Source organism: Bacillus cereus group sp. RP43 (assembly GCF_040459645.1).
Taxonomy (GTDB): Bacteria; Bacillota; Bacilli; order Bacillales; family Bacillaceae_G; genus Bacillus_A; species Bacillus_A mycoides_C.
In genome coordinates, this window is sequence record NZ_JARVHQ010000001.1 from 230687 (window position 1) to 461372 (window position 230686).

Below are 230686 nucleotides of genomic sequence, written 5' to 3' on the forward strand. Positions count from 1 at the left end.
CGTAATGAAGGGTTCTAAAATTGGCATCTATAGACGGTTTATAAAAAGGTCAATGGATTTTATACTGTCTTTAATTGCTATTATAATGCTTAGCCCAGTATTCCTTATAGTTGCTTTTCTTGTAAAAACAAAATTGGGTAGTCCGGTATTATTTAAACAAGAGCGACCTGGATTAAATGGGACTATTTTCAAAATGTATAAATTTAGAACAATGACAGATGAAAAAAATGAAAATGGTGAGCTGTTACCCGATAGTGTAAGACTTACTAACTTCGGTAAATTTTTACGTTCGACATCACTTGATGAATTACCAGGGCTTTTTAATATTTTTAAAGGTGATATGTCAATTATAGGACCTAGACCTTTATTAGTTCAATATTTACCGTTATATAATGAGCATCAAAAAAGACGCCATAAAGTTCGACCAGGATTATCAGGGTTAGCACAAGTTAATGGTCGGAATGCTATTAGTTGGGAAGAGAAATTTAATTACGATGTAGAGTATGTAGATAATGTAAGTTTCACTACAGATTGGAAGATTATCCTTTTAACAATTAAGAAGGTTTTTATTAGAGAAGGAATTAATTCAGAAACTGCTGCTACAATGGAACCGTTTAAAGGGAATGAAAAAGGGAGTATAAAGTTATGAAAGAAAAACTCCTTATAATAGGGGCTAGTGGCCACGGAAAAGTCATAGCTGATATCGCGCTGAAAATGAAAAAATGGAAGGGTATTGCTTTTTTAGATGATAATGAAAGTGAAAAATCCTCAATGGGAATAGAAATAATTGATAAATCAGCAAGTATCTCAAAGTATGTAGATGATTACGATTTTTTTGTTGGAATTGGTAATAATGTCATACGAGAGAAGGTTCAGAGGCGACTTGAGGCTGAAGGGGCGAGTATTCCGGTATTAATTCATCCAAGTGCGATTATTGGAGAACAAGTTTATTTAGAAGAGGGAACTGTAGTTATGGCAGGCGCTGTTATTAACTGTTGTACCAAAATTGGAAAAGGATGCATTATTAATACTGCTTCTACAATAGATCATGACAATATAATTGAGGATTACGTTCATATATCACCAGGCGCACATTTAGCCGGCACAGTCAAGGTTGGATCGGGCACCTGGCTAGCTATTGGGAGTGTAGTAATCAATAACATTAATATTACTAACGAATGTAAAATCGGTGCAGGAGCTGTAGTAATCAGAGATATAGCTGAAATTGGAACTTATGTAGGGGTTCCAGCAAAAAGAATAGACGAATAGAAATTTTAAGGGAGAAGATAAATGGAATTGTTATACAAATATCTATTTTATATCAGTGGATTTATAATAGTTTGGGCGATGGTGGGTTATCCTATATCTTTAAAAATAATTGGGAATTTATATAAGAACCGAAAGCTTGAAAAAAATTATTCTCATCAGCCAACGGTAACCGTGATGGTGGTTGCTCATAATGAAGAAAAAGTAATTTTAGATAAGCTTCACAATATTTTGGAGTTAGATTATCCTAAAGATAAAATTGAATTCTTGATAGCGTCTGATAATAGTACAGACAAAACAAATGAAATCGTTAGAGAGTTTATTAAGGAACATCAAGATAGAAAAATACGAATTTATGAAGTGAAAGCTCGAAAAGGAAAAACAAATGCACAAAATGAAGCTCAAAAAACGGTGGAAACAGAGTATTTAGTTATGACCGATGCAAATTCTATGATGGATAAAAAATCTATCATAGAGCTTATGGCTGCATTCACCTCAGAAGAAATTGCATACGTTTCAGGAAGGCTAATGATTGTTAATCAAGAATCTAGCGATGTAAGTAATGCTGAAGCTAGTTACTGGGATAGCGATATGGTAATGCGTGAAATTGAAGGAAGAATGCAAACCATAACAGCTGGTAATGGAGCTTTATATGCATGTAGGACCGGGGATTATTATGACTTTAATCCGATACAATGCCATGATAGTGCCATGCCACCATTGTATGCATTGCAAGGTAAAAGAGCGATTGCGAATCATGATGCAATTGCTTATGAAAAAGCTGGTGAGGTTATTGAAGATGAATTTGGTCGTAAAGTAAGGATGAATCGAATTATTCTAAAGCATATTTTACCAGATGTAAGGATGCTTAATGTATTTAAGTATAAGTGGTTTTCATATTTTTATTTTGGACATAGGACATGCAGGTACCTGTTATGGATCGCACATTTTATGGTACTAATATCTAATGTATTACTAGTACCGATATCATGGTTTTATTTAATGACATTTATTGGACAAGTGCTATTTTATTTAATGGCACTAGCAAAAGTAATAACTAAGACAAACAATAAGTATGTAACATTAATTTATTATTATTGTGTCACAATCATTGCACAATGGGTTGGTGTCTACAATATATTGACTGGAAAAGCAAAACCGTTTTGGGAGAAAGCTGAGAGTACAAGGTAGATAAAGTTTTTAAGTTTAGTGTATATGTTTTTGAAAGAAAGGGATTGTTTTATTTATCGAGTTTAGGGTGTGAAAATATGTGTGTTCAGGTATTAATTTCGACAATGAATAGATCAAATCCTATTGATTTGTTTGAAAAGATGAATATATCATCGAATGCAGTAATGGTAAATCAGTGTGGATATGAAAAGCAAGAAGTCTTATTTTTACAAAACCATAAATTAACTTATGTATGTAGTGAAGATATAGGGCTAAGTAAAAGTCGTAACAAAGCAATATTTAATTCAAATGATGACGGTATTGTTTTATTATCAGACGATGATTTGGTATATGTGGATAATTACAGTGAATTAATCCAAAAGACATTTGATGAAAATCCAGATTATGACATTATTAGATTTCAGGTCGAAGGAATTAATAAACCATTCAAAATGTATAAAAACAAAAGTGCAAAATTAGGATATTTAAGTTCTTTAAAAACGTCTTCTGTCGAAATTGCATTTAGAATTAAAAAAATTAAAGAAGCAAACATTCAATTTAATGAACAATTCGGTGCGGGTTCTGTTTATAGGATGGGAGAAGAAAATATATTTTTATATGAATGTTTAAGTAAGGGATTAAAAATTAAATACGAACCTATTAAGATTGCCGATTTATATATCGGTGAATCTTCTTGGTTTAAAGGGTTTAATAAAAAATATTTTCACGATCGTGGTGCAATATTTAGTGCGCTATCCAAAAGATGGGCAGGGGTACTTATATTACAATTTGCGTTTAGACATTATAAAAAATATAAATCTAACATGACTTTACTTCAGGCGATTAGAGCAATGTTTAACGGTCATCAAGAGTATAAAAAAACATTGGGAGAGAAATAATTTGAGGTTATTATTTGTAGGAGATCTTATTGGTAACACTGGTCCAGCAAATGTCAATAAAGCACTAAAGAAAAATTTACCTAGTAGTACTATATTCTTAGAGAAAAATTCGATAATTAGTAAAATTTTGGAACTTGTCATTAAAATAAAAAAAGTAGATGCGGTTCTCTTTTCTGGGATGTCTAAAATAAATATTATAGGATTTAGGATTGCTAAATTGTTAGGGGTTAAATCTGCTTATTTAATGCATGGTTGTCGTAGCATAGAAGGAAAAATTAACGGGAATTATAGTCAAAATGATGTTGATATTGAAAATAAGGTACTAGAATTAGCGCCCGTAATCATTTGTGTTTCTGAAAATTTCATGTATTGGATGAAAGAAAATTATCCTCAATACAAAGAAAAATTAACCTATGTAAATAATGGAGTCGATTGGGGACAACTTACTACAGTTAGAGAAGGGAATATAAGAAGAGAAGAAAGAACTTTAATGGCAGTTGGAGGAGGGGTACCATTAAAAAATATCAAATCAATTTGTAAAGCAATTGATTTGATTAATCAAAAAGATGGGATGAATCTTCAGCTTATTGTTATAGGAAATGTGGGGAAGGACCTGGAAGAAATTCTTTCGTTTCCTTTTGTTCAATATTATCAAAAGGTGCCGCATGATAAAATGCCATTTTATTACCAAAGAGCAAAGTTATTTGTACAGAATAGTAGCTTTGAAACTTTTGGACTTGCTCCTATTGAAGCTCTTATTAATGGCTGTGATTTACTTATGTCACAAGAAACTGGAGCTAAGTCAATAATTTCAACATTAGAGCCCAATGATCTTATATGTAATAATCAGGATGTTATTGAAATTTCAAAAAAGATTGAATTTTTCCTCAGTAGTGCTAATAATAAACGGTTAGTTAAGGGTATAAATAGAGAAAAAACATCTACGAACTTCGCAGCTAATCGAATAATGGATATACTAAAAATTTAGAGTGGGTATAAATTATGAATATAAAGAAAAATAGTAAAGGAAGTTGGATTAGCGATAGTGAAAGAAGATATCGTATGATGCTAAATATAGTTACCACATCATATGCCTTCATTTTTTTCACGATTTTTTTACTTACTTGGTATAAGATAAGTTTTTTTAATATGTTTAGTGGTATTAGTTTTATTTTATTTTTAGCAAATATAGTATTATTAGCTATTCATTTACCTTTAGTAATATCAAAACAAATAAATTTATTTATTTTTAATGTAATCTTGTTAATTTTAATGTTACTAAACTCTATATTTTCAAACTCTAATTTAGGAAGCAGTATGGTTTTATTTAATTTAGTAATAATGATGACGATATTTAGATTTTTTAATTTAAATGGAAAAAATCTAAAAATAATTTCTATTGTAATGCTTATTTATTTTTTGTTTTACTGTTTTTTACAAGAAGAATTATTTAATACAAATAGTAAAGGATATATAGTTTTATTAACTTATATCTATTCAGCTTTTTATTTAAGTACTTTAAAGTGGAGTAAGATAATTGTTCCAATAGTTACTTTTGTTGCTTTTTATTCTATTCAGCTAACAGATAGTAGGGGGGCACTGCTTGGATTAATATTATTTATTTTATTGGCTTATGTTATTCCTTCTAGAATATGGGGAAAGAAAGGGTTTTTAGTTATATTAAATACTTTACTGACTCTAGGTTCTATTGTTTTTGTATATATTTATATTAATCTGTGGGAAAATCGATTTAATATTAGTTTAGAGTTCTTTGATAAGCCCCTTTTTACAGGAAGAGAAGCGATTTGGACTGAACTATTTTATAGTTTTAAAGAACATCCCATTGTAGGACTAGGTTCGAATTATGATATAGTTTCCTATGGAAACCTAAACATTCATAATTCAATGTTTAATATTTTAGTTATATATGGGATACCTGTGTTTTTTATGGTAATGCTATTGATTTGTAAGAGTATAATAAATTTATCTAATGAGATAGTTAATAACAATATTTCTAGAATAGCCATATCAGGTTTTTATGGTGTGTTAATAGTAGGATTTTTTGAGACAAATTTAATTTGGGCAAGTAATATATTTCCGGCGCTATTTTTAATTGCTATAGCATATTCGACTCGCGAAAGTTATTAGGCGTTTATAGGTATTCTTGCATTTATAATAATGAATTGTGAAAATTATGTTTTGACTTTTAAAATCTATAGATAGACTTTATAAAAGTGTCCTATATATTTAGAGGGCACTTTTTATTAATCGTTTTTAAGGTTAATAATTAAAGTTTATTTACAGGTGTTTAAATTTAAAAGGTTGATATAAGGACTGATAGCATAAATGAATTATTTAAAACAATTTATAAGGACATCAGGGGTATTTTTTATTGGAAATACGCTTACTAAGTTAATAGGCATTTTCCTATTGCCATTATATACCTCTAGAATAAATCCTGAATCTTTTGGTTATTACGATTTAACCATCTCTTTAATAAATTTAGTAATTCCAATTCTATTCTTTCAAGTGTGGGATGGAATATTTCGCTTTACCTTTGATCATGAAAAGATAACGGACAAATATGCTGTAATTTCAAATGGAATTACAATTCAAATTTTTGGAGCATTTTTATATAGTATCACTTTTTTTGTTGTAATTAATGCTATTGATTATAGTATCCAATACAAATATTTAATCTTTATTCAGGGAGTGCTATTTGCTTTTCAGTATTATTATAATTTTGTGGCTAGAAGTTTTTCGAAGAATACTTTATTAGTAGCGACAGGTTTATTAAACAGTATTATTAGTATTTTAATTAATATAATTTTAATTGTAATTTATGATATGGGAATTGAGGCACTGTATATTTCATATATTGCTGGAACTCTAATTCAAATTATAATAATAGAAGTAAAAGTTAAAATAATAAGTAATTTTAAAGTAAGTACAGTATCTCTTCCTTTAATAAAGAAACTAATGCTTTTTTCTTTACCACTCTGTTTAACCACAATATCATATTGGCTTTTAAGTGGACTAATTAGACTTGTAATTAGTAATAAGTTAGGTATGTATGAAAACGGATTATATGGGATTACTAATCGTTTATCTAGCGTAATGGTGTTGGTTGTTAATTCTTTTCAATTAGCATGGTATGAAATGTCATATTCTATGGGAAAAGAAGAAAATAAAAAGAGTTATTATGGAAAAAGTTTGAACTATATATTAAAAGTTATTTTGTATATTGGTTCAATCTCGCTAATTATTATTAAACTTATATTTCCATATATGATTGCAGAACAGTATCATGAGGCACTGAATATTATTCCTATTACATTTATAGGGGTATTAATTAATTCATATGCAAGTTTTGCGAGTACTTTATTCTTAGCAGAGAAGGAATCAAGTAAATTGTTAATGCCTACTTTAATTAGTGCGGTGGTTAATGTACTTGGCTTATTTTTATTAACTAATACTTTTGGATTAGTAGGTGCAACACTTTCTCTTACAGTAGCCTTCTTTATTAATGGATTAATAATTACAATCAAACTAAAGAAGCAGTACAATATTAGTCTTAAAGCCTCGGTGCTTTATGGGGGAGTAGCTACTTTAATCATTTCTACTTTTGTGTTTTATTATTTCAAAGGAGTATACTTAATTCTTTTTATATTAATTTTAGCAGCGATCTTAATTTATGTTTTTAAAGATATTTTGATAACTATAGTAAAATTATTAAAATCCAATAGATAAAATGAAATACTAGTGAATTATAAAAATTCACTTTCTATCTAGAGTTTTTATAGTAATTTGTTATATGAAAATTGAGATTAGAGAGGAAAGAAGATGAAATATACTATTTTTACTCCAACCTATAATAGGGCAAATGAGTTAGGGGTTTTATATGACTCCTTAAAGAAACAATCATTCCGGGATTTTGAATGGTTAATTATTGATGATGGATCAACTGATAAGACAGAACAAAAAGTTGATGGTTTTATAAAAGAAGATAATATATCTATTAGATATATTAGACAAAATAATGGAGGAAAGCATCGGGCTTTTAATAAGGCAATTGAAGAATCTAAAGGAGAGTTTATGGTCTGTGTAGATTCAGATGATTTTTTAAAGGAGTATGCCCTTGAGAAGATTGATAAATACTCTAAAATAAATAATAAAGTAATGGCAATATGTTTCTTGTGTGTAGATTTACAAGAAAATATTATAGGAAGTAGTTTTCCTAAGAGTGATTCAATATTTAATTTAATTGACCTAATTTATAAGTATAGGATGAGAGGGGATAAACTTTGGGTATTTAAACACGACATACTAAAAAACTATAGGTTTCCTGAGTATAATGGGGAAAAATTTGTTACAGAAGGAGTACTTACACTTCAAATGTCACTCCAGTATGATGTTTTAGTTGTGAATGAGGTATTACAAGTTTGTGAGTATCAAAATGGCGGATTGACTTCTATTGGTAATAATCAATTGTTCAAAAAAAATTCTAAAGGTGCGAAAGCATATTATAAATTATTACTACAAATAGCTCCTAATTATAAATATAAATTATTCTATTTATATAATTACATATTATATAGCATTTATGGGAGAAAAATATGATAAAACAGGTTAAGTTATTAGTCAAATTCATGTTTTTGAAATATAAACATAAATCAGCTAGTATTAATTCTTTTCAGGTAAACCGCAATCTTAAAATATCTAAGGGTGCTAGAATAAATAAGGGTGTAATAATTGGTGAGAATGTTGCTATAGGCGAATACTCATATATAAATAATAATTCTATAGTATTTAATTCGGATATCGGGAAGTTTTGTTCTATAAGCTATAATTGCATGATAGGTTTACCTAATCACCCTGTTAAAAATATTAGCACGTCACCATTTATATATTCTAATAGTAATATTCTTAATATTCCAGGGAGTTTTGAGGATTTAAATACTCAAACGATAATTGGTAATGACGTTTGGGTGGGTGCCAGCGCAATCATAATGCGAGGTGTATCAATAGGAAATGGTGCAATTATAGGAGCTGGATCAGTTGTAACTAAGAACATTCCGCCTTATGCTATTGCAGTAGGTAATCCAGCTAAAGTTATTAAAATGAGATTTGAGAAAAATCATGTAGAGTTTCTAGAAGAAATGAAGTATTGGGATAAGTACGATACTCAAAAAAAGAGACTTGCTCATTTGGTGTTAAAAAGAGAGAAATGGATAGAAGATGTGAAGTGATATTTTTAAATTATTACTTTAAGGTGAATTAAGGATAGGTTTTAAAAGAATAAATCAGCTGGATATTAAGAAGTAAGGGTGTGTTTCGAATAAATGAAAATTACAATAGCTGGAACAGGATATGTTGGTTTATCTAATGCAATTTTATTAGCTCAACATAATGAAGTAATAGCACTTGATATTATTGAAGAAAAAGTGGATATGATTAATAATAGAAAGTCCCCTATTATAGATACTGAAATTGAAGAATTTCTAGCAACAAGAGAACTTAATTTAATAGCTACTACCGATAATTATAAGGCATTTAAGGATGCAGAATATGTGATTATTGCAACACCGACGAATTATGATCCAGATAAAAATTATTTTAATACAAGAACTGTTGAAGCTGTAATTGCTAATGTTTTATCTATCAACCCAGAGGCTATAATGGTAGTAAAATCAACAGTTCCAGTAGGTTATGTAGAGAAAATAAAGGAGAAATTTGAAACGGATAATATTATTTTCTCACCAGAATTTTTAAGAGAAGGTAAAGCTTTATATGATAACCTATATCCGTCTCGTATAATTGTAGGTGAAAAATCTGATAGAGCAAAAGTATTTGCTGAACTATTAGTTCAAGGTGCAGTTAAAAAAGATATATCAGTATTATTTACAAATTCGACTGAAGCTGAAGCTATTAAATTATTTGCCAATACATACTTAGCTATGAGGGTAGCCTTTTTTAATGAACTAGATTCGTATGCAGAAGTACGAGAACTGGATACAAAACAAATTATTGATGGAGTTGGATTGGATCCAAGAATTGGTGAGCATTATAATAACCCATCTTTTGGCTATGGTGGCTATTGTTTACCTAAAGATACAAAACAATTATTGGCAAATTATGCAGACGTTCCTAATAATATAATGACAGCAATTGTGGATGCAAATAGAACGAGAAAAGATCACATTGCAGAAATGATTATAAAGAGAAATCCTAAAATTGTTGGTATTTATAGGTTAACTATGAAAATGGATTCAGATAATTTTAGACAATCAGCTATTCAAGGAGTTATGAAGCGCATTAAAGCAAAAGGGATTGAAGTTGTTGTATATGAACCATCTCTCTGTGAAGAGACATTTTATAATTCAAAAGTAATTACTAATTTTGAAGAATTTAAAAAAATCAGTGATGTGGTTGTGGCTAATAGGTTAACCAGTGAATTATATGATATAGAAGATAAGGTTTATACAAGAGACTTATTTAGTAGAGATTAAAAGGTATATGTGATTTTAATTATACATTAAAAATAAGATCGGAATTTATAGGTAGATAAGGATCCATTAAAAATGAGATAACATTTTTATGTGTTACCTCGTTTTTAAATTTCTAAATTATATTTTTGAGGAATCGACCTAAACCATTTGTTAAAGGAATGTAGGTAATATAGCTGTATTTGGGAAAATATATATGATGAATTAATATAGTGATGGTGGAAGTTGACTAGTTAAAGAAAATAAGATACTTTAATTGAAGAATTATATTCCTAGAAAATCTATTAAGAATGGTTGAAGGAAGAAGGGTATATTAATGAAAAAGAAAATCCTATTTTGGATATTAGGAATCATAGGAGTATTAATTATAGGTGGAGGAGTCTACGCTTATAATATATATTCTTCTGTTTCAAAAACATTAGATGAGGTTCATAAGCCATTAAAACGTGATGAAAATAATAAACAAGAAGAAAAAATTAATAAATCTGAGCCTGTTTCTATCTTATTATTAGGAGCGGATGAACGCGGTGAAGACAAAGGCCGTTCAGATTCTTTAATGGTCATCACGTTAAATCCTAAAAATAATTCAATGAAGACTGTAAGCATTCCTCGTGATACATATACAGAAATCGTTGGAAAAGGGAAAAGCGATAAAATCAACCATGCTTATGCATTTGGTGGCGTAGATATGTCTGTAGCGACAGTAGAAAAGTTCTTAAATATTCCTATCAATTACTATGTTGAAGTCAACATGGAAGGTTTTAAAGATATTGTTGATGCGGTCGGTGGCGTGGATGTTAATAATGATTTAGAATTCACGCAAGATAATCATCATTTTGCCAAAGGTAATATACATTTAACAGGTGATGAGGCTTTAGCATATACGCGTATGCGAAAAGCAGACCCACGCGGTGACTTCGGTCGTCAAATGCGTCAACGTCAAGTAATGCAAGCTGTTATTAAGAAAGGCGCAAGCTTCTCTTCTTTATCAAGTTATGGTGATGTGTTAACAGCGATTCAAAAGAATGTAAAAACAAACTTAACGCAAGATCAAATGTTTGATATGCAAAAAAATTATAAAAATTGTCTGCAGAACAGTGAAGATATTCAAATCCCAGGTGACGGTCACAAAGCCGCTGATGGTATTTGGTACTACTATGTTCCAGATGCAGCAAAACAAGATTTAACGAATAAGTTAAGAGCACACCTTGAAGTGACTAAGTAATATGTATTGAACCCAACTCCTTTGGAAGGAGTTGGGTTTATTTTTGCGTAGGTTTATATTAGTATTATATATTGTGAGATTAATAGATGAGGTGAATCGATGAATAAGAAAGCAGTACTTGTCCTATTTATTTTTGTATTGTTTATTGCTTCGGTTGTGAGCGGTAAACTATATTGGAATAAGAAGATTGCGAATGCAACGGGACAGACAAGTGAAGTAACGAAAACAAAGGCTGAAGTGAAAGATAGCGGAGCGAAGAAGGAAGAGAAAAAAGAAGAGAAAAAAGAAGAGAAAAAACAAGATGCAAAGTCATCTTTTAATGAAGCATACGCAAAGAACTTGCCAAATGCAGTGAAAGAGAAGTTAAAGAAAGCTGCTCAGGATAAAAAGGCAGTAAATCTTGTTATTGTTGGTGATGAAGCTTCTTCATCTGAAAAAGATGCTTGGGTAGCTAAGTTCACTGCTAATTTAGAGGCTTCTTACGGTAAAGGTTTATGGAATGTGACGGTAAAGGAATATAAGGGTGAAAGTACAGAGGAGTTAATCGCGAATAAACGTGATAAAGAGATTGCGAAAGACAATCCAGATGTAATTTTATTTGAACCACCATTTATTACTGATAACGGGAAAACTGGTAATGGAAATTCTGTAGCAAATACACAGAAGTTTGTTCAAGCACTTTCTACTAGTGCAAAAGGCGCTACAATTATGATTCAACCATCAAACCCGGTGTATGGTGCGAAGAATTATCCGAAAGCGATTGAAGCATTAAAACAATTTGCGACGCAAAATGGTTATACATATGTTGATCATTGGGGAGCATGGCCTGATGCAACAACGAAAGCAATTTTACCGTACTTACAAACAGAGTTCGGTTTCCCAAGTGCTAAGGGACATGAAGTTTGGGCACAATATGTAACGGATTATTTTGTGGCTAAATAATAAATGGGAGAGGGTATCGTCGACAAAATATGTTCGACAATACCCTCTCTTTTTTTGTCTTATTTTTGCTATACTAAACTGTACTATAATACAGGATGGAAGGAGGAGAATGATGAAAATACTTGTAGTAGATGATGAATCGAGTATTCGTAATTTGATTCGGATGCAGTTAGAGATGGAAGGGTATGAAGTATTGACGGCGGCTGATGGGAGAGAAGCTTTAGAGAGATGGAATGAGCAGCCGGATGTACTTATTTTAGATGTGATGCTTCCTGATACGGATGGGTACGAGTTATTACGTTTATTCAGGGAGAAGGAGCGTGATATTCCGGTGCTTATGCTGACAGCGAAGAGTCAGATGAATGATAAGTTACTCGGTCTTCAGCTTGGAGCTGATGATTATGTGACGAAGCCTTTTAATTATGCGGAGCTCATTCTTCGTGTGAAAAATATGAGTCGGCGTGTGAAGAAGGCGGAAGTAACTGTAAGTCATGAAGTAATTCGCGCAGGTGACTTACTGATTTGTCCTAAAGAACGAAAGCTTCATGTGAGTGGGCAGGAGATTCAGTTAACGTACCGAGAGTTTAATTTATGTCAGTTGTTTGTTTCGAATCCGCAGCGTGTGTTCATGAGGGATGAGCTACTTGAGAAGGTATGGGGGTTTGAGTATATCGGAAATACGAGAGCGGTTGATATTATGGTGCAAAGGCTTCGAAAGAAACTAGGGAATAGTGGGGAGTATATTAAGACAATTTATGGTGTGGGGTATAAGCTTGATTGCTAAAAGGTGATGATATGTCTTTAAAACGAAATATGGTGTTTGGAATAGTTGGATTGTTGATTCCAATTCTTGTTCTTTTGTATGCGGTTGTTTATATTGCATTGGAGAAGAATGTGTATCATAATGCAGCGGATTCCTTAGAAAAGTTAAGTGTGGAAGCACAAATTTATACGATGAATTATTTAGAGAAGGAAGCAGAAGTGGAGACGCTAGGTCCTAATTCGCTTTTAATTGCTTCGTATTTAGCGAAGCGAATGGATGTCCGGGTGCAGATGATTGGGAAGAATGGAGATGTTGTTGCAGATACACAAAAAGGGGCATTACTTCATCGGAATATCGATATTGAGAGTTCTTTGAAGGGAAAGAAATCTTATGTTTTCGAGGAGGGAGATCCAGCTCCAATTCTTTTGTTTTCAAGCCCGGTTTATTATGGAAACGATGTCATCGGAAGTATTCGTTTTATAAATGAGTTAACGGATGAGAAGGAAGTTTTAACAAATGTAAGTTGGACGTTTTTAATGACTTCTCTTTGTTTAGTAGCTGCTGGTATTTTCTTTGCGATTCGTTTGGCGAAGTCTCTTCATAAACCAATTGATCAGTTAAGGCAAATGGCGCATCGGCTTGCGAATGGGGATTATGAAAGTAAGATTGAGCTGAATGAGTATGTGGAGATTGCGCAGCTTTCAGCGTCCTTTAATGCGATGGCTGATGGGATTGAACTGCATATTAAGCAGTTGAAGGAAGAGAAAGAGAAACAGAAAGATTTCTTGGACCGTATTACGCATGAGCTGAAAACACCGCTTACGGCAATTATCGGTTATGTGGATTTAATTCCGAAGTTACAATCGAAGGAAGATGTGCAGGAGAGCCTTCGTTATGTGTCTGTAGAAAGTGAGCGTCTATTATCACTTGTAGAGGAATTACTTAAGTCTTCAAAGTACGGGAAGAGTACGTTTGAAGTGTCGCCTACAGTCGTGAATATTAAAGAATTGGCAGAAGAAGCAATTTCGATTGTGAAACTTAGATTGCAGCAGTTTGAAATTGAAGTTATGAATGAGTTAACGGAAGTACACGTCGTTGCGGATTTTGATAAGACGAAGCAAATTTTCTTGAATGTGCTTGATAATGCGATTAAATATAGTGATGCTACGCAAGTTCGTATGAATGTAATTATAAATGAGCAGGAAGCAAAGGTTTTTGTTCATGATGATGGTATTGGTATGGATGAAGGTGTGCTTGCAGAATGGAATGAGTCTCCGGAAGGTAAGGTGCTTCCTTCTAGTTACGGTAATGGCTATGGCTTATACATTTGTCAGGAGATTATGAAGAAGCAAGGCGGAAGTATGCGAATTGAGAGTAGTGAAGAGATGGGAACTACAATATGTATTACATTTTTACTTCCGAGACGGATGGAAGACATAAAAAACTTGAAAGCGGTTAAATGATACATTTATGAAACAATTATGCGGTATTTTCGAAACAACGTTTTTTTATCTTGGAGGTAGGCAGAAATGAAAAGGCTATCATTTCAAATTCTTATGTTTGTCTTTTGTATGATCGTTTCTCTTATTTTGTTTTATGTTATTGAGAAGCAAATATATAATCGAATCACAATTGTGGATGACAAACAAGCCGTTTTACAAAGAGTGAATGAATCCCTTCCTACTGAAGTGAAAGTAAGGCATGAGAAGTGGGGAGAAATTGTTGTAACGGATGAAGTTCGTTTGCATACGATTGTTTCATTCTTTGACCGAATTCGAATAGAGCCGAGAGAAGCTAAGAATCAAGAACAAGTATTTACTGGAGAAGTAACGTACTTGAATGGACATAAACGTACTTTTGCAGTAGGTGACTTGTTCCAGTATGAGGCGAACGTATACGGGAAGAATGGTACGGATCCGATGATCTCAGCATTGCAAACGTATTTGTTAAGTCTGTATTATACACCAGAGCGCATTAGTAATTTCTTTGCAGAGGCAAAGGAAGTTGTAGTGAGGCAAGGGGATGTAATACGTACTATAGATCTTACGCACATACTTGATTCTATTCGATACGCAAAGCAAATTACAGATTACGGCGAAATTCAGAAATTATTACAATCACAGAGTGAACCAATTGCTTATATTACCGCTTATAAAACAGGTAAGCGTGTAAAGAATGAGCGAGAGGATATTCTAACTATTTCTGTGTATCCATCGTACTTTGTTGTGCAATATCTCGGTGATAATAACGGGAATGTCATGTATATGAAGGGCTCCCTAGCAGAGTTATTTGTAAAGGAGAGTGTGTCATGAGAAAGATAGCCTTTTTCTTCTTTTTGCTAGTAATCGGAGGAGCGATGTCTAGTTGCTCTCGAGATACAACCTCTATTAAATATAATAAAAGTGGTCTCCCTATTTTGGATGATCGTCATCTCGTTGCGTATGTAGCAGCCCGCGAGGAAGTTGGTGAAGCTTTGCTTTCGTCATTTTGTAAACAACGCGGGTGTACATATGAATTTATTCGCCTATCGACAGAAGAACTTCTTCGGAGAGTTGAAGAGGAAGCTGGAAATCCGAAGGCGGATATTATTATTGGCGGTACAGTAGATGCGCATCAAATGATGAAGCAAAAGAACCTTTCTATTCCAGTTATGAGCCAGCATGCGAATCGTATTTCAAAGACTGTTAAAGATAAAGATGGTTATTGGTACGGTTATGAAGTGGAGAAACTGGCAATTGCAATTAATAAAGAGCGGTGGAATGAAGAAATAGCGCCGCTCGGTCTTCCATATCCATCAAGGTGGCAAGATTTATTAGATCCGGTATATACCGGTAAGATTGCAATGCCTGATCCAAATGTTTCCGGCACAGCATATACTTTGTTTCAATCACTTATTGATACTTTAGGTGAAGAAGAAGCGAAAGAGTATGTTAAGAATCTGGCAAGGCAAGTTGGTGAAGTAACGGTGAATGGTTATATGCCTGCAGAACTGGTTGCGAGCGGTGAATATATGATAGGCATCAATTTTGCGGGAGATCAGAGAATGCTTCAGAAACAAGGCTTTCCTATTTTAAGTAACGAACCTGAGCAAACAGGTTTGTCTGTCAATGCGATTTCAAAACTAAAACGTGCACCGAGTGGTATTATTGCGGATTTATTTATTGATTATTGCTTATCAGAAGAAGCGGGTCACATTTTAGAAAAAGTTTCGTTTGGCGTACCAACGATGTTTGCGAAGAATGAGAAAGAAATAGAAGGACAGCCGGTTAGAAGGACGAACCAAAATATATCAAATAGTGGAATAATCGAGATATGGAATAGACAGCGTCTCTCTCAAAAGTGAGAAAAGGAGACGAGAGTATATGTTTAAATGGCTTAAGCCAGCACCTGCAATTGAGAGATTACCAGCGGATATGATCGCTAAAGTATATACATTACTGCGTATTCGTGTACTAATTGGAATTTCAGTTGGGTATGCTGCTTATTATTTAGTTCGTAGTAACTTTACGTTATCAAGTACGTATTTAGTGCAAGAATATGGTTTTAGTACAGCTCAAATTGGACTACTAGGTTCGGTAATGGCAATCGTTTATGGATTTAGTAAGTTCTTTATGGGGAATTTATCAGATAAAGCTTTTGCCCAGCGCTTTATCGCAGTCGGATTATTCTTATCAGGGCTTGTAAATATTTGTTTCGGGTTTGCATCTTCATTTGGAATGATTGTTACATTACTTGTCCTGAACGGTATTGTACAAGGTATGGGAGCACCGCCTTGTAGTATCGTTATGACGAAATGGTTCTCGAAGAAAGAACGTGGTACGAAAACAGGTATTTGGAATATTTCACATAACGTTGGCGGAATGCTTGTGCCACCCCTTGTCGGAATTGGTGTAGGTATTTTCGGTGAAAATCATTGGCAAGGCGGCGTGTTTATTTTCCCAGCGATTATCGCAATGGTAATTTCAGTTCTTGTTTGGATTAATGCGAAGGATACACCAGAATCTGAAGGTCTTCCTCCAATTGATGAGTATCGTAATGACTATGAAAATCTTGAAAAAGCAGATAATGCTAACAAGATGTCACCAAAAGAAATTTTAATGAAATATGTAGTGAAAAATAAGTTCGTTTGGTACTTATGTATTGCAAATGCATTTGTTTATTTAATTCGTTTCGGTGTTATTAACTGGGTTCCACTTTATTTAACGACGGTTAAAGGTTTTTCAAAAGCAGAAGCACATGCTGCATACGCGATTTTTGAAGGTATGGCAATCCCAAGTTCATTAATCGTTGGTCTTTTAAGTGATAAGTTATTTAAAGGAAAACGTATGCCATTATGTATTATGAGTATGGCCGGAGTTGTTGTTGGTACGGTTGTATATTGGCAAGCATCTAGCGTACTTGTTGTAAGTATTGCAGTTTCTATTATCGGTTGTTTAATTTACGTACCACAATTCTTAATCGGTTTAAGCGCTATGGAATTAGTACCGAAATTTGCAGTAGGTACGACAGTTGGTATGTGTGGTCTGTTCGGCTATGTAGGAGGAAGTCTTGTAGCGAACGCAGCAATTGGTATTATTGTTGATCGTTCTGGTTGGGATGGTTGTTTCATCTTACTACTAGCAGGCGGTATTTTATCAACAGTATTCTTATTTATCGTTCAGCGTGGACATGAGAGAAAAGGTCCTAAAGTGGCATAATAGTTTGTATAAAAAAGCGATCCAATTATTATTTTGGATCGCTTTTTTTATATAAGGTAATCTTTCCTTAAAACTATCTTAAAAGATAGGATGTCATATTTCTAATCATTGGTATTTTTGTTACAATATAAATGATTGTGTAAAACTTTGTAAAATGAGTGTAACAATGTAAGTGGAACTCTTATTTTCAGAAAGTTTTATATAATTAAATATCTATTAAACTATAAGATATAAAAAGGAGCGAGAATATGTTACCAAATACGGTTCGTACTCCAAACAAGAAGAAGAAATGGATTATTATCGGAGTTATTGCACTAATTGTTATTGTTGCAGCAGTTAATATTTTTGTTATGCAAGGTAAGAAGAAAGGTACAGCGACGAATGAGGCTGTGAGCTTTGAGAAAGTGACAGAGCGTAAGCTTAATAATACGAAGTTAATTTCGGGTCAGGTGAAGCCAGGGAATATTGAAAGTTTTTATGCAGATCCGACTAAAGGAAAAGTGAAAGATATCGCAGTGAAAGAAGGACAAGAGGTAGAGAAGGGAACGAAATTATTCTCTTATGATAATGAAGAAATTAATCTTCAAATGAAGCAAGCTGAGCTTGATCAGAAGATGGCTGATATGCGTTATGATCAAGGGAAAAAGAAGATTGATTCATTGAAGAAAGAAATTAAAAAAGTGAAAGATAGCGGGGCTGGGAAAGAAGTAACAGATCCGATGGAAGAGCAAGTAAGTGAGTTAGAAATGGCACAAAAGACAACTGACCTTGAGAAAGAAAAAGGGAAGTTACAAAAAGAAGAGTTAAATAAAAAGCAGAAGGAACTTACGATTTATAGTAACTTTACGGGTGTTGTACAAAAGTTAGACAAAGATGCGGCACAAAGTTCATCTCAGGCATTAGGTGGTCAAGGGAAAGCATTCTTGCAAGTTGCTTCTAAAGATCCGTTCCAAGTTCAAGGGACTTTAACAGAGCTTCAAAAATCACAAATTCAAAAAGATCAAACGTTCACTGTAACTGCGAAAGCAAATAATAAGAAGAAGTGGACAGGTAAGATTACGGAAGTAAGTGAATTCCCAACGAGTGCAGAGATGGCTCAAGCTGCTGGTGAAGGAACTCAAAATATGTCTCAGTATACATATAAAGCAAGTCTTGATAGCCAAGATGGTTTATCTCCAGGTTATCACGTTTCTCTGCAAGTGAATTTAGAGAATAAGACGATGATTGCTGTTCCAACTAAGAGCATTGTAGAAAAAGGCGAAGATGCATTTGTTTATATCGAAGAAAAAGGAAAACTTCGTAAACAAAATGTGAAAAAGGGTGCTACTGATGGAGACTGGACAGAGATTGTTGAAGGCGCAACAGTGGGGCAAAAGGTGGTTAAAAATCCTTCCGACAACGTGTATGACGGAATGGAAGTGAAAGAGAAATGATTACGTTAAATAATATTTCTAAAACGTATTATCAAGGGAAGTTGGCAGTGCCGATCTTACATGGTATTAGTTTAACGATTCAAAACGGTGAGTTCATTTCGATTATGGGACCGTCTGGTTCAGGTAAATCAACGCTTATGAATATTATCGGTTGTTTAGATCGTCCAACAGAGGGCGAATATATGTTGAATGATGTGAATATCTTAACAGCAGACGAGTCAAAACTAGCTTTAATTCGTAATGAATATATCGGCTTTGTATTCCAGCACTTTAATTTATTACCGCGTCTTTCCGCAGTGGAAAACGTTGAACTTCCGCTCATCTATGGCGGGGTGAAGAAAGCAGAGCGTCGTCAAAGAGCTCTTGAAGCGCTGGGGAAAGTTGGATTATCAGATAGAGTACACCATTTACCTAGTGAGTTATCAGGTGGACAGAAGCAACGTGTAGCGATTGCGAGATCAATTGCAAATAACCCAACGTTTATTATGGCCGATGAGCCGACAGGTGCTCTTGATACGAAGTCTGGTGCACAAGTTATGGACATTTTCACGAAGCTAAATGCAGAAGGTACGACAATCGTTATGGTTACGCATGAAGAGGAAGTAGCTGCTTATTCTTCCCGTCGCATTGTATTGCGAGATGGGAAAATTACAGAAGATAGAAGGTGTGCGGTATGAGCTTACTAGATAGTATGAAAATTGCCCTATCTTCTATTTTAGCTCATAAACTACGCTCAGCTCTGACGATGCTTGGGATTATTATTGGTGTAGGCTCTATTATTACCGTCGTTGCGATTGGACAAGGCGGGGAAGCTGCACTGAAATCTCAATTTGTTGGGTCAGGTAATCAAACGGTTCCGATTCATTATAGTGCTGATATGAATGATCCTTTTGGTATGGCGATGGTAGAAGCACCGAAGATAACTGAAGAAGATATTTTTGAAATTAAAAAAATTCCAGAAATCGCACATGTTGTAACAACAAATTCAAGTATGGAACCACTTGATATTGAAGATAAAATAGAAATGGTGAGTATTACTGGATTAGATAGTGAGTACTTTGCAGTAAATAAAGTAAAGTTATTAAAGGGACGTTCTTTACAAGAATCAGATGTGGATCAAGGTAATAACGTTGTCATGATTAGTAAACAAATGGAAGAAAAGGTGTTTAAGGATGCCAATCCAGTCGGTAAAATTATTGAAATGAAAGGTCAACCGATGCAAATTATTGGTGTCTATAAATCAGATAACGAGTTTATGGGAATGGGACCATCAGAAGCACTAGTTCCAATTTCATTATGGCCGACATTGTATGGAAAAGATGAAATTCAAAATATTTCTGTTCAAGCAAAAAATGTAGATAATCTAGAAAAAGCGGGTAAAAAAGCTGCAGATGTCTTAAACAGTCGTAAACCGAGTGATGCAACTGGTAAATACGAAGTTATGAATTTAAAAGAACTTCAAGAAGGTATTTCAAAAATGACAGGTATTATGACGATGATCATCGGCGGTATCGCTGGTATTTCACTAGTCGTTGGTGGTATCGGTGTAATGAACATCATGCTCGTATCTGTAACAGAGCGTACACGTGAAATTGGGGTGCGTAAGGCACTTGGAGCAACACGTAGTAAAATTTTATTACAGTTTTTAATTGAAGCAGTTATGTTAACTCTTCTAGGTGGTTTAATCGGAATTGGTCTTGGGTATGGCGGGGCATATATCGTTTCCACATTTGCGAAGTGGCCACCGCTCGTTTCATGGGAAGTTGTCGTTGGGGGCGTACTGTTCTCTATGACACTAGGTATTATTTTCGGATTAATTCCAGCGAACAAAGCTGCTAAGTTAGATCCGATTGAAGCACTGCGTTATGAGTAGATTATTAGTGTAGTAGAGAGCTTCTCTACTATACATTACCGTTCTAGTGGGCGGTTCGTATCCTCTTGCATGAGGATGTGAACCGCCCGTTAGAACGGGTTATATAAATAGAAGGAGGCGTTATGATGGAAGCGAATTTGAATACGCAAAAAGTTGGTGGAGAGAAGCCGTCATTATTTGGAATGATTACATCTCCTGGTGTACAGTTTGAGAGAATGAAGACTAGTAATGCGGTTTGGGGTGCGTTTTGGTTACTTGTTTTATTAGCGGGGATTGTAGGAGGACTTGCTTCTTATGTGTACTCCCTAACCCCTGAGGCGATTAAGATGAATAAGGATTTGGGTATTAGCGTTACACCTATAATGTCGTTTGGTACGGGTGCAGTATTTGGTGCTATTGGTATGGCGATAGGTTTCTTTATTAGTGCAGCGGTGTATAAAGTATTAATGATGTTAATGAGCAATGATACTTCTTATAAAAAGTTATTAACGATTAGTGTGTACTCAAGCATTATTTCATTACTTGGTTTATTAATAAATACAGTTTTAGCACTTGTTTTAGGTGGATCAGGGCAAGAAATGTACACTGGTTTAGGTCCGATTTTCGCTTCAAGTGGTGGTGTTGCAAAAGGTATTGCAAATAATATTGAAGTGTTCACAATTTGGGGATTTGTTATTACATGGTTAGGTCTTCAAATTACAGCTGGTTTAAGTAAAAAGAAAGCAACAATTCTTATGGTTGTCTTCTTTATCTTAACTATTGGATTTGGTGCGGTAAAAGGAATGTTCCAATAATAGTGATGTTTTACGTCACTAGAAAGAAATGCAGCAATTATTTTTATAATTGCTGCATTTTTTTGTAAGAAGGGATAAATATGCTTAAGAAATTTTCAGCAAATGTTTTGTTTATGTTAGTCGTAGCATTGTTAGCTGTAGAATATATATCGAATAAGAATCCTTATATATTTGTTGGTGTTACAAGCTGTATTTTAGCTACTGGTTTATATGCGATCGATAGATTTTTTAAAAGCATAGCTAAAGAGTAATGTAGTTTGCAAATATATAAACAAAAGGTTTCCTCTAATGTATAGGAGGAACTTTTTTATTTTTACCCCTATTTCAAATACCCCAAGTAGAATTTCAAATACTGCCTAGTGTAATTTCAAATTACACTAGGCAGTATTTGAAATTACCCACAATGAAATTTCCTTTCTCATTTTATATTGTAGAGGTACCGCGGAATACTGAAGAGGTATACCTTTTAGAAACGGGCACTGTGTGAAGCCAGCGACTTTTGCAGATACGGTTGTTTTGTATGAAGGTATGATTGTAAATCAAATAAAGAGGTTAAATATTTACCAAGATTATGAAGAGTATTATCAATGTGGTCTAATTGGTCTTTGGCATGCTTATGAAAGGTATGAGGAGGAGAAAGGTAGTTTCCCTGCTTATGCGGTTGTAACGGTACGTGGTTATATATTGGAAAGATTGAAGAAAGAATGCGTAGTGCAAGAGAGGTATGTATGCACCGACGAGTATGAGGAACGATTTGAGTGTGAAGATGCGGGAACGAGGGCGAAGGACTTTATGAGTGTGTTAGATGAGAGGGAGAAGCATATCATTTCAGAGCGATTTTTTACAGGGAAAAATATGGGGGAGATAGCGTCTGAAATGGGGATGACGTACTATCAAGTGAGATGGATGTATCGACAAGCGCTTGAGAAAATGCGAGATAGTGTAAGGGGATAAGAATAATAAGTAGAATGGAAGGCAAGGAAATATTGCGTTCCATTCTACTTATTTTAAGGCAGTAAATGTGGCAAGAGGTTTTTTGAGTGTAGTGAATCTTTCATGTTCATTCGGGATAATACATGTCCAGCTTTCAAAAATTGTTGCTGTAACTTATGAGGACTTATTAGTATTGTTACGGTAGTTCCATTTGAAAAATGAATGATAGATTTTTTAATGTTCTTAAAAAATTCTATCTCCTCTATATGGTTATAGAACAACCAAATGCAGTTTGGAGAAGAAGGAGATTCTGTTGGGAAAGCGCAAATATATTCTCTATGACTAATCGGAATTGGAACATTTTGTTTGAGCTTAAAGTTTATTTGGACTGCATGACGTCTACCTTGATAAGTAGAATGAACATGTGTTAGACAAGATTTCTTTATGAGTTGAATAGCTGTTTGGCAAGAGTACAGAAGGTTTCCGCTACTGTCGATCATTTTTGTCCGGTAATAAGGGTGTTTGCAAGGTTCAAGCATCATTGTAGAACTAGAAATAAAAATATCATTTTCATCATTCATGATTCTAAATCCTCCCTTATGAAAATTATTATTCTGAATATAATTATATACGAATTATGTAAATTTATTATTAATCTTCTGTTGTGTATTGTAAATTTTTAATGTTCGTTTACAATCAATAGATGATAGTCTTTCTAATTTGCATCGCTTGTACATATATATGAAAATAGAAAAGAGTAGGCGGTGATATAGCATGAAGAAAAAATATATTATTATGGCTCTAGCTGTTGTTCTCTTAGTTTATTTAGCAAACAGTAATCCGGGTAAGGGAGAATATACGGATTGGGCAGCAAAACAATTTATGAAGCGTAATGATGTGAGTAAGAAGCTAGAAGAGGTTGAGAAAGAAAACAAAGAGGGTATACTTGGCGACTTAGCATCGGCGGGAAAGAAATTGGCAAATAAGTATGTTGAACCACAAGTTGGATTATTAATCGACCATTATACAAAGCGAAATGATTATATTTTCTTCTCAACATATACGACAGAGTTTGATTTAGGCGGAGAGAATTATAAGTATGTTTGTGTTGGTTTTTCAAACATCTTTATTCCAATTGAAATGCCGAAGAAAAAAGACGAATCTGCAAAATAATGCAGATTCGTCTTTTTGATTTACGGAGTGATCTGAACTTCAGATACATTTTTTTCTATGAGGCGCGCCCCTTTTTTACGAGTATTTTCACCAATTGATGAAAATACAGATGAAGAAAGAATGGTATCCATTACTTGATTTACGACTAGTTCATTTACTGGTGTAATGGGATTATCGATAGAAAAGACAACTGTTTTTCCATCTTCTTTCACGAAAATCAACTCTAGTACTTGCATGCTTTATTCCCTCCTTTTTATTTATCCCGCTATTTGCGGGCAGTAAGACTCCCACCTCAAAATTCGGCTGGAGCAAAGAAGTTAGGGGGAAGCCCTGCTGTCCGTAAACGCCCGATTGGTGAAGGCTAATAATCAGTGGGGGATGAACAAAACCCCCACTGATTAAAGTTTCACTCTACAGGTTAGAAAGATCTGACGTGCTTACGAGTTGTACAGTGTGAAGTGATAATTGTTGTAGTGAAGCAAGAGAACGTGCTACTTCATGCACTTTTCCTAAATCTGCATTTGTTTTCACACGTTTGAATTGCTTGTTCTTAAAAACTGTTTTACCGTTTTTGTCTAATCCTACGTTTAATACAAGGCGTAAAGTTAAATCCATTACGATTGTTTCAACTGCCATGTTTATCACCCCCTTTCACTTTATAAATAGGATGTAAATGTCATGTTTTGGCGTGAAATTTTTTCTTTTTTTTGGTACTCTTAAAAGACTAAGAGAGGGGTTTTCGGAAGAATGAATCGTAAATGGTTATTTTGGATTCCTGTATTACTATGGATGGGGATTATTTTCTATTCTTCAGCTCAGCCATATAAAAAACAGGATATGCGCTCGGATATTGAGCAATATATAAATGTTGAATTTGTGAAAGAGCATTTTTCATGGGTATCTATCGATTATGGCGGAGGTACACCTGTTAGTATCGCAAATAAAGGTGTAGGTGGATTTGTTGAGTTTTTCCTTCGTAAAGGTGCTCATTTTATGGTGTTCTTTATGCTTGGTTCATTGACGTATTATGCTTTTCATCGATCGGGTTATTCGAGAAAAAGGTGCTTTGTATACGCCCTCCTTTTCGTTGCGGGGTATGCAACATTGGATGAGATTCATCAATGGTTTACGGGAGACCGTACACCGATGTGGCAAGATTCATTGCTTGATACGTGCGGCGGGTTAACAGGAATTATAATAAGCAATTGGTTTTGGCATAGAAAAAGGAGCTAATCTCAGTTAGAGATTTGCTCCTTTTTCATTTATCACGCTATTTGTGGGAATAGAAACATCCACCTTATACGCCAAGTAATTCTCTTAGTTCATCGGTTGATAGTTCGGTCATCCAGCTATCGCTTGTAATGACGGCATTATTTAATGATTGTTTTCGTTCTAACATTTCATCAATTTTCTCTTCAAGTGTTCCCGTTGTAATCATTTTATGAACGTGAACGAAGCGTTTTTGACCGATGCGATAAGCACGGTCTGTTGCTTGGTTTTCTACAGCTGGATTCCACCAACGGTCATAGTGAATGACATGGTTGGCAGCAGTTAAGTTCAATCCTGTTCCGCCAGCCTTTAACGATAAGATGAAGATGTCATACGTTCCGTTTTGGAACTGCTCGATCATCTTGTCACGTTCTTTCTTCGGTACACTACCATTTAAGAAGAGGACACGCTGACCGAAATTTTCTTCTAGCATACTTTTTAGCATGTTCCCCATGCCAATGTATTGAGTGAAGATTAAGCAACTTTCATTTTGGTCTTTTATATTTTGGATGAGCTCCATTACCGTTTTTGTTTTCATAGAGCGCTCGACGATGTTTTGAGGTTCTTCTTCTTTCAAATAAAGTGCTGGATGATTACAAATTTGTTTTAGCTTGTTCAGCATCAATAGTATAAAGCCGCGGCGCTCAATTCCGCTTAATCCTTCTACATTTTGTAATGTATCTTGAACAAGTTGTTCATATAAGGAAGCTTGTTCTCCAGTTAGTGGACAATAGGCTTTCTGTTCTTGTTTATCTGGTAAGTTTAATGCGACTGTTTGGTCTTTCTTCGTACGACGCAGTAAAAACGGCGAGATAAATCGTTGAACTTGCTGGATTTTTCCTTCATCGCGGTCCTTTTCGATCGGTGTGACGAAGCGGCGCTGGAATTGTCCTAAGCTTCCGAGATATCCATGATTGATAAAGTCGAAAATAGACCAAAGCTCAGCAAGTCGGTTTTCCATCGGTGTACCGGTCAAAGCAATTTTATGATTTGCTTGCAAGTTTCTTACTGCTTTCGACTGTTTCGTATGTGGGTTTTTTATATTTTGTGCTTCGTCTAAAATAACAGCGTCCCAGCATAACGTACTAAGTTCTTCTTCATCAAGCTGAGCTAATGCATAAGAAGTTAGTATAACATCTGCGGATTGAAGAAAATCTTTAAATGACTCATCCTTAGCTCGGTTACTTCCATAATGTAATTGAACACGTAAACTTGGTGCGAAACGCTCAAATTCTTTTTGCCAATTTCCAAGAACTGATGTCGGCGCCACAATTAATGCAGGACCTGTTTGGAGATTGTTTTCTTTAGCGTATAGTAAGTAAGTTATCGTTTGAATACTTTTTCCGAGTCCCATATCATCGGCTAATAATGCCCCAAATCCAAGCTTTCGTAAGTATAGCAGCCATTCAATCCCATGTTGTTGATACGGGCGGAGTGTTGCTTGTAGCGAAGATGGTACATCTACTTTTGGAATATCTCCAATGTGCAGAAGTTTTTGGAAAAGCTCTTCATAATATCCATCTAGTTCGATTTCAATATCGGTAAACGGACTATCGTCTTCTACAATTTCTGTTTCCGCCGTATTAGATAAATGTTGCTGCAACACGTCTTTCATTTCTAGTCCATATTTATCTGCACGGTGCATTAGTTTTTTTACTTCTTCAATAAAGGCAGGATCAAGTCTCATCCATTGGCCATTTAAATTGAAAAGACGTTTGTTCTGCTCAACGAGTTCGAAAAATTCGCTTTCTGATAAATCAATTCCGTCCGTTGAAATGCGCCAGTCGAAATTAACGAGCGTATTCATGCCGAAGAAAGACTGTGTTTGTGCTGTACTTTGCTTCAGCTGAACGCGTAACCTCGGTTTTGTTGCTTTTAAATTTTGCCACCATGATGGTAGTAAAATTGTAATGCCTGCTGCGAGTAATTCATTACTTGCTTCGGTTAAGAAGTTCCAAGCTTCCGTTTCAAAGAGTTCTTCTCGGAACTTGTCGTCCTCTTTTAGCCACGGTACGAGTTTACTGAATCCCTCTTGTGTTTCAAGAATACGTTCTTCGTAATCGTGCCATCGTTTTGGCAAGGAATCGATGCTTTCATATACATATATGCGATGCGCACCACGTTTTGGTGTAACGATTGTTTCAAGCTTCCACATTTCAAAGTTTTCTTGCGGTTCTTGTAGTCTTAGGCCGACTGTAAATGGAAGATCATCTTCAATGTAACCAATTTTTCGAAGCCAATCTTCTTCATGTAGTGCTGCTTCCAATTGCCTTTTCGTAAAGTCGTAATGTTCATATAGCCTCTTTGCATCTTCCCATCCGTCATTTGAGCGAGCATCTTGCAAAATACTTTCGTTCACAGCGGCAGAGAAAAGAGATGCTAACATGTTATCTTCAATTGAGGTATTCTGAACTTTCCAAGATGGCTGCTGAGACCAATGCTTCATGTCAGGTGTGAAACTGCCGCTGACGAAAGCGTCCCATAATTCACTTGCGTCCTTTGTAAGCGCCGTAATAGGACCGTTCATTTGCATATTTGCAAATGAATTCATTGGTTTATTTGCGATGTATTCAAATGCCTGGGCATTCGTTAACATAACGCCTTGTTTTCCCTCATATGTTGCTTCTTTTAAAAACGTTCCATAGAAGGAAGTAGAGTGCCATGCGAATGCGTTTTTTTTCCAAGTTGCTACGGGTAAGAGCGTACCGCTATCATCTTCTCCCCAAAGGAACCAACCTTGACTAACGTGCTGGAGCCTAATTGTTACTTCAGTTTGTATGATCATCGATTAATTTTCCTCTCCGTAATTCTTCTTGTAGTGCACGCAGACGTGAATATAAGTTAGCGATATGAATAATGAAAGCATCCCATTCATCAGTTCGCTTTAGTCGTTTATAAAGCATACGTAATTTCTTTAAGTAACGAACGGCACGTTTATATGATTTGCGATTTCGCTCTTCAATTGCTTCAATTGCGGCATGGTGATAAAGAGGAAGTGCTGCTTCGGGCGCTTCTTTTTCAATATCTTTCAATGGTTCTTTCAAAAGTTCGATTACTTCAGATCCATATAAGAGCTGAAGTTCCGTCCATGCATGGTATTGTTTCTTCGCTAGTACGTATTGTTCATAGTTCGTGAAACTATACGGTAATAGTTCTTGCAAAATCATTTCTAATCCCGCTTGTTCATTCGTATGCGTTGCATATGTCTCATACATCATCACAAATAATCGAACGATATCTTGTATGAAGACGGTATTCTCTTGTTCGGTTATCGTTTCCTTTACTTGTTTATAAGTAAAGGAAAGCCAGCTTTTAGCACGGTCCCATTGCATCGCACTTAATAACTCTTCTAACCAATAGAAGTAAAGGCTCACAACAGAAGCAGGCTGTTTTTTTAGTAATTCCATTGCCGATAAGTCTTCATTATTTAAAAAGAGCAGATGAGAAGATGCTAATGCTTTGGAAAGTGGATTCATTTTAGTATCGATTCGTTTTTCTTCTTCTTGTAGCTGCTCTTCTGTTCTTAACAGTTCACCCCATACGTGACGATAAATGAAGAATCGCTCTTGTGTATAGGCATCGGTAGAGAAGAATACTTCATGTATGAGCCGCGCTGTTTCTTGTAAAATCGGTTTGGATTCTTCTGGAATCGCCTCTGTTTTTAGGTCTCTAACGGTAGATTCAACTTTATCAACGAATAGGCGAACGACGTTAACTGGTTGGTGATAAGAATATAGTTTGTTTGCTTCAAACTCTTGAATTTCTTCTAATAATTTTTGAAAGCAATAAAGTGCCGCGTGCAACTTAAATAATTCATGAATAGCAACGATGCGCGGAGCTTTCCGTTCTAATTTTGTATAGAAGTCTGTAAAAAGACTCATAAGAAAATACATTTGTTTATAAGTGAGCCGCGCTTGTTCTTTTTTAAATGATTCATATTCATTTTCAAAGTATGTTTGCCAACTTTTATAATCCATTTCTTCAAAAGCTGATGATTGCAATACTTGTCGTGCAGTTCGAATAGGAGGAAGAGAAGGTTTTGTATTATTTTTGAATAAAGTTAATACATCTCCTACTTGCCCAAAACTAGAAGCTGCAGATAGTAACACAGCAAGCATATGCTCACATTGCGTTGGCGCGAAGCAATCGCAATAGCTTTCAGCGACAGTACGAATCGGGATGTGAACGCTATATACACTGCCTCCAGCATCTACAGTTCCGGATAGCGTATAGCCATCAAAGTCAACGTTATAGACAACACCACTACGATATAGGTGCCGAGCTGTAGCGACATGCTCCTGATCAGCAACTTGCTGTGGATCAAGCCCTTGAACGAACTCATTCGCAATCATCATAATTTCATCTTTCGTAATTGAGTGTTGCAGCATAATATTCCTCCGTACACAGATTTCTTTCCTTTACCATTATAAACAAAAAATGCTCAAAACAGAAAAAATGAAATTCTAATTACACAATTAGAAAATCATGGTAATATATATAATGTTAATTTTATATATTACTATATGTTTATAGGGAGAGAATCGACTTGTCAGATTTACAGACGAAATTAGGTAGTGGAATGAATAAATTACAAGAGGGAATAGAACAAGGAAAGCAGAAGTTGCAAATTGCACAAGAAATTGCTCAGTTGAAAAAAGGAATGCAAGTGCAAATGCAGAAAAAAGCAGAAGTTTTATTAGAGCTTGGACAACAGGTATATGTTCAACTAAGAGGAAACGGAGTAAATGAAGCGAGTTTAAAAGAAGTGATTGCTCCAATTCAAGAGTTTGATGTTGCTATTTATCAAGCAAGAAAACGAATAGTTGAATTGCAAAAACAACAAGGCGAGAAAGCTACTTGTGAATGTGGTGGGTCTTTATCAATAAATGATAAGTTCTGTGGTTCATGTGGAAATCCTAACCCGATGTTAGCGGTAGAAAGTAATAGTGAGAAGGAAAATTGTATTACATGTAATGAGTATATTGATAAAAACTCTACTTACTGCCCGGTTTGTGGAATTAAGCAAAGTGGAGAGTGAATAAGATGTATTGTCGCACGTGCGGAAAACAACATGGTGAAGAAGTGAATTATTGTCCTAATGAAGGAAGTATGGAGATTGCGGGGGCAGTAGATACAGTAACGTTAGAGCAAGATACTGCTAAATATTGCAGAGGTTGCGGTAATGAAAATGCTCAGCAAAATGTATATTGTCAAAAGTGTGGACATTCTTTATTTATTGTTAAGAAAAAAGAACAACTTGTAAAATTACCTACGATGGATAGTGCTCCTAAAGTTGCATTTACAGCAGATAAAGCAACTTTAAAAACAGGTTTAATTGGTGGGGCTATTGCAAGTGTTCTCATGTTAGTTGCTGGTTGGATTGGAAGTTTATTATTTGCTTCTATATTAAGTGAGATGTTTAGCAATCTTACGAAAGAACTGGAAATGCTACCAAGCTTTTATACAAGCGCAACTTCTACGCTATTAAATTATCATTTGCTTGGTTTTACAGCCGGTGATGATAGTGGATTGATGTTATCTTTATCTTGGCATACTCCATTTGTTTTATTATTAATTGTTCCATTCATTATTTTAGCTGGTACAGGAATATGGTTAGGGAAACAACGTGTTGCGAAGACGATTAAGGATCAAATCTTTGTAGCAGCAATAGTCGGTATTATATATGGAATCTTTTTACTTATTATAAGTTTTGCAGCATCACAATCTTTTACAATTCCATTCTCAGATGCAGGTAAGATAACAGTTGGTTATTCTGCTGTAAAGAGCTTCCTAAGTGGTTTTGTATGTGGAACGTTATTCACTTTAGTAGGATTTATTGTTCATACAAGCAAAAACAATATGGCACCAGCGTTTCAAGAGTTAATGCCATACGGGGCATCTATTTATTATGGGATTTCAGCTATGATAAAAGGACTTTTAGTGACAGCGGTAGTAACGTGTATTTTAGCTATGGCGTTAGTAAGTAACGAAGACAATATTGAACCGTTAAAAGACATGAAAGCTTCAAAAACGCAGGCTGCATTATTAGCATTAGAATTAACACCTCAATTATGGAGTATGGCTCATTTTTCTCCGTTAGAAATATCAAGTCCAGCATTTGATCATGAATTTAAAGGAATTAGTAAGAAATCATCTGATAACAAAATGGCCTTTTCATTCGTATCAGGCATTTCTGTAAATGGGATTGGGATGAAGGATATAATGATTGCACAAGGAGGAACACAGGAAGATATTGCTGAGGTTAATGAAGTAAATAGCAACTTCCATTATGGTCTATTATTACTTGTGATCCCGTTATTCTTTATGTTTAGAGCAGGTAGGAAATTAGCAGGATTACCGACTACTAATATGTACATTACACTAGCGGTATGCAGCGGCTCTTACACAATTATGATGATTGTAATGAACATAATTTCTAAGTTCCAAATTGATGTGTCTGGAAATGTAATGAATGTATTCGGAGCGAGCGGTACTGTATTATCTATGCAAAATTCATTGGTATATTTAACTTTGTTTAGTTTTATTGTGACATACGTAGCGGCATTGGCCGGAATGAAATTAGCGAAAAAGTAGGGGGAGAGCATATTGAAGTTTTGTGGAACTTGTAAATATCAGGTTGCAGATCATTTGAACTTTTGTCCTGATTGCGGAAGTAAGGTAGAAGAAGTTGCTGATCAAATAGCTTCTTCTCATTCAGAAATGCGGAGAGAAACAAAGCCAGGGAAAAGTAAGAAAAACATGTTTTTACTCATAGGTTTTGTCATTGTTTTTGCTATTTTGTTTGGCGCATATAAATTCGGTGCAAGCAAGTTTTCGAAGGAAAAGCAAGTAAATGCAATGATCGAGGCATTCCAAAATAAAAATGTTAATGCAATCGATGAGATTTTGAAAGTAGACGATCCAACCTTAAAGGTTAAGACAGAAGATATTAAGGCGTATATCCGTTATTTAAAAGAAAATCCTTCTTATAATAAAGAACTGTTATCATATTTGCAAAGAGAGACAGTAGATCAAAAGTTAGCAAGTGATAAAGCATCTTTTAAAGACGGGAAAATTATAGAAGACGGGAAAGAGTGGTTCTTGTATCCGAAGTATAAGTTCAGCATGAAATCGTATTACATGAATGTTAGCACAACTGCAAAGAATGCTGAAATATATGTGAATGATAAAAAAGAAACAGAGCTTTCTAGTGATAAAACTTCGAAAGAATTAGGTCCATACTTCCCGGGTGCTTATGTTGTAAAGGCAAAGGCGAAGACGGAACTTGCTGAATTAGAGACAGAAAAAGAAGTGGACTTAGCAGATGAAAAGAATGGGACAGTAGAAGTGAATTTATCACTTGAAGGAAATTATGTAACCATTTCATCTGATGAAAACGATGCAACTGTATTTGTTAATGGCAAGAAACGCGGAAAGTTAAATTACGGAAGTTATAAACTTGGTCCTGTACCGACGGATGAAACGGTAGAAGTACATTTAGAGAAAAACGCTGAATTTGGTGTGATGAAATCTGAAAGTATTAAAGTAGGAGATCAAAGTACATATTACTTAAAGTTCCCAAAAGAAGCTTCTAGTTCAGCAGTTGGAGATTTTGTACAAAATCATATTTATAATAACGTACGTGCAATTGCATTAAACGATTTTAGTTTAATTGAAAATGATTATGATAAGAGCGGAAAATCGTATAAGGAAGACCGTGATTACTTGCAATATCTACACAAAAAAGGAATTACAGAAGATTTATTGACAATGAATATTCGCAATGTAGAACGTCAAAGTGCGACGAAATATAAAGTAACGACATATGAAGAATATCATATTCGTTATGGTGATGGGTCTGTAAAGTTCAAGAGCTTTAATAATGACCATATCGTTACTGTTAATGGAAATGGAAAGATATTGTACCATTCTCTTGGAGCGAATAATACGCTGAAATCAGAGGAAGTATCTGGTCCGACTCGTTAATATAAGAAAGAGGCTGTTCAATTTTGAACAGCCTCTTTTTTAGGTAGCACGGCTATTTTCAATCTTTTCCTGCGAATCGATATTTCATGTCGCACCGTTGATATATTGCGAGTTACGATAGATATATTCGAAAAATCGTTGATATAATTTCCTTTACTAATGTCCAATAAGGAAAACTAGAAAAGGATGTCACCTAGTTGAACTTTTTTGCTAGGTGACATCCTTTTTTTGTAATTAGAAGCGCGCTTCCTTTAATATCGCTTGTACATATGGATCATTTAATATTTGTTCTATGAGCGGTAGCATTCCTTGCTCGAATGGAATATCAATAGGGAATGGCTTTGGAGAGCCTGGTTTTATTCCGTATTGTACGAGTTTATAATGTGTATTTTTTTCAGACTTGAGCACAATTAATTTATAGCGATTGTCATCGTTTGTAAGTGAAAAATCAATTGAAGTAGCGTCATATGTCACTTCATCTTTATATATGTACGGTTTTGGTGTACCAATCCAATCTACTTTTGCTTGTAAATTCATGGGCGTAGCCTCCTTATATGTATTATATAAAAAATAAAAGCCAGCTCTCAACAAAGAGAACCGGCTTTAGCAGTCATTGATTATTTTAAAATTTTCACTTTAACAGTTTTGCGTCCCCATTTGTTAGCAGCGCTATCTGATCCAAGTAGAATGTCGATACGGTTACCTTTAATTGCACCGCCAGTATCACCAGCGATTGCTTCTCCATAACCTTCTACCCATACTTTAGATCCTAATGGGATTACTTTCGGGTCAACAGCGATCATTTTCATGTTTGGGTTCGCTGTTAGGTCATGACCCATTGCAGTTAATACACGGCCGCCGTATGTGCCACCGTTTTCGCTCGGATGAGCTGTATATGCTGTAGCTACAACTGTTAACTCACGACCACCAGATGGTTCGCTAGTTTCAGCAGCTTTCACAGCAGGCTTAGCAGCTGTTTTTACTGGTGCAGGTGCTTGAGCCTTAGCTGGTGCTTGAGCTTTAGCAGGAGCAGGCGTTTCTTGTTTCTCAATAACAGGTGCTGTACCTGTTAAGAAAGGAACATGAACATAAGCCGTTTTCCCGTTATATTCAAATTGTAACCACTCATTTTGTACTTGGTTCGTTGTTTCGATCATATCGTCTTTCTTAAGCGTTCCAAGAATTTCTGAGTTTGTGTTCGCTTCAGCACGTACATTTAATACGTTAGCTGTTACATAGTAAGAGTTCTTTGTAAACTCTGCACTTACGAATGCGTCTTTACCATCTAATTTGATTTGTGACCATCCGTTTTCTGTATTTAGAACATCTAATTTATGACCATTCTGTAATTTACCGACAACTTTTGATTCAGTAGTAGGGTTTTCTCGTACGTTTAGTACGTCTGTTTTTACAACAGTTTCTGCATTAGCAGATGCGGTGAAAATCCCAAGACCAAAAACTGCTGCTGTTGCTATTCCAATTAATTTTTTCATGATAGCCTCCATTGCGTTTGTTTTCGTGTCCTCATTATAGCAACAGATTTTTTCGGATTTTGGGAAAACACACAATTACAAACCATTCGTAATAAGTCGTTAACACTTCGTAACATAGTAGGAAATGAAGGAAAGTGTTTTTCACTCCGTATTTTTAGTAGGTTTATAGTTATAGTCAAAATTTTTAATACAACATGTTTTTTTCAATGAAGCTAAAAATGTTACAAGGGCGTTACATAATGATTACCATACGACTACATTCCTTGAGTATTTTACCGTTTTATGGGTAAAATAGTTATATAAACATAAACATCTCGTTTGTGAAGTTATAAACACGCGCTATATACTAGCAAAAAACCGCATAATTGTTACAAGAAGAAAGGGTTGCAAAGAATAAATCTGCCCTTTTTTAAAACTGTAACACATCCTTTTTTGGGAAAATCTCTTCCCATCCGCATTTTTCTCACACAATTTGACAGTAGTATTCCAATCTTGTAGCTCTTGCAGAGTGAAAAGGTTGTACGGAAGGTAAGGCTGTCCATAAGAACTCTAATTGGTGAAGGCAAACTTGAGAGAGCCGAAAGAAAATCACCGCAAAACTATGGTTTTTTATCCGATTTAACACATCGGAATTTATGATATTTACAAGAAATGAAACATACGAAGGGGGATTTGATGAGGAAACTGACGAAAACATTTATTGTCTCATTAACATTATGCATTGCATTTACACTTTGGGGGATTATTCCCGAATCTATTATTGGAAAAGGTAGCTTAGGAAATGTAACGACTGCAATTCAAGCTGCGTTAGTTAGTAAGTTTGGATGGTTCTATATTATTTCCGTTTCTATTTTCTTAGGAATTGCTATTTTCTTAATTGTTTCTAAGTACGGTTCGATTCGTTTAGGTAAAGATGATGATGAACCTGATTATAGTTATATGACATGGTTTGCTATGTTATTTAGTGCCGGTATGGGAATCGGTTTGGTTTTCTGGGGCGTTGCAGAACCGTTGAATCATTTATACACACCTCCGTTTGGAGAGGGTGCCACTGAAGAGAGTGCACGTCTTGCGCTTCGTTTTTCATTTTTCCATTGGGGATTACATCCGTGGGGATTATATGCACTTGTAGCATTATGTATTGCATATTTTACATTTAGAAAAGGAAGAGCAAGTACAATTAGTGCGGCAGTTGGTCCGCTATTTAAAGGCGGTGAACATGGCCGTGTTGCACATATGTTTGATGTTCTAGCTGTATTTGCAACAGTATTTGGTGTAGCGACATCATTAGGACTTGGAGCAAAACAAATTGCGGGTGGTGTTAGTTATTTAACATCCATTCCAAACTCATTATCGACACAGCTAGTAATTATCGGAATTGTAACTGTTCTTTATATGCTATCTGCACAAACGGGACTCGATAAAGGAATTAAATATTTAAGTAATGCGAATATTATTTTAGCGTTTGCACTTATGATAATTGTATTATTTGCAGGTCCAACAAACTTTATTATGAATTATTTCACTTCAACAATCGGATCATACATTCAAGAATTGCCAAGTATGAGTTTCCGTTTAAGTCCATTAAATGAAGGCGGAAATCAGTGGATTCAGTCATGGACAATTTTCTACTGGGCATGGTGGATTGCATGGTCACCATTCGTAGGTACATTTATTGCTCGTGTATCACGCGGGCGTACAATTCGTGAATTTGTTATTGGTGTGTTACTCGTACCGACAGTAATTGGTGCGCTTTGGTTCTCTGTTTTCGGAGGAACGGGTATTCATATGGAATTGTTCGACGGGGCGAATATATATGGCCAAATTAAAGAAATGGGCACAGAAGTAGGATTGTTTGCTATGTTAGACCAAATGGGTAGTATGGGACCGGCTTTATGTGTGTTAGCTATTTTACTTATTTCAACATTCTTTATTACATCGGCAGACTCTGCCACGTTTGTTCTAGCGATGTTAACGACACATGGTAGCTTAAACCCACCAAATCGCATTAAAATGGTTTGGGGTATTGTTCTAGCAGCGTTAGCTTCGATCTTATTGTATGTCGGTGGATTAGAGGCGCTGCAAACTGCGTCGATTATTGCGGCATTCCCATTTGTATTTGTTATTTTCTTTATGATTGCAGCACTATTTAAAGAGTTGCAAAAAGAAGGACGTATGAAGCAACATAAATAATAGAAGGAAAGGGGCTGATTTTATGTCAGCTTCTTTTTTTATTCAAATATCAGGAAAATTATGGATAGCTGTAGTTTGAAAAGGAAAATCGATATAGTTCGACAATATCTGATACTTTACACATTATATTCATATTTTTGACAAAAATATGTCGGAAATGTGTTGTCACTTTTATGTATATGTGCTATATTATTTCCTGTAAGCGATTTCAAACAGTTTTAAAGCGCATTCAAGGGGGACAACTAGAATAATGAAACGTTACGAAAGAAAGTGGAAGCATATTTGTTTGAAACGTGTGGCACATCGAAATGTCCAAGAAAGCACGGAACCAAAGACTGAAACTCGTAAAGAGCATAAAGAGAAGCAATTGGTTCTACAAAAATAGCAATCACTTTTTCGTATATAAATGAAGGTCGATCGTTCGTTGGGGGATGGACGTGAAATAACTTTCAGCTAAGGGGTATTGTCTGATATATAGTATTACGGTAAAAAATAAGCACAGAGCATACGGCGCTCTGTGCTTATTTTTTAATGAAATCTATTTTTCTTTCTTAAATCGTACTGTTTTATCCCAACCAATTACTTGTTTCTTGCTCTTTGCACGTAAGTAAAGAATGAGACTGCGAATAAATAAATACGTAAAGAGCTGTGCGTACGTAAAGTACATAATGACGCTTATGAAAATATTGGTCGGTGTAAAGGTTCGTTCGACGCTCTGGGCACTAAATAATTGAGAAACATATGTAATATATGCGACATACCACATAAATAGTAATGGAATACTATATTGAATTTGGAATATCCCGAGCAGTCCAATTACAAACCAAACGTTTGAAATGATTAGGAATAGCCAAAATACGACATACACTAAAACTTGTTGTAAGGAGTGTACGAGAAGTTTTCCTTTAAAGAAGCTTAACGAAGAAAACATTTTTTCTAAAATGTATAAGTTTCCTTGAAGCCAACGTGTACGCTGTTTAATAAGAATTTTTAAATGCTCAGGTTCTTGTTCCCATGTAATCGATTCCGGGACGATTGGTAAGAGATAGCCCTTTTGGGTAATTCTTAATGTTAATTCGGCATCCTCTGCAATTGCATAAGGATCATAGCCGCCAAGCTCTTCTAATGCGGAACGACGAAGAAGCATGTTTGTTCCAGTCAGTGAACCTGTTTGGAATAATAGCCAGCGTCCAGATTGCATAAGGAGCTGGAAAATCTGAAATTCTAATGAAATCATTCGTGTGAGCCAATTTCTTTTCTCATTTACTGTACGAACGTGTCCAACTGCTCCAACGGCATCCTCGGTTGTTTCAGCATGTTCTACGAGCATTCGCAGTGCATGTGGTTCAGGTTGATTATCTGCATCGTAAACACAGAAATATTCGCCATCCGAAATGCTAAGGCCGTAGTTTAATACACGCGATTTTCCTTTCGGTTCGCCAGGTGGTACACGAATGTGATGAATATGAGCATAAGCTTTGTCGAAATCATCGCCAATTTCAGGTGTTTCATCTTGAGAATTATCGTTTAATAAATAAACGTTTAGTTTGCCTGGGTATTCAATCTTTGCCATTGCTTCTAATGTATCTTTAATAACAACCCCTTCATTATGGGCAGGTATTAAAATATCTACACTTGGATAATGTTCTAACGTACGATCTTTTCGTTTACTATTTCGATGAATTAAGCCCGCAATTGTTAAGAAAGAGTAATAAACGAGTAAACCAGAGAATAGAAAGGCGGTAAAAATCAATACATATTTAATTGAAAATGTGATGCTGATCCAGAAAACAAGTACACAAAACAAAATAAATAAAAGAAGCATAACGAGTGTCATCATAATGTGATATGTCCCTTTGCATTGATTTGTTCTCGTTTTATTTTAATATCTTGAATTGCTTCAGCAGCAAGCCATTGCTCCATTTTTGGATGTAGACGGTTCATTACAATGTCAGCACCGGCTTCATTTGTATTTTGTAATAAAATGACTAATGTGTTGCTGTCATATTCAGCAGCAAGGTCAAAGTCAGCTCTGACTGTATCAACTAATAATGAAGCTACACGATCCATGACACTTTCCTTCGTATATTTACTAAAGGAAGTGAAATCAAAGAAAATGATAATGCCTGTTTCATTACGACGATTCATCGCAGTTGTTAATAATGCTTGTCGTCTTTCGAATTCTTGTCTTGTTAATAATTTTGATTCTCCAATGTATTGCTCAAGCACTCTCACTCGTTCAGTTAACTCTTTATTTTTAAGGATAACCTTTTTTAATAGATGGGTTGAAATATAAACAATGAAGAAGTTAGCTGCCATCAAGAAGTGGGTAATAATATATTCCCATTGATCTGATGTACTCCATAAGTGAAGCCACGCCTGATAAAATAAATAGAATACTGAAATGATTGTTCCCAGTATGAAGAAAATAAATGCTGTTTTATCAGCTAAAAATAGGAATAGTACATTTATGATGACATATATAATTGTAAAAATGAGCGCGTGCTCATATTTCGTCACATGTACAGTAGTAAAATAAAATAAAATTTGTAAAATCCACATAGAGAGGATTTTGTAGGACTTATCTTTCACGAAACTTTCCTCCTTACAGATAATTCGTGCTGGATATTTGTAGTATGCACAATTATTAAGAAATGGACCATGTAGCTAGAAGTCTTTTTGGGGCGAGATACATCAAGTAGTATCTCTCTTGTGCAAGAAAAAATAAACAGACATACTAATTATTGTAACATAGCGTCTATACATCTATACATAAAGTATTTAATATATATAAAAATTATATTTATAATATATAAAAAAAAGCCTCCTTTTTAAAAAGGAGGCTTTCATGAATTTATAGGAACATCATACCTGCGACTGCTGCGTTTAAGAAGTTCGCTAGTGTACCAGCGATAACTGCTTTAATCCCTAATTGTGCAATTTGTTTACGGCGAGTAGGAGCTAACGTTCCAGTTACACCTAATTGAATTGCAATAGAAGAGAAGTTTGCGAATCCACAGATTGCGAATGTTAAAATCAGGTTTGTTTTTGCAGAGAACTCTGCCATATGTGGTCCTAAGTTTGCATATGCAACGAATTCGTTGATTGCAAGTTTTTGACCAATAAAGCTTGCTGCCTGTATAGCTTCCCCTGGAGAAACCCCGATTAAGATTGCAAATGGTGATAATAAGTAACCGAAGATTAAATCAAGGCTAAGTTTAATATGGAACAGAGAGCCAATTAATCCTAATAGACCATTTAATAAAGCTATTAATGCGATGAAAGCCATTAACATTGCAGCTACGTTAATAACAAGTTGCATACCTTCAGATGCACCACGTGCAGCTGCATCGATAACGTTTGCATCTTCACGTTCTGTAGAAAGTTCAACGTTATTATCTACTTTTTCTGTTTCTGGCATAATTAATTTCGCAATTAATAAACTTGATGGAGCTGCCATAATTGCTGCTGCTAATAAGTGTTCTAACGGAATACCCATTGCTGCATAGCCGACAAGAACTGATCCGGCAACAGCCGTCATACCACTTACCATAATAGTGAAGAACTCACTATTTGTTAACCGTGCTAAGTAAGGTTTGATTAAGATTGGTGCCTCAGTTTGTCCTAAAAATACAGTTGTTACTGAGTTTAAACTTTCTGCTTTAGAAGTTCCAAGAAGTTTACTTAATGCACCACCAACGACACTAACAAATTTCTGCATAATACCGAAATGATATAAGATAGCTACTAATGAACTAATAAATACAATTGGAAGTAGTGCTTGAATAAAGAAGACAAATCCCCAAGGGCCTTTTGCGTTGACTAAATCCCCAGCAACGAACTTAATTCCCTCGTAAGAAAAATTAATTAATCCTTGAACACCATCAGCAGCGTATTTTAAAACTGCTTTTCCGGCATCCCATCGTAATACGATAAATGAAAATGACATTTGTAATGCTAGCGCGATTAAAATTGTGCGCCAATTAATAGCTTTGCGGTTGGAAGATAGTAAAAAGGCAATTGCTAATACTCCAATTACGCCGCCAATTCCCCATAAAACATTCATGCAGTGTATGCTCCTTCCTCATAGTAAAAAAGTGTATAAACCAGTTGTCTATACTTTTGCGAATATAACATCTTAAGTAACTTATCATAATGGACATCGGAGGTCAAACGTCTAACGAAAAGTTTAAATAAAAAGAAAATTCTTTGAAAAAACACATATAAAATGAATAGACATGAAATAGGTTATGTTTTTTGTTGAAATATATTCATTATGATAACGTTTTGGACAATTTTTATAGAATATAGTGTATGAAATAGGAGAATGAACGCATAATTTTTTCGTAGAGAGAATGAAAGGGGATTGCTATATCGAGTCCTTTAAAAAGAGCCTTCTAGTAAACTAGAAGGCTCTGAAACTATAACTTAAGGTGCTTTCGTATATCCTAAGAAATGGCTCTTCCAATAAGAGTTATTTAATGAAGCAATTGCTACACCTTTATCTCCAGATTGGATAAATGATCCCCCACCAAGGTAGATACCCATGTGAGAAGGACCTTTTTTATAAGTGTCTTTGAAATAAATTAAGTCACCTGGTTGTGGATTTGAAGTTTGTGATAAGCTACTCCAATATCCCGCAACACTTTGACGGCTAATGTTATGACCAAATTTCTTAAATACGTGGTAGATGTAACCACTGCAGTCCACGCCGTTAGCAGAAGTACCGCCCCAAACGTATGGTACACCTTGCATAGATTTCGCGTATGCAAGTAGAGAAGAACTGTCACCGCTATTATTAGTGTTATTGTTATTGTTGTTATTATTTTGATTGTTATTTTGGTTGTCGTTAGGCTTATTATCTACTGCGCCACCAACTGGTGTTTTAGATAGGAAACGTGTTCCGATGTAACCAGTTTGACCGTTGTAGTTAATTTTGCTCCATCCAGAGTTTTCAGAGATTACTTGAACCTTCTGTCCTTGTGGAAGTGCGCCTATGATTCTATAATTTGTACCTTCGCCGCTACGTACATTTAGTGCAGAAGCATTAATGTAGTAGTCGCCAATTGCACCTTGATCAGGCTGTTTCGGTTGTTCAGGAGTAGCCGTGCCACCTTTAACGAATTTTACAAATTCGCTACTAACATAGCCTGTTTTTCCTTGGTAGTTTACTTTAAACCAGCCGTTTTCAGATCCAACTACGTTTAATGTTGTACCATTTAACACGCCGCCAATTACACTATGGTAAGCAGCAGGGCCTGTACGAACACGTAGAGATGTTGCGTTAACAACGTAAGTACCACCAGTTTGAACAGTTACATTATTATTTTGCTCTTGGTTGTTACCTTGAGTAACGTTTTCGTTAGAGCCGCCTTTTGTTACGTAGTCTTTGCTTAAGTAAGCTGTTTGTCCTGCGTAATTGATTTTGAACCAATCTTGAACTTCGCCTACAACTTGTACTACTTGTCCTTGTTTAACAGAACCTACAGTTGGATGAGAAGTGCTAGGACCTGTACGAACGCGAAGGGAAGATACATTTACTGTATAGTTTCCGCTTGCTGGTTGAACAGTTGCTTCATTGTTACTATTGTTGTTATTGCTTGTAGAGCCAGTATTTGAAGAAGCTCCTGATACAAATTGGCTACTAACATAACCAGTTTGTCCGTTATGGTTGATTTTCACCCAACCATTTTCTTCTCCAATTACGTTTAAAGTTTGTCCTTCATATACACGTCCTGAAACAGAACTAGAAGTGTTAGGAGCTGTACGTACACGTAATACATCAGCAGTAACTTTATTGTTTCCGCCTGTACTTACAGTGTTATTTGTTTTTGCACCATTTTTTGATACAAATTCGCCACTAACATAGCCTGTTTTTCCATTATGGTTAATTTTGAACCAACCATTTTCTTCTCCAATTACGTTTAATGATTGACCATTATAAACGCGAGAGATGACGTCGTGAGAAGTACTTGATCCTGCACGAACATGTAGTACGCTAGTATTCACCGTATATGATGAATTGTTTGATGCGGAAGCTTGGACAGTTTGTGTAGCAGCTTTTTGTGTATTTTGTTCCGGGGCAGCTTGAACACTATCAAGTGTAGGTGCTGCTCCTCCTGCTACAGACACTGCCGCAAGACCGGCAAGGTATTTTTTCATAATTTGTCGATTCCTTTCTGTCTGTAATGTAGTGAAGAAATATTTACCAACTGTTAAAAATTCTAAAGAGCATGTCGATTACTGTCAAGACTTATGCGGTAATCTGAATATGACAAAAAGATTACAAGAAAAAATCAAGGCATAAATTCACACCTTGATTTCCATTTAAATACATATATTTGACGTGGAAAATGAGAAGATTATTCGTATTTAGGAAGATGTGCTGTTGGATTTTAAAAGGCTTTGAGAAAATGACCTTTGTAGTAATTTGGTGATAGGGCCAACTTGACCATCTTGAATCGCAGTTCCATCGAGATGGGTCATCGGTAAAATTTCAATAGTCGTTCCCGTAAAGAAACATTCATCTGCTTGATAAACATCGCGAACGCTGAAAAGCTCTTCTTGTACAGGAAGTTGAAGAGTGTTAGCTAAAGAAAGGACGTACTGACGAATAATGCCGTTTAAAATAAGGTGATTGGCTGGATGCGTATACAGTGTTCCGTTTTTTATGAGAAAAAAGTTAGAGTGGCTACCTTCAGTTACAATACCATTTCGTACGAGAAGTGCTTCTTTACAACCTTTGCGTTCAGCTTTCGTATAAGCTAATACATTTGGTAATAAATTTAGCGATTTAATATCACAGCGAAGCCAGCGTGTATCAGGTTCTGATATAGCACGTACACCATACTCAATCCATAAAGCCGGTCTTTCTTTTTTTGATATATAAGCATAGATTGTTGGGGATGTGTCATATGAGAATGCATGTGAACGAGCTTGTACACCACGAGATACTTGTAAATAAATCGTTCCATCTTCGTGGAAATTATTACTTTCAATTAGTTTGTAGAGTAATATGATCAGTTCTGCTTTTGAGAAAGGGAGTGATAATTCTATTTCATCCATGGAGCGATATAATCTTGTTAAGTGTGGATCTAATAAGTGAAAGTTTCCGTTATAGAGGCGAATAACTTCATAGACACCATCTCCAAATTGTAAGCCTCTTTCTTCAAGTTCTATGTACGCGCGATGTTTTGTTGTATCAATAACTGCATCATTCCATAGTACAAATCTTTCGTATGCCAATTTTCGTCCCATCCTTTCTTTAGTACATGAATAAAAAGCACTCTAGTTATTTTTATGTAAGTAATTCTCTGCATATGGCGTATATGTATTTGTAAATCATAGAGAAGTAGTGGTGATTTACAGCATTTTGTATATACAAATTCGAAAATGAGAAATAAGAATCCTGCTTTTTGAAAAAAAAAAGCAACATTCGTATGGAATGCTGCACAAGGAGGGTAGCTATCTTTCATAGGGACATCGTCTTTAAAGGTTTCATTTATGCAAACAAAACACTTGGAAAGACAATTATAAGAAAGTTGAAAACAAATGCGCATATTTCTCTAAGGGATCTTATTAAAGATGAGAGATAAGAAATATGTGGAACCTTGTTTACATATTTTATTATAAAGATGTTTCGTTAATGTGGTGTAAATATTAGGTGAAGGTTATGTAATTTTAAAGTTAATGTATAGAAGAATTTGTAGAGAGGAAAATAAAAAAGAGGCTGAGATTACTCAGCGCTCTTCTTTTCTTCTTTAATAGCCGTTTTTACCTCGCCAGTTTTGACCTTATTGCTTTCAGAGAAGCGAAGTAAGTCGCCTTCAATAATTTTGTCTGACATATTTAGCTCGTTTTGTGCACGATCAATAAGTGGTTGAGCTTCTTCTTTCGGTAATTGTACAACTTCACCTGTGTTACGATCGTAGAATGTACTGTTTGTGTACATGTACTTATCTGTAATGAAGCTACCGTCACGAAGAACAACGAATCCTTTATTGTCTGGTGAGAATACGTCATGACCGAATTGAATTTGATTCGTAGAATCTACACCAAGTAAGTTTAGAATTGTTGGTTTAATGTCAATTTCACCAGTTGGTTTTGAAATTGTTTTACCTTCTTTTTGACCTGGAACGTGAATAAACATCGGTGTTTTTTGTAAGTTCATATGGTCAAATGTAGTAATTTCTTCTTTTCCTAAGAACTGTGCCATTGCACGGTTATGGTTTTCAGAAATACCATAATGGTCACCGTAGAATACGATAACAGAGTTGTCATAAATACCTTCTGCTTTTAGACGCTCAATAAAGTGTTTCATTGCTTCGTCTAAGTAGCGAGCTGTTACCATATAGCGGTCGAATACACCATCACCAGAGTTGTACGGCTCGATCAATTTCGTACTGTCATCATAAGTGAATGGGTAATGGTTTGTTAAAGTAAGGAAGCGAGTATAGAACGGTTGCTTCACCTGTTTTAACATATCGATAGATTGATCAAAGTATTCGATATCTTTTAGTCCCCAGTTTAATTTTGTTTCTGGCGTAATCTTGTAGTCAAGCTCGTTGTAGTAACGATCATAACCAAGTGCCGGATACATAATATTACGGTTCCAGAATGTTGCGTTGTTTGCGTGGAATACTGATGTGTTATACCCTTGCTGACGCAAAATTTCTGGAGTTGCTGTATATTCGTTATTACCGTGTGTGAAGAATACAGCACCGCGGTCTAGTGGATATAATGAAGTATCTACTAAGAATTCAGCATCAGATGTTTTTCCTTGCCCAGTTTGATGGAAGAAGTTATCGAAGTAATAACTTTCTTTCGCAAATTGGTTTAAGAATGGTGTAACTTCTTGTCCGTTAACTGTCGCACCAATTAAGAATGTTTGTAATGATTCAAGAGAGACAACAATTACGTTTTTCCCTTTTGCAGTACCGAACATATTTGGATCTGGTTTACTTTGTGTTGTTTTCACATAGTTTTCTGCTTCCTGTAATTTACTACTATCCGCAAATGCTTTTTGTGAACTTGATTTTGCTTGTAAGCCAAGATCGTATGCTTGGTGTACATATAATCCTAAGTTTTTAACAAGCATAACGCGGTCGAATGAACGTGTTAATAGTTCTGGACGCTCAGCTTCTGCAAATCCTAGGTTTACGAAGAAAATAGCAATTGTTGACACGAAGTATAGGGAACGCATCGGACGTGCTACACGCTCTGTCGGTGCAAAGTTTTTCTTCTTCTTCAATAGAACGAAGAATACGATAATATCAGCAAATGCAAGGATGATTTTGTAGTTAAATAATTCTTTCACACTAGAACCTAAACTTCCGAAATTAGACGTTTGTCCTAATACTGGTAAAGTAACGAAGTCATTGTAGAATCCGTAGAACATTACGTTACCAACAAGAATGAACGTTAAGATAAAGTTAATTCCTAGTGCTATATAGTTACGTTTTTTCCCTTTTGCAAATAATGCAAGACCCACAAACAGTAATGATGCTGCTAATGGACTAATGAATAAAATGAATTCTTGCATGAAAGATTCAAGTTTTAAATCGAAGCTAGTGCGTGTAATGATGTAGGTTTTTAGCCATACGGCCAAAGCTACGAATAAAGTGAAACGCACATTTTGAAATTGTGATTTCATGGTTTCTTTCATTCATTTCCACCCTTTCTCTATCAGGCTTGGTCGATTTTGGAGCGAAAAATGTTAAAATAAAAAATACATAGTTTTCTTGGCCATAAGTAGAGTTTCTATATTCACCCATATACGACTTTAACTATGCATACCCTTTTTGGTTTCTTGTGCTGCTCATAAGCATAACGTCATTTCTGTATTATACAACAAAATTCATTTCTGAGAAACACTATAACATTTTACATTTTTTGTATGTGATTTGTCACTACCAGAGAAAACTTTATCATTCGTTTATATGTCCGTCAACTAGAAAATATAACAAAGATAGAGCAGAATGTTAAGTGAAAGTGAAAATTTTCATAGTTGAGAAATAAGAAATGGAGATGTGTAATGGGTTGTCTAGAAACCTATTATATGAAGGAAAGTGTATGAAAATTAACGAACACTTGTTCTTTTTAATTTTGTTTGTTACAATAAATGTTCGTTGATAGATTATGTGTAATTTTGATGAACTTTTACTGGTAATATATTGTAGCTTATTTCTTTTGAAAAATAGGGGGGCTTTTACATGAAACAAAAATTTTCAGTTGAAGCGTTTTGGAAAAAAGTAAAACATGTTGCAAAGCAAGCAGGGCAGTCAGTCATTTATGCAAGTTTATTACTGTTTTACGTTTTGCAAAGACCTGATGTTCCAAAACGAGTGAAAATTATTGTAATTGGAGCACTTGCTTATTTTATTGCACCGATTGATGCCATCCCAGATTTTATTGCTGGAGTTGGTTATACGGATGATTTAGGGGCATTAATGGCCGCACTAATACAGGCGTCGTTATATGTCAATGAAGATGTGAAAGATAAGGCACGAGTGAAGTTGGCAGAATGGTTTGGTTCGGATATAGACACATCATTTATCGATCAGAAATTAGATCAATAGGTGAGAACTGTCATAGAGTGACAGGGCGAACGTAAGCGAGGAAGTGCATTATGCCATCAGGAAGAACGCATACGAAAATAAACTTAATATCCCTTCCGGTTGTTTTGTTTCTGCTCTTTTCGTATGGATTAACAAACTTTGATTTTTTATTAACTTTTGCAATTGGATTTTTAGTAGGTACTTCATTTTTAACACCGGATTTAGATACGTACAGTAATGCGTATAATAAATGGGGATTCCTCCGCATTTTTTGGTATCCATATAGGAGCGTAATGCCCCATCGTTCCTTCTTCACACATACGATTATAATTGGTGATATTATTCGTATTGCATACATGTTAATCGTGTTTTCTCCGTTTTTATTCCTATTAAATGTAATAGCACTCGATGGGAATTTAATAGAAATTGCGAAGAAACACGAGGTTGAAATTGTAACGTTTGTAATGGGAATTATTGTGGCGAGTACGCTCCACATTATAGCGGATAAAGCGAATACGCGCCGAAAGAAAATGATGAGAAAAAAGAAGAAACGCAGAAGATAAAGAGAAGGCTCTTATTGCCTGTACATAGCGGGAAAAGGACACTTGCAAATTGCAAGTGTCCTTTTTTAATCAAACGTTTGTTTAAAAGAAAGATTAAGCTTTCAGTACTTTAATACCTTTCACGATGTTCCAAATGAAGTAGTATAAGCTAACGATTCCGCAAATACATAAGACAATCATTGCACCGATTCCAAGTGTTACGTCTGGTTGATCAGATCCGATGCCCATAATTCCTAAAATAACTAATCCAATAAATGTTGCGATACTTGGAATAATGTGTGTCCATAGAGCACGTTTTGCATGTGGTTTTGTTTCAGAATCGCCCACAATCCACACGATAATAGGGAATAAGATAGGGGCAAATAGTACACTAAAGTACGATAAAGCAGCTAATATTTTGTTTCCATTCATATATATCACCTCATAAATAATGTCCGTTGTTATACTATTATTATGCAGTAATTTCTGCAAGCTTACTATCGATGAACATTACAAGAACGTGACGTTTTTGTAAGATTTTTTGTTAAATGATAAAATTTTCAAAAAAATCTTTTTTAATGGAAAATGATATGATAAAGTATAAAAGAAGTTATTGAAAACGTTTTCTCAAACGTTTTTTATTTTTAGACTAAAAGGTATGATGACCTGATAGTCTATTGATGAGGTTATTCTATTTAAAAGGGGATTCTTTAGGGGGAGAGAACAATGAACACATGGACACAAGTTTATGATCCGTTCGGTAATATTTGGATTTCGGCAGCAGTTGCACTTATTCCAATCATCTTTTTTTTCTTAGCTTTAGCAGTTTTCCGCATGAAGGGGTATGTGGCAGGATTTATTACAGTTGTACTTACAATTTTAGTAGCGTTATTTGCTTATAAAATGCCGTTTACGATGGCGATGGCAGCAACCGGGTACGGTTTCTTATATGGATTATGGCCAATTGCTTGGATTATCATTATGTCGGTATTTTTATATAAAATCTCCGTGAAAACAGGTCAATTTGATGTCATTCGTGCATCTGTATTATCTATTACAAACGATCATCGTTTACTCGTTATTTTAATCGGATTTTCATTCGGGGCATTTTTAGAAGGGGCAGCAGGATTTGGTGCACCGGTAGCGATTACGGCAGCGCTTCTTGCAGGTCTTGGGCTAAATCCCTTATATGCAGCAGGTCTTTGTTTAATCGCAAATACTGCACCAGTAGCGTTCGGAGCGATGGGGATTCCGATTACAGTTGCCGGACAAGTAACAGGCATTGATCCACATAAAATTGGACAAATGGCTGGGCATCAATTACCGTTCTTATCTTTATTTGTTCCGTTCTTTATCGTATTTTTAATGGATGGTTTTAAAGGAGTAAGACAAACGTGGCCTGCTTTATTTGTAGCGGGTAGTTCATTTGCAATTACACAGTTTATTACAGCGACGTTTTTAGGACCAGAACTTCCTGATATTACGTCAGCACTTGTAAGTTTAGTAAGTTTATCGTTATTCTTAAAAGTTTGGCAGCCGAAAGAAATTTATCAGTCTAAACAAGCGAATAGTGAAGTGGCGGCAACGACGACGGCGACATCTATGCCGAAACTAACGGTAGGAAAAGTAGTAAAAGCATGGTCTCCGTTCATTATTTTAACTGTGATGGTAGTCATTTGGAGCCAAAGTTTCTTTAAAGCATTATTCGCTCCAGGTGGTGCTTTAGAAAGTCTCGTATTTAAATTTGAAGTTCCAGGTTTGCACAATTTAGTAATGAAAGCAGAGCCAATTGTAAATAAACCAACACCTTATGAAGCAATCCTGAAATTAGATATTTTATCAGCGACTGGAACAGCAATTTTAATTGCTTGTATCATTTCTATCTTTATTTTGAAAATGAGTGCAAAAGATGCGGTAGCAACATTTAAAGAAACGTTAAACGAACTAAAAATGCCAATTCTATCTATTGGATTCGTATTAGGATTCGCATTTATCGCAAACTATTCTGGTCTATCTTCTACATTAGCGTTAGCACTAGCAGGAACTGGAGGACTATTCCCGTTCTTCTCACCATTCTTAGGCTGGATTGGCGTATTTTTAACAGGATCAGATACGTCAGCGAACGCACTGTTCTCGAATTTACAAGCAATTACAGCGCAGCAAGTCGGTGTATCTGAAGTGCTTCTCGTTGCAGCAAATACAACTGGCGGTGTAACAGGTAAAATGATTTCTCCGCAATCGATTGCGATTGCTTGTGCGGCAGTTGGACTTGCTGGGAAAGAGTCAGATTTGTTCCGCTTTACATTAAAGCATAGTTTATTCTTCGTTACTATTGTTGGGATTATGACTTATGTGCAGGCTTATTATTTAACGTGGATGATTCCGTAAACGAAAAAGAAATAACCTTTGCATTTTTCAGATTATCGTGTATGATGGGAAAGTATTGAAAATTAAATCAGTGATAAACTAGGGGTGCCTAACGTATGCGTAGGCTGAGAGAGAAGCGTGTGAACTTCTTAACCCTTTGGACCTGATCTGGCTCGTACCAGCGTAGGGAAGTTAACGGCTTTACATAATTATGTCTTTATGAGCCAGGTCCTTATTTTTTTATGGACCTGGCTCTTTTTATTTTGGCATACGCTGGCCATATCTCGTCCTTGTCACGTACAGGGGGGCAACAAAGGTTATGAAACAGTCTGTTTCAGCTGAGCAAATTGAATTGAAATCGAGTTTACCAGGAAGTAAGAAAGTGTATGTGGATGGGCCACGTGAAGGTATGAAAGTGCCGATGCGTGAGATTGAACAAAGCGATACAAATGGTGTTCCAAACTCGCCCATTCGTGTATACGATACGAGTGGTCCTTATACAGATCCTGAGTATAAAGTGGAGCTGGAAAAGGGGATTCCAACGCCGCGCCACTCTTGGACTGTGGGGCGTGGTGATGTAGAAGGATACGAAGGGCGCGAAGTAAGACCAGAGGATGACGGTGTGAAAGTGGCTTCAAAACATACACCTGTTTTCCCGCAAATGGATCGCAAGCCGCTTAGAGCGAAGCAAGGTGCAAATGTTACGCAAATGCATTATGCGCGTAATGGCATTATTACGTCTGAGATGGAATATGTCGCGATTCGTGAAGGGGTAGAGCCTGAATTTGTTCGTAAGGAGATTGCAGAAGGTCGTGCGATTTTGCCGGCGAACATTAACCATCCTGAAGCGGAACCGATGATAATTGGACGTAATTTTCATGTAAAGGTAAATGCAAATATCGGAAACTCTGCTGTATCGTCTTCTATTGCAGAAGAAGTAGAGAAGATGACGTGGGCGACTCGCTGGGGTGCAGATACGATTATGGATTTATCTACAGGTAAAAACATTCATACAACACGTGAGTGGATTATTCGTAATGCTCCGGTACCAGTTGGAACTGTGCCAATTTATCAAGCGCTTGAAAAAGTAAACGGAATTGCAGAGGATTTAACGTGGGAAGTGTACCGTGATACGTTAATTGAGCAAGCGGAGCAAGGCGTTGATTACTTCACGATTCACGCTGGTGTATTACTTCGTTACATTCCAATTACTGCAAAGCGTATGACAGGTATTGTTTCGCGCGGTGGTTCGATTATGGCGCAGTGGTGTTTATTCCATCATAAAGAAAACTTCCTATATACTCATTTTGAAGAGATTTGTGAAATTATGAAGCAGTACGATGTTTCGTTCTCTCTTGGAGATGGATTACGTCCAGGTTCTATTGCAGATGCAAATGACGAAGCTCAGTTTTCTGAGCTTGAAACACTTGGTGAATTAACAAAAATCGCTTGGAAACATGATGTGCAAGTTATGATTGAAGGACCTGGGCATGTACCGATGCATTTAATTAAAGAAAATATGGAGAAAGAACTTGATATTTGTCAGGGCGCGCCGTTTTATACCCTTGGGCCGTTAACGACAGATATTGCACCAGGTTATGATCATATTACTTCAGCGATTGGTGCTGCGATGATCGGCTGGTTTGGAACGGCGATGCTTTGTTATGTAACTCCGAAAGAACATTTAGGTTTACCGAACAAAGATGATGTTCGCGAAGGGGTTATTACGTACAAAATCGCTGCGCATGCAGCCGATCTTGCGAAAGGGCATAAAACGGCTCATCAGCGTGATGATGCACTTTCAAAAGCACGATTTGAATTCCGCTGGCGCGATCAATTTAATTTATCTTTAGACCCTGAGCGCGCGATGGAGTATCATGATGAAACATTGCCAGCAGAAGGCGCGAAAACAGCTCATTTCTGTTCGATGTGTGGACCAAAGTTTTGTAGTATGAGAATTTCGCATGATATTCGTGAATATGCGAAAGAAAATGATTTAGAAACGACAGAAGCAATTGAAAAAGGAATGAAAGAGAAAGCGGTAGAATTTAAAGAAACTGGTAGTCACTTATATCAATAATACGTTACACCTCTTTACTTGATTGATCACACTGTACCTAACTTAAATATAGAAGAAGCCCCCTTTGCTAAGACGGTAGCAAAGGGGGCTTCTGTTGTCTATAAGGAGAAGAATAAGTGTACCCAGTAGTATAAGAGGAATAATGTGACGACTGTTGTGAGTGGGATTACGATGAGAGATACACTTAAATAATCTTTCCATTTCACTTTAATTTTGTTTTGTCTTAGTATATACATCCAAATGAGGGAAGCTAGCGTACCAATTGGTAACAATAGTGAACCGATGTCACTACCAATGATATTTGCGAGATAGATAGTTTTTAATGTGACTGGATCTAGTCCCATTTCTGTTAACGTAATGGTACCGATCATAAGTGCAGGGTGATTATTGAAGATGTTAGAGAGGATAGATACAAGTCCGCCCATCGCAAAGCTTGCATAGAGTAGATGCTGATTTACAACTGGCTCGAGCCAATTTACAAGTGCTGCTGTTAATCCTGCGTTGTGAAGCCCGTAAATAATTACATACATAGAGAAAGCGAAAATTAAAATGTGCCACGGTGTCTTTTTCAAAATATCGACTGGGTTTGTTCGTAAGTAGTACCATCTCCAGATGAGAAGAACGAGTGAACCGAGTACAGCAACAATTTCAATTGGGATCGATAAGAAGGATGCAACGAATAGAAGACAGCGCATAAGGAAGACGAAGCCTAATACTTTTAACATGAATTTTGTACGTTTTTGTTTCGTATCAACAGAATTTTTTCCTTTTAACGGATGGAAGTTTTTCGTGAAAAAAATCTCTTCAATATCATATGAAGAAACAGGTAGTCTTTTTGGAAGTTTTTTCTTTAAAATTGTATACATGAGCCATGACATAAACAGTAGTCCTAGTGTTGCAGGTACAAACATCATAGCTGTGTGCATATAAAGAGTCATATTAACAATATTTAATGCGATTAAGTTTACGATATTACTTACACCGATTGGTGCACTAGATGCAGTGGCGATTAAAGCACCGCTTAATAAATAAGGGATTTGTTGATGAGGTTTTAATTGAAGGTTTTTCAGAAGTAAAATCAAAATCGGTGTTGTAATTAAAATACTACCGTCGTTATTGAATAAAAGAGTCATAAGAAAACATAATAATTGAATATACCAGTATAAACGGCGACCGGAGCCCTTTGCTAAATTTGCAAGTTTTGCTGCGGACCAGTGGAAGAAGCCGAAGCTTTCTAATATAACCGCCATAACGATGGTCGCTAATATTGTTATAGAGGCACCGCCGATTTTACTTATAATGTCCATGACGTCTGGCTTTGATACAAGTCCAGTAATGAGGATAATGCCAGCGCCGACTGCTGCCGGCCATGCCTCATTTAAGCCACGGGGTCGCCAAAAGACAACAATCATTGTTAAGAAGAATACAATAATAGTAATCCATATTTCAATGCTCATATTTAACCTACCTTTCTATTTCCCTTGAACAAATGTAGCTTGTCTCAAGTTTATATTGCTAGTATATTCAGCAGAAAATAAGAAGAACTAGGCATATAATGGAATGGCGTGAATATGTGTTCTTTGAGCTATAGGACAAGTATCAGTGGTAGGTGTAATAACTATTAGGAGAGACGTCTAATAAATGAGGGGCATTCTATGTACGAATGCCCCTCATTTAGCCCGCTATTTGTGGGCAGTAAGACACCCACCTCAAAACTCGGCTGGAGCAAAGAAGTTAGGTGGGAGCCTTACTGCCCGTAAACGCCCGATTAGTGAAGGCTAATAATCAGTGGGGGATGAAAAAACAAACTGATTAAAGTTTCACTTTATTATTTTTCCTTTAAAAAAGTTCGATCCTTCAAGAATAAATTCCAGAAGAAAATGAATCCGGGTAATAAAATTGCAATCCCGATTGCGTAAAGAATAAGAAGTGCATAGAATGTTTCGACCGTCGTAAAGCTTGTAAATACAGTTACGTCCGGATAAATGATATACGGTAAATGGGCGACGCCGTAAGCGTAGCTTGCAAATGCATATTGAGCGACGACAGCTAAAACTGCAATGCGAGGAAAACCTAGTGTGCTGTACTTCTTATTTGTCCACCAAAGGGAGGAATATCCGATAACAAATAAAATGATAGAGACTGTAAACCATGGGAATTGCTTTATTAGTCCTTGCATAAGCCAGTGTGTTTCAGGGTCCATTACAACGAGAGCAATAATAGCAGTCACGAGCGTTGCAGGACCAAGTATGATGGCATTTCTTCTATAAATTCGGTACGTATCTTCAGAACCTTGTTCCCTAGCAAAATCAGCAAGAAAGAGAGATGATAGAAATAGTTCCGAAGTTAGTCCAAAGAGCATATAACAATAAATAACGGGACTAGAAAGAAGTTTTCCGTAAAGGAGCACTTCTTTTCCTTCAGACATCGTAATATAGGCACCTTCTGTAACGGGCAGAACGGTAATTAATAGAGCTGGGATTAAGAGCCCAGTAATTCCTGAAATAATCCGAAGAAGGTGTTGGTACTTTGGCAGGGAGTAAGCAAATACCATAAATGTACTACGAATCGCAACGAGTACTAAAATTAACATAACTGGTACAAACATAACTGTTGCAAGGGTAAAGGCCGCTTTTGGAAAGAAACCGAGAAAAGCAACAACGACAAAGACAAGAAACGTATTTGTTACTTCCCAAGTTGGTGATAGGTACCGATTAGCAAGCTTGGCAGCAAGCGTCGGGTGTTTAGCATATACCATGCCCCAAAAACCAGCTCCAAAATCAATAGACCCTAGTATGCTATATACGAAAATAAGAGCCCATAAGATGATGATTGCAATGCTTTCCTCATGCACGAGAATCGCCTCCTTCGTGATGTAAATCATTCTTTAACGGATGTTTCTTAAAGAATGTCCGTAGTACAAAGACTGTTAAAATACCGAGTCCAATATATAAAATGATGAATAAAACAAATAAAGGACCGACGAAATCAGCACGTGTGGAAGCATCTACCGTGCGTTGCATGCCATAAATTGTCCATGGCTGACGACCACTACAACTAAAAATCCATCCGAATTCAATACCGAGCAACATAACGGGGCCACAGGCGGCAGCTCCCCAAAGAAGCCACTTCGGTAACTCTACTCCTTTTTTTCGGTAAACAAAGTACCAATATAAGAGGGCAATAGCTGCAACTGCAAAGGTAAAGGCAGCGGTGCCGACCATTAAGTTGAACAGTGTATGTGTGTAAAATGGTGGCCATGTTTCTTGTGGAAATTCCTTTAGACCTTTTACAACGGTGTTAGGGTCTAGTCCCACTAATAAGCTAAGCATATTAGGAATTTCCAGTGCATAGTTTAGTTCAAGTGTGTTAGGATCCACAACCCCGCCAATCGATAAAGGAGCGTGTGATGTCGTTTCAAACAAAGCTTCAGCAGATGCTAGTTTTTCAGGTGAATGTTTATGTAAGGCAATAGCAGATTCGTGTCCTGAAAGCCACATCGTAGCACCTGTGATAAATGTAACGACAAGCCCTAACAGTAATCCCTTTTTATGGTAAGCAATTTCATGTGTACTTAAATTTTTCTTTAATAATTTAAATCCAGCGATAGAAGCGATAACAGCTGCTCCGGTTGTATAGGCTGTAATAACGACGTGGAATGCACTTGTGCCAAAGCTCGGATTAAAGAAAGCTTTCCACGGATCAACGTTAAAAACTGAGCCATCTGGACCCATTGAAAAGCCCGCAGGTGTATTCATCCATGTATTTGCTGATGTAATAAGCACGGCGGATGCAGTGGCACCAATCATAACGAAAAATAGCGAGATTAATCTCATAACTGGAGGTAGTTTATCAGCCGCATATACATAAATAGACATGAATAAAGCCTCTAAAAAGAAGGCGAAAATCTCAATTTGAAATGGAACGGAAATAACTTGTCCAACAATTTTGGCGAAACCAGGCCAAAGAAGTGAAATTTGTACACCAACAATTGTTCCAGTTGGAATTGCTACACCGAGAAGGATAGCAAAAGCCTTTGTCCATCTTTTTGCCATAATGGCATAGTCAGAATCTTTCTTCCAGTGATACAATATTTCACTTATAAAAATCATTAAAGAAAGTCCGACTCCAAGCGTTGCAAAGATGATGTGGAATGCCAATGAAGAACCAAAAAATGCCCTTGCTAATGTTACGGTATCCATATGTATACTCCTCTTCTTTTTTGCCATTATTTTCTGATTGAATTGGAAGATTTATTCAAAAAACTGCCAAAAATATATATGTATTTAAAAAAGGGAACATGGTAATGTTGTTTTTAAATATTCTAAAAAGAAAGAAATTTTTATTGGGTAATATTTTGTTTGTTTTTTATGGAGGAATATTTTATAATCTTCTATGCGAACATAAGTTCCATCTCGGCGTGTTACGTTTGTGAAATGAAGAAGTTTATGTGAAATGGAGAGGGTGTCTTATGTATCCTGAAGTCATTAAAAAGATGGCATTTTCAAAAGAGCATAGAGATTTATTATTAAAGTTATATAATAAAGAAATTACGCGTCGTGAATATGATCGACTTGTGGAATCGCTATATAGACCTTCTAAAGAGGCTTGCGAAGGATAAGGTGGGAGAGACAATCTAAAGGATTGTCTTTTTTATATTTGCGTATGTTCTGGTAAAATTAAGGTTAGCCTTAAAAGGAGGTGAAAAGCTTGCGAAAACGTTTATATATAGGGATTGGGGTTATTCTTTTAATCGCTTTAGGTGGAGTTGTATTTTGGTCAGCTTTACAAGGAAATCGCACCGAGCATTTTATTTTAAGGCATATGATAAATGAAAATGGAACACTTGCAACGTATCGCTTAGAGGATACAAAGGCAGGTAAGGGTGAAGCGAAGGGCCGTGAAGCTTTATCAGAATCTGCAGGGTTATGGCTACAATATACACTTGATAAAGATGATCAAGCTTTATTTGATGAACAAGTGAAGGTTATTCAAAATAACTTTGTACACAAGGACCACATCGTTTTATGGAAAATCTCTGAAAAGGGAGAAATGCAGTCAGCTACTAATGCACTTATCGATGATCTTCGTATTATAGAACAATTATATCGTGCTTATGAAATATATAAGGAAGATCGCTATAAAAACCTTGCAGATCAATTGAGTGATTCTGTACTTCGTTATAATAAAAAAGGTAATTATTACGTTGATTATTACGATGCAGATGCAGGGAAACAAAATAACTTTGCAACAACATCTTACATAAATCCGCATGCATTCTCTTATATGAAAAAGTATGGAAAAATTTCTGCACAGCAGTATCAGGAAGTTGTTCAGTTTTTAGCGGATTATCCGAGAAACGACTGGGCATTCCCGAAAGAGTATAAAGAAGATGGTACATTTACGTACGATAAAGAAGTGAATCTTATTGATCAATCATACGTTGCTTATCATCGCAGTTTAGGCGGTCTTTCATCAGACGCTTATTTGGAATTCATAAAGAAGAAATTTCGCGAAGACGGAAAGTTATACGGACGTTATAACTTAGAAACGGGAAAACAAGCTGTGAACTATGAATCACCAGCATCTTACGGATTAACAATTTTGTACGTACTACAAACAGGTGATACAAAGTTTGCAAAGGAATTGTATGAGCGGATGACTACTTTCCGAAATGATAATGTATTTAGTAGATATTATGGTGGATATGTAACAGGTGAGAATAATAATACACATATTTTCGATAACGTACTACCGCTTTTGGCTGAAATGGAATTGGAGAAGAGTAAGAAGTAAAAGGTGCCACGCTATGGGTATGGCACCTTTTATTTGTGTCGTTATTTGTTGATAAATAGATATTCCTTGTCGAAACGTCGATATATTTGAAGTTATGATTGATATATTTGAAAAAACGTCGATATAATTTCATGTACTAATATTGGAGAAGTAATCAATCACGAATTCACGAAATTGCTGGGCAGTTTTTGATAAGTAACGTTTCTTCGACCAACTTAAGCCAATGGTTCGCTCGCAATTAGGTTCAATAATACGTAACTTATTTGGTGCTAAAGTAGAGTTTTTTAATAAAGTTAAGCTTGGAACAAATGCAACGCCGAGACCTTGCTTAATGAGGTCGCTAATCACGGTTGGTTCATCTACTTCAAAAGCGATATGCGGAGTGAAACCAGCTTCTTTACAAAATTCATCTGTTAAGTGCCGAAATCCGTACCCAGTGTTCATACTAATGAACGGTTCGTCTTTTACTTCATGTAGATGAATACTTTCGCGGTTTGATAACCGATGGCCTGAAGGAACGACTAAGAAAATTTCTTCTGTAATAAGTGGTTCCCAAACTATTTCCTCTCCTTCAATTGGCACAGATGAGATACAAAAGTCGATTTCCATATTATCTAGTTGTCTTTTCATAGAAGGAGTAGATGCGAGAAATTGCTGGAATCGAACATTAGGATGTTCTAGTAAAAAAGAACCGAGTAGTTCTGGTAATATTCTCGGAATAGAAACGGCAAGTGTAATAGAGCCTTGTTGTAATTCAGCTAAATCTTTAATTTCTCGTTCTCCTTCACTTAATTCATGAAAAATACGTTCTACTCGTTTTAAAAATACTTTCCCGAAGGAGTTTAATATAATCTGTCGACCTTGGCGATCAAATAATGGAACGCCTAAGTCCTTTTCTAGTCTAGCAATTGTTTTGCTGAGTGAAGGCTGCGCGATATGCAATTCTTCAGCTGCTTTTGTCATATGTTCTAATCGTGCAACTACTTGGAAATATTTTAATTGAAGAAGTTCCATCATAAATCTCCTTTTCATAGACCAGAAGGAATGGATTGATAATTAAAGATGTATTATACAGTATGGAAAGTGACGTGTATAGTAAATCTGTTAAACCAGTCGAAGGTTGTTAAATTAGAAGAAGGAGCATGTTTCATGAAGGGGATTCAACTTATATTTAAAGATTGGAAGGCAATGTGGCACCATAAACATGGACGTATCGCTTTAATTTTCTTATTAATCGTTCCTTTAATTTATTCAGGGTTCTTTTTAGCTGGATATTGGGATCCATATGGAAGGTTAGATAAATTACCTGTTGCAGTTGTTAATTTAGATAAGGGTGCTGTAATGGATGAAAAAACAATTCGTGCAGGAGACGATTTTGTTAAAAATTTAAAAGAAAATAAGGAACTAGCTTTCCATTTCGTATCAGAAAAAAATGCAGATGAAGGGCTAAAAGAAGATAAATATTATATGGTTGTTACGATTCCAGAGGATTTCTCCAAAAGGGTAAGTACACTAATGGATGAGAAACCAGAGCCGGCACAGTTGCAGTACAAAGTAAATCCAGGTAAAAACTTTGTAGCAGCTCAAATTGGAACGACAGCTGTTGAAAATATGAAAACGAAAATCTCAAATAGCATTACGAAATCTTATACAGAAGGTGTCTTTTCAAAGTTTCAAGATTTGGCACAAGGGTTGAGTGATGCAAGTAACGGTGCTGGGAAGTTACATGAAGGAACGACGGATGCAAAAAATGGGGCGAATCAGCTTGCAGATGGTATTAATCGTTTAAGTGACGGGACAGTGAAGTTGAAAGAAGGAAGTGGTAAGCTTGCCTCTAGCCAATCGGCGTTAACAGGGGGAGCAAATGAGCTTAGTCAGGGAGCGACATCACTTCATAATGGTATGGAGCTGCTAGCACAGGGTGAGAAGTCTTTACAATCAGGAGTTAATGAATTAAGTGCTGGCACGAATGAATGGGTGAGTGGAAGTGAGAAACTTGCTGAGGGACAAGCAAAAGTAGATAATGCAGCCAATAGTGTAAAACAACAATTAGAAGAGTACGTGAAGAATCATCCAGAAGCACAGCAAGACCCTGAGTTACAGAAAATCATTGCTACTTCTAACGGATTGGCTAAAGTAACAAATACATTAAACGCTAGCCAACAACAATTGACGCAATTTGCGAAGAAAATAGCAGATGGTCAACATAAGATCGAAGAAGGCATGAATACATTCGGAGTTAAGTTAAATGAAGCTACTGCTGGAACGAAAAAGATAGCAGATGGTACTTCGAATTTAGCTGATGGATTTACAAAGTGGGGAAATGGATTTACATCCTTACAAGAAGGTGTAAATCAGCTTGCAAGTGGTGGAACGGAGCTAAATAACGGTGCTGAGAAGTTAACGAACGGACTTGTTAAACTTGAAGATGGTGCGAAAGAACTTTCCACGAAATTGGGAGAGGGCGCAGAGAAGATAGCGGATGTTCGCAATGATGATGCACGCAATACGATGTTCTCAGAGCCAGTTCAATTAGTGAAATCGACAGTTTCTGACGTGCCTAATTACGGTTCAGGAATTGCGCCATATTTCTTATCCCTTGCATTTTATGTTGGTGGAATTATGGCATCAAATATTTTACCTCTTGGACGTAGACAAAATATGAAGGTAAGCGGGACGGTACATTTTATCAATAAGTTAGGATTAGTATATTTAATTGGACTCATTCAAGCACTACTTGTAGATGTGGTTGTGTTAGGAGTTATGAAATTAGAAGTTGCAAGTGTATCACTCTTTGTTTTATCAAGTATTGTCATTTCCTTTACATTCATGACGTTTATTCTTATGTTAGTAACGGTATTCGGCATTGTTGGGAAGTTCGCAGCGGTAACGCTTCTCGTTCTTCAATTAGCGACGAGCGGAGGTACTTTCCCAGGAGAGTTAAATATAGCGGTGCTTAGCAAAATTGGGCAGTTTCTCCCAATGTCGCATTCTCTTAGAGGATTACAAGATGTTATTTCTTTAGGGGATTGGTCTCAATTACGAATACAAATTTTAATTTTATTATGCTATCTCGTTATCGCTGGTGGAATCACATGGGTTACGAGTCATATACAGCATAAGGAAACGAATGCAGAGCAAGTTTTATAATATAAAGAAGCTATCCGGATAAAAGGTTTTATTACGACCTTTTCGGATAGCTTTTTCTTATTTCTTTTCCATAACTGCAAAGTAATTATTTTCATTATCAGCAAAATTGAATGCTCTACCAGTAGGTAAATCTACAACTTGTCCAACTATAACATTTTTCTCAGAAAGATTTTTATAAAGCTGATCTAAGTTATTAGAGAAGAACATAAGTGAAGGGGTATTTAAGTTTAATTCAGGTTGCATCTTCGCGATTAACGCTTTATCGTGAAGGACGATGCTTGTTCCCCCTTCTTTCGTTGGCGCAATTTCAATCCAGCGAAATCCTTGTCCGTTATTTTCTTCCGCAACGATTTGGAATCCTACTGTTTCTGTCCAAAATTGTACTGATTCATCTTGATTATTTACATATAACATAATTTGTCCGATTTGATTAATCATAGGTGTCTCCTGCTTTCTTTTCTTATATAGGTATTATTATATCAAAGATATGGTTTGAATACTTTTTCATGATTCTTTCGAATGGCAATCTTGGCCCATTTCATATTTGTCGTAGGAGAAGGCCCTGTAATCCAAGTATGAAATGGTAGTATGCTGCAAATGACCATTGCTGAAATAGAGATTGTGGCCGTTAGTATAAATAATAATAGGCTATATACTATTGTGTTTTCTTGCAATGTGAATAAAGAAAGAAACTTTGTACATAGTTGTAAGAAGAAAAAGTGTGCTAAATAAGCACCATACGTGTAATTCCCGATAAATCGTAAAGCTTTATATAAGAAACCGCGTCGCTGTACAATTGTAATAGATAGCACGTATAGTATGATAATTTCGCATACGATATATAGAAACATAGATGGTTTTAAATAAGTAGAAACAGTTAAATGAATAGAGTTCACGCCGTAAAAACTAAATAACTCATAATTGATGAATAAAAATAAGATGAAAAATAGTATTGTTATAAGCGGAATATGTTTCATGACGAATAAACGCCAAGTTTTTAATGCTACAGCAGCAATTCCCCCCATAACGAAATAGAATGAATAGAAGAAGAAAGAACGATCTGTGTAATGTAAAATAGTTGAACTAGTCAATTTCTCTCCATTAAAAATGTAGTGAGAAGAGTACCACATTAAGAAGAAATATAGACAAGCGAAAATGGTCATATATTTATATATGTCTTTTTTATTTTCTGTTCGTTTTTGAAACCAATAAAATAGTGTGCATAGTAACGGGAACAATAAGTGAATTTGGAACATCATAATAACGTACCAAAGATGAGGTGCAGCCGTTCCGAGTAATAAACTTTTTATTCCGCTTTGTAATGTAATAAGATCGTTTGTTGTTAATAAGTAAAGAATAGACCAAACGAAATAAGGAATGAGTAAGTGTGTGGCTTTTTCAGAAATATATTCTTTGTATACTAATTGCTTTGTGTAGTGACGAATTAAATGAAATCCAACGATAAATATGAATGCAGGTGCTGAAAATTTTGCAAGATTAAATAGCATGCCCATAATGAGGGATTGCTCGAGTAAGACATTTCCTTGATTCATTGTATATAATAAGGAACTTTGCAAAACGACAGCAAGAAATGCAATGCTTTGCAAAACTTTAAATTCTGGTGCGCTTTGTGTCATTGTGTCCATCTCCTTTTCCATACATGATTATAGTACGGAGAAAGGATGAAAGGTGTGGAATATTTGTGAAGATTTTAACAAATTTGTGGCGGGATGGGATTATATTAACGGTTTTGCTAATATATCTATCACAACTTTAAATATATCAACGATTTTTCCGATATATCTATCACAAATTCAAATATATCAACGGTTTTTCCGGTATATCTATCACAAATTCAAATATATCAACGATTTTTCCAATACATCGATTCACTGACAAATGACAACAAAAAGAGGATGCTCAAAACGAGCATCCTCTTTCTATCTATTAAGCAAATTTATTTTTGATCCAGTTCTTACCTTCTACAAGGCGAGCTGTCATTACGGCACAAGCATTATCTGCTGTTACGTTTAACATCGTTGCAGGTGGATCAATGATTGTACTAATTGCTGCGATAATTGGCAATGCTTCTGGTGGGAATCCGTATAGAGAAACGATTAACATTTCACCAATCATACCACCGCCTGGAATAGCACCCATTACGGTTCCTACTAATAGAGAAACGACAAGTGCGATTGCTAATGTTTTTGGTCCTTCAAATTCCATGTTGAAAATACCGAATAAGAAAGCAATCTTTAATACGCCGCCTAAAACCGATCCGTCTTTATGAAGTGTAGAACCAAGAAGGACAACTGTTTCACGAATGTCTGAAGAAATACCCATTTTCTTCGTTGCTTCTAAGTTCGCAGGAATACTTGCGGCACTACTACAAGTTGCAAGTGATGTAACTGTAGGAGAGACCATGTTTTTCCAAAATATTTGAACACCTTGTTTGCGACCTGCAAGGTAAGCATAGAACGTGAAGAATACAAAGAAGTAAATAAGTGAAGCTGGATAGTATACCATTGCCGCTCGGAAGTAAGTTCCAAGAAGTTGTGGTCCGAATTCACCAACTAATGCTGCGAAGTAAGCAGCAAGTCCGATTGGAGCGTAGTACATAATGAAAGATACGACTTTCATTGAAATTTCTGCACCAGCTTGTAGGAATGTAGCGAATGGCTTTCCTTTTTCACCAACTGCTGAAGTTGCAATCCCCATTAAGATAGAGAAGAAAATAAGAGCTAACATATTTTCACGAGATAGTAACTTTGAGAAGTCAGATACTGTTAGAATACCAACGATTTGATCAGCAACGCTAACAGCTTTTTCAGCTTTATCGGGCTGTGTTAATTCTAATACAACACCTTGTGCTGGCGGGAATACTTTCACGATGATAATCATAAAAATAGCAGCTAAAATACTCGTAAATAAGAAAGTCCCAGCCATACTAGACATAATTTTACCGAAACGTTTTAATCCATCCATATTAGCAATAGATGACGCGATGCTAAAGAACACAAGAGGTACAACAATCGTAAACATTAAGTTTAAGAAAATGTCACCAAGCGGCTTTAAAGCAACTGCATCGGCACCCATGAAATAACCAATGAAACCACCAATTAGGATAGAAGATAATAAAATAAGTGGAAAGCGATATGCCTTCATAAATATACCCTCCTATCGATTATAAAAAAATCATACTGAATCATTATAGCGAGTTAGAGTTCTATTTACTAGAAAAATACGGATAGATGGAATAGCGTGAAAACCGAGAAATTTTTGTTTTTGAGCTCGGCATACAGTTAGAAATCTAGACATATATATTTGTAACCTAGTGGTGGCAAGGGATGTACCATAACTTAGGTTTAGAAAAAGAGGGAGGGAAACAGGATGAATATTTTGCTTTGCTGTGCAGCGGGAATGTCTTCCAGTTTGATAGTTACAAAAATGGAGAAAGCGGCACAGGCAAGGGGGATAGAGGTGAAGATTTGGGCTGTATCAGGTTCAGAAGTGCGAGATCATATCGACGATGCAGATGTACTTTTACTTGGACCGCAAGTACGTTATTTATTACCGAAAATGAAAGAATTATGTAAGGCGAAAGGAATACCTGTTGATGTCATTCAATCCATCCATTACGGGCTTTGTAATGGAGAAGCTATCTTACAAGCAGCTTTGTCAATGAAACCATGAGGAGAGTGGGATAGATGATAAAGTTTTTAGAGAAATATGTGATGCCAGTGGCCGGGAAGGTTGCAGAGCAGAGACATTTGCAAGCGATTCGTGATGGAATTATTTTGACGATGCCTTTCTTGATTATTGGATCTTTCTTTCTGATTATTAGTGCTTTACCCATACCAGGGTATAATGATTTTATGGCAGGATTGTTTGGGGAGAGTTGGCAAAAAGCTTTGGGGTATCCAGTTAGCGCAACATTTAATATAATGTCTTTAATAGCCACTTTTGGAATCGCTTACAGACTTGGGGGATACTATAAGGTCGATGCATTAGCAGCAGGGGCGTTATCACTTGTGACATTCTTACTTGCAACTCCGTTTCAAGTTGCATATATAATACCAAGTACGAAGGAAAGTGTACTTGTAGAAGGGGCTATACCAGCTGTGTTAATGGGAAGCCAAGGGTTATTCGTTGCGATGATTATAGCACTTATATCTACTGAACTTTATAGATTTATTGTACAAAAAAAGCTGATTATAAAAATGCCAGAAACGGTACCACCAGCCGTAACACGTTCATTTGCAGCACTCGTTCCAGGGTTTATTGTTGTAACTGTTATTTGGATCTTACGCTTAATGATAGAAAATACTTCTTTCGGCAGCATCCATAATATTGTGGGAAAAATTTTACAAGAACCACTTAGTGCACTTGGTGCCAGTCTGTGGGGCGCGGTAATAGCCGTTATTATTGTCCATGTACTTTGGGCGTGTGGAATTCATGGTGCTGCAATTGTTGGTGGTGTAATGAGCCCAATTTGGTTGTCCTTAATGGACCAAAACCGAATCGCTTTTCAGGCTGGGCAAGATGTACCGAATACGATTACTGCACAGTTCTTTGACTTATGGATTTATATGGGCGGTTCTGGTGCAACACTTGCTTTAGTTGTAGGAATGTTATTATTTGCGCGAAGTCAGCAATTGAAAAGTTTAGGACGATTGTCGATTGCACCTGGTATTTTTAATATTAATGAAATGGTGACTTTCGGAATGCCGATTGTAATGAACCCACTTTTACTTATTCCATTTATATTGGTGCCAGTCGTATTAACGGTTGTTTCTTACTTTGCGATGGAATGGGGATGGGTTGCACGTCCGAGCGGAGCTGCTGTACCCTGGACGACACCTATTCTTTTTAGTGGATATTTAGGTTCGGGCGGGAAAATTTCAGGTGTTATTTTGCAGCTCGTTAACTTTGCACTGGCATTCTTCATTTATTTACCGTTCTTAAAAATATGGGATAAACAAAAATTGGCGGAAGAAAAGGGGGAGTAAAGAACTAAAATGGATACGATAGAGACGAAAGCTTTTCATTTAATCTTGCATGGAGGAAATGCGAGAAGTTGTTCAATGGAAGCAATTGATTGTGCTAAGCGCGGTGAATTTAAGGAAGCGGAATCTAAACTACAAGAAGCGTTAAATGAATTGCAAGAAGCGCACCGTTTACAAACAGAGCTCATACAGAAAGAGGCTGGCGGGGAAAAGACAGAAGTTACCCTGCTGATGGTACATGCGCAAGATCATTTAATGAACGCAATTACAGTGAAGGAATTGGCGAGTGAGTTTGTAGAATTATATAGGAAGATGTCAGTAGCTGAATGAACCTTGCTTATGCAAGGTTTTTTTCATGTTTTTAAAAGAGACAGTTATGACGAAACAAAGACCACTTACGCATGATTGTATGTGTTATTTCCAGGTTTATGTGAAAATGAAAGTGTAAAGGGAGCTTCATTATATGGTTTATGCTGACTTTATATTGGAAACGGAAAATAGCAAAATTAAATCATTAATTCAGATGAATAGAATATGTATGTGTGCTTACCATCAGTGGAGTGTTATAAATTCCACTGATGGTATTTTTATATTAACGAGCCTCCTTCTTCATGGGTAAATGGGGATGATAATTAATCGATAGTAACAAATTCTCCTACACCACGAATTAATTTTTTTATATGCATACGTTCTGGTTTTAGTACGCTTATTATAGAATCAATGGCTTTTTGAGGATCAACAGATGTGCCGCAAGTATAACAATCAATTGCTGCAAATTCCTTTTCAGGATAAGTGTGAATAGAGAGATGGCTTTCTGATAATAAAATTAATACCGTAACTCCATATGGGTGGAATTCCTTATTACTTACATTTAAAACGTGGGCACCAGAGCGATTCGCAGCGGCAACTAAATGATGTTCTAAAAAATGAATATCATTTAATAGAGAAAAATCTACGCCCCATAAATCTACTATTATATGACGCCCAAACGTAGAATATTCCATATACTTTCCCTTCCTTGTCAAAATATTATTAGAACATCATTTCTTGTTGATAGCAATGATGTAGAGTAAGGTCCGATTCTGAATTTAAAACGGCATTATTGCGGTGCTCTAAATGTTCTTCTTTAAATTGAAATAAAGGAGCAAGAAGAGAAGGTAATGTTCGAGGAACTGGTACTACATATAATTGTTCAATTTGATCAAGTACATAGGTAGAGTTAGCGGCAATATGAAATCCCCAGTCAGTTCCGAAAGAAGGAACAATTGTATGATAGCTTTTTACAATTAATCCGGCATGTTCAATTGTGTTACCGATACCCCAATATACAAGAGGTGCATCAGCAGGTGAATTAGATTGGCAGACAAATGCGCCATCCTCTGTTAGGAACGTAGCTATACGAGCAAAAATTTCACTTGTATATAAAGTGCTTAATAACTCTGTCGCTGGATCCGGAAAATCAATAATAATTACATCGTATAAAGAGGAAGGAGATTTCAGAAACTCTTTTGCGTCACATACATGTACATTTGCACGATCATCAAAAAATGCCTGTTGGTTTAAAGAAACTAATTCTGGAACATTGCGAGCCATCTTAATCATTTCTTCGTCTAAGTCCACGAGGTCTACATGGATAACCGTTTCATATTTTAAAACCTCTCTTAAAGCAAGACCATCGCCACCGCCTAATATGAGAACACGCTTTGGATCTATTACCTTTGACATAATCGGATGAACTAGTGCTTCATGATAGATTTGCTCATCGACGGAACTAAATTGTAGCTGCTTATCCAAATATAGACGGATATCACTTACTTGTAGCAAGTTAATATTTTGATAATTGCTTTTTTCTTCAAATAAACTTGTATGTTCGCCAGCTTGTATTTCTTTTAGTGAAATTTCATCCCATACATCTAAGCTGTGCGAATCTGTTGGTACTATTATTACATTTTCCGATTGTACTTGCTTGTCGTCTTCGTCCTGTTTATCCGGTTTGTCTTGCTTATCGTGTTTGTCTTGCTTATCGTGTTTATCTTGCTTGTCTTGTTTATCTTGCTTGTCTTGTTTATCTTGCTTGTCTTGTTTATCTTGCTTGTCTTGTTTATCTTGCTTGTCTTGTTTATCTTGCTTGTCTTGTTTATCTTGCTTGTCTTGTTTATCTTGCTTGTCTTGTTTATCTTGCTTATCTTGCTTATCTTGTTTATCTTGCTTGTCTTGTTTATCTTGCTTGTCTTGTTTATCTGGTTTACCTGGTTTACCTGGTTTGTCTTGTTTATCTTGCTTGTCTTGCTTGTCTTGTTTATCTTGCTTGTCTTGCTTGTCTTGTTTATCTTGCTTGTCTTGTTTATCTGGTTTACCTGGTTTGTCTTGTTTATCTTGCTTGTCTTGTTTATCTGGTTTACCTGGTTTGTCTTGTTTATCTTGCTTGTCTTGTTTATCTGGTTTACCTGGTTTGTCTTGTTTATCTTGCTTGTCTTGTTTATCTTGCTTGTCTTGTTTATCTTGCTTGTCTTGTTTATCTTGCTTGTCTTGTTTATCTTGTTTATCTTGCTTGTCTTGTTTATCTTGCTTGTCTTGTTTATCTTGCTTATCTTGCTTGTCTTGTTTATCTTGCTTGTCTTGTTTATCTTGTTTATCTTGCTCGTCTTGTGTGTCTTGCGTATCTTCAGTGTCCTGTTTGTCTAGTTTATAGGTGTTTGAATCTAATTCAGAACCTTCTTCATGTTTATACCATTTATTTTGAAACTGTATTCTATAAATCTTCATTCTATTCTTTTTTCTATGCTTTGGCATTGGAATCCCCTTTCGAAATACTTTATTTTATTCTATTCTATGTAATTTAATAGAGTTTGACTGGACAATAGTTAGACGAGTGTCTTGAATAGGTATTTGTTTTTGATTTGAGTCGAAATATTATATTTTTCGTTATTATATTTTCACGCTTTAAAAAAATTAGTGTTTTTTTGTTTTGAATACAACTAGACAACTAAACACTAATCTATTTTCATACAGTTATGTGTTAAAAGCGTGTTGTTTTATAACACACTGTGTGTTTTTTGGGTAACACACTGATTGAAAGCGTTAACACACAAAGAAAACAGTCGAAAAAGTGCTAATTTTAGTGGTTTTAAAAAGTTGGCACGATAATTGCATTAATAAATAGCGTAAAGAAAAATAAAAAACATAAATTTTTATACCACACAAGGGGGATTTATAAATGAATATTTTATTATGTTGTTCAGCAGGGATGTCTACAAGTTTACTAGTTACAAAAATGGAAGCGGCCGCAAAAGCTCGTGGTCTAGAAGGTAAGATTTGGGCTGTATCTGGGGATGCAGTAAAAAACAATATCGATCAAGCAGATGTACTATTATTAGGACCGCAAGTTCGTTACATGCTTTCTTCAATGAAAACGCTTGCTGATGAGAGAAACGTTGGAATCGATGTTATTAATCCAATGCACTACGGCATGATGAATGGAGAAGCAGTTTTAGATCACGCATTAACACTTAAAAAATAATTAGGGGGGAAGCGAAATGCAAAAGTTTATTGCATTTATGGAGAAATATATTGTTCCTGTCGCTGGTAAAATCGGATCGCAACGTCACTTAGCTGCGATCCGTGACGGATTTATTGCAGTTATGCCACTTATTTTAGTTGGTGCACTGGCATCACTAATTAATGGTTTTCCGTCTGAAGCTTTCCAAGATTTCATGAAAGGTTTGTTTGGTGAAACGTGGAAACAAGTCGGCGGTGGAATGTGGACTGGTTCTTTCGCGATTCTAGCACTAATCATAGCATTTACAACAAGTTATAACTTAGCAAAATCTTACGGCGTTGATGGTTTGTCAGCAGGTATTATTTCATTTGGTGCGTTAATTATTCTTACGCCAACAACACCGAAAGAAGGCGGATTGAACTTAGCTTGGACAGGTGCACAAGGGTTATTTGTAGCAATTATCGTGGCACTCCTTGTTACTGAAGTATTCCGTTTCTTTGTACAAAGAAACATTACTTTTAAAATGCCTGATGGAGTACCACCAGCAGTTTTAAGATCTTTCGCAGCTATAGTTCCAGCATTTGTTATCTTAACAGTAGTTGCAGGTATTCAATTAGCAGTGAAATTAGCTGGTACAAGTGTTCATGAATTTATCTTTAATACGATTCAATCACCACTACAAAGTTTAGCAGGGACATTACCAAGTGCAATTGTCATTGTACTCCTTGTTCATCTTCTTTGGTTCTTCGGCTTACATGGTCCAAATATCGTTGGTGGTATTATTGAGCCATTATATTTACCGGCATTAGAGAAAAACATGAAGTTATTCCAAGGTGGTACATCTGCATTTGATGTTCCAAACATTATTACAAAACCATTCTTTGATACTTTCGTATATCTTGGTGGTTCTGGTGCAACATTAGCATTCTTAGTAGTGGTATTACTTGTAGCAAAAAGTGCACAGTTACGCGGTGTATCTCGCTTATCAATTGGACCAGGTGCATTCAATATTAATGAACCGGTAATATTTGGTACACCAATTATTTTAAATCCAGTGTTATTCTTACCGTTTATCATAACACCAATTGTATTAGTAATTACTTCTTATACAGCTATATCTATTGGCTGGGTACCAAAAACAGTTGCGATGATCCCATGGGCAACACCACCAATTATTAGTGGTTATCTTGTAACAGGTGGACATCTTTCAGGTGCAATTCTACAGTTATTCAACTTTGTAATTGCGATGGTAATCTATTATCCATTCGTTGTATTATGTGACCGTTCAGTTGTTCGTACTGAAAAAGAAGCAGCGCAAGGAAACAACAACTCTGTACCTATGTAACATAGAGATTGTTCTCACAGACAACGGTGTCTGTGAGAACAATTACCTTTATATCATGTTCAAAAAGATGAAAAACATCTATATGAACACTAAACTATCATTAATAAATTCATACTTTAATAGACATGTTCAAACTGAAGGGGTATTTAAATCGGTTGAACCTTATAGAGAGGGCGGTAATTATGATGACTACAGCAGAACAAATTCCATTCCAATTGATTTTAAATAGTGGTAACGCACGAAGCTTTGCGATGGAGGCACTTCAATTTGCCAAACAGGGGAAAATGGCAGAAGCAGATGAAGCGATGGTAAAGGCGAAAGAAGCGATTAATGAAGCGCATCATTTCCAAACAGAGCTCATACAATCAGAAGCAAGAGGAGAAAAAACAGAGATTAGTGTTCTTTTAATTCACGCACAAGATCATTTAATGAATGCGATTACAGTGAAAGAATTAGCAGCAGAGTTTATTGATCTTTATAAAAAGCTTGAAGCGAAAGGGGAATAAAGCATGACTGGAATTAAAATTGCTACAATCGGCGGTGGATCGAGTTATACACCAGAGTTAATTGAAGGATTTATTAAACGTTATGATGAGCTTCCTGTTCGTGAAATTTGGTTAGTAGATATTGAGGCAGGAAAAGAAAAGTTAGAAATCGTTGGTAACTTAGCGAAACGTATGGTGAAAAAATCAGGTTTACCAATTGAGATACATTTAACACTTGATCGCCGTGAGGCATTAAAAGATGCTGACTTCGTAACAACACAACTTCGTGTTGGTTTATTAGAAGCACGTGCAAAAGATGAAGCAATCCCGTTAAAATATGATGTAATCGGTCAGGAAACAAATGGTCCTGGTGGTTTATTCAAAGCGTTGAGAACGATTCCTGTTATTCTAGATATTTGTAAAGACATGGAAGAGCTCTGTCCAAATGCATGGTTAATTAACTTTGCAAATCCAGCTGGTATGGTAACAGAGGCTGTCCTTCGTTATACAAATATTCAAAGAGTAGTTGGTCTATGTAACGTTCCAATCGGAATTCGTATGGGTCTTGCAAGATTACTTGAAGTAGATGCGAGTCGTGTTCATGTTGATTTCGCAGGTTTAAATCATATGGTATACGGACTAGATGTATATTTAGATGGCGTAAGTGTAATGGACCGTGTGTTAGAGCTTGTAACAGATCCAGAAAAGCAAATTACGATGGAAAATATCGCAGCGCTTAACTGGGAGCCAGACTTTATTCGCGGTCTTCGCGCTATTCCGTGTCCATACCATCGTTACTACTATAAAACACGTGAAATGTTAGAAGAAGAGAAAGAAGCTTCGATTGAAAAAGGTACACGTGCAGAGGTAGTAAAACAATTAGAAGATGATTTATTCGAGTTATATAAAGACCCGAATTTAGATATTAAGCCACCACAATTAGAAAAACGCGGCGGAGCTTATTATAGTGACGCAGCATGTAGCTTAATTACGTCTATTTACAATAATAAAGGTGATATCCAGCCTGTTAATACACGAAACAACGGGACAATTGCAAGCTTGCCACATGATTCGGCTGTTGAAGTGAACTGTATTATTACGAAAGAAGGTCCAAAACCAATTGCGGTTGGAGACTTACCGGTACCAGTTCGCGGTTTAGTACAGCAAATTAAATCATTTGAGCGCACAACAATTGAAGCTGCTATTACAGGGGATTATCATAAGGCGCTGCTTGCTATGACAATTAATCCACTTGTACCATCAGATAAAGTTGCAAAACAAATTTTAGATGAAATGTTGGAAGCACATAAAGAACATCTTCCACAATTCTTTAAGAAGATAGAGAAATAAAGCGGCGCTATTTAGCCCGCTTTTTTTAATTCTAGTAGGAGGTATTGCGATGATTAAGCTAATTGTAAATGCAGATGATTTCGGTCTTACGGAAGGTACGAATTACGGAATTATTGATGGACATAAAAACGGGCTTGTAAATTCAACGACGATGATGATGAATATGCCAGGGACAGAGCATGCCGTACGCTTAGCGAAAGAGTATAAAACGTTAGGGATAGGAGTTCATCTCGTATTAACGGCAGGAGAACCACTTTTAAAGGATGTACCATCACTTGTGAGTAGCGATGGATTGTTTCATAAACAAAGTGTTGTATGGGAAGGAAATATAAATCCAGAAGAGGTAGAAAAAGAATGGATTGCTCAAATTGAGAAGTTTTTGTCTTACGGTTTAACACCAACTCATTTAGATAGTCATCATCATGTACATGGGTTACCACTTTTACATGACGTTCTTGAGAGATTAGCAGGTAAATATAATGTTCCAATTCGTCGTTGTGAGGAAGATCGAGCAGTGCGCCCATTTTCTGATGCGTTTTACAGTGATTTTTACGCTGACGGTGTAACGGAAGATTACTTTGTGAAGTTAAAGGGAAGAGTGCAGGACGAGCAAACGGTAGAAATTATGGTTCATCCAGCTTATATTGACCCAGAGCTTGTGAAGCGTTCTTCTTACGTAATGGATCGCGTGAAAGAGTTGCGTATTTTAACGGAGAGCACGTTGCCAGAGGGAATGGAGCTTGTGAAGTTTTAATAAGAAAACGACGGCTGAATAGGGCCGTCGTTTTTTGTGCTTACAAAATGGATAGAACATATCCGCCGAAGGCTCCGATTATAACGATAACCCAAGGTGGTGTTTTCCAAAAAGCGAGTAAGCAAAATAGGAGAGAAGCAAAAACGAAATCTATAGAATTCATAATTGTACTCGTCCAAATTGGATCATAAAAAGCTGCAAGTAAAATGCCGACAACGGCTGCGTTTACTCCAAGTAATGCACCTTGTATGTAAGATACTCTCCTTACACTGTCCCAAAATGGTAAAACGCCAACAACGAGCAGGAAGGCAGGAAGAAAGATAGCGATCGTTGCAACAACTGCTCCGGCGGTTCCATTTAGCACTGCTCCTATATAAGAAGCGAATGTAAATAGTGGCCCTGGCACTGCTTGTGTTAATCCGTATCCAGCAAGAAATTGTTCTTTTGTCATCATCCCGTTTTGTACAAACTCACTTTCAAGAAGAGGAAGTACGACATGTCCTCCTCCGAATACAAGTGCACCAGAGCGATAGAAGCTGTCAAATAAAGATATAAAATAAGAGTACGGTCGTAACATTGGTAGCAGTATTAATAGCCCGAAGAATAAGACGAGACAAGACATAGCTACCATTTTTGAAATAGGTACGTCTATTTTATTTGCTTGGCTAATTGGCTGACCGCGATATAAAAACCAACCAATAAAGCCAGATACTATAATGAGAATGACTTGTGTCCAGCTACTTGGCCATAATAGGGCGATTGCGGCAGTTACAATCGCGATTGTTGCACGGTTTCGATCCGGTGTTAACTTTTGAGCCATTCCCCATATTGCATGAGCGACAATTGCGACCGCTACAAGTTTCAGTCCATGAATCCAGCCTGTACTTCCAAGTTCGAACTGGTTCAGGAAGGAAGCGAAAAAGACTAAAACGAGCACAGACGGGAGAGTGAATCCAATCCATGAAATAATGGCTCCTAATAATCCGCCGCGTAATAAGCCAATTCCCATCCCGACTTGGCTGCTAGCAGGGCCAGGAAGGAATTGACATAGGGCTACTAAGTCCCCGTAACTTCGTTCATCCATCCATTTTCTTTTTTGCACGTATTCGTGGTGGAAATAACCAAGATGAGCGACAGGGCCTCCAAACGAAGTAAGTCCTAATTTAAATGATACGAGAAAAATCTCCATTAATAATCGAAAAGAGTAGTTGTTAATCTTCAAAAGAACCTCCTAGAATGTTTTTCTAAGTGGATTATACAAGAGGCAGTAAAGTGAATGAAATGATTTCTATGTAAAGATTTTGTGAATCTTTTAGTTGTAATTAAAAATTGAAAAAGTCATAAATCATTATGTCTAAACCATAAAGTAGTAGAAGTAGTGCTGGGAAATTTATATGAGGAGAATGCCCGTATGACAACACATTTCTTTGCTAGGTTAACAGGGAAGAGGGAAGTACCTCCTGTAAATACAGAAGCTTACGGTGTAACAGAGCTCATTTTTAGTGAAGATTTAAAGAAGTTGCAATATCGGGTCATATTAAAAAACATAAAAAAAATTACGTCATGCCAAATTCATTTAGGAAAAGCGAATCAAATTGGTCCAGTTGTTTTAAGTTTGTTTGGTCCGTTAGAGCAAGGAATTAGTGTGAATGAAGGAGTCGTTACTGGTGTAGCTAAAGTGGAGGATTTTGAAGGGCCTTTACAGGGGAGAGCATTTGACAGCTTGTTTCAAGAGATGATGCAAGCCAATGTATATGTAAATGTTTATACGAAATCTAATAAAAAAGGAGAAATAAGGGGGAGAATAAGGGAAGTAAAGAAGTAAGAGAAAAGGCTGTCCAAAAAGCATTTTGGAACAGCCTTTTCTAATTATATAGAGTGCTACTATTGTTAATTATTTTCGGTAAATCAATATATTTTAAAAATCGCTAATATAATTTCATTTACTACGTACTTAGGGTACTACTCGAAAATATCACCTAGTTTAATTTTTTACAGGTTGGTTTTTGATGAAGAAGTCCATTACATAGAATACTTCGTCATCTGGTATTTGTATTTCAAATGTATTTTCGATAGGTTGCAGTGCTTTTTTAACTTTCATATACATCCAGTACTCATCTTGTCTTCGTTTCTCTTTATCAGGATGAGGGAGGAGACTTTCGCCTTTTTGAAGACGGTCAACCATGCAGCTCATATGCAAAATCACACCCATTAAACTGTCGGGAGTTAGCTGTAAAGAAATCAATTCTTGAATTGTATTTAATGCATAACGAATTGTTTTAATAAGTAATGCCCCATCGTTACGCTGCATTTGTTGTTCAAGAATATCTGCCATTTTTGCATATGTTTCTTCATACGTAATCAATTCTTGAATTGGCTGAATTGCTGTGTAGTTTACAATGTCTTGGAAATGATATGTTAAGCAAGGTACTTGTACATCGAAATTCGTGACGATACAAATGATGTTACGCTCTTTCTTAATGTTCTCAATCATTTTCGTTAAATCTTTTTCGTGAACGATGCTAATCGGAATAATTTCAATTAAGTCTTTATCAAAGCGTAAATAGTTCTCCAACATTTTTTGAATTGCTAAAGCACTTCCTTCACCAGTTAAACAAGCTGTTAAAATCACGGATTTCATTGGCGACAGTGGCTTTTTCTTTTCTTCCTGTACGTTTAAATAGAACGGCGTTAAGTTCTTCACTGTTTCGTATAGTGCATCTAATGAATAGCCAAGCTGAGCTTTTCGAGCTGCTTCTAGTGCGTGTGGCGTGCTCGTCATTGAAAGAACACGGACAGGGATTTTGAATTCAGTTTCTAATATATCACCAATATAAGCGAGAGATCCCATATCAACAAGTAAGAGAAGCCCGTTTACATTTTGAAGTGTTTTCATATACACTTTAACACGCTCTAAGAAGTCTTTTGGTGATTCATGCAAGGGCATATCGATACCAGTTACTTCATCGATACCGAGAAGTTCGTTTGAGACGTTTGCCATTTCTGTTGCGATGCCATTACCGTGAGCTAATATTAATACTTTTACTTCTGTTTGTGAGGAGGGAATTGGATCAACAACGAAGAACATTGTTAAAAACCCAGCTTCATCAATAGGCATTGTTATTTGTAATTCTTCTTCTAATAGCTGAATACATTGCATAGCTACGGAAAAAGCTTCTTTATACTTCGTACGAATTTGATTTAATTGTGGGTGGTGAATTTGTTTCCCGCCCTGCAAACGTTGTAGAGTTGTCTGTACATGTAAACTTAAGGCGAGAAACACTTTTTCATCGAAAGTTTTAGATAAATATTTTTCAGCTAATTCCGCAATTTTTTCACACACGGAAACAATATTACGATCCACAATTTTAAAAACATTTTCATGACTTGTTTTTTTAGATATTTGGTTAAAGTATTGGACGAAAAAGCTTTGAATATCATTTTCTATTAGTAATTCTAATTCTTCCTCTTCAATGCCGCGTGCTTGAAGTTCTTCGTATTTATAATCAATATAATCGTAAATAGAAGAGCGACTTCCTTCGGGTTCTACTGTATGCTTACTCCAACCTTCATCAACTGTAAATACAAATGTTTCATTTGGTATTTGATATAGATGACGGCTCTTTCTTTCAATAAATAATCCTTCTTTCATATACCAAGGTAAATCTGTACTTGAAACATAGACAGAATCACGTTTCTTTGTTACGAAATCAGAATAAGCTTTCGCACAGGCAATTTGTACGTCCGTTTTCAATTGACCGATGTTATTTGGACAATTGTAAAAGACGAAAGCACGCATTGTATTTGGACTAACATGAATCTCTTTCCTTAGACGAATTGCTTCATTTGTGAAAAATAGCTGTAGTAAAGCAAACCGTTCTTTATGTGTTCGCTCACGAAGTGGTGGAAGCGTAACGGTCATCGGAATACGTCTTGTAAATGTTTTTAATAAAAATGAGTTTGGTTCTTCGGTTGTTGCAGTAATAATCAACACTCGTGCCTTACGTTCATTTTCCGTTTCTCCAAGGCGGCGGTATACTCCGCGATCAATAAATGTGAAGAGCATCTCTTGTCCTTCTGGAGGAAGGCGATGTACTTCATCTAAGAAAAGGATTCCTTCATGTGCTTTTTCAATTAAACCTTTTTGATCACTGGCACCTGTGTAAGCTCCTTTTTTTATCCCAAATAACTGTCCAAGTAGTAGTTGTGGATTGTTTGCATAATCAGCACAGTTAAAGACGATGAAAGGTGCATCTTTTGGAAGTTGTTCCACTTCAATTGCGTATTCGTGCATTAAAGAAGCGAACATTGATTTTCCGACCCCTGTTTCTCCAAGTAGTAAAGTATGCATACCGTTTGGAGGATAGAGAATCGAAGCTTTTGCTTTTTCAATTGCAATTTTTAGGCTTGTATTTTCAATAGCAAATGTATCTAATGAAGTGCCCTTTGTTGAATGCGTTTCCAATGAAGTGTTTGTTTCTATATAAAAACGGACAGGGCGTGTACTCGTTTTTAATAAACGATTATCTTTCACAAGCTTGTTTAAATCGCTACTAACATTTGCACGGTCTAACTGTAGAAGTGTAGCGAGTTCTGATGCTGTTACACCTTCTGTATAATTCCCTTTTTGTATTGCGTTAAAAATGAGATTTATTCGTTTCATTTCTATTCACCTCGAAACTTCATCACTATTTAAAATTTTACACAAAAATGGGAAGTGTGGGAAGAGAAAAATAAAACAGCTTTAGTACATAGGCACTAAAGCTGTTACAATCTTGTGTCTTTCCAAAAATTCACTTCGAGATGGGAAGATGGATTGTAGGGAAGTAGTTTATATCCTTGTGAGTGCAAATAATCAATTACTTTTGGGAGTATTTGCACTGTGACACTAGAATCATGCATTAAAATAACCTCTACTTGTTCATCGCTTTGATTTCGTACTCTTTCTAGTATTGCGGAAGGATTATCATAGCTTTTCCAGTCATATGTATCAATTGTCCAATCCCACATTTTATACTGGGCAGATACGAGTGCATCACGGTAATTCTTTTTTAAGTAAGGCATGCTACCGTATGGGACACGAACGAGATGTGTATTTAAATGTGTAACTTGCTGGACAATGTTTTGGGTTTGCTCCATTTCTGCAATTAAAACAGATGGATCGCCAGTATAAAGACGTTTTACATCATGTGACATACTATGGAGACCGATATAATGTCCATCTTTAATTAATCGCTCCATCGTTTTTTTATAATGTGGCACCTTTCCGCCAATAACGAAGAAAGTTGCTTTTCCGTTCTTCTCTTTTAAAATATTTAAAATTTGTGGTGTGTATTTATTTGGTCCGTCATCAAATGTTAAGTACGCAATTTTTTGTGTAGGAGAGGTAGTTTGAGTGCTTTGGTAATCTTCTGCTTGAATGTCTGTAGTTGCTTTTGTATTCGATGATGCGTACATAGTAATAGATAAAAATAAAATTATACATTGAAGTAATCGCTTGATCATAACATTCACCCTCAGTTTGACAATCAAGATGTAAAAATGAAAATTTGATACTTTTTTCGTTATACGTATATCTTTCTCCAATAGAGGCACTCTCAAACAATCTATATTTTGGAAATGGGGAATAAGGATTAAAAAATAAAAAATAGCATCCTCTTATGAAAAGAGGATGCTATTTGAATATTTCATAATAGTAAAGGCTATACTACAATTAGTCTTCGCGTTTTTTGACTTTTTTATAGAAGGAAATAATTGGTTTGTAACGTTCGTGTACAAGACCGATTACTTCAGCAATGATTTCTGTAAAGAAGATTAAAACGAAAAGAAGAATAATCGATAACCATAATGTCGCACTAGTGAAAATGATTGCATTTACACTAAAGAATATACCAAATGCGTAAATAATTAGTACCGTTTTACGATGAGAGAATCCCATTGCAAGTAAACGGTGATGTAAATGCGACTTATCTGGTGCTGAAATAGGCTTTTTATTTACGATACGGCGGATAATTGCAAACGTCGTATCAAATATAGGTACACCTAAAATAATAATTGGAACGATAAAGCTGAATAACGTTACGCTTTTGTATAATCCAAGTAACGATATAACAGAAATACAGTATCCTAAAAATAGTGCCCCTGTATCTCCCATGAAGATTTTTGCTGGATGGAAGTTGTAGAATAAAAATCCAATTGTACTTGCTAATGTAATCAGTGCTAGAGGTAATATAATAGCTGCTCCAGTACCCCATGGGCTAGTGAAGGCCATATATGCTAGCGTTGCAAGTACGATAGATGAAATCCCTGCGGATAATCCATCTAATCCATCAATTAAGTTGATGGCATTTGTAATACCGACAATCCAAAATACTGTAATTGGATAAGCAAGCCATCCGAGTTCAGTATCTCCAAGGATTGGAATATATAATACTTGCACTAATAATCCACTTTTGACAATCATGATGGCAACTAATAGTTGTCCACCGAATTTTACCTTCGCAGATAGTTCGTACATATCATCTAAAATCCCGATGATAACAATGATGATAGCACCTAAAGTTATCGATAGCATTCTTTGTTCGTATAATCCACCGACAACAAATCCTACAGCTACACCAATGAAAATTGCTAACCCGCCAAGACGAGGCATAATTTTTTGGTGTACTTTACGTGCGTTTGGCTTATCTGTTGCTCCTATTTTGAAAGCTAATTTAATAACTAAAGGAGTAACGACGAGTACAGTGATGAAAGATGCCAAAATGGCATAAATCACTTGTGAGTCCATTAATACCCCACCCTTTATAGTTTAACGTAATTTTTTTAATCGTATTTATCTGAAAATTATGATGTTTATTTACAGGCTCATAACATATGGTATCACAAAAAGATTAGAATTCAATCTTTTTTTCTTTTGGCTGTAAAGGGGGGCGAATAGAATATATGACAATTGGATACGGAATGTTGTGTCCTTTGAGAAGGTTGATCTCATATTGTGGCTTGTAATATGACATTGTACCTCCCTCTCATATAGCGATGACTTTTGTTTCAGTATTATAAGTGTTGCACGTAAAAATGAGTAAGTTCCGTGTTAAAATGTGGGAATTTACATTTTGTATATATTGCATCATTTAACTTTACAAAATCTTAAAAAATAATAAAAAAACAATTCATATAATAAAGAAGTGAAAGAGTTTTCTCATTCTTAGTGTGAGAGGGGGAAGCACAGGGGGAGTTCTATGTATTCGTATATTTTCTTATGTATATTCCTGTGCGAAAGGAAAATGAAAATTACGATAATAGGTACCGGATATGTTGGATTGATTACGGGAGTAGGATTGGCGAGATTAGGACATTTAGTCACATGTTTTGATATAAATAGTGGGAAAATTGAACGGATTAAACAAGGGGAGTTACCTATTTATGAATGTGGATTAAATGAATTAATAAATGAAGCATACGAAAATAATCATTTAACTTTTACAGCAAGTAAATCAAAGGCATTTAATGATGTAGAGTTTATATTTATTGCAGTTGGAACGCCATCTTCATTAGATGGAACAGCAGATTTAACGTATATTCGTAGTGCTTGTGATGATATTGGAACATATGTGAATAACGATATTATTGTTGTTACGAAAAGTACGGTTCCTGTAGGGACAAATGATGTAATGAGAAAATGGATTGAGGAGAAACTACAAGGTAGACATGAATTATATATTGTATCGAATCCAGAATTTTTAAGGGAAGGTTCTGGTATTTATGATTTTTTTCATGGTGATCGTATCGTAATCGGATCATGTAGTGAAGAAGCGGCAAGGAAAGTAGAGAATTTGTACAGCAAATTAAGCTTAGAAACGTATATTACAGATATTCGAAGTGCTGAGATGATTAAATATGCATCTAATGCTTTTTTAGCCACGAAGATTAGTTTTATTAATGAAATTTCTAATATATGTGAGCAAGTGGGGGCAGATATAGTAGATGTAGCTACAGGGATGGGAATGGATAAGAGAATTGGTGCATCTTTTTTAAATGCAGGCATCGGATATGGAGGATCTTGTTTTCCAAAAGATACGAAAGCACTTGTGCAAATTGCAGGGAATGTTTCTCATGATTTTCGCTTGTTGAAAGCAGTCATTGAAGTGAATAATAAACAACAGTTGTTGTTAGTTGAAAAAGCGAAGAAAATTATAGATATGAAGAAGAAGCGAATTGCGGTTCTTGGTGCAGCATTCAAACCGAATACTGACGATATTAGGGAAGCACCATCTCTTATTATAATAGAAGAATTAATTAATATAGGTGCGGATGTGGTTGTATATGACCCGCAAGCCATTCAGAATGTAAGAGGTTTATTTGGAAATACGATACGATACGCTGAGTGTATAGATGAATCGATTAGAGAGGCGCATGCAGTTTTTATCGTAACAGAATGGGAATCAATTCGAAATTATCCGCTAGAAAAGTATGCACAGCTTATGAGGGAACCTATTCTATTTGATGGGAGAAATTGTTATACTAATGAGGATGCCGAGGAGCATGGATTAAATTATTACTCAGTTGGGCGAAAAGACGTCTGTAATAGTAATGTTTCTCAGGTGCGTTAAAAAGTGTATTTTCACATGCATATTTTTATATGCGATAATAGAAGTTTTAACTAGTGAAAGAAAAGAGGCAATGAAATGACTGAACGTTTAAAAGTAATGACAATTTTCGGGACACGACCAGAAGCAATTAAAATGGCACCTCTTGTATTAGAGTTGCAAAAGCACCCAGAAAAGATTGAATCAATTGTGACTGTAACAGCACAACACCGTCAAATGTTAGATCAAGTATTAAATATCTTTGGAATTACGCCAGATTTCGATTTGAATATCATGAAAGATCGTCAAACGTTAATCGATATTACAACACGTGGTTTAGAAGGTTTAGATAAAGTAATGAAAGAAGCGAAGCCTGATATCGTACTTGTGCATGGTGATACAACGACGACATTTATTGCAAGCTTAGCTGCTTTCTATAATCAAATTCCAGTAGGACATGTTGAAGCAGGACTTCGTACATGGGATAAGTATTCTCCATATCCAGAAGAGATGAATCGCCAACTAACAGGTGTAATGGCGGATCTTCATTTCTCACCTACAACAAAATCAGCGACGAACTTACAAAAAGAAAATAAAGATGAGTCACGCATTTTCGTAACAGGAAATACAGCGATCGATGCACTGAAGACGACTGTAAAAGAAACTTATAGCCATCCGGTGTTAGAGAAACTTGGAAATGATCGTCTTGTACTTATGACAGCACATCGTCGTGAAAACTTAGGAGAACCAATGCGCAATATGTTCCGTGCAATTAAGCGTCTTGTTGATAAGCACGAAGATGTACAAGTTGTATACCCTGTTCATATGAACCCTGTTGTTCGCGAAATAGCGAATGATATTTTAGGTGAGCATGGCCGCATTCATTTAATTGAGCCGCTAGATGTAATCGATTTCCATAACGTTGCAGCTCGTTCATACTTAATGTTAACTGATTCTGGTGGTGTACAAGAGGAAGCACCATCACTAGGTGTGCCAGTTCTTGTCCTTCGTGACACGACGGAACGCCCAGAAGGTATCGAAGCAGGTACGCTGAAATTAGCAGGAACAGATGAAGAGACAATCTTTGGTCTTGCTGATGAGTTGTTATCTGATAAAGAAGCTCATGATAAGATGACGAAAGCATCTAACCCTTACGGCGATGGTCGTGCATCAGAGCGTATTGTAGAAGCGATTTTACAACACTTTAACAAGTAGGGGGAAACTTTAATAAATGGGGTTTTCATCTTCCGTTTATTATTGGCCCGCAACAATTGCGGGAAATAAAAAGAGCCAAATCGTATACGATTTGGCTCTTTTTTTATTCATGATTCCTCATAATCCACTCTGCATGAGCATTTGTAGAAGGGGGAGGAGGAGGTGGTGTTTTGTTCTCACTCGGTTCCTTCTTTGCTTTTGCACTGGAGTTAGAATTTGCATCGGAATTTGTATTCTCATTTTTCGTAGTCTCTGTTGGGGCTTGTTCTTTTTCCCCTATTTCTTTTTCAATTTCCTTACGTACCGTCTCTACACTGATTGGATCCGGAAGGAAGTAATAAATACCACCTATTTTTTTGTCTTCTCCTTCAATCTTTAACGTTTGTATGGTAGAAGGATCAAATCCAGAGATTTTATTGTAAAGAGCAAGTCCGTCTGAAATAGGAATGTCGGTTTTTATATATTTTCCAACGACATTTGTTAAATCCTTAATTTTAAATACAGTAGAGGCGGAATTTAATTTTTGAGCAACAGCGGCTAGTAATTGTCTTTGTCTAGCGGCCCGACCATAATCGCCGTTTGGATCCTGCTTTCGCATACGGACGTAAGCGAGTGCTTCTTCACCGTTTAAGTTTTGCTGTCCCTGCTTAAATTGGATTTTTTTGTAGTAATCCACGTCAGAACGTTCCCAAAAATCGAAAGGGACATCAACGGTAACACCGCCAACAGCATCAACGATACCTTTAAAGCCTTGGAAATCGATTTTAATATAATGGTCTACAGGAACTTTTAGAAAACCTTCGACAGTTTTGATTGCCATTTTTTCTCCACCGTAAGCATGCGCAGCGTTAATTTTGTCTTCTTTGTTCTTTCCAACGATTGGAACGCGAGTATCACGAGGAATACTCATAAGCGAAACCTTTTGAGTTTTCGGATTGACTGTCGCAAACATTAGTGAATCTGTACGACCATTTTGACCGTCTGTTGCATAATCCTCTATCCCCATAATGAGGATTGTAAAAGGTTCCTTTGTAATTTCTACATCTTCGGCTCTTAAATCCGATTTTTCACGGTTAAATCCACTGTACATCCCCATGAGAGAAGTGTAGGAATTTAACATATAAAGTCCTACGCTACCAAATAAAAATGCGAAAATAAGAAAGAAGAAAAGTTTTCTTCTACGTTTCTTTTTTATTCTGCTATTTTGGAGATGATAATAACGTTCTTCCATATATAATCTCCTTATTCATTTGTAGGGAATTAATTCACTACATTAATCTTTAAAGGCGATAAGTTAGCTATTCTTAGATAACGTCTTGTTCTAAGTACAACATATCCCCTTCTTTAATTGTACATTTCCCGTTTGTTAATTCAATCATCCAATTTGTGAATGGTTGTTTTTTGTCCTCTTCTACATACGTATGAAATGTGACATTTTCTAGGTAATGTATATCTTTAATGGCATATTCTGAATTGCGTAATTCATTTTCGACTTTGCCAAGTAAAGTGTAATCAATTTCTGTTTGCATAACGCGCATTAGTTTTCGCTCAACAACGCCTACATGGTTAAGACCTTCACTTGTACACTTTCCATATGCACGAATTAATCCGCCAGCACCAAGTTTAATGCCGCCAAAATAGCGCGTAACGACGACGACAGTATCTTTTAGACCTCGTTTTTTTAATACTTCTAACATAGGTACACCAGCTGTGCCGCTCGGTTCACCATCATCGTTCGCTTTTTGAATTTGATCTTGTTCACCGATTAAATATGCGGAACAATTATGTGTTGCATTCCAATGCTGTTTTTTTATTTTTTGTATAAATGCTTGAGCTTCCTCTTCCGTTGTGGCGCGACTCACATAGCAAATGAATCTTGATTTTTGAATGACAATTTCATGCTCGCCGTAGCCTTTTATTGTTAAATATTGTAATAACAATGGTATACGCCCCTATCTTTCAAACTAACTAGTACTTTACATTTTAAAAGCGAGCGTTTTTATATTCAAACATTTTTTACAAATATGTTGAAATTTTTGGTGAGTATTTTATCTTTTTGTTGTAATTTGTCGAGCGGGTGATTGTAGTTTCAACCGGCATTTTTATGTATGGATGCACCTTTTCTAGTTTTCGTGTAAAATTAGGGGATAAAAATTTTTTATAAGGCAGGTACGAAAATGAAAACAGCTATTGTTACTGATAGTACAGCATATATACCGAAGCATATTCGTGACGAACTAAATATATATATGATTTCATTAAACGTTGTGTTTGGAACGGAATCTTATCAAGAAGAAGCTGAAATTTCAGCAAATGATTTTTATGTAAAAGTACGTGAACAGGAAGAACTTCCGAAAACTTCGCAGCCGGCGATTGGAAAGTTTTTAGAGTTATATGAGAAATTATCTAAAGAATATGATGCAGTTATTAGTATTCATCTTTCAAGTGGAATTAGTGGTACATATCAAACAGCAACGACAGCTGGCCAGATGGTAGATGGTATTGATGTATATACGTATGACTCTGAAATCAGTTGTGAAGTACAAGGGTTTTTCGTACGTGAAGGTGCGAAATTAGCAAGTGAAGGGAAGGCACCAGAAGAGATTATCGCTCGCTTTGATGAAATGAAGCAAACGATGGATGCTTATTTTGTAGTGGATGACTTACATCATTTACAGCGCGGTGGAAGATTAAATAGCGCGCAAGCTTTCATCGGTAGTTTGTTACAAGTCAAACCAGTATTATACTTTAGAGATAAAGTAATTATTCCATTCGAAAAAATTCGTACGCGTAAAAAAGCGTTAAAGCGTATCGTTGAAATCTTTGATGAGCAGGCCAATAAAGGTGTGCCTATGGAAGCTGTTATTATTCATGCGAATCGTGAAGAGGAAGCTAATGAATGGAAACAAGAATTAGAAGAAAGATACCCTCATGTTACAATTCGCACGAGTTATTTCGGAGCTGTAATTGGGACGCATTTAGGTGAAGGTGCGCTTGGTTTAGGTTGGTATACGAAGTGATAAAGATATAAAAGCTCTCTTACTTGAAGAGGGTTTTTTTACGGATATTTTACGGGGATTTGACAAGTTAATATTTGGAAATGGTAAAATGTACGTAAAATTAAATAATGAGGAAAGTTTTATTACTTACTTTTTACAAGAAACTATCTTATAATAGAAGAGAGGTGAAACATATGGAGCATAATTCTTGTTTATGTCCAAAGTTTGAGTCAGCTTTTACAATGCTTAGTAAGAAATGGACTGGCTTAATTATTAAATCTTTACTTGAAGAGCCGAAACGTTTCAGAGAAATCGCAGATATTATACCGAATATGAGCGATCGTATGTTGTCAGAACGTTTAAAGGAATTAGAAGGTGAAGGTATTGTAGTTCGTAATGTTTACCCAGAAGTACCAGTTAGAATCGAGTACGGTTTAACTGATAAAGGGAAAGCGTTGGAAAGTGTTATGGATGAGGTCCAAAATTGGGCTGAGAAATGGATGAAGTAACGTTTCTATCTTATTCATATTGGATTATTTTCAAAACGTAAGGGATTCCCTTACGTTTTTTTCAACTCTGTAAAAAACGGCGTAAGGCTCTTAAAATTCTACATATATATACAAATTTAGATATACTTTGCTATAGAGATAAATGTAATATTACATTTATTTTACAAAACCGTAACATTAGCAAAAAAACTCCCGAATTATGGTATAAATTTTAATAGGTTATATACGGAAAATGAAAAAAGAAAGCGGTGTAAAAGATAAAATGAAAAAGCTAAAAATGGCATCTTGCGCATTAGTTGCAGGGTTAATGTTTTCAGGGCTAACACCAAATGTATTTGCAGAAGATAAAATTTCTGACGTGAAATCACAAATTAACACACAAAATGATACTTTACATAAACAACAACAAGAACGTGATGAACTACAAAAACAAATGAATGACTTAAACAAAACAATCCAAGGTTTGGATAAGTCTGTTCAAGAGAACGCTTCAAAACTTGATGAAACAACAAAAAAAGTTGCTGATACTGAGCAATTAATCGAAAATAAAAATAAAGATATTGCAGAACTACAAACAAAGATTGCAAAACGTGAAGAGTTATTAAGAAAACGTTTAGTTGCACTACAAGAACAACCGAACACGAACATTGTAACAGAAGTTCTTGTAAACTCTAAAAACGTTGCAGATTTAGTTGATCGTTTAGCTTCTGTGTCTAAAATTATGGAATCTGACGAAGATATCATGAAAACACAACAAGAAGATCAAGTGAACGTGAAAAAAGATGTTGAGACAGTAAAAGAAAAACAAAAAGAATTAAAAGAAGCACAATCTCAAATTGAAACTGCTAAGAAAGAACTTGACGCTGAAAAAGAGAAAAAAGCAACAGCGGTAAACGATTTAAGCGGTAAAATGGATACAGTTGTAACTACAATGACAAGTACGGAAGGTCAATTGAAAGAGCTTGAACAACAGGCATTAAAATTACAACAAATCGCTGAAAAAGAAGCGCAAGAAAAAGCTGCACAAGAAGCTGCTGCTCAAAAACAAGCAGAGCAAGCTGCTAAAGAAGCACAAGTTCAACAAGCTGCACCAGCGCAAGCGCCTGTACAGCAAGCTGCTCCAACAAACAATGCTGGACAAGCTCAAAAAGAAGAGCCTAAAAAAGAAGAGAAAAAGCCAGCACCAACACCAAAGCCAGCACCAGCGCCAGCATCAAATGCGGGTGGCGTAATTGGTAAAGCACAGCAATACTTAGGTATGCCTTATGTTTGGGGAAGTGCATCTCCATCAAACGGTGGTTTTGACTGTAGTGGATTCATTTCATACGTATTTGGTGTAGGTCGTCAAGACGTTGCGGGTTACTGGAACTCAGTTTCTAAAGTAAGTAGCCCACAACCTGGAGATTTAGTATTCTTCCAAGGTACTTATAAAGCAGGTCCATCTCATATCGGTATTTACGTTGGTAACGACCAAATGATTCATGCTGGTGATAAAGGGATTGCTTACTCTAGCTTAAGCAGTAGCTACAACCAAAAACATTTCTTAGGATACGGTAGATTCTAGAATTTATAATTGAATAAAAAACGTGTATAAAGTCGATAGCTTACTATTTTATAAGTAGGTTATCGGCTTTTTTGAGTTTTTACGAGATAAAGAGAAGGATTTATAGTAGTGCTGGAGGTGGTTATTGATGATGTTAGCTGGTAGACAGTTACTGTTAGAAGAACTTTCTTCAGATTTGCAGGGTAAATTGGATCATTTGAAAAGGAATCGAGACGTCGTTTGTGTACAAGGGGTAATTAAGAAATATTCAAAATATATGTGCCAGCGCTGCGGAAATATGGAGCAGCGGCTATTTGCATCATTTCTATGTAAAAGATGCAATAAAGTATGTACGTATTGCCGGAAATGTATAACGATGGGCAGGGTAAGTGAATGTGCTGTACTTGTTCGTGGGATTACTGAAATAAGCGGAGAAAATTATTTGAATCCGTTACAGTGGGAAGGTGTTTTGTCTGCTGGTCAGGAGTTAGCTGCGCAAAGTGTCGTTGACGCTGTTAAGCAGAAAGAATCCTTTTTTATTTGGGCGGTGTGCGGGGCTGGAAAAACAGAAATGTTGTTTCGCGGAATTGCAGAGGCACTACAAAAGGGAGAGAGAGTTTGTATTGCAACGCCGAGAACGGACGTTGTACTTGAATTAGCACCGAGATTACAAGAAGTGTTTCCAAATATAAATGTAGCTGCTTTATATGGAGGGAGTTTAGACCTAGAAAAAGATGCGGCGTTAATCGTTGCAACTACACATCAATTGTTACGTTATTATAGGGCGTTCCATGTCATGATTGTAGATGAGATAGATGCTTTTCCATATCATGTGGATAAGATGTTACATTATGCAGTAAATGAAGCGATGAAGGAGGAGGCAGCACGTATTTATTTAACTGCAACTCCAGATGAAAAGTGGAAGCGTAAATTGCGGAATGGTAAGCAAAAAGGGGTTATTATTTCAGGACGTTATCATCGTCATCCATTGCCAGTCCCGATATTTCGGTGGTGCGGAAATTGGAAAAAGGGTCTTATGCGTAAAAAAATTCCTCGTGCTTTATTACAATGGTTAAATATGTACTTATCTAAACAATACCCCATTTTTCTATTTGTTCCTCATGTGCGATATGTAGAAGAAATTAGCCAGTTATTAAAATTATTAAATAATCAAATTGATGGTGTGCATGCAGAAGATCCGGCGAGAAAAGAGAAGGTAACAGCTTTCAGAAAAGGAGAAATCCCTTTATTAGTTACAACGACGATTTTGGAACGAGGAGTAACTGTGAAAAATTTACAAGTGGCAGTTTTAGGAGCTGAGGAAGAAATATTTTCAGAAAGTGCCCTCGTTCAAATTGCAGGGCGTGCTGGCAGAAGCTCTGATGAACCGCATGGAGATGTCATCTATTTTCATTATGGAAAGACAGAGGCGATGGTGCGTGCGAAAAAACATATTCAAAGTATGAATAAAAATGCTAAAGAACAAGGATTGATAGATTGATGCATTGTCTATTTTGTGATGAATATATTTCATATGCAATTAGTTGGTACACTTTTTTTGTTAAGCTTCATAAAAAGTATATATGTGATAGATGTGAACAAAAACTTTCCTATATTATAGGAGATATTTGCAAGGAGTGTGGTCGGCCTTTAGAACTTGTACCAGCTGAATATAAAAACGGGGATATTTGTATGGATTGCATAAGGTGGACGAACGAGCAGAGGTTTCCGTCTCTTATAAATCGTTCGTTGTATGTGTATGATGAAGGGATGAAAGAAATATTAGCACAGTTTAAATTTCGAGGAGATGCTGAATTAGTACATATTTTTCATCAGCCTTTTCGGAGTCTTTTTCAAAAATATTTTGCGAATGTTTCAGCTATCATTCCGGTCCCTCTTAGTGAAGAGCGAGAATACGAGCGTGGTTTTAACCAAGCTGAGTTACTAGCTTCTTGTTTGCCTATCAAAATGTTTTGTACATCATTAAGAAGAATCGAAACAGAAAAACAAAGTAAGAAGAAACGTAAAGAAAGGATATCGGGAGTTAATCCTTTTTATTTTCAGAGAGAAGAGAAGTTTCATGAACAACATGTTTTAATCGTGGATGATGTGTATACGACAGGAATTACTGTTAGGCAAATTGGAAGCCTTTTGTACGATCGAGGAGCGAGAGAAGTTTCTTGTTTGACGCTTTGTAGAGGTTAATATGTGAATGTCGAAAGGAATAATAAAAAGACGACAAATCTTCTTTGACTAACAGTCTTGTCATTCGTTATAGTCAGAATATGGGGCGAATGCCCTGATTTTAAGAGTGAAGGGAATGGAATGAACATGCAAGGACGAGTAAAATGGTTCAATGCAGAAAAGGGATTTGGGTTTATTGAGCGTGAAGATGGTGACGATGTGTTTGTTCATTTTTCTGCTATTCAACAAGATGGGTATAAGTCGTTAGAAGAAGGTCAACAAGTGGAGTTTGATATTGTTGATGGAGCACGTGGACCACAAGCAGCTAATGTTGTGAAACTGTAAAAATTAAGTTTTTGGAAAAGATAGAGCTGTATTTTTAGCAGCATTATATAGATGGCGAAAGCTCTTGCTCGTAACAAGGGCTTTTTTGTTGTGGTGAAGTTGTCAAAAAGTTGTTTCTTTTCTGTAACCAATTGTCCACAGTTACATTCGTTATTCACGATGTTAATAGGATAAAATAAAGATAGAAACGATGCATCTTTTCATTTCAACAAAAAACGATAAAAAAATCGCAATTCCACTAATTTTTTTAAAAAAATTAGAAGGAGTTTTTAAGCCAATGTCGAAATTATAGTACATAGGCTTGAAAGGAGGAATTCATCTATGAAATTCAACATTCGTGGTGAAAATATTGAAGTAACTCCAGCATTAAAGGAATATGTAGAGAAAAAACTAAGTAAATTAGAGCGTTATTTTGATACATTCCCAGAGATTAAGGTTAATTTAAAAGTATACTCTGACAAGCAACGTATCGAGGTAACAATTCCATTTACAGATTTATTACTTCGTGCAGAAGAAACTAATAGCGATATGTACGCTGCCATCGATTTAGTAGTTGATAAAATTGAGCGACAAATTCGTAAACATAAAACAAAAGTAAATCGTAAGTTACGTGAGAAAGGTTCTGTGAAAACTAACTTTATCCTTCCGGAAGCAGTAGCTGTTCTGGATGCGGTAGAAGAGGATGAATTAGAACTTGTACGTACAAAACGATTCGATTTAAAACCGATGGACGTTGAAGAAGCGATCTTACAAATGGATATGCTAGGACATAGTTTCTTCGTCTTCACAAATGCTGATACAAATGAAACTAATGTTGTATATGGCCGTAAAGACGGGAAATATGGTTTAATCGAAACAAAATAATCATTCAAAAGCGCAGCCGAAATGGCTGCGCTTTTTTTATCCCGCTATTTGTGAGCAGTAAAACTCCCACCTCAAAATTCGGCTGGAGCAAAGAAGTTAGGTGGGACCCCTGCTGCCCGTAAACGCCCGATTGGTGAAGGCTAATAATCAGTGGGGGATGAACAAAACCCCCACTGATTAAAGTTTCACTTTATATGTTTTTGCCTTCCTATCTTGTAATATTGATATAAATTTAAATGGCTTATTTGTAATGAAATTTAGAAGTCATGTTTTGTCACGGTCAATTGTATTACTATTCCAAAAGGATCTCGCACAATGGCATAACCTGGGCTGAAGGAGTTTTTTTCAAAAGGTGTTAAAATATAAACCTCATCATGTTGAATTAGATTGTGATAGAGTGCTTCAATGGTTTGGAAATCTTTAGATTGAATGCATAATGATGAGCTATTACTTAATTGCCAAGGGCGTGTGGAATCCACTGCCTGTTCTGCAATCATAATTTTATTAGTACCAATTTGTAAAACGGAATGGGTAATATAATGTTCTTGGCTTTCTTTATACGTGAAATTCGGATCTATTTCTTTCATTTCTTTATAGTTCTTTTTAAATAAAACTTTTGCGCCTAAATACTGTTCGTAAAATACAATTGCTTTAGCACCTTGCCCATTTAATGATAAAAAAGGGATTACTTCAAAGTTCATTGTATTGCCTCCTTCATATATGTTTACACTTATTACTATACAAATATAAGGTGCCACGCATTGGCACCTATAGGGGGATTTATGAAAAAAGTTGAACGTTTAAATCAGATGCTACGTTTTATTAATCAAAAACAAATATTCACATTGAAAGATTTAATGGATGAATTTCAAATTTCAAAAAGGACAGCTTTACGTGACATTGCATCATTAGAGGAAATGGGTGTACCTCTTTTTGCAGAGTATGGTCGGTATGGAGGGTATCGTTTAATAAAAACGATGACATTACCACCTATTTCATTTACAAATCATGAAGTTTTTGCACTTTATTTTGCGATGCAAGCACTAAGTAGTTTTGTAAGTATTCCCTTTCAAATCTCATTTCGTTCCATTAATAAGAAATTTTTAGATAGTGTTTCGTCAAAACAGCGCGGTCAAATTGAAAACTTGCAAAAAAGAGTTTCCTTTTTTCATTTGGAACAAGCACATGAATGTGGTTATCTAGAAGAGATTTTGTTAGCTGCTGTTCAAAATAGGGCTTTAACTATAAACTATGTAACGCCGAAACAAACGACAATGCGCCGTATTCAGCCGATTTCGATTTATGCAATGAAAGGTTATTGGTATTGCCAGGCTTACGATTTAGATAAAGCGGCTTATCGAGTGTTTCGCTGTGATCGTATTAGGTCGTTAGAAATGGTAGATGCTCAGGATAGTCTGGATTTGGAAAATATAAATATACATAACGCACATAGTCTTTGGAGGGCAACTGAACAAGCTATTCAATTTAAATGCTCAATTACTGCGAGGGGGATAGAGATATTCAAGCAACAACAATATCCTTCGATGAAATTATGGGAAGAATGTGAAGATACATATTTAATAGGAACTTATGAGCCTGCTGAAATCAACTTTATCATCTCATATCTAGCTAGTTTTGGTAAAACTATAAAAATAATTGAGCCATCTTCTTTAAAAGAAAATTTGAAAGAATACTACTTAGATTTAATACGAAATTTGTAATGTGAATTTGAAATATTAGTTTGTTGGAACAAATTAAATAAAAAACTTTTTCTGAATCTACGGCTCGACATTTGGACGATTGTTGTCATAGTTATAAGACAAGTGTTACAATTATCATTAGGTTTATACATTTTAGTTTTTTAAATTAGGAGAAAAATTGGCATAACATAAATTTGATTTTTATAACGACTGATTGTAAAGAGAAAAAGAAAGCAATCGGAAGTTTTATTTTAATAAAAGAGGAGCGTATTTCCTATGATCGGTATTTTAAAAAAGGTATTTGATGTCAACCAACGCCAAATTAAACGTATGCAGAAGACAGTGGAGCAAATTGATGCATTAGAATCATCTATTAAGCCGCTAACTGATGAACAATTAAAAGGAAAGACGATTGAATTTAAAGAACGTCTAACAAAAGGTGAAACAGTAGATGATCTACTTCCTGAAGCTTTTGCGGTTGTTCGTGAAGCAGCAACTCGTGTTCTTGGAATGCGTCCATATGGCGTACAGCTAATGGGTGGTATCGCCTTACATGAAGGAAATATCTCTGAGATGAAAACAGGTGAAGGTAAAACGTTAACATCTACTTTACCTGTATATTTAAACGCATTAACAGGAAAAGGTGTTCACGTTGTTACAGTCAATGAATACTTAGCGCAACGTGATGCGAGCGAAATGGGACAACTTCATGAGTTCCTTGGCTTAACTGTAGGGATTAACTTAAATAGTATGTCACGTGAAGAGAAACAAGAGGCTTATGCGGCTGATATTACGTATAGCACAAATAACGAGCTTGGATTCGATTACTTACGTGACAACATGGTGTTATATAGAGAGCAGTGCGTTCAGCGTCCACTTAATTTTGCTATCATCGATGAAGTCGATTCTATTTTAGTCGATGAAGCACGTACGCCGCTTATTATTTCGGGACAAGCTCAAAAATCAGCAGAGCTATATATGTTTGCAAATGCATTCGTTCGTACATTAGAAAATGAAAAAGAATATTCATTTGATGTGAAAACGAAAAATGTAATGTTAACAGAAGATGGTATTACGAAAGCTGAGAAAGCTTTCCATATCGATAACTTATTCGATTTAAAACATGTAGCACTTCTTCACCATATTAATCAGGCGCTTCGTGCACACGTTGTTATGCACCTTGATACAGATTATGTTGTACAAGAAGGCGAAATCGTAATTGTAGACCAATTCACTGGTCGTCTTATGAAAGGTCGTCGCTATAGCGAAGGTTTACACCAAGCTATTGAAGCAAAAGAAGGCGTAGAAATTCAAAATGAAAGTATGACACTTGCAACAATTACGTTCCAGAACTACTTCCGTATGTACGAAAAGTTATCTGGTATGACTGGTACAGCGAAAACGGAAGAAGAAGAATTCCGTAGTATTTACAATATGAATGTTATCGTAATTCCAACGAATAAAGATATTATTCGTGATGACCGTGCAGATTTAATCTTCAAATCAATGGAAGGTAAATTCAATGCAGTTGTGGAGGATATTGTAAATCGTCATAAGCAAGGGCAACCTATTCTTGTTGGTACAGTTGCAATTGAAACGTCAGAGCTTATTTCAAAAATGTTAACACGTAAAGGTGTACGTCATAATATCTTAAACGCAAAAAACCATGCGCGTGAAGCAGATATCATTGCAGAAGCTGGTATGAAAGGCGCTGTAACAATTGCGACGAATATGGCAGGTCGTGGTACGGATATTAAGTTAGGCGAGGACATTAAAAACGTTGGCCTAGCAGTTATCGGTACAGAGCGTCACGAAAGCCGTCGTATTGATAATCAGTTACGTGGTCGTGCTGGTCGTCAAGGAGACCCTGGTGTAACACAGTTCTACTTATCAATGGAAGATGAACTAATGCGCCGTTTCGGTTCTGACAATATGAAAGCGATGATGGATCGTCTTGGTATGGATGATTCACAGCCAATCGAAAGTAAAATGGTTTCTCGTGCTGTAGAATCTGCACAAAAACGTGTAGAAGGAAATAACTATGATGCACGTAAACAGCTATTGCAATATGATGATGTACTTCGTCAACAACGTGAAGTAATTTATAAACAGCGTCAAGAGGTAATGGATTCAGAGAACTTACGCAGCATTATTGAAGGTATGATGAAATCTACGATAGAACGTGCTGTTGCACTTCATACGCAAGAAGAAATCGAAGAAGATTGGAACATTAAAGGTCTTGTCGATTACTTAAATACAAACCTTCTTGAAGAAGGGGATGTAAAAGAAGAAGAGTTACGTCGCCTTGCTCCAGAAGAAATGAGCGAATCAATCATCGAGAAATTATTAGAGCGTTATAACGCAAGAGAAAAACTTCTACCTGAAGAGCAGACACGTGAATTCGAAAAGGTTGTTGTATTCCGTGTTGTAGATACGAAATGGACAGATCATATCGATGCAATGGATCACCTTCGTGAAGGTATTCATTTACGTGCTTACGGACAAATCGATCCACTTCGTGAATACCAAATGGAAGGATTCGCAATGTTCGAATCGATGATCGCTTCTATTGAAGAGGAAATCTCTCGTTACATTATGAAAGCTGAAATTGAGCAAAACTTAGAGCGTCAAGAAGTTGTTCAAGGTGAAGCTGTTCATCCATCAAGCGATGGCGAAGACGCGAAGAAAAAACCGGTTGTAAAAGGTGACCAAATGGGACGCAACGATTTATGTAAATGCGGTAGTGGCAAGAAATATAAAAATTGTTGTGGCATTGGGCAATAATAGGAAACTGTAGTTTAGACTGCTTTGCAAATTTTTACATCAAAAATGTATGATAAAAAGGATTAAACTCTCTCCGTAATAAGCGGAGAGAGTTTCCCTTGTTTTCATATGAAAGTAACAGCAATTACATAGAGGTGAAGGAAATGGAATTAGTAGAAATTAGGCAAGAATTAGAAAAAATGGCTAAGAGATTAGCGGCTTTTAGGGGGTCTCTTTGACCTTCCTACTAAGGAAAAACAAATTGCAGAATTAGAAGAAAAGATGATGGGCGCAGGATTTTGGGATGACCAACAAGGCGCACAAACTGTAATTAATGAAGCGAATGCGCTGAAAGATATGGTTGGAAGGTTCCGTCAGTTAGATGAGACGTTCGAGAACTTAGAAATGACGCATGAACTACTTAAAGAAGAGTATGATGAAGATTTACATGAGGAATTAGAATCTGAAGTGAAAACTTTAATTCAAGAAATGAATGAGTACGAGCTGCAGTTACTATTAAGCGACCCTTATGATAAAAATAACGCTATTTTAGAATTGCACCCAGGTGCAGGTGGAACAGAGTCACAAGACTGGGGTTCTATGTTATTACGTATGTACACACGCTGGGCTGAAAAACGTGGATTTAAAGTAGAAACGGTTGACTACTTACCGGGCGATGAAGCTGGTATTAAGAGTGTTACATTATTAATTAAAGGTCATAACGCTTACGGTTACTTGAAAGCGGAGAAAGGTGTACATCGTCTTGTACGTATTTCACCGTTCGATTCTTCAGGTCGTCGTCATACATCGTTCGTATCTTGTGAAGTTGTACCTGAATTCAATGATGAAGTTGAAATTGAAGTGCGTACAGAAGATTTGAAAATAGATACGTATCGTGCAAGTGGTGCAGGCGGACAGCACGTTAATACGACAGATTCAGCAGTTCGTATAACGCATCTACCAACAAACACGGTTGTAACATGTCAGTCAGAGCGTTCTCAAATTAAAAACCGTGAACATGCGATGAAAATGCTGAAAGCGAAATTATATCAAAAGAAATTAGAAGAACAACAAGCACAATTAGATGAGATTCGCGGAGAGCAAAAAGAAATTGGATGGGGCAGCCAAATCCGTTCTTACGTATTCCACCCGTATTCTCTTGTGAAAGACCATCGTACAAATACAGAAGTTGGTAACGTACAAGCAGTTATGGATGGGGAAATTAATCCGTTTATTGATGCGTATTTACGTTCTCGTATTTAATAAGAGAAAAAGCCAACAGAATTGTTGGCACATGTTGAGGTACAAGAGGATATAAAGAGGCTTATCTTATTTATATTGATGAAATAAAGAGGAAGAGAAGTTGGAGGCAACAACTTCTCTTTTTGATGAGATTATATGTAGAATACAATGCCGTATATTGTTTTGTAAAAAGTAGAGAATAGTAAAACAGAGCAGTAATAGAGTAGGGCTTTATATAGGGATTCTCAGTTTTGGTTTGGAGAAAAAGGCTCTTTATAGAACTTTTTAAGGTGTTCACAGAATTGAAACAATTTATGAAAGCTTATTTTATTAGGCTTCTCACTATATTTGTAAAAAATATGAAATATACCTTAGTTTTTCTATATAAAGATAATGCTTATAATGAATATTGAATGTGTTATGAAAACTATTGCCTAGTTATGAATGAAAAGAATATCAACAATGGGGAGCGATAGAAGTGAAAAAGAAATTGTTGGCTATTACGCTGGGGACATCAGTCGTTTTTGCTTTAGGAGCATGTGGAAATAAAGAAGAGACTAAGTCTTCAAATCAATCTGCAAGCACAGATAGTGCAGAACAAATTTTCCAAAAAAGTTGTGCAGGTTGTCACGCGAAAGATTTATCAGGAGCAACTGGACCTGATTTAAGAAAAGTAGGCGGTAAGTATGACGCTGCAGATATCGAAGAAATTATTAAAAAAGGTCGCGGCTCAATGTCACCTGGACTTATTCAAGGTGAGGACGCAAAAAAAGTAGCTGAATGGTTAGCGGAGCATAAATAAGAAACGTAATTAATAAACGAGCTGATTGTATAACTTGACCGAAAAGTACTTCGAGTTAAGTAATTACATGAGCTCGTTTACCTTTTCTTGGTATGTAACATAACTGTAACAAAATTGTATCCGAATTGGAAACCGATTGATGTTACAATGGGGTTTGTAGAATTTTGATGAAATATATTACATAGAGTAGCGTTGCTAATAAAAAGCATGTATGGAAGCTACCTTCAACAAGAATGGTCGAGCGAAAATAAAGGTTTTTCTTTTATTTTCAAATGTGCAGAAAAGTATTTCGAAAAAAATCATTAAGTATTGGGTGATAAATAATGATAAAAATGACGAATGTTTATAAGGAGTACCCAAATGGTATGAAAGCCATTGCTGGTCTCACAGTTAACATTAAACAAGGTGAATTCGTATACGTAGTTGGACCGAGTGGAGCCGGAAAATCTACATTTATTAAAATGATGTATCGTGAAGAGAAGCCATCTACAGGATCAATTAATGTAAATGGACTTGTAATTGAAACATTAGCAGAAAGAGATGTTCCATATTTCCGTCGTCAATTAGGCGTAATTTTCCAAGATTTTAAATTACTACCTAAATTAACGGTATATGAGAATGTTGCGTTTGCTTTAGAAGTAATTGAAGAAGAACCAGATGCGATTCGTGAACGTGTTACAGAAGTGTTAGGTCTTGTAGGTCTAGATGATCGTGCAGATGCACTTCCAAGCGAACTTTCAGGCGGAGAGCAACAACGTGTGGCGATTGCAAGAGCGATTGTAAATAGACCAAAGGTTGTAATTGCTGATGAGCCAACAGGTAACTTAGATATTGAAACAGCGCTTGATATTATGAATATTTTTAAACGTATTAATGAGCGTGGTACAACGATTGTTATGGCGACACATAACGCAGATATCGTAAATACAATTCGTCATCGTGTAATTGCAATTGAAGGCGGAAAAATTGTTCGAGACGAGATTGAGGGAGGATACGGATATGAAGGCTAAAACCCTTAGTCGACATTTGCGAGAAGGTGTGAAAAATCTATCCCGTAACGGATGGATGACATTTGCTTCTGTAAGTGCAGTAACAGTTACATTATTACTTGTAGGTGTCTTTTTGGCAGCGATTATGAATATGAACCATTTTGCGACGAAGGTAGAGCAAGATGTAGAAATTCGTGTGCATATTGATCCAGCAGCAAAAGAAGCTGATCAAAAGAAATTAGAAGAAGATATGAGTAAAATTGCGAAAGTAGATTCTATTAAATATTCTTCTAAAGAAGAAGAGTTGAAACGTTTAATTAAAAGCTTAGGCGATAGTGGAAAAACGTTCGAGTTATTTGAGCAAGATAACCCACTGAAAGATGTATTCGTTGTAAAGGCGAAAGAACCAACAGATACGGCAACAATTGCGAAAAAGATTGAGAAAATGCAGTTTGTAAGTAATGTTCAATACGGTAAAGGTCAAGTTGAAAAATTATTTGATACTGTAAAAACTGGTCGTAACATCGGGATTGCGTTAATTGCTGGTCTTCTATTCACAGCGATGTTCTTAATCTCTAACACAATTAAAATTACAATTTATGCTCGTAGTACTGAGATTGAAATTATGAAACTTGTTGGTGCAACAAACTGGTTTATTCGTTGGCCGTTCTTGTTAGAGGGATTATTCCTAGGAGTATTAGGATCAATTATTCCAATTGGCCTAATCTTAGTTATATATAATTCATTGCAAGGTGTGTTTAATGAAAAACTTGGCGGAACAATTTTCGAGCTTCTACCATACAACCCGTTCGTATTCCAATTAGCTGGTTTATTAGTGTTAATCGGTGCATTAATCGGTATGTGGGGAAGTGTAATGTCAATTCGTCGCTTCTTAAAAGTATAAAAAGTTGCAAACATAATTCGTACAAGCTTATCATATAGTAGAAATAGGTAAAGGCATCACACATCGTGTGATGCCTTTTGCTACACCACCTGTGTGTTCTGGAAAGGGGAATTCCGCATTGAAACGTAGAGTTGCAATTATTGGAATGGTTGTTGCATTTTTAATTGGTGCTGGCGGGATGTTTGGTGGTATGTACTGGTTTGGGATAAACCCAGCGTATGTAACGCAAACAGTATCGAATGGTAATGCTGGCACAGCGCAAGGAAATTTGGCAAAGATTAATGAGGCGTATGCACTAATTGATTCACGTTATGTGGAAGACGTGAAAGACGACAAGTTAGTCGAAGGTGCGATACAAGGAATGTTGTCTACGCTGAAGGACCCTTATTCCACGTATATGGATAAAGAAACGGCAAAACAGTTTAGTCAGTCACTGGATCCTGAACTTGAAGGGATTGGAGCTGAAGTGAACAAGACGGACGGTAAGCTTATTATCGTATCGCCAATTAAAGGTTCACCAGCAGAAAAGATAGGAATTAAACCGAATGACCAAATTTTATCTGTAGATGGAAATAGTGTGAAAGATTTATCACGTGAAGAAGCAGTATTAAAAATTCGTGGTAAAAAAGGAACGACTGTTGCAATTGAAATTAAGCGCGCAGGAGTGGCTGATCCGATAGAATTTAAAATTAAGCGTGAAAAGATTCCGATCTTCACTGTATTTAGTTCCGTAAAGCAAGAGAGCGGAAAAGATATCGGTTATATGCAAATTACTTCTTTCGCTGAAAATACTGCAAAAGAATTTAAGGATCAGTTAAAAGAGTTAGAGAAGAAACATATAGCAGGCTTAGTTATTGATGTACGTGGTAATCCTGGTGGCTATTTAAATAGTGTAGAAGAAATACTAGGAGACATCATGACAGATAAAAAGCCAATGCTACAAGTAGAACAGCGAAATGGTGAGAAGAAGAAATTCTCTACGGAACTGAAAGAAAGAAAGTCATATCCAATTTCAGTATTAATTGATAATGGAAGTGCTTCTGCTTCAGAAATTTTAGCGGGTGCGCTGAAAGAGGGAGAAGGATACGATTTAATTGGTGAAAAAACGTTTGGTAAAGGTACTGTCCAACAAGCTGTTCCGTTTAAAGATGGCAGCAACATTAAATTAACAATGTTTAAATGGTTAACACCAGATGGCAATTGGATTCATAAAAAAGGAATCGCGCCAACTGTAGAAGTGAAGCAACCAGATTATTATCATGCGACACCAATTCAAATTGAAAAGACACTTTCATACAATTCAAATGATGTACAAGTAAAACATGCGCAAGAAATGCTTAAGAGCTTAGGATATGTACCAGGACGTGAAGATGGATACTTTAGCAAAGAGACAGAATCAGCACTAAAAGCATTCCAAAATGCGAATGAGATGGAAGCAACAGGACAACTCGATAAAAAGACAGCTGAAGCGATTCAAACTAAAATCATTGAAAAAATCCGTTCTGGAGAAAATGATTTACAATTACAGACGGCATTGAAATTAATAGCGAAATAAGAAAGAATACAGGCACTTTGATGCCTGTATTTTTTATGTGTTAAACAAACATTTCTTTAGTTATGATAAGATAAAAAGAAAAAATGATATAAATGGTGGTGAATGAATTCGTGGAGGCATGGCTTTTTGAAATACTACGAGCAGTTGGACGTTTTTTCTTACACCCTGCTGTCTATGTATTTTTAATTAGTAGTATCTTCGTTGGATACTTACGTATATTACGAGAACGAAAAGATTTTTCTTTTAAAGTATATGATATTTGGTTTGAACTGCGAACTTCTCTATTTGCAGGTATTGGGTATGGATTAATCGTATCTATTATTACGATTGGGCTTGGGCTTGTTGTTTCAAAAGCGAGTTTATGGACAATTTTACTTTGGACGTTATTATTTGGATTAACTGCTATGTATCGATATTTATCTGCAGCTTATACTTTCGGAATCGCTATTGCACTCGTGTTATTATCTTCTAAGATGCCAGTTGCCTTCTTACAGCTTGGAGAAGGTGAAGAGGGTACAATTGTATCCCTTGCTATTTTACTAGGCGTTATGCTCGTTGTAGAGGGATTATTAATCTCTAAAAATGCGGTTCGTTATTCTACGCCGAAAATTAACAAAAGTAAGCGCGGGTTACGAATTGGACTACATGAATCAAATCGTTTATGGCTTGTACCAGTATTTATTCTTATACCAGGAGATGCGGTGACAGGATTTATTTCTTGGTGGCCTGTCGTTTCAATAGGTTCGACTACATACTCTTTATTCCTCGTACCATTTTTAATTGGATTTATGAGAAAGGTTAGAAGTTATGAGCCGACGGAAGCTTTATTATTTACAGGAAGACGTGTCTATGGATTAGCGGGGCTCGTACTCATTTTAGGTATCGCAAGTTACTGGTGGCACGTACTCGCAATTATTGCGATGGGAGTCGCAATGCTTGGACGCTTTACAATCTCGATGCAAGAGAAAATTGCAGACGAGAAAAGACCAGCATACTTTGCCGCACGTAATGATGGACTTGTTGTGTTAGATACAATTCCTAATACAATTGGGGCAGAGATGAATTTAAAGCCTGGAGAAGTTATTACGAAAGTAAATGGGGTCATTCCAAGAAGTACCGAAGAGTTTTATGGCGCGCTTCAAACGAAGACGACAGGGGCGTTTTGTAAATTAGAAGTAGTAGATACAAATGGTGAGCTTCGTCTTGCTCAAACAGCATTATACGCCGGGGGACATCATGAATTAGGTGTTGTGTTTGTCCTGCAAGAACATGAGTGGGATTCAGAAGCTATATAAAATAAAATGGAACCTTCATCAAACACAGATGAAGGTTTTTTTAGTTTCATAGACGGATAACTTGAATAATTATTTGATAATGGTTATCATTTAGGGAGTCTTTTAATTTGGAAAAGGGAGGGAAAATATGCTACGTAAATTTTTTTCTTACTATAAACCGTATAAAGGTTTATTCATACTTGATTTTTCCTGTGCAGTTATCGCAGGCTTACTCGAACTTGGTTTCCCGCTTATCGTAAATCAATTTATTGATAAGTTATTACCAGGGCAAAACTGGACGCTTATTTTATGGGCTTGTTTCGGTTTGTTCGTAGTTTACGTATTAAATGCAGGTTTGCAATATGTCGTTACATATTGGGGACATATGCTTGGTATTAACATTGAAACAGATATGAGGCAGAAATTATTTGATCACATTCAAAAGCTATCATTCAGATTTTTTGATAATAATAAAACAGGTCATTTAATTTCACGTCTTACAAACGATTTAATGGAAATTGGGGAAATTGCTCACCACGGACCAGAAGATTTATTCATTGCCATTATGACTTTAGTCGGAGCATTTTCATTTATGATGATGATTAACTGGAAGTTAGCACTTCTAACATTCTTCGTAATCCCGTTCTTATTATGGTTGGCGCTTTACTTCAATAAAAAAATGACAGGTACGTTTAGACGTTTATTTTCAGACGTTGCTGATTTCAATGCATGTATTGAGAACAATGTTGGTGGTATCCGCGTTGTACAAGCATTCGGAAATGAAAAGTTTGAGAAAGAGCAATTTGCTGTAAACAATGCTCGTTTCCGTACAACAAAATTAATGGCGTATAAAATTATGGCGTTAAACTCATCGATTAGTTATATGCTGATGCGTCTTGTAACACTCTTTGTATTAATATGTGGTACATGGTTCGTTCTGCAAGGTGAATTAACGTACGGTGGATTTATTGGGTTCGTTTTGTTAACGAATATTTTCTTCCGACCAATTGAAAAAATTAATGCGGTTATTGAAAGTTATCCGAAAGGAATCGCTGGTTTTAAAAGATATGTAGAACTTCTGGAAACAGATCCGGATATTGTAGATTCTAAAGATGCAATCGAAGTAAAACATGTACACGGTGATATTCAATACAATAACATTACGTTCGGATATGAAAATAAAGAGCCGATTTTAAAAGATATTAGTTTGAAAATACATGCAGGTGAAACAGTTGCTTTCGTTGGACCATCAGGGGCAGGGAAAACAACACTATGTAGTTTATTACCACGTTTTTATGAACACTCATCTGGATCGATTCAAATTGATGGCATTGATACGAAAGAGATGACGTTATCATCACTTCGTAAGCAAATCGGAATTGTGCAGCAAGATGTTTTCTTATTCTCAGGAACAATTCGTGAAAATATCGCTTACGGAAACTTAAAAGCTTCAGAATCTGAAATTTGGCAGGCGGTAAAACGTGCCCAGTTGGAGGACTTAATTTACTCGCAACCAGACGGTTTAGATACAGTTATTGGTGAGCGTGGTGTGAAACTTTCAGGAGGACAAAAGCAGCGCTTAGCAATTGCCCGTATGTTCTTGAAAAACCCACCAATTTTAATTTTAGATGAAGCAACTTCTGCGCTAGATACAGAGACAGAACTTGCTATCCAAAAATCACTTGCTGAACTATCTGTCGGCCGTACAACATTAGTTATCGCTCACAGGCTTGCAACTATTAAAAATGCAGATCGTATCGTCGTTGTAAATAAAGAGGGTATTGCAGAACAAGGTTCACATGATGAATTAATTGAGCGAGGCGGAGGATACAGCAGGTTATACGAAGCTCAGTTTAGTTCATAAATATAATTTCTGCTGAATTAGTGCACCATAAGTAAGTGGAAATCTTATATGGGAGGCTATAAAGCATGATTGTAACAACAACGTCTACAATTCAAGGAAAAGAAATTATTGAGTATATCGATATCGTGAATGGAGAAGCGATTATGGGTGCGAATATCGTTCGTGACCTTTTTGCCTCTGTCCGTGACGTTGTCGGCGGTCGTGCTGGCGCTTATGAAAGCAAGTTAAAAGAAGCGCGCGACATTGCAATGGAAGAGATGAAAACTCTCGCAAGACAAAAAAATGCGAATGCCATTGTTGGTATCGACGTGGACTACGAAGTAGTTCGCGAAGGGATGCTAATGGTTGCAGTAAGTGGGACTGCTGTCCGTATATAAAGTGAAACTTTAATTAGTGGGGGTTTTGTTCATCCCTCACTGATTATTAGCCTTCACCAATCGGGCGTTTACTGCCCACAAATAGCGGGATAAAGGGAAAAGCCGTGCTGATGCACGGCTTTTTTGTTGTTATTGTATTTAATATTATAGGTAGGGCGATATTTTATGTCGAAGCCACGATATTTCTTGGGAAATGTGGAAGGTCCCGTCGATATATAGGGAAGACATTAGAGCACTTCTTTACACTGCTGAATTTGAACTAATAATTTTTCATATTCTTTTTCAAGAAATGTGATGTCATTGTGATGATTGGGTATAGAAATCCGGCTGATGACTTCTGTTAATTTTGTTTGTAATCGCAATAATTCTTGTTCAGTAACGTTTACAGAAGCTTGGGTGGTTCTTTTTGTATATTGCTCGTAATTGCCATGGAATATTTTTGGTTTGCTCTCATCTACTTGTAGAATATGGTCTGCAACAGAACGAATAAAGGCACGGTCATGGCTAATGAAAAGTATAGTGCCAGGATACTCTTGTAACATGCTTTCTAATTCTTCCTGTGTTGTTAAATCTAAATAGTTCGTCGGCTCGTCGAGTAGCAGCATATTATAATTCCCTAAAAATACTTTTGCGAGTGCAACCTTCATTCGTTCTCCACCACTTAAGACGTGTACGGGTTTATGAACATCTTCACGGCGGAAAAGGAGCCTTGCAAGTATTGTTCGAACGAACGATTCAGTATAGTTCGTTTCTTCTAGAACATTTTCTAAAATTGTTTTATCTGTGTTTAAAATAGATAATGTTTGTTCAAAGTATCCGATTTTACAACTCTTTGAAAGTTGGATACCACGTTCATTTGCAAGAATCATGTTGAACAAAGTTGTTTTTCCACTTCCATTTGCTCCTACAATAGCAAGCTTTGCACCAGGGGCGATTGTCCCGTTCATATTTTTAAATAGTGTGCGGTCGCATATTTTCTTCGTTGTGTTATTAAACTGAACAATCGCTTTACTATGAATGGGTGTATGATATTGCAGATCAAACTGAGCTTGAGAAAAATCTTTCGGTTTTTCTTTCTTTTCCAATTTTTCAAGACGTGTCTCTAACGCTTTCGCTGCTTTGCTAACATTTTCTTGACCGTGTGCACCACTTAATTTATAAAGTTTAGATTCAGATGAACTGAACCGCGTTGGGACTTTTGTCATGCTAGAAGCACGTTGCTTTCTTTGTAAAATTGATTGCTCTAAACGATTTTTTTCGTTTATATATTGCTCATATTCCGCTTGTTTTTGTATTCGCTCACGTTCTTTTTGTTTTCGATAGTTTGAATAATTCCCTTTATATTCTTGAATAGTACCATCTTCAATTTCGATGATTTTGGTACATATGGCATTTAGGAAATCGCGATCATGTGATATTAAAACTAGTGCACCTTTATAAGATAAAAGTGCCTTTTCTAATTGCTCTGTACCGAGCATATCTAAGTGACTTGTTGGTTCATCAGCAAATAGAATGCCTGCATCTTGTTCGAGGGCATGGGCAATCTTTAGGCGCATTCGTTCCCCGCCGCTCATTGAGTCAGCAACGTTTGAAATACTCCATTTTCCTTTTGCAAGAGAAGAAGCGGTGTCCGGTAGTGCCTCGCTAAGCTGAGGAATGATGGAGACAGAACTATGATGAGTTACTGTGCCTTGGTCAGCCTCTATTTCTTTACTTAATATTTGTAATAACGTAGATTTTCCAGCTCCGTTGACTCCAACAATTCCTATACGATCGTTTGCTTGAATTTCCAGTGATGGTAACGTAAATAGGGTGCGATCACCAAAGCTCTTTTCAATATTACGTGCGAATAAAATGGTCATAAAAAAACCTCCCTAGTTTCACTAGAGAGGATAAACGTCGCCCTTGAATGTAAAAATCGTACATAAATAAACGATTTTTCACATGATCGTATCGAAAGAAAGTATCGACAAATGGACAGACTAATCCTCTGCTAGTTTTCATCATTTTTGTTCACTATTTGTGATGGATGAAATAAATAAGAGAATTAGAACTTCATTGGTCAAAGTACCTTCCTTTCATAATATTATTTTCATTGTATGCGCATACAAATGGATTTGTCAAACTTATTTCTGTGTGCTATTTTTGAATTTATTATTATACAATTGTGCTTTTGACAGCGCCTCAGCATCGTTCTTGATTTCATCCAATCCATTCGCATCCCCAATAATATACCCTTCAAATGATGAACCAACAAAATCAAAGATATATTGGAACTGGGCGATAAGCGGCAATGCTTTCAGTTTTGGACTGTCTCCGCCAACGATGACAACGTACATTTTTTTACCTTTCATTTTCTCTTTGAAATGAAGAGATGTATCACGCAAGCTTTGTGACCAGCGATCAACGAAGTTCTTCATGTGGCCGCTCATTCCGTACCAGTATAGTGGCGTAGCAAAGATAATCGTGTCGTGCTCTAGCATACGCTCAATTAACTGCCCATAGTCATCATTTACAGATTGAAATCCTTCTGCATCATGACGTTGGTCTGTAATAGGATAAATGGTATGGTCACGCAAGTAAATTTGTTCTGCTTTCATTCCATCAATCATCATATAGGTTAAGGCTTCCGTATTCCCATTTTGTCTTGAACTGCCGTGTATGACAAACATGTAATCATTCCTTTTCTTTTGTTTGTTTTAGGAGTGAAACGTGTTTTTGCAAATTCGCTTGAATGTTGGAAAGTAATGAGATTTGCCTTGTTACTTCATTGAGTTTGTCTTCGTAAAGCGCAAGGATACTACTGCACGGATTTTCGTACAGGTGTGGCTCGATTTCAAGGCAGCGCAGCATCCTTGTTGTCTCTTCTAAATTTAGGCCGAGCTGTAAATACATTTGGATAAGCTCTACTTTTTTAATGGCACTTTTATCGAAATCACGATAGCCGTTTGTGAGGCGATTTGAAGGGAGCAATCCCTTTTCTTCATAATGTCTTAGTGCTCTTTCGCTAACCCCAGTTTCTTTTGATAACTCTCCAATTCGCACTGCATTTCACTCCTTTTACATGTATTGTAAACCTTCACACTAATGTGAAGGTCAACTCTGTTTTTTCGCAAAAGAATCCACATGATTTAAGAACACTTGAATAGCTTTAGATGGAATAAAATATTTGCCGCGCACGATGGAGAATGGGCGGATTAGTTGTTCATTTGGAACTTCGACGTGGAATAGCTCTTTTGCAAGTAGCTCTTTCCGCACAGTCCAGTCTGAAAGGATAGCGATGCCGAGCCCGGCAGCGACGGCTTCCTTTACACTTTGAATACTGCTGAATGTAAAGAAGCGTTTCATTTTCAAATGATGTTGGTGTATAAAGCGATCGCTATAGGCACGTGTGCCAGAACCGCTTTCCCTTAATACCCAGACTTGATCTTGCAATGTATTTTCGTTAATTCCCTCGATATGGAGCAATGGATGATTTGGAGGGACGACGAGCTTCATTTCATCTTGCATAAACGTTTCAACATCTACGTCAGCGTATACGACTTGGCCTTCCACTAAGCCGATATCAATTTGATTAGAGCGGAGGCTTTGCAAAACTTCTTCCGTATTGGAGATAAAGGTATGAACCTCGACGTGTGTATTTTCATTGGCAAAGCGCGCAAGTATTTTCGGAAGTAAGTATTCGCCAATTGTAAAGCTAGCGCCAATGCGGAGCGTCCCTGTTACAACGTTATGTAGTTCATTAATTTCTTGTTTGGCATCTTCGTAAAGAGAGAGCATTTGCTTTGCGTGTATGTATAATATGTTTCCTGCTTCTGTAACTTGGACGTGCTTTGGGGAGCGCTGAATGAGTGTAGTTCCAAATTCATTTTCCAGGTTGCGAATGTGCATGCTTACACCGGGTTGTGAAAGGTTTAAAAGTTCTGCTGCACGAGAGAAATGTTTTTGTTCAACGACAGTCACAAAGATTTTCAAAATGTCGACGTTCATTTGTTAGGCCCCTTTATTTTTGCTTTTATTTTATCATAAGTATTTCTGATGATAGAGATTCAATATTGATATTAAACTTATTATAAAAATTCTCTTATAATGTAACTAGAAAGAACATGCATGTTCCAATACGATTATTGGGGTGGTACAAAGTGGAACAAACACTTGTTATACAAAAGAAGAAGGGCTTTGGATTTTCGCAAGGTATTGGGATTACGTTATTAATCGCAATCGCCGCGAAATATTTAGCAGAGCTTCCATTTTTAAATATTATGGGACAATTAGTAATCGCTATTCTAATCGGGATGGTTTGGCGCGCAGCAATCGGGATTCCTCAAGAAGCGATAGCGGGAACGAACTTTGCGAGTAAGAAGTTGCTTCGCTTCGGGATCATTTTACTTGGAATGCGATTAAATCTTGTTGATATTGCAAAGGCGGGGCCGAAAGTATTGGTCATCGCAGCGGTTGTTATTACATTTACCATTTTTGTTGTATATGGACTAACGAAAGTATTTAAAGTAGAAAAGAAACTTGGGATTTTAACAGCATGCGGGACGGCAATTTGCGGTGCGGCAGCGGTTGTGGCAATTGCACCGCAAGTGAAAGCGAAAGATGAAGAAACGGCAGTTGGGGCAGCGATTATTGCAATTTTAGGTACAATATTTACACTTATTTATACATTATTATATCCAGTGCTTGGCTTATCTCCGTACGGTTACGGTGTATTCTCGGGAGCGACGCTGCATGAAATTGCTCACGTAATTGCGGCTGCGGCGCCAGGCGGTAGCACCGCTGTAGACATCGCAGTTATTGTGAAATTAACGCGCGTAGCGATGCTTGTGCCAGTAGCGATTTTAATTGGATTATGGTTTGGTAAGAGCGAGGGAAGCAAGGAAAAAAGATCGTGGCGCGACCTTCCAATTCCTTGGTTCATCTTCGGATTTTTAGCAATGAGTGCGGTGCATTCGCTTGGGATTATCCCAGAAGTTGTTGCCGGATATATTGTAGTAATTGCGTACATGCTTATTGCAATGGCGATGGCAGGGCTAGGTTTAAATGTAGAGTTTAAAACGTTCCGCAAATTAGGAAGTAGGGCATTTGTGGCAGGATTAATTGGCTCGGTTTGCCTTTCGGTACTTGGGTACGTTCTTGTATATGCATTGGGATTTATGTAGTAGCAAAGAGGCATCTTGTAGATGTCTCTTTTTTTACCTTTTTTTGTAAAGATATCTTTACTTGTATTTGGAAAATATTTATAATTAAAGTAAAGATATCTTTACTTTCGAAGGTGGAGCCTATGGGTGTGAAAAATAAAATTAAAGAATTACGAAAACAACATCATATAACGCAAATTGAAATGGCAAAGGCGATGCAGGTGACGCGTCAGACGATCGTGGCGATTGAGAACCATCACTACAACCCGAGTCTAGAGTTATCCCTAAAAATCGCCAAATATTTTGGAATGAAGGTAGAGGAAATATTTACGTTGGAGTAAGGGGAGAGAAAATGAACGATACTAAAAAGTTGTATATCGCTACTGTCTTAGGATTATGTGGAGGGGACGTTTTAGTTCGTATTTGTCCTTCTCATTGTTTACATTGGTGCGAGCAAAGTCGTAGGCAGAGATGTCATACCTACGCCAGAAATATTCATTGTATGTAGTTTCTTATTTGCTGGTAGTCTCATCGTAGGAGTTATGGTGGGAAAACGAGCATAGCGATAGGAGGAATGAAAAATGCAAGACGAGTTTGAGAGATTTCAGTCGGATAAAGCGTTTAAATATTTAGGGGTATTTTTAGTAATTAGTTTAGCGATATGGAGTTTGTATAATTTAATTGTTTACAGAAGTGCTGGTATGCCATTTGTTTTATTTGTACTAGGGCAGTTTGTTTATTTCTTTGTGAACTATTGGCCGAAATGGAAATATAGAAATAGTAAAGAGGCTGATCGTGTATGAGTATGGTATCGACGAGTGTGTTAGCAACAAGAAATAATAGATAGAAAAAGGGGAACTGGGATGGGATTACCGGTGTTATGTGTCGCTACAGCTATATTTGCGCTTCTTTGGGGAATGCAAAACTTTTCTCGTAATCCAGTGCCGAGTATTTGTATTATGATTGGTACTGTAGGTTTATCATATTATTTATTACTATCAGCGCATTACCATAAAACAGCAACGAGTGTTGTTGTTGGAGCGCTTATTTTATCTTGTGGACGTGCTGTGCAAAAGGGGTTATTTCCATAAAAGCTGTTTATACAAAAGGTATAAACAGCTTTTTGTATTTTTTTTACAAACTACTTGAAAGTTACGTTACGTCACCTTTTATAATGAAGGAGAAGAGGTGATGGAGTTGATTTCAATTCAAGAACTAACGAGGGAAACAGGGGTTACAGTAAGGACGTTACGTTATTATGATCAAATCGATTTATTAAAGCCGAGTGGGAAAACTGATGGAGGACATCGGTTATATAGTGAGAGAGATGTTGTTCGTTTGCAGCAAATTTTATTTTTAAAAGAAATGGGTTTTTCATTAAAAGAGATTACGAATATGTTAGTAAAAGGTGAGATTAATTCAAAAGACTCGCTTGAAAAACAACTTAGATTTGTACAGGAAGAACAAAAGAAATTCAATCGAATGGAGCGTGTTTTACAAGCCGTTGTGTATTCGGTAGATGTGGAGGGAGAACTGGATTGGAAAGTTATGTTTGAACTCATTCAGCTTTCGAAACAGTCTCCTCGTATACGTGAAATATTCCAAAATGAATTGTTTTCAAAGGAAGAGCAAGATTTACTTCATAATTTGCCAAATATGAGTGAGGAAGATCCGAATGTGTTAGAGTGGGTAGATTTATTAAAGCAATTAAGTAATTTTATGAAAGACGGTAAGGAAGCATCGTGTGATGAAGTACAAGAGGCAACGAAGAAATTAATGCAGAAGTGTTTAGAGATGGCTAATGGTGATGAAGCATTTTTAGATAAATTGTGGGAAGTAAGAAAGTCAAAAGAAGATTCACAGAAAATGAGTATGTATCCAATTGAGGAAGAGCTTCTAGTATATATGGATGAGGCTTTTCGTATATATGATGAAAGGGAGAGGAATAAATGAGTATACTCGCGGAATATCGATGGTATTTTTTAATTGGGGCAGAGATTGTATTTTGGTTATCAGCTATCGGATTCTTTTTACTAAGGTATGGATTTCGCTTGAAAAAGGCGAGTTTTATTATGGGGATTGTGCTACTCGTAAATGAAGTGTTTATTTTAACTTTAGGAGTAGTGGACTACTATCAAACAGGGAAGTTCTCTAATTTTCAAATCATTACTGTAATTATATTATTGTATGCTGTGTTTTACGGGAAAAAGGATTTGAAGAAGCTAGATATATATGTACAAAAATTAGTTGCGAAGTGGCGGAATGAACCGGCGCCTATTATCGAAGAACCACTTGAAGTAACAGGGATGGCGCATGCGAAGCAGGAAATAAAAAATTGGGTTTTACATCTTATTTTGTTTGTTGCGGTTCATATATTCTTTTTCTTCATGTATGGGCTTATTCCAGTAGAACAGTGGGGAAATTGGTTAGAGTCAGGAATCGTTTTAAATAAAACAGCAAGCCGTGTAAGCCAAGTATGGGCTATTGTTCTTTTAGCGGATACTGCGATTTCATTTTCATATGTTATTTTTCCGAAGAAGGAGAAAGGAAATAAGAAGCTACTTTCATAGAGGAAAGTAGCTTTTTCTAGTATACCAATAGTTTGTATAGGAGAGGATAATAATAGGAAAAAAAACAGGTTTTATATGCTTATTTCTCCTTAGTTTAGTAGCATGTTCACAACCTAACAGTGCAATTGATAAGAAGAATGATGTCGTTGCAAAGGGGGCAGAAATTTCTAATCTAGATAAATTCGAGAAGTTCGTTTGGAATGTGGAACAAGGGAAAGTTGATAAAATAAGAATTGTACAGTATACACATGAAGGTGACCCGATTTTTCAAATGTTAGAGCATAGTGGGACAGATATACTTCATGTGTTAGACAATAGGCAAGATCAATTTGCTGGTAATCATACAGGTATATATGAAGATAGTTGTAAAAGGATTGTTAAAGAGCAATGTGAATTAGAAACGGCATATAGGTTAATAGATTGTACGAATGAAAATGGGCGCAATGGATATGACTTATTATATGTACTTAAAAAATAGAGTTAGTAGAGGAAGGGAGTATTTATTCCTTCCTTTTTTATGTATATATTGTCGAAAGTTTTACCGAATATCTGTTCGTTTTTTTAGGTTTTTTATGGTCATTCGTGGTAAAATAATAATACAGATTTTTATGAGGAGGTCGGTTTTTAGTTGGAACATCCATTTGAAATTATCTCAGAATATTCCCCGCAAGGCGATCAGCCGGGAGCGATAGAGAAGCTTGTAGAGGGAATTAATAGTGGAAAGAAAAAGCAAGTGTTGCTTGGAGCGACAGGAACGGGTAAGACATTTACGATTTCAAATGTCATTAAAGAGGTGCAGAAGCCAACACTTGTAATGGCTCATAATAAAACGTTAGCAGGACAGTTATATAGTGAGCTGAAAGATTTCTTTCCTAACAATTCTGTGGAGTATTTTGTTAGTTATTACGATTATTATCAGCCGGAAGCGTACGTACCACATACGGATACGTTTATTGAAAAAGATGCGCAAATTAACGATGAAATTGATAAATTACGCCATTCGGCAACGTCTTCCTTATTTGAACGAGATGATGTTATTATCGTTGCGAGTGTGTCGTGCATATACGGTTTAGGTTCTCCGGAAGAATACCGTGAGTTAGTTGTTTCACTTCGAGTCGGTATGGAAAAGGACCGCAATCAATTGCTTCGTGAACTTGTTGATGTACAGTATGGCCGTAATGATATTGATTTCAAGCGTGGTACATTCCGTGTGCGCGGAGATGTAGTTGAAATCTTCCCCGCATCACTTGACGAGCATTGTATTCGAATTGAATTTTTCGGGGATGAAATAGATCGTATTCGAGAAGTAAATGCATTAACGGGTGAAGTATTAGCAGAACGTGATCATGTAGCAATCTTCCCGGCATCTCACTTCGTTACACGTGAAGAAAAGCTGAAGGTCGCTATTGAAAATATTGAAAAAGAATTAGAAGAGCGTTTAATAGAATTAAATGATAACGGTAAATTGTTAGAAGCGCAGCGCATAGAACAACGTACACGCTATGATTTAGAAATGATGCGCGAGATGGGTTTTTGTTCAGGGATTGAAAACTATTCCCGTCATTTAACACTTCGTCCAGCAGGTTCAACGCCGTATACGCTTTTAGATTATTTTCCAGAGGATTTCTTAATTGTTATGGATGAGTCGCATGTATCAGTTCCGCAAGTAAGAGCGATGTATAACGGGGACCAAGCACGTAAGCAAGTGCTTGTTGATCATGGATTCCGTCTGCCATCAGCTTTAGATAATAGACCGCTCACGTTTGATGAGTTTGAAGAGAAAACGAATCAAGTTATTTACGTTTCGGCAACGCCAGGACCGTACGAGTTAGAGCAGTCACCGGAAGTAGTAGAACAAATTATTCGTCCAACAGGGCTTTTAGATCCACCAATTGATATACGACCAATTGAAGGACAAATAGATGATTTATTAGGAGAAATCCATGACCGGATTGCGAAAAATGAACGTGTATTAATTACGACTTTAACGAAGAAAATGTCAGAGGATTTAACGGACTATTTAAAAGATGTAGGAATTAAAGTGAACTATCTTCACTCTGAAATTAAAACGTTAGAACGTATTGAAATTATCCGTGATCTTCGCCTTGGTAAATTTGATGTACTTGTCGGTATTAACTTATTACGAGAAGGATTAGATATTCCAGAAGTATCACTTGTAGCTATTTTAGATGCTGATAAGGAAGGGTTCCTACGTTCAGAGCGTTCATTAATTCAAACAATTGGTCGTGCGGCGCGTAATGCAAACGGCCGCGTTATTATGTACGCAGATCGCATAACGAGATCAATGGGAATTGCAATTGAAGAAACACAGCGTCGTCGTAGTATACAAGAAGCTTACAATGAAAAGCATGGTATTACGCCGAAAACGATTCAAAAAGGAGTACGTGACGTTATTCGTGCGACAACAGCAGCTGAGGATACGGAAACATATGAAGCAACACCAGCTAAGAAGATGACGAAAAAAGAGCGTGAAAATACAATTGCGAAGATGGAAGCAGAGATGAAAGAAGCAGCAAAGGCGTTAGATTTCGAGCGTGCAGCTGAATTAAGAGATTTACTATTAGAATTAAAAGCGGAAGGGTGAAAAGAGTGAGTAAAGATTTTATTGTTGTAAAAGGTGCTAGAGCGCATAATTTAAAAAATATTGACGTAACCATTCCGAGAAATCAGCTTGTTGTTGTGACGGGATTGTCTGGTTCAGGGAAATCATCGTTAGCATTCGATACGATTTATGCAGAAGGGCAGCGTAGATACGTGGAATCTTTATCCGCGTATGCACGCCAGTTTTTAGGGCAAATGGATAAGCCGGATGTTGATACGATTGAAGGTTTGTCTCCGGCGATTTCAATTGATCAAAAAACGACCAGTCGTAATCCTCGTTCAACGGTTGGAACGGTAACAGAGATTTATGATTATTTACGTTTATTATTCGCGCGAATTGGTACGCCGATTTGTCCGAATCATGGAATTGAAATTACATCACAAACAGTGGAACAAATGGTAGACCGTGTTCTTGAATATCCTGAACGCACGAAATTGCAAGTGCTAGCGCCTATGGTGTCAGGGCGTAAAGGTACGCATGTGAAAGTATTAGAAGATATTAAGAAGCAAGGTTATGTTCGTGTGCGCGTTGATGGAGAGATGCTGGATGTATCTGAAGAGATTACTTTAGAAAAAAATAAGAAGCATTCAATTGAAGTTGTTATTGACCGTATTGTTGTGAAAGAAGGAATTGCAAGCCGACTTGCAGATTCACTGGAAAGTGCTTTAAAGCTTGGTGGGGGCCGAGTTTTAATTGATGTAATGGGAGAGGAAGAACTTCTATTTAGTGAACATCATGCTTGTCCACATTGTGGTTTTTCAATCGGAGAATTAGAGCCGCGTATGTTCTCGTTCAATAGTCCGTTCGGCGCGTGTCCTTCTTGTGATGGACTTGGCTCGAAGCTCGAGGTAGATTTAGAACTTGTTATTCCGAACTGGGATGTATCATTAAATGAACATGCGATTGCTCCTTGGGAACCGACAAGTTCACAATATTACCCGCAATTATTAAAATCTGTGTGTAATCATTACGGCATCGATATGGATATATCGGTGAAAGATATACCGAAGGATTTATTTGATAAAGTGTTGTACGGAAGCGGGGAAGAGAAGGTTTATTTCCGCTATGTGAATGAATTTGGTCAAGTAAAGGAAAATGAGATTTTATTTGAAGGTGTTATTCCGAATATCGAGCGTCGTTATCGTGAGACGAGTTCTGATTATGTTCGTGAGCAAATGGAGAAATATATGGCAGAGCAAGCTTGTCCAAAGTGTAAAGGTGGACGCTTAAAGCCTGAGAGTTTAGCTGTTTTCGTTGGTGATAAAACGATTGCCGATGTAACGAAATATTCTGTTCAAGAAGTACAGGAATTCTTCTCGAATGTTGAGCTAACTGAGAAACAACAAAAAATTGCTCATTTAATTTTAAGAGAAATTCAGGAGCGCGTTGGGTTCTTAGTGAACGTCGGTTTAGATTATTTAACGTTAAGTCGTGCTGCAGGAACTTTATCGGGTGGTGAGGCGCAGCGTATTCGTTTAGCGACACAAATTGGTTCTCGTCTTACTGGTGTACTTTACATTCTTGATGAGCCTTCTATCGGTTTACATCAGCGTGATAATGATCGTCTTATTCGCACATTGCAGGAAATGCGTGATTTAGGAAATACGTTAATCGTTGTTGAGCATGATGAAGATACGATGATGGCTGCTGATTATTTACTTGATATCGGACCTGGTGCAGGTATTCATGGTGGTCAAGTTGTATCAGCAGGTACACCAGCTGAAGTGATGCAAGACGAGAATTCATTAACAGGGAAATACCTAAGCGGTAAAGAGTTTATTCCGGTACCACTTGAAAGACGTAAAGGTGACGGACGTAAAGTAGAGATTATCGGTGCGAAAGAAAATAACTTAAAGAATGCGAAAATGTCATTCCCTCTAGGTACATTTGTAGCGGTAACGGGCGTATCTGGTTCTGGAAAAAGTACGATGATTAATGAAGTGCTATACAAATCGTTAGCTCAAAAGTTATATAAGGCGAAAGCGAAGCCAGGGTCTCATAAAGAAATTAAAGGTCTTGAGCAGTTAGATAAAGTTATTGATATTGATCAATCACCAATCGGGCGTACACCACGTTCAAATCCAGCAACATATACAGGTGTATTCGATGATATTCGTGATGTATTTGCGCAAACGAATGAAGCGAAAGTGCGTGGATATCAAAAAGGACGTTTCAGCTTTAACGTAAAAGGCGGCCGTTGTGAAGCGTGTCGTGGTGATGGGATTATTAAAATTGAAATGCATTTCTTACCAGACGTGTATGTTCCGTGTGAAGTTTGTCACGGTAAACGTTACAACCGTGAAACGTTAGAAGTGAAATATAAAGATAAGAATATTTCTGAAGTGTTAGGGATGACCATTGAAGATGGGGTAGAGTTCTTTGCTAATATCCCGAAAATTAAGCGTAAACTTCAAACACTTGTAGATGTAGGGCTTGGTTATATGAAATTAGGACAACCAGCTACGACGTTATCAGGTGGTGAGGCGCAGCGTGTGAAATTAGCTTCTGAATTACATCGTCGTTCTACAGGGCGTACGTTATACATTTTAGATGAGCCAACGACTGGCCTACATGCACATGATATTGCACGTCTTCTAGAAGTGTTGCAACGTCTTGTTGAAAGCGGCGAGACAGTTCTTGTTATTGAACATAATTTAGATGTTATTAAAACAGCTGACTATATCGTTGACCTTGGACCGGAAGGCGGAGACAAAGGTGGACAAATCGTTGCTTCCGGAACGCCAGAACAAGTAGTGAAAGAAGAACGCTCGTATACAGGTAAGTATTTAAAAGAGATTTTAGATCGTGATAAAGCAAGAATGAAAGAGAAAATAAAAGAAGTAGAGTTATCACAATAAGTTGTTAATAAAAACCGAGTGGGAATTACACTCGGTTTTTATTTCACTAAGGAAAACTGGTAAGATTGTTAGTAGGTATACAAGTATAAAGAATAGAATAAATTGGTATAAGTGTTTGCATGTTACTTGCGTTTATTATCTATTAGCGTATGATGAAATATATATGTTAAAAGGATGTGTAAGGAAATGAGATGGATTGTATCACTTCTTGTAAATAGCGTTGTGTTAATCGCTGTATCCGGACTTTTAAAAGGGGTTGCACCAGACGCATTTTACATAGCAAATATACAAACTGCAATTATTGCGAGTATTATATTGGCGATTTTAAACGTATTTGTAAAGCCGCTTTTAATTTTAATTACGCTACCGATTACTCTTGTAACTTTCGGTTTCTTCTTAATTGTTATTAATGCGATTACGTTAAAGATGACGGATTCATTATTAGGGGACGCCTTTAATATATCTGGATTTGGTGTAGCGATTGTTGCGGCAATTTGTATTTCGATTTTTAATATGATAATTGAAAAAGTAATTGTTGAACCATTACATGAAAAAAAGAGAAAATGACAAAAAGAAAAACATTTCATGATTCATATGAAATGTTTTTTTCTATTTATTAGAAACCGTGTTTCTTGTTTCCAGAAAAAAATGGTACAATATCCGGTAGAATGGAATTTTACATCAAATGAGACTGAACCCGCAGCGGAGTGGAGGTTTATACATATGCCGAAAGTAAGGACAAAAGATTTAATTGAACAATTTCAATTGGAGTTAGTAAGTGGTGAAGAAGGGATTCATCGTCCGATTGATACGAGCGATTTATCACGACCTGGAATTGAAATGGCAGGATTTTTTACATATTATCCAGCTGATCGTGTGCAGCTTCTTGGAAAAACGGAGCTTACGTTCTTTGATACGTTAACGACAGAGCAAAAGCAAGAGAGAATGAAAGCGCTTTGTACTGAAGAGACGCCTTGTATTATTGTAACTCGTAATCAAGATGTACCGGATGAGTTATTACAAGCATCACGTGAATCAGGCGTGCCTTTATTACGTTCTGCTCAAACGACGACGAGATTATCAAGTCGTTTAACAAACTATTTAGAAGGTAAGTTAGCGCCAACAACAGCTGTTCATGGTGTGTTAGTAGATATTTATGGTGTTGGTGTTTTAATTACAGGTCAAAGTGGTGTCGGGAAAAGTGAGACAGCACTTGAACTTGTAAAGCGTGGTCACCGCCTTGTTGCGGATGATAGCGTAGAAATTCGTCAAGAAGATGAAGACACATTAGTAGGAAGCTCACCTGATTTAATTGAGCACTTATTAGAAATTCGTGGTCTAGGTATCATTAACGTAATGACGTTATTTGGTGCAGGGGCAGTACGAAATTATAAACGTATTACGCTTGTTATTAATCTTGAAATTTGGGATCAAAAGAAAAATTATGATCGCTTAGGTCTTGATGAAGAGAAGATGAAGATTATTGATACAGAACTTACGAAGATTACACTTCCAGTTCGTCCTGGTCGAAACTTGGCTGTTATTATTGAAGTAGCAGCGATGAACTTCAGATTAAAACGTATGGGAGTCAATGCGGCACAGCAGTTCTCTGAGCGATTAATGAGTGCGATTGAGTTAGGAAATCAAGAGTAGACTCTGGAGAGGGAGGTCATACATATGCTGTTAGGTTCTGTACCACAGCTTGACCGTATAGCAGTCCAACTTGGACCGTTCCCTGTTTATTGGTATGGGGTTATTATCGGTACAGGTGTGCTATTAGGTCTTTGGCTAGCAACTCGCGAGGGAGAAAGGCTTGGTATTCACAAAGATACATTTATCGATCTTGTATTAATTGCAGTACCAATTGCGATTCTTTTTGCGAGAATGTATTATGTCATTTTTGAATGGGAATATTATTCGCAAAATCCGAGTCAAATTATTAATATTCGTCAAGGTGGTTTGGCGATTCATGGTGGTTTAATCGGAGCTGTTATTACAGGAATTCTTTTTGCAAAACGACGCGGGCTTTCATTTTGGAAGTTAGCGGATATTGCTGCGCCGAGTATTTTACTAGGACAAGCAATTGGCCGATGGGGAAACTTTATGAACCAAGAGGCGCATGGTGATGAAGTGACGAGACAGTTTTTAGAAGGTCTTCATTTACCGGATTTCATTATTAATCAAATGTACATTGATGGTGTGTATTATCACCCAACGTTTTTATATGAATCATTATGGAACTTTGCAGGTGTTATTTTACTACTCGCGTTACGAAAAGTGAATTTACGCCGTGGTGAATTATTCTTCACATATTTAATTTGGTATTCAGTGGGACGCTTCTTCGTAGAAGGTTTGCGTACAGATAGTTTAATGTTAGGACCACTTCGTATTGCACAAGTAATGTCTATTGGAATTGTTGTTATTTCTATCATTTTCATTATTGTGAGACGAAAAATGGGGCAAGCTGATAAAAGATATTTAGAAAATTAGAGAAAAGTAGCATCTTATATAAGATGCTGCTTCTTTCATATTCAGGTAATGAAAGGATTAAGGACGATGAAAATAAATACAGTGTTATTTGATTTAGATGGAACGTTAATTAATACAAATGAACTTATTATCTCTTCTTTTTTACATACGTTAAATCACTATTATTCTAATCAGTATAAGCGTGAAGATGTTTTGCCATTTATCGGCCCATCTTTGCATGACACTTTTAGTAAGATTGATGCAAGCAAGGTTGAAGAGATGATTACATGTTATCGTCAATTTAATCATGAGCATCATGATGAATTAGTGGAGGAATATGAAACTGTATATGAAACGGTTGAAGAATTGAAGAAGCAAGGTTATAAGATTGGCATCGTTACAACGAAAGCGAGACAGACGGTTGAAATGGGATTAAAGCTTTCGAAACTTGATCAGTTTTTTGATGTTGTCGTGACGATTGATGATGTGGAACATGTGAAACCACATCCGGAACCACTTCAAAAAGCGCTCGAATTATTAGATGCAAAGCCAGAAGAAACATTGATGGTTGGTGATAATCACCATGATATCGTCGGTGGACAAAATGCAGGTACGAAAACAGTAGCGGTTTCATGGACATTGAAAGGTAGAGCGTATTTAGAAGCGTATAAACCAGATTATGTGCTAGATAAAATGAGTGATTTACTACCGATTTTGTCCCGCATTAACGGGTAGTAAGATTCCCGCCTGTAAATGCTTGATTGATGAGAGTTAGTAAGCAGTGGGGAAAAGGGTTCCTACCGGTTAAAGTGTCACTTTATATAAGTAGAGGAGAGAGTTCAGTGCGACGGACAACGCGCTATCCTGTTTCAGGAGAAAATTCATTGTGGAATGTGTATAAAACAGTTTCTTTTTGGAAGGTAATGAAAAACTTTATTATCATCCAAGTCGCACGTTGCACGCCATTTTTATCCGTAAAGAATTGGTTATATCGCACGTTTTTACGGATGAAAGTAGGAAAGAAAACGTCGTTTGCACTTATGGTAATGCCAGATATTATGTTTCCAGAAAAGATTACTGTGGGAGACAATTCAATTATCGGCTATAATACAACGCTTTTAGCGCATGAATATTTAATTCGTGAGTATCGGCTCGGAGAAATCGTCATCGGGAATGAAGTTATGATTGGAGCGAATACGACAATTTTACCAGGTGTGACAATTGGAGATGGTGCTATCGTTTCTGCAGGCACACTTGTCCATAAAGATGTACCAGGCGGCGCTTTCGTAGGCGGAAATCCAATGCGGATTATTTATACGAAAGAGGAAATGGCCACTAGAGAAGGTTGATGTTAAAAATGTAACATTTCCCTTCTCTTTTTATGAATAAAAAGGAAATAATTGATTATAATATACTGTTTTGTTTTTTACGGAATCGTTTATACTTATAGATAGAAGAATGTGTGAACGAAGAAAACAAAAAACTGGAGGATATATGGGGAAAAATCAAAGAATATATAAGGAGAACGGACAAGTTATCTCTTTTAATCAGTTAGCGGACTTCTTTTATAAAAAAGGGATGAGGGCTTATAAAGGGCAAAAATTGCAAGATGCAATTAAATATTTTCGAAGAGCAGCACAAAGCGAGAAGGAGCCGTTTATTTTATGCCAACTAGCAATAGCATTATCTGAATCTGGTGAATATCAAGAGTCGAATCAGATATTTCTAAAGCTTGTTAGATCCAATCCTGAACTTGAGCAATGCTATTATTTTATTGCAAATAATTATGCATATATGGGCTTGTTTCAACAGGCGAAGAAGTATGCAGAGCGATATTTAGAAGTTGCTGAAGAGAAGGAATTCGTAGAAGATACATTGGAATTGCTTGAGATTATGGAAGAAGAAGCAATGGGTGCGGAAGAGATTGAGGATGAAGATGAGCTAATTGTTATGCAAGAAGAAGCGAACCGATACATTCGTAACGGACAATTAGAAGAGGCGATTGCTACACTAGAAGTTGTTACGAAAGAATATCCAGAATTTTGGTCGGGCTATAATAATTTAGCGATTGCACATTTTCAATCAGGTAATGTAGATCAAGCGCTTAAGTTAACAGAAATGATTTTAGAGAAAAATCCTGGTAATATGCATGCGCTTTGTAATACGCTTATTTTTCTATATTCAATTGGAGAGCATAAGCAGGTAGAGTCATTAGCAGGGCAGTTAGTTTCGGTATATCCAATTTCATTTGAGCATCGTTTGAAACTTGGAACAACGCTTGCAACAATTGGTCATTTTGAACCTGCATATAAATGGTTCAAAGTATTAAAGCGTCAAGGGTATGAAGGAGACGTTAGTTTTTATTACTGGTTTGCATACTCTGCGTATATGGTGAAGGAACAGCAAGTAGCTGAAAAAATGTGGCAACATGTTGTAGAATTGCATCCTGATAAAAAAGGAAAAGAACCGTGGAATGCACTGAATTTAGCAGATGAAGGACAAAACCTTTTATTTGAAGAATTACGAAAATCATTTCAGCAAGGTGCGACGCTAGAAGAGCAAATGCTAGCTTTGTATTTAATGAATGAATTGTCAACACCAGAGAAGGTTGGATTCTTCTTTGATGTAACGCAAGCGAAAAATGGTGTTCCAATCGTATCGCAACTTGCAAAATATTTCTTTTTACTTAATAGTCATAAAAGCATCCCAGCTGATTTACAGCAATTTGAACAGTGCGTACGAATCGCGGATGCATTATATAATTATACGAAAAAAGACGATGAATTAATCGAAGAGTGTTTAAACTTTTGGTTTTGTACGTTCATACGTCTATATACATCTGGAGCGACTTTTACAAATGTGTACGGTTGGTCAGCAGCAATTGAATACATTGTGCGCGGCGAACAAAGAAATAAGATGACACAGGCAGAGCTTGGTGATGTATATAATGTATCTGTAGCGACTGTACGAAAGTATGTGCAGGCTGTTAAGCGCACACACACGTAGGGTAGGCAAATCATTGGGAAAAAAATGATGCTAACAGTATAATGAGGGTAACTTAATGTGTATGAATGGGAGTGAATAGTGTGTCAGAAGAAAAAATTTATGATGTCATTATTATTGGTGCAGGACCAGCTGGTATGACAGCTGCGGTATATACATCTCGTGCGAATTTAAGCACACTGATGCTTGAGCGTGGTATTCCAGGTGGACAAATGGCAAATACAGAAGATGTAGAGAACTATCCAGGTTATGAGTCTATTTTAGGGCCAGACTTATCAAATAAAATGTTTGAGCATGCGAAGAAATTTGGTGCTGAATATGCATACGGTGATGTGAAAGCAATCATCGATGGTAAAGAGTACAAAACAATTATTGCTGGTAAAAAAGAATATAAAGCACGTGCAATTATCGTTGCAAGCGGTGCAGAGTATAAAAAAATTGGTGTGCCAGGTGAAACAGAACTTGGCGGCCGCGGTGTATCATATTGTGCAGTATGTGATGGTGCATTCTTTAAAGGGAAAGAACTTGTTGTTATTGGCGGCGGAGATTCTGCTGTTGAAGAGGGTGTGTTCTTAACACGCTTCGCATCAAAAGTAACGATCGTTCACCGTCGTGACACTCTTCGTGCACAGAAAATTTTACAAGATCGTGCTTTCCAAAATGAGAAAGTAGATTTCATTTGGAATCACACTATAAAAGAAATTAACGACGCAAATGGTAAAGTAGGAAGCGTAACACTTGTAGATGTAAACAGCGGAGAAGAACAAGAAGTTAAAACTGACGGGGTTTTCATATACATCGGTATGTTACCACTATCAAAACCGTTTGTTGAGCTAGGTATTACAAATGAAAATGGTTATGTTGAAACGAACGAGCGTATGGAAACGAAAGTTCCTGGTATTTTCGCAGCTGGTGATGTTCGTGAAAAAATGCTTCGTCAAATTGTAACTGCAACAGGCGATGGTAGTATTGCAGCGCAGAGTGCACAGCATTATATAGAAGAGTTAGTAGAGGAACTAAAGACTGTAACAGAAAAATAAGGTTATTTTTCCTTTTGAGAAGAAAGCTACCGATAGGTGGCTTTCTTTTTTTGTTCAAATGTCAAACTTTTGTCAAAAAAAATTAAAAATATAATGTTTCTTATTGTTATACTAAAATTTACGGAAAAAATCACTATAAGAAATGAGGAATTTATTCAGTATGGAATGGCGTAATATATATCGTGGATTTTGTATGGGCGTTAGTGATTTAATTCCTGGTGTGAGCGGCGGAACAATCGCTGTTGTGTTAGGGATTTATGAACAATTGCTCGCAGCAATTAGCGGATTCTTTAGTCGTGAATGGAAAAAACATTTAGCGTTTTTAATCCCACTTGCAGCTGGTGTAGCCGCAGCTTTTCTAACGTTAAGTCACGTTATTAAATATTTATTAGCAAATCATTATGAACCGACTCAATTTTTCTTCCTCGGTTTAATTATTAGTATATTACCGATGTTAATGAGAGAAGCTGATGCAAAGGCAACGTTTAAAGGTAGTCATATTGTCTTGTTAATAATTGCAGCAATTCTTGTTGCAATAACAGCATTCTTTAAACCAGATAAGGCAGCGGATCCAATTACGACGTTAACAATTTTAAATGCAATTGGTTTATTTTTCGCAGGATGGATGGCTAGTATGGCTATGCTTCTTCCTGGAATTAGTGGATCGTTTATTTTATTAATTATTGGTGTGTATCCAACAGCAATTAACGCTTTAACTACACTCAATTTACCGTTAATCGTGGTTATCGGTGCCGGTGTGATGGCCGGATTTGTTGTAAGTAGTAAAGGAATTAGTTATTTGTTAGATCGGTATAAAAGTATGACATTTGCGGCAATTATTGGGCTCGTTATCGGGTCGATTGTCATTGTGTTCCCTGGCATTCCGACTGGTGGCATTTCAATTGTAAGTTCAATTATTACTTTTATTTTAGGATTTGCGATTGTTACTTATTTCGGTAAGAAATAAGTGTTTTAATCCCCTTAACGATAAAAATCGTTAAGGGGATTTTTATGTACTGTTCATGGGAAGTAAGGTATTTTGATTGCTTGTTATAGAAAGATTTTTTACAATTGCTTAGCAAAAGGGGACTGGCACCTTCGTTGTAGCAAACTGTTTTTGATAGTATAATGAAATGAGTATGCAGTGAAAAATTTTGCTGCAAGTAGCTGAGGTGAAGAAACATGCAAAGAGTGACAAACTGTGTGTTAATTAGAGATAATGAAGTACTCTTACTCCAAAAACCTCGCCGAAATTGGTGGGTTGCACCGGGCGGGAAAATGGAGCGTGGTGAGACAGTAAGAGATACCGTTGTTCGCGAGTATCGTGAAGAAACAGGTATTTATTTAAAGAATCCAGCATTAAAAGGGGTCTTCACTTTTGTCATCCAAGAAGGTGATAAAGTTGTTTCTGAATGGATGATGTTCTCCTTTTTAGCAACAGATTTTGCAGGAGAAAACAAATTAGAGAGCGAAGAAGGCATCATTGGTTGGCATACATTTGATAAAATTGATGACTTAGCAATGGCACCAGGAGATTATCACATTATTGATTATTTAATTAAAGGGAATGGTATAATCTACGGTACATTTGTATATACCCCAGATTTTGAGTTGCTTTCATATCGATTAGATCCGAGTTAAACCTGCAAGGAGAGGATACGATGACAGAGAATAATGATATAAAAATGGTAATTATTACAGGGATGTCTGGAGCTGGAAAAACGGTAGCGTTACAAAGTTTTGAAGATTTAGGATATTTTTGTGTAGATAATTTACCACCGATGTTATTGCCGAAGTTTATTGAACTTATGGCAGATTCAAAAGGTAAAATGAATAAAGTAGCACTCGGTATTGATTTACGTGGCCGAGAGTTTTTTGAATATTTATGGGGAGCACTTGATGATTTATCAGAACGTACATGGATTATTCCTCATATTTTATTTTTAGATGCGAAAGATAGCACACTTGTAACTCGTTATAAAGAAACAAGACGTTCGCATCCACTTGCGCCAACTGGTTTGCCGTTAAAGGGAATCGAAGCTGAGCGTGGTCTATTAACCGATATGAAGGCGCGAGCGAATATCGTACTTGATACATCTGATTTGAAACCGAAAGAATTACGAGAGAAAATTGTTCACTTGTTCTCAACAGAAACTGAGCAAGCATTCCGTGTAAATGTTATGTCATTTGGATTTAAGTACGGAATCCCAATTGATGCTGATTTAGTATTTGATGTTCGTTTTTTACCAAATCCATATTATATTCCACATATGAAGCCATTAACAGGACTGGATGAAGAAGTTTCGTCGTATGTGTTGAAATTTAATGAAACACATAAGTTTTTAGAGAAATTGACGGATCTTATCACTTTCATGCTGCCTCATTATAAAAGAGAAGGTAAGAGTCAACTTGTAATTGCGATTGGATGTACAGGTGGGCAACATCGTTCTGTTACGCTTACAGAGTACCTTGGGAAACATTTGAAACCAGAGTATAGCGTTCATGTATCTCATCGTGATGTGGAGAAGAGAAAGGGCCATTAAGGGATGAAAAAAGAGAGAAAACCTAAAATTGTTATCATGGGAGGTGGAACTGGACTTTCTGTTTTATTAAGAGGATTAAAACAATATCCTGTTGATATTACAGCAGTTGTAACAGTAGCCGACGATGGAGGCAGTTCAGGTAGACTGCGTGATGAGCTAGAAATTCCACCTCCAGGTGATATTCGTAACGTACTTGTTGCGTTATCGGATGTAGAACCATTAGTGGAAGCTTTATTTCAGCACCGTTTTACCACTGGAGACGGACTGAAAGGGCATGCGTTAGGAAATTTACTATTGGCAGGTATGACTTCGATTACAGGAGACTTTTACCACGCGATTACAGAAACGAGTAAAGTATTAAATGTCAGAGGACGTGTATTGCCAGCAGCGAATCAAAGTGCGGTACTTCATGCAGAATTAGAAGATGGAGAAATTGTAACAGGTGAATCGAAGATTCCTTATTTTGGGAAGAAGATTAATCGTGTCTTTTTAACTCCAGAAGATGTAGAACCGTTATGTGAAACGTTGACGGAAATTAAACGGGCTGATTTGCTTGTTTTCGGTCCAGGAAGTCTGTACACAAGTATATTACCGAATTTAGTTGTTAACAAAATTGGAGACGCTGTTCTTGCTGCAAAAGCGAAGAAGGTATATGTATGTAATGTTATGACGCAAGCGGGCGAAACGAAGGGTTATACTGCTTTTGATCATGTGCAGGCGTTACATGATCATTTAGGTAAACCATTTATCGACACTGCAATTGTAAATAATCGTGATATTCCTCGTGAATTACGTAATTTATATGAGGAAGAAATGTCGGAACCAGTTGTACTGGATACAGATCGTTTTGCTGAACATAATATCGAAATCATTCAAGAGCGATTAGCGAAATATGATGATCGTGTTGTAAGACATGATACATTAAAGTTAGCTTCTATTTTATATTCATTGTTATAAATGTGCGTTGCCTCGTTTGAGGTAACGCTCCTCATTCATATAGGACAAGATTTTTGTTCCAAAGTAATAGTATAAGGAGGTGTTGACTGTGTCATTTGCATCAGAAACAAAGAAAGAGTTGACCAACCTTGAAATGAAGGAATGCTGTGAGAAATCAGAATTATCGGCGTTGCTTCGAATGAACGGATCGCTTTCTTTTTCAAACCGTCGCCTATCTATCGATATTCAAACGGAAAATGCAGCAATTGCAAGAAGGATTTATACGCTTTTGAAAAAGGGATATGATGTGACGGTAGAATTACTTGTTCGTAAAAAAATGCGATTGAAGAAAAATAATGTATATATTGTGCGGCTTGTTGAGAAGTCTCGCGAAATATTAGCAGATCTTCACATTGTTCGAGATGACTTTTCGTTTATTCGAAATATATCGCAGGAATTAATCGAGAAGAAATGTTGTAAACGATCGTATTTACGCGGTGCATTTTTAGCAGGTGGTTCAGTAAATAACCCAGAAACATCATCTTATCATTTAGAGATCTTTTCGTTATATAAGGAACATAATGATTCTATATGTGAACTGATGAACGGATTTGATTTAAATAGTAAGACGTTGGAAAGAAGAAAAGGGTACATTACGTATTTGAAAGAAGCTGAGAAAATTACAGAGTTTTTAAATATTATAGGTGCTCATAATGCACTTTTAAGATTTGAAGATATTCGAATTGTTCGCGATATGCGTAATTCAGTAAATCGTTTAGTTAACTGCGAAACAGCTAATTTAAACAAAACAATTGGTGCAGCGCTAAGGCAAATTGAGAACATCCGCTATATTGATGAGACGGTTGGGCTTGATATTTTGCCAGATAAATTAAGAGAAATTGCACAGTTACGAAGAGATTATCAAGATGTAACATTGAAAGAGTTAGGTGAGATGGTATCCGGGGGGAAAATTAGTAAATCGGGTATTAATCATCGTTTGCGTAAAATCGATGAAATCGCAGAGAAATTACGCGCGGGGGAAACAGTAGCAAAAAAATAAGAGGTTAAAGGGGAAATGGAGCTGTGGTTCAAAAATTGGTTAAAGTTGCATTAAAAAACGGCTTACAAGCACGTCCGGCTGCGTTGTTTGTACAAGAGGCAAATCGCTTTCATTCTGATATTTTCATTGAGAAAGATGGAAAGACAGTTAATGCAAAGAGCATAATGGGGATTATGAGCTTAGCAATCGGAACTGGTAGCATGATTACAATCACAACAGAAGGTTCAGATGCAGAAGAGGCTTTGGAAGCATTAGCTGCATATGTACAATAAAAGGCTATCGCGAATGTGCGATAGCTTTTTTTATTTTGTTACTTGCGGGTAATCGGGTAGTTAGGTGGGGTATGTAGGGGGCTCGTGCTTGTCGGGAATTGTCGGTAAGTCGATATGTTTAGATGGATACTGGTTGGGGTATGCAGGGGGGATACATGATAATAAAAAAGCGCCCTGTAATAGGGCGCTTCCGCTTTTAGTTACATCCAGCTCCAGCGGCTAGAATCTCCGGTCGTTTCGCCCCTTCATTCGAGGCAAAAAGCGCCTCGGAATCAGGGGTTCCAACTTCCTCCTGTTCTGAACGAGCCACTTCTGCTTTTAATTAATTAACGATTTGTAAAGATCTTATCGATTAAACCGTATTCTAGAGCTCTTTCTGCTGTCATGAAGTTGTCACGGTCTGTGTCGCGTTGTAGAACTTCAAGTGGTTGACCTGTGCGGTCAGCAAGAATTTGGTTTAATTTTTCACGTAAGAATAGGATGCGTTTTGCAGCGATTTCGATTTCAGTCGCTTGACCTTGTGCCCCGCCAAGTGGTTGGTGAATCATTACTTCACTGTTAGGAAGAGCGAAACGTTTTCCTTTTTCACCTGCTGCAAGTAAGAATGCACCCATAGATGCAGCCATACCGATACAGATTGTTGATACTTGTGGCTTAATAAACTGCATTGTATCGTAAATTGCCATACCAGCTGTGATAGAACCACCAGGGCTGTTGATATAGATGTGAATATCTTTTTCTGGATCTTGAGATTCCAAGAATAAAAGCTGGGAAACGATTGAGTTTGCTACGTTGTCATCAATTGCGCTACCAAGCATAATGATGCGGTCCTTTAATAGTCGAGAGTAAATATCGTAAGCGCGTTCTCCACGATTTGTTTGTTCAATTACTGTAGGAATTAAATTCATCTGTTATTTCCTCCTTTTAAAGCTTTCTTAGTTTATAATACAATTATGGTCAATGAAGGTCAAACGAAACTACTTTAAATCAAAAAAATATGTAGTTGTAACATGATTTATTCGCTATGTTTTTAAAATTCCCTGCTTATGTATCTTCAACATCATAACCGAATTACATAAATTTAAACGTGATTAAAGGTGTAGAAAAGGCAAAAGAACGCCTTTTTACTGAAGCGTTCTTTCGGTATTTATTCTTTTAAAAGATAGGTTACTTTATTTAAAATTGTTTCGACTTGTTTCGCGTTTTTATTATACATTTCACTTGCTGATTTCGATTTTGTTTCTAAAGAAAATAGTTCAAGATCAGCATGGCATTTTTTTAAAGATGCCAATAGTAAAGGTTTGTTTTGAGGAGAAGGCATTTGGAGTTTATCATTATAAATGTCGATAGTAAGTTGTCCGTATGAATCAACTTGACCGAGAAACACATTTTCAATGACAACACCGAGTTTTTCTAATTCAGAATGTAACCAAGCGCGGTTATGCCCGCTAGCTGAAAGAGGTTCATCTAGTACATTTCCATCCATAATAACAGTTTGCGGTTCTTTTTCATTTGGTACTTTTAAGCTAATGTCTTTTGCTGTGAGTGGTTGGCGATCTTTCTTCAATAATACATTTAATTCTCCGCTCGGTTCCAATACAGCAAATTCAACATCAGCTACGCTGAAAGCATTTTTTCCTCTGAGAAGCTCAAGCAATTCATCACTTGTATACTTTTCTTTCTTTAAGTTATCTTCGAGTATTTTTCCATCTTTTATTAATACGGTAGATTTCCCTTCAAAGAAGTCCCGAGCTGTTTTGTTCTTTAAGGAGAGGATTCCTGTGAAAAAAGGTACCACAGCGAAAATGAGTATTGCAAAGACGCCGTGGAAAAATTTTGAATCGAGCCCTGTAGATACTTGGGCAGCGATGTCACCGATTGTCATTCCGGCTATGTATTCAAAAAAGGAGAGCTGAGAGATTTGTCTTTTCCCTAACCATTTCGTAATAGCGAATAAAATGATTAATATGAATACAGAGCGAAGAATAACGAGTGTCCATTCGGGCAGGTGAGACATAGTCATTTCCTCCAGTCTACTTAAAACCCTTTATATTGAGGTTCTTCACGTTCTAATACTGAAATTCTATCCTTTAAATCAGCGATGACGCTGTCCATTTCTAACATACATTCATGAAATACGCGTTTTGATTCTTCGTCTTGTGAATTTAATGAAAGGGAGCTTAAACTTGCTTGAGCCCCTCTTACACTGGCAAGACAAGTTTTTACGCTAGCGATAACAGTCATGCAAACACCTCTTATCCTTTCGGTTTAAATAGTAATGCTCCAATGAAGCCGAAAATAATCGCTGCTGATACACCTGCGCTCGTTACTTTAAACATACCAGTAATTACGCCGACGATTCCATGTTTTGCAGCTTCTTCCATTGCACCGTGAACGAGGGCGTTTCCGAAACTTGTAATAGGTACAGTTGCCCCAGCTCCGGCGAAATCAATTAATGGTTCATACAAATTGAATCCGTCTAATATAGCTCCAGCAACAACGAGTGTTGCCATTGTATGAGCTGGTGTTAGTTTGCCGACATCAAACATAAGTTGTCCGATTACACATATAAGTCCACCGATGACGAAAGCCCAGAAAAAAATCATTGCGTTGCACCTCCAAATTCAATCGAAACGGCGTGGGCGATACACGGAATCGTTTCTTCTTGTTGGAATGTAAGTGGAGATAGTAAAGCGCCTGTCGCAACGACAAGTATTGTTTTGAATTCTCCTCTTTTCATTCGGTTCAATAAGTGACCGTATACGACCGTTGCTGAACAGCCTGGACCACTTCCGCCGGCTATTACAGGTTGACCTTCTCTATAAATGATGATTCCGCAATCTTGAAATTGCTCGCTCTTTACCTTTGTTCCATGTTTATGTAGTAGGTCGTAAGCAATTTCGCGACCGACATGTCCAAGATCACCTGTTACGATTAAGTCGTAATAAGAAGCGTCAATTTGTCGTTCGCGTAAATGGGCTTCAATCGTATCGACAGCAGCTGGAGCCATCGCGCCTCCCATATTAAACGGATCTGTTAAACCCATATCAACAACTCGCCCAATTGTGGCGGAAGTAACTCTTGGACCATTTCCTGTATCACTTAAAATCGCTGCACCTGCACCGGTCACTGTCCATTGTGCAGTAGGGGGCTTTTGTCCACCATATTCAGTTGGATAACGGAATTGTTTTTCCACGGCAGTGTTATGGCTTGATGCTCCAGTTAATAAATATTTTGCGCCTTTTGCATTTACAATACTTGCGCCGAGCGCTAATCCTTCCATAGAAGTAGAGCAAGCTCCAAATAATCCAAGGTAAGGTGTTCCGAGTGTACGACATGCAAAACTCGTTGGGGTTATTTGATTAATTAAATCTCCGGCGAGTACGAATTGAATATCGTCTTTCCGAAGTTTTGCTTTCTCTGTAGCACGGCTGCAAGCTTCTTCAAATAAAATCTTGTGAGCCTTTTCGTAAGAATCTTGTCCAAGCCATAAATCTTCATGGAGGGTGTCGAAGTCTTCAGGGATATTACCTTTCGCTTCAAATGGTCCACCGACTACCCCGGTTGAGATAATGACTGGTTTGTTTTCAAATACCCATGTTCGGTGTCCTTGTAACATTTATAGCCCTCCCCATTGAACGAGAATCGTTTTAATAAGTGCGATGACGAAAGCGGAAAATACACCAAACAAAATAACAGACCCAGCCAATTTAAACATGTTCCCGCCAACACCAAGGACGAACCCTTCCGTTCGGTGTTCAATACATGCAGCAATAACAGAGTTTCCAAATCCAGTAACAGGTACAGCTGTGCCTGCCCCGGCAAATTGTCCAAAGCGATCGTATATACCGAATCCAGTTAGTAACATGGAAATGAAAATTAGAGTTGCTACTGTCGGATTCCCTGCTGAGCGCTCAGTGAAATCAAAATACGTGATGTAAAAAGTAGAAATAAGTTGTCCGATGAAGCAAATGAAACCACCAACGAAAAAAGCTTTTATACAATTTTTTAAGACAGGACGCTTCGGTTCTCGTTCTTGCTCGAATTTTTTATATTCCTGTTGTACCGGTGTTAAGTTTTTATCTTTACTGGACATTTGAATCCTTCCTTTTCTTTTAGAAAGCTTAAATATTAGATCCCATTTCTGATTGAATGAGTTTCAATTGTTCTTTAATGCCATCCTTGCTTACTTTCTTGTTCTTAATTTTGTTTTCAAGTTCTTCTAGGAGCATAAAAATCTTTTTGTCTGTACTTACATGAATATCGAAAGTAGGGTTTTCATCACTTAATTTCTTTTTTAATTTACTTCGTAAAGGCTTTAAACCAAATCTTTCGTGATGTTCAGGTTTGACGGCTATGTAAAGATCTAAATTGGTATTAACTGCGGTAGCTTTTATAATTCCATCTATAGCGAGGGCTTTTTTCTTAGCGTCTTGCGATATAGATTGATTAAAGGATTCTGTACTCATTTTTGTTAACTTTGGGCCCTTTTTTTCATCTGTTCGCTTAGCTTCTTCTTTCTTTACTTTTTTATCTAACGGGCTATTATCGCATCCGGTAAGTGAACCGAATAGAAGAACAAATAACGCGGCTATGAGTCCGAGTTTTCGCATTATAATCATTCCATTTCTATTGCAGTATGTAATTTGAGAGAAAAAGGATGATTGCATATCATCCTTTTTCTCAAATTGTGTACCATTAGATGAAATGGCACTTTTGGTTATTGCTGTGTGTATTGTGGTTCTTCTTGCTGGACTTCTTCAACACGTGGGTTTAAAGAGTCAATAATTGTTTGTGTTTGTTGCGCAGCTGTTTGGAAAAGTTGCTTTGCTTGTTGGTTATCCGTATCAAGAGCGAATCCCTCTAAGCTAGCTTGTGCACTTTTTAATCCAGAAACAGTTTGCTTTAGTTTTGTAATTACAGTCATTGAATGAAGCCCCCTTTGGAATATCAATTCAAAGATTATAATTTGTGGGTTCGGGTGAATTTATGTTTGGAAAATTTAGGGGAAGGATATGTTTTATAGGCTCCTAGCTAAGGTATATAAAGGATTAAGGGGATATTTTTATTGATTTAGATGGATTTTATTGCTATTATTATGAGAAGAAAATAAGCAGGTATTTACTTGTTGTATTTCACTTCTATTAGAGATTTTTCGCAAGAAATTAAATGTGGAAAAGCGGAATAGAAGAAGGCTTAAAACTTTGATAATAAACGGTTTATAAAATTTTATCATGCGCCCATAGCTCAGTCGGATAGAGCGGTGGTTTCCGGTACCACGTCTGCCGGGGGTTCGAATCCCTCTGGGCGCGTCAAAAAGTCCTAACTTACGTTTTGTAGGTTAGGACTTTTTTTATTTCCCTCTTGTTATATCTAGTAATAAGATTTACTATTAGTACTTGGTAATAATGTTGTTCTTTATTATTTTCTTTCAATATTATTCGTTTTTCGGTTGTAAGATGTAAATCTCATTAATACATATAAATTAATAATATTTTGGAATGGGTGTCTGCGATAGGATTCTCCTTTTACCAAACTTATTGTACAATAGAAACAAGGGGGAGATTAGTTTGAAGGCAAGTCTTTTACAAGAACAAAGCTTACGTTTGGCAATGACACAAGAGTTAAGGCAAGCGATTACAATGCTCCAGTATAATGTACAAGAATTATCGGAGTTTTTGTATGAGCAATCGTTAGAGAATCCCCTTATTGAGTTAGGTGGTTTTGAGAGGGAGAAGAAAAAGAGCTCTAACACAAGTAAAAGTACCGGCAAACAAGTCGATAATCAAATGGAAATCTACAGTGTGGATTCTACAACGATTCAGCAACATTTATTAAATCAGCTACAGTATTATAAAATAGAAGAAGAAGAGCGAAAAGTAGCTTCTTTCATTATTATGAACATGGATGGAAATGGGTATTTACAAGAAACGAATGAAGAGTTAGCGGATCTCCTTTCCGCGCCGATTCATGTAGTCGACCGCTCTGTTGAGCTTGTCCAATCACTCGAGCCAGCAGGGGTAGGAGCACGTAATATTCAGGAATGTCTAACCTTACAATTGAAGCGCTTACAAAGACGGAATGGATTAGCGGAAGAGGTTATAGAGGATCACTTTGCTTATTTCGTGAAGAAAGATTGGCGAAAGCTCGTTCAAGTGCTGAAGTGTAGTAATGAGGAATTGCAGAGTGCGGTAAATTGTATAACATCATTACAACCAAAGCCAGGTCTTGCATTTTCTTCTGATAAACCACTTTATATTGTGCCTGATATGGCGGTGAAAAAAGATGGTGATCGTCTCGTTTTACAAATGAATGAGAGAAATATGCCAAGAATTGAAATTCATTCTGAGTATAGTGCGCTTCTTAATAATAGTGAGAGTGAAGTAGCATCTTATGTATCAGAAAAGTATCAGCATGTGCAGTGGATTATGCGCAGTTTGAAACAGAGAAAACAAACGCTTCTGCAAGTAATGGGCATTATAATGGAAAAACAGCGTGATTTCTTCTGGGAAGGTCCAGCATATTTAAAACCACTTGCTTTAAAAGAGGTAGCGGAAGAACTAAGTGTGCATGAGTCTACAATTAGTCGTGCAACGCGTAATAAATATGTGCAAACGCCGCACGGTTTATTTGAAATGAAAGCATTCTTTAGTACTGCTGTTTCGACGACGGAGGATGAAGCTATTTCGACGAAGCGGGTGAAACAATTTATTCAAACACTTGTGGAAGCGGAGAATAAGAAAAAGCCACTTTCGGATCAAAAGATTTCAAAATTATTAGAAGAAGAGCATGAAATCGTTATTTCTCGAAGAACAGTTGCGAAATATAGAGAACAGATGCATATTCCAGCTTCGTCTCTAAGAAAAACAATTGGATAGGTGAAGAAGATGAAAGTTGTACTATATACAAAAAAAGATTGTGGTCTTTGCGTGAAGGCGAAACAAGTTTTAAAGGAAGTACAATGTGAATATTCTTTTCAAATCGAGGAAATAGATATATATGAAGATAATGACCTTTTAGAGAAATATCATTTAATGATTCCGGTTGTAGAAATAGGTGGAAAACAGGTGGAATATGGTAACATTCACAAAGGTGTCATAATAAACTATATAAACAATGCAGTTAAGAGTTGAATAAGTTTCTATCTCCTGTTACAATAATACACGTAGCAGGGATTATTTTTTTAACCTATGTGGGACATAAAATGTCACTACGGGACGCAAAGTGACCACGAGGGAAAATGAACCAATGTAGTGAGGAGAAAAGATATGCGCTCATGGATTCAGAACACAAAAAAATTATTACCTGATCTGCTACCTGTTATGCAAACGAGAATGCAAGTGCTTCAATACATTAGGCTCATGCAGCCGATTGGAAGAAGAAACTTATCAGCAAGTCTCGGTATGACAGAACGAGTATTGCGAAGTGAAGTTCAAGTTTTGAAAGAACAAAACTTAGTTCACGTCGCTTCTTCTGGAATGACTTTGACAGAAGAAGGAACAGCTTTAGTTCTTGCTTTGGAAGACTTTATGAAAGAAATTTCCGGGTTAAAGGTTTTAGAAAAACAACTTAAGGAAACATTAGACTTGGATGAAGTTTTCGTTGTCCCTGGTGATAGTGATGAATCACCTTGGGTCAAACTGGAGATGGGCCGTGCTTGTGTGACTTGTATAAAAGACCGTCTGACAGTGAATAATATCGTTGCTGTGGCTGGAGGAACTACGCTAGCTGCTGCTGCGGACATGATGCAACTTGATTGCAAAGATTTACATATGCTATTTGTCCCAGCACGTGGTGGAATTGGAGAAGGTGTTGAGTTAGAAGCCAATACCATTTGCGCCAAAATGGCACAAAATACGATGAGTAATTATCGCTTATTGTATGTTCCAGATCACGTTAGTAGCGAAGCATATGCGTCTATTGTAACAGAGCCCTCCGTGAAAGAAGTTCTTGAGTTGATTCGATCTTCCAATATCGTCATTCATGGAATTGGTGATGCGTTAACAATGGCACGTCGCAGAAATACTTCAGAAGCAGATTGGTTAAAGATTCAGGCAAGCGAAGCAGTTGGCGAAGCTTTCGGTTACTACTTTAATGAACAAGGAAATGTTGTTCATAAAGTAAGAACAGTTGGTATGCAACTTGAAGATTTACAACATGTATCTCACGTTGTTGCAGTCGCTGGAGGTTCTTCAAAGGCAAAGGCAATACAGGCTGTAATAAAGCAAGGGCACACTTCAATTCTAATTACAGATGAAGGTGCAGCAAAACAGTTAACAAAGGGTATTACCCTTTAAATATAATCCCCCAAGGAGGAAATTCAAATGACTAAAATTGGTATTAATGGATTTGGACGTATCGGACGTAACGTATTCCGCGCAGCTCTTAACAACTCTGAGGTAGAAGTAGTAGCAATCAACGACTTAACAGATGCTAAAACATTAGCTCACCTTTTAAAATATGACACAGTTCACGGAACTTTAAATGCAGAAGTATCTGCTAACGAAAACAGCATCGTTGTTAACGGTAAAGAAATTAAAGTTATCGCTGAGCGTGACCCAGCTCAATTACCATGGAGCGACTACGGAGTAGAAGTAGTAGTAGAATCTACTGGCCGTTTCACTAAAAAATCAGACGCTGAGAAACACTTAGGTGGATCAGTTAAGAAAGTTATCATCTCAGCTCCAGCTTCTGACGAAGATATCACTGTAGTTATGGGTGTTAACCACGAACAATACGATGCAGCTAACCACAACGTAGTATCTAACGCTTCTTGTACTACAAACTGTCTAGCTCCATTCGCTAAAGTATTAAACGAAAAATTCGGCGTAAAACGCGGAATGATGACAACAATTCACTCTTACACTAACGACCAACAAATCTTAGACTTACCACACAAAGATTTACGTCGTGCTCGTGCAGCAGCTGAAAACATGATCCCAACATCTACTGGTGCTGCTAAAGCTGTAGCATTAGTATTACCAGAACTTAAAGGTAAATTAAACGGTGGCGCTGTACGTGTTCCAACTGCTAACGTTTCTCTTGTTGACTTAGTTGTTGAACTTGACAAAGAAGTAACAGTTGAAGATGTAAACGCAGCATTCAAAGCAGCTTCTGAAGGCGAATTAAAAGGTATCCTTGGATATAGCGAAGAGCCATTAGTATCTATCGACTATAACGGATGCACAGCTTCTTCTACAATCGATGCTTTATCTACAATGGTAATGGAAGGTAACATGGTTAAAGTACTTTCTTGGTACGATAACGAAACTGGTTACTCTAACCGCGTAGTAGACCTAGCTGCATACATGACTTCTAAAGGTCTTTAATTCTTAAGTATATAAGCAATCAATGACAAAACGAGGGAGAGGGTTTGTTCCCTCTCTCTCTTCTTTCGTTTTAGAAGCAAATGTGTTAAGCTTTTGAATGGGTTTTGTCAATCCTAACTAGTAGTCGGAGGGAAATCCAATGAACAAAAAATCAATTCGTGACGTAGATTTAAAAGGTAAGCGTGTATTTTGCCGCGTTGATTTCAACGTACCTATGAAAGAAGGCAAAATTACAGATGAAACTCGTATCCGTGCAGCTCTTCCTACAATTCAATATTTAGTAGAGCAAGGTGCGAAAGTAATTTTAGCAAGTCATTTAGGCCGTCCAAAAGGTCAAGCAGTAGAAGAATTACGTCTTACTCCAGTAGCAGCACGTTTAGGCGAGCTTCTTGGTAAAGATGTTAAAAAAGCGGACGAAGCATTCGGACCAGTTGCACAAGAAATGGTTGCAGCAATGAACGAAGGCGACGTATTAGTTCTTGAAAACGTACGTTTCTATGCGGGCGAAGAAAAGAACGATGCAGAACTTGCGAAAGAATTTGCAGCTCTTGCTGATATCTTCGTAAACGATGCATTCGGTGCAGCTCACCGTGCTCACGCTTCTACAGCAGGAATCGCAGACTACCTACCAGCAGTATCTGGTTTATTAATGGAAAAAGAGTTAGATGTACTTGGAAAAGCACTTTCTAACCCAGAACGTCCATTCACAGCTATCATTGGTGGTGCGAAAGTAAAAGATAAAATCGGTGTAATTCGTCATCTATTAGACAAAGTAGATAACTTAATCATCGGTGGCGGACTTGCTTATACATTCGTTAAAGCTTTAGGTCATGAAATTGGTCTATCTCTATGTGAAAACGACAAAATTGAACTAGCTAAAGAATTTATGCAACTTGCAAAAGAAAAAGGCGTAAACTTCTATATGCCAGTTGATGTTGTAATCACAGAGGAATTCTCTGAAACTGCAACAACTCAAATCGTTGGTATCGACTCTATCCCTTCTACATGGGAAGGCGTGGACATCGGTCCTAAAACACGTGAAATTTATGCAGATGTAATTAAAAACTCTAAGCTTGTTGTATGGAATGGACCAATGGGTGTATTCGAAATGACTCCATTCGCAGAAGGTACAAAAGCAGTAGGACAAGCATTAGCAGATGCAGAAGATACATACTCTGTTATCGGCGGTGGTGACTCTGCAGCAGCTGTTGAAAAATTCGGTATGGCTGATAAAATGAGCCACATTTCTACTGGCGGCGGTGCGTCATTAGAATTCATGGAAGGCAAAGAGCTTCCAGGTGTAGTTTGTCTTAACGACAAATAAGTAGCAGCCAAAGAAAAAGGACGGTGCAAAGCATGCGTAAACCAATTATCGCAGGTAACTGGAAAATGAATAAAACTCTAGCTGAAGCAGTTAGCTTCGTAGAGGAAGTTAAAGGTCAAATCCCAGCAGCTTCAGCTGTTGATGCAGTAGTTTGCTCTCCAGCTCTATTCTTAGAGCGCTTAGTAGCGAATACTGAAGGAACTGACTTACAAGTAGGTGCACAAAACATGCACTTCGAAAAAAATGGTGCATTCACTGGCGAAATTAGCCCAGTAGCACTTAGCGACTTAAAAGTAGGATACGTAGTACTTGGCCACTCTGAGCGTCGTGAAATGTTTGCTGAAACAGACGAGTCAGTAAACAAAAAGACTCTTGCAGCATTTGAACATGGTTTAACACCAATCGTTTGTTGTGGTGAGACTTTAGAAGAGCGCGAAAGCGGAAAAACATTTGATCTAGTAGCAGGTCAAGTGACAAAAGCACTTGCAGGTTTAACAGAAGAGCAAGTTAAAGCAACTGTTATCGCTTATGAGCCAATCTGGGCTATCGGTACAGGTAAATCTTCTTCTTCTGCAGATGCAAATGAAGTATGTGCGCACATCCGTAAAGTTGTTGCAGAAGCTGTTTCTCCAGAAGCTGCAGAAGCTGTTCGTATTCAATACGGCGGTAGCGTAAAACCAGAAAACATTAAAGAGTATATGGCACAATCTGACATCGACGGCGCTTTAGTTGGCGGTGCTAGCTTAGAGCCTGCTTCGTTCTTAGGTCTTCTGGGGGCGGTAAAATGAGAAAGCCAACAGCTTTAATCATTCTTGATGGTTTCGGACTACGTGAAGAAACTTACGGGAATGCTGTAGCACAAGCTAAGAAACCTAATTTTGATGGTTACTGGAACAAATTCCCTCACACAACGCTTACAGCTTGTGGTGAGGAAGTAGGTCTTCCAGTAGGTCAAATGGGTAACTCTGAGGTTGGTCACTTAAATATCGGTGCAGGTCGTATTGTATATCAAAGCTTAACACGCGTAAACGTTGCAATTCGTGAAGGTGAGTTCGATCAGAATGAAACTTTCCAAAATGCAATTAAAAGCGTGAAAGAAAAAGGTACTGCTCTTCACTTATTCGGTTTACTTTCTGATGGTGGTGTGCACAGTCACATGAACCATATGTTTGCTCTTCTTCGCTTAGCAGCAAAAGAAGGCGTGGAGAAAGTTTATATCCATGCATTCTTAGACGGCCGCGATGTTGGACCACAAACAGCAAAAGGTTATATCGATGCAACAAATGAAGTAATTAAAGAAACAGGTGTAGGACAATTCGCGACTATCTCTGGTCGTTATTACTCCATGGACCGTGACAAGCGTTGGGATCGCGTAGAAAAATGTTACCGTGCTATGGTGAATGGTGAAGGACCTACTTATAAATCAGCAGAAGAGTGTGTAGAAGACTCTTATGCAAATGGTATCTACGATGAATTCGTATTGCCGTCTGTAATTGTTAACGAAGATGACACGCCAGTTGCAACAATCAATAATGATGATGCAGTTATCTTCTATAACTTCCGTCCAGACCGTGCAATTCAAATTGCTCGTGTATTTACAAACGAAGACTTCCGTGAGTTCGATCGTGGTGAAAAAGTACCTCACATTCCTGAATTCGTTTGTATGACACATTTCAGTGAAACTGTAGATGGTTACGTGGCATTCAAGCCAATGAACCTTGATAACACATTAGGTGAAGTTGTTGCGCAAGCGGGATTAAAGCAACTTCGCATCGCGGAAACTGAAAAGTATCCGCACGTTACATTCTTCTTTAGCGGTGGTCGTGAGGCTGAATTCCCAGGAGAAGAGCGTATCTTAATTAACTCACCGAAGGTTGCAACGTATGACTTGAAACCTGAAATGAGCATTTACGAAGTAACGGACGCTTTAGTAAATGAAATCGAAAATGATAAACATGATGTTATCATTCTTAACTTTGCAAACTGTGATATGGTTGGCCATTCTGGGATGATGGAACCAACAATTAAAGCAGTAGAAGCAACTGACGAATGTTTAGGAAAAGTTGTAGAAGCGATTCTTGCAAAAGATGGTGTAGCACTTATTACTGCTGACCATGGTAATGCTGATCAGGAGTTAACTGCTGATGGTGGCCCAATGACAGCTCATACAACTAACCCGGTTCCTTTCATCGTTACAAAAAATGATGTTGAGCTTCGTGAAGGTGGTATTTTAGGAGATATCGCCCCAACAATGCTTACACTTTTAAATGTGGAACAACCGAAAGAAATGACAGGTAAAACAATTATTAAATAATTTGCTTATATAAAAAGGAGAGAATTTATTATGTCAACAATTATTGATGTTTATGCTCGCGAAGTCCTTGACTCTCGTGGTAACCCAACTGTAGAAGTAGAAGTTTACACAGAAAGCGGCGCATTCGGACGCGCTATCGTACCAAGTGGTGCATCTACTGGTGAGCACGAAGCAGTAGAATTACGTGACGGTGACAAATCTCGTTACCTTGGTAAAGGTGTTATGAACGCAGTAAACAACGTTAACGAAGCAATCGCTCCAGAAATCGTTGGTTTCGACGTAACTGACCAAGCTGGTATCGACCGTGCTATGATCGAATTAGATGGCACTCCAAACAAAGGTAAACTAGGTGCTAACGCTATCCTTGGTGTATCTATGGCAGTAGCTCACGCAGCAGCTGACTTCGTAGGTCTTCCATTATACCGTTACCTTGGTGGATTCAATGCAAAACAATTACCAACTCCAATGATGAACATCATCAACGGTGGTTCTCACGCTGATAACAACGTTGACTTCCAAGAGTTCATGATCTTACCAGTTGGTGCTCCAACATTCAAAGAATCAATCCGTATGGGTGCTGAAGTATTCCATGCACTAAAAGCTGTATTACATGACAAAGGTCTTAACACTGCAGTAGGTGACGAAGGTGGATTCGCTCCAAACCTTGGTTCTAACCGTGAAGCATTAGAAGTAATCATCGAAGCTATCGAAAAAGCTGGTTACAAAGCTGGCGAGAACGTATTCTTAGGAATGGACGTTGCTTCTTCTGAGTTCTACAACAAAGAAACTGGTAAATATGACCTTGCAGGCGAAGGCCGTACTGGCTTAACTTCTGCAGAAATGGTTGATTTCTACGAAGAGCTTTGCAAAGACTTCCCAATCATCTCTATTGAAGATGGTTTAGATGAAAACGACTGGGATGGTCACAAATTATTAACTGAGCGTATTGGTGATAAAGTACAATTAGTTGGTGACGATTTATTCGTAACTAACACTCAAAAACTTGCTGAAGGTATCGAAAAAGGTATCTCTAACTCAATCTTAATTAAAGTTAACCAAATCGGTACTTTAACTGAGACTTTCGAAGCAATCGAAATGGCTAAACGTGCTGGTTACACAGCAGTTGTATCTCACCGTTCTGGTGAAACTGAAGATGCTACAATCGCTGACATCGCAGTTGCAACTAACGCTGGCCAAATCAAAACTGGTTCTATGAGCCGTACTGACCGTATTGCTAAGTACAACCAATTATTACGTATCGAAGACGAGCTAGGCGAAATCGCTGTTTACGCTGGTTTACAATCTTTCTACAATATCAAACGATAATTGTAGAAAATAACGACAGACCGTGAGAAATCACGGTCTGTTTTTTTATATTAAAATTGCTCACCTGTCATAAGTGACATGAAATGTTTAAAGAAGCGGTTATAATCAAAATCAATTGCTATTTGATGACTCGGCCAATCAATAAATGGTTGCGGCTCCACTAAAGAGCGAAATTCCCCGATGCTTGCTCCCTGTGCATAAGATTCTGTCATGACAACAATCGGTGACTTGTGATACGTGAACATAGAGTTATCAAATAAAGCGAGTATTGGTATTGTGTCATGGAAGGGGCTTCCCTTTAAATGCGGTAAGGCATCTTTATAATATCCGTAGTAATAATGATCGAATAACGGTTTGACAAGTGGAGCTTTTCCTTTTGCTTCAATGTATTCGGCCATTTCTGGTGTAATGATGGAATATTGAGTGACGTTTAATGGGTATATGTACATGTTAGCTGCGGATTGAAGTACTATATTAGCGGCAGTAGGGTCGCCATAAAAGTTTGCTTCTGAAATAGGAGTAACGTTACCGGGATGGAAAAAGGAACCGCCCATTACGTAGTAAGATTTAATTTGCTTCATTAACTGTTTGCATACAATGAATAAAATTGCTAGAGAGGTAAGTCTTCCTAAACTTACAATGATTAATTCATCTTTATACTGTTCAATAAGAGGAATAACTTCGAAAAAATTCTCCAATTCTCCGTTAGTCACATTTCCCTTTGGAATAATTGGCCCGAGCCCCTGTTTCCCGTGTACTTCCGTAAAAAAAGCTGGAGGGGCGCCAGTAAGTGGACGCTCTGAACCACCGAATATCTTGATATTTCTATTCTTTGTTTCATGCTTAAAGAAATGAGCATTTTGTACGGCCATTTCTTTTGGAACATTGCCGTAATCCGCAACAATGCCGACGATTTCTACTTCATCGATAAAGAATGCTAAAAGGAGGGCCAGCGTATCATCAATCCCAGGATCACAAAAAATGAGAACTTTTTTGGGCATATGTTCACCACCTATCTTATTTATATATATGTAGGCTTAAGGATAGGAAGAATAAGAAGATTATTTTCTTACAATAACAACCTTGTAAATTCAGAAAATATAAACTTCTCACATTAGGTCAAGGTTTTTGACGTAATTTCAGTTTGAAAACGCAGTCATATCAAGGGTGTAAGCGCATAACAGGAGTGATTTTTGCTGTCAAGTTGATAAATTGCAGCTTTTTACAATTTATACTATGATAAAGATATTAACAGAAGATCGTATAAACATGAGGGATGATGAACATGAAACTTACAAAGATTCTTGTCCAAATTTCTGCTCTTTATGTATTTTATATGGTTGGAAATTGGGTACAAGAAATGTTGAATATTCCGATTCCAGGAAGTTTGATTGGGATGTTCCTCCTACTTGTTTTACTTAGCCTAAAAGTACTTCCAGTAAAATGGTTTGATTTAGGAGCAGAAACACTCGTTGCTATTATGCCGTTTTTATTAATTCCGCCAACGCTTGGCTTAATGAATTACGGTGCTTTTTTTATGAGTAAAGGAATTTCTCTTTTCATTACAGTTGTAGCGAGTACGTTTTTAATTATTATTGTCGCAGGGCATACAGGACAATATCTTGCGAATAGAAAGGAAAAAGAGACACAATGAGCCAAATATTAATCGGAATCGGTTGGGTTCTTTTTACGGTGCTATTATATCAATTATCTAAAAAAATCTACAAATTATTTCCAACACCATTTACCATTCCAATGCTTGTTGCAACAGGATTAATGGCTTTCTTATTTATAATGCTTGATATACCATATCAAAATTATATGGAGAGTGGTGGTGGCTGGATTGCGAAGCTACTCGGACCAGGTGTTGTAGCATTTGCAATCCCGCTTTATAAACAACGTCATGTTCTGCAAAAATATGTTGTACCAATTGCTGGTGGTGTATTAGTAGGTACAACAGTTGCTATTGCAAGTGATTTGGCTATTGCCACACTTATGGGAACAGATAAAAGCTTAATTTTATCTTCTTTACCAAAATCAGTGACAATGCCAGTTGCGATGAGTGTATCTGAACAAGTTGGTGGTGTCCCGTCCTTAACAGCGGCCTTCGTCGTTATCGCAGGTATTACTGGAACGATTTCAGGACCAATTTTGTTAAAATGGAGCCGCGTTACAAACTCAGTTGGTAAAGGCATTGGCTTTGGATGTGCGTCTCATATTATGGGTGTTATGAGAGCGATGAAAAATAATGAGCATGAAGGTGTTATTGGATCGGTAACAATGACATTAACAGCAATTTTGACATGTTTGCTCGGACCGTTATTCGCAATGATGTTCATGTAATAGAAGAAAAGCGAGAGCGATTCTGTAGCTCTCGCTTTTCTATAGGATTTATGCTACATTTAAAATAACTGAATCTTTGTAGGAGGTACGCCAAGTGCATACGTTATTATCAGTTTTACTTATTATTGTATCGATTTTAATGATTGTTATGGTACTTATGCAGTCTAGTAATAGCTCAGGCCTTTCAGGTGCAATTTCAGGCGGTGCAGAGCAATTATTTGGTAAGCAAAAAGCACGTGGAATTGAAGCGGTATTAAACCGTGTTACAGTTGTTTTAGCTGTGTTGTTCTTTGTACTAACAATTGCTGTTACGTACCTAAACTTATAAAATTAAAAGAAGAAGCGTTAGCGGATTATGCTAAAGGTTCTTCTTTTTTTTATTTGCTATTCGAAAAAAGTTTCTAATTAGATTATAGAATTATAAATATGGTACACTAAGAATAGAAAGAATACGACTAGATTACAGAAGAGAAAGAGGAGAAGTACATGATGAAATTAGCATCTCCAAAACCATTTACATTTGAAGGTGGAGACCGCGCTGTTTTATTATTACATGGATTCACAGGGAACTCAGCTGATGTACGCATGCTAGGGCGTTTCTTAGAGAAGAAAGGCTATACTTGTCATGCGCCAATTTATAAAGGACACGGCGTACCACCAGAAGAGCTTGTTCATACAGGTCCTGAAGACTGGTGGAAAGATGTAATGAATGCCTATCAGCATTTAAAAGATCAAGGTTACGAGAAAATAGCTGCGGTTGGATTATCATTAGGCGGAGTATTCTCATTAAAACTTGCTTATACATTACCGATTTTAGGTGTTGTACCAATGTGTGCACCGATGTACATTAAAAGTGAAGAAATTATGTACCAAGGTATATTGGCATATGCCCGCGAATATAAAAAGCGTGAGCAAAAATCACCAGAACGAATTGAGCAGGAAATGTTTGAATTTAAACAGACACCGATGAATACATTAAAAGCATTACAAGAGTTGATTCGTGACGTACGCAATAATGTTGATATGATTTATGCTCCAACATTCGTTGTACAAGCACGCCATGATGAGATGATTAATACAGACAGTGCTAACATTATTTATAACGGTGTAGAATCTACGTTAAAAGACATTAAATGGTATGAAGACTCTACGCATGTCATTACACTTGATAAAGAACGTGATGTGCTACATGAGGATGTATATAACTTCTTGGAGCAACTAGATTGGTAAGGTCTAGTTGCCTCTTTTTTTCATAAGGGAATTTTTATCCCGCTATTTGTGGGCTAATAATCAGTGGGGACGGACAAAAAACCACTGGTTAAAGTTTCACTTTATGAAAGCTGTAAAAAATCATTGGGAGATGATTAAAGTTTCGCTTTATACATCCCCCATCTTTCGGATACACTAAATAATATAAGGGTTTAAAGGAGGTATTTCTACTTGGAAGAAATCATACAAGAACATATTGATAAGTTGTTATTATTTATGAGAGAAGAAGCGTATAAACCGTTAACGATACAAGAATTAGAAGCTGCATTTGGAATCGAAGGCTCTGAGGGCTTTAAAGATTTCGTAAAGGCACTTGTAATGATGGAAGAGAAGGGGCTTGTTATCCGCACACGTAGTAATCGCTACGGTCTTCCAGAAAAAATGAACTTAGTACGTGGTAAATTAATTGGGCACGCACGTGGTTTTGCGTTCGTTGTTCCAGAAGAGAAGAAAACGGGAGATGATGATCTTTTCATCCCGCCTACAGAATTAAATGGTGCACTTCATGGTGATACAGTATTAGCACGTGTTAGCGCGCAATCAAGTGGATCACGCCAAGAAGGCGCGATTGTTCGTATTTTAGAGCGTGGAACGAAGGAACTAGTTGGTACATATACAGAATCGAAAAACTTTGGGTTTGTTGTACCTGATAATAAGCGCTGGACAAGTGACATTTTCATCTTGAAAAGCGCATCAATGGGTGCTGTAGAAGGTCATAAAGTCGTTGTGAAAATTACGAGCTACCCAGAGAACCGTTTAAGCGCAGAAGGTGAAGTTATTCAAATTTTAGGTCATAAAAATGACCCAGGGGTAGATATTTTATCTGTCATTCATAAACATCATTTACCATTAGCCTTCCCTGAAGAAGTTATGGAGCATGCAAACAGTGTACCAGAAACGATTTCAGAAGAAGATATAAAAGATCGCCGTGATTTACGTGATCAAATGATTGTAACGATTGATGGTGCAGATGCAAAAGACTTAGATGACGCTGTTACAGTAACGAAGCTTGAGAACGGTAACTATAAGCTTGGCGTTCATATTGCGGATGTAAGTCATTACGTTCAAGAAGGTTCTCCAATTGATGTTGAAGCAGCGGAGAGAGCAACGAGTGTATATCTTGTAGACCGTGTAATTCCGATGATTCCGCATCGTTTATCAAACGGTATTTGTTCATTAAATCCGAAAGTAGACCGTCTGACACTATCTTGTGAAATGGAAATCAACAATCTAGGTGATGTTGTAAAACACGAGATTTTCCAAAGTGTAATTAAAACGACAGAGCGTATGACGTATGCTGACGTAAGAAGCATTTTAGAAGATGAAGACGAAGCACTAATTGAACGTTACGAGCCGCTAGTACCAATGTTTAAAGAAATGGGGCAGTTAGCACAAATTTTACGTGAAAAACGTATGCGCCGCGGTGCGATTGACTTTGACTTTAAAGAAGCGAAAGTACTAGTAGATGAAGAAGGAAAACCGACTGATGTTGTCATGCGTGATCGTTCTGTATCAGAGAAGTTAATCGAAGAGTTTATGCTTGTTGCGAACGAAACAGTAGCTGAGCATTTCCACTGGATGAACGTACCGTTTATGTACCGTGTCCATGAAGATCCGAAAGAAGATAAGCTTGAGCGTTTCTTCGAGTTTGTAACAAACTTCGGATATGCAGTAAAAGGACGTGCGAATGAAATACATCCTCGTGCATTGCAGCAAATTCTTGAAATGGTTCAAGGTCAGCCGGAAGAAATAGTCATTTCAACAGTTATGCTTCGTTCTATGAAGCAAGCACGTTACGATTCGGACAGTTTAGGACATTTCGGTTTATCAACTGAGTTCTACACGCATTTCACATCGCCAATTCGTCGTTACCCAGATACGATTGTTCATAGATTGATTCGTGAATACATCATTAATGGTAAAGTAGACAACGAAACGCAAGCGAAATGGCGTGAAAACTTACCTGAGATTGCAGAGCACTCTTCTAATATGGAACGCCGTGCTGTTGAAGCTGAGCGTGAAACAGACGAACTGAAAAAAGCAGAATATATGCTTGATAAGATCGGTGAAGAGTATGACGGTATGATTAGCTCTGTAACAAACTTCGGTTTATTCGTAGAGCTTCCAAATACAATTGAAGGTCTTGTACATGTTAGCTATTTAACAGATGACTACTACCGTTATGACGAAAAACATTTTGCGATGATCGGAGAACGTACAGGTAACGTATTCCGCATCGGTGACGAAATTACAATTCGTGTTATTAACGTAAATAAAGACGAGCGCGCAATCGACTTTGAAATCGTCGGCATGAAAGGCACACCTCGTCGTAAGTTCAAAGATCGTCCAGTTGTGATTGAACAGCCAAGAACAGGCAGAAAGAAGCGCGGTGGACGTAGCGAACGTAGTAATGAGCGCGGTGGCGAACGCGGCACAGGAAGAAAGTTTGATCGTGGTGGACAAGGAAAAGGAAAAGCATCAGCATCTACATCTGCATCCGCTAGTCAGCCAGGTAAAAAAGATAGTAATAGTAATGGCAAGAAGAAAAAAGGCTTCTTTGAAAATGTACCAGGATTCAAGAAGAAAAAGAAAAAGCGTAAGTAAGAAAAGAATGGCTTCGCTTTGAAACAAGCGGGGTCTTTCGCTTTTTGTGATAATCCAGCTACAGTGGCTAGAATCTATTGGTCATTTCGCTCCCTCGGACGAAGCAAAAAGCGCTTCTCTGTTGGGGGCTCCACTGTCCAAAGATTCTGAGCGAGCCACTTTCGCTTTTTGTTTACATTTGTTACAATAGTAAAAATAGAGGAGGGACGTTATATGCCAAAAGGTACAGGTAAGGTTATTGCGCAAAATAAAAAAGCATTTCATGATTATTTTATCGAAGAAACATACGAAGCAGGGCTTGTCCTTCAAGGAACGGAAATTAAGTCGATTCGCGCTGGACGCGTGAACTTGAAAGATGCGTTTGCACGTATACATAATGGTGAAGTATGGGTTCATAATATGCATATTAATACGTACGAACAAGGGAATCGTTTCAACCATGATCCGCTTCGTACGAGAAAATTACTTCTTCATAAAAAAGAAATTGATAAACTGGCGGGAGCTGCAAAAGAAACAGGTTACGCATTAGTTCCACTTAGAATCTATTTGAAAAATGGATTTGCAAAGATGGCACTTGGTTTAGCAAAAGGTAAGAAACAATATGATAAACGTCACGATTTAAAAGAGAAAGAAGCGAAACGTGAAATTGCACGCGTGTTCCGTGATCGCCAAAAGATGTAATACAGATATTTACATTTGTAAAACGGCGCGCGTATGATATAATAACTTATGTAAGGTTGTTGCACATTGAAAAACAGCTCTTAGTAGCTATCACGATATTTCTTCGTATGCTCCATTTTTATCATGGGGACGTTACGGATTCGACAGGGATAGTTCGAGCTTAGGTTGCGAGTCGAGGGGATCGGCCTCGTTAAAACGTCAAAGCCTATAATTGGCAAACAAAACAATCTTTCTTTAGCTGCTTAATTGCACTAAAGGTTCCTCCCTCCATCGTCCATGTGGTAGGGTAAGGGACTCAAACTAAGTGGACTACGCCGGAGTTCGCCGTCTGAGGGCGAAGGAAGAGAACAATCAGACTAGCAACTTGGAAGCCTGTCGATAGGCCGAAGAGTTCGCGAAATGCTAATATATCGACTACACTCGTAGAAGCTTAAGTGCCGATATTTTTGGACGTGGGTTCGACTCCCACCGTCTCCACCAATACATATTTGGTGGTTTTTTATTTTATATGATATGAACCATAACTTTGCCAGATTGGCGGGGTTATGGTTCTTTTTGTTTGCGGCAAAGTTATGGTTCTAAAAATAGAATGTATCTAATTCTTCGGTTCTTTCAATTCCATTCTCAGTACACCTTGTGTGTGTTATCCCCTAACGATCACAATTTTATCTAAAATAAACAACAACAAAATCACTTCTACACAAGTATTTATAAGCAGAAAAATAGAAAGAATACCGTTTTTTTGTTTTGTGTTTTTATAAAATGTTTAAGTTGATGGGGGTGGGGTGGTACCCCTGAAACAGAAAATGAAGAAATAGTTATTGATGATAAGCGGGTAGATACTATAGCTGCCCCTTAATGATTAAATAATATTTATTTAAATCTTCATATATTTTGTGTTTTCATCCATATCTATTGTAAGATTATATAGAGTTCTCCTAATAAGCTGTTTTAATGGTTTTTTTAGGAATTTAATATTTATAAATCTTAAATTATTTTTTTGAGATAATTTTTTTATCTAACTAAGTTATATTGAAGTAGAGGTGAACCATCGGTGAAGCAGGTGTTAGTAATTAAGAATGAACGGTCTTTTGCAAAGAAAATCGTAAGCGGTCTAACGCAAGAAGGCTATTTCATTTTAAAACTTCACAATGAAAACCAAGGTTTAAATATAATATATGAACAAGATTGGGATATTATCGTATTGGATTGGGATTCATTAAGTATATCTGGACCAGAAATTTGTAGACAAATACGATTAGTTAAAACGACACCGATAATTATTGTGACCGACAATATTTCTAGCAAGGATTGCGTAGCAGGGTTACAAGCAGGAGCAGATGATTATATAAGAAAACCATTTGCGAAAGAAGAATTAGTAGCAAGGGTTAAAGCTATTTTAAGAAGAAGTGACTGTAACCAGCAAAATGAGACAAACTTTTTTCAGTTTAAAGATCTCTTTGTTGATGCATCTAGCGATATTGTGAAAAAAGGTGGCGAAAATCTCTCGCTTACTAAGCGCGAGTATGATTTACTTGTATTTTTAATCAAGAATAAAAATACAATATTGAGCCGTGAAATGCTTTTGAATCAGGTTTGGGGATATAACGTAGTAGTAAATCCAAATGTAGTGGACTTATATATTGGGTATGTAAGAAAAAAGTTAAAGTGCGAGAAGAAAGACAGATATATTCAAACGATACATGGCAGGGGCTATTCAATGATTGAATGATAAAAATAAGAATAGGTAAAGTACAGTTTGTCATAATAATCACTATCTAGCATAATAGAAAAAAACGAGTAAAACTGTTTCATTCAGTTTCACTCGTTTTTTCTATTAAATATGATAATCAAATAGTTTCTGAGAAATATTAAAAGAGGGAAACTATAAAAAGAATATTTCTATCAGGCAATGGATTATGAAAATATTAGCTATTAATGGGCGTGTTTTGTAGTAGGAATTATGGTTTATCCCGCTATTTGCCGGGCAGTAAGACCCCCCACCTCAAAATTCAGAGGAAGTAAAGAAGTTAGGTGGGGATTGGGCTGCCCGTAAAAACTCGATTGGTGAGGGCTAATAATCAGTGGGGGATGAACAAAACTCCCACTGATTAAAGTTTCACTTTATGCTTAATTCTATTAACTCACACCATTCACAAGATTTTCACAGAATTAATGACTATACTAATTAACAGGATGTTCAAATGAAAATGATTATCAATAGCGATTTAGGTGCATAAAAGTTACTATCTAATTTAATCTATGGACTTTATCATTTTCGAACTAAATTACATTATAAGGAGTATACGTATGAAAAAATCTATGCTTTTAAAATTAGTGAGTATTCTAGCAATCTTCACTTTAATGTTAGTAGCTTGCTCAGATTCAAGTAAAGAAACTTCAAAGGCTAATAAAGGTAATAGTAGTGATAAGCCAAAGACGATTGAAATCACTGATGCTCATGGAACTGTTAAAGTCCCTGTAAACCCAAAGAATGTAGTTGCTTTGGATAATAGAACTTTTGAAACTTTATCTGATTGGGGAATTAAATTAGCGGCTGCTCCAAAGGATATCATGCCTGCAGATTCAGCATATAAAAAGGATGAAAAAGTTCAAAATATTGGAAATCACCGCGAACCAAATCTTGAAATTATAGCAGCTGCAAACCCTGAACTTGTAATCGTTGGTCAAAGATTTGCTGATCATTACGAAGAGATCAAAAAATTAGTGCCAAATGCAGCTGTTATTGATCTTAATTTTGATGTTTCTGAGAAATCTACTACGCCTGGAAAAAATTTAGTAGATGGACTTAAAAATTCTACAATTACTCTAGGAAAAATCTTTGATAAAGATAAAGAAGCTAAACAATTAGTAGCTGATTTTGATAAATCTATTGAAAAAGCAAAATCTGCTTATAACGGAAAAGATAAAGTTATGAGTGTTATCGTTACTGGTGGGAATATTGGTTTTGCTGCTCCACATTCTGGTCGTGTTTGGGGACCAATGTATGAAATTTTCGGTTGGGTGCCAGCATTAGAAGTTTCCAATTCTACTGCAGGTCATAAAGGTGACGACGTTTCTGTTGAAGCTATTGCACAAACAAATCCTGATTGGCTTTTCGTATTAGATCGTGATGCTGCAACATCTGATGCAGCTACTTCAACACCTGCTAAGGATGTTATTTCTAAATCACCAGCTCTTCAAAACACAACTGCTGTTTCTAAAAAACAAGTTGTTTATGCACCAGAAGATACTTACACAAATGAATCAATTCAAACTTATATAGAGTTATTTGGTAATATCGCAAAAACTTTAGCTAAGTAGTGTAAAGGAGTACGAAACAGTGTCAAAAAATATAATTTCTAGGGTTGAGAATACTTCTCAACCCCAGTTTTATAATCACAATAAAATATGGACAAAACCTTTTATAATAGCGATTATAGTTGTTATAATTTTAGGGATTATATCACTGTTTACTGGAGTTTATGATATACGCGGACAAGAGGACGGAATGGAGATGTTTTTCATAACTCGTGTTCCGAGAACAGTTGCATTAATGCTTACTGGAGCTGCAATGGCGATGGCAGGGCTCGTAATGCAACTCATTACACAGAATCGCTTTGTTGAACCTACTACTACGGGGACTATTGAATGGTCAGGCTTAGGCCTGCTTTTTGTATATTTATTATTCCCTGCCCCAACTTTAGTGCAAAGAATGACTGGTGCAATCATTTTTTCTTTTATAGGAACTATGATTTTCTTTCTATTTTTAAGAAGAGTTAAACTTCGTTCTTCTTTAATTGTCCCGATTATTGGATTGATGCTTGGAGCAGTTATTTCTGCAGTGTCTACTTTTATGGGGCTCCTTTTTCAAATGACACAAAGTATTGAAACTTGGTTTGTAGGTTCATTTGCTAACATTCAGGTGGGAAGATATGAATATTTATGGCTGATTGTTATCATTACTTTGCTTATTTTTATGTATGCTAATAGATTGACTTTAGCTGGACTAGGAGAAGATGTCGCAACAAGCCTTGGAGTTAATTACAATAGAATTGTTCTTTTTGGGACTGGTCTTATCTCTGTTGCAGTTGGAATTGTTGCAGCTGTTATTGGAAACTTACCTTTCTTAGGATTAATTGTGCCAAACATTGTTTCCATGTTTAGGGGTGATGATCTAAGAAGTAATTTACCTTGGGTATGTGTGATCGGAATGGGGACAATAACTGCCTGTGACATCATTTCTCGAACAATTATAAAGCCTTTTGAAGTACCAGTTTCTTTAATACTTGCAACAGTGGGAGCAGTCGTGTTTATTACTATTTTATTGAGACAAAGAAAACCAAGGAGGCTACGATGATCACATTAGAATATAGAAATAAAGAAAATGTCGAAATCGATTCTAGCCTTCATAATGAAAGTAGATCAGCTAGCGCTTTTCGTTCTAAGAAGGAAGCAAGACGTTATTGGATTTTACTGATAACATTGATTGGTTTAGGTCTCCTTTCTTCATATGGACTTTTAGTTTATAACAATCCAGTTCCGATAGATTCACCTTCTTTTATCCCAGTTGTTAAGAGAAGGATAGTAGCTATTGTTGCAATGATTATTGCTGCAGTTTGCCATAGCTTGTCGACAGTTGCTTTCCAATCTATTACGAATAATAAAATTATTACTCCTTCACTTTTAGGTTTCGAATCACTTTATTCAGCAATTCAAACGAGTACAATATTCTTCTTTGGTGCTAGTGCATTAATAAATTTTAATGGAATTGGATCATTTTTATTTCAAGTCGTTGTTATGGTCTTCATGAGTTTGATACTTTATGGATGGTTACTTTCCGGTAAATACGGGAATTTACAACTTATGCTTTTAGTTGGAATTATTATGGGTACCGGGCTAAATTCTGTGTCAACTTTCATGAGAAAACTACTTGCGCCTTCAGAATTTGATATTTTACAAGCAAGATTATTTGGTTCTGTTAATCATGCAGATCCTGCATATTTTCCTATTGTAATTCCTATGGTCATAATTGTAGCAGTATTAATTTTTGCTCATTCTAAGAATTTGAATGTTTTGTCACTAGGAAAGGATGTTGCTACTTCTTTTGGTGTTAAATATCAACCTAGTGTAATTTATACACTTGTATTAGTAGCTATTTTAATGTCCATCTCAACAGCTCTAATTGGGCCACTTACTTTCTACGGCTTTTTAGTAGCAACTTTGAGTTATCAGGCGGCGTCAACTTATGATCATAGATATATTTTTCCAATGGCTTTTGCTATAGGATTTTTGATAATGACGAGTGCATACTTTTTAATGTATCATGTATTCCATGCTCAAGGTGTGGTTTCAGTTATTATTGAATTATTTGGTGGAATCATATTCTTAACTATAGTTTTAAGGAAGAGGGCTTTATGATAAAAATTGATAACGTTAAAAAGTTCTATACTGATAAGGTAAAAATAGGACCTTTGGATATTGAAATACCAAAAGCAGGCTTTACTTCTTTAATTGGACCAAATGGCGCTGGAAAGTCAACGACACTTTTGATGATTGGAAGACTCTTAGATATGGATGAAGGTCACATTCAAGTAGCAAATATGGATGTTTCTGAATCCAAATCAAAAGACTTAGCAAAAGTTTTGACTATATTACGACAAGAAAATCATTTTGTAACTAGGCTTACTGTTAGACAACTAGTTGGATTTGGGCGCTTTCCTTATTCAAAGGGAAGATTAACGAAAGAGGATGAAGCTATTATTTCTAAATATATCGATTTCTTGGATTTAACTAATTTAGAGAATAGGTATTTAGATGAGCTTTCTGGTGGTCAAAGACAAAGGGCATATGTAGCAATGGTATTGTGCCAAGAGACTGAATATGTACTTTTGGACGAGCCTCTGAACAACCTTGATGTCGCTCGTTCTGTTCAAATGATGGAACATTTGAGACGTGCGGCTAATGAATTTGGAAGAACAATTTTGACTGTCATGCATGACATAAATTTTGCAGCTAAATACTCTGACAAAATTTGTGCTATGAAAGATGGACAAATTGCTGCTTTTGGAACAGTAGAAGAGGTTATGGACCCAACAATTTTGACTGATATTTTTGAAACAAAAATAGAAATTATCAATGGTCCTTATGGGCCAATCGCTGTTTATTAGTTACAAAATGTAAAAAATGAGTATGCTAAAAAGCTAATAGAAAATCAAATTATATATTGTAGCTTGCATAAATCATGCTAGCTATTCTAGTTGAAGTTGCTGTCTGTATTTTATAGGCAGCAGCTTTTTTTATGCGATTGCCCATGATAACTCGTAATTTTTCTGGCTGTTGATAACAGCCCTACAGGTATTTCATTACTTCCAGTCCTGCGAGGCTTTGAACGATCGGATGGTGACTGTAGGGGAGTCTTTATCTTCTAGCTTGGTTATCACTCACAAGCTAATACAATTGTGTTAGATAAAGTAGGTTTCGTCCGTTCTCATATAAGAAGTTGTGATGTAACTGATTGTAATGATTTAATAATGTTCAGAATATAAGGTTGTATTTATAAAAAATACGACTCGAAAGGCTTCGTTTGAGAGCCCTTTTTATATTTATAAAGGTATGTTAATTTATGTGAAGAAGTATTTCTTTGAGAAATAGCTACTGAAATTTTTTGCTTTCGAAATAAACTTCCTGCAAAATTATGGGTATTGTTATGGAAATTTATGAGTAAAGTCACATTGTATATAATAAGAAGCATAAGATGGCCGTTTTGGCATCTTATGCTCCCAATATAAAAGTGGCCTTTTAATCAAACGTTTTTAAAAACTAAATTGTGGTTTAACATCACCTTTATAAGGTTCATGCTCAACGAATATAGTTATGTCCTTACCAGCTTGGTCTTTACCTGTTCTTTTATACGTAAATTTATTATTATTCAGTTCGGTAAGTTCAAGAGCGGCACCATATTTATTATTACCAATTGAAACATGAGCTCTTATTTTATTTTCGTGTAAAACATCGAAGTAGCCATAGTCACCGCGGCTTTGACCTGTTTCACCATTGAAGAACTCATATTTATTAGACTTGTCATCAAATTTTGCCAGACTTATAAAATTCGAATTAAACTGTGTTACATCATTACCAGCTTCATCTAATACTTTTGTTCCATGCCAAAGGGTGCCGCCTAAAATTTTATCTCCATCAACGTTTTTAACAATATCTCCTGTAGTAGTGTTTAGCTGCTTGTCCGGATCAGTGAAAGAAAGTTCTTTTTCTTTATATGGAACATGTTCAACGAAAACTTCTACATCTTTACCGTTAGCGTCTTTTCCCATTCTTTTATAAGTAAATACATTTTTATTTAGCTTTGTCATGTCAACAACAGCTTGATACTTCATTGATTCTGAAATTAATATTCTTTTCTTCCCATCATTTGTGACAAAGAAAGTTCCTTTATCGCCACGACTTGCACCTGTCTTAGCATCAAAGAATTCATATCTGCCGGACTTCGCATCATATTTTGCAAGGCCAATGAAGTTTGCATTCTCTTTTGTTAAGTCATTCTTATCTTTGTCATACACTCTTGTACCTTGCCAATTTGTCTCGCTAAGAATGTTAGCCATTTTTTGGCCTTTAGTTAACTTGTTTTCCTTTTTCGTCTCTTTAGCGGCTTGTTCTTGTTTTTGTTTACTATGATTTTCTTCGGCTTTAGTACCAGCGCACCCTGTTAATGCTAATGTGAATCCTAGCAGTATGGATGATAGTGCTTTTGTTTTTTTGTTCATTTTATCGTCTCCTTATTTTATGATTTCAAGTAATACGGTTTGCGATTATAGTAGCAGTTCGTCATATATGAAAAGACTCAAATTGAATAGATGAACTTAGTTGCTACGTTTATTATGTTAATCCCCGAGTATAAACTCCCTCTAAATAAACCATTAAAAAAAGATAAACTAATTCCTAAAAAATTTTCATATTTATAAAAAATGAACGCTACCTTGCTGTATTGTTCTTTCAAATACTTGGTTCCAGTAGAATAACAATCATGATGCCTATGAGTAATCAAAAAATACATTGTAAGGAAGAAGGAAAGTCGTTAACAATAATGTAATTCCTAATAGAGTTAATCGATTGTATTGCGAAAATTTCGAACTATGCTGTAGGGGAAATGAAAATCTTATAAAATTTGACTCCTATAGGAAGGGGATGTCCATGTTTGATTCAACAGATTTTAAAATTATACAGTTACTACAAGAAAACGCTAGAATGAACTGGAAGGAAATTGGAGAGATAGTACATTTGACTGGCCAGGCTGTTAGGAAACGAATTAATAAATTAGAAGAGGCAGGTGTCATTCAAAAATATACGATAGATATCGACAGGGCTAAGCTGGAAGGGTCTATTATGACGTTTGTTACGTTATTTTTGCACGCACCACATTATCATAATCAAATTCAAAGTTTTTTCGAAAAAACAGACGTAATTACTGAAATGTATCGTATAAGTGGCGATGGGTGTTATATCATGACTCTTCACACATCTTCGCATCAGCAATTAGAAGAGACGCTTGCAGATGTTTTACATTATGGTGATTATCGTATAAACACTGTCATTAAGACAATCGAAAAAAAGAAAGAATAAGATATTTATTCTTTCTTTTTTCATATGGAACTGTAATTCTTTATTTGTTTTTGTTTGAAAAACAGCTTGCTGACATGACTTTTGCGTAAATATCACCAAACTCTAATGCGCTCATGAACGATTGATGAGCCTGTACTGCTGGAATTGGGCTTCCTTGGAATTCTAAATCTCTTGTTGTACAAGCATCTTCAATTACAACACATTGAAATCCTAAATCACTGGCAGCGCGTACTGTTGCGTCAATACATACATGAGTCATCATACCGCAAATTACTAGTTGGTCTATTTTCTCTTCTTTTAATATTTGTAATAAATTTGTTCTTAAAAAACTGTTAGGATGATGTTTTTGTATGATTCTTTCAGTAGCAATTGGTTGTACGTCATCATGAATTTGAGCCCCTACTGTCTCCGGTAAGAAGAAAGTAGCCCCTTCATTGTTCGCAATATGTTGTACGTGAATAACTGTTTTATGTTTTTCGCGAAACACTTTCAATACTTCCTTCGCTTTTTGTACGGCTTTTTCAGGCTGATGTAATTCCATATTGCCGCCTTCAAAGTAATCATTTTGTATGTCGACTAATAGCAACGCTTCGTTCATAGTAAATCCCCCCACACTTATTTATCCCGCATTAACGGGCAGTAAGACCACCACTTCAAAATTCAGCGAAAGCAAAGAAGTTAGGTGGGGGATCAACTGCCCGTAAAAGCCCGATTGGTTCAACTAATAATCAGTGGATGAAGAAAACCCCCACTGATTAAAGTTTCACTTTATACAGCACGTTATTTGTACTGTACCGTTATTATATAAAGTGCAAGTATGTGGAAGTAATAACGTCATGAAACGATTTTGACGTATATAGTTTCATGGTGTAAAAAGTAAAAATTGGTATGGTAACAATAATCAAAAAGAGAAATATGAATATTATCTTTTTAATTCACTATTAAATCCATCTAATTCTTCTTTTTATAATTAAGTATATAAATACTTTACTCTTTCCAAAACTGTTCTAGCAGAATAACGATTATAGTACCTACGAGTAATCCATTACTTAAAACATATTGTAAGGAAGAAGGAATTCCGCTAAATGCACTTTCTGGAAGAAACATTATTCCCAAACTGATTAATAATGAAATTCCTAATATAGTTAATCGGCGTTGATTTAATTCTTCACGTAAAATGGATTGAAATGAAATGCCTATTACTTGGACAAATGTTGCTAAAAGTGCGGCATTAGCAATAGGACCTGGTAGCAAGGATATAAAGTTTACAATTGAAGGAATAAAAGAAATTCCTGCTAATATAAGACTTGCTATAAGGAACGACTTCACTTTTCTTTGTCCTGTTAGTTGAATAAATCCTGCTGATGCAGGTAATGGTACAATTCCAATTGTCGAGAACAACGACGAGATAATATGTGATATACCTCCAGCCCACACGCCGCGGTTCAGTGTTTGCTTTTCATTTTCTTTAGATAACGGAGCCACTTGTTTTACAGCCGAAATAGCAGCAATCGTATTTGCAACTAAAAGAAGTGTAAATAAAGTTGCAGTTAGAGTCATTCCAATATCGAATCTAGGTGTGCCCCAAGCAAATATCTGTGGTAATTTAACTAACGGTGTGTGTGAAGGCATATGAGATGATTTTCCTAATACAGCATACAAAAGCCAACCACATGAAATTCCAAGTAAAACAGCGTAATTTTTCATCCATCCTTTCCCTTTAATTGATAAGAAAGTAATAAGGACAAAAACAAAGAGCGCAATAGTAGCTGTTGTATAATCAGGATGAGTTACAGATCCTTGTAACCCCATCATTCCTTTTAGTAACACACCACTAAGCTGAAGTGCTAAGATTAAAAGAAAAGTCCCTGTAACTAAAGGGGTAAATAAACGTGAAATTCTATGCACAAGCCCTGTTATACCAAGTACGAAGAGTAATATACCTGCAATAATTAACCCGCCTTCTAAAAGTTGCAACACGTCTTTTGCACCTTGTCCCTGATGCATAGCTACTTGTCCCAGTATGACAAATATACTTACCCATGAACCGGCTGGACCATCCGCTATGGGATAGCGATGCCCAAACCATGCTTGTATAAATGAACTTACTCCCACGACTAAAAAAGTTCGCTGCATTAATGTTGAGATATCTTCTATTGATAAATGGAATATGCCACCAATAATAATAGGCAATGCAATTGCATTTGCTAATAGAAACACAAACCACTGTAGAATACTAAAGCTCGTATTAAAGTATTTTTTATTCATATTATTCTCCTTTGCCGAAAAAGAATCTCATAGTAAAAATCCATCCTTTCTATACAGTTAGATTAAAAAGGATGGATTTTGTAAATTTATAAAATTATTTTAATTATATATATAGATTTACAATTAATTACCATGTGCGGAATGGTAAGAATTTCCCGTTAAGTGTAATAACGATACGAGGATCGCCGCCTTTTGGATCTTCTTGTGTATCCACACCTAGATTGAAGTTAATTGCACTCATTACACCTTCGCCAGCTTTTTCTAAGATTAATTCTCTAAGAGTTGGTGCGTATTGTAACATCATTTCATATAGTCGATATAAGATTGGATCAGTAGGAGGCATTTGCATTACTTGACCTCTAAGTGGAACTACTGTTAATGCCTGAACTACTTCTTCATCTAATTCTAATAGTTTACCGATTTTTTCTGCTTCTGGACGTGTCATTGTAGCTTGGCCTAATAATGCTGTTACAACCCAAGTCTCAGAGTTTTCACTTACTTTTGAAATTTCTTCCCATGTTAAACCTTTTGTGATTTTTGCTTCCATAATTTTTTGCGTAGCTTCTTGTCTATTCATATCTAATAACTTCCTTCCATTTAAGTAATAATAATTAATTTTTCATACCATTTAATGCTTTATATCCATCAACTACTAAATCTAATTTACCTGTGTGAGGATCAATAACTAAACCATGTACAGGAACATCTTTTGGAATAAGTGGATGATTTTTTACTAAATCAACATTAGCTTGAGTTGAATCGCAGACATCATCGAATCCAAATAACCATTTTTCAAGGTCAACACCAGCATATTCAATCGCTGATAAAATTTCTGGTGAAGCTACTCCGCGATCTAATATTTTTTGAAGTGTTCCTTTTGGATTAGTTTGACTTGCACCACATCTATGGTGTCCGATAAGGAAGATTTCATCTGCATTTAAATCATATACTGATGCTACAACACTTTGCATAACACTATCGAAAGGAGAAGCAATCTTACCACCTGCATTTCTGATAACTTTTGCATCACCATCGTGTATATCTAAAGCTTTTGGAAGTAGCTCAATTAAGCGAGCATCCATGCAAGAAACAACAACCATACGTTTTTTAGGCATTTTTGTCGCTTCAAGAGGAGCGTATTCCTTATTTTCTACAAATTGTTCATTGAACGATAGAATATCTTGTAATAACATATTTGTAACCTCCTTTAAATCTAGATGTATTTTTTTGTTACGTCCTCTATGTTATACGTGAATATAACTGATAAATAATGTGATGTAAGAGGATAAACTAAGTATAGTGAATTGTATCGATAAGCAGAATAAGTTGGCGAAACACTTTCGGGCTTTCTACTTTCACGGTGAAAGGATTGGTTTATATCATTGATCAAACAGATTTTGAGATACTGAAATTATTAGGAGAAAACTCAAGAATACAATGGAAAGAACTTGGTCAGAAAATACATATGACGGGGCAGGCTGTAGGAAATCGAATTCGGAGATTAGAGGATTTAGGGATTATTGAACAATATACAATTGCAATAAACCGAATCAAATTAGGACAAATAGTGACTGCATTTGTTACTTTGTTTGTAACAACAGCTAATCATCAAGAGTTTATGAATTTCTTTCAAGGAGAAGAAGGGATTTCTGAAGTGCATCGTATAAGTGGTGAGGGATGTTATTTATTAAAAACACATTTTGCTTCTAATGAAGAATTGGATAACTTTCTGGGGCGACTATTAAAGTATGGGAATTATCGTGTTAACCTATCGATAGGAAAGTTAAAATAAGATTTCTTTTTTTGAGGGTATAGTAACATTATTTGCTAATCCCTATTTGTATAGAGATAATAAAGTCGTTTGATTTTTATCCCGCATTAACGGGTGAGTTAAAACGATTGGTAACTGGTATTACACAAAAAATGCTTACTGAGCAATTGAAAGAGCTTGAAAAAGATGGTCTTGTGTCTAGAAAAGTATATAATCAAGTGCCACCGAAAGTTGAGTATTCTCTTACGGAACAGGGACAATCATTAAAAGAAGTTTTAAAAGTACTTTGCGATTGGGGAAGCGACTATATTAAGCAAAGATATCCTAATGGTGATAGTGAAAGAGGACGATCATATTTGATTTAACACTCCTATAATTGTAAGTTTGCTATAATGAACAAGTACTTATACGAAGGGGAGTTTAAAGAGAAAATGAAATCATTTAACATCGATCATTTTATTGCTAGTGTTTTGCAGTGGATATTAAATATAGCTCTAATCATATTATCCATTGTCTTATCTATCTTTTTAATTAATGAAACGATTACTTTTATTCAATACATATTTTCGACGAAGAAGTATACATCTTATAAATTAGTTGAAAGTATTATCGTCTATTTCTTATACTTCGAGTTTATCGCATTAATTATTAAGTATTTCAAATCGAATTATCATTTTCCGTTACGTTATTTTATTTATATCGGAATTACGGCTTTAATTAGATTAATTATTGTATCTCATGAGGAACCGATGGAGACGTTATTATATGCGGGATCCATTCTTGTTTTAGTTATTGCTTTATACATATCGAATATGAGAGATTTGAGAAAAGAGTAGTGCAGACATAAGTTTGCACTACTTTTTGTGCCTTGACCTTCAAGTTACTTGAAGGTTTACAATGTAATTAGGGCGTTTGAAATCGAAAAAAATTGAGAAATTAAGTGAAGAGGTTATTTTACTTGGAGGTTATAGAAATGAGTCAGGAATTAAAGTTACGTCCTTTAGAACGGGAAGATTTAAAGTTCGTGCACGAACTTAATAATAACGCACATATTATGTCTTATTGGTTTGAAGAGCCGTATGAGGCTTTTGTAGAGCTACAGGATTTATATGATAAACATATCCACGATCAAAGTGAACGCCGTTTTATCCTGGAGAAAGATAATGAGATGGTTGGATTAGTTGAGTTAGTGGAAATTGATTATATTCATCGAAGAACTGAATTCCAGATTATTATTGATCCGAATTATCAAGGACATGGTTATGCAGCGGAAGCGACGCGTTTAGCGATGGATTACGCTTTTTCTGTATTAAATATGCATAAACTCTATTTAGTTGTTGATAAAGAGAATGAAAAGGCTGTACATGTTTATAAAAAGGTTGGATTTATGGTGGAAGGTGAGTTACAAGACGAATTTTTCGTTGATGGTAACTACCATAATGCGATAAGAATGTGTATGTTTCAGAAGCAATATTTTGAAAAGAAGTAGTTGAATGATTTGGAAGTGATGTTGACGCTTCATAAAAACGTATGCTAAAATCCCTTTTAAGTATTAAGGAAGGTGCAGAATATGCTTTATATAAAATTTGTAAAACTCATTAGAAAACTTTGCTCCGCACAAATGTATACGGTGAAGCGTTGTACGGAGCTTAATCAAGGGGCATAAATCCCCTATATTCATCGGCTGAATAACTTTTCTGAAAAGTATAGTGTATCTATGCTTATTTGGGTATGGTTTGTAAGTCGATGTATAAAATAGATTAAGGGGCCATAGACAATGCTTTGTCTATGGCCCTTTGTGTATATTATTCCAATGAGATTTACAAAAATTGGAGTAGTATAGGAAAAACCACGAAGCAGAGGGCTAGTGTCGAATGACGCTATCTCTCTGCTTTTTTTTAATTTCAGGAAAAGAGGAATACGAATGAGTTTACTTAAAGTTGAAAGTTTATCACATAGTTTTATAGATAAAGTCTTATATGAAAATGCTTCTTTTGACTTGCATAAGGGAGAACATATGGGGATTGTTGGACAGAATGGTGCAGGAAAAAGTACGTTAATGAAAATATTGATTGGAGAAATAATTCCTGATAAGGGAGACATAAAGTGGCAGCCTAATATTCAAATTGGGCATCTTGATCAATATGCAGAAATTGATGGAAGTTATACCATTTCACAATATTTAAAGAGAGCTTTTCATGATTTGTTTGAAATGGAAGATAGAATGAACAAATTGTATGAAGAAAGTGCTATGACAGGTGATTCTGACAAATTGTTAAAAGCGGCCGCATATCAAGAACAGCTTGAGGCTCGTGATTTTTATTCGGTAGATAGCACAATTAATAAAATTGCAGCTGGCTTAGGTATTGATGCTATTGGCATGAATCGTATAATCGTTGAACTAAGTGGGGGACAACGTGCAAAAGTAATTTTAGCGAAGCTTTTATTAGAAGAGCCTACTATTTTATTACTAGATGAACCGACGAACTTCCTTGATAAAGAGCATGTGGAGTGGCTTGCTAATTATTTAATGAATTTTGAAGGGGCTTTTATTGTAGTGTCACATGATTTTGATTTTCTGGAAAAAGTGACTTCTTGCATATGTGATGTAGAGTTTGGAACGGTTAAGAAGTATTACGGAAAATACTCAGATTTTGTAAGACAAAAGGAGCATTTGCGAAAAGATTATATTCGCCAATATCATGCACAACAAAAGAAAATTGAAAAAACGGAAGAGTATATTCGTAGAAATATTGCTGGAGTGAATTCAAAAATAGCACAAGGGCGTAGAAAGCAGTTGCAACGTATGGAAAGAATTGCGCCACCAAGTTTTACTTGTAAACCGTCTATTCATTTTCGGGAACTTCCTATTTCAGTTCAAACAGTTCTTGAGGTAAATAACCTTGAAGTTGGTTATGACTTTGCTCTCTTACCAAAATTGAATTTTTCAGTAATGGGTGGGCAAAAACTTGTTATTACAGGGTTCAATGGAGTAGGGAAATCTACTTTATTAAAAACAATCGTTGGCACTATTGCTAGTATTTCTGGAGAATTTCACTTCTCAGAGCAAATAAAGATTGGATATTATGAACAAGATTTAAATTGGAGCAATGATTCTTTAACGCCGCTTCAAATTATTTCAGAACAGTTTCCTAAACTGAATATGAAGGAAATACGTCATCATTTAGCTGTGTGTGGTGTGAAGGATACTCATGTTTCGCAAGAAATTCGTACGTTAAGTGGTGGTGAACAATCGAAGGTGAAACTGTGCGGATTATTATTATCACCGTGTAATTTTTTAATCTTAGATGAGCCGACGAATCATTTAGATGCAGAAGCGAAGGAATCTTTGCAAAAGGCATTAATTCAGTTTAAGGGTAGCGTTATACTCGTATCTCACGAAGCAAGTTTTTATCATGATTGGGCAGATAGTATTTTCAACATAGAGAGCGGTTTAATTGAGGAGAGTAAAAAAGATGATAAATGATAATGATTGGAAAGTGAAAATAATAATGTTTTTGACCGCTCAAACGATTTCGTTGTTCGGTTCATCTCTCGTACAGTACGCGATCATATGGTATATCACCCTTACAACATCATCAGGAGTGATGTTGACCATTTCAACTGTTTGCGGTTTTCTACCACAAATTGCGATATCTTTATTTGCTGGTGTGTGGATTGATCGTTATGACCGTAAAAAGATGATTATGTTATCGGATGGGATTATAGCAATTGCTACGTTAGTTTTGGCAATTTTATTTTTAACAGGATATAAAAGTATTTGGTTACTTTTTATAGTACTACTCATTCGCTCAGCTGGTACAGGGGTGCAAACGCCAGCTGTGAATGCGTTAATTCCACAAATTGTTCCGAAAGATTATCTTATGAAAGTAAATGGGATAAATAGCAGTATTACATCTTTAATTATGTTTCTTTCACCAGCGGCAAGTGCCGCAATTCTTTCTATTGCTAGCATTGAAACAACATTTTTTATTGATGTTATTACGGCTATGATCGGAATTAGTATGATGTTTATTATTCAAGTGGAAGGACATGTGAATGTAGAGAGTAAGCAAAAATCTAATCTACAAGGCATAAAAGAGGGATTTGCTTATTTAAAAGAAAATGTATTTATTAAAAGGCTACTCGTTTTATTAATCATTGTCATGATTTTAATAAGTCCAGCTGCCTTTTTAACACCTTTAATGGTAACTCGTTCTTTCGGGGCGGAAATGTGGAGACTTACTGCTAGTGAGATGACCTTTAGTGCCGGTGCAGCAGCTGGTGGAGTATTAATTGCAGCGTGGGGTGGTTTCCGTAATCGTATGCATACAACAGCGCTAGCTTGTGCGTTATATGGACTGCTTATGATTGGACTCGGGAGTGCACCGATATTTATTATGTATTTAACATTTAATTTTTTAATTGGTATAACAATGCCCTGTTTTAATACGCCAGTTACTGTGTTATTGCAGGAGAAAGTAGAACCTTCTATGCACGGGCGGATATTTAGCCTTGTGCAAATTGCTAACTCATGCGCGCTTCCTTTAGGAATGATAATATTTGGTCTTTTGGCTGATGCGTTTAGTGTAGAGATTTTGTTAATTTATGCTGGGATATTCGTACTATTATGTGCAATGTATGTTGTATTAAGCAGGAAGTTTGAAGTGTGAATATTTATTGTCTATAAAAGGTTTGTGAGGCAATTTAAGATGCTTCATAAACCTTTTGTTTTTATTCTAAACAATAATAATTTATTGCAAAACGATAAATTATTATTGACTAATGATTTTGTTTTGGGTAATATGATGTTAATTAAGAAGAATTATATGAATAAAGGAGAATGTAAAATGAAAAATAAATACGTAGTAGCTATTTCTTTCATGATCTTAGCGATTATTTCTTTAACTATATATGCTTCAAACAGTAAAGTAGGAGCGGATGGATTTCTTGAAGAACCTTTCTTTTTCCTAGTACCGATAAGTTATGTATTCTTCTTTAGTGGTATTGGTGTATTACTATTTGGATTTATTACTTCAAAGCTGAGAAAAAGTAATAGATAAAGTGAAGTTTAATTAGTGAGGGATTCATCAATCGGGACAAAATACTCACTATGAAATAGAAACATACCATATGGAAGAAAAATAATAAGTGAGCTGAATAATGATGAATCATTATTTTTTATAATGGTAGACAAGTAGGGGCAGCTATAACGCTAGCCGGAGCACAGGGGACAATTCATGCTGTGAATCAAGTTATTCAAATGCAGCAACAGGCACAATTTGCACAAATGATGCAAAGTCAGTATATGCCGTATTCACAGCTTCCGATGCAAATTGTACATTACGATGTGCATCCAGCTGATTTATCCCGCTATTTGCCGGGCAGTAAAACTCCCACCTCAAAATTTGGCAGGAGCAAAGAAGTTAGGTGGGAGATCAACTGCCCGTAAACGCCCGATTGGTGAAGGCTAATAATCAGTGGGTAAGAACAAAATCCCCACTGATTAAAGTTTCACTTTATTTTCCATTCCATATGGCGGGACATACTTCTTATATTCCACCGAGCTTCATTCCAAGGAATGCGAATAGGATACCAATTATGTAAGTAGTACTTAAATATAAAAGGAATGTGTAAATTTTTTTGCGATTGAGAAGCTGAATGGACTCTAATTTAAGTGTCGAAAATGTGGTGAATGCGCCCATAAATCCAGTTCCTAATAATAATTGCCATCCTGTAGAGACTCCGTTGCCAATTATATACCCGAGTAAAAATGCTCCTGTTATATTAATAAGGAATGTAGCAATTGGAAAGGGTGTTTTATTTCTTTTTTTAAACCAATTGCTAATTGCAAATCGTGTAATCGCACCGAAAAACCCTCCAGTTGCCACTAATAAAGCTTCCATCATAAGTGATCACCTTCCGTGAGTGATTTCTTAATTAAGAAATCACCTAGTGTATAGCCAAGTCCAGACATAATGAGACCGCCAAGTATGCTACATGATACATATAAGAAGGCCATGCTCCATTCAGAATGATTGATTAATTGCATGGTTTCTACACTAAATGTTGAAAACGTCGTAAAAGAACCTATGAATCCAGTTCCGATGCCTGTGATAACCTCCGAAGGTAAGATGTTTAGTTGTGCAACATATGTAGTCAGCCATGCTAATAAGAAGCAGCCGATTAAGTTGATGAGTAATGTAGCTAATGGAAATGAATGATGCCAAAATTCATGAATAGTAAGACCTAAATAATAACGAGAAAGGGCTCCTAATATACCGGCTATACCGACGATAATATAAATCAAATTCCTCACCTCTTTAAATAGCTTGCTCAAAAAAATAGACTCCTACCAGTAGATATACTGATAGGAGTCATTAGCTAAGCAGCGGTTAAGGCGAACTCCATCGCCTATGATTATTACATATAGTGTACTAAACATTGTGTTTAATTTCCAGTGGAGAAGTTGATGCATTCTGTATTTCTATAGTGGTTTAAGATAGGGAGGGTTAACTTATAAATTAAATATAATGATATAATGTTTTGAGTGTGATAAAATGTTTCTTATGTCTGTCATTTGATTTTAGTTAACTGAAAATAAAGAAAAGTAAAATTTTGCATTTTAGAAAAGGAGTCATTTATTTGAAGAAATTATTAAAAATAGTACTTATATGTATTTTAGTAGGAGCGGGCGCTTTAGGTGGATTTTTAGGGTATATGACACTTACAAAAGAACAACCAGCGGACATTATAAGCTTGAAGGTGGAAAACAATAAGGAGCGCGTAATAGCGCCTGGAAATGAATTTAAAGTTACAACATTTAATATTGGATATGCTGGATTAGATAAGGAACAAGATTTCTTTATGGATGGAGGGAAAGGATCTGGTTCAAGTAGTAAAGAGCAAACGGAAACTAACTTAAAGAATATGCTTTCGTTTTTACAAAATGAGAATAGTGATTTTGCGCTATTACAAGAAGTGGATATAAAATCACTTCGATCATTTGATGTAAATGGACATGAATTTTTGCAAAAAGGATTACCTGATTATGCTTCGTCATTCGGAAAAAATTACGATACAAAATGGGTCCCTGTACCGATAACAAGTCCAATGGGATATGCTGAAGCTGGACTAAGTACATTTTCTAAATATACAGTTCAAGCAGCGAAAAGATTTCAGCTTCCTGGAATGGAGCCTTGGCCGAAGCGTTTATTTGATTTAGACAGAGCGATTGTTGAATATAAAATTCCTGTTAATAATGGAAAGCATGTTAGACTCGTAAATTTACATTTGTCTGCTTATGATGAAGGCGGAAAAATTAGAAAGCAGCAAGTGGAGTATTTAAAAGAATATATGAACAAGCATTATAAAAATGGTGATTATGTAATAATGGGCGGAGACTGGAATCAATTAATTTCTAACGCTCAGTTAAGTGATCCGAAATTTGTGAAAGAGCGTCCTGAGTGGTTAGTAGAGTTACCGAAGGACTTTACTGACGGTGGCTTTCAGTGGGCTGTAGATCCATCTGTTATGACTGTGAGAGATGATGTGAAGAAATATGTGGAAGGTGAAAATTTCGTCACGATTATTGATGGCTTTATCGTTTCACCGAATGTTGAGATTGTAAATGTACAAGGGAAAGATTTAAAGTTTGAAAATAGTGATCATAACCCAGTGAGTGCGGTATTTAAGCTGAAGTAATTGATACGTATGAGTAGAAGGTGGGGCTTCATATATGGAGTGGTTAAAGAGAAGTTGTTTTTCTAACCTTGAGAAAGAATCACAGAAAAATCATTTATTACTGTTTATCACAATTTGTAGTTTCTTCCTTGGTATAATCGCGATTGGGTATTACGGATATATTTTTACAGAGAGAGCAATAGCGTTTTGGATTTGTGGTATTTCTGTCGTTGTATTTGGAACGCTTCTTACATTTATAGAAAGTATGGAAGCAATGTATAAATACATCATGACATTTATGCTGCTTATTATGTCTTTCATTATGGTACAAGCATTTAATGAAAGCCCGGCTGTATTTCAAATGGTCTATTTTACACTAGCAGTTTCACTTATTTATTTAAGTGAACGTCTCATTTTAACTCTTGGCGGGATAGCTGTCGTTATTACATTTATACTTTGTAGTTATTGGCCAAATCAATTCTTTGCGTATACAGCCTCATCCGAAGCTGCGAATTTCGCAAGTTTGTTAGCGATTGTAACGATCGCAATGTGGGGTGTAACGAAGATTGGCTCTAATCTGTTGGCTCGTTTAAGTGATGAGAAGCAAGAAGTAATGAGAAAGGCTCAAGAGCTAGAAGAGACACAAAGGCTTATTGAGGAAACAGTTGTGAAACTAGATAGTAATTTCAATTATTTAAGACAAAATATGAATACATCGATGGAGTCGATGAGTGAAATTAATTTTGCTTTTGAAGAGGTGGCAGTTGGCACGCAATCGCAATCAGAGATGATGTCTCGTTCAGTAGAAGTATTGAATGATATGGAGGGAAATATTGAACAAATTATCTCTCAAGTAAGAAATGCATCGATTCGTGTTGATAAAAGTTTGGAGATTTCGAAGGGTAGTGTAAATACTTTAAGAAGTTTTGAAGCTAATATGAGAAGTTTAAATGATGTTGTTTCACAATCAGGAACTATATTTAGAGAATTAATGATGCAATCGAAACAAATTAATGAAATTGTAGATGTAATAACGAATATTTCAAGTCAGACGAGTTTGTTAGCTTTAAATGCAAATATTGAGGCAGCAAGGGCAGGCGAGCATGGAAAAGGTTTTGCGATTGTAGCGAATGAAGTATTAAAGCTTGCTGAAGAATCGAATCGTTCTGCGGGGAGAATTCAAGGGATTTTGAAGGAGTTTAGTAATCAAGCAAGTAAAGTAGAAGTGCAGGTAGAGAAGTCACAAAGAGTACAAGAAGAATGTAACGAAATGTTAGCAAGTGTTTTAACGAATGTAACGGATTTAGGGAAGTTTATTGATGCGATTAATGATGTAATGAGGGAGATTGTTGGTCATCAAGAAAGTTTCCAAGCTAAAACGACGAATATCGTAAAGGACGTTACACATGCTTCTAACGTAATTCAACAAACTTCTGCAGCTACGGAAGAAGTGTTAGCGAGTGTTGAAGAAGAAAAGCATCGAAATGATATATCGGTGAAGACGTTACATACTGTTAGCGAGCAAGTGAAATTGCTAGAAGATATTCTAGAAAAATAATATCGATGAAAAAGAGCACTTGATAGGAATTTAATTGCTTTTCTCCGCGTTTTCTGCCAAGCTTAAGGAGAAAAATACTTCGAAGAAAGAAATATATAGGTGACGCATATGATTGAAGTTAAGACTTCTGAACTTAGTGATGGAGAATTTAATAGAGGTGTATTTGCAACTCGTGATATTAAAAAGGGTGAGTTGATACACTCAGCACCAGTTATCTCTTATCCGAATGAACAGCATGAACACATTGAGAAAACGTTACTTGCTGACTACGCATTTGAGTATGGGGTAAATCATACGGCATTCCTTTTAGGATACGGCATGTTATTTAATCATTCATATAAGCCGAATGCAACGTATGATATTGTCTTTGAGAATCATATGTTTAACTTCTTTGCTTACAAAGATATAAAAGCGGGAGAAGAGATTTTAATCAATTATAATGGTGAAGTTGATGACGATGAGCTATTATGGTTTGATAAGGAAAAAGAAGAGAACGAAAAATAATTTAAAGAGTATAAAAAGGGCACATTCTGTGGGATGTGCCCTTTTTTTATTGATGAAAATAAAGTAAAGATTACAAAAAAATACCACTTTTCTTTCGTATGGTATAGTAAGATATTGAAGGGTATTGCTTTGAAAAACCTATATATTTTACAAATTGTTGTCTATATGGTTACATGTCAAGTTTAGTAGCCCATTTGGGTTGCTTTATTATGCGATATATATTTTAATATGAGTGGAACCTCTTATAATTTAAGAGGTTTATAGGTGTGCTTTATGTACACTTTATCCACCACTTGGGCTTTTTATTTGTAGCGCATTGTTATGTGGGGATATTATGGGCCCGTGGATAGCGGGATAAAAAGATTATAGAAATAGAGGAATCGTAAAATGAATATGCATGAGGTTTATAAATATTTAAGTACAGTATTGCCTGAAGGTCATGTGAAGCAAGATGAAATGCTAAAGAATCATACGCATATTAAAGTTGGCGGGAAAGCGGATGTATTCGTTGCTCCTACGAATTATGATGAAATTCAAGAAGTTATAAAGTATGCGAATCAATACAATATTCCAGTTACGTTTTTAGGAAATGGATCGAATGTCATTATTAAAGACGGTGGTCTTCGCGGGATTACAGTAAGTTTAATTCATATTACAGATGTTACTGTAACAGGAACGACGATTGTGGCACAGTGCGGTGCAGCAATTATTGATGTATCACGTATTGCGTTAGACCACAATTTAACAGGTCTTGAGTTTGCTTGTGGTATTCCAGGTTCAGTTGGCGGAGCATTATATATGAATGCTGGTGCGTACGGTGGGGAAGTATCGTTTGTATTAACAGAAGCTGTTGTAATGACGGGTGATGGAGAGCTACGTACTTTAACGAAAGAAGCATTTGAATTTGGATATCGTAAGAGTGTATTTGCGAACAATCATTACATTATTCTTGAAGCGAGGTTTGAACTTGAAGAAGGTGTACGTGAAGAGATTAAGGAAAAGATGGATGATTTAACGTATAAGCGTGAATCAAAACAACCTTTAGAGTATCCTTCATGCGGTAGTGTATTTAAGCGTCCACCAAATAATTTTGCGGGTAAGCTTATTCAAGAATCAGGATTGCAAGGTAAGCGAATTGGCGGAGTGGAAGTTTCTTTAAAACACGCTGGATTTATGGTGAATGTTGATAACGGAACAGCACAAGATTACATCGATTTAATTCACTTCGTACAAAAGACAGTTGAAGAGAAATTCGGTGTGAAGTTAGAGAGAGAAGTAAGGATTATTGGAGAAAATCTATAATAATCTTTGAATTAAAAACGTATAAAAGTATGAATTATTTTAAAATAACATTTGGGTATTGTTGACAATTTGTTTTCAATTCAATATAATGGCTAATAATTTAACAAATAACATACGTTGAAAGAGCCCAGTAGCAGTTTGTCACTGTTATCAAAGAGAGCTAGGGGTTGCTGGAACCTAGCACAAACAAACTTGTGAATTACACTCTGGAGTATCTTAGGTAACGCTAAGCGGAGTAGCAATCGATATTATTGCTAAGAGTGGTATGAGTAGCTATGCTATTTATGCAAACTGGGTGGTAACACGGTGAATAATCGTCCCTATGTCATAGACATAGGGGCTTTTTTGTTTTTAAAAAATAAAGGGGATGACAAAAGATGAATATTATTGAAGAATTAGAATGGCGCGGTGCTGTGAATCAGCAGACAGATGAAGAAGGTTTACGTAAGTTAGTAGAAGAGAAAAAGATTTCGCTATACTGCGGAGTTGATCCGACTGGTGATAGTATGCATATCGGACATTTGATTCCTTTTATGATGATGAAGAGATTCCAATTAGCTGGTCATCATCCTGTTATTTTAATTGGTGGGGCAACAGGAACAATTGGTGATCCAAGTGGACGTCAATCAGAGCGTCAACTGCAAACGTTAGAAGTAGTGCAGCATAATGTAGATGCGTTAACAGCACAAATGAAAAAGCTATTTGACTTCGGCGGGAATAGCGAAGTGAAGATGGTAAATAATTATGACTGGACACATAAAATAAATATTATCGAGTTTTTACGTGATTACGGAAAAAACTTTAGCATAAATAGCATGTTAGCAAAAGATATTGTCGCAAGTCGTTTAGATACAGGAATTTCATTTACAGAGTTCACGTACCAAATCTTGCAAGCAATGGACTTCCATCATTTATACAAAGAAGAAGATGTTCAATTGCAAATCGGTGGTAGTGATCAATGGGGAAATATTACGAGTGGTTTAGACTTAATTCGTAAATTAGAAGGCCACGAGGCGAAAGTATTCGGGCTAACAATTCCGTTATTATTAAAATCGGATGGTACGAAATTTGGTAAATCAGCAGGTGGTGCTATTTGGCTTGATCCGGAAAAAACAACACCGTTTGAATTTTACCAGTTCTGGGTGAATACAGATGACCGTGATGTAATTAAATACTTGAAATACTTTACGTTCTTAACGAAAGAGAGAATTGATGAATTAGCAGCGAAGGTAGAAACAGAGCCTCATAAACGCGAAGCGCAAAAAGTATTAGCAGAAGAAATGACGAAATTCGTTCATGGAGAAGAAGCACTTTTGCAGGCTGTGAAAATTACAGCGGCGTTATTTAGCGGAGATATTAAATCGTTAACAGCGGATGAAATTGAACAAGGATTTAAAGAGATGCCGACATTCGAGTCTTCAAAAGAGACGAAAAACATTGTAGAGTGGTTAGTTGATTTAGGAATTGAACCTTCTAGACGTCAAGCGCGTGAAGACATTAATAACGGTGCGATTTCTATGAATGGTGAGAAAGTAACGGATGTAGGTACGGATGTTACTGTAGAAAATTCGTTTGATGGAAGATTTATTATTATTCGTAAAGGGAAGAAGAACTATAGCTTAGTGAAATTGGGATAATAGTTTTTGTGGAAGAGTGGAAGTAAGAAAGATACTTTCACTCTTTTCGTATACACAATTTCGACACAAAAAAGTCAGTATATTTAGATAATTGAAGAGGGTTATAGTATTCCTCTGCCGAATATAAATAAGTAGAGAATATTACGGATAAAAATAGCCCGAACCATGCCGGGCATGATTCGGGCTTATATTCAGATTAGTAAGCTAAGCTGAATAGACCTTTAATGTGTGATAAGTAACGAACGTTACTTGCTTCTTTCATTAATGATGCCGGTAAGCCTTTAAGCGGAGTATTGCTTGCTCCGATTGTAGCAACAGCATCTTTACGTCCTAGACTAGCAAGTGTTCCAGAGTTGATAGGTGCGAACTCTTCGAATGCTTTGCCTTCTAGTGCTGCGTATAAGTTGTATCCAATTAATTCACCCATTTGCCAAGCGATTTGTGCAGTTGGTGGGTATGGACGACCGTCTGGAGAGAAGACAACAGCGCTGTCTCCAGCAACGAATACGTCTTTGTGAGAAGTAGATTGCAGGTGTGCATCAACAGTTGCACGTCCACGGTTTACTTCAAGACCTGATTCACCAATTAATGGGTTACCTTGTACGCCGCCTGTCCAAACGAATGTGTTAGCAACGATTTTTTGACCGTCTTTTAAGTCGATTTCATTGCCGGCAACGTTTGTTACAGGAAGACCTGTTAAGAATGTAACACCGCGTGCTTCTAAGCTAGTAGTTGCACGTTCGATTAAGTGATCTGGTAATACTGGAAGGATTTTTGGACCTGCTTCAACAAGAAGAAGTTTAACTTCTTTTGGATTTACGCCGTGGCTTTTTGCAAGTTTAGGCATAATGTCAGCAAGCTCACCAACTAGCTCAACGCCAGTTAATCCGCCACCACCGATTACGATTGTAGCATCAGCTTCGTTTTTCGTTTTAGCGTATTCACGAATACGGTCTTCAACGTGTTTGTAGATTTTGTTTGCATCAGCAGCAGATTTTAATACCATGCTGTTTTCTTCTAGTCCTGGAATACCGAAGTAAGCAGTTTTACTTCCTAAAGCAACTACAAGTGCATCGTAAGATAGTGTAGTGCCACCAGCTAGTTTGATTTCTTTGCTATCAACTGAGAATGACTCAACTGTTGCAATTTTAAGATCGATGTCTTTGCCTTTGAAAAGCTTTGTAAGTGGCATTGCAACTGCTTGCTCAGCAACGTTACCAGCTGCAAGGCGGTGTAGTTCAGTGATGATTTGGTGCGTTGGGTATTGGTTAATCACTGTAACTTGTGCTTCTGATTTGCTGTAATATTTACGTACGTTTAGAGCGGCAAGAAGACCGCCATAACCAGCGCCTAAGATGACAATTTGTTTTGACATAGTATGATATCCCCCGTCTTTACTAATTGTTGTTATAAGTTAAATTATTTATTGTTACGTTCTGCACTAATTTGAAGGTATGCGTTCACAAAGCGGAACATTTTTTGTGCTTGTGGGTCTTTTAGTAATTTTAATAGACCGAACAGGCCGATAACTTCGTTGCTTTCGTCAGCACGATCTTTCGCTTCGATAGCAGTTGCAGCCATGCCTTTCACTGTATCTTTTACAGGTTCTACAAGCTCTGTGATTGCACTAACAGTGTCGCTTTTTAATACTTCATCAGTAGCAACAGTTTGAGCGAAGTCATAAGACTTAGTTAAAATATTAACAAGCTCAGTTAATTTTGGAAGCTGTTCCACTAGTGTTGTTAATGATTCTTGTACCTCAGGTTTTAACAACTGATCAAGTACATCAAGTTGTCCTTGGCTAGCAGAAATTTGTACAGTTTCTTGTTCTGGCTTTGTTTGAGTCATAGTTTCTGGCATCTCCAATTCTCCTTTACGATAGCAATACTCTTATTTTTGATAGGTAAGATAGTAAACGTTTGCGAAACTTTATACAAAGTTTCACAAAGCACAATAAAATGCCTTTAAATTTATGATAGCAAGTAAGCTGAAATCATAAATCCAAAACCATAATGTCCTACCTATTATTTATGAACTGTCCGATACATGGCTTGTCCGCATAATGGAAAGTTCCCTTATCGGAAAGTGTATATAATATATATCCTATATTATATACTATATACACGTATGTTAACATAAAAATGATTCCTAATTATTTGATATTGATGCTGTAACCTAGTATTGACAAGGAATGAAAGCGCATAAAATATTTTATCTATCTTAAAAATGTACATATATATAAAGAAAAAAAGGGGAAAATGGACAGATTTATGTTCATTTTTTCCTTTTTTTATTGTTCATCCTCTGTAATTAGCATCGATGTGTTACCGCTTTTTTCAAGGTGGCATTCGCCCCAAGTACAAAGAGAATCGAGAATTGATTCTAAAGACCATCCGTAGTCAGTAAGAGAATATTCTACTTTTGGTGGTACTTGATTGTATACCTTTCTTTGAATAACCCCATCCTCTTCTAACTCGCGTAATTGCTGTGTTAACATCTTTTGTGTAATACCAGGCATTAAACGTTTTAGTTCACTCGTTCTCTTTGTACCTTTCGTTAAGTGGCAAAGAATAACGACTTTCCATTTGCCACCGATAACCTCTAAGGTCGCCTCGACAGGAATATTATATTTCTTCATATAAAAAATCTCCTTGGATGAATGTAAATTTCAGTTCTTCAACAAAAGAAGCTAAATAAGTTAAATGTTACTTTTTAGTGCCTATAGCACTTTAAAGTACGTACTTTTTATCGTGTTGAATATGTTCCATAATAGCATACGTAAGAGGGAAATGAGTAGTACGGTACTAAAAAGTGCCTATGTTACTTTTTAGTATCTATCGTACTTTAAAGTGCGTTCTTCAAAAAAAGAGTGAAGCCATTCATAATAGCATTTAACAGCAGTAAAGTTATTTTTGTAGAAGATAAAAAGGCCTTTTTATCACACTATTATGATTGGATTTCTCGTATTAAGGAGGAGTTCAATTGAATTCATATACAGTATCATCTTCGGCTGTTCAGACGAATCGAAGAAGTATGTTTGCTTTATTAGCGCTAGCAATTAGTGCGTTTGGAATTGGTACAACCGAGTTTATTAGCGTCGGTTTATTACCATCTATTTCGGAGGATTTACATGTTTCCGTTACAACAGCTGGTTTAACTGTTTCCTTATATGCGTTAGGGGTAGCATTTGGCGCTCCGGTATTAACGTCGTTAACAGCTAGTATGTCGCGGAAAACGTTATTAATGTGGATTATGATTGTCTTTATTATCGGTAATGGCATTGCGGCGGTAGCAACGAGTTTTACTGTGTTACTTATCGCGAGGGTTGTCTCTGCATTTGCACATGGTGTTTTTATGTCAATTGGTTCAACAATTGCAGCTGCACTCGTACCAGAGAATAAACGTGCTAGCGCGATTGCTTTTATGTTTACTGGTTTAACCGTTGCGACCATTACAGGTGTACCAATTGGAACATTTATTGGGCAACAGTTTGGCTGGAGAGCATCTTTTATGGTAATTGTAGTAATTGGAATCGTTGCCTTAATCTCAAATAGTATGCTAATTCCGTCTAATTTAAAAAAGGGGACGCGAGTATCATTTCGTGATCAATTCAAACTTATCACGAACGGAAGACTATTACTTGTTTTCATCATTACTGCATTAGGATACGGGGGAACATTTGTAACATTTACGTATTTATCTCCGCTATTACAAGAAGTAACCGGATTTAAATCGAGTACCGTTACAATCATTTTATTAGTGTACGGGGTTGCGATTGCGATTGGTAATATGGTTGGCGGGAAGCTATCAAATCATAATCCAATTCGAGCACTATTTTATATGTTCTTTATTCAAGCAATTGTATTATTCGTACTAACATTTACAGCGCCGTTTCAAGTAGCGGGGCTCATTACGATTATTTTTATGGGACTATTTGCATTTATGAATGTCCCAGGGTTACAAGTATATGTAGTTATATTGGCTGAGCGCTTTGTTCCGAGTGCAGTTGATATTGCATCGGCAATTAATATTGCAGCGTTTAACGCAGGAATTGCTCTTGGGGCTTATTTAGGTGGTATTGTAACGAACTCGTTAGGGTTAATTCATACAGCCTGGGTAGGCGGCATTATGGTAGTAGGCGCTGTTATTTTAACAGCGTGGAGTATGGCATTAGAAAAAAGAGATCAAGCAAAATAAAGGAGAGAAAATAAAATGAAAAATTTACAAAGTAAAACAGTATTGCATAACGGTGTAGAAATGCCTTGGTTCGGTTTAGGTGTATTTAAAGTAGAAGATGGACCGGAACTTATAGAGGCTGTAAAATCGGCGATTAAAGCAGGATATCGCAGTATTGATACAGCTGCGATTTATGGAAATGAAAAGGCAGTTGGAGAAGGTATTCGCGCTGGTATAAAAGAAGCAGGAATTTCTCGAGAAGATTTATTCATTACTTCAAAAGTGTGGAACGCAGATCAAGGATATGAAACGACACTTGCTGCATATGAAGAGAGCTTAAAAAAATTAGAACTAGATTATTTAGATTTATATCTTGTTCATTGGCCTGTTGAAGGGAAATATAAAGATTCGTGGAGAGCGTTAGAAACACTTTATAAAGAAGGGCGCGCGCGTGCAATTGGTGTAAGTAACTTCCAAATCCATCATCTGAAGGATGTAATGGAAGGTGCGGAAATTAAACCGATGATTAATCAAGTTGAGTATCATCCGCGGTTGACACAAAAGGAACTACAAGCTTTCTGTAAAGAGCAAGGTATTCAAATGGAAGCATGGTCACCACTTATGCAGGGGCAACTATTAGATAACGAAACATTACAAGAAATTGCTAATAAATACGGTAAGACAACAGCTCAAGTTATTTTACGTTGGGATCTTCAAAATGAAGTTGTAACGATTCCGAAATCAACGAAAGAACACCGCATTATTGCAAACGCAGATATTTTCAATTTTGAGCTAACAAAAGAAGATATGGAAAAGATTGATGCTTTAAATGAAAACCACCGCGTCGGTCCAGATCCGGATAACTTTGATTTCTAATAGAGGTAAGTTCAAAGAGTGCAAAAAGTTTGCGCTCTTTTTTATTTTGTCTATGCATAAAAAAATGTTCTAACTAAATAATAAACAGTAGTAAATTTGTTATTTTATAAGGGGTTGTAGACATGAATATAAAACGATCGTTCAAGGTAATGGCCACTTTTTTGAGTGTTTTATTTGTATTTGCGAACTTATTATTCCCACTTCAAAAAGCATTCGCAGAAGTTATGGACCATACGAAGTATCAAATGGATTGGAGTTACAGTAGGTCAAAGAAGAAACCAATTCGAACAGAGCTTATTAAAACAGCAGATGGAAAAATTGCTTTTTGCTTAAATGTAGATTTAAAATCGCCAAGTGGTCAAGATTTACCTGAAATGGGTAAAGTGGATATTAACGTGTACCGCGTACTATTAAACGGATACCCACAAAAGAGTCCGCAAGAATTAGGTGTTTCTGATTGGAGAGATGCACATTACGCAACGCAGCTTGCGGTGTGGAATGCGTTAAAACAAATTGATATTAATGATTTAGATTTCCGTAATAAAAATGTAGAAAAAGTAACGAAAGATATAGTTGCAAAAGCAAATGCTAGTGAAGAGTTGCAAGAAATTACGATGAGTGTAACTCCTACAGAAGAACAAGAAGCAGTATTAAAAGATGAGTTTTTTGAAACTGGTTTATATACAGTAGAAACAAATGCAAAAAGCGGAACGTATAAAGTGCAAGCAACAGGTGCACCACAAGGCGCGAAGTTTGTAAATGAAAAAGGCGAAGCAAAAACTGAATTTAATGTAGGGGAAAAGTTCCGCATTTTAATTCCGAAACAAACACCAGCTGGTGGATTTAGCTTTAAAGTATCAGGGAATTTAACGAAATTACAAGGTATTGCACATAAAGGAACGCCAACGATTCAAAATGCGGTTGTATTACTTGAGCGAAGTGAAGAAAAAACAAGTCCAGAGTTAGCGGTAAGTTGGAAAAAAGCAAATGGTCATGATAATAAGCCAAATAAACCCTATACACCAAATGAACCACATAAACCGAATCAATATAACAGATGATGAAAAAAGCTCGTAAACACTATGTTTACGAGCTTTTTTATTATTCAGCTTCAGAAACCACTGTGAAGCGTTCGTTTACATGTTTTGGATTTTCGATTTCATCAAGTGCTGCTACTGCAAAATCTTCGTAACTTACGTAGCTATCGCCTTTTGAGTTAACAAGAAGATTATCTTTACCAGCTGTATAAGAGCCAGTGCGTTTTCCTAATGCGAATAGTGCAGAAGGGCTGATGAATGTCCAAGTGATGTCATTTGTTTGTTGCAAGATTTCTAAGTTTTTACCTTGGTTTTGAGCAGTTGCAAGGTATTCATTTGGGAATCCTGGTGTATCAAATACACGTGTTGTTTTTTCCTCGTCTACAAATAAGCTTCCAGCGCCGCCAACTACAAGTAATTTTGTATTTGGTGCACCTTTCACAGCTTCAATAAGTACATTTCCTGCATCTACATGAAGATGTTCTTGTCCTGCTGGAGCACCGAATGCATTTACAACTACATCAAATGCTTGTATGTCGTTAGATGTAAGAGAGAATACATCTTTTTCTAAAACTTTTACATTTTCTTCTGTAATTTTTGCAGCGTCTCTTACGATTGCAGTTACTTCATGTCCGCGATCTAATGCTTCTTTTAAAATACGACTTCCTGCTTTGCCACTTGCTCCGATAATTCCGACTTTCATAATGAATCCCTCCAAAGTGTTTTGTTAAATTGTATATTTTAAAATGAATGAATGTATTGTAATTAGGTTTGTTACAACCTGATGTAACCATTATAGTTACAGTTTTGTATTTTTGTCAATGGTGTTGTTTATGAAATTATTTAACACGCTATTTGTAGGTAGTAAGACTTTCTTTTTAAATTTTGGATGAAGCAAAGAAGCTAGATGGGAGATAAATTTCTCATGAAAGTTTTAAATTCTTGTTTTAGTATGCACATTTTTTATAAATATAACGTCATTAAACATAACAAATAACACTGCCATGTTAAAAAACCTAACATATGGAAGCAATATCCTGTCGAAAAATGTTGATTTTTGAATATTTTTTAAATATAATTCAATTTATGAAGAAAAAAGGGAGGGGACTAACAGTATGAATATTTTAGAACAATTCGTTTCATCAACGAATACGATTCTTTGGTCATATATTCTTATCGCAATGTTAATTGGTTTAGGGCTTTATTTTTCTATTAAATTGAAATTCGTACAAATTACTCATTTAGGGGAAATGGTTCGATTAATGGGTGATGGATTGACTGGAAAGACACGTAAAAAGGGAAGTGTATCTTCTTTCCAAGCTTTCTGTATGAGTTCAGCAGCTCGTATTGGTATCGGGAACTTAGCTGGTGTAGCACTAGCTATTTCTATGGGAGGACCTGGAGCTGTATTTTGGATGTGGGTTATTGCAATTATCGGGGCGTCTTCAAGTTTCGTAGAAAGTACGCTTGCGCAAATTTATAAAATAAAAGATGGCAGTGGCTTCCGTGGTGGTCCTGCTTATTATATGGAAAAAGGTTTAAATAAACGTTGGATGGGGATCTGGTTCTCTATTCTGATTACAATTAGTTACGGTTTAATTTTCAACTCGGTACAAGCAAATACAGTTACATTAGCGTTTGAAAATGCTTTTGGCATTGAGCGTTATATTGTAGGGATTGTGTTAGCTGCACTGGTTGCGGTTATTATTTTTGGTGGTGTAAAAAGTATTGCGCGTATGTCAGAAATGATCGTTCCGCCAATGGCACTTATTTATATTGCAGTAGCTGTTTTCGTTGTTATTAAAAATTATTATTTAATACCGGATATGTTTACAGAAATCTTTAAAGGTGCATTCGGTTTAGATTCAGCTGTAGGTGGCGGTATTGGTGCTGCAATGAAGTTTGGTATTCAGCGCGGATTATTTGCGAATGAAGCAGGTATGGGTAGTGCGCCGAATGCGGCGGCAACAGCGGATGTAACGCATCCAGCTAAACAAGGTTTTATTCAAACAATTGGAGTTTTAGTAGATACATTCTTAGTATGTACATCAACAGCGTTTATCGTACTATGTTCTGGTGCATATAAGGCAACAAATTTAGAAGGTATTGAATTAACGCAAGTGGCGTTAAGTTCACAAATCGGTTCGTGGGCAAGTAGCTTCTTAGCGATCATCATTTTCTTATTTGCTTTCAGTTCACTTCTAGGAAACTATTATTATGGTGAAACGAATATTGAATTCATTAAACAAAGTAAAATTTGGTTAACGATCTATCGTATTGCGGTAGTTGGAATGGTTCTATTCGGTTCAGTTGCGACGCTTCAAGTTGTATGGAATATGGCAGACTTATTTATGGGTCTAATGGTGATCACAAACTTAATTGCGATTACACTCCTTGGCCGATTTGCGTATGCTGCGTTGGCGGATTATGTGAAACAAAAGAAACAAGGAAAAGATCCAGTCTTCAGTGCAGATTCTATCCCTGGTTTAACGAACACAGAGTGTTGGGATAAGCCAGCGGTAACAGATAAAGAAAAAGCTGTATAAGAAAAAACGAGCATCGAGAGAAAGTCGATGCTCGTTTTTTTATTGTAATAAATGGTGTGAAGGGCAAAAGACGAACATTAACGAGCGTTTTATAATAAAATGTAATTTTTTAAAAGAAAAATGCAGATGTGAGTTATAATTTGTGTTAGAATGGTTAATGGCTCTAGAATAAGAGATTAGGCGACTTTTTATAATCATTTTCATGTTTTTAGTGATAAAGGGAAAGTTCGGATTATTTCTCATTTCTAATGGTCAGACGTTCAACATTAAAGAAGAGTTAAATGGAGGATTTTATTAATGAAGTTTGTTATGTTTCTTGTAGGATTACTCGTTGTATTTGTACTCGGTTTTCTTATAAGCGCGGATCGAAAGAAAATTAAGTATAAACCAATCGCAATCATGCTTGTAATTCAGTTAGCATTATCGTATTTCTTATTAAATACACAAGTTGGTTATATTTTAGTAAAAGGAATTTCTGATGGATTTGGAGCACTTCTTGGATATGCGGAAGCTGGAATCGTTTTCGTATTTGGAGGCCTTGTTAATAAAGGGGAAGTTTCATTCTTCTTAACGGCATTATTACCAATCGTATTCTTTGCGGTATTAATCGGAATTCTGCAGCATTTTAAAATTTTACCGATATTTATTCGTGCTATTGGTACTGTGTTAAGTAAAGTAAATGGTTTAGGAAAACTAGAATCATACAATGCAGTAGCAGCTGCGATTGTTGGACAAGCAGAAGTATTCATTACAGTAAAAGATCAATTAAGTAAAATCCCGAAACATCGTTTATATACACTATGTGCATCTTCCATGTCGACAGTGTCGATGTCAATCGTTGGTTCTTATATGAAAATGATTGAGCCGAAATATGTAGTAACAGCACTTGTATTAAATTTATTTAGTGGATTCATTATTATTCATATTATTAATCCGTACGATATTACGGAAGAAGAAGATACATTGCAGTTAGAAAATAAGAAAAAGCAATCGTTCTTTGAAATGCTGAGCGAATATATTATGCTTGGTTTCACGATTGCGATTACGGTAGCAGCAATGTTACTTGGTTTCGTAGCATTAATTACAGCAATCAATAGCTTGTTTGATTCAGTTTTCGGTATTACCTTCCAAGCTATTTTAGGATATATTTTCTCACCATTAGCGTTCGTAATGGGTATCTCGCAAGCAGAAATGGTAACAGCGGGACAAATTATGGCGACGAAATTAGTATCGAACGAATTTGTTGCGATGCTTGATTTAGGAAAAGTAGCTGGTGATTTATCAGCTCGTACAGTCGGTATTCTTTCTGTATTCCTTGTATCATTTGCGAACTTCTCATCTATCGGAATTATCGCAGGTGCAACGAAAGGAATCGATGAAAACCAATCAAACGTTGTTTCATCATTCGGATTACGACTTGTATACGGTGCGACATTAGTAAGTCTTTTATCGGCGATTATCGTTGGTGTTATGTTATAAAAAAGATGGTCCTAGCTCATAGCTAGGGCTATTTTTTTATGGTAAATTTACATGAAAAAACCAATTATTTAGGAATATATTAACATATAAAAATATTTTAAAATTTATATTGCATTTCGATTAGTTAACGCTTACAATTTGATTTGTAGGTGGTATCAATTTCAGACTTTCAAGTATGGTAGGAGAGAAGAGGCTACCTTTTATAAATTGCAATTTATGTAAACGCTTACTGATTTTAGATAACAGTTGAATAGTATTTAGGGGTTTTAAATTTTTTTAACACCAATGGTCAGACGTCATTCGTTATACGTTATACGACCAATAACTCGTGGGAGAAGTGGAGGATTCACATATGAAAATAGTAATGTTTCTAGTTGGTTTACTTGTAGTGTTTGTACTAGGTTTCCTTATAAGTTCAGATCGTAAGAAAATTAAATATAAGCCAATTGCACTTATGCTTGTCATTCAATTGGTACTTGCGTATTTCTTACTAAATACAAAGGTCGGATTTGTATTAGTAAAAGGGATTGCAGATGGATTTGGCGCTATTTTAAAATTTGCGGAAGCTGGGGTTAATTTCGTATTTGGTGGTTTAGCGAACGATGGACAAGCACCATTCTTCTTAACAGTATTATTACCGATTATTTTCTTAGCAGTATTAATCGGGATCTTGCAACATATTAAAGTTTTACCGATTATCATTCGTGCAGTCGGTTTCGTATTAAGTAAAATTAATGGTTTAGGAAAACTTGAATCATATAATGCAGTAGCAGCGGCAATTGTCGGTCAAGGTGAAGTATTTATTACAGTAAAAGATCAATTAAGCAAATTACCGAAAAATCGATTATACACACTTTGTGCATCTTCAATGTCAACAGTATCAATGTCAATCGTCGGTTCTTATATGAAAATGATTGATCCAAAATATGTAGTAACAGCACTTGTATTAAACTTATTTAGTGGATTCATTATCGTTCATATTATCAATCCATATGAAGTAAAAGAAGAAGACGATATTTTAGAATTACAAGAAGATAAGAAACAAACATTCTTTGAAATGTTAGGCGAATATATTATGCTTGGTTTCTCTATCGCTGTAACAGTAGCGGCGATGTTAATCGGTTTCGTAGCATTAATTACAGCAATTAACGGTGTATTCGATTCTATTTTCGGAATCACATTCCAAAGCATTTTAGGTTACGTTTTCTCACCATTAGCATTCGTAATGGGTATCCCAACATCAGAGATGCTAACAGCAGGACAAATTATGGCAACAAAATTAGTAACGAACGAATTCGTTGCAATGCTTGACCTTGGAAAAGTAGCTGGTGATTTATCAACTCGTACAGTAGGTATTTTATCTATCTTCCTTGTATCATTTGCGAACTTCTCATCTATCGGAATTATCGCAGGTGCAACAAAGAGTATCGATGGCAAACAAGCAAATGTTGTATCTTCATTCGGATTAAAACTTGTATACGGTGCAACGTTAGTAAGTATATTATCAGCGATTATCGTTGGGGTTATGCTTTAATAAATAACAAAGAAGTCGTTTATCTCTCACTTAGGGGGATAAACGACTTTTTTTATTTTAGTATAATAGCGCAGAGAGGAGGAATTAGGTTGAAAGAAGGGGATGGGACTTTTACTAATAGTGACTTTGTTGAAAAGGTTTCAAGGCTTTATAAGAAGGATTTGGCGAAGCTTATTCAGCTTAGAAAAGAACAAATTAAAAAATCACCTTAACATTCATTAAGGTGATTAAAATATTACTCAGCTGGAGGCGTAAATGTACGTTTCTCTAATTCAGCATCTAGCATAAATAGTGCGTTTGAATCGCTTGTAATACGTTTTAATTTTTGAATGATGCTATCGAATGAAGCTTCTTCTTCTACTTGCTCATCAACGAACCATTTTAAGAATGTAATTGTTGCATGCTCACGCTCATCCCAAGCGATATCAGATAAGTGATAAATACGTTTCGTTACTTCACGCTCGTGCTCAAGTGCTACTTCAAAAGCGTTCAATACAGATTCATATTCGTTATTTGGATTATCGAATCCAGTAATAATAGCGCGCTCACCGCGGTCATTAATATAGTTGTAAAGCTTCATTGCGTGGAAACGCTCTTCTTCAGCTTGTACAAGGAAAAAGTTAGCGAATCCATCATAGCTCTCGGCTGTACAGTAAGCAGCCATTGCCATATAAGCGTGGGCAGAGTAAAATTCAAAGTTCATTTGTTCATTTAATGCGTCGTGCAATTTTTTAGATAACATAAAATCCCCCTTATTATTGTGACAAGAATATTATACCATAATTGATAATATTCTCATTTGAGTGCTTCAAACCTTTTCGAAAGCTTTGTGACGTGTGCGTCCATAATGTCTTGTAAATCCAAATCATATTTTTGCGAAAGAATAATAAGGTTAGAAAGTACATCACCAAGTTCTTCTTTTAGTTCTTGTTTTAGCTCTTCTTCTGTTTTCGCATCTTCATCAGGACGATCGCGGCCGATTTCAATAGCGCGAACAACTCGTGAAACTTCTCCAACTTCTTCAGTTAAGAAATTTAAGCGAATAAAGGCATTATACTGTGACCAGCTTCGTTTTTCGTAAAATTCCTCAACCCATCTTTGAAATGCAACGATATCCATTTCTTCCTCATCCCCTCAATATGTTGTACAATGTCAATTGTATCATAACAATATATAGTTTCGGGGTGTAGGAATGAGAAAGATTTGTGTGTTTGCAGGTTCCAATTTAGGGGAGAGACCAGAGTTTAAAGAGCAGGCAATCCAGTTAGGGAAAATGTTTGTTGAGAACGACTATGAGCTCGTATACGGTGGTTCATGCGTTGGATTAATGGGAGAAGTAGCAAACGAAGTTCTTCGTTTAGGTGGACGTGTAACAGGTGTTATGCCGCGTGGTCTATTTCGAGGAGAAATCGTACATACAGGATTAACAGAATTAATTGAAGTAGAAACGATGCATGAGCGTAAGGCGAAAATGGCAGAGCTTGCGGATGCTTTCATTGCATTACCAGGCGGATATGGAACGTTTGAAGAGCTCTTTGAAGTAGTATGTTGGTCACAAATTGGTATACATAATAAGCCGGTTGGTTTATTGAACATAAAAGACTTTTACGGACCAATTTTGCAAATGGTTGAACGGGCAGCAGAAGAAGGCTTTATGAATCCATCGAATAAAGAGTTAATTGTTTCCGCAGAGACGGCAGATAAACTAATTCATGAAATCCAAAATTACGAGCGTCCTGTCTTGGGGACGAAGTGGAAGCAATTATCATAGTACTTTTTTATAGCGATTTATAGAAACACATGTCTTTTTTATCGTAAAAAGACATGTGTTTTTAATTTGGTTAAATTTATTGATAGTGAGATGTGAAATCGTTGGAAGAGGGGAAGTAGATGGAGGTATGTTTGATGATTTAAAAAAAGAACATCTGAATAAAAGGTGAGTAAGGAAGTATTGAGTGACATAGAATTGTTTCGTTAAAGGGGAGCAGATTGTGGACGTTAGCGAATGTTATTTATGAAGTTAATAGAGGTTTTTTTAATCGAAATCAGAATAAATTTTATAGATGTAATCCTTCGGGAATTTTTAATCAGCTATGTATCATAATCTAATCATTAAAATGAAAATTGGAGGAGAAATGAGCATGGGTCGTTCTGTATTAAAAATGTATAACTACCACTTATGGGCAAATGAAGTTATTTTAAATCGCTTAAAAGAACTACCGCAAGACATTTTCCATAAGGAAGTTAAGAGTGGTTTTTCTTCGGTGGCAAAAGTAATGTCTCACATATACCTCACAGATTTAGCCTGGCTTGAGATTATTTCTGGTAAAAGCATGAGTGATGCAATGGTACAAACAGACCGATTGAAAGAACAGCTGGAAACAAAAAATATTGAGGAAATGGAAGGTAATTTTTATGAATTATCTAAACGATATAAAGAACTTTTAAGTAGTCAACAAGATTATGAAAAAGTATTTAAGGTTGATAATCCATATGCGGGGCACCTGGATACTACGGTTTCTGAAACAATATTACACATCGTCACCCACGGAGCATATCACCGTGGGAATATAGCCACAATGTTGCGGCAAATGGGTCATACCTCTGTTATGCAAGATTTTGGACTATTTCTATATTCAAAATGAATTCTTTTTATTTACCATAGGATATGGGTTTTTGTGATGTTTTTGGGGACTGCTTTTATTAGTGATTTAAGCTTAATTATGTAATATAGAATAAAGGCATTCCCTATTATTTCGGAATGCCTTTATTGTTATTGTTAGTTTGTTTTTTATACAGGTACCAGCCACCCCAGCCGCCACCAATTGCTACAACAACGAGGAAAGCATAGTCTTTAACCTCGATACGTATATTGAAAATATTAGCTATAAGTAAGACAACCCCAACTGTTATTAACGCAAAAAATGCTCTAATTAAGTAGTCTTTCAACTGAACCACTCCCGCCATTTAAGTAGTAAATGATGAATATGGAAAAGCTTTTTTGGATCTATTTTACTAAAGGGTGTTTCCTATATTTTAACATAAAAGAGATTGTAATATATTGATAAAAGTAGTGGGGAGGTGTGTTAATATTGTCGTGTTTTGTCGATAAGTCGATATAATTGGGAAATCGCTGATATAATTTCATGTACTTTCATGCGCGGCAACTTCATAGAAAAAAGCGACTCTGAACGAGCCGCTTCCGCTTTAAGTTGATATCCAGCTCCAGCGGCTAGAACAGTCGGTTGTTTCACTCCTTCATTCGAGGCAAAAAGCGCCTCGTAATCAGGAGTTCCAACACCCTCCTGTTCTGAACGAGCCGCTTCCGCTTTAAGTTGATATCCAGCTCCAGCGGCTAGAACAGTCGGTTGTTTCACTCCTTCATTCGAGGCAAAAAGCGCCTCGTAATCAGGAGTTCCAACACCCTCCTGTTCTGAACGAGCCGCTTCCGCTTTAAGTTGATATCCAGCTCCAGCGGCTAGAACAGTCGGTTGTTTCACTCCTTCATTCGAGGCAAAAAGCGCCTCGTAATCAGGAGTTCCAACACCCTCCTGTTCTGAACGAGCCGCTTCCGCTTTAAGTTGATATCCAGCTCCAGCGGCTAGAACAGTCGGTTGTTTCACTCCTTCATTCGAGGCAAAAAGCGCCTCGTAATCAGGAGTTCCAACACCCTCCTGTTCTGAACGAGCCGCTTCCGCTTTAAGTTGATATCCAGCTCCAGCGGCTAGAACAGTCGGTTGTTTCACTCCTTCATTCGAGGCAAAAAGCGCCTCGTAATCAGGAGTTCCAACACCCTCCTGTTCTGAACGAGCCGCTTCCGCTTTAAGTATTATCCAGCTTCAGCGGCTAGAATCTCCGGTCATTTCGCTCTCTCGCTCGAAGCAAAAAGCGCCTCTTCGTCAGGAGCTCCAATGCCCTCCTGTTCTGAGCAAGTCACCTCCGCTTTTAAATCTATTATTGATTCAAGAACGCACGTAGCATCCAAGCGTGTTTTTCTAGTTCTGTGTAGATTCCTAATAGTAGGTCAGATGTCATTTCGTCGTCAGATTCTTGAGCGATTTCCATGCCTTTTTTCAGTTCGACTAGCATCATTTCGTAGTCTTTCATGATTGCTTCGACCATCCCTTCTGCAGTTTCTCCGTAAGCCGCTTCTTGAATAGAAGATAATTCTAAGTACTCTTTCATTGTTGCTACTGGTTTACCGCCAATTGCTAAAATGCGTTCTGCAATTTCATCGATGTGAGTAGCTGATTCTGTGTAAAGTTCTTCGAATTTCTCGTGTAATGTGAAGAATTGAGGTCCTTTTACGTACCAATGGAAGTTGTGTAATTTTGTAAATAAAACGCTCCAGTTTGCTACTTGTTTGTTTAATGCTTCGATTACTTGTTTGTTCATTATGATCAATCTCCTTTTGAGTTGTTATGTTATATCAATTACTAATTTATAATTATTATAATCTAGTAATTTGTATAAATCAACCCTTTTGCTGGAATTAATTTGAACAAATTATGAACTGTTGTAAATAAAAATCCCTATTACTGTGAAGTAATAGGGATTTTGTTTGATATATAGCTCCTGCTCTGAACGAGCTACTTGCGCTTTTATATTATACAGCTTTTTTATTTTCTTCTACATCCTGTCCATCCCAACACTCTGTATTCTTTAAGCCAGGGATAGAGCTTGCAACGAAAACAGGATCTTTTCCTTGTTTCTTTTGCTTTATATAGTCTACTAATGCCGCATAGGCGAACTTGCTAAGGAATGAGATGGCAATTAAGTTTGTAAATACCATTAGTCCCATAAAGAAATCAGCTAAACTCCAAACTGTTTGAAGGGCAGCGATTGATCCGAAGAACACCATTCCGACAACTGCAACACGATAAATCATTAACCAGGTTTTGCTTTCTTTAATGAATGCGATGTTTGTTTCACCATAATAGTAGTTTCCTAGTAAGGAACTGAAAGCAAATAGGAAAATAATAATCGCTAAGAAAGTACTTGCCCACGGTCCAATTTGTGAACTTAATGCTTGTTGTGTTAATTCAATACCTTCTAAATTTGATCCTTTGTAAAGTCCAGAACATAATACGATAAATGCTGTTGATGTACATACTAAGAATGTATCTACGAAAACACCTAATGCTTGAACAAGTCCTTGTTTTACAGGGTGAGATACATCTGACGTTGCTGCTGCGTTAGGAGAGCTTCCCATACCAGCTTCAGTCGCGAATAAACCGCGCTGGATTCCGAACTTGATTGCTGCTCCAATACCACCAGCGATGGCTTGGTCTAAACCGAATGCACTGTTAAATATTTCTATAAAAATGCTTGGTAACATATTGAAGTTGTTAATAACGACAAAAACAGCCACACCAATATAAATGATTGCCATTGGAGGAACGATCATTTCTGTAATACGTGAAATGCTCTTAATACCGCCAAAAATAATAACTGCAACTAATAAAGCTAATAGAGCTCCTACGATCGTTCGCTCTAGTCCAAAAGCATTTTCAAACGCTATCGTTACTGTATTTGCTTGTACTGAATTGAAAATTAATCCGTATGCAACTGTAATGAGAAGTGAAAACCAGATGCCCATCCAGCGTTTGTTTAACCCTTTTTCCATGTAATATGCTGGTCCACCACGGAATCTGCTTCCATCTTTTACTTTATAAATTTGCGCGAGCGTACATTCTACAAAACTAGTAGCTGCTCCGAGAATAGCGATAAACCACATCCAAAATATTGCGCCAGGTCCGCCCATTGAAATTGCTAGTGCTACACCAGCTAAGTTCCCGATACCAATACGTGCAGCTGCACTTAAGCAAAATGCTTGGAATGGAGAGATGCTATCTTTTTTCTTTTCTTTTCGATTGAACCCTTTACTAATTAAACTGACCATTTCACCGAAATGAGTAATTTGGACAAATTTTAATTTAAAAGAGAAATAAAGACCGAAGCCGATTAACATTGCAATAAGAATATATGACCATAAAATATTATTCGTTGCCTCAAGGAATCTGCTAAAGATATCAACCATATAATACACTTCCTTTTTTTCGTAATAAGAAAATTATATGCAAAAAATATACCAGAATCAATTTTTCTAAAAATGATGTTACTTAAATGTGTTTTATGTTATGATTATGTTACATCGTAATATTTTTAGAATTATTTACATTTTAAAAAACTAAATTTAAAGCGAGAAAGAGGGGATAATTTGAAAGAAGAAACTTTATTGAAAGTAAGTCTCGAGAGTTTGAAAATGAGAAATAGTATCTTTTTTATCAGTACATCTTTAAGTATCTTTTTAGGAGCGACTTATTATTACAATAAAAGATTTCCAAATCACAGATATCCCGAATGGTTAGAATTTCTAAAATTAGTTGGTTGAAGAAAAGAAAGAAAAACAGAAAATTTAAACAAAAATTGTTGAGGAGGAGCTAAATATGAATATTAGAGAAAGTGAACTTCCAGGTATTGGTTATAAGTTTCAAATCGTTACGAAAGGTAACGAAAAAATGGTGATTGTTATTCATGATGATGGGCGCAGAGAAATGTATCATTTCGATTCAGACCATGAAGAAAGTCTTTCAAGTATTTTATTGCGTGACTCAGAGGCAAGACAAATTGCAGCAATATTAGGTGGAATGGTATATAAGCCTAGGGCATTAGAAAATGTTGAGATGGTCTTTGAAGGTTTAGCAATTGAGTGGTTCAAAGTGGAGAATGAAGCTCTAGCAATTGGAAAAACAATTGGTGATCTTGAAATAAGAAAAACATATAGCGTAACGATAATTGCAGTTATGAAAAAGAACATGAAAAAGCTATTTAATCCAGGGCCAGACACGGTGATTGAAGAAGGAGATATGCTTGTAGTTTCTGGTGAGAGAGAAGAAATTAAAAAGATTATTAATGAATTACTTTCGAATAGGGGGACTGACTAGATGGATACTTTAATTTTTGAAGTTGGTACAGCTTTAGTTTTAGTAGCAATTGCAGCAGTAATTGCTGGAAAGTTTAAATTCTCAGTAATTCCTTTTCTAATCGTTCTTGGCATGTTAGTAGGGCCACACGCGCCGACAATAGGTGTTATCGATCTTAAATTTATTGAAAGTGCAAGTGTGATATCCTTTCTTGGAAGGATTGGCGTTCTGTTCCTTCTTTTCTATCTAGGATTAGAGTTTTCGATGAAAAAACTAATTAAATCTGGACGTTCTATCGCGATTGGCGGAACAATCTATATTTTAATTAACTTTTCACTAGGATTATTATACGGATTTATAATGGGATTCCCGTTACTCGAAATCTTAATTATTGCGGGTATTATTACGATTTCTTCTAGTGCCATCGTTGCAAAAGTGTTAGTTGATTTAAGAAGAACTGGTAATAATGAAACCGAATTAATTTTAGGAATTATTATGTTTGAAGATATATTCCTTGCTGTATATTTATCAGTAGTTTCTGGCTTAGTTCTTGGGGATCACGCTTCGTTCTTAGGTGCTCTCACTTCAATTGGAATTGCTTTAGGATATATGCTGCTATTCTTCGTAGTAGCTAGAAAGGCTACGCCGTTATTAAATAAATTGTTGAATATTAGTTCAGATGAAATCTTTATTATTGTAGTATTTGCTTCGTTGTTCTTTATCGCTGGTTTTTCAGAAACAATTCACGTTGCAGAAGCAATCGGAGCACTTCTTTTAGGATTAGTTTTCTCTGAGACAGAGCATAGTGATCGAATTGAGCATCTTGTTGTTCCATTTAGAGACTTTTTCGGAGCTATCTTCTTCTTCAGTTTCGGATTAAGTATAGATCCGTTCTCATTGGGCGGAGCAATCTGGTTAACGTTAGGTGCTGTACTTCTGACGATAATCGGAAACTTTGTGGCAGGGATGATTGCAGGACGACAAGCTGGATTATCTCATAAAGCATCAACAAATATTGGATTAACAATCGTTTCAAGGGGAGAATTCTCAATCATTATGGCTAATATCGGTATCGCGGGTGGTTTAATGTCGGTATTGAAACCATTCTCAGCACTATATGTGCTTATACTGTCTATTTTAGGTCCGCTTCTAACGAAAGAGTCAAAGAATGTATATAAATTTTTAAATAAAATCTTTAAGTGGGATACGAAGGCAAACTAAATTTTTAAAAATAAAAGTACAAGATATTTACCGCTTGTACTTTTATTTTTTGCAATGAAAACAGTAAAGAGAGGTAAATGATGTTAGGAGAGTTGATTCATTCAGTTTTAGTTTTTCTAGAAGGACTTGGTTATTGGGGAATTATGCTTGGATTGATGTTAGAGGTTATTCCAAGTGAAATCGTATTGTCTTATGCAGGCTATTTAGTATCAACAGGAAGCATTACATTTTGGGGTGCTGTTGCGTTCGGTACGATTGGCGGTGTAATCGCACAGCTATTTATTTATTGGATCGGTCGATACGGAGGAAGACCTGTTCTTGAGCGATATGGAAAATATATTTTGATTCAGAAGAAACATATTGATTATGCGGAAGCGTGGTTTAATCGTTATGGAACTGGTGTTATCTTTACCGCACGTTTTATTCCCGTTGTGCGTCATGCTATTTCGATACCAGCAGGTATTGCGAAAATGTCACATGCTAAGTTTATTACGCTAACTACATTAGCTGTTATTCCATGGTCAATTGTATTTGTATATTTAGGCTTTAAATTAGGATCAGAGTGGGAAAGTATTAATAAAGTAGCTGGGCCATATGTGAAATATTTTGCGCTTGCTGCTATTGTTTGTGCAATTGGTTATTTTATCTTTAAAAAAATGATGAAAAAAAAGTGATTACGGAAAAAGAATCTATGCTGACATAGATTCTTTTTTATTGTCATTTTTTAAAGGGTGAAAGGGTATGTTTAATATTTTACATATTGTGGCATACATATAGGAAAAGGGAATTTGGAAAGGAGATTATAGAGAAATGGAACTCCAGTTTCAAAATGTATATCAACAAGTTGAGAATTGGTATGTGTTGGATTCGGAGCTTCCTTGGGATGTCAAAAAGTTAAGAAATGATTTGTTTTCTCTTATTGAAGTAAGTGCAACGCCAGTTATTTTTTGTGATACGTGTGATGCGAATCATGTACTTTTATCATTAGGAGAAGAAGAAGAGGAGTTTTTATTCCCGGTAGGTGGTTTTTATCATAAAGAAAAACAATTAATTTTCGTTTGTATGTGGGAAGAGTATGAGCAAGTGCTTAAAACGCTATTGCATGAATTTAGGCATGCGATGCAGCATAAGGACGATGTACTATATGTTGGAAATGAATTATACGAAGAAAGATGGATCGAGAAAGATGCGAGGTATTTCGCGGAGAGGAAGCTAGATGAATATAAAAATAGAAATTTAATCTGAAGCATAGTGAAGAAAAATCACTGTGCTTTTATTTGTTGCTAATGAAAAATAAGTAGTTGACCTTTATTAAGTTTAGTTCTAAACTAATAGTATCAAATGGGCGAGGTGATGGAATGAAAGCAGAGGAAAGACTTGGATTACTATTATGGTTTCGTTTATCACGTTTTTATAATAGAAGTATTCGTGAGACGAATCAGCATTTGAAAAAGTGGAATGTATCTGCCGCTCAGTTTGATGTATTAGTTCAAATTGGAGGACACGATCGTTTAACGCAGCAAGAACTTGGAAATAAGTTATTTGTTACGAAAGGAAATGTTACTCAACTTTTAAATAAGATGGAGCAACTCGATTGGATTCAGCGTGAACAAGAAGGTACCACAAAATATATTTCATTAACAAAAAAGGGAAAGGTTCTATATGAAGAAATAGTCCCGCCGCAAGAAACATTTCAAGCAGAGAAATTTGATAAGTTAAATAGAGAAGAACAAAAACAATTATTAGAATTACTGAAGAAGTTGCAGTGATAAAATTAAAAATGATTATCTCGATTTCGAGATAATATGAGGTGAAGGATATGTTTAGAAAAGTTGATCATAAAAATATGGGGAGAGCAAATCACGGTTGGTTAAATACACACTTTCATTTTTCTTTTGCAAATTATTATAATCCAAACAACATGAATTTTGGAGCAGTACGTGTTATGAATGATGATTTAATAGCGGCACAAACTGGCTTTGATATGCATCCACACCGTGATATGGAGATTGTCTCTTACGTTATAGATGGTGAATTAACACATGAAGATAGTATGGGGAACCGTGGGACAATTGAGCGTGGGCATGTTCAATATATGAGTGCAGGTACTGGTGTATTTCACAGTGAGCATAACTTAGGAAGTGAAACATTACGTTTATTGCAAATTTGGATTTTACCAGACCGCGATGGTCATAAACCGAACTATGGTGAGTTTAAATTTGATTGGAGTAAACGTGAAAATGAGTGGTTCCATATGGTATCTCCTTCTGATGGAGATGCACCAATTCATATTCATCAAGATGCAAATTTATATTCTTTATCATTAGAGGCTGGTAAAGAAATTCATTTCCCTGTTCAAGAAGGGCGTCAATTATACCTTGTACAAATTGAAGGTAGTAGCGTTGTAAACGATGAAACACTTGTAATGCGTGATGCAGCGGAGGTTGTAGAAGAAGATATTCGCATTCAAGCGAAAGAAAACTCTCACTATTTAGCGATTGAAATGAAAATGCAATAAAGTGAAACTTTAATCAGTGGTAGTTTTTAAGCATGTGAATAGCGAGATGAAAAGTTATAGGAAAGAGGACGTTGAAAAATGATGTCCTCTTTTTTGTGAGGTGAATTATCAGAAAAAATTTTCTCAATTTTTAAAAACAGGTATCGGGAAGATTATTCAGAATATTTATAAAGGTGTTAAAAACTTTTATGGGGAATGGGGAGTGTTAGATTGAAAAAGCAAGTAATTTCATCAGCATTAGCGTTAACTGTTATCGCAAGTGGGTTTGGGGCATTTGGAGCAACTACGACGAAAGCAGAAGAGCAAAAAGTCCAGTATCACCAAGAGTTTAAAACACCGGCTTACATAGGTGAAGAATGGAAAGCGCCGGAAGGACTAGATAAAAAAGAGACGGTCTTTCAATATTTAGAGAGTAAAAAGGATATGTTTAAACTAGCAGGAAATATTGACAAACATTTCAATATCGTTGGTGAAGAAAAAGATGCTGAGTCTGGTACAACACATGTGAAGTTAGTGGAGAAGCATAATAACATTCCTGTGTATGGTTCAGATCAAACGGTTGCGCTTGATAAAGAGAATAATGTAAAAGCATTTTTCGGACAAGTTATTCCGAATTTAGATGATAAAAATATTCCTGCATCTGCAAGTATTAGTGCGGAACAAGCAGAAACGATTGCAAAAGCTAATATTGAGAAAGAAATTGGTAAAGTAAAGAATTATGATGGTGTGAAAAAAGATTTATATGTGTATGAAAAAGATGGACAATACTATCTTGCATATCTTGTAAAAGCATCGGTTTCGAAACCAGCTCCAGGATATTGGCATTACTTTGTTGATGCAACAAATGGAAATGTTATTGAGAAATATAATGCTGTAGATAACATTACTGGATTTGGTTACGGAGTATTAGGCGCTAGACAATCATTTGAAATTGCTCAAGATACGAAAACAGGAGCGTTCAACTTATTTGATGGTACGCGAGGACAAGGTGTCCATACATTTGATGCAGAGAATATGGATGAAAACTGGTTTAATTTATTCTCACAAATTCTTGGATATACAGGAGAAGAAGTTGTAAGTAAATCTAAGTTCTTCGAAGATAAAGCGGCAGTTGATGCGCATGTGAACGCAGGAAAAGTATATGATTATTATAAAAAGACATTTAACCGTAACTCTTTCGATGATAAAGGTGCGAGACTTATTTCTACTGTTCACGTAGGTGAATCTTGGAATAACGCAGCTTGGAACGGTGTTCAGATGATGTATGGTGATGGCGATGGTAAGACATTCATTCCATTATCTGCTGGCCTAGACGTTATTGGCCACGAATTAACGCATGCTGTAACTGAAAATACAGCAAACCTTGTATATAAAGATGAGTCAGGAGCGTTAAATGAATCGTTATCTGATATTATGGGCGTCATGGTTGAGAAGAAGAGCTGGGATTTAGGGGCTGATATTTATACACCTGGTAAACCTGGTGATGCACTTCGTTCTCTGAAGGATCCAGCATCTATTCCAAATCCATTAAAACCAGGTGAAGGTTACCCAGATCACTATAATAAACGTTATACTGGAACAGCTGATAATGGCGGCGTTCATATTAACAGTAGTATTAACAATAAGGCGGCGTATTTAGTGTCTGAGGGCGGCACACATTACAATGTGAAAGTAACTGGAGTGGGCCGTGAAGCAACAGAAAAAATTTACTATCGTGCTCTTACAAAATATTTAACTGCAAACTCTGACTTTAAAATGATGCGTCAAGCTGCACTTCAATCAGCAGAAGATTTATATGGTAAAAACTCTAAAGCTGTACAAGCTGTAACGAAAGCTTATGAAGCTGTAGGAGTAAAATAATAAGAGAAAAAAGACCTGACTGGATTGTCAGGTCTTTTCCTTATTTAATCACGAATACCTAGTGCGATTTTCGCCATACGTGACATACGTTCTTTCGTCCATGGCGGATTCCATACAACGTTTACTTCTATTTCATTTACTTCGGGTACGTTCGTTGATAATACTTTTTTAACGTCTGATACGATTTGGCCAGCCATTGGACAACCGATAGAAGTCATTGTCATTGTAATGACAGCATTATTACTTTCATCTGCTGTAACGTCATAAACTAATCCAAGATTGATAATATCAACACCTAATTCAGGGTCAATAACAGCTTCTAAGTTCGCATATAACTTTTCTTCAAATGCTTGTTGTGACATGTAGAGCACCCCCTAAATATTAATGATATCGATTCTCATTATAACGGAAATACGTGCAATGTGCAGGGAATGAGCTCAAAAAAATATTCCTCCCAGAAAGAGGAATATTTTTTGAAAAGCTATTCAGTTTTAAAATGGGATACGAGTTGATCTAATTCTTCAACTGTTTGTTTCATTTGTTTTGCAGTTAGGGTCATTTCATTCATAACAAGGACTTTTTTCCCAGCAGATTGTGCTGTTGCGGCAGTTTCACTTGATACTTCATTAGAAATTGAAGTGATGTTATTGAGTGAAGCATTCATTTCTTCAGCACTTGCAGCCATTTCTTCAGCAGTTGCTGATATGTCTTGAATTTGAGTAGACACTGTATTCACTTGACCAACGATTGTTGTGAAAGAAGAGCCGGCCTCACGAATGACGTTAATACCTTCAAATGCTTCGGAACGACCTTGAGACATCATAGAGCTAGCAGTTTCTGTGTCATTTTGAATTTGATGTAGCAATTGGTTAATATCTGTTGCAGCTGTTTTTGATTGTTCAGCAAGTTTACGAACTTCATCAGCTACGACAGCAAATCCTTTTCCTTGTTCGCCGGCACGAGCAGCTTCAATAGAAGCATTTAATGCAAGTAGATTTGTTTGTTCAGCGATATTAGAAATAGATTGTACAGCTGTATCGATATATTTTGTATGAGTGATTAGACGTTCGACTACTTCTGATGTAGCATTTACAGCTTCGTGAATCGTTGTCATTTGTGTAATAGATTTCTGGATAACAGTATTTCCATCGTTAGCATGTTCAGATGTGGTAACAGCTAGCTCGGCCACAGACGAAGCTGATTCTGCAATACGCTGAACACTTAATGCCATATCATCCATTGCAGTAGAGCTTTCTTCCATACTAGAAGTTTGCGATTGAATGCTTGCATTTAAATTGGACATCGAGCTTTGAACTTTTATTGTCGCATCAAGCGATGTATTGGTCTTTTCCAGCATATCTTCAGAAGCATTTTGTACTTCCACAGAAGTTTTTTGAACACGATTAATGATATGTTGCAGGTTTTCTAACATTTTATTAAATGATGTTGCAATTGCACCAATTTCATCATTGCTATTTACTTGTAGGCGAGCTGTTAGGTCACCCTCTTGAGAAGATAGCTCTTTTAGCTTAGTATCAATTTGCTGAATTGGTTTTACAAGCTTACCAGAGAACCACCATGCAAGGATAATTGCAACGACAATACATATAACAAGTGATAAGAATACAACGTATTCAATTAGTAGTGATGATTGGTCAATTTTTTCAATGGATTGATCACGTAACTTAGCTTGTTCGTTGCTATAGTTCGTGAAATCACCAATAACTTTATAAACCGTACCATTTTCTTTAGAAGCAACTTGTAATGCTTCTTCCCATTTTTGTTCTTTTGCAAGAGAGAAAACCTTTTCTTCAACAAATTTTCTCCAAGTAGAGCCTAGTTCTATAGTATCTTTTACAGATTGGGATACGTTAGGGTTAGAAAGAAGTTGTGCTTTATTATCTTCAAGAAGCTTACTTATTTCATGAAACTTGTCTAATTCGACTTGATCGTGTTGGAGTAAATAACCTCTTAAAGCTGAAAGTTGTACTTGATACGCGTCTCCATGTTCTTTTAATTCTGTTGCAAGAGGGGAAATATCTTTTTGTAGTGCTTCAGCTTTATGAGATTGGTCAACAGCAAAGATTAAAATAAAAGCTAATGCGATGCCAAATAAAGCGCAAATCGTTCCCATCATGAACAGAAGTTTTTTTCTAATGCTCATAAAATTCATATGATAAAAAAGCCTCCCTTTTTTAAAGATCTTAGTATTAGAATTAATTCATATAAAAAATTAAAAGAAAACCTTACTCCTAAAGGAACAAAGCTTTCTTCTTTCCTTTAGGCATTATAGCAGACAGTGGAAGAGAGAGAAAGATATATATATTTTAAAGTGAAAAAGAGGGTGAAAAAAGTAATCCCTCGTTATTGTGAAGTTATTAATCTATTCAATGAAAATTATAGCAGATACCGGAAAGAGGCAGATAAGTAGAAGTAAATGTTATTAAAATGGATACATTTATATATCAAAAATTCTTAAATAAAAATAAGAAATCCTATTGTAATTCGAAATAACATCCTGTATACTTCTAATTAGTTGATAACGATTATCACTATCAACTGAAGCATTACTCTTCGTTATGTTGGTCATACCCCTTTTTGACGACGTAAGTCAGAGACGAATGTTGAAATATCTTGTGTCCTATTCTACAGAATTATGGTAATCTCCAACCTCAACTTATATGCGTAAGCATGCAAAAAAAAGGATCCTATCCGTGAAGGGATCCTTTTTTGCATGTTGTCGCAATTAATGTATATAGACCGGGTATACGTTTTTCAATTCCTTCGGGTGAAGTAGAAGGGAAGACCCATCTTTGATGAGATCCGTGTTCTTCAATCAATTTTTCAACCTTGAAATTTGTTTCTCCCATTGCTGTAATAACTTCTCCTAGTGTCCAGCGCCTAATTTTTGTTCTCGGTAAAGCGTATTTCTGTGATTCCGTAAGGAGAGTACTATAAGCTACGTCATCTTCAATAAGTTCTTCATCGAAATAATTTCCATTTGCTCGAAATGATGGATGATCTACTCCTAATAATTTTGTATAAACGGGATGATAGTCACGCAGTATAAATGTCCCATCTTGTTTTAGTAAGTGAGAGATTATATGAAAGAGTGGTTTTAAGTCTAAAAAGTAATGGAGCACGCCAAGTTCCAGTAACACGATATCAAATGATTGGGATAGATTTAAATCTAGTACATCGGAAACGATATACTGAATAGAGACGTCAGCCGCTTCGGCTAGTTCGGTTGCATATTTTTTATTACTTGCTGAAATATCTACAACTGTTACATCGGCTCCTAAAAGAGCAAGAGCAACCGCTTTATTTCCTTTTGACCCGAGTAAGTTAATAATACGTTTTCCTTTTGGAGATTGTATGTAAGGTAAATAGTGATCTACCTCGCGCGTAGGATCTTCCATGAGCTTTTTTGCATAATCCGCTGGCGCCCCGTGGCGATTTGTCCAAGCTTCATAAGCAGCTGCATTCCAACTTTTTTCATTAATCGTGCTTAGTTGCTTTTGATTCAATATTATCACTCCTTTTGTGAACATATAGTTATTCGGTGAATGAGTGGGATTTCCTGTTTTTTTGAATTAAAGTTTGATTTTTCTGTTATTAAGTCGTAAAATACGTGTTATACATAAAAGCGTTGAAAAGGAAAAGTAGAATGGAATCATTCTTTCCAGAGAGCTTCGGTAGCTGAGAAGAAGCAAGAATATTCATTTGAACAATGGCCTTTGAGCTTCGTCCTGAACTTATCAAATGATAATAGTAGGCGGCGACGAGAGTTGGTACTCGTTATCAAAACCACAGTATAAGAGCATATAGCTCCGTACTTGTTAAGGCTAATTATGTGAGTAATTGGCGAAATAAGGTGGTAACGCGACTGTTTATACAGCCCCGCCCTTATCTTTTTTAAGATAAGGGTGGGGCTTTTTATATTTAAAAGGAGGAATTTAAGATGAGTATTTTTATTGGAGGCGCTTGGCCGTATGTGAATGGTTCGTTACACCTTGGGCATATTGCGAGTTTGTTACCTGGAGATATTTTAGCACGATATTATCGGGCAAAAGGTGAGAATGTGTTGTATGTTTCGGGAAGTGATTGTAATGGAACACCGATTGCAATTAGAGCAAAACAAGAAGGGGTTACAGTAAAGCAAATAGCTGATCAATATCATGAAGAATTCGAGCGATGTTTTCATAATCTTGGTTTTACGTATGATTACTATACACGCACAGATAGTGAGCATCATCATGAAACTGTTCAAAAAGTCTTTTTGAGACTATTAGAAGAAGGTTATATTTATAAAAAAGTCGTTGAACAGGCTTATTGCGAAACGTGTACGCAATTTTTACCGGATCGATATGTAGAAGGTATTTGTCCGCATTGCCATGAAGCAGCGAGGGGCGATCAATGTGATGCTTGTTCCGCTATTTTAGATCCACTCGATTTGTTAGAAAAGAAATGTAAGTTATGCGGTAGTACGCCATCAGTACAGGAAACAGAGCATTTCTATTTTGCATTGCATAAATTTCAACAACAAATTAAAGCGGCTGTAGAAATTGCAAAGCAGAAAGGAGCATGGCGCGACAATGCAATTCAATTAACAGAGAGATATTTAAAGGAAGGATTACAAGATAGGGCAGTATCACGTGATTTACCAATCGGGGTACCAATTCCTTTGGAAGGATATGAAGATAAGAAAATTTACGTATGGATTGAAGCGGTGACAGGGTATTATTCAGCGAGTAAACACTGGGCTGAAGAAACAGAGAAAGCGGATCAAGAGTTTTGGGATAGAGATGCGAAAACATATTATGTACATGGCAAGGATAATATTCCGTTTCATTCAATCATTTGGCCAGCGGTATTACTTGGAATAGGAGAAGAAGCGATCCCGCGTCATATCGTTTCGAATGAGTATTTAACAGTAGAAAAAAGAAAGTTATCGACAAGTAAAAACTGGGCAGTATGGGTACCTAATATATTGGAACGCTATAATCCAGATTCTATTCGTTACTTTTTAACAGTAAATGCACCAGAAAATCGTGATACTGATTTTTCATGGCGTGAATTCATTTACAGTCATAATAGTGAACTATTAGGTGCATACGGGAACTTTGTGAATCGGACGTTGAAGTTCATTGAAAAGTATTATGATGGCATTGTGCCAAAAGCAAATATTAATATAGAGCTGAGAGATAAGGTAGAAGGATTATATAAAGGTGTAGGAGAGGCGATTGAACAAACTAAATTTAAGGTGGCGTTAGAAACAATATTTGATGCAGTACGCTTTGCAAATAAATATTTTGATGAAAAGCAGCCTTGGAAACAAAGAGAAGAGGACCCAGTTTCATGTGAGGAAACAATTTATAATTGTGTTTACCTGATAGCAAACTTTGCACAACTGCTTGAACCATTTTTACCGTTTTCAAGTGAAAGAGTTAGAAATACATTATCGAGTGTTAAAGTAAATTGGGAACCTCAAAATACGTTGCCAAACCGAATTGATAATGTGCAGCCATTATTTGAGCGAATCGATGTAAAACAAATTGAACATGAGGTAGAGAAGTTATATGGAGCGGTAAAGTAAAATATAAGGAAAAGACCTTTCAAATAAAGTGAAACTTTAATCAGTGGGGGTTTTGTTCATCCCCCACTGATTATTAGTTGAACCAATCGGGCTTTTACGGGCAGTTGATCCCCCACCTAAATTCTTTGCTTTCTCTGAATTTTGAGGTGGGGGTCTTAATGCCCGTTAATGCGGGATAAAGGAAAGGTCTTTTGTTATGCTGTATAATACTCTTTCTTATCTTTCAAAAAGAAAAGCAAGGATTACGAGAATAATAGCCGCAATAATGTTATTTTGAAGGTAGTATTAAAGTTTAACATATCGTAACTTTATTCACATTTATATACAAGTTGATGTTTTCACGCACTATGCACACGATTATGTTTTTTTTCTTTCCTAGCAGTAAGTGGTTGCGGTGTAAAAATACCGAGTAATATAACCACGATCCCAATCCACTGCATTAGCGATACAACTTCATGAACAAGTGTAATAGAAGCGATAATTGCTGTTGGTAATTCAGCTGCACCTAATATTGTACCAAGTCCCGTTCCGACTTTTGGTACGCCAATTGAAAAACAAATGACAGGTATAATAACCCCGAACAATCCAAGGAAGAAAGCATATTTCCATAGGCCTGCTTGTAAGGCACCATCTGTTAAAAAGGTAGGCGGGAAAAATAAGCATACAATAAGAGTAGCACTCGTTGTCATAAGAAAGCTTTTCATATAAGGCGGAACATCTGTAGCAACACGCCCGCTTACAAATACATAGAATGAGAAAGAGACGGCAGCTAATAGCCCGAAGATAATACCTTTCGTAGAAAAGTTTTGTCCAAGACCTTCAAATACTCCACCAGCAAACAATGTACCAGTAAATAAAATAATAATAGATATAACTTTCTCACGGCTTGGGAATGTTCGGTTGGCAATCGCTTCGATGACTACACCAATCCAAGTGAACTGAAAGAGTAAAACGACAGCGATAGAGGCTGGCAGTTCTTCTACAGAAATAGCATAGAAAATACCTGTCATACTCATTGTTGTGCCGACTGTTAGTAACGAAAAGAATTGGTTTTTTGATACTTTATGACGTGAAAAGAAAAGAACGAGTAAAAGTAGTCCAATCCATCCGAAGACATATTGTCCTCCTAGTAATTGGTGTGATGAAAATCCTTCGATGAATCCGAGTTTAAAAATAGTTGAAAGTACGCCGTAGCTACAAGCGCCGAATAAAACTAGTAATGAATACTTAAATTTCTCCATGTGAAAACCTCCTTATATAAAGTGAAACTTTAATCAGTGGGGTTTTGTTCATCCCCCACTGATTATCAGCCCGCACCAATCGGGCTTTTACGGGCAGCCTGACTCCCACCTAACTTCTTTGCTCCAGCCGAATTTTGAGGTGGGAGTTTTACTGCCCACAAATAGCGGGATAAATAAAAAACGCCCGTTATCCTAATAAGGACAACGGGCGAACGAAACAGAGTCAGAGACTCTACAAAATTCCGCCACTCATACGAAGTATGAGTTTGGGGTATGAAATTATAGTAGTAGTTTACATTGCTTTTGGAAAGACAATTGAGCATTTTACACCTTGAGGTGTGTTTTGTATTCCATAAGGAAACTGATGTTTATCTAGTATTTGTTTTACAATATATAATCCAAGACCGCTACCTTGTACTAAACCGTTGTTTCCAGGATTAGCGCGATAGAAAGGCTCAAATAAATGAGCGAGTTTGTCCTCATCAATTTGTGAACCTGTATTTAATACCTCTAATGCGTAACCGTTCGGTTTTTCATAAAGCTTTATATATACATGCTGATGATCGATTGTATAATGAATTGCATTTGAAATAATGTTAAAAATAGCAGTTTGAATAAATTTAGAATCAGCTAAAATTTGTACGTCTTGTTTAATATTAGATTGAACATTTAATTGCTTTACAGATATAAAATAATCTACTTTCTTCATAACGTCCTCAATGATGTTAGATAGTGAAATAACTTCTAAATTCGGTTTGAATTGAGGGTTTTGCATTTTGGATAATTCTGACATCTCTTCCGTTAATACGTTAATATCCTGCATCATCTCGTAGGAACGTTTTAAGTATTTATCTCTATCTTTGTAAGCACCGATTCCGTGAATCATACCATCTAGTTGTCCCATAACGGCTGCGATAGGTGTTTTTAATTCATGGGATACCATAGACATAAATTCTTTGCGAGATTGTTCTAATTGTTGTTCTTTCTTAAGCTCATTTCGTAAATCTTTATTTGTTTCGTGTAGATTCTTCACAATGGTTGGGACTTGTGAAGCCGCTACTTGCAAATTAAAATCTGTTTGATCTGTATTTTTGTTAGGTGATTGCTGATCTGAAAAGTCCAGATTTATAATATCTTTTAAAGTATCACTCATATATTGAAAAGGTTTGGCAATTAGTTTGGTATAAACTAAAGAACCGAGCAGAGATAATGCAAGCATTGTTGCACCAATATTTGGAGCTAATTGTTGCATTATCTCTGCTAAACTTGGATTATCGTGTGTTTCGTTTGTTTTCTTTGCTGCATTTTGTGTATGTAAGGAATCAGTGTTAGCCGCTGTTTGTTCTGCTTTAGTATGTAATTCACTTTTGTTACTTTTCTCCGAAAGATTTGCTACATTTTCTTTTGCTTTTGTAGTTTGGCTAGGTTGCAAAAGATGATTAATAGCCGTAGAGAGTGTTTTGAAATCTATAATAGATGACTGGAAATTTGAGATACTACCCTCTGAAAAAACTTTACTCTGTTCTCTTTTATTTTGTTCGTTTTTTGTAACTGAATCCGCATGTTCCGCAGTTTGAGTTTCAGGGTTTTTCGCATAACGCCCTTTATCATAGTTTAAAGCTAGAAAATAAATGATTTGATAAAGACAAATTGATAAAAGAACACAAAACAATAGGGTTTTGATGAAAATATTTTTGGTGATGTTATCCTTGCTATGCTTCGATTTTGTAGCCAATGCCTTTCACCGTTTTAATATAAGTAATTCCTAATTTTTTCCTTAAATTTTTAATATGTGTATCTATAACTCTTACATCACCATAATGTTCATAGCCCCATACCTTATTTAACAAATCACTTCTTGATAATACTTTTCCTCGATTTTGTAACAACGTATATATAATCTCAAATTCTTTAGTTGTTAGTTCAATTTGATTACCATGAACATAAGCTGCATATGCTGTAGAATTTAACATCAATTCATGGAATTGTAGTATAGTTGCAGTTTCGGCTTCCTTCGTTGTTGTCCTTCTTAATACAGCTTCTACGCGTTTAATAAATACCGTGTAATGGAACGGTTTCGTAATATAGTCATCAACGCCCAACTCAAACCCTTTAATTTCACTCTCTTCATTATGTAAGCCTGTTAACATAATGATTGGTACATCAGACTGTCCACGCATAATTTTACAAATACTATAACCATCTATATCTGGTAACATTACATCAAGGAGGACAAGGTCGTATGAATTTTTTTGGAAAAGAAGAATACCCTCTGTTCCAGCGCCAACCACATCAACAGTAAAATTTTGGGCAGTTAAAAATTCACGAATAAGTTCTTGTATATCTGGGTTGTCTTCAATCACCAGTATATGCGTCATAGTAACACCTCCTAAATAACGCTTTTTACTGCAATATTCGAATTCATCATTTTTTGGATGACTCAAGTTGTATATACATATAATAAGCCCCCGCTATAAAATAATCATAAAAGTAGCAAGGGGAATTGTTTATTGGACTGAATATTTCAGGATCACAGTAGTTCTATTATAGTATGCAATGTAAAATTTATAAAATATTATAACTGTATAATTTTAATATCTATGTTTATTAATGTTTTTATGCTATTTAGTGCAGTCTACTTTCATTATATATGCAAGTAGAGTTGTTTAGCTACTGTAAATGAATAAATAAAATAAGCCAAGATATAAAATTCTTGGCTACATGTAAATCTTGTTCATAGGTTATTTTACAGTGACAGTGGCACGTTGGTGAATACGTTCAAATAACCAATGTATATCATTGTTATACATGCGAATACAGCCAAGTGTTGTAGCTTTGCCAATCGCTTGATTATTGTTAGTCCCATGAATCGCATACGTTGTTCCGTATGTTCCTGCCATATTTAATCCGAGCCAACGGTCACCAAGTGGATTACGTGGATCGCCGCCTTTAATATGTCCTGTATAATAAGGACGGTTTTTAATTTTATTTACCACTTGAAAAGTACCTTTCGGTGTAGGTGTTGCTGTTTTGCCAGTAGCGACAGTGAAGCTTTTTATAAGCTTTCCATTTTGATAGAAATCCATTTTATTTAATTTCGTGTCAACGATAAGTTGTTCGTTATTTGAAGCCGCTTCCACAGACATATATGGAACAGTTAAAAAAACTAACGATAACATGATAGTTACTAGTAATTTTTTCATTGATATTCTCCTTTTACTATTTTAGTAGTATTACATACAATGAATTTGTAATCCTCGTAATGCTTGATGTACGTTTTCATTTAGTGATTCACAAAAAGTGGTGATTTTCGTATTATGTTTGTTGTTTTTATCAATGAGCAGTCTTTCATTTAGTAAAAGCTCGCCGTGTAGTCCGAAGCTCTGTACTTGAATGTTCATTTCATCTTCTGTTTCAGAAATGATTGGCAAGAAATAATGAAACGCTTTAGTTGGAATGATATAACTTTTTCCGATCATGCTTTCATGATTAGAGTTAGTCCATTTTTTCGTGACAATTTTAATATTCTTTTTAGAAACGACAAAAGATAGCGTTGTGGATTTTGTTAAACTTACGTCAAATTCATTTGTTTCACATATGTGTAAAGTAAAAATCGTTTCATTTGGATGAGACTCAACATTTGTATTAATAAAATCATGCATTTTATAAGCTTCCATTCTTATTCTCCCTTTTTTCAATTTCGGAAAACGATTTATATTTATTCAATTTAATGTTTAGGTAATATAGTAGTTAAACTTTTCAACAAATTCCGATATAATCTTACAATACATATATGAAGCTAATATGAAGTTAGTATGAGTTTGTTATGGTTTTTTATAGAGAACAAAATGAGGCGATTTCCGAGTGCTGAAAACTGGATGAAATTTGTATATTAATGACTCTAGCCATTGTAATAGATAGGTGTCATCCCGTTTTAAAACGATAACTTATATAATTAAATAAAGAACAGAAAACTTTAGCATGAGTCTTACAAAAATGTAATAAAAATGTAAGCTATTGTGATAGTTATTTCGACAATTTTTTTATACAATAATAGTAAGAAGTTGTACGTGATTGAAAGGAGAGATGACATGGAATGGGTTCATGAATTATTTCAGCAATACGGGTATTATGTAGTGCTTGTAGGCTTGCTGTTAGAATATATTGCGCTTCCGTTTCCGGGAGAGCCAACATTAGCATATGCGGGATTTTTAGCACAGAAGGGTGATCTAAGTTTACCTATTTTAATTATCCTATCCTTTATTGGGACAAGTGTAGGAATGACGATTCAATACTTTTTAGGGAATAAGCTTGGTATGCCTTTTGTTCAAAAATACGGTAAGTACGTATTTTTAACACAAAAAAAAATTGATTTAACGAGAATGTGGTTCGATAAGTATGGATATTTTCTAATCTTTATCGGTTTCTTCATTCCTGGTGTACGTCATTTTACAGGATACTTTGCAGGTATCATTAACTTACCGTTTCGCCGTTTTGCGATTACAATTTATTCAGGTGCTTTATTCTGGGTATCGTTCTTCTTAATTGGTGGCTACTGGTTAGGTGGTAACTTACATGATATTTTCGGATTACTGGAAGATCATATCGGTAAAATCATTTTCGGAGCCATTGTCATTGTAGCAATTACGTTAGGTATTCGTTTCCGCAAACAACTAAAACGAGTATTATTACAAAACGCAAGTTAATATGGAATCCATTCTATGTCAGATTTTAGGGAGGCAGTGCAAAAGCACTGCCTTTTTTATTGTATTTTCCAGTTTGCTTTTATCTTTCCCTTGATACCGTAACCGGTCACTACTATATAATATGTTCCTGTTTTACTAGGTGAAAGTTCGTACGTATCATTGCTTAGTATGGACATAGGTTCATATTTATTAAATTCACTAGAAAAGTAAGTGCTATAACCTTGGTAGGCGCTATTTTCAGTAATAAGGAAGTTTACGTTAACTTCAAGTGTTTTTCCCTTTTTTACATAAACGGGTATTTTATGTGTGCCGTTAAAATATGAGAAATCCGCCTCAAATGTATTTTTTGTACTGTGCTCAACCCATTGTTCTTTTTGGGTAAAATCAATAGAGCATATTGCAATGAATAAAATAGGAATGATAATAGCGGTCATATATCGAAACCATTTTGATTTATTTGCTATACATGTACATAAATAAAAGAAAAGTGAACAAATTGCCCCTACAGATCCAATTATGAAAGTTAGAATAATATCTCCTCCATTGTATATATGAAATGGAAGAAAGAATAAGTAACCAGATAGAATATAAAGCAAAACTTTTCTTGGCGTGCTATTATGTTTTGAATTTAATTTGTCAATTACAAGCGAGCATAAAATCGCGTAGAAGAAAAGAAGGTAAAACCAAGAATTATATAAAAATCCAGTTAAGTATGCGGAAGTTTTAAAGAAATTCATATCACTTCCTATAAAGAAAAATAATAAAAAAGAAAAAAAGAGAGAACAGGCCGCTGAAAATTTAATAAGAGCGTAAGGAAAGACCGTTTTTTTATCCATTAGACACCTCAATTATGTAGTTCTTAAAAATTATTATATACGTTATGTCTAGTATAATATATATGCATTTTTGACATGTATCCACGTCAAAATGACAATGATAATTGACAATACGAAGGATATTATTTACAATTTTAATTAAATAAATGAAAAAGAGGTAAAACATGAAGCTTCAAAATCGAGTGAGGGAACTTAGAGCAAAGCATCGTGTATCACAAGGGGATTTAGGTAAAGCGATCGGCTCATCACGGCAAACCATTAGCTTAATTGAGCGGGGGGATTATGCACCGTCTATTGTGTTATCGCTAAAAATTGCACAAATTTTTGGAGTGCCAGTGGAGGAAATATTTATGTTAGTGGAGGGGGAAGAGGAAGATGGAGAGTAAGGCGAAGAGGAAAATGGCAGCTATATTTAAACTGTTAGTAGGAGCAGTATTTGGCGGGTTTATAGGGTATGCAGTAGGAGATATTGCAACAGAGGATACTAGCAAAATATCTCCCGTTATTAGCATTGTTATGATGAGTGTATTTGGCGCAATAGCTATATATTATATTTGGAAGCGTACAAGAGCGCTCGCACAAACGAAAGATGAAGAAGAGAATGTTAAGGGACGAAAATTAGGAATAGCACTTATTTATCTTCGAGTAATGGAAATTGTTATTCCATCATGGTTTGTTTGCTCGATTATTTCTTTTTACCAAACGTATATAGTTGAAGGGAACTTATTCTTTGTGAGTGTAAGTACATTGGCATCCGCAGTATGCTTTATTGCTATAACTTGGTTAGGATTTGCAATGAAGAAAAGGTATAACACTCTCTATCCAGAACAGAGTGTCACGTATTCTCAGTCAATGGAAATGTGGGCAAAGAATGCAGATGAAGGGCAAAAGTATATCGTCCATGAAGCAGGATATAAAGCGTATCAATATACAAACATGACTCTTGTTTGTGCATGGTTTGTAGCGATTGCGTATGCACTTTTATATGGAAAAGATTTCTTTATGGTCATTATGATTTCGTTTGTTTGGGTATTACATGTTGGAACATATATGTATGAAATGCATAAAAAGATGATTTATTAAGGGGAGAGAAACGGTGGACATTTTAAGAAGACCTGCTTTTTCATTATTCGTTGCCTTCGTTTGCTCCGCTTTATATGGATTCATTCGAATAGAAAAAGTACAGCAAATTATAGAAATATGGGCGTTTTTCGGGATTGCATTGCTAGTGTTAGCTATTCATGAATTAGGGCATGTAATATGTGGTTTGATAGTCGGTTTGAAATTTAAGTTTATGACAGTAGGGCCTATTACTGTTCAAAAAGAAAAGGGGAAAATACGAATTCGAGAAAATAAAATATGGATGTATGTTGGTGGCGTTGCAATGTTAGTGCCGCCTTCCACACATACACCGAACATTTCAAGAAAATGGGCATGGATGACTTTAAGTGGACCATTAACGAGTTTCGTATTTGGCATTGTATCAGGTTACATATATATGGTGAGTTATTACCACATGCTTTTATACTTTTCAGTGTTACATCTTGCAATCTTTGTCGTCACAGCAATTCCAATAAAGGGAACGCTACTAAGCGATGGCATGCAATTTCTCATTTTAATTAAAGATGATGAAAAGGCTAGAGAGCATTTATACACGATTCAAGTATCGAGTGAGTTATTTAGTTACAAAAGACCGGAAGATTGGGATGAGAGATTAATAGAAATTAGTGAGGAAAAATTAAAAGAGGATAAAAGTATAAGTGAGATAATGAGTGGACTTATGCTCGTCTTTTATGCCCGAGCTGATCAAGAGGGAATGGAAAAAGGGATATCTTATTTAGAACGAACTGTACAATTACCCGTGACGAAAGAAAATAAATATTTTGTTGGTAGTTTTCATAGTTGGTATCTTTTATATAGAGTACTGTATCAAAAGGAAAGTCTTTCTCTGCAAGAAGCGAAGAATCATGCAAAGGCCATTACAAGGCTAGACTTACATGGGTATTACCGCGCACAAGGAATTATCAAATATTTAGAGCAAGACATAGAAGCATTCCATATTTATATGAAGAAAGCAGATAAAGAGTTGAAGACCGCTGAGAAGAGTGAATTGGGATATTTACAACTGGAGAGAGAATGGTTTGAGCGGTTGAAGGAGAGGGTATCTTACGATGGGTGAGGTATCCTCTTTTCTATTTGTAATCTTCTGCTGTTCCATAAAAAGTTCGGGGCGAGTAAAATGAGGTAAGAAGAGCAAAGCTTGGAGGAATTATATATGGAAATTTTAGCGATTATTTTGTTAGTCTTGCTCATTTATGTAATTTTTAAAGTGACGTATGTAGCATTGAAGATACTTGCGATTCTTGTAGTTATCTTTTTAATCGTGGAGTTCGGTAGTAAGTTGCTTGGGGGATAGGGTGTGTTGTGCTTTTTGAGTGTCGAAGGATGTTGGTAAATCGATATACTGTGTCGAAACGTTGATATAATGAAAAAATCGTTGATATAAGTGGAGAAACGATCGATATATTTACAAAATCGTTGATATATTTAAATGAATACTAACTGGGGTATGCACAGAGAGAATAGCAAAAAAAAGCTGGAAGATACTCTTCCAGCTTAAGAATTGCTTTCAATTTGTTGACCATTCTCTTCTTCGTGGTCTTGTAGTAGGTTGAATACGTCTGCTAGGCAGAATGCGATAAACCAAGTCCATAGACCGTGGAAGAAAGCTGAGCTTAATTGAAGTGGTAATGTATAGTTTGTCATTGAGTAGGAAATACATCCACCAACGATTCCGATCATTGTTAATAACATTGTTTTTTGAGCATTTTCTTCTGGATTGAAGAGGAAGAAAATGTATCCGCCTAAAATTGAAGCGCTTACAAGTGTTTCGATTCCATTAAAAATGATATTCTCCCCAAGCTCAGTGTTTGTCCAGAAACAGATTGCACCGCCGACGATGGCAAATAGGACAGCTAGTGTGTATCGTATATATTGATTCATATGTTCATCTCCTTATGTAATAAGATGATTTGGAAGTCAAAAAGGTAGGTATAGTATATTGAAGTGAATTTTAGTTGTACGTATCTTTTTATAAAAAGATCAATGAAGAATAACTAAGATGATCGGTTTTTTTAAAACCGTTACGTGTAGGGTGTCTGAAATATACCCGACTGCTCGTTTCTTTTTGCTTATAAAAATAAGAGAAACTTCCAAGTCTATATACTCTTTTTTGTAAGTCTGATTTTATTATAACATATTTAGTGATACAATAATAGAATTATCTGATTTTGTAATAAGTGTAAAAAATAAAAAGCGCAAGGAATTGTAGTTCCTTGCGCTTTTTTATATACGTTTGAAACGGCCGACAATTTCAACTGTTTCAGTAATGTTCATAAATGCTTTATTATCCACTTGGCGGATAATACGTTTCATTTCGCCCAACTCGTAGCGAGTTACGACAGTGTAAATCATTTTTTTCTTATGGTTTGTATAGCCGCCGACAGCATCTACCATTGTTACGCCACGTATGCCGTGATGTAATAGTGAGCTTTTTATTTCCTCACCTTTTTCTGTAATTGTCATTATCGTTAATTTAATATGTTTTGTATGCACGGCATCAATTACTTTGCTGACTACAAACCGACTAATTAACGTATAAAGTGTAATATCCCATCCGAAAATAAATCCTGCTGCAACAAGTAAGATTAAGTTGAATCCAAAGATGATTGCTCCAATTGAAACATCGCGATGTTTCGCTACAATCAATCCAACAACATCAAAACCACCTGTTGAAGAAGCAAATCGGAATATGATTCCTGAGGCAGCACCGCAGATGACACCACCGAATACAGAAGACAGTAAAATATCATCTGAAACTTGGTGTACTGGGATAATGTTCATCGCTAAAGATGATACAGCCACAAAGTATGCCGTTAAAAAGGTTGTCTTCTTACCTAAGTAAAAGTGACTTAAAATAAGAAGCGGAATGTTTAGTAAAAAGATAAGTGCTCCGATATTGTAGTGCATTAAATAACCGATAATCATCCCTACACCAGCGAACCCACCGCTAATCATATTATGCGGGATAAAAAACATATTCATAGAAATTGCATACAAAATAGAAGCTATAAAAATAACAACTAACTGTATGATGAATTCTAAATGAAATGTTTTAGCTGCTGGGAAGGATAAAAAGGCGGTGTCGGGAACGTAATCGGCGTCTCCTAGTTGACCCATAGTATGTTTCATCTCCATATTCATTTTTGATTACAAGAAGAGAATAAAGGTTTTTTCAAAAACTGGCAATAGTTTTATTATAATGCAAAAATTTTATAAATTTCTAACAAATTAAACCTATTCAAAGATACGTGTGAATATACTAAAGAAAGCGAATACATTGGTTTTCTAACATAATTTTTTGAGAAAATATGCAAAATTCTTTTTTGAAAATAAAAGGAAATAGAGAATGTTTGTTGAATGTGCTAAAATGACTTTATTAAGGATGTGAAACGATGGAATTTTTATTGCAGGATGCAATTCTATATATATCGTTTGTAACGACAGCGCTTTGTGTATTAGAAGTCTTTTTTCTTGCTAACGTTTCTCGCTTTGTACGTCAGCAAGCATCGAGTGGTAGACAGAGAGCTTTTAAACTAGTTGATACGTGTGAAGAGGGTATAGGAAATGTACCGCTTTTCTCTATTTTTTATAAATATGGAATGATTCGTTCTGTCCGTAGACAAGAATCGAGCGGAGAGAGTGACGAGGTAGGTCCGTATACACCAATGTTTCGCTAATTAATTACGAAACATTGGAGGAATGAACATGTTAAAATCATACCGAGCTAGGCTCATTAGTTTATCATTATTACTTGTTTTTGTTTTATCTGGCTGCAGTAATGCAGGTACAATTGATTCACATAGTACGGGAATTTGGAACCATTATTTCGTATATCCAATCTCATTTATGATTCAATTTGTTGCTCATCATATACCTGGAGCTAGCTTCGGAATTGCCATCATTATCATGACGCTCGTTATTCGTTCAGCAATGATTCCATTAGCTGTTTCACAATATCGTAGCCAAGCGAAAATGAAAAAAATGCAACCTGAATTACAGAAGCTGAAACAGAAATACGGTGATGTGGGTAAAGATCTTGAAAAACAAAAGCAGTATCAAAAAGAAATGTCAGAACTAATGAAATCAGGCGGTTGGAATCCGTTAGCTGGGTGCTGGCCAATCTTTATACAAATGCCGATTTTCTCTGCTTTGTATTATGCGATTAGCCGAACTGAAGAGATTCGTACATCTTCATTTTTATGGGTGAACCTAGGACATGCAGATCCATATCATATATTACCGATTATCGCAGCGTTAACAACATTTATTCAAATGAAGGTGTTCCAATCAAATATAACGCCTGGAGAGCAAGTACAGATGCTAAAAATACAGCAAATTATGATGCCTGCAATGATTTTATTTATGGGATTTGCGGCACCATCAGGACTTGTACTGTACTGGATTACAGGTAACCTATTTACAATGACACAAACAATTGTATTAAGAAAAATAATGGAACGTGAAGAATTACAATTACAAAAAGCTTAGAAAAACGCCGCTCGTGATGAGCGGTGTTTTTTTGTTAAGTCGTTAAGGAAATTTTAAGAAATCAACATTACTATAGGCATTGTATACGAAAGTGTACATGCTTTAGAAATGTGAAGGAGGAAATTTCCTATGAAGAAGAAAACAGTTGGGTATTTAGCGATTGCAGGTGCTTTATCATTTGGAATCATTGGAGGAGTCGGTATTCCGGCATTCGCGGCAACGAATACTCCAGCAGCTGAACAGCCTACAAAAACGGTGAAAAAGGATTTAGATGCCGCTACAAAACAAAAAGTAAAAACGATTATGGATGATACAAAGAAACAGTTAGAGGGATTAGGTGTGAAATTCCCAGAGAAGGGTAAGCACAAGGAAATGTTTGCAGGACTAGATGATCAGGCGAAAGAAAAAGCAAAGTCGATTTTAGAACAAGAGAAATCTGGAAAATTAACACGTGAGCAAGCAAAAGAGGAATTAACAAAACTAGGTGTGAAATTCCCAGAGAAGGGTAAGCATAAGGAAATGTTCGCGAACCTAGATGAAGCGACGAAAGAAAAAGCGAAGTCGATTTTAGAGCAAGAAAAGTCTGGCACATTAACACGTGAGCAAGTGAAAGAGAAATTGAAAGAGTTGGGCGTAAATCTTCCAGAGAAGGGTAAGCGTAAAGATATGCTTGCTGACTTAGATGATCAGGCGAAAGAAAAAGCAAAGTCAATTTTTGACCAAGAAAAATCCGGAACATTAACACGTGAGCAAGTGAAGGAGAAATTGAAAGAGTTAGGAGTAAACCTACCAGAGAAAGAGAAGCATGAAGATATATTCGCGAATCTAGATGAAGCGACAAAAGAAAAAGCGAAAGCAATTCTAGAAAATGAAAAGAAACAATTAGCGGAATTGAATGTTGATCTTCCGCATCATAAATTTTTTATGAAAAATGAAGATAAATAATTGAACTATGCCGTATCTTTCGTGTGGGCAACCGAAAGGTACGTGTGCGAGGAGGCTTTCTTTGGAAAAGCCTCCTTTTATTATTTAGATTGCTATCGTTGTCGTTTTTTGCTGGGAAGTCGATATAATTTCATTTATCATCTTACGTTGTTCACGAGAGAGCAAATTAGAGAAATATGGTAACTTCTGTTATAATATAAGGAGACAAATATTTCTTATGTTATATAAAAAATATATTGATTTTTTCTAACAATTCAATATAATGAACAATAACTACAAAATTCGACATCAAGAAGTGATGATGAGGACATGATCAATTTTTTACGATTCTCAGAGAAGGAAGCCTTTGGCTGTGAGCTTCCTAATACGGGAAAATCGATTACCACCTCTGAACTGCAGCAGTGAACGGATATCTAGTAATTGCTTGCCGGCAAAAACCGTTATTTAGACTTGAGAAATTGGTGAAGTGTGTCACTTTACTAATTGAAACAAGGGTGGAACCACGAATACAACACTCGTCCCTTTTTAGGGAGGAGTGTTTTTTTATTTCATTTTTGCATCACACTAGAATTGGAAGGAGGATACGCAGCATGCATCATGATGAGAAAAACAAAATTGGTTTAACAGTTGCACTTTCTATCGTAGTAGGAACTATTATTGGGTCTGGTGTGTTTATGAAACCAGGGAGCGTATTAGATTACTCAGGGAGTTCTAATATGGCTATTCTTGCTTGGGTAATTGGTGGTCTGTTGACGCTAGCAAGTGGTTTAACAGTAGCCGAAATTGGAGCGCAAATTCCGAAAAATGGTGGGTTGTATACGTATTTAGAGGAGATCTACGGAAGTTTTTGGGGGTATTTATCTGGCTGGATGCAAACAATTGTTTATGGACCAGCTATTATTGGAACATTAGGTTTGTACTTTAGTTCTTTAATGATTAATTTTTTCTATTTAGATAAAGTATGGAATTTACCAATCGCAATAGGAACAGTTGTGTTCCTTGGCGTTGTAAATAGTATGGGAACAAAATATGGAGGTATCGTCCAAACGGTTACGACAGTTGGGAAGATGATTCCGATTATATTAATTGTTGTGTTAGGATTTTGGAAAGGGAATAGTGATATCTTCAACGTAGTTGTACCGATATCAGAAAATCAAAGCATCGGGATGGCAATTTTGGCAACTTTATTTGCGTATGATGGTTGGATTTTACTCGCTTCTATTGGCGGAGAAATGAAGAACCCAACAAAGTTATTACCGAAAGCAATGACGGTTGGGATTTTAATTGTAACGGCTGCTTACGTGTTAATTAACTTAGCGTTATTAAATGTATTACCAGCAGCGAAAATCGTAGACCTTGGAGAAAATGCAACAGCGACAGCTGCGGGCATGCTACTTGGAGAATATGGTGGAAAAATTATTAGTATCGGTATTATCATTTCTATTTTCGGCTGTTTAAATGGAAAGATTTTAACGTTCCCGCGTATTCCGATGTCGATGGCAGAGCGTGGACACCTTCCGTTTTCTAAGTTTATTGCAAAAGAAAATTCGAGATTTAAAACACCAGCAAATGCAATTACTGTTGAAATCATTTTAGGAATTATTTTAATGCTTATTAGTGATCCGAATAAGCTATCTGAGATTTCCGTATTCATTATTTATATTTTCTACGTAATGACGTTTATTGGTGTCTTCATTTTACGAAGACGTAACAAGGATAAAGAGCGTGCATATAGTGTACCGTTATTCCCGATTGTACCAATCGTTGCGATTTTAGGGTCATTGTTTGTACTTGGAAGTGCGATTATTAACGATCCGGTAAGTTGTTTCTTATCGATTGGAATGGTATTTACAGGACTTCCAGTGTATTGGTACTTAAATAAGAAGAAAGAAACTGGAGTTTAATGATTGAAGGGCAGGCGTATAATACGCCTGCTTTTTTCGCTGTAAAAAAATTGTACTTGCTTACACTTTCTTTTTTGGTTACTATAATGGTAGTAACCAAAAGAGAAAGTGTGGGGGAAGACTTGAATTTTCGTGTATATATTTTAGCTATTGCGGCTTTCGTAGTCGGAACGGTTGAGCTAATTATAGGAGGAACGCTTGATTTAGTTGCCAATGATTTAGGTGTGTCGATTAGTGCAGCTGGTCAGCTTATTACAATATTTTCAGTAGTATTCGCTCTATCAGGGCCAGTTTTATTAGCATTAACAGGCAAGTTTGAAAGAAAGAAATTGTATGTTGTGGCATTATCAATTTTCTTAATTGGAAATATCATTTCGGCATTTAGTGTGAATTACGGGATGTTAATGTTCTCGAGAGTAATTTGTGCAGCGAGTGGATCGCTTATTATTGCACTATCGGTAACACTTGCTTCTAGTGTAGTAGAGCCCCATTTTCGTGCGCGTGCAATTGGAATCATTTTCATGGGTATTAGTGGATCACTCGTACTTGGAGTACCGCTCGGTCTTGTGCTCGGAAATGCATATGGATGGCGTGCACCATTTGTATTAATTTCAATATTAACGGTTATGGCGATTGCTTGTATTTCATTATTCTTAACGAAAGTACCACCGACATCGGTATTATCAATAAGAGAACAAATTGCTACGTTAAAGGATAAAAAAATTGTAAGTGCACAGTTAACATCATTTTTATTTTTAACAGGTCATTTAACGCTATACGCATATTTAACACCGTTTTTAAAAGATGTGATGCATGTTGAAGCAAATTGGATTAGTGTGTTTTACTTCATTTTCGGAATTGCGGCGGTACTTGGAGGTGGCCTTGGCGGCTGGCTTGCTGATAAATGGGGATCGAAGAAAAGTATTATTTCCATCATTATCGTATTTGCATGTGCAATCTTTATGTTGCCGATGATGACATTTTCATTCCCGCTCTTCATTATTATGATGGGGCTTTGGAGTATGCTGAGCTGGGCGATTTCGCCAGCACAGCAAAACTATTTAATTGAAATTGCACCAGAATCAGCTGGTATTCAGCAAGGTTTAAATAACTCTGCACTTCATTTAGGAATTGCGCTCGGTTCAACAGTAGGCGGAGTTGTTATTGAAAAATCATCTGTTATATATAACGCTTGGGTAGGCGGCGTTTTTATTATATTGGCACTGCTTTGTGCGATTTTCTCAATTACGAGAGGTCGTTCGAATCAGTTTGCGAAAGAAGAATCTATCTTATGATAGGTTCTTCTTTATTTGTAAAAAATTGCAGGGGTTAGTAGAAAAATGGAGAAGGGAGTATATAGCGAGGTGATAGCATATGGAGTCTAATTTTTCAATTATTGGTTTTCTAATTTCTTTAGTCCCATTATTTCTTATTATTTTTGTATTTAGATGGATTCGTTTCATCTATCAAAATTCAGAGAAACAAGTGGAGCAAAATGAGAAGATTATTGAGTTGTTGATGGAGATAAAGGAGAAGAATAAGTAATAGTAGTTATACTCAAAATCATTATATAAAGATATAAAGATGTCTGATTTTAGCAAATTTGAAAGGTACTTTTGAAAGTGCCTTTTTATTATGTTTAAAGGGCTGAGCACAAATTATCTTTATTTATCAATAGTCAAATGAAAATGAGAAATTCAAAATTCGCAGTTTATCCGTTTAAATTTCTCAACAATTCGACAAGATACTACAAAAAAACCACCTATTCTCTTTTTTTCACTATAAGTACAATGAAACAGTAAGATTGCTTCATGTAGAAATTTATATATGATGGTGGAGAGAATGGAACGAAAAATGGTAGGAAAATGGTTTAGTTTTTTTAGTGCTCTTATTATTTTATTAGGAATTGCGATGCCACAAGTAAAAGCAGAAGTAATGAACAGAGAAAAGTATGAAATGGATTGGAGTTATAGTAAAGCAAAAGATCGTGAAATAAAGACGGAAATAATTAAAACAGCTTCGGGTAGTATTGCTTATTGTTTAACGCCTGATTTACGTTCTCCTAATGGAGAGGATTTACCTGAGATGGGAAAAACATCTGATGCTGTATATCGTGTTTTACTTAATGGGTATCCTCAAAAAAGCCCATCTGAATTAGGTGTAGCGACAACGGAAGAAGCGCATTATGCTACACAATTAGCAGTATGGATTGCAGCAAATGAATTAACGGAAGAAGATTTAGTTGCAAAAAATGAACAAGTACATAATCTTATGAAGCGTTTAGTAGAGGCTTCAAAAAAAGAAACTGGATCACAAGATGTATTTTTTAAAGTTAATCCTATAGATCCACAAGCTGCAATGCAAAAAGGTGATTATTTAGAAACAGCGTTTTATGCAATTCAAACAAATGCAGTGTCTGGTTCCTATACAATTCTTCCTGAAAATGCTCCTAAAGGTATTAGAATTGTAAATGAAAGAGGAGAAGAGAAAAGTATATTATCAATTAATGAAAAATTCAAAATTTTAATTCCGAAAGATACGATTAGTGGGAATTTTAAAATGAAAGTAAAATCTACTTTAACAAATTTACAAGCCATTGCTTTTAAAGGTTCGGGGAAAATTCAAAACACGACGATATTGTTACAAAGAAATAGTGAGAAAATCAGTACAGACTTAGTTGTAAATTGGGAATCAGTAGGCTCTTTAAAGATTATGAAATTAGGAGAGAAAAAGGAATTATTAAAAGGAGCTGTGTTTGAAGTCTCTAATGAAAACTTTAAACAAAATGTTACGACAAATGATAAGGGGACTGCGGAGCTAGGTAATCTTCCAATCGGTATATATAGCGTGAAAGAAATTCAAGCGCCGGCTGGGTATGTGTTAGACAATGCTGTTAAAAAAATTGAGGTGAAAACTGGTGAAACAGCTGTCTTAGAATTGAAAAATGAAAATATAAAAGGTGAACTAGAAATAACAAAAGTAGATGTAGCAGATGGAAATACGAAATTACCAAATGCAGAGTTTACAATTTATAATGAACAAGGAAAAGAAGTAGTAAAAGGAAAAACGAATGAGCAAGGTGTAGCGAAATTCAAACTACCATACGGAAAGTACACGTATAAAGAAACATTAGCGCCGAATGGATATGTAATAAATGAAGAGACATTCGCATTTGAAATAAAAGAGGATGGAGAAATTATTAAACATATCGTTCAAGATAAAAAAGTAGAAGGTGAACTAGAAATAACAAAAGTAGATGTAGCAGATGGAAATGCGAAACTGCCAAATGCAGAGTTTACAATTTATAATGAACAAGGAAAAGAAGTAGTAAAAGGAAAAACAAATGAGCAAGGTATAGCGAAATTCAAACTGCCATACGGAAAGTATACGTATAAAGAAACAATAGCACCGAATGGATATGTAATTAATGAGGAGACATTCGCATTCGAAATAAAAGAGAATGGAGAAATTATTAAACATATTGTGAAAAATAAGAAAGAAGAAAAGGCATCACTTCCTTCTAAGCCAAATAAGCCAACACCCAGTGGAGAAGTGAAACCTTCCACTGATGTGAAGCCGGTAAAACAACCTAATACTCATAATGAAGTTCGTTTACCAGCTACTGGCGGCGTCGGTAATGAATTTACGTCTTTATTCGTTTTAGGAATTGGTTTTATTATTGCTGGTGCTTATGTGTTAAGGTTGAAAAATAGAAAAGAAATGTAGAAAAAAACGCCTTGAAATAAAGGCGTTTTTTTTAATATCTCAACTTCATCAACAAACTCTTAATTTCCTCATCTTCCATAAAGAGATCATGGTGCTTCTCTGTAATTTTCGCAAGTGCAACGTCATGATAGAAGAACTCCGTAAAGAACTTCACGAAAGGTTGTGACATTGTTTTCATCGCTTGCCATGATTCTTGCTCTACACCAGCGAATAAAATTTCTCGGTCGTCAACGATGAGTAGTAAATAACGCTCTAATGCGTTAGGTTCTTCAGCTGGGATTAGAAAGTGCATGTTTTCTAAATCTGTTTCTACTTTTCCAACTATAAGGGCCTCGATCTGGACGCCTTGCTTTGCTTTTTGTTCAAGTAAAGGAAGATATTCTAAAAGGGTGTCATTCCATGCGGAGATGCGTATGGATTCTTTCGCATCTTCTACAAGTTGCCTACTTTGTACTTTAATAGAAGATTGCATTTTCAAACTCCAAACACGGTCATCTGTAAATGACTTTTTAGAAATATTATTTTCAAGTTCTTTAATATTAGATTGGAATTCTGTCGTTAACTTTTCAATTGCTAACTTGAGTGGTAATGCTGTATACAATTTTTTCTTTTCTGAAACAGAATCCATTACCATCCCTTTATCAATTAGGCGTGCTAACACTTCATATATTTTTGCTTTTGGAACACCTGAATGTTTAACGATAGTTGTTGCATCTAATGGTTCATTGCTTGATACGACAACTTCGTAAGCTTGGCTTTCATATTGTGAGAAACCGAATTTTTGTAACATAGTTCCCTCCGAACGAATGAGATTGTATAGCTTAAGGATAATGAACTATTTGTTTTTACACAAGTGGTTGTAGGTTTTCTACTCAGATTGAGAGGAGAATTAATTTCAATTTTTTAATTTTATCCATTATACTTAATATAGTGATTAATACGATTACAATACAACATGAAGGGGATGCTTTGGGGAAGATGTTGAGAAGTTTACGTTTAAAAATTGCGGTAGTATTTTCGGTTCTTATTTCTATGATGTTTGTAATATTAGGTACAGCTATGTATCAATTACAGAAAGAGAAGGAAGTGCGCTCCTTAGACCAGTATTCTCAAAATACGATGGATCTTGTGACAGAGCAACTTACGACATTTGTTCAAAGAACGGATGAAGATATGGGATATTATGCGAGCAGTGAGATGATTCGTAATATGCTTCAAGATGGAGTTACTCCAGAAGAGGAAGCATTTTTGACGAAAGAGTTTTCGGAGTATAAAAAGAATCATCCTGGCATTTTAGACTTATATATTGGTACGAAAGATAAAAAAACATTAAGTGCCAATCTTGCTGAAGGTGGACAAGTGCCAGAAGGTTATGATCCAACGACAAGACCTTGGTATAAAGACTCAGAAGCTGATGTGAAAAAGGTTCACTGGGGACAACCTATGTATGAAATTGCTACAGGTAAGCTAAGTGTGGGAGTGTCTAAAGCAATTACAGCTCAAGATGGATCTGTATTAGGTGTTGTAGCGATGGATGTATCACTTGGAACAATTCAGAAGTTACTTCATAATATTCAATACAATAACGGCGGAGAAATGTTTATTATAAATGATAAAAATATGGCTCTTGTTTACCCAGAGAAAATCGGGAAAGATGTTTCGAAAGAACCACTTGTGAAGAGTTTAAATAAAGATGTAACAAAATATGCTGTCACTACATTAAAAGGTGAAGATGTAGTTGTTTATAGTCAGTCATTTGATTTGATGAAATGGAAAATAGGAATTTTTTATCCGAAAGAAACGATTGATGGGCTATTAAATAGTATGAGAAATACAGTCATTATAATGGCATGTATTAGCTTATTAGTTGGAATCGTAGCTTCATACTTGTTCTCAAGAAGATTAGCAAGACCACTGCAACTATTAACGAATCACGTTCAAAAAGTAGCGGAAGGTGATTTAACGCTGCAAATGAAAGTGACAAGTAAAGATGAGGTTGGTACGCTTACGACCCACTTTAATGATATGGTTGAGCAAATGAATGAAATGGTAAGTAAAATTAAAAATAGTGTATCGACAGTGCAACAATCGACTCATAATCTGCATTATTTAACGAGTGAAACTGTAGCAGCTAGTAGAGAAGTTTCAGGTGCCATGGATGATGTGAGCGGAGGAGCTTCTACGCTTGCTAATAGTGTAGATGAAGTTTCAGCACAACTTGAAAATATGGCACAGTCGATGGAAGAAATGAATAGTTCCGTTGGTGAAATAAAGGGAGTGACCGGCAAAGCAGAGGAAGCATCTAAACAAGGGTTAAATACGATGCGGAATTTAGTTCGTACGAGAGGACAATCATCTTCTATCGTTGTTCATACAGAGGAAGCGTCTGGTAAGTTAGAGCAAAGAGTTGGATCGATTCAAAATGTTGTAGAGCTTATAAAAGGTATTTCGGATCAAACAAATTTACTTGCTTTAAATGCTTCGATTGAAGCAGCACGTGCAGGTGAACAAGGTAAGGGATTTGCGGTTGTTGCTGAAGAGGTTCGAAAATTAGCTGAACAATCAAAAGAGGCAACCGGAGAGATTGCAACGATGATTGGTGATGTACAATTAGAAGTAAAGCGAGTTGTAGAAGTTGTAAGTAAGTTGAAAGATATTGCTGATATACAAAATAAAGTTACGACAGAGGCGGAGACAGAATTCCGCACAATCATGTCAGTCGTAAGTACAATTAGTGCTTCAGTAGAGAAGATTGTAGCAGAAGTGCAGAATATAGGTCATGAGCAAGAAGAAATTACAGAAGTTATGCAAACAATTGCTAGCACGAGTCAAGAGAGCGCGGCTGTTTCTGAAGAGGTAAATGCAGCAACTGAGTCACAAGTGAATCATTTAGAAAAAGTAGCTCATACGATGGAAAGTTTGACAGAGAATATGCAGGACTTAGAGAGATTGGTTGAGCAGTTTAAAGTAGAAGAAAACAGATTAGTAAAATGATGAGGATTTCGGTAAAATAGACAATGGATATATAAGAAGCGATTATAGGAGGTAAGTTACTATGGCAATTGTTGATGTATCGATTATTCCAGTAGGAACAAGTAATCCAAGTGTTAGTGAATATGTAGCAGAAGTACAAAAGGTGCTAGAGAAAAATGCTGATCGCGTGAAGTATCAATTAACACCAATGAATACAGTAATTGAAGGAGATCTTCCTGTCATTCTAGAAGTAATTCAACAAATGCATGAAGTTCCATATACGAAAGGTGCACAGCGCGTTGCAACAACAATTCGTATCGATGATCGTCGTGATAAAGTAAGCACAATGGAGAAAAAATTAAACTCTGTTCGATCAAAATTATAAGAAAAAGCAGCGATCTTCGCTGCTTTTTTCATATAGGAGGTAAATAAGATGAGTGAAAAGTTTAACGAACAATTTGACGGGTTACTAGAGAAATACACGGAACTATTACTGGGAGAGAGCAATGAAGAGAGAAAAGAACAGGTGCAGAAGTGGGCCCTGTATTCTTATATTGCAAAGACGATGCCGGCTTTAGTGAAGCACTGGAATGAGACGTATCCTGATGCAAAAGAAGAGATGGTACAGTTAATTACGGATATTAAAAAGCTGAATGAAGAGAAGCGAAATGAGCAGTGAGAAGGCATGAGGTAATGCTACATCAAGTTTTCTTTATTAATATCCTCATATAATTTACATGGAATATAAAGGGTTTTATAAGCATGTCGAATATTTTCGACATGCTTATTTTGTGCCTAGTAAATTCGTTTTTTCTAAATGTCGAAAAATATTCCCTGCATATTTATAAGCGGAAATATAGGGTTTTAAATGTTTTTATAGTATTTTATAAATTATCTAAATAATTATTTGTATCCAATAATTTTAAACAGTGATATAATTTTGAAGAGGGGTAAAAAACAGATAAATCACAGTCATAGGGGTGAATTACATGGAACAATTAATGCGAAATTCGTTTCTTTTCTTGTCAAAAAATAAAGCGCTAACAAAACTGGCTAAAAAGTATGGTTTGCGCTTTGGTGCAGGTCGCTTCGTCGCAGGGGAAACGATTGAATTAGCGACAGCTGCAATTAAAGCATTAAATAAGCAAGGTCTTTGTGTAACGATCGATTATTTAGGTGAATTCGTTGATAACGAAGCGGAAGCAAATGAAATGGCTAGCGAATCGATTGAAGCGATTCGTGCAATTGGAAGAGAAGGTCTTAATTCGCAGCTTTCTTTAAAGATGACTTCTATGGGATTAGATATCTCTGATGAAATCGTAATGAACAATATGCGCCGTATTTTAGAAGCTGGAAAAGAAAATGGTGTGTTTATTACAATTGATATGGAAGACTATACGCGCTGCGGGAAAACAATTGAGATCTTTAAACAATTAAAATCTGAATACGATAATATTGGTACAGTTATTCAAGCTTACTTATATCGTACAGAAAAAGATATGGAAGAATTAAATGCTTATAGTCCGAATTTACGTCTTGTAAAAGGAGCTTATAAAGAACCTGAAGAGGTAGCGTTCCCGGATAAGAAAGATGTAGATGATAACTATAAAAAAATTATAAAAATGCACTTATTAAATGGAAATTATACTGCAATTGCTTCACATGACGAAGCGATTATTGAATATACGAAAAAACTTGCCGAAGAACACAACATTCCAAGAGAACAATTTGAATTCCAGATGTTATATGGTATTCGTAATGAGCGTCAACTTGAGCTAGTAAAAGAAGGTTACAAAATGCGTGTTTACGTACCTTATGGAAATGACTGGTATGGCTACTTCATGCGTCGTCTAGCAGAGCGTCCAGCAAACGTTGCGTTCGTATTAAAAGGTATGGTTAAAAAATAACCAAGGAGAAAATACTCCTTGGTTATTTTAATTGCTGAAATGCGTAATGTGCCATTTTTTTCGTATCAGGATATAGTTGTGTGCGAGTAGAAGATAATACAACATTAATGACGCGTTTACCGTCTTTTTCATCCACTGTTACGACCGTATATTTTCCGAGTGCTGATAGACCGCTTTTACTTCCAATTGCATATGGATCGTCATATAGTTCTTCTCGTCCATAGTTTGCGATGTTTGGAGAGCGTTCTGAAGTATGTAGAGTTGTACGTGTTGAATTCATATATTCTAAAACAACTGGGTACTTTAATGCTTCTTTCGTAATCATAGCAATATCATATGGTGATACTTTATTTCCGAGTGCATCAGCACCACTTGCATTTTTGAAAGTCGCATGCTTTGTACCAAGTTCCTTCGCTCTTGCATTCATCATTTTTACAAATTCATTTTTTGATCCTGCGATATGTTCTGCGATAGATTCAGCGATTGGGTCTGCACTAATGATAAGCATAAGTTTTAATGCCTCATCACGCTTTAACTTTTCCCCAGCACGAAGTTTAATCTTCTTACTTTGACTTTCCGTTTTAATTGCGTTCTCTGTAACCGTAATTTCTTCATCTTCTTTTACATTCTCTAGTAAGAGTAAGGTAGTCATCATTTTCCCTATACTAGCCGGATAAGAGCGTTCGTCTTCCCGTTTTCCATACAAAATTTCACCTGTGTCTGCATCGATTGTAATGCCGTA

225 protein-coding genes, 1 tRNA gene, 1 other RNA gene, 2 pseudogenes, 2 riboswitches and 3 other annotated features (2 of these 234 cut by a window edge) are annotated in these 230686 nt (G+C 36.3%); of the genes and pseudogenes, 156 read left to right on the forward strand and 73 right to left on the reverse strand.

Translation table 11 applies throughout. The features are described from left to right. From QCI75_RS01135 to QCI75_RS01250, 24 genes are all read left to right on the forward strand, one after another. Positions 1–5: the 3' portion of a DegT/DnrJ/EryC1/StrS family aminotransferase gene (locus QCI75_RS01135; RefSeq protein WP_353759855.1), read on the forward strand. The gene continues 1111 nt to the left of window position 1, outside the view; 5 of the gene's 1116 nt are visible here — the last part of the coding sequence; its start codon lies beyond the left edge, outside the window; the stop codon is at positions 3–5. Next, the gene (locus QCI75_RS01140; RefSeq protein WP_353759856.1) at positions 5–649 is read left to right on the forward strand and encodes a sugar transferase; all 645 of its coding nucleotides are present in this window, start codon (positions 5–7) and stop codon (positions 647–649) included. Before QCI75_RS01135 ends, QCI75_RS01140 begins: the two co-directional genes overlap by 1 nt. Further along, positions 646–1269 carry an acetyltransferase gene (locus tag QCI75_RS01145; RefSeq protein WP_353759857.1) on the forward strand — a complete coding sequence of 208 codons (624 nt, stop codon included), beginning with the start codon at positions 646–648 and terminating at the stop codon, positions 1267–1269. The genes QCI75_RS01140 and QCI75_RS01145 overlap by 4 nt, the downstream gene beginning before the upstream one ends. A gap of 78 nt (positions 1270–1347) precedes the next feature. After that, complete coding sequence (locus QCI75_RS01150) at positions 1348–2457, forward strand: glycosyltransferase family 2 protein (RefSeq protein ID WP_353759858.1); 1110 nt, start codon at positions 1348–1350, stop codon at positions 2455–2457. Positions 2458–2561: 104 nt separating this feature from the next. Further along, positions 2562–3335 carry a glycosyltransferase family A protein gene (locus tag QCI75_RS01155; protein ID WP_353759859.1) on the forward strand — a complete coding sequence of 258 codons (774 nt, stop codon included), beginning with the start codon at positions 2562–2564 and terminating at the stop codon, positions 3333–3335. A 1-nt stretch (position 3336) separates the two neighbouring features. After that, positions 3337–4323, forward strand: coding sequence for a glycosyltransferase family 4 protein (locus QCI75_RS01160; protein ID WP_353759860.1), 987 nt, complete (start codon positions 3337–3339; stop codon positions 4321–4323). A gap of 14 nt (positions 4324–4337) precedes the next feature. Further along, positions 4338–5483, forward strand: a complete 1146-nt coding sequence (locus QCI75_RS01165; RefSeq protein WP_353759861.1) for an O-antigen ligase family protein — start codon at positions 4338–4340, stop codon at positions 5481–5483. Between the two features lie 198 nt (positions 5484–5681). Continuing rightward, a complete protein-coding gene (locus QCI75_RS01170; protein ID WP_353759862.1) occupies positions 5682–7085 on the forward strand; it encodes a lipopolysaccharide biosynthesis protein in 1404 nt (467 codons plus the stop codon). 93 nt (positions 7086–7178) lie between these two features. Continuing rightward, positions 7179–7955: a glycosyltransferase family A protein gene (locus tag QCI75_RS01175; RefSeq protein ID WP_353759863.1), complete on the forward strand. Its 777-nt coding sequence runs from the start codon at positions 7179–7181 to the stop codon at positions 7953–7955. Continuing rightward, entirely contained in the window at positions 7952–8584 is a 633-nt protein-coding gene (locus QCI75_RS01180) for a CatB-related O-acetyltransferase (RefSeq protein WP_353759864.1), read from the forward strand. The genes QCI75_RS01175 and QCI75_RS01180 overlap by 4 nt, the downstream gene beginning before the upstream one ends. 93 nt (positions 8585–8677) lie before the next feature. Then, the gene (locus QCI75_RS01185) at positions 8678–9844 is read left to right on the forward strand and encodes a nucleotide sugar dehydrogenase (RefSeq protein WP_353759865.1); all 1167 of its coding nucleotides are present in this window, start codon (positions 8678–8680) and stop codon (positions 9842–9844) included. A 313-nt stretch (positions 9845–10157) separates the two neighbouring features. Further along, on the forward strand, positions 10158–11066 hold the full coding sequence (tagU, locus tag QCI75_RS01190) for a polyisoprenyl-teichoic acid--peptidoglycan teichoic acid transferase TagU (RefSeq protein WP_353759866.1): 909 nt from the start codon (positions 10158–10160) through the stop codon (positions 11064–11066). A 99-nt stretch (positions 11067–11165) separates the two neighbouring features. Then, a complete protein-coding gene (locus tag QCI75_RS01195; protein ID WP_353759867.1) occupies positions 11166–12008 on the forward strand; it encodes an SGNH/GDSL hydrolase family protein in 843 nt (280 codons plus the stop codon). Between the two features lie 112 nt (positions 12009–12120). After that, positions 12121–12792, forward strand: coding sequence for a response regulator transcription factor (locus QCI75_RS01200; RefSeq protein WP_353759868.1), 672 nt, complete (start codon positions 12121–12123; stop codon positions 12790–12792). 11 nt (positions 12793–12803) lie between these two features. Further along, entirely contained in the window at positions 12804–14234 is a 1431-nt protein-coding gene (locus QCI75_RS01205; RefSeq protein ID WP_353759869.1) for a HAMP domain-containing sensor histidine kinase, read from the forward strand. A 66-nt stretch (positions 14235–14300) separates the two neighbouring features. Beyond that, a complete protein-coding gene (locus QCI75_RS01210) occupies positions 14301–15083 on the forward strand; it encodes a DUF3919 family protein (protein WP_353759870.1) in 783 nt (260 codons plus the stop codon). Further along, positions 15080–16114: an ABC transporter substrate-binding protein gene (locus QCI75_RS01215; protein ID WP_353759871.1), complete on the forward strand. Its 1035-nt coding sequence runs from the start codon at positions 15080–15082 to the stop codon at positions 16112–16114. The genes QCI75_RS01210 and QCI75_RS01215 overlap by 4 nt, the downstream gene beginning before the upstream one ends. Before the next feature lie 19 nt (positions 16115–16133). Next, the gene (gene pgtP, locus QCI75_RS01220; RefSeq protein ID WP_144505127.1) at positions 16134–17468 is read left to right on the forward strand and encodes an MFS transporter; all 1335 of its coding nucleotides are present in this window, start codon (positions 16134–16136) and stop codon (positions 17466–17468) included. A 248-nt stretch (positions 17469–17716) separates the two neighbouring features. Beyond that, positions 17717–18901, forward strand: coding sequence for an efflux RND transporter periplasmic adaptor subunit (locus QCI75_RS01225; RefSeq protein ID WP_353759872.1), 1185 nt, complete (start codon positions 17717–17719; stop codon positions 18899–18901). Beyond that, positions 18898–19578: an ABC transporter ATP-binding protein gene (locus QCI75_RS01230; RefSeq protein ID WP_353759873.1), complete on the forward strand. Its 681-nt coding sequence runs from the start codon at positions 18898–18900 to the stop codon at positions 19576–19578. The genes QCI75_RS01225 and QCI75_RS01230 overlap by 4 nt, the downstream gene beginning before the upstream one ends. Further along, a complete protein-coding gene (locus QCI75_RS01235) occupies positions 19575–20774 on the forward strand; it encodes an ABC transporter permease (RefSeq protein ID WP_144505124.1) in 1200 nt (399 codons plus the stop codon). The genes QCI75_RS01230 and QCI75_RS01235 overlap by 4 nt, the downstream gene beginning before the upstream one ends. 125 nt (positions 20775–20899) lie before the next feature. Continuing rightward, positions 20900–21568 carry a YknW family membrane protein gene (gene yknW, locus QCI75_RS01240; RefSeq protein WP_341087066.1) on the forward strand — a complete coding sequence of 223 codons (669 nt, stop codon included), beginning with the start codon at positions 20900–20902 and terminating at the stop codon, positions 21566–21568. An 80-nt stretch (positions 21569–21648) separates the two neighbouring features. Further along, entirely contained in the window at positions 21649–21819 is a 171-nt protein-coding gene (locus QCI75_RS01245) for a hypothetical protein (protein ID WP_353759874.1), read from the forward strand. 232 nt (positions 21820–22051) lie between these two features. Next, positions 22052–22522, forward strand: a complete 471-nt coding sequence (locus tag QCI75_RS01250) for a sigma-70 family RNA polymerase sigma factor (RefSeq protein WP_353759875.1) — start codon at positions 22052–22054, stop codon at positions 22520–22522. 53 nt (positions 22523–22575) lie between these two features. Here the strand turns inward: QCI75_RS01250 and QCI75_RS01255 are convergent, their stop codons facing one another. Continuing rightward, entirely contained in the window at positions 22576–23082 is a 507-nt protein-coding gene (locus QCI75_RS01255; RefSeq protein ID WP_353759876.1) for a competence protein ComK, read from the reverse strand. 193 nt (positions 23083–23275) lie between these two features. Here QCI75_RS01255 and QCI75_RS01260 point away from each other — a divergent pair, with 193 nt between their 5' ends. Continuing rightward, positions 23276–23674 carry a DUF4359 domain-containing protein gene (locus QCI75_RS01260; protein ID WP_088265945.1) on the forward strand — a complete coding sequence of 133 codons (399 nt, stop codon included), beginning with the start codon at positions 23276–23278 and terminating at the stop codon, positions 23672–23674. Between the two features lie 20 nt (positions 23675–23694). Here the strand turns inward: QCI75_RS01260 and QCI75_RS01265 are convergent, their stop codons facing one another. Both QCI75_RS01265 and QCI75_RS01270 read right to left on the reverse strand, forming a co-directional pair. After that, a complete protein-coding gene (locus tag QCI75_RS01265) occupies positions 23695–23910 on the reverse strand; it encodes a DUF2922 domain-containing protein (protein WP_353759877.1) in 216 nt (71 codons plus the stop codon). Positions 23911–24085: 175 nt separating this feature from the next. Then, positions 24086–24310: a DUF1659 domain-containing protein gene (locus tag QCI75_RS01270; RefSeq protein ID WP_144505115.1), complete on the reverse strand. Its 225-nt coding sequence runs from the start codon at positions 24308–24310 to the stop codon at positions 24086–24088. 111 nt (positions 24311–24421) lie between these two features. Between QCI75_RS01270 and QCI75_RS01275 the strand changes: the two genes are divergently transcribed. Continuing rightward, positions 24422–24907 carry a VanZ family protein gene (locus QCI75_RS01275; RefSeq protein ID WP_144505113.1) on the forward strand — a complete coding sequence of 162 codons (486 nt, stop codon included), beginning with the start codon at positions 24422–24424 and terminating at the stop codon, positions 24905–24907. Between the two features lie 64 nt (positions 24908–24971). Here QCI75_RS01275 and QCI75_RS01280 read toward each other — a convergent pair whose 3' ends face one another. Both QCI75_RS01280 and QCI75_RS01285 read right to left on the reverse strand, forming a co-directional pair. Next, positions 24972–27728, reverse strand: coding sequence for a DEAD/DEAH box helicase (locus QCI75_RS01280; RefSeq protein WP_144505111.1), 2757 nt, complete (start codon positions 27726–27728; stop codon positions 24972–24974). After that, positions 27712–29331, reverse strand: coding sequence for an SWIM zinc finger family protein (locus QCI75_RS01285; RefSeq protein WP_144505109.1), 1620 nt, complete (start codon positions 29329–29331; stop codon positions 27712–27714). The genes QCI75_RS01280 and QCI75_RS01285 overlap by 17 nt, the downstream gene beginning before the upstream one ends. A 158-nt stretch (positions 29332–29489) precedes the next feature. Here QCI75_RS01285 and QCI75_RS01290 point away from each other — a divergent pair, with 158 nt between their 5' ends. Genes QCI75_RS01290 through QCI75_RS01300 form a run of 3 tightly spaced genes read left to right on the forward strand, consistent with a single transcriptional unit; the run spans position 29490 to position 32929 of the window. Then, positions 29490–29981 (forward strand): zinc ribbon domain-containing protein, encoded by a 492-nt coding sequence (locus QCI75_RS01290; RefSeq protein ID WP_144505107.1) that lies wholly within the window; start codon positions 29490–29492, stop codon positions 29979–29981. A gap of 5 nt (positions 29982–29986) precedes the next feature. Then, positions 29987–31537, forward strand: coding sequence for a zinc ribbon domain-containing protein (locus QCI75_RS01295; RefSeq protein ID WP_353759878.1), 1551 nt, complete (start codon positions 29987–29989; stop codon positions 31535–31537). Between the two features lie 12 nt (positions 31538–31549). Then, entirely contained in the window at positions 31550–32929 is a 1380-nt protein-coding gene (locus QCI75_RS01300; RefSeq protein WP_144505103.1) for a zinc ribbon domain-containing protein, read from the forward strand. Between the two features lie 234 nt (positions 32930–33163). On the opposite strand, the gene QCI75_RS01305 is transcribed toward QCI75_RS01300, so the two are convergent. Then, entirely contained in the window at positions 33164–33466 is a 303-nt protein-coding gene (locus tag QCI75_RS01305) for a DUF3910 family protein (protein WP_144505101.1), read from the reverse strand. An 80-nt stretch (positions 33467–33546) separates the two neighbouring features. Beyond that, positions 33547–34422, reverse strand: coding sequence for a cell wall-binding protein EntA (locus QCI75_RS01310; protein ID WP_353759879.1), 876 nt, complete (start codon positions 34420–34422; stop codon positions 33547–33549). A 675-nt stretch (positions 34423–35097) separates the two neighbouring features. Between QCI75_RS01310 and opuD the strand changes: the two genes are divergently transcribed. Continuing rightward, on the forward strand, positions 35098–36615 hold the full coding sequence (opuD, locus tag QCI75_RS01315; protein ID WP_144505097.1) for a glycine betaine transporter OpuD: 1518 nt from the start codon (positions 35098–35100) through the stop codon (positions 36613–36615). A 250-nt stretch (positions 36616–36865) separates the two neighbouring features. Further along, positions 36866–37000 (forward strand): hypothetical protein, encoded by a 135-nt coding sequence (locus QCI75_RS01320; protein ID WP_002034792.1) that lies wholly within the window; start codon positions 36866–36868, stop codon positions 36998–37000. Between the two features lie 153 nt (positions 37001–37153). Here QCI75_RS01320 and QCI75_RS01325 read toward each other — a convergent pair whose 3' ends face one another. From QCI75_RS01325 to QCI75_RS01350, 6 genes are all read right to left on the reverse strand, one after another. Next, entirely contained in the window at positions 37154–38455 is a 1302-nt protein-coding gene (locus tag QCI75_RS01325) for a glycosyltransferase family 2 protein (RefSeq protein WP_144505095.1), read from the reverse strand. Then, positions 38452–39207 carry a diguanylate cyclase domain-containing protein gene (locus QCI75_RS01330; protein WP_353759880.1) on the reverse strand — a complete coding sequence of 252 codons (756 nt, stop codon included), beginning with the start codon at positions 39205–39207 and terminating at the stop codon, positions 38452–38454. Before QCI75_RS01330 ends, QCI75_RS01325 begins: the two co-directional genes overlap by 4 nt. Positions 39208–39469: 262 nt before the next feature. Next, positions 39470–40681, reverse strand: coding sequence for a NupC/NupG family nucleoside CNT transporter (locus QCI75_RS01335; protein ID WP_098403694.1), 1212 nt, complete (start codon positions 40679–40681; stop codon positions 39470–39472). 362 nt (positions 40682–41043) lie between these two features. Further along, positions 41044–42777 (reverse strand): C40 family peptidase, encoded by a 1734-nt coding sequence (locus tag QCI75_RS01340; RefSeq protein WP_353759881.1) that lies wholly within the window; start codon positions 42775–42777, stop codon positions 41044–41046. Between the two features lie 210 nt (positions 42778–42987). Then, a complete protein-coding gene (locus tag QCI75_RS01345; protein WP_144505091.1) occupies positions 42988–43872 on the reverse strand; it encodes a D-amino-acid transaminase in 885 nt (294 codons plus the stop codon). 478 nt (positions 43873–44350) lie between these two features. Then, positions 44351–46279, reverse strand: a complete 1929-nt coding sequence (locus QCI75_RS01350; RefSeq protein ID WP_144505089.1) for an LTA synthase family protein — start codon at positions 46277–46279, stop codon at positions 44351–44353. A 547-nt stretch (positions 46280–46826) separates the two neighbouring features. On the opposite strand from QCI75_RS01350, the gene QCI75_RS01355 reads away from it, so the two are divergent. After that, entirely contained in the window at positions 46827–47192 is a 366-nt protein-coding gene (locus QCI75_RS01355; protein ID WP_144505085.1) for a YkvA family protein, read from the forward strand. Positions 47193–47242: 50 nt separating this feature from the next. Further along, positions 47243–47734 (forward strand): metal-binding protein, encoded by a 492-nt coding sequence (locus QCI75_RS01360; RefSeq protein ID WP_098776058.1) that lies wholly within the window; start codon positions 47243–47245, stop codon positions 47732–47734. Between the two features lie 93 nt (positions 47735–47827). On the opposite strand, the gene QCI75_RS01365 is transcribed toward QCI75_RS01360, so the two are convergent. Next, a complete protein-coding gene (locus tag QCI75_RS01365; RefSeq protein ID WP_144505082.1) occupies positions 47828–48145 on the reverse strand; it encodes a magnetosome magnetite crystal formation protein family in 318 nt (105 codons plus the stop codon). A gap of 294 nt (positions 48146–48439) precedes the next feature. On the opposite strand from QCI75_RS01365, the gene lldP reads away from it, so the two are divergent. Both lldP and thiC read left to right on the forward strand, forming a co-directional pair. Further along, positions 48440–50101 (forward strand): L-lactate permease, encoded by a 1662-nt coding sequence (lldP, locus tag QCI75_RS01370; protein WP_144505080.1) that lies wholly within the window; start codon positions 48440–48442, stop codon positions 50099–50101. A 70-nt stretch (positions 50102–50171) separates the two neighbouring features. Next, a riboswitch (TPP riboswitch) is annotated at positions 50172–50287 on the forward strand. Positions 50288–50399: 112 nt separating this feature from the next. Next, entirely contained in the window at positions 50400–52160 is a 1761-nt protein-coding gene (gene thiC, locus QCI75_RS01375) for a phosphomethylpyrimidine synthase ThiC (RefSeq protein ID WP_144505078.1), read from the forward strand. A 98-nt stretch (positions 52161–52258) separates the two neighbouring features. Here the strand turns inward: thiC and QCI75_RS01380 are convergent, their stop codons facing one another. From QCI75_RS01380 to cydA, 3 genes are all read right to left on the reverse strand, one after another. After that, entirely contained in the window at positions 52259–53617 is a 1359-nt protein-coding gene (locus QCI75_RS01380; RefSeq protein ID WP_144505076.1) for an arsenic transporter, read from the reverse strand. Positions 53618–53988: 371 nt separating this feature from the next. After that, entirely contained in the window at positions 53989–55014 is a 1026-nt protein-coding gene (locus tag QCI75_RS01385; protein WP_070168177.1) for a cytochrome d ubiquinol oxidase subunit II, read from the reverse strand. Further along, positions 55007–56362 (reverse strand): cytochrome ubiquinol oxidase subunit I, encoded by a 1356-nt coding sequence (cydA, locus tag QCI75_RS01390; protein ID WP_144505074.1) that lies wholly within the window; start codon positions 56360–56362, stop codon positions 55007–55009. The genes QCI75_RS01385 and cydA overlap by 8 nt, the downstream gene beginning before the upstream one ends. Positions 56363–56631: 269 nt before the next feature. Between cydA and QCI75_RS01395 the strand changes: the two genes are divergently transcribed. Beyond that, a complete protein-coding gene (locus QCI75_RS01395) occupies positions 56632–56781 on the forward strand; it encodes a hypothetical protein (protein ID WP_002174240.1) in 150 nt (49 codons plus the stop codon). Between the two features lie 89 nt (positions 56782–56870). Then, a complete protein-coding gene (locus QCI75_RS01400) occupies positions 56871–57956 on the forward strand; it encodes a transcriptional regulator (protein WP_144505072.1) in 1086 nt (361 codons plus the stop codon). A gap of 129 nt (positions 57957–58085) precedes the next feature. Here QCI75_RS01400 and QCI75_RS01405 read toward each other — a convergent pair whose 3' ends face one another. After that, on the reverse strand, positions 58086–58970 hold the full coding sequence (locus QCI75_RS01405) for a LysR family transcriptional regulator (RefSeq protein WP_144505070.1): 885 nt from the start codon (positions 58968–58970) through the stop codon (positions 58086–58088). A 135-nt stretch (positions 58971–59105) separates the two neighbouring features. Between QCI75_RS01405 and QCI75_RS01410 the strand changes: the two genes are divergently transcribed. Then, positions 59106–61106 (forward strand): YhgE/Pip family protein, encoded by a 2001-nt coding sequence (locus QCI75_RS01410; protein ID WP_353759882.1) that lies wholly within the window; start codon positions 59106–59108, stop codon positions 61104–61106. Between the two features lie 57 nt (positions 61107–61163). Here the strand turns inward: QCI75_RS01410 and QCI75_RS01415 are convergent, their stop codons facing one another. The 3 genes from QCI75_RS01415 to QCI75_RS01425 all read right to left on the reverse strand — a co-directional run bounded on the left by QCI75_RS01415 (position 61164) and on the right by QCI75_RS01425 (position 64271). Further along, entirely contained in the window at positions 61164–61544 is a 381-nt protein-coding gene (locus QCI75_RS01415) for a VOC family protein (RefSeq protein WP_144505066.1), read from the reverse strand. Positions 61545–61585: 41 nt separating this feature from the next. Then, positions 61586–62743 (reverse strand): acyltransferase, encoded by a 1158-nt coding sequence (locus QCI75_RS01420; RefSeq protein ID WP_353759883.1) that lies wholly within the window; start codon positions 62741–62743, stop codon positions 61586–61588. A gap of 310 nt (positions 62744–63053) precedes the next feature. Next, positions 63054–64271: a dicarboxylate/amino acid:cation symporter gene (locus QCI75_RS01425; protein WP_289360776.1), complete on the reverse strand. Its 1218-nt coding sequence runs from the start codon at positions 64269–64271 to the stop codon at positions 63054–63056. Positions 64272–64496: 225 nt separating this feature from the next. Between QCI75_RS01425 and QCI75_RS01430 the strand changes: the two genes are divergently transcribed. The 3 genes from QCI75_RS01430 to QCI75_RS01440 are packed head-to-tail and all read left to right on the forward strand — an operon-like array spanning position 64497 to position 66442. Next, a complete protein-coding gene (locus QCI75_RS01430; protein WP_144505058.1) occupies positions 64497–64799 on the forward strand; it encodes a PTS sugar transporter subunit IIB in 303 nt (100 codons plus the stop codon). A 14-nt stretch (positions 64800–64813) separates the two neighbouring features. Next, the gene (celB, locus tag QCI75_RS01435) at positions 64814–66115 is read left to right on the forward strand and encodes a PTS cellobiose transporter subunit IIC (RefSeq protein ID WP_144505056.1); all 1302 of its coding nucleotides are present in this window, start codon (positions 64814–64816) and stop codon (positions 66113–66115) included. Between the two features lie 9 nt (positions 66116–66124). Then, on the forward strand, positions 66125–66442 hold the full coding sequence (locus QCI75_RS01440; protein ID WP_353759884.1) for a PTS sugar transporter subunit IIA: 318 nt from the start codon (positions 66125–66127) through the stop codon (positions 66440–66442). A gap of 302 nt (positions 66443–66744) precedes the next feature. Here the strand turns inward: QCI75_RS01440 and speD are convergent, their stop codons facing one another. Together speD and QCI75_RS01450 are read right to left on the reverse strand one after the other, a co-directional pair. Beyond that, positions 66745–67116 carry an adenosylmethionine decarboxylase gene (gene speD / locus QCI75_RS01445; protein WP_002123961.1) on the reverse strand — a complete coding sequence of 124 codons (372 nt, stop codon included), beginning with the start codon at positions 67114–67116 and terminating at the stop codon, positions 66745–66747. 28 nt (positions 67117–67144) lie between these two features. After that, entirely contained in the window at positions 67145–68878 is a 1734-nt protein-coding gene (locus tag QCI75_RS01450) for a polyamine aminopropyltransferase (RefSeq protein WP_353759885.1), read from the reverse strand. A gap of 451 nt (positions 68879–69329) precedes the next feature. Here QCI75_RS01450 and QCI75_RS01455 point away from each other — a divergent pair, with 451 nt between their 5' ends. The 5 genes from QCI75_RS01455 (at position 69330) to chbG (ending at position 73545) form a co-directional block, all read left to right on the forward strand. Beyond that, positions 69330–69632, forward strand: a complete 303-nt coding sequence (locus QCI75_RS01455; RefSeq protein WP_078994117.1) for a PTS sugar transporter subunit IIB — start codon at positions 69330–69332, stop codon at positions 69630–69632. 16 nt (positions 69633–69648) lie between these two features. Then, positions 69649–70956, forward strand: coding sequence for a PTS cellobiose transporter subunit IIC (gene celB, locus QCI75_RS01460; protein ID WP_001168820.1), 1308 nt, complete (start codon positions 69649–69651; stop codon positions 70954–70956). A gap of 182 nt (positions 70957–71138) precedes the next feature. Beyond that, positions 71139–71462 (forward strand): PTS lactose/cellobiose transporter subunit IIA, encoded by a 324-nt coding sequence (locus tag QCI75_RS01465; protein WP_000989050.1) that lies wholly within the window; start codon positions 71139–71141, stop codon positions 71460–71462. Positions 71463–71465: 3 nt separating this feature from the next. Continuing rightward, positions 71466–72791 carry a 6-phospho-beta-glucosidase gene (gene celF / locus QCI75_RS01470; RefSeq protein ID WP_353759886.1) on the forward strand — a complete coding sequence of 442 codons (1326 nt, stop codon included), beginning with the start codon at positions 71466–71468 and terminating at the stop codon, positions 72789–72791. 49 nt (positions 72792–72840) lie between these two features. Further along, a complete protein-coding gene (gene chbG, locus QCI75_RS01475) occupies positions 72841–73545 on the forward strand; it encodes a chitin disaccharide deacetylase (protein WP_353759887.1) in 705 nt (234 codons plus the stop codon). 40 nt (positions 73546–73585) lie between these two features. Here chbG and QCI75_RS01480 read toward each other — a convergent pair whose 3' ends face one another. After that, positions 73586–74767: a chromate transporter gene (locus tag QCI75_RS01480; RefSeq protein ID WP_353759888.1), complete on the reverse strand. Its 1182-nt coding sequence runs from the start codon at positions 74765–74767 to the stop codon at positions 73586–73588. Between the two features lie 189 nt (positions 74768–74956). Here QCI75_RS01480 and exsM point away from each other — a divergent pair, with 189 nt between their 5' ends. Then, entirely contained in the window at positions 74957–75370 is a 414-nt protein-coding gene (gene exsM / locus QCI75_RS01485; protein ID WP_144506655.1) for an exosporium regulatory protein ExsM, read from the forward strand. Between the two features lie 159 nt (positions 75371–75529). On the opposite strand, the gene QCI75_RS01490 is transcribed toward exsM, so the two are convergent. The 3 genes from QCI75_RS01490 to QCI75_RS01500 all read right to left on the reverse strand — a co-directional run bounded on the left by QCI75_RS01490 (position 75530) and on the right by QCI75_RS01500 (position 80332). Then, complete coding sequence (locus tag QCI75_RS01490; RefSeq protein ID WP_353759889.1) at positions 75530–78208, reverse strand: sigma-54-dependent transcriptional regulator; 2679 nt, start codon at positions 78206–78208, stop codon at positions 75530–75532. A 104-nt stretch (positions 78209–78312) separates the two neighbouring features. Beyond that, positions 78313–79050: a polysaccharide deacetylase family protein gene (locus QCI75_RS01495; RefSeq protein WP_353759890.1), complete on the reverse strand. Its 738-nt coding sequence runs from the start codon at positions 79048–79050 to the stop codon at positions 78313–78315. Positions 79051–79258: 208 nt separating this feature from the next. Further along, positions 79259–80332, reverse strand: a complete 1074-nt coding sequence (locus QCI75_RS01500) for a glycosyltransferase family 4 protein (protein ID WP_070145488.1) — start codon at positions 80330–80332, stop codon at positions 79259–79261. 451 nt (positions 80333–80783) lie between these two features. Between QCI75_RS01500 and QCI75_RS01505 the strand changes: the two genes are divergently transcribed. Together QCI75_RS01505 and wecB are read left to right on the forward strand one after the other, a co-directional pair. Next, positions 80784–82154, forward strand: a complete 1371-nt coding sequence (locus QCI75_RS01505; protein ID WP_353759891.1) for a UDP-glucose dehydrogenase family protein — start codon at positions 80784–80786, stop codon at positions 82152–82154. A gap of 75 nt (positions 82155–82229) precedes the next feature. Then, positions 82230–83345: a non-hydrolyzing UDP-N-acetylglucosamine 2-epimerase gene (gene wecB, locus QCI75_RS01510; RefSeq protein ID WP_353759892.1), complete on the forward strand. Its 1116-nt coding sequence runs from the start codon at positions 82230–82232 to the stop codon at positions 83343–83345. Between the two features lie 103 nt (positions 83346–83448). Here wecB and QCI75_RS01515 read toward each other — a convergent pair whose 3' ends face one another. Together QCI75_RS01515 and QCI75_RS01520 are read right to left on the reverse strand one after the other, a co-directional pair. Beyond that, positions 83449–84576: an LCP family protein gene (locus QCI75_RS01515; RefSeq protein ID WP_353759893.1), complete on the reverse strand. Its 1128-nt coding sequence runs from the start codon at positions 84574–84576 to the stop codon at positions 83449–83451. Positions 84577–84649: 73 nt separating this feature from the next. Next, on the reverse strand, positions 84650–85285 hold the full coding sequence (locus tag QCI75_RS01520) for a YigZ family protein (RefSeq protein ID WP_353759894.1): 636 nt from the start codon (positions 85283–85285) through the stop codon (positions 84650–84652). 237 nt (positions 85286–85522) lie between these two features. Between QCI75_RS01520 and QCI75_RS01525 the strand changes: the two genes are divergently transcribed. The 7 genes from QCI75_RS01525 to hpf all read left to right on the forward strand — a co-directional run bounded on the left by QCI75_RS01525 (position 85523) and on the right by hpf (position 91789). After that, positions 85523–86365 carry a DegV family protein gene (locus tag QCI75_RS01525; RefSeq protein ID WP_144506661.1) on the forward strand — a complete coding sequence of 281 codons (843 nt, stop codon included), beginning with the start codon at positions 85523–85525 and terminating at the stop codon, positions 86363–86365. Positions 86366–86538: 173 nt separating this feature from the next. After that, positions 86539–86853 carry a winged helix-turn-helix transcriptional regulator gene (locus QCI75_RS01530; RefSeq protein WP_002112882.1) on the forward strand — a complete coding sequence of 105 codons (315 nt, stop codon included), beginning with the start codon at positions 86539–86541 and terminating at the stop codon, positions 86851–86853. A 232-nt stretch (positions 86854–87085) separates the two neighbouring features. Further along, a complete protein-coding gene (locus tag QCI75_RS01535) occupies positions 87086–88417 on the forward strand; it encodes a C40 family peptidase (RefSeq protein WP_353759895.1) in 1332 nt (443 codons plus the stop codon). Between the two features lie 130 nt (positions 88418–88547). After that, positions 88548–89897: an ATP-dependent helicase ComFA gene (gene comFA / locus QCI75_RS01540; protein ID WP_353759896.1), complete on the forward strand. Its 1350-nt coding sequence runs from the start codon at positions 88548–88550 to the stop codon at positions 89895–89897. Then, positions 89897–90601: a ComFC family protein gene (locus tag QCI75_RS01545; RefSeq protein WP_144506062.1), complete on the forward strand. Its 705-nt coding sequence runs from the start codon at positions 89897–89899 to the stop codon at positions 90599–90601. The genes comFA and QCI75_RS01545 overlap by 1 nt, the downstream gene beginning before the upstream one ends. A gap of 126 nt (positions 90602–90727) precedes the next feature. Beyond that, positions 90728–90925, forward strand: a complete 198-nt coding sequence (gene cspC / locus QCI75_RS01550; RefSeq protein WP_001990088.1) for a cold shock protein CspC — start codon at positions 90728–90730, stop codon at positions 90923–90925. 321 nt (positions 90926–91246) lie between these two features. Continuing rightward, positions 91247–91789 carry a ribosome hibernation-promoting factor, HPF/YfiA family gene (gene hpf / locus QCI75_RS01555; RefSeq protein WP_002034758.1) on the forward strand — a complete coding sequence of 181 codons (543 nt, stop codon included), beginning with the start codon at positions 91247–91249 and terminating at the stop codon, positions 91787–91789. A gap of 257 nt (positions 91790–92046) precedes the next feature. Here hpf and QCI75_RS01560 read toward each other — a convergent pair whose 3' ends face one another. Continuing rightward, entirely contained in the window at positions 92047–92490 is a 444-nt protein-coding gene (locus tag QCI75_RS01560) for a VOC family protein (RefSeq protein WP_144506061.1), read from the reverse strand. An 81-nt stretch (positions 92491–92571) separates the two neighbouring features. Between QCI75_RS01560 and QCI75_RS01565 the strand changes: the two genes are divergently transcribed. The 10 genes from QCI75_RS01565 to QCI75_RS01610 all read left to right on the forward strand — a co-directional run bounded on the left by QCI75_RS01565 (position 92572) and on the right by QCI75_RS01610 (position 105259). Next, positions 92572–93510, forward strand: coding sequence for a helix-turn-helix transcriptional regulator (locus QCI75_RS01565; protein WP_144506060.1), 939 nt, complete (start codon positions 92572–92574; stop codon positions 93508–93510). A 255-nt stretch (positions 93511–93765) separates the two neighbouring features. Further along, the gene (gene secA / locus QCI75_RS01570; protein WP_144506059.1) at positions 93766–96273 is read left to right on the forward strand and encodes a preprotein translocase subunit SecA; all 2508 of its coding nucleotides are present in this window, start codon (positions 93766–93768) and stop codon (positions 96271–96273) included. Positions 96274–96416: 143 nt separating this feature from the next. Next, positions 96417–97515 (forward strand): peptide chain release factor 2 gene (gene prfB, locus QCI75_RS01575; protein WP_144506058.1). Its coding sequence is split into 2 segments (ribosomal slippage): positions 96417–96488 and positions 96490–97515, totalling 1098 coding nucleotides; the frame shifts between segments, so codons are not numbered across the junction. A gap of 457 nt (positions 97516–97972) precedes the next feature. Then, on the forward strand, positions 97973–98296 hold the full coding sequence (gene cccB, locus QCI75_RS01580; RefSeq protein WP_144506056.1) for a cytochrome c551: 324 nt from the start codon (positions 97973–97975) through the stop codon (positions 98294–98296). A 323-nt stretch (positions 98297–98619) separates the two neighbouring features. After that, positions 98620–99306, forward strand: coding sequence for a cell division ATP-binding protein FtsE (ftsE, locus tag QCI75_RS01585; protein ID WP_033712425.1), 687 nt, complete (start codon positions 98620–98622; stop codon positions 99304–99306). Continuing rightward, complete coding sequence (gene ftsX, locus QCI75_RS01590) at positions 99296–100189, forward strand: permease-like cell division protein FtsX (RefSeq protein WP_070145474.1); 894 nt, start codon at positions 99296–99298, stop codon at positions 100187–100189. Before ftsE ends, ftsX begins: the two co-directional genes overlap by 11 nt. A gap of 118 nt (positions 100190–100307) precedes the next feature. Then, the gene (locus tag QCI75_RS01595) at positions 100308–101744 is read left to right on the forward strand and encodes a S41 family peptidase (RefSeq protein ID WP_144506055.1); all 1437 of its coding nucleotides are present in this window, start codon (positions 100308–100310) and stop codon (positions 101742–101744) included. 110 nt (positions 101745–101854) lie between these two features. Then, entirely contained in the window at positions 101855–103039 is a 1185-nt protein-coding gene (locus QCI75_RS01600; RefSeq protein WP_353759898.1) for a PDZ domain-containing protein, read from the forward strand. A gap of 127 nt (positions 103040–103166) precedes the next feature. Further along, positions 103167–104882, forward strand: coding sequence for an ABC transporter ATP-binding protein (locus tag QCI75_RS01605; RefSeq protein WP_144506053.1), 1716 nt, complete (start codon positions 103167–103169; stop codon positions 104880–104882). 65 nt (positions 104883–104947) lie between these two features. Further along, positions 104948–105259 (forward strand): heavy metal-binding domain-containing protein, encoded by a 312-nt coding sequence (locus QCI75_RS01610; RefSeq protein WP_002068307.1) that lies wholly within the window; start codon positions 104948–104950, stop codon positions 105257–105259. 227 nt (positions 105260–105486) lie between these two features. Here QCI75_RS01610 and abc-f read toward each other — a convergent pair whose 3' ends face one another. The 4 genes from abc-f to QCI75_RS01630 all read right to left on the reverse strand — a co-directional run bounded on the left by abc-f (position 105487) and on the right by QCI75_RS01630 (position 109249). Further along, on the reverse strand, positions 105487–107121 hold the full coding sequence (abc-f, locus tag QCI75_RS01615) for a ribosomal protection-like ABC-F family protein (RefSeq protein ID WP_353759899.1): 1635 nt from the start codon (positions 107119–107121) through the stop codon (positions 105487–105489). 264 nt (positions 107122–107385) lie between these two features. Continuing rightward, positions 107386–107931, reverse strand: a complete 546-nt coding sequence (locus QCI75_RS01620) for a flavodoxin family protein (RefSeq protein ID WP_144506051.1) — start codon at positions 107929–107931, stop codon at positions 107386–107388. Between the two features lie 4 nt (positions 107932–107935). Continuing rightward, complete coding sequence (locus tag QCI75_RS01625; protein ID WP_353759900.1) at positions 107936–108304, reverse strand: MerR family transcriptional regulator; 369 nt, start codon at positions 108302–108304, stop codon at positions 107936–107938. A gap of 51 nt (positions 108305–108355) precedes the next feature. After that, a complete protein-coding gene (locus QCI75_RS01630; RefSeq protein ID WP_070145466.1) occupies positions 108356–109249 on the reverse strand; it encodes a LysR family transcriptional regulator in 894 nt (297 codons plus the stop codon). Between the two features lie 152 nt (positions 109250–109401). On the opposite strand from QCI75_RS01630, the gene QCI75_RS01635 reads away from it, so the two are divergent. The 22 genes from QCI75_RS01635 to QCI75_RS01740 all read left to right on the forward strand — a co-directional run bounded on the left by QCI75_RS01635 (position 109402) and on the right by QCI75_RS01740 (position 129777). Beyond that, on the forward strand, positions 109402–110424 hold the full coding sequence (locus QCI75_RS01635) for a YeiH family protein (RefSeq protein ID WP_144506049.1): 1023 nt from the start codon (positions 109402–109404) through the stop codon (positions 110422–110424). Positions 110425–110546: 122 nt separating this feature from the next. Then, positions 110547–110744 (forward strand): helix-turn-helix transcriptional regulator, encoded by a 198-nt coding sequence (locus tag QCI75_RS01640; protein ID WP_002016109.1) that lies wholly within the window; start codon positions 110547–110549, stop codon positions 110742–110744. A 240-nt stretch (positions 110745–110984) separates the two neighbouring features. Further along, complete coding sequence (locus QCI75_RS01645) at positions 110985–111206, forward strand: hypothetical protein (RefSeq protein WP_353759901.1); 222 nt, start codon at positions 110985–110987, stop codon at positions 111204–111206. A gap of 60 nt (positions 111207–111266) precedes the next feature. Beyond that, the gene (locus tag QCI75_RS01650; RefSeq protein WP_144506048.1) at positions 111267–111494 is read left to right on the forward strand and encodes a hypothetical protein; all 228 of its coding nucleotides are present in this window, start codon (positions 111267–111269) and stop codon (positions 111492–111494) included. Positions 111495–111594: 100 nt separating this feature from the next. Then, on the forward strand, positions 111595–112356 hold the full coding sequence (locus QCI75_RS01655; protein WP_144506047.1) for a MerR family transcriptional regulator: 762 nt from the start codon (positions 111595–111597) through the stop codon (positions 112354–112356). Then, positions 112353–112973, forward strand: coding sequence for a hypothetical protein (locus tag QCI75_RS01660; protein ID WP_144506046.1), 621 nt, complete (start codon positions 112353–112355; stop codon positions 112971–112973). The genes QCI75_RS01655 and QCI75_RS01660 overlap by 4 nt, the downstream gene beginning before the upstream one ends. Before the next feature lie 46 nt (positions 112974–113019). Next, complete coding sequence (locus tag QCI75_RS01665; protein ID WP_353761474.1) at positions 113020–113451, forward strand: DUF4362 domain-containing protein; 432 nt, start codon at positions 113020–113022, stop codon at positions 113449–113451. A 150-nt stretch (positions 113452–113601) separates the two neighbouring features. Then, positions 113602–115578 carry an excinuclease ABC subunit B gene (gene uvrB / locus QCI75_RS01670; protein ID WP_353759902.1) on the forward strand — a complete coding sequence of 659 codons (1977 nt, stop codon included), beginning with the start codon at positions 113602–113604 and terminating at the stop codon, positions 115576–115578. Positions 115579–115583: 5 nt separating this feature from the next. After that, a complete protein-coding gene (gene uvrA / locus QCI75_RS01675) occupies positions 115584–118454 on the forward strand; it encodes an excinuclease ABC subunit UvrA (RefSeq protein ID WP_144506044.1) in 2871 nt (956 codons plus the stop codon). A 186-nt stretch (positions 118455–118640) separates the two neighbouring features. Next, entirely contained in the window at positions 118641–119021 is a 381-nt protein-coding gene (locus QCI75_RS01680) for a phage holin family protein (RefSeq protein WP_002089574.1), read from the forward strand. A 156-nt stretch (positions 119022–119177) separates the two neighbouring features. Next, complete coding sequence (gene hprK, locus QCI75_RS01685) at positions 119178–120107, forward strand: HPr(Ser) kinase/phosphatase (RefSeq protein ID WP_002016091.1); 930 nt, start codon at positions 119178–119180, stop codon at positions 120105–120107. 24 nt (positions 120108–120131) lie between these two features. Next, positions 120132–120944 carry a prolipoprotein diacylglyceryl transferase gene (gene lgt, locus QCI75_RS01690; protein WP_002034719.1) on the forward strand — a complete coding sequence of 271 codons (813 nt, stop codon included), beginning with the start codon at positions 120132–120134 and terminating at the stop codon, positions 120942–120944. Between the two features lie 66 nt (positions 120945–121010). Beyond that, positions 121011–121658, forward strand: coding sequence for a pyrophosphatase PpaX (gene ppaX, locus QCI75_RS01695; protein ID WP_144506043.1), 648 nt, complete (start codon positions 121011–121013; stop codon positions 121656–121658). A gap of 107 nt (positions 121659–121765) precedes the next feature. Next, positions 121766–122272, forward strand: a complete 507-nt coding sequence (locus QCI75_RS01700) for an acyltransferase (protein ID WP_144506042.1) — start codon at positions 121766–121768, stop codon at positions 122270–122272. A gap of 145 nt (positions 122273–122417) precedes the next feature. Continuing rightward, positions 122418–123929 (forward strand): tetratricopeptide repeat protein, encoded by a 1512-nt coding sequence (locus QCI75_RS01705; protein WP_353759903.1) that lies wholly within the window; start codon positions 122418–122420, stop codon positions 123927–123929. An 80-nt stretch (positions 123930–124009) separates the two neighbouring features. Then, the gene (gene trxB / locus QCI75_RS01710; RefSeq protein ID WP_002089563.1) at positions 124010–124966 is read left to right on the forward strand and encodes a thioredoxin-disulfide reductase; all 957 of its coding nucleotides are present in this window, start codon (positions 124010–124012) and stop codon (positions 124964–124966) included. 160 nt (positions 124967–125126) lie between these two features. After that, positions 125127–125933 carry a DUF368 domain-containing protein gene (locus QCI75_RS01715; protein WP_002124059.1) on the forward strand — a complete coding sequence of 269 codons (807 nt, stop codon included), beginning with the start codon at positions 125127–125129 and terminating at the stop codon, positions 125931–125933. Between the two features lie 215 nt (positions 125934–126148). Further along, on the forward strand, positions 126149–126607 hold the full coding sequence (locus QCI75_RS01720) for an NUDIX hydrolase (RefSeq protein WP_002124062.1): 459 nt from the start codon (positions 126149–126151) through the stop codon (positions 126605–126607). A gap of 20 nt (positions 126608–126627) precedes the next feature. After that, positions 126628–127509 carry an RNase adapter RapZ gene (gene rapZ, locus QCI75_RS01725; protein WP_002016084.1) on the forward strand — a complete coding sequence of 294 codons (882 nt, stop codon included), beginning with the start codon at positions 126628–126630 and terminating at the stop codon, positions 127507–127509. 3 nt (positions 127510–127512) lie between these two features. Beyond that, positions 127513–128466 carry a gluconeogenesis factor YvcK family protein gene (locus QCI75_RS01730; protein ID WP_353759904.1) on the forward strand — a complete coding sequence of 318 codons (954 nt, stop codon included), beginning with the start codon at positions 127513–127515 and terminating at the stop codon, positions 128464–128466. Positions 128467–128554: 88 nt separating this feature from the next. Continuing rightward, positions 128555–129505 carry a DNA-binding protein WhiA gene (gene whiA / locus QCI75_RS01735; RefSeq protein ID WP_002016082.1) on the forward strand — a complete coding sequence of 317 codons (951 nt, stop codon included), beginning with the start codon at positions 128555–128557 and terminating at the stop codon, positions 129503–129505. Positions 129506–129528: 23 nt separating this feature from the next. After that, positions 129529–129777, forward strand: coding sequence for an HPr family phosphocarrier protein (locus QCI75_RS01740; protein WP_002124065.1), 249 nt, complete (start codon positions 129529–129531; stop codon positions 129775–129777). A 326-nt stretch (positions 129778–130103) separates the two neighbouring features. On the opposite strand, the gene clpP is transcribed toward QCI75_RS01740, so the two are convergent. From clpP to QCI75_RS01780, 8 genes are all read right to left on the reverse strand, one after another. Continuing rightward, positions 130104–130685 (reverse strand): ATP-dependent Clp endopeptidase proteolytic subunit ClpP, encoded by a 582-nt coding sequence (clpP, locus tag QCI75_RS01745; protein WP_001049156.1) that lies wholly within the window; start codon positions 130683–130685, stop codon positions 130104–130106. A 239-nt stretch (positions 130686–130924) separates the two neighbouring features. Next, positions 130925–131794: a DUF421 domain-containing protein gene (locus tag QCI75_RS01750; protein ID WP_144508805.1), complete on the reverse strand. Its 870-nt coding sequence runs from the start codon at positions 131792–131794 to the stop codon at positions 130925–130927. A 20-nt stretch (positions 131795–131814) separates the two neighbouring features. After that, entirely contained in the window at positions 131815–132021 is a 207-nt protein-coding gene (locus tag QCI75_RS01755) for a DUF1657 domain-containing protein (protein ID WP_000215909.1), read from the reverse strand. An 11-nt stretch (positions 132022–132032) separates the two neighbouring features. Further along, on the reverse strand, positions 132033–132383 hold the full coding sequence (gene spoVAE / locus QCI75_RS01760) for a stage V sporulation protein AE (protein ID WP_000575919.1): 351 nt from the start codon (positions 132381–132383) through the stop codon (positions 132033–132035). Further along, complete coding sequence (gene spoVAD / locus QCI75_RS01765) at positions 132380–133396, reverse strand: stage V sporulation protein AD (protein WP_353759905.1); 1017 nt, start codon at positions 133394–133396, stop codon at positions 132380–132382. Before spoVAD ends, spoVAE begins: the two co-directional genes overlap by 4 nt. Continuing rightward, positions 133397–133873: a stage V sporulation protein AC gene (gene spoVAC / locus QCI75_RS01770; RefSeq protein WP_000095399.1), complete on the reverse strand. Its 477-nt coding sequence runs from the start codon at positions 133871–133873 to the stop codon at positions 133397–133399. Positions 133874–133901: 28 nt separating this feature from the next. Next, positions 133902–134390 (reverse strand): YhcN/YlaJ family sporulation lipoprotein, encoded by a 489-nt coding sequence (locus QCI75_RS01775; RefSeq protein WP_199674418.1) that lies wholly within the window; start codon positions 134388–134390, stop codon positions 133902–133904. A 107-nt stretch (positions 134391–134497) separates the two neighbouring features. Then, a complete protein-coding gene (locus QCI75_RS01780) occupies positions 134498–134704 on the reverse strand; it encodes a DUF1657 domain-containing protein (RefSeq protein ID WP_000216167.1) in 207 nt (68 codons plus the stop codon). Between the two features lie 309 nt (positions 134705–135013). Between QCI75_RS01780 and QCI75_RS01785 the strand changes: the two genes are divergently transcribed. The 9 genes from QCI75_RS01785 to eno all read left to right on the forward strand — a co-directional run bounded on the left by QCI75_RS01785 (position 135014) and on the right by eno (position 144070). Continuing rightward, positions 135014–135089 (forward strand) — tRNA-Arg (locus QCI75_RS01785). 258 nt (positions 135090–135347) lie between these two features. Continuing rightward, positions 135348–136655, forward strand: a complete 1308-nt coding sequence (rpoN, locus tag QCI75_RS01790; RefSeq protein ID WP_144506583.1) for an RNA polymerase factor sigma-54 — start codon at positions 135348–135350, stop codon at positions 136653–136655. Positions 136656–136664: 9 nt separating this feature from the next. Further along, on the forward strand, positions 136665–136910 hold the full coding sequence (locus QCI75_RS01795) for a glutaredoxin family protein (protein ID WP_070145444.1): 246 nt from the start codon (positions 136665–136667) through the stop codon (positions 136908–136910). Between the two features lie 135 nt (positions 136911–137045). Further along, positions 137046–138074: a gapA transcriptional regulator CggR gene (cggR, locus tag QCI75_RS01800; RefSeq protein WP_002089545.1), complete on the forward strand. Its 1029-nt coding sequence runs from the start codon at positions 137046–137048 to the stop codon at positions 138072–138074. 27 nt (positions 138075–138101) lie between these two features. Beyond that, positions 138102–139106 (forward strand): type I glyceraldehyde-3-phosphate dehydrogenase, encoded by a 1005-nt coding sequence (gene gap, locus QCI75_RS01805; protein WP_002016071.1) that lies wholly within the window; start codon positions 138102–138104, stop codon positions 139104–139106. A 139-nt stretch (positions 139107–139245) separates the two neighbouring features. Beyond that, the gene (locus QCI75_RS01810; protein ID WP_002198882.1) at positions 139246–140430 is read left to right on the forward strand and encodes a phosphoglycerate kinase; all 1185 of its coding nucleotides are present in this window, start codon (positions 139246–139248) and stop codon (positions 140428–140430) included. Between the two features lie 32 nt (positions 140431–140462). Then, entirely contained in the window at positions 140463–141218 is a 756-nt protein-coding gene (gene tpiA, locus QCI75_RS01815; RefSeq protein ID WP_098779423.1) for a triose-phosphate isomerase, read from the forward strand. Beyond that, positions 141215–142744, forward strand: coding sequence for a 2,3-bisphosphoglycerate-independent phosphoglycerate mutase (gene gpmI, locus QCI75_RS01820; RefSeq protein ID WP_002124087.1), 1530 nt, complete (start codon positions 141215–141217; stop codon positions 142742–142744). Before tpiA ends, gpmI begins: the two co-directional genes overlap by 4 nt. A 30-nt stretch (positions 142745–142774) precedes the next feature. Next, positions 142775–144070 (forward strand): phosphopyruvate hydratase, encoded by a 1296-nt coding sequence (eno, locus tag QCI75_RS01825; RefSeq protein ID WP_002112796.1) that lies wholly within the window; start codon positions 142775–142777, stop codon positions 144068–144070. Between the two features lie 50 nt (positions 144071–144120). On the opposite strand, the gene QCI75_RS01830 is transcribed toward eno, so the two are convergent. After that, entirely contained in the window at positions 144121–145071 is a 951-nt protein-coding gene (locus tag QCI75_RS01830) for a nucleoside hydrolase (RefSeq protein ID WP_144506581.1), read from the reverse strand. 275 nt (positions 145072–145346) lie between these two features. Here QCI75_RS01830 and QCI75_RS01835 point away from each other — a divergent pair, with 275 nt between their 5' ends. From QCI75_RS01835 to QCI75_RS01890, 12 genes are all read left to right on the forward strand, one after another. Next, entirely contained in the window at positions 145347–145724 is a 378-nt protein-coding gene (locus QCI75_RS01835) for a CidA/LrgA family holin-like protein (RefSeq protein ID WP_171903144.1), read from the forward strand. Further along, positions 145721–146413 carry an LrgB family protein gene (locus QCI75_RS01840; RefSeq protein WP_144506580.1) on the forward strand — a complete coding sequence of 231 codons (693 nt, stop codon included), beginning with the start codon at positions 145721–145723 and terminating at the stop codon, positions 146411–146413. Before QCI75_RS01835 ends, QCI75_RS01840 begins: the two co-directional genes overlap by 4 nt. A 94-nt stretch (positions 146414–146507) precedes the next feature. Continuing rightward, positions 146508–146741 (forward strand): preprotein translocase subunit SecG, encoded by a 234-nt coding sequence (gene secG, locus QCI75_RS01845; RefSeq protein WP_002112793.1) that lies wholly within the window; start codon positions 146508–146510, stop codon positions 146739–146741. A 161-nt stretch (positions 146742–146902) separates the two neighbouring features. Further along, complete coding sequence (locus tag QCI75_RS01850) at positions 146903–147643, forward strand: alpha/beta hydrolase (protein ID WP_162836430.1); 741 nt, start codon at positions 146903–146905, stop codon at positions 147641–147643. Between the two features lie 210 nt (positions 147644–147853). After that, on the forward strand, positions 147854–150286 hold the full coding sequence (rnr, locus tag QCI75_RS01855; protein WP_144506579.1) for a ribonuclease R: 2433 nt from the start codon (positions 147854–147856) through the stop codon (positions 150284–150286). Between the two features lie 213 nt (positions 150287–150499). Further along, a complete protein-coding gene (gene smpB, locus QCI75_RS01860; RefSeq protein WP_001123917.1) occupies positions 150500–150967 on the forward strand; it encodes an SsrA-binding protein in 468 nt (155 codons plus the stop codon). Between the two features lie 125 nt (positions 150968–151092). Next, positions 151093–151447, forward strand: a transfer-messenger RNA (tmRNA) gene (gene ssrA, locus QCI75_RS01865). A gap of 574 nt (positions 151448–152021) precedes the next feature. Beyond that, a complete protein-coding gene (locus QCI75_RS01870; protein WP_144506578.1) occupies positions 152022–152699 on the forward strand; it encodes a response regulator transcription factor in 678 nt (225 codons plus the stop codon). 578 nt (positions 152700–153277) lie between these two features. Continuing rightward, positions 153278–154291, forward strand: coding sequence for a siderophore ABC transporter substrate-binding protein (locus tag QCI75_RS01875; protein WP_144506577.1), 1014 nt, complete (start codon positions 153278–153280; stop codon positions 154289–154291). Between the two features lie 19 nt (positions 154292–154310). Further along, positions 154311–155327 (forward strand): ABC transporter permease, encoded by a 1017-nt coding sequence (locus QCI75_RS01880; RefSeq protein ID WP_144506576.1) that lies wholly within the window; start codon positions 154311–154313, stop codon positions 155325–155327. Further along, positions 155324–156388: an iron chelate uptake ABC transporter family permease subunit gene (locus tag QCI75_RS01885; RefSeq protein WP_144506575.1), complete on the forward strand. Its 1065-nt coding sequence runs from the start codon at positions 155324–155326 to the stop codon at positions 156386–156388. Before QCI75_RS01880 ends, QCI75_RS01885 begins: the two co-directional genes overlap by 4 nt. Beyond that, the gene (locus QCI75_RS01890) at positions 156385–157137 is read left to right on the forward strand and encodes an iron ABC transporter ATP-binding protein (RefSeq protein WP_144506574.1); all 753 of its coding nucleotides are present in this window, start codon (positions 156385–156387) and stop codon (positions 157135–157137) included. The genes QCI75_RS01885 and QCI75_RS01890 overlap by 4 nt, the downstream gene beginning before the upstream one ends. A gap of 645 nt (positions 157138–157782) precedes the next feature. On the opposite strand, the gene QCI75_RS01895 is transcribed toward QCI75_RS01890, so the two are convergent. Continuing rightward, a complete protein-coding gene (locus tag QCI75_RS01895; protein WP_144506573.1) occupies positions 157783–158748 on the reverse strand; it encodes a DUF4822 domain-containing protein in 966 nt (321 codons plus the stop codon). A gap of 421 nt (positions 158749–159169) precedes the next feature. On the opposite strand from QCI75_RS01895, the gene QCI75_RS01900 reads away from it, so the two are divergent. Further along, positions 159170–159604: an Lrp/AsnC family transcriptional regulator gene (locus tag QCI75_RS01900; RefSeq protein ID WP_144506572.1), complete on the forward strand. Its 435-nt coding sequence runs from the start codon at positions 159170–159172 to the stop codon at positions 159602–159604. Between the two features lie 40 nt (positions 159605–159644). On the opposite strand, the gene QCI75_RS01905 is transcribed toward QCI75_RS01900, so the two are convergent. From QCI75_RS01905 to QCI75_RS01920, 4 genes are all read right to left on the reverse strand, one after another. Continuing rightward, complete coding sequence (locus tag QCI75_RS01905) at positions 159645–160202, reverse strand: cysteine hydrolase family protein (protein ID WP_144506571.1); 558 nt, start codon at positions 160200–160202, stop codon at positions 159645–159647. Positions 160203–160591: 389 nt separating this feature from the next. Continuing rightward, the gene (locus QCI75_RS01910; RefSeq protein WP_353759906.1) at positions 160592–161872 is read right to left on the reverse strand and encodes a purine/pyrimidine permease; all 1281 of its coding nucleotides are present in this window, start codon (positions 161870–161872) and stop codon (positions 160592–160594) included. Between the two features lie 127 nt (positions 161873–161999). Continuing rightward, a complete protein-coding gene (cynS, locus tag QCI75_RS01915; RefSeq protein ID WP_071748062.1) occupies positions 162000–162449 on the reverse strand; it encodes a cyanase in 450 nt (149 codons plus the stop codon). A gap of 34 nt (positions 162450–162483) precedes the next feature. Beyond that, positions 162484–163065 (reverse strand): beta-class carbonic anhydrase, encoded by a 582-nt coding sequence (locus QCI75_RS01920; RefSeq protein ID WP_199674640.1) that lies wholly within the window; start codon positions 163063–163065, stop codon positions 162484–162486. Positions 163066–163232: 167 nt separating this feature from the next. Here QCI75_RS01920 and QCI75_RS01925 point away from each other — a divergent pair, with 167 nt between their 5' ends. The 8 genes and pseudogenes from QCI75_RS01925 to QCI75_RS01960 all read left to right on the forward strand — a co-directional run bounded on the left by QCI75_RS01925 (position 163233) and on the right by QCI75_RS01960 (position 169095). Next, positions 163233–163664: an Lrp/AsnC family transcriptional regulator gene (locus QCI75_RS01925; protein WP_002068214.1), complete on the forward strand. Its 432-nt coding sequence runs from the start codon at positions 163233–163235 to the stop codon at positions 163662–163664. Positions 163665–163696: 32 nt separating this feature from the next. After that, the gene (locus QCI75_RS01930; protein ID WP_235676383.1) at positions 163697–164008 is read left to right on the forward strand and encodes a winged helix-turn-helix transcriptional regulator; all 312 of its coding nucleotides are present in this window, start codon (positions 163697–163699) and stop codon (positions 164006–164008) included. A 66-nt stretch (positions 164009–164074) separates the two neighbouring features. Beyond that, on the forward strand, positions 164075–164479 hold the full coding sequence (gene psiE / locus QCI75_RS01935) for a phosphate-starvation-inducible protein PsiE (protein WP_002089513.1): 405 nt from the start codon (positions 164075–164077) through the stop codon (positions 164477–164479). Between the two features lie 137 nt (positions 164480–164616). After that, on the forward strand, positions 164617–165132 hold the full coding sequence (gene speG / locus QCI75_RS01940) for a spermidine N1-acetyltransferase (protein WP_002139192.1): 516 nt from the start codon (positions 164617–164619) through the stop codon (positions 165130–165132). A gap of 435 nt (positions 165133–165567) precedes the next feature. Next, positions 165568–167130, forward strand: coding sequence for an ABC-F family ATP-binding cassette domain-containing protein (locus QCI75_RS01945; protein WP_353759907.1), 1563 nt, complete (start codon positions 165568–165570; stop codon positions 167128–167130). Then, a complete protein-coding gene (locus QCI75_RS01950; RefSeq protein WP_353761477.1) occupies positions 167123–168316 on the forward strand; it encodes an MFS transporter in 1194 nt (397 codons plus the stop codon). The genes QCI75_RS01945 and QCI75_RS01950 overlap by 8 nt, the downstream gene beginning before the upstream one ends. A gap of 156 nt (positions 168317–168472) precedes the next feature. Beyond that, positions 168473–168706: a DUF3955 domain-containing protein gene (locus tag QCI75_RS01955; RefSeq protein WP_353759908.1), complete on the forward strand. Its 234-nt coding sequence runs from the start codon at positions 168473–168475 to the stop codon at positions 168704–168706. 100 nt (positions 168707–168806) lie between these two features. Beyond that, a pseudogene (locus QCI75_RS01960) lies at positions 168807–169095 on the forward strand (DUF3947 family protein). Positions 169096–169195: 100 nt separating this feature from the next. Here QCI75_RS01960 and crcB (QCI75_RS01965) read toward each other — a convergent pair. Both crcB (QCI75_RS01965) and crcB (QCI75_RS01970) read right to left on the reverse strand, forming a co-directional pair. Continuing rightward, a complete protein-coding gene (gene crcB, locus QCI75_RS01965; protein ID WP_002167412.1) occupies positions 169196–169552 on the reverse strand; it encodes a fluoride efflux transporter CrcB in 357 nt (118 codons plus the stop codon). Continuing rightward, positions 169549–169953 (reverse strand): fluoride efflux transporter CrcB, encoded by a 405-nt coding sequence (gene crcB / locus QCI75_RS01970; protein ID WP_353761479.1) that lies wholly within the window; start codon positions 169951–169953, stop codon positions 169549–169551. The genes crcB (QCI75_RS01965) and crcB (QCI75_RS01970) overlap by 4 nt, the downstream gene beginning before the upstream one ends. Positions 169954–170007: 54 nt before the next feature. Further along, positions 170008–170067, reverse strand: a riboswitch (Fluoride riboswitch). 221 nt (positions 170068–170288) lie between these two features. Between crcB (QCI75_RS01970) and QCI75_RS01975 the strand changes: the two genes are divergently transcribed. The 5 genes from QCI75_RS01975 (at position 170289) to tyrS (ending at position 176327) form a co-directional block, all read left to right on the forward strand. Continuing rightward, a complete protein-coding gene (locus QCI75_RS01975) occupies positions 170289–171347 on the forward strand; it encodes an endonuclease/exonuclease/phosphatase family protein (RefSeq protein WP_353759909.1) in 1059 nt (352 codons plus the stop codon). 34 nt (positions 171348–171381) lie between these two features. Then, positions 171382–172884 carry a DUF4077 domain-containing protein gene (locus QCI75_RS01980; RefSeq protein ID WP_353759910.1) on the forward strand — a complete coding sequence of 501 codons (1503 nt, stop codon included), beginning with the start codon at positions 171382–171384 and terminating at the stop codon, positions 172882–172884. Positions 172885–172992: 108 nt separating this feature from the next. Continuing rightward, entirely contained in the window at positions 172993–173388 is a 396-nt protein-coding gene (locus QCI75_RS01985) for an SET domain-containing protein (RefSeq protein WP_000573655.1), read from the forward strand. Positions 173389–173775: 387 nt separating this feature from the next. Further along, a complete protein-coding gene (gene murB, locus QCI75_RS01990; protein ID WP_144507283.1) occupies positions 173776–174690 on the forward strand; it encodes a UDP-N-acetylmuramate dehydrogenase in 915 nt (304 codons plus the stop codon). 108 nt (positions 174691–174798) lie between these two features. Continuing rightward, positions 174799–175015, forward strand: a binding site (T-box leader). A gap of 52 nt (positions 175016–175067) precedes the next feature. Next, a complete protein-coding gene (gene tyrS, locus QCI75_RS01995; protein ID WP_144507282.1) occupies positions 175068–176327 on the forward strand; it encodes a tyrosine--tRNA ligase in 1260 nt (419 codons plus the stop codon). 196 nt (positions 176328–176523) lie between these two features. On the opposite strand, the gene QCI75_RS02000 is transcribed toward tyrS, so the two are convergent. The 3 genes from QCI75_RS02000 to QCI75_RS02010 form a co-directional block, all read right to left on the reverse strand. Then, a complete protein-coding gene (locus QCI75_RS02000; RefSeq protein WP_144507281.1) occupies positions 176524–177702 on the reverse strand; it encodes an NAD(P)/FAD-dependent oxidoreductase in 1179 nt (392 codons plus the stop codon). A 44-nt stretch (positions 177703–177746) separates the two neighbouring features. Next, positions 177747–178187: a DUF1641 domain-containing protein gene (locus tag QCI75_RS02005; protein ID WP_001115312.1), complete on the reverse strand. Its 441-nt coding sequence runs from the start codon at positions 178185–178187 to the stop codon at positions 177747–177749. 430 nt (positions 178188–178617) lie between these two features. After that, positions 178618–178965 (reverse strand): winged helix-turn-helix transcriptional regulator, encoded by a 348-nt coding sequence (locus QCI75_RS02010; protein ID WP_061679266.1) that lies wholly within the window; start codon positions 178963–178965, stop codon positions 178618–178620. A gap of 395 nt (positions 178966–179360) precedes the next feature. On the opposite strand from QCI75_RS02010, the gene QCI75_RS02015 reads away from it, so the two are divergent. From QCI75_RS02015 to QCI75_RS02025, 3 genes are all read left to right on the forward strand, one after another. Further along, positions 179361–180524 carry an MFS transporter gene (locus QCI75_RS02015; RefSeq protein ID WP_353761480.1) on the forward strand — a complete coding sequence of 388 codons (1164 nt, stop codon included), beginning with the start codon at positions 179361–179363 and terminating at the stop codon, positions 180522–180524. Between the two features lie 15 nt (positions 180525–180539). Beyond that, positions 180540–181379: an aldo/keto reductase gene (locus tag QCI75_RS02020; RefSeq protein WP_353759911.1), complete on the forward strand. Its 840-nt coding sequence runs from the start codon at positions 180540–180542 to the stop codon at positions 181377–181379. Positions 181380–181501: 122 nt separating this feature from the next. Further along, positions 181502–182440, forward strand: a complete 939-nt coding sequence (locus tag QCI75_RS02025; RefSeq protein WP_353759912.1) for a thioester domain-containing protein — start codon at positions 181502–181504, stop codon at positions 182438–182440. Between the two features lie 40 nt (positions 182441–182480). Here the strand turns inward: QCI75_RS02025 and QCI75_RS02030 are convergent, their stop codons facing one another. Further along, positions 182481–183119 carry an NAD(P)-dependent oxidoreductase gene (locus QCI75_RS02030; RefSeq protein ID WP_144508122.1) on the reverse strand — a complete coding sequence of 213 codons (639 nt, stop codon included), beginning with the start codon at positions 183117–183119 and terminating at the stop codon, positions 182481–182483. Positions 183120–183531: 412 nt separating this feature from the next. Between QCI75_RS02030 and QCI75_RS02035 the strand changes: the two genes are divergently transcribed. The 4 genes and pseudogenes from QCI75_RS02035 to QCI75_RS02050 form a co-directional block, all read left to right on the forward strand. Then, positions 183532–184962 carry an alanine/glycine:cation symporter family protein gene (locus QCI75_RS02035; RefSeq protein ID WP_353759913.1) on the forward strand — a complete coding sequence of 477 codons (1431 nt, stop codon included), beginning with the start codon at positions 183532–183534 and terminating at the stop codon, positions 184960–184962. A gap of 297 nt (positions 184963–185259) precedes the next feature. After that, entirely contained in the window at positions 185260–186441 is a 1182-nt protein-coding gene (locus QCI75_RS02040) for a NupC/NupG family nucleoside CNT transporter (RefSeq protein ID WP_353759914.1), read from the forward strand. 352 nt (positions 186442–186793) lie between these two features. Beyond that, entirely contained in the window at positions 186794–187975 is a 1182-nt protein-coding gene (locus tag QCI75_RS02045; protein WP_076541711.1) for a NupC/NupG family nucleoside CNT transporter, read from the forward strand. An 89-nt stretch (positions 187976–188064) separates the two neighbouring features. Continuing rightward, a pseudogene (locus tag QCI75_RS02050) lies at positions 188065–188187 on the forward strand (hypothetical protein); the annotation flags it as partial. 23 nt (positions 188188–188210) lie between these two features. Here the strand turns inward: QCI75_RS02050 and QCI75_RS02055 are convergent. After that, complete coding sequence (locus tag QCI75_RS02055) at positions 188211–188717, reverse strand: ferritin (protein WP_000949400.1); 507 nt, start codon at positions 188715–188717, stop codon at positions 188211–188213. A 53-nt stretch (positions 188718–188770) separates the two neighbouring features. Beyond that, the gene (locus QCI75_RS02060) at positions 188771–189094 is read right to left on the reverse strand and encodes a MazG nucleotide pyrophosphohydrolase domain-containing protein (RefSeq protein WP_000355745.1); all 324 of its coding nucleotides are present in this window, start codon (positions 189092–189094) and stop codon (positions 188771–188773) included. Between the two features lie 73 nt (positions 189095–189167). Here QCI75_RS02060 and QCI75_RS02065 point away from each other — a divergent pair, with 73 nt between their 5' ends. Further along, positions 189168–189746 carry an LOG family protein gene (locus QCI75_RS02065; RefSeq protein WP_001225748.1) on the forward strand — a complete coding sequence of 193 codons (579 nt, stop codon included), beginning with the start codon at positions 189168–189170 and terminating at the stop codon, positions 189744–189746. Positions 189747–190116: 370 nt separating this feature from the next. Next, positions 190117–190620 (forward strand): DinB family protein, encoded by a 504-nt coding sequence (locus QCI75_RS02070; protein WP_144508116.1) that lies wholly within the window; start codon positions 190117–190119, stop codon positions 190618–190620. Positions 190621–190726: 106 nt separating this feature from the next. Here QCI75_RS02070 and QCI75_RS02075 read toward each other — a convergent pair whose 3' ends face one another. The 4 genes from QCI75_RS02075 to QCI75_RS02090 form a co-directional block, all read right to left on the reverse strand. Then, a complete protein-coding gene (locus QCI75_RS02075; RefSeq protein WP_144508114.1) occupies positions 190727–190924 on the reverse strand; it encodes a hypothetical protein in 198 nt (65 codons plus the stop codon). 137 nt (positions 190925–191061) lie between these two features. After that, the gene (locus QCI75_RS02080) at positions 191062–191721 is read right to left on the reverse strand and encodes a hypothetical protein (RefSeq protein ID WP_353759915.1); all 660 of its coding nucleotides are present in this window, start codon (positions 191719–191721) and stop codon (positions 191062–191064) included. A 208-nt stretch (positions 191722–191929) separates the two neighbouring features. After that, complete coding sequence (locus tag QCI75_RS02085; RefSeq protein WP_144508112.1) at positions 191930–192370, reverse strand: Dps family protein; 441 nt, start codon at positions 192368–192370, stop codon at positions 191930–191932. 211 nt (positions 192371–192581) lie between these two features. Beyond that, positions 192582–194015, reverse strand: coding sequence for an alanine/glycine:cation symporter family protein (locus QCI75_RS02090; protein WP_144508110.1), 1434 nt, complete (start codon positions 194013–194015; stop codon positions 192582–192584). 409 nt (positions 194016–194424) lie between these two features. Here QCI75_RS02090 and QCI75_RS02095 point away from each other — a divergent pair, with 409 nt between their 5' ends. The 7 genes from QCI75_RS02095 (at position 194425) to QCI75_RS02125 (ending at position 200500) form a co-directional block, all read left to right on the forward strand. After that, positions 194425–194922 (forward strand): cation:proton antiporter regulatory subunit, encoded by a 498-nt coding sequence (locus QCI75_RS02095; RefSeq protein ID WP_353759916.1) that lies wholly within the window; start codon positions 194425–194427, stop codon positions 194920–194922. Beyond that, positions 194923–196122, forward strand: coding sequence for a cation:proton antiporter (locus tag QCI75_RS02100; protein ID WP_002159952.1), 1200 nt, complete (start codon positions 194923–194925; stop codon positions 196120–196122). It begins immediately after the preceding gene. An 80-nt stretch (positions 196123–196202) separates the two neighbouring features. Next, positions 196203–196796, forward strand: coding sequence for an undecaprenyl phosphate transporter UptA (gene uptA, locus QCI75_RS02105; protein WP_002159953.1), 594 nt, complete (start codon positions 196203–196205; stop codon positions 196794–196796). 136 nt (positions 196797–196932) lie between these two features. Continuing rightward, positions 196933–197367 carry a DUF3920 family protein gene (locus tag QCI75_RS02110; protein WP_098777800.1) on the forward strand — a complete coding sequence of 145 codons (435 nt, stop codon included), beginning with the start codon at positions 196933–196935 and terminating at the stop codon, positions 197365–197367. Positions 197368–197480: 113 nt separating this feature from the next. After that, a complete protein-coding gene (locus QCI75_RS02115; protein ID WP_353759917.1) occupies positions 197481–197891 on the forward strand; it encodes a MarR family winged helix-turn-helix transcriptional regulator in 411 nt (136 codons plus the stop codon). 50 nt (positions 197892–197941) lie between these two features. Next, the gene (locus QCI75_RS02120; RefSeq protein WP_353759918.1) at positions 197942–198640 is read left to right on the forward strand and encodes a pirin family protein; all 699 of its coding nucleotides are present in this window, start codon (positions 197942–197944) and stop codon (positions 198638–198640) included. A 210-nt stretch (positions 198641–198850) separates the two neighbouring features. After that, complete coding sequence (locus QCI75_RS02125; protein ID WP_144506493.1) at positions 198851–200500, forward strand: M4 family metallopeptidase; 1650 nt, start codon at positions 198851–198853, stop codon at positions 200498–200500. 44 nt (positions 200501–200544) lie between these two features. Here QCI75_RS02125 and QCI75_RS02130 read toward each other — a convergent pair whose 3' ends face one another. The 3 genes from QCI75_RS02130 to QCI75_RS02140 form a co-directional block, all read right to left on the reverse strand. Continuing rightward, a complete protein-coding gene (locus tag QCI75_RS02130) occupies positions 200545–200862 on the reverse strand; it encodes a metal-sulfur cluster assembly factor (protein ID WP_144506494.1) in 318 nt (105 codons plus the stop codon). 119 nt (positions 200863–200981) lie between these two features. Beyond that, a complete protein-coding gene (locus QCI75_RS02135) occupies positions 200982–202673 on the reverse strand; it encodes a methyl-accepting chemotaxis protein (RefSeq protein WP_144506495.1) in 1692 nt (563 codons plus the stop codon). Between the two features lie 535 nt (positions 202674–203208). Beyond that, positions 203209–204027 (reverse strand): class I SAM-dependent methyltransferase, encoded by an 819-nt coding sequence (locus tag QCI75_RS02140; RefSeq protein WP_353759919.1) that lies wholly within the window; start codon positions 204025–204027, stop codon positions 203209–203211. Positions 204028–204140: 113 nt separating this feature from the next. Further along, positions 204141–204411 (forward strand) — a binding site (T-box leader). Between the two features lie 50 nt (positions 204412–204461). Between QCI75_RS02140 and metG the strand changes: the two genes are divergently transcribed. Then, complete coding sequence (metG, locus tag QCI75_RS02145) at positions 204462–206096, forward strand: methionine--tRNA ligase (RefSeq protein ID WP_353759920.1); 1635 nt, start codon at positions 204462–204464, stop codon at positions 206094–206096. Between the two features lie 338 nt (positions 206097–206434). Here metG and QCI75_RS02150 read toward each other — a convergent pair whose 3' ends face one another. The 5 genes from QCI75_RS02150 to QCI75_RS02170 all read right to left on the reverse strand — a co-directional run bounded on the left by QCI75_RS02150 (position 206435) and on the right by QCI75_RS02170 (position 211014). After that, positions 206435–207337, reverse strand: coding sequence for an EamA family transporter (locus QCI75_RS02150; protein WP_353759921.1), 903 nt, complete (start codon positions 207335–207337; stop codon positions 206435–206437). Positions 207338–207629: 292 nt separating this feature from the next. Beyond that, positions 207630–209072, reverse strand: coding sequence for a sensor histidine kinase (locus QCI75_RS02155; RefSeq protein ID WP_353759922.1), 1443 nt, complete (start codon positions 209070–209072; stop codon positions 207630–207632). Then, a complete protein-coding gene (locus QCI75_RS02160; RefSeq protein WP_002124171.1) occupies positions 209050–209715 on the reverse strand; it encodes a response regulator transcription factor in 666 nt (221 codons plus the stop codon). Before QCI75_RS02160 ends, QCI75_RS02155 begins: the two co-directional genes overlap by 23 nt. Before the next feature lie 363 nt (positions 209716–210078). Then, positions 210079–210540, reverse strand: a complete 462-nt coding sequence (locus tag QCI75_RS02165) for a L,D-transpeptidase (RefSeq protein WP_144506500.1) — start codon at positions 210538–210540, stop codon at positions 210079–210081. Positions 210541–210570: 30 nt separating this feature from the next. Next, positions 210571–211014 (reverse strand): DUF3978 family protein, encoded by a 444-nt coding sequence (locus QCI75_RS02170; RefSeq protein WP_144506501.1) that lies wholly within the window; start codon positions 211012–211014, stop codon positions 210571–210573. A 414-nt stretch (positions 211015–211428) separates the two neighbouring features. On the opposite strand from QCI75_RS02170, the gene QCI75_RS02175 reads away from it, so the two are divergent. Beyond that, complete coding sequence (locus tag QCI75_RS02175) at positions 211429–212043, forward strand: DedA family protein (RefSeq protein WP_144506502.1); 615 nt, start codon at positions 211429–211431, stop codon at positions 212041–212043. A gap of 56 nt (positions 212044–212099) precedes the next feature. Here QCI75_RS02175 and QCI75_RS02180 read toward each other — a convergent pair whose 3' ends face one another. Further along, positions 212100–212477 (reverse strand): hypothetical protein, encoded by a 378-nt coding sequence (locus QCI75_RS02180; RefSeq protein ID WP_235676357.1) that lies wholly within the window; start codon positions 212475–212477, stop codon positions 212100–212102. 566 nt (positions 212478–213043) lie between these two features. Between QCI75_RS02180 and QCI75_RS02185 the strand changes: the two genes are divergently transcribed. The 4 genes from QCI75_RS02185 to QCI75_RS02200 all read left to right on the forward strand — a co-directional run bounded on the left by QCI75_RS02185 (position 213044) and on the right by QCI75_RS02200 (position 215295). Further along, positions 213044–213265, forward strand: a complete 222-nt coding sequence (locus QCI75_RS02185) for a helix-turn-helix transcriptional regulator (protein ID WP_144506504.1) — start codon at positions 213044–213046, stop codon at positions 213263–213265. Further along, positions 213255–213962, forward strand: a complete 708-nt coding sequence (locus QCI75_RS02190; RefSeq protein ID WP_353759923.1) for a DUF3169 family protein — start codon at positions 213255–213257, stop codon at positions 213960–213962. The genes QCI75_RS02185 and QCI75_RS02190 overlap by 11 nt, the downstream gene beginning before the upstream one ends. A gap of 13 nt (positions 213963–213975) precedes the next feature. Continuing rightward, a complete protein-coding gene (locus QCI75_RS02195) occupies positions 213976–215058 on the forward strand; it encodes a M50 family metallopeptidase (RefSeq protein WP_144506506.1) in 1083 nt (360 codons plus the stop codon). A 96-nt stretch (positions 215059–215154) separates the two neighbouring features. After that, a complete protein-coding gene (locus tag QCI75_RS02200; protein WP_144506507.1) occupies positions 215155–215295 on the forward strand; it encodes a DUF3985 family protein in 141 nt (46 codons plus the stop codon). A 200-nt stretch (positions 215296–215495) separates the two neighbouring features. Here QCI75_RS02200 and QCI75_RS02205 read toward each other — a convergent pair whose 3' ends face one another. Next, on the reverse strand, positions 215496–215882 hold the full coding sequence (locus tag QCI75_RS02205) for a DUF3938 domain-containing protein (RefSeq protein ID WP_002112709.1): 387 nt from the start codon (positions 215880–215882) through the stop codon (positions 215496–215498). A gap of 342 nt (positions 215883–216224) precedes the next feature. Continuing rightward, positions 216225–217118 carry a YitT family protein gene (locus QCI75_RS02210; protein WP_000530031.1) on the reverse strand — a complete coding sequence of 298 codons (894 nt, stop codon included), beginning with the start codon at positions 217116–217118 and terminating at the stop codon, positions 216225–216227. 275 nt (positions 217119–217393) lie between these two features. Between QCI75_RS02210 and QCI75_RS02215 the strand changes: the two genes are divergently transcribed. The 7 genes from QCI75_RS02215 (at position 217394) to QCI75_RS02245 (ending at position 225064) form a co-directional block, all read left to right on the forward strand. Further along, complete coding sequence (locus QCI75_RS02215; RefSeq protein WP_000394940.1) at positions 217394–217678, forward strand: hypothetical protein; 285 nt, start codon at positions 217394–217396, stop codon at positions 217676–217678. 28 nt (positions 217679–217706) lie between these two features. Continuing rightward, positions 217707–218489 (forward strand): membrane protein insertase YidC, encoded by a 783-nt coding sequence (gene yidC, locus QCI75_RS02220; protein ID WP_144506508.1) that lies wholly within the window; start codon positions 217707–217709, stop codon positions 218487–218489. A gap of 129 nt (positions 218490–218618) precedes the next feature. After that, positions 218619–219434, forward strand: a complete 816-nt coding sequence (locus QCI75_RS02225) for a hypothetical protein (RefSeq protein ID WP_144506509.1) — start codon at positions 218619–218621, stop codon at positions 219432–219434. A gap of 289 nt (positions 219435–219723) precedes the next feature. Further along, positions 219724–219960, forward strand: a binding site (T-box leader). Positions 219961–220024: 64 nt separating this feature from the next. Then, positions 220025–221338, forward strand: coding sequence for an APC family permease (locus tag QCI75_RS02230; protein ID WP_098780131.1), 1314 nt, complete (start codon positions 220025–220027; stop codon positions 221336–221338). Continuing rightward, positions 221338–222633, forward strand: coding sequence for an MFS transporter (locus QCI75_RS02235; RefSeq protein WP_353759924.1), 1296 nt, complete (start codon positions 221338–221340; stop codon positions 222631–222633). The genes QCI75_RS02230 and QCI75_RS02235 overlap by 1 nt, the downstream gene beginning before the upstream one ends. Before the next feature lie 79 nt (positions 222634–222712). Continuing rightward, entirely contained in the window at positions 222713–222883 is a 171-nt protein-coding gene (locus QCI75_RS02240; RefSeq protein ID WP_186320896.1) for a hypothetical protein, read from the forward strand. Positions 222884–223180: 297 nt separating this feature from the next. After that, complete coding sequence (locus QCI75_RS02245) at positions 223181–225064, forward strand: SpaA isopeptide-forming pilin-related protein (protein ID WP_353759925.1); 1884 nt, start codon at positions 223181–223183, stop codon at positions 225062–225064. 31 nt (positions 225065–225095) lie between these two features. On the opposite strand, the gene QCI75_RS02250 is transcribed toward QCI75_RS02245, so the two are convergent. Then, positions 225096–225854 (reverse strand): TrmB family transcriptional regulator, encoded by a 759-nt coding sequence (locus QCI75_RS02250; protein WP_144506511.1) that lies wholly within the window; start codon positions 225852–225854, stop codon positions 225096–225098. Positions 225855–226042: 188 nt separating this feature from the next. Between QCI75_RS02250 and QCI75_RS02255 the strand changes: the two genes are divergently transcribed. The 4 genes from QCI75_RS02255 to QCI75_RS02270 all read left to right on the forward strand — a co-directional run bounded on the left by QCI75_RS02255 (position 226043) and on the right by QCI75_RS02270 (position 229944). Beyond that, complete coding sequence (locus tag QCI75_RS02255; protein WP_353761481.1) at positions 226043–228058, forward strand: methyl-accepting chemotaxis protein; 2016 nt, start codon at positions 226043–226045, stop codon at positions 228056–228058. Positions 228059–228119: 61 nt separating this feature from the next. After that, positions 228120–228422 carry an MTH1187 family thiamine-binding protein gene (locus QCI75_RS02260; protein ID WP_353759926.1) on the forward strand — a complete coding sequence of 101 codons (303 nt, stop codon included), beginning with the start codon at positions 228120–228122 and terminating at the stop codon, positions 228420–228422. 48 nt (positions 228423–228470) lie between these two features. Continuing rightward, positions 228471–228716 (forward strand): YusU family protein, encoded by a 246-nt coding sequence (locus tag QCI75_RS02265; RefSeq protein WP_001290592.1) that lies wholly within the window; start codon positions 228471–228473, stop codon positions 228714–228716. 310 nt (positions 228717–229026) lie between these two features. Then, positions 229027–229944 (forward strand): proline dehydrogenase family protein, encoded by a 918-nt coding sequence (locus QCI75_RS02270; protein WP_144505383.1) that lies wholly within the window; start codon positions 229027–229029, stop codon positions 229942–229944. Between the two features lie 22 nt (positions 229945–229966). Here QCI75_RS02270 and QCI75_RS02275 read toward each other — a convergent pair whose 3' ends face one another. After that, positions 229967–230686, reverse strand: partial view of a D-alanyl-D-alanine carboxypeptidase family protein gene (locus QCI75_RS02275; protein WP_064476265.1) — the 3' portion only. Its footprint extends 120 nt past the window's final position; only the last 720 of its 840 coding nucleotides appear in the window; the start codon falls outside the window, past its right edge; the stop codon is at positions 229967–229969.

What these genes read in the sequence shown, in the direction of transcription:
- QCI75_RS01565 (WP_144506060.1), top strand. Translation starts at nt 92,572, where the DNA reads ATGAAAAAAGTTGAACGTTTAAATCAGATGCTACGTTTTATTAATCAA.
- QCI75_RS01630 (WP_070145466.1), bottom strand. Translation starts at nt 109,249, where the DNA reads ATGAACGTCGACATTTTGAAAATCTTTGTGACTGTCGTTGAACAAAAA.
- QCI75_RS01325 (WP_144505095.1), bottom strand. Translation starts at nt 38,455, where the DNA reads ATGATGACACTCGTTATGCTTCTTTTATTTATTTTGTTTTGTGTACTT.
- QCI75_RS02085 (WP_144508112.1), bottom strand. Translation starts at nt 192,370, where the DNA reads ATGAACAAACAAGTAATCGAAGCATTAAACAAACAAGTAGCAAACTGG.
- yidC (WP_144506508.1), top strand. Translation starts at nt 217,707, where the DNA reads ATGTTAAAATCATACCGAGCTAGGCTCATTAGTTTATCATTATTACTT.
- celF (WP_353759886.1), top strand. Translation starts at nt 71,466, where the DNA reads ATGACTGGAATTAAAATTGCTACAATCGGCGGTGGATCGAGTTATACA.
- gpmI (WP_002124087.1), top strand. Translation starts at nt 141,215, where the DNA reads ATGAGAAAGCCAACAGCTTTAATCATTCTTGATGGTTTCGGACTACGT.
- lldP (WP_144505080.1), top strand. Translation starts at nt 48,440, where the DNA reads ATGAACACATGGACACAAGTTTATGATCCGTTCGGTAATATTTGGATT.
- QCI75_RS01680 (WP_002089574.1), top strand. Translation starts at nt 118,641, where the DNA reads ATGAGATGGATTGTATCACTTCTTGTAAATAGCGTTGTGTTAATCGCT.
- hprK (WP_002016091.1), top strand. Translation starts at nt 119,178, where the DNA reads ATGCCGAAAGTAAGGACAAAAGATTTAATTGAACAATTTCAATTGGAG.
- yknW (WP_341087066.1), top strand. Translation starts at nt 20,900, where the DNA reads ATGGAAGCGAATTTGAATACGCAAAAAGTTGGTGGAGAGAAGCCGTCA.
- QCI75_RS02045 (WP_076541711.1), top strand. Translation starts at nt 186,794, where the DNA reads ATGAAAATAGTAATGTTTCTAGTTGGTTTACTTGTAGTGTTTGTACTA.
- QCI75_RS01530 (WP_002112882.1), top strand. Translation starts at nt 86,539, where the DNA reads ATGGAGCATAATTCTTGTTTATGTCCAAAGTTTGAGTCAGCTTTTACA.
- QCI75_RS01280 (WP_144505111.1), bottom strand. Translation starts at nt 27,728, where the DNA reads ATGATCATACAAACTGAAGTAACAATTAGGCTCCAGCACGTTAGTCAA.
- QCI75_RS02060 (WP_000355745.1), bottom strand. Translation starts at nt 189,094, where the DNA reads ATGGATATCGTTGCATTTCAAAGATGGGTTGAGGAATTTTACGAAAAA.
- QCI75_RS01645 (WP_353759901.1), top strand. Translation starts at nt 110,985, where the DNA reads ATGCAAGACGAGTTTGAGAGATTTCAGTCGGATAAAGCGTTTAAATAT.
- QCI75_RS01835 (WP_171903144.1), top strand. Translation starts at nt 145,347, where the DNA reads ATGATGAACATGAAACTTACAAAGATTCTTGTCCAAATTTCTGCTCTT.
- QCI75_RS02120 (WP_353759918.1), top strand. Translation starts at nt 197,942, where the DNA reads ATGTTTAGAAAAGTTGATCATAAAAATATGGGGAGAGCAAATCACGGT.
- crcB (WP_002167412.1), bottom strand. Translation starts at nt 169,552, where the DNA reads ATGATGGAAGCTTTATTAGTGGCAACTGGAGGGTTTTTCGGTGCGATT.
- QCI75_RS01780 (WP_000216167.1), bottom strand. Translation starts at nt 134,704, where the DNA reads ATGACTGTAATTACAAAACTAAAGCAAACTGTTTCTGGATTAAAAAGT.
- QCI75_RS02090 (WP_144508110.1), bottom strand. Translation starts at nt 194,015, where the DNA reads ATGGTTGATATCTTTAGCAGATTCCTTGAGGCAACGAATAATATTTTA.
- cynS (WP_071748062.1), bottom strand. Translation starts at nt 162,449, where the DNA reads ATGAATAGACAAGAAGCTACGCAAAAAATTATGGAAGCAAAAATCACA.
- QCI75_RS02200 (WP_144506507.1), top strand. Translation starts at nt 215,155, where the DNA reads ATGGAAATTTTAGCGATTATTTTGTTAGTCTTGCTCATTTATGTAATT.
- QCI75_RS01150 (WP_353759858.1), top strand. Translation starts at nt 1,348, where the DNA reads ATGGTGGGTTATCCTATATCTTTAAAAATAATTGGGAATTTATATAAG.
- QCI75_RS01605 (WP_144506053.1), top strand. Translation starts at nt 103,167, where the DNA reads ATGCTACGTAAATTTTTTTCTTACTATAAACCGTATAAAGGTTTATTC.
- QCI75_RS02215 (WP_000394940.1), top strand. Translation starts at nt 217,394, where the DNA reads ATGGAATTTTTATTGCAGGATGCAATTCTATATATATCGTTTGTAACG.
- QCI75_RS02175 (WP_144506502.1), top strand. Translation starts at nt 211,429, where the DNA reads ATGGAATGGGTTCATGAATTATTTCAGCAATACGGGTATTATGTAGTG.
- QCI75_RS01755 (WP_000215909.1), bottom strand. Translation starts at nt 132,021, where the DNA reads ATGACTGTTATCGCTAGCGTAAAAACTTGTCTTGCCAGTGTAAGAGGG.
- QCI75_RS01155 (WP_353759859.1), top strand. Translation starts at nt 2,562, where the DNA reads ATGAATAGATCAAATCCTATTGATTTGTTTGAAAAGATGAATATATCA.
- QCI75_RS01840 (WP_144506580.1), top strand. Translation starts at nt 145,721, where the DNA reads ATGAGCCAAATATTAATCGGAATCGGTTGGGTTCTTTTTACGGTGCTA.
- QCI75_RS02005 (WP_001115312.1), bottom strand. Translation starts at nt 178,187, where the DNA reads ATGCCAGAAACTATGACTCAAACAAAGCCAGAACAAGAAACTGTACAA.
- tpiA (WP_098779423.1), top strand. Translation starts at nt 140,463, where the DNA reads ATGCGTAAACCAATTATCGCAGGTAACTGGAAAATGAATAAAACTCTA.
- uptA (WP_002159953.1), top strand. Translation starts at nt 196,203, where the DNA reads ATGTTAGGAGAGTTGATTCATTCAGTTTTAGTTTTTCTAGAAGGACTT.
- smpB (WP_001123917.1), top strand. Translation starts at nt 150,500, where the DNA reads ATGCCAAAAGGTACAGGTAAGGTTATTGCGCAAAATAAAAAAGCATTT.
- cydA (WP_144505074.1), bottom strand. Translation starts at nt 56,362, where the DNA reads ATGGATACCGTAACATTAGCAAGGGCATTTTTTGGTTCTTCATTGGCA.
- QCI75_RS02055 (WP_000949400.1), bottom strand. Translation starts at nt 188,717, where the DNA reads ATGTTATCTAAAAAATTGCACGACGCATTAAATGAACAAATGAACTTT.
- QCI75_RS01205 (WP_353759869.1), top strand. Translation starts at nt 12,804, where the DNA reads ATGTCTTTAAAACGAAATATGGTGTTTGGAATAGTTGGATTGTTGATT.
- QCI75_RS02030 (WP_144508122.1), bottom strand. Translation starts at nt 183,119, where the DNA reads ATGAAAGTCGGAATTATCGGAGCAAGTGGCAAAGCAGGAAGTCGTATT.
- pgtP (WP_144505127.1), top strand. Translation starts at nt 16,134, where the DNA reads ATGTTTAAATGGCTTAAGCCAGCACCTGCAATTGAGAGATTACCAGCG.
- QCI75_RS01245 (WP_353759874.1), top strand. Translation starts at nt 21,649, where the DNA reads ATGCTTAAGAAATTTTCAGCAAATGTTTTGTTTATGTTAGTCGTAGCA.
- QCI75_RS02210 (WP_000530031.1), bottom strand. Translation starts at nt 217,118, where the DNA reads ATGGGTCAACTAGGAGACGCCGATTACGTTCCCGACACCGCCTTTTTA.
- QCI75_RS01560 (WP_144506061.1), bottom strand. Translation starts at nt 92,490, where the DNA reads ATGAACTTTGAAGTAATCCCTTTTTTATCATTAAATGGGCAAGGTGCT.
- ftsX (WP_070145474.1), top strand. Translation starts at nt 99,296, where the DNA reads ATGAAGGCTAAAACCCTTAGTCGACATTTGCGAGAAGGTGTGAAAAAT.
- QCI75_RS01145 (WP_353759857.1), top strand. Translation starts at nt 646, where the DNA reads ATGAAAGAAAAACTCCTTATAATAGGGGCTAGTGGCCACGGAAAAGTC.
- ppaX (WP_144506043.1), top strand. Translation starts at nt 121,011, where the DNA reads ATGAAAATAAATACAGTGTTATTTGATTTAGATGGAACGTTAATTAAT.
- psiE (WP_002089513.1), top strand. Translation starts at nt 164,075, where the DNA reads ATGAAATCATTTAACATCGATCATTTTATTGCTAGTGTTTTGCAGTGG.
- QCI75_RS01985 (WP_000573655.1), top strand. Translation starts at nt 172,993, where the DNA reads ATGATTGAAGTTAAGACTTCTGAACTTAGTGATGGAGAATTTAATAGA.
- QCI75_RS01180 (WP_353759864.1), top strand. Translation starts at nt 7,952, where the DNA reads ATGATAAAACAGGTTAAGTTATTAGTCAAATTCATGTTTTTGAAATAT.
- QCI75_RS01465 (WP_000989050.1), top strand. Translation starts at nt 71,139, where the DNA reads ATGATGACTACAGCAGAACAAATTCCATTCCAATTGATTTTAAATAGT.
- QCI75_RS02065 (WP_001225748.1), top strand. Translation starts at nt 189,168, where the DNA reads ATGAGAAAGATTTGTGTGTTTGCAGGTTCCAATTTAGGGGAGAGACCA.
- abc-f (WP_353759899.1), bottom strand. Translation starts at nt 107,121, where the DNA reads ATGACCATTTTATTCGCACGTAATATTGAAAAGAGCTTTGGTGATCGC.
- QCI75_RS01905 (WP_144506571.1), bottom strand. Translation starts at nt 160,202, where the DNA reads ATGAACGAAGCGTTGCTATTAGTCGACATACAAAATGATTACTTTGAA.
- QCI75_RS01660 (WP_144506046.1), top strand. Translation starts at nt 112,353, where the DNA reads ATGAGTATACTCGCGGAATATCGATGGTATTTTTTAATTGGGGCAGAG.
- QCI75_RS01425 (WP_289360776.1), bottom strand. Translation starts at nt 64,271, where the DNA reads ATGAAGGCATATCGCTTTCCACTTATTTTATTATCTTCTATCCTAATT.
- eno (WP_002112796.1), top strand. Translation starts at nt 142,775, where the DNA reads ATGTCAACAATTATTGATGTTTATGCTCGCGAAGTCCTTGACTCTCGT.
- metG (WP_353759920.1), top strand. Translation starts at nt 204,462, where the DNA reads ATGAGTATTTTTATTGGAGGCGCTTGGCCGTATGTGAATGGTTCGTTA.
- QCI75_RS01405 (WP_144505070.1), bottom strand. Translation starts at nt 58,970, where the DNA reads ATGGAACTTCTTCAATTAAAATATTTCCAAGTAGTTGCACGATTAGAA.
- QCI75_RS01340 (WP_353759881.1), bottom strand. Translation starts at nt 42,777, where the DNA reads ATGAAAAAATACCTTGCCGGTCTTGCGGCAGTGTCTGTAGCAGGAGGA.
- QCI75_RS02180 (WP_235676357.1), bottom strand. Translation starts at nt 212,477, where the DNA reads ATGACCGCTATTATCATTCCTATTTTATTCATTGCAATATGCTCTATT.
- QCI75_RS01225 (WP_353759872.1), top strand. Translation starts at nt 17,717, where the DNA reads ATGTTACCAAATACGGTTCGTACTCCAAACAAGAAGAAGAAATGGATT.
- QCI75_RS01795 (WP_070145444.1), top strand. Translation starts at nt 136,665, where the DNA reads ATGAAAGTTGTACTATATACAAAAAAAGATTGTGGTCTTTGCGTGAAG.
- QCI75_RS02245 (WP_353759925.1), top strand. Translation starts at nt 223,181, where the DNA reads ATGGAACGAAAAATGGTAGGAAAATGGTTTAGTTTTTTTAGTGCTCTT.
- QCI75_RS02135 (WP_144506495.1), bottom strand. Translation starts at nt 202,673, where the DNA reads ATGAATTTTATGAGCATTAGAAAAAAACTTCTGTTCATGATGGGAACG.
- QCI75_RS02040 (WP_353759914.1), top strand. Translation starts at nt 185,260, where the DNA reads ATGAAGTTTGTTATGTTTCTTGTAGGATTACTCGTTGTATTTGTACTC.
- QCI75_RS01655 (WP_144506047.1), top strand. Translation starts at nt 111,595, where the DNA reads ATGGAGTTGATTTCAATTCAAGAACTAACGAGGGAAACAGGGGTTACA.
- QCI75_RS02115 (WP_353759917.1), top strand. Translation starts at nt 197,481, where the DNA reads ATGAAAGCAGAGGAAAGACTTGGATTACTATTATGGTTTCGTTTATCA.
- QCI75_RS01320 (WP_002034792.1), top strand. Translation starts at nt 36,866, where the DNA reads ATGAAACGTTACGAAAGAAAGTGGAAGCATATTTGTTTGAAACGTGTG.
- QCI75_RS01430 (WP_144505058.1), top strand. Translation starts at nt 64,497, where the DNA reads ATGAATATTTTGCTTTGCTGTGCAGCGGGAATGTCTTCCAGTTTGATA.
- QCI75_RS02070 (WP_144508116.1), top strand. Translation starts at nt 190,117, where the DNA reads ATGGGTCGTTCTGTATTAAAAATGTATAACTACCACTTATGGGCAAAT.
- QCI75_RS02160 (WP_002124171.1), bottom strand. Translation starts at nt 209,715, where the DNA reads ATGACGCATATACTGGTGATTGAAGACAACCCAGATATACAAGAACTT.
- QCI75_RS01165 (WP_353759861.1), top strand. Translation starts at nt 4,338, where the DNA reads ATGAATATAAAGAAAAATAGTAAAGGAAGTTGGATTAGCGATAGTGAA.
- QCI75_RS02205 (WP_002112709.1), bottom strand. Translation starts at nt 215,882, where the DNA reads ATGAATCAATATATACGATACACACTAGCTGTCCTATTTGCCATCGTC.
- speG (WP_002139192.1), top strand. Translation starts at nt 164,617, where the DNA reads ATGAGTCAGGAATTAAAGTTACGTCCTTTAGAACGGGAAGATTTAAAG.
- QCI75_RS01395 (WP_002174240.1), top strand. Translation starts at nt 56,632, where the DNA reads ATGTATCCTGAAGTCATTAAAAAGATGGCATTTTCAAAAGAGCATAGA.
- murB (WP_144507283.1), top strand. Translation starts at nt 173,776, where the DNA reads ATGAATATGCATGAGGTTTATAAATATTTAAGTACAGTATTGCCTGAA.
- tagU (WP_353759866.1), top strand. Translation starts at nt 10,158, where the DNA reads ATGAAAAAGAAAATCCTATTTTGGATATTAGGAATCATAGGAGTATTA.
- QCI75_RS01850 (WP_162836430.1), top strand. Translation starts at nt 146,903, where the DNA reads ATGAAATTAGCATCTCCAAAACCATTTACATTTGAAGGTGGAGACCGC.
- QCI75_RS01515 (WP_353759893.1), bottom strand. Translation starts at nt 84,576, where the DNA reads ATGGAAGAACGTTATTATCATCTCCAAAATAGCAGAATAAAAAAGAAA.
- spoVAD (WP_353759905.1), bottom strand. Translation starts at nt 133,396, where the DNA reads ATGTTACAAGGACACCGAACATGGGTATTTGAAAACAAACCAGTCATT.
- QCI75_RS01140 (WP_353759856.1), top strand. Translation starts at nt 5, where the DNA reads ATGAAGGGTTCTAAAATTGGCATCTATAGACGGTTTATAAAAAGGTCA.
- QCI75_RS01830 (WP_144506581.1), bottom strand. Translation starts at nt 145,071, where the DNA reads ATGCCCAAAAAAGTTCTCATTTTTTGTGATCCTGGGATTGATGATACG.
- clpP (WP_001049156.1), bottom strand. Translation starts at nt 130,685, where the DNA reads ATGAATTTAATTCCTACAGTAATTGAACAAACAAATCGTGGAGAACGC.
- QCI75_RS01195 (WP_353759867.1), top strand. Translation starts at nt 11,166, where the DNA reads ATGAATAAGAAAGCAGTACTTGTCCTATTTATTTTTGTATTGTTTATT.
- QCI75_RS01775 (WP_199674418.1), bottom strand. Translation starts at nt 134,390, where the DNA reads ATGCGAAAACTCGGACTCATAGCCGCGTTATTTGTTCTTCTATTCGGT.
- QCI75_RS01285 (WP_144505109.1), bottom strand. Translation starts at nt 29,331, where the DNA reads ATGCTGCAACACTCAATTACGAAAGATGAAATTATGATGATTGCGAAT.
- cggR (WP_002089545.1), top strand. Translation starts at nt 137,046, where the DNA reads ATGCGCTCATGGATTCAGAACACAAAAAAATTATTACCTGATCTGCTA.
- QCI75_RS02150 (WP_353759921.1), bottom strand. Translation starts at nt 207,337, where the DNA reads ATGGAGAAATTTAAGTATTCATTACTAGTTTTATTCGGCGCTTGTAGC.
- QCI75_RS01730 (WP_353759904.1), top strand. Translation starts at nt 127,513, where the DNA reads ATGAAAAAAGAGAGAAAACCTAAAATTGTTATCATGGGAGGTGGAACT.
- QCI75_RS01310 (WP_353759879.1), bottom strand. Translation starts at nt 34,422, where the DNA reads ATGAAAAAATTAATTGGAATAGCAACAGCAGCAGTTTTTGGTCTTGGG.
- QCI75_RS01875 (WP_144506577.1), top strand. Translation starts at nt 153,278, where the DNA reads ATGAAAAAATCTATGCTTTTAAAATTAGTGAGTATTCTAGCAATCTTC.
- QCI75_RS01505 (WP_353759891.1), top strand. Translation starts at nt 80,784, where the DNA reads ATGTATTCGTATATTTTCTTATGTATATTCCTGTGCGAAAGGAAAATG.
- QCI75_RS02035 (WP_353759913.1), top strand. Translation starts at nt 183,532, where the DNA reads ATGAATATTTTAGAACAATTCGTTTCATCAACGAATACGATTCTTTGG.
- QCI75_RS02235 (WP_353759924.1), top strand. Translation starts at nt 221,338, where the DNA reads ATGATTGAAGGGCAGGCGTATAATACGCCTGCTTTTTTCGCTGTAAAA.
- QCI75_RS01945 (WP_353759907.1), top strand. Translation starts at nt 165,568, where the DNA reads ATGAGTTTACTTAAAGTTGAAAGTTTATCACATAGTTTTATAGATAAA.
- exsM (WP_144506655.1), top strand. Translation starts at nt 74,957, where the DNA reads ATGACAACACATTTCTTTGCTAGGTTAACAGGGAAGAGGGAAGTACCT.
- wecB (WP_353759892.1), top strand. Translation starts at nt 82,230, where the DNA reads ATGACTGAACGTTTAAAAGTAATGACAATTTTCGGGACACGACCAGAA.
- QCI75_RS01955 (WP_353759908.1), top strand. Translation starts at nt 168,473, where the DNA reads ATGAATAAAGGAGAATGTAAAATGAAAAATAAATACGTAGTAGCTATT.
- QCI75_RS01185 (WP_353759865.1), top strand. Translation starts at nt 8,678, where the DNA reads ATGAAAATTACAATAGCTGGAACAGGATATGTTGGTTTATCTAATGCA.
- QCI75_RS01750 (WP_144508805.1), bottom strand. Translation starts at nt 131,794, where the DNA reads ATGTCTCACCTGCCCGAATGGACACTCGTTATTCTTCGCTCTGTATTC.
- QCI75_RS02265 (WP_001290592.1), top strand. Translation starts at nt 228,471, where the DNA reads ATGAGTGAAAAGTTTAACGAACAATTTGACGGGTTACTAGAGAAATAC.
- QCI75_RS01810 (WP_002198882.1), top strand. Translation starts at nt 139,246, where the DNA reads ATGAACAAAAAATCAATTCGTGACGTAGATTTAAAAGGTAAGCGTGTA.
- QCI75_RS01450 (WP_353759885.1), bottom strand. Translation starts at nt 68,878, where the DNA reads ATGAAGATTTATAGAATACAGTTTCAAAATAAATGGTATAAACATGAA.
- QCI75_RS02000 (WP_144507281.1), bottom strand. Translation starts at nt 177,702, where the DNA reads ATGTCAAAACAAATTGTCATCTTAGGCGCTGGTTATGGCGGTCTTCTT.
- QCI75_RS02100 (WP_002159952.1), top strand. Translation starts at nt 194,923, where the DNA reads ATGGATACTTTAATTTTTGAAGTTGGTACAGCTTTAGTTTTAGTAGCA.
- QCI75_RS01640 (WP_002016109.1), top strand. Translation starts at nt 110,547, where the DNA reads ATGGGTGTGAAAAATAAAATTAAAGAATTACGAAAACAACATCATATA.
- lgt (WP_002034719.1), top strand. Translation starts at nt 120,132, where the DNA reads ATGCTGTTAGGTTCTGTACCACAGCTTGACCGTATAGCAGTCCAACTT.
- QCI75_RS01920 (WP_199674640.1), bottom strand. Translation starts at nt 163,065, where the DNA reads ATGTTATTACAAGATATTCTATCGTTCAATGAACAATTTGTAGAAAAT.
- QCI75_RS01230 (WP_353759873.1), top strand. Translation starts at nt 18,898, where the DNA reads ATGATTACGTTAAATAATATTTCTAAAACGTATTATCAAGGGAAGTTG.
- QCI75_RS01175 (WP_353759863.1), top strand. Translation starts at nt 7,179, where the DNA reads ATGAAATATACTATTTTTACTCCAACCTATAATAGGGCAAATGAGTTA.
- secA (WP_144506059.1), top strand. Translation starts at nt 93,766, where the DNA reads ATGATCGGTATTTTAAAAAAGGTATTTGATGTCAACCAACGCCAAATT.
- QCI75_RS01295 (WP_353759878.1), top strand. Translation starts at nt 29,987, where the DNA reads ATGTATTGTCGCACGTGCGGAAAACAACATGGTGAAGAAGTGAATTAT.
- QCI75_RS01260 (WP_088265945.1), top strand. Translation starts at nt 23,276, where the DNA reads ATGAAGAAAAAATATATTATTATGGCTCTAGCTGTTGTTCTCTTAGTT.
- QCI75_RS02025 (WP_353759912.1), top strand. Translation starts at nt 181,502, where the DNA reads ATGAATATAAAACGATCGTTCAAGGTAATGGCCACTTTTTTGAGTGTT.
- QCI75_RS01890 (WP_144506574.1), top strand. Translation starts at nt 156,385, where the DNA reads ATGATAAAAATTGATAACGTTAAAAAGTTCTATACTGATAAGGTAAAA.
- QCI75_RS01210 (WP_353759870.1), top strand. Translation starts at nt 14,301, where the DNA reads ATGAAAAGGCTATCATTTCAAATTCTTATGTTTGTCTTTTGTATGATC.
- QCI75_RS01335 (WP_098403694.1), bottom strand. Translation starts at nt 40,681, where the DNA reads ATGAATGTTTTATGGGGAATTGGCGGCGTAATTGGAGTATTAGCAATT.
- QCI75_RS01620 (WP_144506051.1), bottom strand. Translation starts at nt 107,931, where the DNA reads ATGTTTGTCATACACGGCAGTTCAAGACAAAATGGGAATACGGAAGCC.
- celB (WP_144505056.1), top strand. Translation starts at nt 64,814, where the DNA reads ATGATAAAGTTTTTAGAGAAATATGTGATGCCAGTGGCCGGGAAGGTT.
- QCI75_RS01270 (WP_144505115.1), bottom strand. Translation starts at nt 24,310, where the DNA reads ATGGCAGTTGAAACAATCGTAATGGATTTAACTTTACGCCTTGTATTA.
- chbG (WP_353759887.1), top strand. Translation starts at nt 72,841, where the DNA reads ATGATTAAGCTAATTGTAAATGCAGATGATTTCGGTCTTACGGAAGGT.
- QCI75_RS01380 (WP_144505076.1), bottom strand. Translation starts at nt 53,617, where the DNA reads ATGAGCATTGAAATATGGATTACTATTATTGTATTCTTCTTAACAATG.
- QCI75_RS02240 (WP_186320896.1), top strand. Translation starts at nt 222,713, where the DNA reads ATGGAGTCTAATTTTTCAATTATTGGTTTTCTAATTTCTTTAGTCCCA.
- spoVAE (WP_000575919.1), bottom strand. Translation starts at nt 132,383, where the DNA reads ATGATTTTTTTCTGGGCTTTCGTCATCGGTGGACTTATATGTGTAATC.
- QCI75_RS01900 (WP_144506572.1), top strand. Translation starts at nt 159,170, where the DNA reads ATGTCCATGTTTGATTCAACAGATTTTAAAATTATACAGTTACTACAA.
- QCI75_RS02185 (WP_144506504.1), top strand. Translation starts at nt 213,044, where the DNA reads ATGAAGCTTCAAAATCGAGTGAGGGAACTTAGAGCAAAGCATCGTGTA.
- QCI75_RS01275 (WP_144505113.1), top strand. Translation starts at nt 24,422, where the DNA reads ATGAATCGTAAATGGTTATTTTGGATTCCTGTATTACTATGGATGGGG.
- QCI75_RS01265 (WP_353759877.1), bottom strand. Translation starts at nt 23,910, where the DNA reads ATGCAAGTACTAGAGTTGATTTTCGTGAAAGAAGATGGAAAAACAGTT.
- QCI75_RS02250 (WP_144506511.1), bottom strand. Translation starts at nt 225,854, where the DNA reads ATGTTACAAAAATTCGGTTTCTCACAATATGAAAGCCAAGCTTACGAA.
- QCI75_RS01255 (WP_353759876.1), bottom strand. Translation starts at nt 23,082, where the DNA reads ATGAATGATGAAAATGATATTTTTATTTCTAGTTCTACAATGATGCTT.
- QCI75_RS01350 (WP_144505089.1), bottom strand. Translation starts at nt 46,279, where the DNA reads ATGAAAGAAACCATGAAATCACAATTTCAAAATGTGCGTTTCACTTTA.
- QCI75_RS01980 (WP_353759910.1), top strand. Translation starts at nt 171,382, where the DNA reads ATGGAGTGGTTAAAGAGAAGTTGTTTTTCTAACCTTGAGAAAGAATCA.
- cspC (WP_001990088.1), top strand. Translation starts at nt 90,728, where the DNA reads ATGCAAGGACGAGTAAAATGGTTCAATGCAGAAAAGGGATTTGGGTTT.
- QCI75_RS02015 (WP_353761480.1), top strand. Translation starts at nt 179,361, where the DNA reads ATGTTTGCTTTATTAGCGCTAGCAATTAGTGCGTTTGGAATTGGTACA.
- QCI75_RS01440 (WP_353759884.1), top strand. Translation starts at nt 66,125, where the DNA reads ATGGATACGATAGAGACGAAAGCTTTTCATTTAATCTTGCATGGAGGA.
- QCI75_RS02255 (WP_353761481.1), top strand. Translation starts at nt 226,043, where the DNA reads ATGTTGAGAAGTTTACGTTTAAAAATTGCGGTAGTATTTTCGGTTCTT.
- spoVAC (WP_000095399.1), bottom strand. Translation starts at nt 133,873, where the DNA reads ATGTCCAGTAAAGATAAAAACTTAACACCGGTACAACAGGAATATAAA.
- QCI75_RS02130 (WP_144506494.1), bottom strand. Translation starts at nt 200,862, where the DNA reads ATGTCACAACAAGCATTTGAAGAAAAGTTATATGCGAACTTAGAAGCT.
- QCI75_RS01650 (WP_144506048.1), top strand. Translation starts at nt 111,267, where the DNA reads ATGGGATTACCGGTGTTATGTGTCGCTACAGCTATATTTGCGCTTCTT.
- QCI75_RS01215 (WP_353759871.1), top strand. Translation starts at nt 15,080, where the DNA reads ATGAGAAAGATAGCCTTTTTCTTCTTTTTGCTAGTAATCGGAGGAGCG.
- QCI75_RS02270 (WP_144505383.1), top strand. Translation starts at nt 229,027, where the DNA reads ATGGAACAATTAATGCGAAATTCGTTTCTTTTCTTGTCAAAAAATAAA.
- QCI75_RS02170 (WP_144506501.1), bottom strand. Translation starts at nt 211,014, where the DNA reads ATGGAAGCTTATAAAATGCATGATTTTATTAATACAAATGTTGAGTCT.
- QCI75_RS01910 (WP_353759906.1), bottom strand. Translation starts at nt 161,872, where the DNA reads ATGAATAAAAAATACTTTAATACGAGCTTTAGTATTCTACAGTGGTTT.
- QCI75_RS01895 (WP_144506573.1), bottom strand. Translation starts at nt 158,748, where the DNA reads ATGAACAAAAAAACAAAAGCACTATCATCCATACTGCTAGGATTCACA.
- celB (WP_001168820.1), top strand. Translation starts at nt 69,649, where the DNA reads ATGCAAAAGTTTATTGCATTTATGGAGAAATATATTGTTCCTGTCGCT.
- tyrS (WP_144507282.1), top strand. Translation starts at nt 175,068, where the DNA reads ATGAATATTATTGAAGAATTAGAATGGCGCGGTGCTGTGAATCAGCAG.
- QCI75_RS01170 (WP_353759862.1), top strand. Translation starts at nt 5,682, where the DNA reads ATGAATTATTTAAAACAATTTATAAGGACATCAGGGGTATTTTTTATT.
- speD (WP_002123961.1), bottom strand. Translation starts at nt 67,116, where the DNA reads ATGGAATATTCTACGTTTGGGCGTCATATAATAGTAGATTTATGGGGC.
- opuD (WP_144505097.1), top strand. Translation starts at nt 35,098, where the DNA reads ATGAGGAAACTGACGAAAACATTTATTGTCTCATTAACATTATGCATT.
- QCI75_RS02010 (WP_061679266.1), bottom strand. Translation starts at nt 178,965, where the DNA reads ATGAAGAAATATAATATTCCTGTCGAGGCGACCTTAGAGGTTATCGGT.
- QCI75_RS01365 (WP_144505082.1), bottom strand. Translation starts at nt 48,145, where the DNA reads ATGAATGGAAACAAAATATTAGCTGCTTTATCGTACTTTAGTGTACTA.
- QCI75_RS02230 (WP_098780131.1), top strand. Translation starts at nt 220,025, where the DNA reads ATGCATCATGATGAGAAAAACAAAATTGGTTTAACAGTTGCACTTTCT.
- QCI75_RS02110 (WP_098777800.1), top strand. Translation starts at nt 196,933, where the DNA reads ATGGAACTCCAGTTTCAAAATGTATATCAACAAGTTGAGAATTGGTAT.
- QCI75_RS01490 (WP_353759889.1), bottom strand. Translation starts at nt 78,208, where the DNA reads ATGAAACGAATAAATCTCATTTTTAACGCAATACAAAAAGGGAATTAT.
- QCI75_RS02190 (WP_353759923.1), top strand. Translation starts at nt 213,255, where the DNA reads ATGGAGAGTAAGGCGAAGAGGAAAATGGCAGCTATATTTAAACTGTTA.
- QCI75_RS01420 (WP_353759883.1), bottom strand. Translation starts at nt 62,743, where the DNA reads ATGACACAAAGCGCACCAGAATTTAAAGTTTTGCAAAGCATTGCATTT.
- QCI75_RS02165 (WP_144506500.1), bottom strand. Translation starts at nt 210,540, where the DNA reads ATGAAAAAATTACTAGTAACTATCATGTTATCGTTAGTTTTTTTAACT.
- QCI75_RS01705 (WP_353759903.1), top strand. Translation starts at nt 122,418, where the DNA reads ATGGGGAAAAATCAAAGAATATATAAGGAGAACGGACAAGTTATCTCT.
- QCI75_RS01495 (WP_353759890.1), bottom strand. Translation starts at nt 79,050, where the DNA reads ATGATCAAGCGATTACTTCAATGTATAATTTTATTTTTATCTATTACT.
- QCI75_RS02225 (WP_144506509.1), top strand. Translation starts at nt 218,619, where the DNA reads ATGAAGAAGAAAACAGTTGGGTATTTAGCGATTGCAGGTGCTTTATCA.
- QCI75_RS01715 (WP_002124059.1), top strand. Translation starts at nt 125,127, where the DNA reads ATGGAATGGCGTAATATATATCGTGGATTTTGTATGGGCGTTAGTGAT.
- QCI75_RS01200 (WP_353759868.1), top strand. Translation starts at nt 12,121, where the DNA reads ATGAAAATACTTGTAGTAGATGATGAATCGAGTATTCGTAATTTGATT.
- gap (WP_002016071.1), top strand. Translation starts at nt 138,102, where the DNA reads ATGACTAAAATTGGTATTAATGGATTTGGACGTATCGGACGTAACGTA.
- QCI75_RS01500 (WP_070145488.1), bottom strand. Translation starts at nt 80,332, where the DNA reads ATGGACTCACAAGTGATTTATGCCATTTTGGCATCTTTCATCACTGTA.
- QCI75_RS01235 (WP_144505124.1), top strand. Translation starts at nt 19,575, where the DNA reads ATGAGCTTACTAGATAGTATGAAAATTGCCCTATCTTCTATTTTAGCT.
- QCI75_RS01610 (WP_002068307.1), top strand. Translation starts at nt 104,948, where the DNA reads ATGATTGTAACAACAACGTCTACAATTCAAGGAAAAGAAATTATTGAG.
- QCI75_RS01535 (WP_353759895.1), top strand. Translation starts at nt 87,086, where the DNA reads ATGAAAAAAGAAAGCGGTGTAAAAGATAAAATGAAAAAGCTAAAAATG.
- QCI75_RS02020 (WP_353759911.1), top strand. Translation starts at nt 180,540, where the DNA reads ATGAAAAATTTACAAAGTAAAACAGTATTGCATAACGGTGTAGAAATG.
- thiC (WP_144505078.1), top strand. Translation starts at nt 50,400, where the DNA reads ATGAAACAGTCTGTTTCAGCTGAGCAAATTGAATTGAAATCGAGTTTA.
- QCI75_RS01415 (WP_144505066.1), bottom strand. Translation starts at nt 61,544, where the DNA reads ATGATTAATCAAATCGGACAAATTATGTTATATGTAAATAATCAAGAT.
- QCI75_RS01305 (WP_144505101.1), bottom strand. Translation starts at nt 33,466, where the DNA reads ATGAATTTACAAGCAAAAGTAGATTGGATTGGTACACCAAAACCGTAC.
- QCI75_RS01455 (WP_078994117.1), top strand. Translation starts at nt 69,330, where the DNA reads ATGAATATTTTATTATGTTGTTCAGCAGGGATGTCTACAAGTTTACTA.
- QCI75_RS02260 (WP_353759926.1), top strand. Translation starts at nt 228,120, where the DNA reads ATGGCAATTGTTGATGTATCGATTATTCCAGTAGGAACAAGTAATCCA.
- QCI75_RS01410 (WP_353759882.1), top strand. Translation starts at nt 59,106, where the DNA reads ATGAAGGGGATTCAACTTATATTTAAAGATTGGAAGGCAATGTGGCAC.
- QCI75_RS01355 (WP_144505085.1), top strand. Translation starts at nt 46,827, where the DNA reads ATGAAACAAAAATTTTCAGTTGAAGCGTTTTGGAAAAAAGTAAAACAT.
- QCI75_RS01360 (WP_098776058.1), top strand. Translation starts at nt 47,243, where the DNA reads ATGCCATCAGGAAGAACGCATACGAAAATAAACTTAATATCCCTTCCG.
- QCI75_RS01720 (WP_002124062.1), top strand. Translation starts at nt 126,149, where the DNA reads ATGCAAAGAGTGACAAACTGTGTGTTAATTAGAGATAATGAAGTACTC.
- rapZ (WP_002016084.1), top strand. Translation starts at nt 126,628, where the DNA reads ATGACAGAGAATAATGATATAAAAATGGTAATTATTACAGGGATGTCT.
- QCI75_RS01345 (WP_144505091.1), bottom strand. Translation starts at nt 43,872, where the DNA reads ATGGGACGAAAATTGGCATACGAAAGATTTGTACTATGGAATGATGCA.
- comFA (WP_353759896.1), top strand. Translation starts at nt 88,548, where the DNA reads ATGTTAGCTGGTAGACAGTTACTGTTAGAAGAACTTTCTTCAGATTTG.
- hpf (WP_002034758.1), top strand. Translation starts at nt 91,247, where the DNA reads ATGAAATTCAACATTCGTGGTGAAAATATTGAAGTAACTCCAGCATTA.
- QCI75_RS01525 (WP_144506661.1), top strand. Translation starts at nt 85,523, where the DNA reads ATGAAAACAGCTATTGTTACTGATAGTACAGCATATATACCGAAGCAT.
- QCI75_RS01885 (WP_144506575.1), top strand. Translation starts at nt 155,324, where the DNA reads ATGATCACATTAGAATATAGAAATAAAGAAAATGTCGAAATCGATTCT.
- QCI75_RS01545 (WP_144506062.1), top strand. Translation starts at nt 89,897, where the DNA reads ATGCATTGTCTATTTTGTGATGAATATATTTCATATGCAATTAGTTGG.
- QCI75_RS02095 (WP_353759916.1), top strand. Translation starts at nt 194,425, where the DNA reads ATGAATATTAGAGAAAGTGAACTTCCAGGTATTGGTTATAAGTTTCAA.
- ftsE (WP_033712425.1), top strand. Translation starts at nt 98,620, where the DNA reads ATGATAAAAATGACGAATGTTTATAAGGAGTACCCAAATGGTATGAAA.